This window comes from Leptospira sanjuanensis (assembly GCF_022267375.1).
GTDB classification, from domain to species: Bacteria; Spirochaetota; Leptospiria; order Leptospirales; family Leptospiraceae; genus Leptospira; species Leptospira sanjuanensis.
Map to the genome: position 1 here is coordinate 2,837,501 of NZ_JAIZBH010000001.1, position 230,686 is coordinate 3,068,186.

Here is a 230,686-nt window from a genome sequence, read left to right on the forward strand (position 1 = left end):
TCGCAACGTAAACGCAGATAACACCCGCGCCTTTTTGGTTAATGATCGTATCGAGTGCGATGGAAGTTTTTCCGGTTCCACGGTCACCGATGATGAGCTCTCTCTGTCCGCGTCCGACGGGGATCATCGCGTCGATCGCTTTGATTCCTGTTTGCATCGGTTCGCCTACGGGTTGTCTCATCGCGATTCCAGGAGCGGGAGATTCAACGGGTCTGGTAAGTTTTGCGTTGATCGGCCCTTTTCCGTCGAGAGGTTCACCTAACGGGTTCACTACGCGGCCCAGAAGCTCCGGTCCTACCGGAACTTCGAGAATGCGGTTCGTTCTTTTTACGGTGAATCCTTCTTGGATTGCGAGATAATCTCCGTAAACGACCACACCTACGGAGTTGTCTTCGAGGTTGAACGCCTGACCGAAGATTCCGTTTTGGAACTCGACCATCTCTCCGGACATCACGTTTTTGAGTCCGTAAACCCGAGCGATACCGTCACCGATCTCGAGGACCGTTCCGACTTCTTCTACGCTGAGGTCTTTCTTATAATTTAAAATTTCCTGTTTGAGAACGGACGTAATTTCGTCTGTTTTAATTTTCATAGATGGCTCCAACCGGTAATTTCTTTTCCAGCATGGCTTTCTTGATTTCCTTGAGCTGGGAAGCGATTGACTTTTCGATTTTTAAGTCATTGAATTGTACGACAAATCCGCCCAGAAGAGACTTATCTTCCGAGACTTCCAGAATGAATTGCGATTTGAATTTTTCCGAAAGTATGGATTCGAGTTTGGTGATTTGAGAAGGTTCTAAAGAAGGATAACTTCTTACTTGCGCGCGAACTCTTCCTTTCTTCTTATCCAGCTCTTCTGTAAACTGCTTTTGAATGTCCGGGAAACTGATAAATCTTCCCTTGTTTAAAAGCACTCCGAGAAAGTTCAAAGTCGTCTCTGAAACTTTTCCCCGGAGATTTTTTACAAGAATCGTTTCCTTCTCCTCGATCGATACGGTCGGAGAAAGAAAGAAATTCCTGATCTTTTCCTCTTGAAAAAGAAGCTGAACTAAATCCGCGAGTTCTTGTTCCACTTCTTCCGGAGCGGAACTCGCTCCCAAAAGGGCGGACGCGTATATTTTCGAGACACCGGAGTCGTTCATTGTTTTATGCGCTCAGTTTTTTGAGTTTGTCTAGTTCGTTTTCAACGAAAGCTTTGTAGTCTTCGCTTTTGAGTTGTTTTTCCAAAACTTTACCCGCAACGGAGATCGTCATATCGACGAGCTGGGATTGCAGTTGTTCCAGAGCTTTGCCTTTCGCGAGTTCGATCTCTTTCACTGCCTGTTCTTTCTGAGCTTTCACTTCTTGGTTTGTTTCTTCCAAGAGTTTGTTCTTCAGTTTCAGAGCATCGGACTTGGCTTCGGCGATCATCGCATTTGCTTCGTCTTTCGCAGAGTTCAACCTAGCTTCGTAATCCTTCAGAAGAGCTTCCGCTTCCGAACGGAGTTCTGAGGCCTTTTTGATATCGTTCTGAACGGTTTGGGCTCTTTCGTCGAGAGCATTCAGAATTACATCCCAGGCAAACTTTTTCAGAACTAAGACTACGACTAGAAAGGTAACCAGAGTCCAGACTACCAGACCCGGGTTCACATCTAGGAGGCTTAATCCCTTAGCAGCTAAGAGTACCAAGTTTTACTTTCCTTTTTCTTCGGTTGCTGCAGTTGCAGAAGCTTTAGTTTGGTTCGCAACGGTAGCTTTCAGACCTTCGTTCAGAGTTCCCGCAGCTTGGAAAGCGATCACGAGAGCGAACAGAGCGGCACCTTCGATAAGAGCTGCAGCGATAATCATTGCAGTTTGAATTTTTCCGCCAGCTTCCGGTTGTCTTGAAATACCTTCAGTAGCAGAACCACCGATTCTTCCGATTCCGAGAGCTGCTCCGAGAATTGCGACTCCAGCCGCGATACCCACACCGATATATCCTAATCCAAATTCCATATTGTCAATTGACTCCTTGTTGATTCAATATTCTCTAATCAATGCCTATGCATGCTTAATCCCACGAATAAGGAAGTAAGCAATACGAAAATATACGCCTGAAGGAAAGCCACGAAGATTTCCAAGACGTAGATGAGTCCCGAACCGATCACCGAAACGGGAACGATTCCCCAAGACTGAAACTGAAAGATAAAACCCATCAAAGCGAGAATGATAACGTGTCCCGCGGTCATGTTCGCCAAAAGACGCACGGTAAGTGCGAATGTTTTTGCCATCGGAGAAACGATGAACTCCAAAGGCCACATGATCAAATAGAGCGGAAGAGGAACTCCGTTTGGAACGGAATGCCAGATGAACTTCGGCCCTTGATAAATGAAACCGGCGGTATAAATTAAGAACATGGTAAGAAGCGCAAGCGTCATCGTTACGGAAATATCTCCGGTTACGGTGATACCGCTCCAGATCTTTGCAGCGAGAGGCGCTTCGTGATGTGAACCGTGTCCGCCGTGCGCCGCAATCAACTGGTCGGGAACGGGAGTGATCAAACCGATCTTAGTCGCCGCAATCGCTCCGTATTCTTTACCGACAACGAGCAACTCGCCGACGGAAGGAACCAGCCCCATCAGGTTACAAAATAAGATAAAGAAGAACAGAGTGAAGATGTAGTGATAGTAGCCGTGACCGTGTCCGTGCATACTTTCGTCTACGATGTCCTTGCGTAAGAAATTTACGAACACTTCGACCGTGTTTGCGAAACGGGACTGAATCTTCAGAGGATTCTTTGCGATGATTCTCGCCGCAGGAATAAAGATGATAAAAAGAAGAAGGGCTACGATCCACATCATCGTGACGCGTTTCGTAATGTGCATATCGAATCCGCCCACGTAGTGGAAACGTTTTCCGGTTTCGTGGTCGGTAAAGATCGCCGAAGCAGAAGGATCAAAACCGGTCTCACCCTCGAAAACCTGAATTCCTCCGAAATTGAGAGGAAACTCGGCGTTGTCCATCAAGTGATGAACGATGACTTCGTTTAGATCGAAGGCCGCTTCGTGAGAAGATTCCTCGGATGCAAAAATCGGGAATTGAAGTAATACGATTAAGAACGCAAAGAAGATAAACTTTTTTGTCATAAAAGAAGTCTTGTTAAGATTCATTTGTTCGAGTCAAAAACGGAACGGTGAAAAACGAACCGCTTGCACAGAATTGGCGACATTCCGGCCTTCTTTGTATGTATAAGCGATTCCGGAATTCAGCTCGCGAATACAACTATTAGAAAGTGGCTGAAATGGGCAATCAAAAAACCAATTATAAGATCAGAACTATCGTTCTGTGAAACTGTTACCCAAAGGCCGATTCCGTTGCAAAAGAACGATGCTGCCATTATGCCCATCTGCATTCCCACACCTTTTTCGGGAAATTTAACGATCGCGAGAATTTTTAAGAGATAAAAAGGAACAAGCAAACACAAGGCGAGAATGCTTCCGGAAAGAAATTTCCTTTCGGGATAAAAGATTTCGTAACCGGTAGCTAAGGCAAGAATCAAAACGGCAAGTCCTAAGAGATACTTCTTCCAGCTCATTTTTGTTCGTTTCCTCTTTGCAGTCGTCTACGGTTCCAAGAAGAATCAAGATCTTCCGGGGGCCATTCAATTTTGATTGTGGAAATGGGGATTTGTGGTAGTTCCTACGTTTTTCGGCGAGAAGAAGAGGCCAACGTAATTCGAGAAATTCGTGGTAGTTCCCACACTTTACCGTTGTTCAGTCGATTTGTATGAGTTCCCACACTTTACCGTTAGTCAGTCGTTTTGTATGAGTTCCCACACTTTGCCGTTAGTCAGTCGATTTGTATGAGTTCCCACACTTTACCGTTAGTCAGTCGTTTTGTATGAGTTCCCACACTTTACCGTTGTTCAGTCGTTTTGTATGAGTTCCCACACTTTACCGAAAAACGGTCGAACTTCCTCCTTCTCCCTTTAACGTTTTGGAGATGAAAGATTCGGTTTCGAAGCCGGCGGAATCAAGGAAGGATTCAAGGCGGGACCATCCCAAATCATTTTGATGAAATCGGGATCGGAACGAAACGCGTTAAAGTCGGAGTCGTTTTCAAAGTCCACGGTTTCTTTTCCTAGAAACAAAGCGATCTTCATGTATTGCAGCATTTCTTGTTTGTTTCCGTTCAATGCGTGCAGACAAGCGAGATTGAACGCGAGCCTTGCATCGCCGATCGGATTCGGAATCATCTTTTGAATGAGAGGAAGAAAACGATCGTCCTTGCTTTCTCCCGTATACGCAATCAGGTCCGCGACAAAGTATTCGCGTGCGGAATAAAGATTTCCGCTTTTGGTTCCTTTGATCGTAATATCCCCGATTCCTAAAAACGGAATCGTTTCGGCATAAATCGAAGCGATGAACGCCGCGGCCGCCCAATCCTTTTGTGCGATCTGCGAATTGAATCGACTCGCGGTTTCGGCGAGAATAAAGTTTCGAAGCGATTCCTTGGTTTCGATCGAATCCCCTTGAAAGCTTTCGAGATGAGTAACGTATTCTTTTTCGGCGAGTCTTCGCTCTTGGCCGGAAGACCGCTCCAATTTTTGGACGGAACTCCGCCAACGTTCCGTCGCGGTTTCAACCGGAAACAAGAGCGCACAGTTGACAAAGAATCCGATTCCGGTTCCCGCAAAGAATATTAGAAAAATACGTTTTAGATTCATAAAAACAAATCGACCGACAAGGTAACCACGAAAGAGCCGAAAAGTTTCTTCGTTTTTTGCAGAGTTCGATTTTTTTTGAAAGAGAAGTTTGAATTCCGACAGGCACAAATCGGAAGAGCGCAAACTCGCGTTTAATGAACGGTGGTTCAGCGAAACGGTCGGGCGATCCAAGAAATAACGATTCGATTTAGAAAGTCGTATCTACGAGAAATTCTTCCCATCAAAACGATCGTTTCGATTGAAAGAAAGAGGATTCTTGGAAAAAAGTCGGAACCTACGCTACTTCTTCAGTGTCGTTCTATAAATGATGTAGTAAATTCCGTAGGAGAATCCGAGAAGGCAAGCTCCGAGCAAACCGAACGGAGAAGAATGAAACTTCGTATCCAAATAATTTCCAAGATATACCGAACCGACGACAATCACCGCGAATTCCATTCCAAGACCCGCAAATTCCCAAGGAGAAATTTCTTTTTCCTTCGATTTAGATTCCTTTTGAAATCCGGAAGGATCGTTTTCCTTGCCGGAGGATTCTTCTTTTCCGGACGGTTCTAAATTTTTCTCAGACATAACGCCTAACGCAGAATCTTGCCGATTCGATTCCAGCGCACTTCCATTCTCCAGATTCTATAACGAAGCGTGCGTTCGATCCAGCCAAGTTTGCTTTCTTCGCGGATTAAACCGATCTCAGAAGGATGACAGTTTTTTACGAGTTCTTCGCCTTGATACCGTTCCGCGAACTCCGGGCCTTTTTCGGAAAGTTCCTTTCCGTTTTTATACTCGCAGACGTTGTCCTTCCAGTTGATGGAAAAATAAATGACGAGCGCTTTTCCGAGAATGTCCTCGCGTTTTACGAATCCCCATGCGCGGGAATCGTGAGAATCGTCCCGGTTATCTCCCACGACCATGTATTGATTTTCGGGAATTTCGCACCCGATCGAAAAATTACATTCGTAACCGTCGAGGCGTTTTCTGTCTTCTTCGTAGCCTTCGAGCACGTAGTGTTCAAATCCTGGCTTTTTTTCCTGAAACAAGGTTCTGGTCGGCGCGTAAAGATTGTCCAAATCACCGAGGACATCCCCCTCTTCCACTTCTACCGGTTCGTAGTTTTGAAACGTTTCCGATCCCTTCTCCTTGTATTCGATCACGGAGTAGTTCACGTTTCCCTTCTTTGTGGAAAGAAATTTAGAGGTGATTCGAATCGTATCGCCCGGCAATCCGATGACCCGCTTGACGTAGCGCTTTGCAAAGAATCCGTCCCGGCTGTCGCCCAAACTCAGAGCGCGCAACGGCGGTGCGAAGGTTACGATGTCTCCGCGTTTCGGATCGTCGATCCGAAAGAGCTCCGCTTCGGTGAACGGCATCCGAACCGAGTATCTCATCTTGTTTACAAAGAGAAAATCCCCGATTTTTAAGGTGGGGATCATCGATCCCGATGGGATATTATTCGCGTCTAAAACCGAGGATTTGAAGGCAAATACCAGGATCACGATCAGAATAAAGGAAAAAGTAGAGCTGATGGGAGATTCTTCCCCGGAGGAAGAATCCTTTGTTTTTACCTCGGGTTCCTGCATAAGGGAAAGCAAAAAGAATCTCACTTCAGTTGTCAATCCTGCGTTAAAAATTCTATCGGTTTTTCAAAATCGGTCGATACTTCTAGCGTGAAAGAGCAGATAGACCGTAAACTCATCGAACTCAGAAGAACCCTCGTTTCTCTTACCGATCAGTATCCGATTTGCGGACTGAAAGGCGGCACCGAAACGGAGGATATGGACGCGGATGAAATCCGAATTCTCCATTTAGCGGCTAAGGATCTGGTTCCGGTCACCGTTAAAATCGGCGGCCCCGAAGCGAGGACGGATATCCGTATGCTCGTCAAAGAGGAGATCGAAGGAATCTGCGCTCCTATGATCGAATCCTCATACGCACTCAAAAATTTTATTCAGACATTGAAAAGCATGCTTACTCCCGTGAACTACGGCAAGGTTTCCAAGTCGATCAATTTGGAAACGATCACGGGTTATAAAAATCTGATGGAGATCGCGGATTCACGTCCTTTCGAGGATTTGGATCAAGTCACCGCGGCTCGCTCCGATCTCTCCGCTTCCATGGGTTTGATTCCGGACGACGAAGAAGTGATGCGGGTCACGAAGAACATCGTATATCTTTCCAGAGAAAGAGGAAAACGTACTTCCGTCGGAGGAACGATCACGAAGTCCAATTTCAGAAAGGTCGCCGAAGTCATCGGTCCCGACCTTATCAATTCAAGACACGTAGTCGTAAATACATCGGAAGCTTTGAAAAAGAATCCGGAAGAAGTCGCGGAAGCGATGCTCTTCTTTGAGATCGAACTCTACGATCTATTCTCCGTTTTAAAACCCGAAAAGGCGTTCTCTTATAAAAACAGAATGGAAACCAATCGGGAAAGAATCGGAGCCAGAAAGGTTCTCTACTCGATCCGATAAGAATGGCGAAAGACACCCGGGATCTGATCCTAAAAACTTCCCTTAAACTTTTTTCTGAACAAGGTTATCACGGAACCACGATGAGACAGGTCGCTTCGAAGGCGGGAATGTCTCTCGGGCTCGCGTATCGCTATTTCGACTCGAAAGAAGCGATCCTGGAAGGGATCATCGAATCGCATGATAAAATTCTAAAGCGATACGTCACGGACGAGGTGGTTTCCAATCCGAGCACGGAGGATCTGATCCAGCTCGTTTCGGAAAGTATCATCACCCTTGTGAAGGAAAACGAGGAATATCTCCGTTTGTATTGGAATCTGATGCTTCAACCGAAGATCCACAGACTCAAACGAAGAAACATTCACCTCGTGAATATGATCTTTTTTGAAACTTCCAAAAAGACGATCCGCGCCGTTAAACCGAACTACACCGAATTCGAGATCAAAAACCTCGCTTCGACTACGATCGGTTACATGATCAATTATCTTACCAACAAGAAAGAATTCTCCCTCGACGACTTTCGGAACTATCTCGTTTACACGCTGAAGAATACATAGAACGCGATTCATAGAGAGCGTTCTGCTGAGTTAACGCGATTTATCGAGTGACCCATAGGGAACGAGATTTGAGTTCAGAGAGCGAGTTAGCCGAAAGGCAACGGAACTTTGTCGTCGGCTCTTTGCGAGGCATAGGCAAGCGTCCGGGAATTTGTCGTAGTTCCGACAAGTTTCGTCCAAGTAAATTCCGTTTTACAAAAGAGGAATTTTATGTTAGTGGAAAATTGTCCGAGGGTTTCCCGCAAAACCCGCCACCTCCACCCGATGAGGGCGGGGGCCGCGCTTGTGTTACGGCGGATTGTCGGAACTACGACAAATTCTCCCCCAAATAATTCTCCTTGCCAGAGTCGCTTTGCCGGATAGTCTCATCCGTCGGAGACTCTCTGTTTGAAACGAATCTTACTCACGGAATCCTTTCCCGAAGGCGGTCAGGAAAAAACGGTGGCCGGTCCTTGCGAAGTTCTTTTGGAAGCGGGCGACAAACCGGCGGCAATTCCCGAACTCGAATGGCTTTGCGGCAAAGGACTCGTTTGGATCGATTTGGATTCGACGGAAGGAGAAGATCTCGATTTTCTTGCGAGAGAATGCAACTTTCACCCGCTCGCGATCGAAGATTGCATCAACAAAAACCAAAGACCGAAACTGGAAGAATACGGTTCGTATATCTTTATCGTTCTACATCGTTTTCAATACGACGCGGACAAAAAAATTCTCCGAAGCAACGAGATCCATATCTTTTATAACGAGAAGTTCGTGGTCACCGTTCACCAAAAGGAGGAACCGTTGATCGAACAACTGCGATCGCGTTGTATGACACAGGGCAATCCTCTTTCCCGGGGAACCGATCAGATTCTGTATATGCTTTTCGATCAAACGGTGGATTCCAACTTTCCGATCCTCGATAAGATGAGCGAGGAAATCGTACGGATCGAAGCGCAGATCCTCGTAAACCAAGACAGCCAACAGACGATTGCGGGTATTCTCTTTTTAAAACGGAATCTTACGCGCATTCGAAGGGTTCTTTCCCCGCAACGCGAAATTGTGAACAGTTTAATCCGAAGAGACGGCAATTTTTTAAGTCCCAAGATTCAGATCTATTTCCGGGACGTTTACGATCATTTGAACAGGCTGTACGAAACGATCGATATGGATCGGGATCTTTTGGGAAACACGATGGACGCGTATTTTTCGGTGATCTCCCAAAGAACGAACGACGTCGTTAAGCGACTTACGTTGATCAGTTTGATCTTTATGCCTCTGACCTTTCTTACCGGATTTTTCGGAATGAACTTCACCGCCATTCCCTATGACAGCGTCCCGTTCTTATTCTTTACGGTCGCAGGCGCGGCTTTGATCCCTCCGGGAATGATATATTGGTTTCGAAAGAAACACTGGTTCCGGGATTAGTTCACGTTTTCCCGGAATTTTTCCTTTAATACGGAAACGTATTCCCTTCCGACGGGAAGAACCGTTTCGTCCTCGTCGTTCAGAAACACCTCGTATCCTCCGCCCGCGTTCGATTTCATCCCCGAAATATATTCCAAATTAAGAATATACTTTTTATGAATTCTCACGAAACGATCTCCCGGAAGTTCCTCTTCCAAATCCCCCAGAAGTTTCGGAGTTTCATGATCCTTGTCCGTGCTGTGCAACACGCATTTTTTTCCGTTTGCCGTCAGATACAAAAGTTTGGAAAGACTGAGACGGTGCAAAATACCCGATTCCCGGAAAAACAAAAAGGCTTCGGCCTTGTTTCCTTTTTTGCGGACGGATAGAAATTCCTCGACTCGGGTCATCGTCTCACGAAAACGTTCGCGGGAATACGGCTTTAACAGATAATCCAAAGCGCCCGCCTCGAAGGCGCGCAACGCGTGATCCCGATACGCCGTCGTAAACACGAGCGCCGGAGCGGGTTTGCCCTTCTCCTCCAAAACCTGAATCCCCGATTTTTCGGGTAGATTCACGTCGAGAAAGACAAGATCGAAATTCTTCCGTTCCAAAACCTCGAGCGCTTGACGGCCGTTACCGGCAACGGCATCGATCCTAAAGGAAGTCCATTCTTCCAGATATTTGCGGAGGAGCTCCCTGGCAGGAGCCTCGTCCTCCACAATCAAAACAGAATATAATAAATCTTTCATACGGAATATTCCAAAAGAACCGTGGTCCCTCCGGTCTCCCCTTCTTCCAATTTTAATATGGCGTCCCGGAAATTGTAATCCAGTCTCGCCTGAATGTTTCTCAAAGTGCTTCTTATCGCCTGCATTCCGAATCCTCCCCCGGGCCCGGAATACTGTCTTCTCGACGTGGAAATCGTTCCGTTGTCCTCGATCGAAATCCGTATCTTTCCGTTTTTAATCTCCGCGCTTACGCAGATCTTCCTCTGAACGTCTCCGGAATTTACGGAATGTTTGAAACTGTTCTCGACCAAAGGTTGAATCGACAAAGGAGGAATCGAAATTCCGGAAAAGTCCCCTTTGCTTTCCATTCTAAGCTCCATAAAATCGGCGAAGCGGATCTTTTGAAGTTCGAGATAATTTCTCGTAAATTCCCATTCTTCCCGAAACGAAACGAGTCTTTCGGAATGTCTTTCGGTTAAAAAGCGATACGAATCCGATAAAAGAAGAATCGCACGATCCGCCCTCGAGGGATCGATTTCCAAAAGAGCGTGAATCGTATTCAAAGTATTGAATAGATAATGCGGGTCCATCCTCGATTGAAGCGCGGCGTAGTGCAGTTCCTTGAGCGCGCTTTCGGATTCCTTCTTCTTTTCGATGAGAATCTGCATGGATTTTTCCAATACGGAGATAAAGAGCGCGAGGATCAGGGAACTCAAAAGGATATTGTACGAACCGCCGTGATGTTTCCCCGGCGTTTCATCGGTCAACGCGATCGCGTGAAGAATTCCTCCGGCGGCAACTCCCACGATCGCCGCAAAACAAGACGCTAATATTAAAATAACGCCGGATTTTATAAATCCGTGTTTTTGTCCGGAAGAATTCAAGGACTCCACGGTCATCTCCACGATCCCGCAAACGAAATGTGTGGTGATCTGGGTAGCGAGAAAGACTTTCCAAAAGGGAGACTCGGAATTGTGCGCGATCAAAAGGGCGTTCATGGTTCCGATGACGGTGTTTATGGAGAACCAGAAAAAAAGTTTAAACCAGCGTATGCGCTTACCGGAGTTCATTTTCAATTCACCTGCTTAGTATAAGCATTGGAACGCACAATTTATTTCCCGTCATTCCGGATTTCATCCTTTAATTCCTCAAAACCTGCGTTTCATTTCCCAAGAGCATACTCTTTTGGGAAAAGAATTGCCAGCGTTTGTTTTTTTTAAGAGGAAAAGAAGAAGAATGAAATCGCATAAAAAATTGACGGAAATAACTTTTTCCCGGCTACTAACGGTTCAGAGGAATCATGAAAATACAATCGATCCGTTTCATTCTAATATCATCGTTCTTATTGACTGCTGAGACCATGTTTGCAGAACCAGTTGTTACAACAAAAAAAGACGAACCGGACGCCTACTACGGGCTGGACGTTCGTGGTGTTATCTCGCCGTCCTACGGGGAAAAGCTGGGCAGCGACAACTCGGGGACCGCAAACAACGGGGCAAACCCGTATATGAACGCGAACGACAGAGTCGGATTCTCCACTCCTTGGACCTTATTGATGATCTCGAAGACGTTTCAGGAAACCGGAATACAAACCGAACTTTGGGGAGAATTGGTCCGAAACGCTCAACTAACAGCGGATACACGATTGGACGGAGGAACGAAGCCGAATCCTTATGTGATCGCTATCCGCAGAGCGAGTATTAAAAAAACGTGGGAAACGTCCGCGGGAAATTACACGCTCAACTTCGGAATGCAGGAACTGCCTCACACGTACACGCAGTGGAGCAACTATTGGAAGTGGAGATATATCGATCGCGGACCTCTCGAATCCCTCGGTTTTTCTCCGCAGCCGGCCGACATCGGGCTCAGCGCGACCGGAAAATGGTCGATCGTAAGCTCCCAGCTGATGCTGAGCAACGGAGAAGGATATCGCGAGGCCCAGAACACCAATTCGGCGGGAATGGATATATCCTCGCGCGTGTCCGTTGAACCAGAGTTAGGCGAGAAAGGAAAAGCCGGATTTCATCTTTTTTATAGAAGGGAAAACGCGTTCGGAGCGCGGAAAAACGAATGTTACGAAGGAAAAACCAGTTGCGTGCGAAACGATCTCGATCCGAACACGAGCTACTTCAAGAGCAACCGTTCCCTTCAATCGGACACGGCCGGTTCCGAATTCGATTTAATATGGAACGGCGCGGTTCAACTGAATTTCGGGATCGGCGCATTCTTTAAAAGACAATACGCGGGAGAACTCCGCGATCGTTTCCAGCCGTTTGCTCCTCCTGCCGTTTACGGAAAGGATCGATTCGGGAGAGGCGCTTACGCTTGGTTCTCCGTCGGAATCGGCAACTTTTCCATTTTAGGAAGAATCGAACGCGGAACGGGGAATAACGGAATCGTAGGAACGACCGATTCCCAGCAGAAGGAATGGATTCCGGGAACGGGAGTTCCCGTTTCCACGCAGACGCTACCGACCGCCTTGGCGGCCTCCGTCCCCGAAACGTCGAACAACGGTTATGCGAGTAAGAGTTCTTTCCGAAGGGTCAGCGTCTTTTTCGAGTGGATCGTAATGCCTCAGTTTAGAATGGCGCTCGGTTATGTGGAAAACAAGAATTTCGATTCCAGAGGAATCGCACAGAATTCTTACATCGACGTGAACGGGACCGAAAGAACCGAACGGGAATATTTGAATCAGTTTAACGGAGCCGGCGGACCGGGAATTCTTTCCTATTCCGCCTTAGATAGACAGATTATCTTAAAGACAACGATAGAGTTTTAAATTAGGAGATTGTTATGAACCGCAAATTCAAGATCGCATCGATACTTCTCTCGCTTACGATGACCGGAAGTTCGATCGTTCTTCTGAGTCAGGAATCGAAAACGGGAGACGCAAAGGTCGGCTTTTTATTAGGAAAAGCTCATGTTCAAAAGACCGGCAAAACCTCTTGGGAGCCTCTCAAATCGAACGATTTCGTGGACGAAGGAGATTTGATTTCCACCGGAAACGGGTCCAGGATCACCATCGTTTACAAGGGTTCCGAATTCAAGATTCAGCAGAACAGTAAGGTAAAACTCGCAAGTCTTCACGGTGAATCGAAGGACGGACGCGTCGAAGTGAATCAAGGTTTCGCCTGGTTCAAAATCGTGGGACTAAAAGGCAAAAAATTCGACGTGGCGACAGCGACATCGACCGCCGGCGTTCGCGGAACTTCCTTCTCCGTTTTATACGATCCGAAAACGAAGGATTCTTCCTTTTGCACCTGCGAAGGGAAAGTATTGGTCTCCGATTCGGAAGGAAAGGAAATTCTTCAGGAAAAGGGAAAAGGAACGTTTGTTTCTCCCAAAGATTCCGATATGAAGAAAGTTGAATATGAAGGAATCATAAAGAAGCTGAAAGCTCTGTCCGGTTTCGAAGCAAGATTAAAAAAGAACGTTTCCTTAAAGAACTGTCTTTCTTGTCACACTCCGGAAGGTTGGACTCCTCCCGACGACGTTCAGAAGGACGAGACCTACGGTAAACAATAAGTTTCTCTTTAACCAAAACCAACATCCGCTGTGCCCGGCTTCGGCCGGGTTTTTTTGTGCCCGAGAACCGCTTGACATCCGTTCGGCGGCGCCTTATACAATTCTCTTTCTTAGAAAAAAGGAGAAATTATGCACCCTGAACTACACATCAACTATCTGGCGGTCCTAGTTGCCGTCGTTGCGAACGTTATTATCGGCTGGCTCTGGTACGGACCGATCTTCGGTAAAGCCTGGATGAAGGAAATGGGCATTCCCTCTGATTTCGTTCCGAACTCGAAGGACATGTGGAAATCCATGGGGATTATGGTAATCGGTTCTTTTTTAACGGCATACGTTCTGTTTTATACCACGAACGTTTGGAGAGCGTCCTCTTGGAATGCGGGCGAAGACAGCCCCGCTTACGTCTACGGATTCTTTTCCGGATTTTACACTTGGCTCGGATTTTACGTTCCGATGTTGCTGAACGACGTGGCCTTCGAAGGCAGATCCTGGAAATTTTTCGGAATCGGCGCCGGATATAATTTTCTCGCCCTTCAAGCGGTGGCCATGATTCTTTCCTATTGGAGATAAATCCGAAACGTTCGGGCGCTTCTGCACGCTTGCAAAAAACGTAATATACGATACTACGCAAAAGGCGCGCAGACCAGGCTTGTTACGCGCTCCGGCTCTCGCCTTCGGTCGCCTCTTTCCGAGGCGACTGCTTACGCCCGCTCCACATCCTTAGCGCGAAGAAAATTAAAACATCGCTTCTATGATCGTTCGGCTACGGACAGGTAATCAAGACGCCCGGATCCGCAGCGGCAGGCCCCCCCGATGTTAAGCGAAGTCCTCCGAAAACGTACGGATACGGTTCCGTATCCACGATCGGCAGAGTATAAAGATAAGAATGTGTCGTTTTCGTAATGATTCCGCAAGCAGTTCCGTTGGTCGGATGCGTTAGCGCGGGCAAACTGATGCTCGCAGGAAGAGGAATCTCCTTCAACACGTTGTTGACCAAAGGAACGATCAAGGACGGAACCAGAGGATCCACCACGGAAAGAATTCCTTTCGGATCCAGACCGAACGGATTCGGCGCACCCGCTCCGGAAGAACCTTCCAGAATATCCAACGTGTAAGACAAGGTCGAACCGTTTGAAATTTTGATCTGCAACGCGTTGAGATTCGCATACGCGGGATTTCCCGTCGGATTGGAAAAGGTAACGAAATCGAAATCCGCAAGTCCTTTCAAACTCGCTCTGGCCGTGCTGATGAGATACGTGGAGTTATCCGCCCTCTTTCCTAAAATGGAAAGTTGAATATCGGTGAAGTTCACTTCCAATTTCGGTTTGGCGGTTCCCACAACCGGCTTTAACGTTCCGTTCGGAGCTTGAATCGGACTCACCTGAATGATGATATCGTCCGTTCCGCTGATCGCGGGAACAACCGCTCCCGTTACGGGATCGATTCCGATCAAAGACGATCTTCCCGGAGCGAGAATGTTAACGATCGGAGAAACCTTGATCAGCGATTCAGTCAATTGAAAGAGCGGATCGCTTCCCGCATACAGCTTGATCGTATCGATGAACGCTTTATCGATGCTCAGATCCAAAGCCCGGTTCTTCCAAAGATGATACGCGGCTTGTGTGATCGAGTCGACCGTCAAAGAAAGAAGAAGACCCGGATTGGCGTTGCTCTTGGAAAATTGATAGAGATTGCTCATGGCTCCGGTCGGCTTGCTGACTACGAAACCGCTCGTAACCTGATGCGAACGAGGAGAACCGATCGGACTTGCCGCGGAGATTCCGAGATCGATGGAACCCACGATTCCTTTGTTCAAACCGGTTACGCGCACTTGAGAATCCGCACCCAACTGAATCTTGATGTTCAACGCGAAGTTCGCCAAAGGCGCCGGAAGATAAGAAGGCAGAGCGATATTGACTCCCGGATTTTTCAAAGACCCGATGATGGAATTCAAAACGGACGGAGCCACGTCTTCGATAAAGTTGCGAAGCATCGAACGTGTGATAAGAGGAGTCAAAGCAGGAACCATTCCGTTCGCCGCTCCTTCCGTGGTTCCGGATAACCAACCCGCGATTCCGCTCGTCGTAGCTTCGAGAAGAACCGAATTCACTCTTCCGGTTCTATCCTTTACCGTAAGATTGTTCGACCAATCCGTCGTATTGAAGTTGGTCAAGTTCGTAATAGGAGTAAAAATGTTAAGCGAAGCGTCTCCGTTTGTATCTACGGTCAAACTCGCCTTTCCAGTCGTCGAACGATCCGCAGGCGGAGCGTCGTTGTAGTTCAAATATGCGGTCGTAGAGAATACGAAACGGTTTCCCGATCCGATTACTAAAAACAAGGAGCCCCGGCTTTTCGCGATCATAATCATGTCGACGGCGAGGGTTTTTCCCTTGAAGTCGAAACCCAATTCTCCCGTATTATTCGCGACCATCGAAACGCCGATGTTCTTGAGCCCGGGATAACCGGCGACGTTCGGATAAACGTTGATACCCGTGATATAAACGTCGATATCGAAGTCCGTGCAGTCCGTAAAGATCACGGTCGCGCAGCCTTCTTCCGTAAAACCTCCCGGGTTGTCCCCGGAGGGTCCGCAATAACCGTCTCCGAATCCCGTAGCGGAATCTCCATAGTACCGGATATATGCGGGCATGGTAAAACTTCCGATCCCATTGTAATCGATACAATAGCTCGATCTTCTCACGGTCGTTTTATCGGAATCGGCAAATTGATTGAAGGTCTTTCCGTTTACCTTAAAATTTCCCGCGGAGAATCGTTCGAGAACCTTCGACAAGAAAGGCATCGCCTGCGCCTGATCTAAAATCAACGATCCGCCGTTGACGATCGGATTGTTCGGCGTCGTATTAACGTTTCCGTAATTGAACGTAGCGAATCGTTTGAACACCTTTCCGGAAGCGACGGTGATTTCGTAATAATAAACGTTCCCTCCGATATAAGGAGGAATCGCCGAAGTCGAAAGATTGGTCGTAAACGTAGAACTCATGTTACACGGAGAATTGCAGATGTTGATTCCCGACGTGTTCGGATCTCCCATGTGTTTAAGCTGGATGGATTGAATCGAGTTCGCACCGACGACCGGATTGTTAAACGTGGAAGTCAGCGTCAACGTAGGAGTAGTCGCTTTGTTGAACGTGATATCGTTCGTTCCGCCGAGAGTGTTCGTCGTATTGATCTTGTTCGTCATCAAGTAGTCGGGTTCCGTGGTGAAACTCTGCGAATAGTTCGTAAGATCTCGGCCGTCGATCGTTTTGGACGCGCTCGTTAAACTGAGAGTGTATTGTTCGTTGGTTTTAAATTCCCGATACGGATCGAAAACCAAACGCGAACTGGAAGCCCAGTAAAAAACTCCTCCCTTTCCCGGACCGGGCAGAACTCCGGCGCTCGGAGATAGGGACAAATCCGCTTGAACGGTTGTCTTGTTCATAGGATGAGAAAAACGGATCTCGATACTTTTATAACGATCCACGTCTGACGTGGATGAAATATAAAGAATCGCCTCGGGCGCCGCGGTGCCGAAGTTGGCAGGAAGATCCGTGGGCGTGTCCGTCTCCGTGTAAGGAGCGACCACGTTAGCCGAAACCGAAGAGTCGGTCGCCACTCCGAAAAGGGATAAGACGCTGTTCAAAGGAGAATTCGCGTTTTTCTCTCCCGAACAAGCCGATACCAAACATACCGCGACCGAAAGAATTCCAGATAGAATTATGCGTTTCTTTCCGTTCATCTTGATTACCCCGTTCTTCTCTGTATTTATTCTCATCACTACTGCACCGAAAACATAAAGTTCATATCGTCCCACAACGTCGACGTAGGTTGATCGTTGTTCCAATTGTCATACATGTAAAAACCGACGGGTGAGAATTTTCTTCCCACCTGATAGATATCCGCCATCTGACGGATCAAGGTTCCCGTCGAAAATAAAAACGAACGGTTCGTATCTTCCTTGTTCTGAATGATATCCGACCTTAAGAAATTTTTCACGTCTGCGAACAGATCCCTCACCGCAAAGGAAGGATTCATAAACATCTTCGATTCAAGATAACTGAAAAAACCGCCGCTCTCAGCGAGATAATACCCCGTTCCATACAAGGGTCTTCCATACGGAGACATCGCTTCCAGAACGGGAGGGAGGCTTTGCGTGAGAATGTTGGTGATCGTATACGATCTCGTATTATCCGCGTTGTAAAAAAGGGAAGAAGCCAAATTCAACAATTGCGTAATGTCGGCGCTGCTCGGAGAAATATCCAAGAGAAGGTTCAGAAGAAAATCCAAACTCGCAACGATCGACCAGCCGGAACTTCTGGAAAGATAATCCTTAAACAAATTCACGACGTCGTCCACACCGTTCCACAAAGGATCGAATATGTTCGTTCCGTTGACGGTCGGATAGTTCGCAACTTTATCTCTCCATTCCGTGAACTTAATCTCGATGTTGAACTGGGTCGCTGTCGGAGTTTCCGCCGTAAGTTTGATTTCCCCCATCACGAGTTTCAAACCGTTAAAGACCTTCGTCTTAACGTTCACGTTAGCCGGAAGACCGAGTTGACCTAAGAATTTCGTAAGGCCGGTAAGAAGCTGCGTTTTACCGATTAAGTTCAAAGCCCCGTCTTGAAAGCGTCTCGTGTTTTCGGAAAGAACGCTGATCAAGGTTCTATATTCCTGAGCCCCCGAACTCGTGATCGGATAGTATTCCATCACCGAAGCGACCGGATTCCGAAAACCGTCCGCCATTCCCACGATACGAACCTGCGTAAAACTCGGAGGCGTCGGATTCGTAGGATTGGTCGCGGTCGTATCGGGACCGAAGAACACGAGAGGTCTGGAAAGAATTTCGGAAAGGTTGGTAAGAAGTGTATAAGGATTTTTGAATCCGGCGGTCTGTTGACCCGAGACCTGATCGTCCATCGCTTTTGCTAATGCGACAACGAGAGGAGTAAGGGTGTTTCTCTGACTCCAATTGCTGTTCACAAGATCCGGAATCACTTTCGTGGAGGTCGTAAAACCCAATCGTTCCAAAACGGGAACGTTCAGCGAAATCACGGGAGGAAGCATCCCGTAAATCAATTCCGGACTCGGAACGATCAGGGACCAAAGCGCAGGATAAACGAACGTAACTTGAAACGCCTGTTGACCGTCGGCGCCGAAACCCCAACCTTCCAAAAGCATCACCGAATCTCCCGGAATGCTGGAAAGATAGGTAAGATCGGAACCGGCGGCGCTGTATGTTTTAACGTAGTTCGCGTTGTCGATGGTCCAGCGGCCGTTGTCCGCCGCACAGGAAGTAGGATTGCAGTTCGGTTTGAGATTGAGCATCCCCACGAGACCGTTTCCGATCGCGGTGATAAACAAAGCCTCTTCGAAGGCGACCGTGGCCGCAAGTTTAGCGCGAACGGGAAGAACGGCGACAAAACGTTTTTCATACAAAAGCCACTGGAGATTTTTGTAGAACGCTTCTTCGTCGCTGTCCACCGCACGCTGGGAATCGGTCTTTTGAATTTCGGAGATCGTATAAAACGTATTCGGAACGTTCGCTCCGTTCTGATAATTACCGCGCAACCCGACGTATTTCGTGTTATTCGGAGCGGGCAGATTCAACTGAACCTCGTAGCTATGCGTCTGCCAAGTCGGCTGGAAGAGAGTTTCGCTCAGGTCGTTATTTCTTGTGATCGTTCCGTCCGGAGAAAGATAATTTCCCGCACCGTCTCGGCGTTTTTTGTTGTAATAAGGTCCGTATCCGCCGTAGGTCACGCGTTTGATCCAATTCAGAGCCCAGGGAAGCGTTTTGTTGTAAACGCGATCGAAGTTCGCCGCGGCCGGATCGGTAACGGGAGCGGTAATCCCTCTCGCATTGTCCTCCAAAAGGGAAAGAACGCGGCTGTTCAAATCGAAAGAATGAACCGCGCCGTCCCGAAAGACCTTATTGCTGGCCTTACTTAAATTTGTAATATTCTTAAAATTGAATGAATCCGGAGAACCCATCACCGACCTTAAGGAATGAATCGCGTCCCCTACGGTCAATTCTCCGCCCGTGGTTCCATTGATCCAATCGTTCCCTGTGGCTGTGGTATTCCAGCTAAAGCCGTAGTTATTAGCGATCGTTAGAACGACAAAGAGGGTTTCGAGAGCGGACATGGAACGGCTCGTTCCGTCGTAGGCGCGGTCCTTACCGTCCGCGTCGATTCGGATCAATTCCTTGAGAGAATTGTCCACGTTGGACGGTGCAACGGCAAAATCCAACAAAGCCAGATTTTCCGCCGTTTTTTGCAAAAGATTGACCGGTGTTGCGGTTAACGTTCCCGTATCCAAAAGACTGCGAACGATCTGAAACGATTCCATTAGAAACGATTTCAGTTCCGCAGGATGTAGAGGATCGCTGTAATCCGCGTTGTATTGCGCTCCTCCCGCCGTGAAATACTTATCCAAATTGAAAACCAATTCTTTCATCGCGGTGTTCGGAGTCTTGAAATCGCTGAAGCCCGCGCGTTTGAACATCATTTCGCCCAAGTCGTAGATGATGGAAATAAAACCGTCTTTGAGGGACCGATCCGCAACCAACACCGGATCAAAAAAACCGTTCAAAAGACTTTCCACTCCCGCCCTTGCGTTTGCGTTTGCGACCAAACCCTTGTAACCGACGTCTTCGATCTCCACTAAAAGATCGCGCGTGCTTGTGCTTTTTAAATCGGATGCAAATTGTTGAATAGACTGAGTGACTTGATCCTTCGTTTTGGAAAGATATTCCTGACGAATCGCGTTAGCCGAAATCGGAAGAAGATTCCGAACCACCGGTTTCGGATACGCGCGGATTTTTTCAAAAAGGGGCTGAACGGCGTCGTAAGCTCCGGGGTTCGTGGTTTCCATTTTTTCGATCAAAGAGGCGCCGTCGGAACTCAAGGTTTGTATGCTGGAACGGCTGACCAAAAGCGCCGACTGGGCGGCGCGGAGGGTTCCGAGATTGTCTTCCCGGCTTGCTTTGGCGAGGTTATCTCCCAAAGCCTTGTTGAAATCGACGGGATCTAAACTGACAAAAAAGCTTTTGAGAACGGGGAATCCGTTCAAAACAGTAAATAGGGAAATTCCATCGTATGAATTGACGTTATCAAAGAAAATATTGGTGTCGTATTTGGTGGATTGCGGCTTACATCCGAGAACTAAGAGGAGCGTAATCGGAAAAGCCATTAGAATTCTATAAAATAGAATTCTATTTTCTGAAAGAGCGAGGGCAAAGTTCGACTTTCGATTGCTGTTTGTTTTCAAATTCATCCCTAAGATCCTCTTCGTCGGTTTCCCTGGAGGCATTTCCCTGTAACGTTCGTTACGGAGATTTATATATATACTAAATTCTAATTATTTTGGGAATATATGCAATTGTTTTTTTATATCAATCGTTCAAATTTTATATCGATCGCTACAGTATATGATAAAAAGCTCATATTTAAAATAACGATTGTTATATTAAGGGCAAGGGCTTCTGGACACAAAAAGGGCCGGTCTCCCTAGGACGGAAGACCGGCCCTTCTCCGATTTAAAAATCGATGGAAAACCTAGGCACCGGCGCTTTGAGGCGCGTATTTCTTCTTGTAGATCGCATATCCGATTCCTCCCAAAAGGAGAACCAGCCAAATATACCAGAATTTAATCAGAAGAATGGTGATTGCCGTAATGACAAAGGCGATCACACCTAAAACGACCTTGATCAGACCGCTACCCAAATCTCCAAGAAACGGAATAAAGCTGAGTAAAGAAGTCAAAGGACCGGCCATCATCGTAAAGCTCCCGAACATCGCCAGAAAGCCGACAAATCTTCCGACCCATTTCATCGTGTTGTCATCGGACTTGATATCCGCCATCGTTTCCGCAAAACCTCCCACGCTCGCGTTCAAGAATTTATTTCCTTCCGAAGAAGTGAACTGACCGACTTTTGAACCCTTCACGTCTCCGATAAAGGTCATATCACCTTCCGGAATCGGAGTCACGGAAACCTTCACTCGTTCGCATCCTTCCTTTTCGGTTTCAGCACAAGCCTTGGAACTATGGAGATAACCGTCCGCATATACGAAACCGTTGGAAATGATTTCGTCCTCGTTCGCGTCTCTCGAAGAAACTTGTGAAGTGAAATCGACGTCGCTTAAATTCACCGAGTAATTCTTACCTTCCGCGGTGATCGTTCCGCCGTTCGCGGAATCCGATTGGTCTTTTACGGATTTTCTATGAAACGCTTTCGCACGACAACCGGAGAGCTTAAAGCTGGAAGGGTTTTCGGGTGAAGAAGTCCATTCCAAAACGCAGTTTCTCACTTCTTTCTTATTGCTCCCCGAACCTTCGGTCTTTACTTCTTCGTCCCAAGCATACACTTCGGAACTCACCGCATACGAAATATACGGACCCGATTTTACGAATTCTCCTCCGAGCGAGTTCGCCTTTAAGGTTCCCGTCACGTAAGAAGGCTGACCTTCTTTTGCCTGGCCCGCCGGAACCGCGTTCTTCAACGCGGCGCTCGCCTGTTCGCAGGTTTCCACGTTGTAAATAATGATAAACGACACCGGTAACAAGACGATTCCTGTAAGAATACTCTTAAACGAATTTCCCATTTGAGATAGGAAACCTACACTCTCCGTTGAGGACATTCCGTCCGGGCTTTCAAACGCCATTTTTTTTCTCCTTTCGTTGTTGGTGAGAATTTGCAGCCGCGCTTCTTTTTAATGCACGAATCCGATCTATGGGCGCGGCTGTAAGCTGTGAGAGTTTCCGGGGAATCCAAGGTTTGTAAATAATTTTTTATCCAAATCCGATTCGGAAATGGGAAGAATTTAGAACCGTCGTGCGAAAGAAAACGAGCCGAACTTTTTCGTCGTTCGTTACAAAAAACCTTTTTTCGGAAGAATTTAAAAAGAAGAAATGAGATTTGGATAAAACGAAGATGTCCGTGTCAGTTTCATTCCTTCCGTTCTTTCTTTTATATCTTCCGATTCAGATCTTGTTCGGGAGCAAGGGCTTGGGCGGATTTTCACTCGCAGGGATTTTGATTCTTTGCGTGTTTTTGCATTGGGCGGACCGGAAATACGGACATCCTTTTTTTCGTTCCTTAAAAATTTCACCGATCGTTTTCATCTCGTATTGGTCCGCATTCGTTTTCGCGGAAGGAATTTTTTACACGCAAAGGGCGGCCGAGTCGTTTCTGTTAGGCGACTTGGATTACGCGGCTCAGTTTAGAATGATTCTTCCGGGAATCGACAAAACGTTTTTTCAAACGCAATACTATGGAACCGAAGAGAATGCGAATTTTCTTTCGCATCACATGTCGCCCGGAATTCTTCTGTTAGCGCCTTTTGCGATGTCGTTCGGCTCCCCTCTCGGTTTAGGAATCGGAGTTTTTTTCTTTATCTCGATTTCGATTCCTCTTTTGTATTTCTATCTCCTGGCCTCTTCCGTCCCGAAAGAAATTGCTCTTTGTGCTTCTTTGCTTTGGGCCGGTTCTTCCGGCTTGTATCGGCTTGGACATTCCCTTCACTTTGAAGCCTTGGTTCCTTTCTCGATCCTATGCGTTTTAATCGGCGTTCAAAAAGAAAAACATTGGATGACCGTTCTCGGACTCGTTTTCTTTTTAGGAATTAAAGAAGACCTTTCTTTTTACTTGGCCGCACTTTCCGCAGGACTCCTACTTGCCGATCCGCGGAAAAGAAAAGAATGGATTTTCGTTTTGAGCGTCTGTCTTATTTATTCTTTTCTCATCCGCCCGTATTTAAGCGGACTTGCGGGAAGTTCCGCACAAAGAAACTGGAAAGAATATTGGGGACAAGCGGCTGCAAATCCGCTTTGGGCCGCGTTTTCGTATATTCAAAAACCGGAAAGTATTTACTCTTATTGGAAAGGAGTTCGGGATCTCAGCCTGGAATGGGGATTTTGGAATTGGACCGGAGGATGGTTGCTGGTTCCGTTTTTCTGTTTGTATTCCGCGTTTCGACTTTCGGTGCATCCGTGGGTTCGGGATCTCTACAGCTATTACGTATATCCTTTGATTCCGTTTTTGATTCTTTTTTTAAGAACCGGTTCCACTTGGATTCAAAATGCCGGAAACGATTTCAAACCTTCGCGAGAATCCGAATCTTCTTTTATCCGCCGTATCGGATTTTTAAAACGAATTCCGAAAGAACGGAAAATTTTCGTTCTTCTTCTTTTAACTTTCGCATTCAGCGTTTACAGAAACGCGAAAGAAAACGAATATCCGATTCCCTTGCAACCGCAAACGAGCAAAGCGAAAGAACTCGAAGAAGTTTTAAAATCGATTCCCGCGGGAAATTCCGTATCGGCAGGATTTCATCTTTCTCCGTTCGTTTCGCCGGACAATCCGGTATATCCGATCCGGGAAAACAGGGAATGGAAAGAATGGATCGTGCTCGATCATCGATACAATTCTGCGTATCTTTCCTCGGAACTGATTTTGCAAAGAATTCAGAGAGACGTTCGCAACGGAAAGATCGAACCCGTTTTAACCACGAAAAATTTCGGTTTGTATAGGCGAAGTGCAAGTCCGAAACGTTAAAAGCGATTCTTACTTACAATATTCCTTCAAACGTTTGCCGGAATCTTGGTATCCGAGATCCAAAGACTTTCGAAAGTCCTTACAAGCAAGCGGTGTCTTTTTTAAAAAAACATACGCAAGACCGCGGTTGTGATACGCGACTTCGTCGTTCGGATTGAACGACAAGGTCTTCGAATAACTCGCTACTGCTTCCGCATATTTCCCGAGCGCGTATTGCGCGTAACCGAGCTCGAAAAGCGCGTATGCGTTCTTCTTATCCAAGTTCACGGCTTTCCGCGCCGACTCCAAACCCGCCGTATAATCCTCGTCCTTGTTTTCGCAGCGCGCCTTATGTCCGTAGAGTTCCGAGTTTTTATTTTCACCGAGATCGATCGCCTTTTGAAAATCTTCGATCGCCTGCATACAATCGTCGATCATCTCGTTTCCGTATCCTTTGTAAAGATAGGCTGACGTTTTGTTCGGATCCAACTCGACCGCCTTATCGAAATCCTTAACCGCATCTTCGTATTGTTTCATGGTATAACGCGCAAGACCGCGGTTGTAATAACCGGAAGCGTCCCCCGGAACCAATTCCAGATATTTGGAATATTCTTCGACGGCCTTTTGATATTCTCCCCGTTCGTTGGCTTGATACGCACGATTAAAAACCTCGCTCGGATCTTCTCCGGAGGTTGTGCCGGTGGAGGAAGGCACGTTCGTATCGGAAGAATCGGCGGAACCGGAAGAAGCCATGCTCGTTTTGATTTCCTGAACGGCGGTGAGGATTCCGCTGAGAGCGTTTTCGATCCAAGAAGGTTGAGCGACGACGGCGGGATCGTTCGGATTCGGTTCTTTTGAACCGGGAAATACGATGCTAAGAAGAAGAATGATAATTCCGAGGATTAAAAACCAACCGAGTATTCTATTTGCCATCAGGTAATAGAAATCAAATTCCTCGAGAATTCAACTTTTTATTGAACAAAAAATTTCCGAAACCCGCTCGGATTTTCCGTTTTTTTTCGAAATAGAAAAGCCGGATTGATCGAAAACCTAAATTTATTTTTTGGGAAGAATCACATGAAAGATAGTTCTACCCGGTTCCGATTCGAGCTCGATTCTTCCTTCGTGTTTTTTTACGATCCTTCTGGAAATATCCAAACCTAAGCCGCTTCCTTCTCCCGGTCCTTTGGTCGTAAAAAACGGATCGAATATCTTTTCTCGCACGTCGGACGGAATCCCGGGTCCATTGTCTTGAATGGAAACCTTGACTTCGTCCTTTCGATCTCCGATGGAAATTTTGATCTTTCCTTTAAACCGCATCGCCTGCAACGCGTTGTAGATGAGATTGGTCCAAACCTGCACAAGATCGTCCGGATAGGCTTCGATCGTAGGTCGGGTCGGAAAGTCCAATTCCACATCCACACCGCTTTTGATTTTATTATGATAGATCGTTAGAACGGTTTCGATGTTCTCCGCAAGATCGGTGAGAACCTTTCCTCTGCTTTCCTCCGTATCGATATGCGCGTAGTTTTTAAGAGCATATACGATTTTGGAAGTACGGTCCACCGCCAATCGGATCGATAGGATATTTCGATACGTATGAATTTCTTCCAATGCGAATTTGATCAACGGATAACGCGCCGGATCGGAAAACAATGGGGAGAATTCTTCCAATGCAAGTGGAAGTCCGTTGTCCAAAAGGCGATCCGCAATATCGTGCGGATTCTCGAATCCCAACTCGATCAACTTCGATTTGATCGAAGCCATCGCGGCCTTTTTGTTTTCTCGGGATAACATCGCTTCCTTACTTTCGATCCCTCTGCGGATCAATTCCGAAAGATCGTGAATGAATTCCGAACTCGCCTTCCCGAACTCGGGACTCAACGTTTCCATTCGATCCGCGGAAGAATTCAAATACGCGCGGAGTTCGCCGCTGAGGGCCGCGATTGCGCCTAACGGGTTGTTGATCTCGTGTGCGATCCCCGCGACGAGTTGTCCGAGCGCGGCCATTTTTTCGGAAAGAATCAGTTGTTCCTGAGTTTTCTGAAGATTCTCCAAAGCCTTTGCCAATTCGGAAGTTCTCACCTTGACGGCCTTTTCCAATTCTTCCTTGGCTTCCTTTCTTTCCGCATTCAATAAAAGCTGAGTGACTTGTTCGGCGACCGTGACGACGAATTGTTTTTCATATCCTTTCCAACGTCTCTGTTCTCCGCGGTGTTCGAGACAAACTACCCCTTTGATTTTCCCCCGAAGAAAAAAAGGCGCGTCGAGAAGAGAACTGATCCCGTTCGGTTTGCTATACGTTTCCGCAAGTTCGGCAGTTCGCGGATCGTGAATCACATCGGACGCGTCCACGAAACGATCGCTTCGAATCGCCTCGAAATAAGTCGGATAATCGGACATGTCCAATTCGACCCGAGACATATAAGTCTGATCTTTCCGATCCCAACCCGCAAACATCGTCCATAGGTTCGGGTTTTCTTTCGGAAAGATCCAGATTCCGACCCGGTCGCAATCCGCCACTTCCGATACCATAAGAACGATTTTTTTCATTCCGGCTTCGAGATCTCCGGACGCGAATTCCGAATCGGTCGCTATCTCCATCAGCGCCTGCGCGTGTAAGGCGATTCTTCTTGTTTGTTCCTCGCGTTCCCTTGTGGCGATCTTTTGTTGAGTTATATCTCTTGTGATCGCGATGGCGATCGGTTCCTCACCGATCTTAATTCGTCTTGCGGAAAACAGAGTATCGACGACCTCTCCGCTTTTCTTTTTGAATTGAACTTCGTAATCTCGGATGATTCCTTCGTCTCTGAGAATCGAGACGACCTTATCCCTTTCCCGAGGATCGTTCCAGATGCCTATGTCGATCGGAATGTTATCGATCACTTCCTCTTTGGTATATTCGAGCATCTCGGAGAAGCGTTCGTTGACTTGAACGTAACTTCCATCGGAAAGATTGTTGATCGTAATCGTATCGGGATTCATCTCGAAGATCATTTCGAACAGATCCTTGCTTTCCTGCATCTTTGCGAAATATTCATTCCGTTCGAGCTCCATCGCTTTTTTATCCGTTACGTCGATGAGGAGCGCGAGCAGCATCGGTTTTCCGTCCAACTGGAAAACTCTGTTTCCCGATAATACGTGTTTCACGGTCCCGTCCGAGGTTTGAATCGTGGCCTCGAGGCTCGCGGTCCAACCTTTTTCCTCCAATTCCTTTTTGAGTTTTGCCCGATCGATCGGAGTTCTCCAGATTCCGAGTTCCATCGAAGACTTTCCGATGATCTGTTCTCTCGTATAACCGATCAGATCGCAATAAGACTGATTGATCTGTCGATAAATTCCGGTTTCCAATTCGGAAAGGGAGACCGCTGCGGGCGTGAGTTGAAAGAGTTTTTCAAAAAGGTCTTTGCTCAGACGAAGTTCTTCGTCCAATCTTCTTCGGTCTTCCTCCGACTTTTTCTTTTCGGAGATGTCGGTCGCAAGAGAGATAACCTGCTTTCGTCCGTTGATTTCTATGATTCTCGCCGAATAAAGAATCGGAACGATTTCCCCGTCCGAAGCTTGATAAACGGATTCGAGATTTTTCACTTCTCCCGTTTTGGAAAGAGCTTCGTAGACTTCGGCTCTGAAATTTCCGGACTTATCCCAGATATGAATTTCGGGAGTCGTCTTGCCGATCACTTCTTCCCGAGTGCGTTTTGCCATTTCGAGAAATCGTTCGTTTACGTCGACGATCGTCTTTTCCTCCCAATCGGTGACGACTAACGCGGAAGGAACGAGCTGAAACAATTTCTGAAAGAGGCTTTTGTTTTTTTCGAGTTCCTGTGCGAGATTTTCCAGATTGGAGGCCGATTCCCTGAGATCGGAAATATCGTGACCGATGGAAAGAATTTTTTTCTCCCCGAAGGATTCGATCATTCTCGCGGAAAATAAGATCGTCTTAATCGCGCCGCTGAAAGTTTTCAACTTAACTTCAAGGTTTTGTACGATTCCTTTCTCCCTCAAATTTTGAAAAATCAAAGCCCGATCGTCGAGGTTGTAGTAAAACCCGAGATCGAGAGGGGTTTTATTCAATACTTCCTCTTTTGTTTTGCCTAAGTATTCCAAAAACCTTTCGTTTACTTCTAAATACGTACCGTCCTCTTTCGACAACGTAATCGCGGACGGATTCATCCGAAAGATCTGACTGAGGATCTCTTCCTTTTCACGGACCTCGTCCAAAAGTTTTTGTTTTTCCCGTTCTTCCTTGATCCGATCCGTCATCGGAACGGTGATGCTTAAAAGAGCGGTCTTTCCTTTGTATTCGATCGGCTGCGCGGAAAAGAGCGCCCAAAATTCCTTTCCTTTCGTGGTTCGAAACGGAATCTCCACTCCGTCCACGAACCCGTCGCGTTTCATGATCGAGACGATCGTTTCTCGAACCTGCGGCGAAAACCAAACGCCGAGTTCCAAGGTGGTCTTTCCTACGAGTTGATCGTGGTCGTATTCGATCTGTTCGCCGAACTTGCGGTTTACTTCGAGAAGTTTTCCCGATCCGATTTCGGAGATCGCCATCGGAAACGGATTGAGAACGAAAATTCTCCGCAGAGCTTCCCAGCCTTCCTTAATTTCATCGTATAATTTTTCGCGGACTTCTTCGTTTCGTTTTTGTTCGGAGATGTCGCGGATGATTCCCCAAATCGCGACCGGTTTTTTGGAATCGTCCTGAAGCACGTACGTCTTGACGCAGATCGGAATCGGACTTCCGTTCTTACGAACGTATTCTTTTTCGAATTCCTGAGAATAACCGGAAGAAAGAAGATTCTCTTCGAAAATTTTTTGTTCCACCGAATTCCAATGGGAAGGAATTAAGGACCAAAAGCTCATTCTCTGCAGTTCTTCCAGAGAATAACCGGTAAGAATCTGAAAGGCCGGATTCGCTTCCAAAAAATTTCCTTCAAGATTTGCGATCGCGATTCCGTCCCGACTGGTTTCGAAAATCTGCCGAAAGAATTCGGAATTAAGCAAATTTGAATCTAAGGTTTTCATGGGTCGGGCGACGTTTCCGCTTCTATTTAAAAGACGTTTAAATATTAAAGAGAACTCGGAAAAGGAAAAACCATTTTACCTAAGATTTTCTATTTTTTCGCGCTTCGGTTTCGTTTACGGACCGGTAACGCAGCGAAGATACCAGTTCGAACTTTTTCCATTCCCGCCCATAAGCCCGCTCGTAAAGAAAATCGCAAATCCGTAGGTCAGATTGTTTCTCGCCGTGGACGAACTCCAATAGTATTGGGAAACGGTTCCCGGAAAATACGTCGAACTGATCGCAGGAGTAACACCGGAATAATCCACGATGCTCAGAAGTTCGTTGATGTTCGGCAATCTCCAACTTTTTCCCGCGAGAGAAAGAGAGGTGCAATAACTAAGCGCACCTTGCCAAGTGTTCGTTCCGCCCGAACCCGCACCGCCTTGCCAAATCAAACCGGTTCGATTGTCCGTAACGGTTCCATCACCGTTGTTCGTGTAAGAAGGCGTGGAGAGGGAAGTTCCCGAAACGCAGCGAACTCCATACGGACTGATTCCGTAATTCAACTGATCGTAAAAACCCGCGTTGATTTGAATATGCCAGCCCGTTGTGGAAGGGCTTCCCGAATACGGAGTATCGGAAATAAAATTCACGCTCGGGCTTCCCGGAAACGCGGAAGAATCCACGGCCGTATTGCTTTCGATATTCGCGAATCGTTCGAGTTCGAAGATCGAAGGCATCCTCCAAGTGGTGATTCCCGCATATCCCGCCCCCGAGTTTTGCGCGTTCAACGCCGCACAATAAGTCGGCGCGCTTGCGTACGTAGTCGCGGTCGCGGTTCCAGTCGAGCAAGAAGGTCCGCTCAATCCTTCGGCACAGGTTTTCCAAATAAGACCGCGCACCGCATCCAAGGTCGTATAATCGTTCGTATAAACCGAGTGAGCCGTGGGACCGATATAACTTCTGTTAGACGGAAGATCCAGGAAGTCACCGTCCTGACGCGGATAGGTTCCGTTACCGCAGGAGATATTGGTGGTTGTATCGTAACAGAGCGTTTGTCCCGTATCGGAAATCTTATCCGGAAAAATCGACGGTGGAATCGGAGGAAATACGCAGGAAGAATTTTGCCCGAGAGCGCAGCGAACGATCACGCTGTCCCACCAAGCCTTGGAATACGGGATTTCGGGATTGTATGGTTCCTTTCCGGGATCACAGGCGATCAAAAACAAAAGCACGGATAAAAGAAGAACCCGGTTCATACTTCTATTTTAGCCGACCCGCCAAAAAGACGGTCAACATTTTTTTGACAAACGAAAATTTTAAACCGACATCGGTCTTTTTATAATTTCGAACTGTCGAAAAACCGCGGCAATTCGGCAAGAAAAAACTTAAACGTGTCTTTCTTTTTGCCGAAATGGGCGCGTTGTACGTTCCCGAAAATTCGATGTGTACCGATCGGAAAGACTTCTACGGATCAGCTTACGACGGAGCCGTTGTTTTCCTGAATGACGTGGCCGTCTTCCAAGATCATTCGGATCAAACGCGTCATTTCCACGGAGTATTCCACGTTGAGGTGTTTGGTCACACCTTCGCAGAATCCGTTGATGATGAGAAGTTTCGCGTCGTCTTCGGACAATCCTCTCGACTGAAGATAAAACAGTTGATCTTCGTCGATCCGCGAAACGGTAGCTTCGTAGTTGAGCGTTCCGTTTTGACCGGAAACGTCGTTGTATGGATACGCGTGCGATTGGGAACGATTGTCCATCATCAAACCGTCGCACTTAACGTGAGAGTAAGAATTTTCGGATCCTGCGGTGAACTTAACAAGTCCTCGGTAGGAGTTGATTCCTCCGTCGAGAGAAACACCTTTTGCTAATATATTGCTTCGAGTATTTTTGCCGACATGAATGATTCTCGCGCCGGTATCCTGAATCTGCCCTCCGCCCGCAAACGCAAGAGATAGGATATCCCCCGTGGAATGGTCTCCTTGCAGAACGATTCCCGGATATTTGACGGTGTTCGCTCCGATGTTCACGTCCGTCCAAGTGATATGCCCTCTTTCGTGGCATAACCCGCGTTTGACGGTCCAGTTGTACATGTTCTTCTTCCAGTTCTGGATCGTCGTATAAAAGATCTTCGCGTTTTTGTGAGCGATGAGTTCTACAACCGCCGTATGGAAGTTCGTGCCCTTGTCTTGAACGGAGGAACAACCTTCGGAGTATTCGATCTCCGCTCCTTCATCAGCAATCAATAATGTTCTTTCATACTGACCGGAAGAAGCCGCGGTGACTTTGAAGTAAGCTTGAAGAGGCATCGGAGTTTTCACTCCCTTGGGAACGAACGCGAACGAACCTCCCGAAAAAACACAACTGTTCAACGCGGAAAATTTGTTGTCTCCCACGCTGACGACCGTTCCGAGATATTTGCGTACGATGTCCGGATATTCCCGGATTGCGGTGTCGATGTCGCAGAAAAGAATTCCGAGTTCGGTTAATTCTTTTTTTACGTTCGCGTAAACGGTTTCGGAATCGTTCATCGCTTCGATTCCGGCGAGATACTTGCGTTCGTGTTCCGGGATTCCGAGTCGTTCGAAGGATTTTAAGACTTCGGGATCGACCTCGTCCCAGGATTTTTTCTTTTGTTGATTGGAGCCGATGTAGTGCGTGTAAGAATCGATGTCCACGTTGAAGTTGGGAAAAAATCCCCAAGTCGGCATGGGCTTTTGTTCGTAGATTTCAAAGGCTTTGAGACGGAATTCCGTGAGCCAGCCCGGCTCGTTCTTAATATGAGAAATGGATTCGACGACTTTGCGTGTGAGGCCTTTCGGAAAATTATCGGGGCGGTAAAAGCGATCTTCGTTGGCGGATTGTTTTTCCAGAACTTGTTCCATTTTCCGTTTCCTCCCGATATTAGACTCCCGTTGAGCCTACTTCGTCTCTCAAGTGCCAGAATCCGCAGGCGAGCGCCTGCGGACAGAAAAAAATCCGTGAACTTAGTTCACTGCGGAGAAATAGTCTTTGGATTTTTGAGGATCCGCAACCATCGTTTTCTTTCCTTCATCCCAGTTCGCAGGGCATACTTCGCCGTGTTTTTCCACGAATTGGAACGCTTTGATCAGACGAATCGCTTCGTCGATATTACGTCCCACAGGAAGATCGTTGATGGTCGCCTGACGGATCACTCCCGCTGGATCGATGATGAAGGTTCCTCTCAACGCGACTCCACCATCGGTAAGAACGTTGTAGTCTCTGGAGATGGACTTCGTAAGATCCGCGATCAGAGGATACTTAATGTCTCCGATACCGCCTTCTTTTTTCGGAGTATTCTTCCATGCCAAGTGAGTGAATGCGGAATCCACGGAAACGCCGAGAACTTCCGCTCCGAGTTTTTTGAATTCAGCGAGCTTGTTATCGTATTCGATGATCTCAGTCGGGCAAACAAAGGTGAAGTCGAGCGGATAGAAGAATAGAACCACCCATTTTCCTTTGTAGTCGGAAAGTTTAACTTCCTTAATTTCTTTTCCAAGAACAGCTTCCGCTTTGAAATCCGGCGCAAGGGATGTAACCTGAGGCATTTTGTCTCTCCTTTTGAATTTTGATTTTGAAACTTAGACCCTTCCATACTATCGGCTTCCCCCCCGGAAGCAAATATTTTTTAGAATCATTCTAATTTTTTTTCAATTCTAAAAAATGGACGGAACTCCGGCCCCCGCGCTGAAGAAGCAGATTCCGTCGGATTCAAGTCGTATGAGTTCCCACATTTTTCCCGAAAATGCCGAATCTTCTTGGGAACAAAGAAAACCCAGGGTCCGTCCCGATTTGTGGGAACTACCACAAATTTAAGAAACCGGCAAGGCTTCCCATTCCGGTCGTAAAATGCTCATCTCAAATCCGGACCAAAACCCGTCCTTGAATCGAACGAAATCCCGGTTTAAACCTTCGATCCGAAATCCGACTCCGACATTCTGATAACAGGCGATTGCGGCCGGTTAAAATCATACACGTTCAAAGCTACCCGGTGCAATCCGAGATCCGTAAAACGAATCCGCAAAAGAAGTTTAACCAATTCCTTGCCCATCGCTTTTCCACGCGACTCGGACTTGCCGATCAAAAGCCGCGACAAACGAGCGGACTCCTGTTCCAAGTTGATCGAGGCAAGTTCGCAATAACCGATCCTTTCATCGGAACTTGTTTCAATCATGCGAAATGCCTTACGATCGACGGCCCGGAGATTCTCCAGAAGCTGTTCTTCGGTTAAAGGAAAACGAAACTTAGGACCGGAAAATTGCGGCAACGACTCCTTGAGTATCTACCCGGGAAATCAACAGGGGAATATCGTTGGTCTCGAACGGTTCTAATCGTATCATGACATACGGAAGAATTCTCGAAAAAGAATTTTAGAAAAGTCTAATTTTTATGGAAACAGCGCTTTTGATTCTTCTTTGCTGCACGACCTTGATCGGACCCAGAACCGGAGTCTACGACAAGGAACTCAACTATTGTTCTCCGAGACCGAACTGCGTCTCCAGTCAAAGTTCTTCGTATAACTTCATCCATCACATAGAACCCTTCCGCTACAAAGAAGAAAAGGAAGAAGCCTTTCAAAAACTCAAAGAAAAACTCGAACAGGCCGACCGCGTCAGCGTTTTGGAAGTCGACGGTTATTATATCAAAACCCGCTTTTATACCAGGGTTTTTCATTTCCCGGACACGGTGGAATTCTTATTTGATGAGAATGACAAGGTCGTTCAGATCCGCTCGGAATCCATCCTAGGTTTGTTTGATTTTCTTGCGAACCGAAGAAGGATGAACAACCTCCGCGAAGAACTCGGCTGGGAATGAAAAACACGAAGTCGTTTAACAAAAATTAAATCGTTACTTACAGCTTGTCCCGAAACTTATTTCTACTTGGATCGAAAGACAAACTCCAAGTTCCCATCCCTGACACTGCGATCCGTAGAGAGCAGTGTCGCTGAGTTTCTCACTGCGATCCGTAGAGAGCAGTGGCGCTGAGTTTCTCACTGCGATCCGTAGAGAGCAGTGGCGCTGAGTTTTCTTTGGAACAGGATCTGATAAAGCGCCGGAAGCGCTAAATTCTAAAAAGCTTTTGTCACGGATTCCCTTTTTACAAACTTCCGCCGATCTCTCCGTCTTACGGACTTGCGTCCACTTCTTCGATTTTCAGATCGTCGTTGTAAACCGTTCCGCTCGAAATGCTGGGCGGCGCGTATAAACCGAAATGCAATTGTGCGATCGTGTTTTTTCTGCAATACACTTTCGCTTCCGAAACGAGGGTTCCGTTCTGCCAAACTTTGACGTTCCCTTCTGGATTGGAAAAATCCAAATAGACTTTCAGCTCCACCCATTGCGACTTCGGAAACGATAACGAACTTGTTTGATACGAAGTTTGTTTCTGCCCCATCCAGGGAACGTGCATTAGATGAACAAACCCTTCGTTGTTTAAATTCACAAGAACGGGGCTGTTCCAATTATCGGAAGAATCATCCGCGATCGTCGCAAAGCTGAACCACTCGTTTTCCGGCTGCATCGTCCTCAAATTCATATCCAGCCAAACATTCATCGTGATCAAAACCGGAGTCACGAAACTTCCGCCGCTCGTCTTATGCAATTGTATCGTAGGATAACCGCGGTGATTGTTATTCACCAAAAGACTGCTCGCTGCATACGAAGAATACACCCAACCCTTGTGCGACTTTGCTCCGGTCTTAACTTGTTCGGCCGAAAGATCGTGCGAACAGGAATTGTGATAGTTCTGCGGAACGATGTAGAAGTTTGAAAAATCGGAAACGGATTCAAAGGAAGTGAAGAATGTTCTCTTTGCTTGTGTTCTCGTCGCATTGGCCGCGGAAGAACACTGCGCTTGGTTATAGGCTCCGAGTAGGAGCAAGGTTTGCATTTGACTTTCATCCGAATCGGGACGACAGCCGATCGCTACAAATGAAAAAACCAAAAGACTCGCAAAAAGTCTTTTGGTTTTGGATTTCTTTCGGAAAGTCTCTTGATCAATTTCTTTCCAAATAGGTTTCATGTTCTAACTCAACAATCCGACCGAATCGTTTTTTTCAGTTTCGGAATATTTTTCTTTCTATAGATACGATTTTAAAATCAGCTTTTTGATTCCGAAAACTTCTATCCCTTGAGAAAGCTCATCGTTTCCTGCAGATTTTTCGCGATCTGCAACAAACTCACCGCGCTTCCCGCAATCTCTTCCGAATTCGCCGCGCTGTTTTGAACCGTAATGGAAATATTCGAAACCGCGTTTGCGGTTTCCGCGATCGCCACCTTTTGTTCTTTCACGGAATTGCGGATTTCTTCGGATTTCGCGTCGACCTGATCGACTCCCGAACGGATCTTCTCCTTCTTCTCTTGTTGAAGTTCCATCGTCGCCACGATCTGATTGGAAGATTCCTTCAAATGTTCAAGACCGCTCAAGAGCTGAGCGTAAACGGTCACGGAATTTTCCACGATTCTTCTTCCGGTTTCAATCTCGGCGTTGCTCGTTTTGATGAGTTCTTCGATCGTCATCGCACTGGAATCGGTTTGTTCCGCGAGTCTCGTAATCTCGCTCGCAACCACCGCAAAACCTCTTCCGTGTTCCCCGGCTCTGGCCGCTTCGATCGCGGCGTTTAACGCGAGTAAGTTGACCTTTTCGGAAATCTCCTTAATGATCGCGGTGATGGACTGCATTTCCACGGAGCTGTTCTCGATCTTTTCCATACTTTCGGAGAGATCGCCCATCGTCTTCTTACCGGAATCGGTTTTAAGATACATTTCGGAAATCTTATCCAGAGAATTCTTAACCGCATCTCCCACCTTCGAGATCATTCCTTCCAGTTCGCGCATTTCGCCGTTAAACGAAGAAATCAAAGCATACTGGGATTCCGCGTTCCTCGTTACATATTCCATCCCGGAAGAGATTTCCTCCACGGATGCCGAAATCTCTTCCACGGAAGCGGACTCGGATTGCGCATTGGAGGAAAGATGGTCGGCCGATTGGGAAAGCTGTTCGGAAGCAGCCACGATGCTTTCCGAAAAGTTCAGGATCGTATCCAGCATCTCCTTCACCTTGATCTGAAAGAGACGGAAGGCCATGAGAAGAAGATAGAGTTCGTCCTTTTTCTTTTTGTCTTCGTCCACCTCGACCGGATGCGAAAAATCCGCGTTTATGATCGCACCGCTGACAGTGTTCAATCCTTTGACCAATTGGATCGAATAGATCACCGCGACCAAAAGGATGTACGTCAGAGTTATTCCCGAAAGAAGAATGAACACGAACCAACTGAAAGCGAATTCCTTCTCCGCTTTGATATAAATCGCGTCCGTAATTCTCAACTGAACCTGGATCAACTCTTCGATTTTCTCGGTTACCGGATCGATTCTCGGATAGAGACGCTTTTCCGCAAAAACTCCGAGTTCTTCCAAGTTTCTCGTGGTCATCAGCTCTCTCGCTTCGGCAACCGCGGCGTTTGATGCGTCAAACAAAGGAGTTAATTCCTTGATGATCACTTCCTCTTCCTTTACGAGATGCGTGGCGCTGTAAGCAGACCATTCTTTTTGAATTCCGGAAGTCGCTTTATCCAAATTGGCAACGCCTTCTTCGGGAGTAAACACTCCGCTTCTCACTTTGTGAACGCAATCCACGATAAAAATCGCGTAGAGATCGGAGATTTTCTTTAATTGTTTGAGAGGAATTACGCGATCTTCGTAGATCGTTTCTATGTCTTCGATTCTATCCTTCGTATTCGTAAGCGCTAAGCTCACCAACAAAGCGATCGGTATCAAAACCGATCCGAATAGAAGCATAAGCTTTTTTCGAATTCCTAACCTTTGGATGAATATATATATCTTTTTCATAGATTTTAAGGCGGCTAATGATAGCCTCTATCACATAGGTAGTCAAGTGTTTTCAAAAACGAGTCTGCGTTTACTTATATAAGTTTATAAAGTAAGCAGATGCGAAGATAATGTGAGTCAAAGCTCTTCTATTTTAGAGCAATTCTAAACGCAAAGAATAGCTTACACACATACAAAGGTCTATTCTAAAACGATTGAAGGAGCGTTCATTTATTTCTCGGAGGAAAAGAGATCGTATACTCGTTTCCATGGATACTTTGTAAAAGATACGAATTTGAAATGCGCCTCAAGGGAAAAAAGAGACGCAGGAAATTTATTTCTTCGGTTTAAAAAGAGACTTCGATTTGGAATGATTTTAAATTCGTATTAAAAGGAGACGTAATCAAATCGAATAGAAATACGGAAGTGTTCGACAAGAATGTCAAACCAAAGGCTTTTCGTTTCTCAAATCGCCTCGAAACGTCTTACCCATCACGTTCGGATAAAAGTCCTTCAGGCCTTGGATTACGAATTCGAACGGAAAGTCTTCGAAGACTCCTCTATGATTTACGTATTCCATAAACTTCTTCCCTTCTCCGTCGAACGAATGAAAGATCGTATCGTTTTTTCCGTCGAAGTCGAGAGGAGCGACTCCGAATCGTATGCAGAGTTCCTTGTCGAAAACGGGGGTGGCTTTGACCCAAACTCCGTCTATTAGAATTTCTGCATATCCGTGAAAAGCGAAAGTTGTCGTTCCAAGATGACGGATCAAACGTTCGCTCGCAAGATGATTGACCACATCCGAAAATCCGATCCTCGAAGGGAAACCGAGAGCCCTTGCACCGGACGCAAAAAGAATCGACTTCGGAATACAATAGTTCTGTTTACTGTCCGCGATCGTACTCGACTTATAGGATTCTTTCCGATCGTTCACTTGATACGGATTGTATCGAATCTGATCCCGAACCCCTAAATAAAATTCTGCAAGTTTTTCCAAGGGAGAATTTCCGGAGGAAGTGACGCGCTCTAAAAACTTCCGCACCGATTCGGAATCGTGATCGAGATAGTATGTGGATTTTAAAGTCGATTCCAGGGATTGCATGTTCGTACTCCGACTCGGATTTGCTTCTACTTACACTATTTTTTACGGGAACCTTCGCGTCCACTGCAATCGATCCTATAATCCGGAGAGTAAATTTGCGATTTTTCTTCCTGAAAATCGTGCGTATATTCTTGGAAATGCGAAATTATAAATTTTGATTTTTGCGACGCAAATCCGTTATAAGATTGGAAATCGCGAACGGTATTCTATCTGTTGTAAATCCGTTTTCAAAGGAGAATGTTATGAAAGAAAAACGCAATCGACGAACGATCGGAATTTTAATTCTTACGCTCGGAATTGCTTCGATTCTACCCGCCTGCCAAAACGAAAAAAGTTCGGATAAGGAGGATTCTCTTAAGAATCTGGCCTTTCTCATGGGATCTGCGGCTCCACTTAAAGAACTGAGCAATTCCGATTGCACCGATCCAGCTCCCGCATTCTCCACGTTAAACGCTGCGGGAACGTCGACTTGTTCCACTTGCCATAATTCGAGCAACGCGAACGCCGGTTTTGATATCACTTCGTACAGCGCGGTTCGAAATCGAGTGATCGTAAACGATCCTAGAAACAGCCTTCTGTTTCAAAAAATCAACACGGGCACGATGAGAATCTACAATAACGATTCGATCAACAAAGCCGTCTTCTGCTGGATTCTCAAAGGAGCCAATCCGTGATTTCGGCGCGTCTTCGTTCGGTTCGCACATTCGTTTTTTATTCTATTCTAATTTCCTGGTGCGGGTCCGCCTTCGCGGCGGATAAGAATTCCTGGATCGTTAAAGATGCGAACATTCGGTTCTTGAGCGAAGCTCCTCAGGAAACGATCCAAGGAACCGCTTCCAAAGCAGAAGGAACGGCCAATTTGGATACGAAGAAGTTCTGGTTCCGGGTGAATCTGAACGACTTAAACGTTCCCAATCGACTGATGAACAAACATATGCACGAGAATTATCTGGAAACGGAAAAGTTCCCGCTCGCTACGTTTCAAGGAAACATCGTCAAGTGGGACAAAACCTCCAAAACGGTGATCGTGGACGGAGAATTTTCGATCCACGGAATCTCCAAAAAGAACGTTAAAGTCCAGGGAACCTTCGAGGAAAAAGAAAAAGAACTTATGGTCAACGCAAACTTTGATCTGCTCCTGACAGACTTTAAAATCGAAATTCCTAAATTAGTAATTTTGAAACTGAATGAAAAAATAAGAATCGAAACATCCGTAACATGGCAAACCAAAGAATAAAACTTTTCCTTCTTCCTTTTCTGTTTTTAATCTCCTTCGGCCTTTCCGCGCAGGACCAAAGAAAGTCCGCCTTCCTCGGAAGCAGTTTGATTCACATGCCCAGCACCGAGGACGTGGGTAAAAACGGATTGGACTTCCGGTTCAATCACCGTTTCGGAAATGCGAAGTCCACTTCGTACGACTTTATCGGCTTGGACAACGGAGCCAATACGCAGCTTTCTCTCGACTACGGAGTGACCGACCGGATCACGATCGGAATCGCGAGGACTTCGTTTCAAAAAACGTACGAAGCGAGAGGGAAGGTTCGCCTTTTAACGCAAGACTCGAGCTTTCCGGTAACGGTCAGTTTTTTCGGAGTGTTCGGTCAGGAAACGGAGGAGCAGGAACGATTCTACGGTCCGTATCTCAAGGTTTCGACGGGGCTTACCACATTCGATTCCGAAGCGAATAAAAAACTGAATACGTACGAACTGACGTATACGGATCGCCAAAGCACATTGGCTTCGTTTTTGATTTCGAAACGATTCGGAGACGTCTTCTCTCTTCAACTTTCTCCGATGTTTGTTCATAGAAACTTCGTAAAAGACCATATCTCGAACGATCGAACCGGCTTGGACGTTTCGTTTCGGATTCATCTCTTCAAACGTTTGGATTTTACGTTCGGAACGATTCTCACTCCGAAGCGGGATTATATCGGAGACTCGTATGTTACCGAAGACCGCAAAACGAAAATCGGAGGGGTGGAATATTCCGCTTCGGAGATCAACGATCTTATCGCGAGAGGTAGAACGATCGACGCGGTCATCAACAACATTCTTCTTTCCAAACCGGTGGAATACATGTCGGTTCCTTTGAGTTTCGGCGTGGACTTTGAAACGGGAGGCCACGTGTTTCAATTGTTCGTTACGAACAGCCGATCCATCGCTCATACACAATTGCTCCGCGGCGCGGATTACGATTACAACAAGAAAGAATGGACCGTGGGTTTTAACATCCATCGGTATTTTTCCTTGGAGAGTTCGGAGAACGCTGCGGCGCAAAAAACGAATTAAAAGTGCGTAACGTTCTTCGGCCTACGGTTTTCTCGATCGAACAAAGAACGTTTCGATGAAGAATGGAGGATCGTGTTCCGAGAAGATCGGGAAGGCGCGGTGATTGCTGCGTTTTACTTTCAGAAACAAGGGAGACGATGATCGCTCCCCGATCGAAAATCCTTCCCGATTCACCGTTATCCGCCTTTTGCCATGAGATATTTTTCCATGAATTCGGTGATGTCCTTGATGTTTCGATTGATCATCTTTCTGAGTTCGGGAGGAATATTCTGCGATTTGATAACCCGATAGTAGTTCAGCGCGTTCTTGAGCATCTTCCTTCTCGCAAACTCCTGCGCTTTTACGAGCATCGGCTTATACTTGTAATAGGAGTATTCCATAATACTGTAATTCTTGGAAAGCTTGAAAGCGTGCGGAATCTTGTCGAAGTCGTAGGTCAAAGTCAAGAACGGAGCATCGTCCACTTCCGGAGGTTTTAATTCCAGAATCCCGTGGATCATTCTCGGTTCTTCTTCTTTGGAACCTCCGCCGGATTCTTCTCCGCCTCCTTCTTCCTCCTCCGTTTCCTCGTCGAACGGTTGCAAACCTCCTTCGAGAACCTCGATCTCGGGGGCTTCGTCCGCTTCCGGAGTCGTCGGAGTTGGAGCGAGATGCGGAATCTCCGGAGTCGCTTCGGCCGTCTTTTGATATTCAGGATCGGGCAGACCTATTTTAGGAAGTTCGAATGGTTTAAGGTCTTGTTCTTGCGCCGGAGAAGGAGCCGCTTCGAAGCGAACTTCCCCGGAAGGAGCTGGACTCGGAGCAGCCGGCGGAACTTCATCCGGAGGACGGACGGTTTTGTCCTGTGGATCGGGAAGTCGGATCGGTACGAGTTCGATCTTAGGAACGACGGGAGCCAAAAACGGAGGAAGGTCGTCCCGCATCGGCGGCATTTCCGACCAGTCGTATGCAGGCGTTTCAGGCGGAGGAGTTTCGGCTCGTTCTTGCCTTTTCTGTTCTTCCTTTTGTTTGAGATAGTCGTCTCGAAGTTTGAATAGATCCTCTTGTCGGCGGTCGTCTCCCTGCCTACGATCCTTTCGAGTCGGATCTTCACCGCGGCGATCACTACCGGACCGCCTGCTTTCTCCGGTTCGGCGATCGACTAAAGGAAGGTCTTTGAACTTCTCCCATTCTTCCGAGAAGAATGTGTCGTCGGGAAGATCCATCGCGTTCGGATCCAGATGTTCTTTGGAAGAAGGTGCGGACGGAACTCCGCCCCCGCCTCCGGAACTATAACTCAACGGCTCACTCTCTACGGATCGTTCGCCGCCTCCGCCGCTGGAAGCTGAAGGAGTTCCCACACCGGAACCGCCTCCTCCACCCGAGGAAAAGCCTTCGTCACCGTCAAATCGGCCTGGTCCATCTCCGGACCCACCGGCTCCCCCGGAACCTGCAGCGCCCGGAGCAGGGGATCCTGAAGGAGTTCCCACGCCAGGACCTGCTCCGCTCCCGCCGCCACCTCCCCCCATAGGAAAAGTCGGATAAACGGCTCCACCACCGGCTAAGGATTCCGGACTTGGAGGAGGAATGCTCCCTGGAGGCAAGGCCGGACCGGGACTGAAGACATGATAAGAAATCGGCCCTGGAGGCAAACTACCGGGCAAGGTCGGAGGACCGGGCACCGCACCGGGATCCAAAGGAGAAAGCGGAAGTGAAATCGGATTGGAAAATCCTTTCGAAATCGTATCGCCTAACGACTCGCTGATGTCCTTGATGGCGCGGACCAAATCTCCCAACGGAATCGGAGGTCCGCCATCGTCGGGACGATAGACTTCCTCTTCGTCGCTCTCGAGATGATTCTGGATTTGATCGATATTCTCCTGAATCTTCCCTTGAATCTCTTCATCGGGAACTCGAGTCTTGGTTCTTTTATAAATTTCTAATGCGCCGTTGTAGCTTTCCTTATCAACGAGAGCTTCCGCATTGATGAGAGGACGACGATGATTCGCAAATTTGGAATTGCTGCGAATGATATCGTCGACCTTGTTCTTAAGATCTAACTTAGGCTTTTTACGAAGACCGGGAAAATCTTCTTTGTGTTTTTGCGCGTCTTCCTTTCCGGGTCTTGGTCCTCCTCCGGACGAAGCCTGCGCACCCGCACCGCCCGTGGACGGAAGACCGGCTCCCGATTGTTGTCCCGCGCCTCCCGGAGCGCCCGGTTGAGAAACGGGAATTTCTTTTCCGCGATCCCCGCGAACGTTAGTCCCACCGCCGCCCGGTCCCGCACCGCCCGCTCCTCCGGAAGCCGATTTTCCCGAAGCGGAATCGCCGTCTTTCGAGGTGGGTTTGTCTCTAAAGAGAGTGTAGGCTCCGGCCCCGGCGGATAAAAGACCTAACATGAATAAGAGGAGTGTTGTCATAGGGCGAAGCTACTGTTCTTAAAATCGACCAAACCGGATACCGATCTTGAACTCATTCGGACTTCTTTTTGTAATTGACGTCATGGATGTATAGTATAATTCTGACTTATGAAAGCTTCGGTTCGGGCAAACTTAAGTTTTGGATCCAGTCCAGACAATCCGGACGGACTTCAATTGAAAATCACCTTTGACGAAGATACTCAATCCGCATACGGTGACTTCACTTGTCCGGAAAAGTTTCAAGGTCAACCAGACGTAATTCATCCAGGAATTATATCTACGATCTTAGACGAAATCATGGTCAAAATCAACGAAGCCATGAATTTCAAAACAACCACGGGTGAACTGACGATTCGTTTTCTTCAGCCTGCCTTCGTCAACCAACCGCTCCATTTGCGCGGATGGTTTGTGAAGAAGAACAAGAAAGTGATCGAAAACAGAGCCGAGATCGAAAACGAGATCGGAAAAATCGTAGCTCGTGGAAAAGGCAAGTACATCGAAGTAGACGACTGATCTTTCTTCCGCAATCAAACCGCCGATGTGGTGAAACTGGTAGACGCAGTGGATTCAAAATCCACCGGGGGCAACTCTGTGTCGGTTCGAGTCCGACCATCGGCAAGATTAATAACCACGACAAGATTGGGACTCGAAGCGAGCTTTGGTAAAGCATTTCGAGGTCTCGTAAAGAGCGAAGAAATGCTTCCGAGGAGCAGGATGTTCCGAGGCCAAAGCGAGACGCCGTAGAGCTGAATTCATCATGGATGATGAATTGCGTAACGGCGAGTCCGACCATCGGCAAGATTTAAAACTTCAAAACGAGCATCCTTTGGGCGGCTCCTGCCATTTCCCCAAAAACCGCAGACCTTTTCGAAACCCGGCAGGACCGAGCTCTTCCGCGACTTCGCTTTCGCTTCGGTCACTCCGTGACCGCGTTCTCTCACTCGCAATCGCTCGTTCGATTCCGCGCCGCTTCGATCTCTGCCGCATTTGTTGGAACTCCCGCAGCCTTGTCAAATCACATTCAAAAACCGGAATGCTTTTAGTAGCTTTTGTTCGTAAGAATTCTGGAAAAGACGGGATTTCGATCCTTACTCGCGATAAGCTGTAGAATACAACAGCTCAAAACCGCAAAGGCGAGAATAAACGAAACTCCCGCTTCTCCCTGAAAACCGAGTATGGAAATATGGGAACCGATGGCGCCGATCATGATTACCGTCGCGATCATCGCACCGAGCCAGCTCGTCTGAGGAATCAATAATAACAAAACGACACCAAGCTCGAAAAATCCGACCACATAACGCCCAAAAGGTTCGGCGTCCAATGCGGTAAACGTAGCGATGGAACGTTCCGCTCCGGAAAGTTTAAAGTAAAATGCCGGAGTCAAAATCGCAATCGCAATGATCCTTGTCGTCCAATCTAATATTTTTTTCATAGACCTACTCCACTTTTAGCGTTCCTATTCTAACAACTGGAGAATGTCATCGCAAGGACTTTTCCGAAAAAGCAACGATCATAAAACCGGAAACCACACCGATTTATTTTTTTCTAATGAAGTCTAATTCGTCGATCGATCCGTCCAACCCGATTCGAATCTTCCGTTTCGCTTTAACGCATCTTCGAAAAAATCTCTTTCGACTTGATCGATCGCTTTTAAGATCAGCTTCATCTCTAAATCGGAAAGACCTTGAAAGAGTTCTTCTCCCTTTTGAAGAATAGCGAGACCCAATCGGATTCCGGCGACGTCTTCGGAAGTATATGTCTTCGGTTTGCTTTCCATCTTTGCGACAATCGCCTTCATCATCGAAACGATTTTAGCGAGAAGTTCGCGATTCGACAAGGTTTCGAAAAGTTTTACGACGTCCTCTCTGAACTGATCCGCTTCCTTTTTGGGAACGCGCGCAATGATTCTTTCGAATACGATTTCGTTCTCAGGATCGTTTCCGGCTCTCAATTCTGCCTTAGTGAATTCGAACATAAGCGCTTCGAAATGTCTCGCAGTAAGATACGAATGAAGCGCAGCAAATCCGGTTTTAAACGCCGCCCCGATATGCCTTCCGAAACTGAGAGCCGCGGCTCCTAAGGAGCCGATCAAACCGAAAACCTTGGAAGGACTGTGAACGAAACCCGAAAGTGAATCAAAAGCGCCGTCCAAAAGAACGCGCCCTTCGTATTCCGGATAAAGGAGTTCCAAAAAATATTTCAAAAGAGTATCGACGACCGAACGGGGAATCGCGCGCAATTCCGGATAACGTTCCAAGTTGGCTGCGGAATATCTTCGGATCAAAGAAGAACGATACGCGCTGATGAGAATCGGAAAATCCGGATCCCGGAGAAAATTTTTCATCTTACGAAAGGATGAAATTCTCCATTGGGGAGTAAATCAGAAAAAAAGAACAACGATCTTGAACCGCAATCATCGCACTTAGACTTTGAAGTTCGCTAAGAATTGCAGAGCCGCCTCGGCGGGCATCGGCTTGCTATAAAAATAACCTTGTCCTTTATCGCAGCCTTCCCGTTTCATCAACTCCCCGACTTCGGCGGTTTCGATTCCTTCGGCAACGACCGTCATTCCGAGTTTGTGACCGAGATCGATCGCAGCCTGACAGATAAAGAGCGCTTCCTTATCATACGGAGCCACGCTCACGAAGGATCGATCGATCTTGAGTTCCGTAAACGGATAACGATGGATCTGTTTCAAGGAAGAATAACCGATTCCGAAGTCGTCGACGGAAAGGCCGATCCCGCGGATCCGAATCCGAGTAAGAATATCGAGAGTCGACGTGATGTTTTCCAATAGCTGCGTTTCCGTCACTTCCACGATGAGCTGATTGTTTTTTAAGCCGAACCCCTCGATCATCTTGGAAATCGTTTCGGGAAGAATGAGTTTGTTCATGCTTACCGGAGAAACGTTAACCGCAACCGCGATACCGGGGAATTGTTTGTTCCAAATCGAACACTGACCGAGCGCCTGTAAGATCAACTTCTCCGTCATTGCATCCATCAAACTCGGATACGATTCCAAAGTGGGAATGAACGAATCGGGAAAAACAAGCCCTCGCACCGGATGAGACCAACGCACCAAGGATTCGAAACCGGAAACGGTTCCCGTTTTAAAATTAATCTTAGGCTGATAAAAAAGACGAAACTGATCTTCTCGAATTCCTTGTTCGATCTCTTCTGCTGTGATCGCCGAAGCCGGTTCCGCCGCGGGTCGTTTGCCGACTGCGGAAGAATTGACAGAATCGTTCTTGTTATCGGAAATCAATCCCGTTAGAACTCTTTGATATTCTTGAATTCGAATGGGTTTTTCCAAAACGCCGGAAATTTTCAATCCGTATTGAATCGCGAGAGATTCCGCACTTTGTAACACGCGGCGATCCGCGCCGCTGATGAGAATCACCGAAACGGATAATTTTTTTCCGGATAACATCCGTAAAACGTCCACCCCGTCCACGCCGGGGATCATCAGATCTAAAATAATATATTGCGTATGATCGCCCAGCTTTTCAAAGAATACCCCGGCTTCGTGCGTAATCGTAACTTCAAAGCCGCATTGTTTGGCTAGATCTCCGAGGATGCCGGCGATCTCTTCCTCGTCGTCTAGAATCAGTAAATTGGGTGGAGGGGGCTGATTCATGAATGGCTAATTTACAATCGACCGAAATGATTCACAAGAGATTTTCGGGAAATCGGCCAAAGGATTTCAGAAGAATTTTCAGCTCCGTTTTCCGGAACGGATGCGGAAACGAAAAACGTTTTCAACATAGAATTCGACTTCTCAGCATTTCTGCAAATTTCCTTCCACTGCGGGAAGGATTCTCCCCAACATTCCGAGAATAAAACGGCCTTTCCTTTCACTTTTGAAAGTTCGGATTGAAAGGATGTCAATTCTTGAAATCGGCGAACCTGAAATCCTAAAGTCCGAAAGACATAAGACGTTCTCTTCGACGTTTCTCCCTCCCCCGTAAAATAAAAGATTTCGGCTCCTTCGCCGAAGGCGACTTTTCCCGGGAAATGCGCGTTCGGTTGCCGTTCTTCCAAGGGAAAGTAGGCGTAAAAGTCGAAACCAAAACCGGGATGTGATTCGAAGGCGATTTTGCCGCCGCTTCGTTTAACAAATCCGAAGACCATGGAAAGCCCGAGCCCGGAACTTTTTCCTTTCGGTTTCGTAGTGATAAACGGTTCGAAAATTTTATCCGCGAAGTTCGCGTCCGCTCCCCGTCCGTTATCCGCGATCCGGAGCAAAAAATAATTTCCGATTTCTAAACCGAATTCCTTCGATTCCTTGGAAGAAGTCACGGCGACCGTATCCGTTTCGATCAGAACGATTCCTCCCGATTCTTCCACGGCTTCCTTTGCGTTTTGAAGCAAATGCATGAGACAATTTGCAAATTCGCTTCGATCGATTTTGCACTTGGCTCCTTGCCCTCCCGGTTCGAAAACCACCCGAACGTTTTCCGGAAACGGTTCGACGGGTTTTTCCAAATATTCCGCGATCCATCGATCCGGTTCTACGGATTCGGGATTGAGGGATTGTTTTCGGGAGAAGTTTAGAAGTTTCTTATTTACTTCCGCGCCGCGCATCACCGCTCCTTGCGCGGAATTGATTCGACTGAGAACGTTCGGCTGCTCCCTGCATTGCATTTCCAAAAGGTCCAAATTCGCAATGATGATGTTTAGAATATTATTAAAATCGTGAGCGATCCCGCCCGCAAATCGGGCGATCGTTTCCATTCTTAGGAGAAGCGGGTCCGCAACTCCATTCTCTTTTTTGAATGTTTCTTGCTTTCTATTTTGCAAAAGCGCGAAAAAGACTTTGGCGAGAGTAAACGTCGAAAGAGTCTTTTTATCCAAATATCCTTGAAATCCCGCTTCTTCCGCTAACGATGCGATTTCCGAATCAGGCAAACCGGAAATCAAAACGGCGGGTGCAAATCCGGACGCAGAACGGATTTCTTTTAATAATTCAGGACCGGTCTTCTGCCCTAAAAAATGATCGATCACGTAGATTTCGTAAGCATCGGAATTTGATCGGATACTCGCAAGAGCCGCATCCGCATCCTGAAAACGAGTCACTTTGTATTTTGGATATGGAATATCGCCGAGATATTCCTTAAAAAGAATAAAATCTTCCTCGTCGTCTTCGACTAACAGCACTTCGACGACATCGAACGAATCGTCAGGAAACAACGGGAAGCTCCACGATTTCGAGCCAATATTGTCCGAGAGTCCGGATCGTTTCCATAAAGGCTCCGAACTCGACCGGTTTACGGATAAAGGAATTCGCTCCGAGATCGTAAGTCTGCAGCATATCTTCTTCTTCCCGGGAAGTCGTCAAAACGATAACCGGTATCTTTTTGAATTCGGGAATGGTCTTGATCGTTTTCAGAACCTCTCTTCCGTCCATCTTGGGCATATTCAGATCCAGAAGAATGATTCCGGGACGAGGGTATTTTACAATATCCGAATATTCTCCTTTGTTTTGAAGAAATTCGAACAGTTCCTCGCCGTCCTTTACGAAATGAAGCGGATTGATTAGGTTATTCTCCCGAAATCCGTCGCGCATCAAAAGACGATCGTCCGGATCGTCCTCCGCGACGAGTATATGAATGGAATTTTGATTTTTGATTTCAGGCCTCATCGTTTTTTAAACGCCGGAAAGCGTTCCCGGCAGATCCACATAAAACGTGGAGCCTTTGCCCAAGGCGCTTTCCGCGTAGATTCTTCCTCCGTGAAGTTCCACGATCTTCTTGCAAACCGCAAGACCGATTCCGTTTCCTTCAAAGTCTTCTCGACTGTGCAATCTTTGAAAGAGCGTAAATATCTTATCACCGTGCTTTTTGTCAAAGCCGATTCCGTTGTCGAAAAACGTAATTTGAATCCAATCCGGCTCGGTCGGATGCGGAGTGCACTGGATGATGACTTCCGGCGTTTCGCTTTTGTTGAACTTCAGACCGTTCTTGATCAGATTCTGAAACACCATTCCGATCTGAGAAGGATCGCACCAGGTAAAACCGAGTTTGGAATCCACAACCTTCGCGTTTCTTTCCTTACTATAAATTTCCAAATCACCGATCGCATCCTTGAGAATCTTCGTAAGATCCGCCAACTGAAACGGCTTAGCACGGCTCTTGATGCGGGAATACGATAAAAGACCTTCGATCAAGTTCGACAAACGATGTGCGGAAGACGACATTCTTTGAATGTAATCCACGGATTCCGAATCGAGATTGGAAACCTTACGAAGAAGCCGATCCCCGAACGCCATAATCTTTCGCAGCGGTTCTTGAAGATCGTGAGAGGCGATAAAGGCGAAGTCTTCCAGATCCGCATTGGAACGCTGGAGTTCCTTGGTCAGATTCTCGAGTTTTACCTGAGCCTTTTGCATTTCGGTGATGTCTTTTCCGGTCGTGTATATCAATCCGTTTTCGGCGGAAAAGGTGGTTTTCCAGATGATGCTTTTAATCGCCCCGCTTTTAGAGACGTATTTGAAAGTTTCCGTAACGTTCTGTTGGTTCGCGCGAAAACTTTCGCGCAGTTTTTTCATACGTTCCCGATCTTCCGCGACTGCGAGATCCAGTAGATCGATCGTTTCCAATTCCTTTTGAGTGTAGCCCAACACTTCTTCCCAAGCGGAATTTCGCTCGATGACTTTCCCGTCCAATCTCGTGATCTGAAACATATCCCCCGATAGTTTAAAGAATTGATCCTTCTCCTCTTCCGCTTCCTTGTTCCCGAAAAGAACCTCGATCTGATCCGAAACGAATTCAAACATTTGTATATAAGAACTTTCTAAATTGAGTTCCATCGAAGTGCAGAATTCCAGGACATAACTCTCGTGTCCCGTCCGGAGAGGAATGGCGATCCAGGATCGGATGCCCGATTGAATCGCCTGTCTCGTCCTTTTGAAATCCTTTTCCTTTTGAATGTCTTTGATAAAACGGATTTTCCCCGTCGAAAAAACCTTTCCGATCATTCCTTCCCCGGAGGAGAAACTCGTTTCGAACGAAGACATTCTATAACGCAGATAAATCGCCTCGGAGGAATACCAGGCGGAATTCTCCTCCAATAAAATCTCGTCGTTGTTGTATCTCCAAGCCTGCGCAAAATCCCAAGGGGTCGCCTTGCAGATTTCCTCAAAAAGAATTTCGAACGACTCCTTCACTCCGGAAGCCTTGGGGATTCGCAAAGAAATCGCCTTCAGGATTTCCTGTTCTGAATCCCTTCTTCTTTTTTCCGTAATGTCCTGAAAGAAAACGGAAACTCCTTCCTCGAATGGAAACACTCGAAACTCGACCACGTTGCCGCTTTCCTCGATCCGGTATTCGAACGTAAGCGGTTTTCGCGTCTGTACCGCCAGTTCGTATTTGTCCCGGAAAAACTGCGCGGAAGGCTGGAAATAAATATCCCAGATATTTCTGCCGATCAATTCTTCTTTCGATTTTCCTAATATACCGATCGCTTGTTTGTTTACGCTGATAAATTTCCAGTCCTTTGAAAGCGCGAAATAACGATCGGACATACTTTCGATGATCGATTCTTTTTCGGAACGATTCTGCTTGAGCGCGTTCGATGTTTCGATCGTTTCGGACACGTTCGTTAAAGTGGCAAGAACCGCAACCGAATCGCCGAACGGAATCCGATTCGCATTGATCTTCATGTATAAGATCTTTTTATCCTTTCTCCAATGTCTCCAAATGCCTCTGGATTGAATACCGGCTTCCTTTGCGAAATTTTTGATCACCGTTTCCATATCGACCCGATCCTCGGGCGGACGGATTTCCAAAAGATTCATCGAATAGAATTCTTTTCTGGAAAATCCGTACAGATGAATCGCCGCGTCGTTCACCGCGAGAAATCGAAGCGTCGACGGATCGAAGAGAAACGCGGGTTCGGGCAATCGGTAAAAGATGGAATCGTTCAACGAATTTTCCGGAACCAAATCGTAATCCCCTTCTTCCGAAAGAATCTCAAAGGTGTAAAGGCGATACGTTAGTCCGTCTTCGCGGAGAAGATCCTTCCAATCGAAACGCAGGATCCGGTTCTCCGCAAAAAGAGTATCAAAATATTCATAATCTTGAATATGTTTCAGCAGAATTTTTTCCGTAAAGTCGGCGTAGTTTCGAATCTTACCGTGAAGATGCAGCAAAAAAGACGAAAAAGAATCCGGCTCGCGGGCAAAACCGCGGAATCCCCAAAAACGCTTACATCCTTCGGAAAAAAGGATTTTTCCGGAAGGACGCTCCTCCAAGAGAGAGATCTTGTCTTGAAAGGAAGGAATTTCTAAAGCGAATTCCTCCAAGGATTGAATTTTGGAAGGTTGCATCGTGGTCGCCGAAGAAGGACAATTCTAACTTCAACGCAAAAAGGATTTCAATTAAAAAATGAGAATTTACGAATTTAGTTTTTTCTTAATTTCGTTTTTCCAGATGTGAACTTTCTTTCTTCCGGCCTCGTATCCGATTTCGTACAGTTTTTGAAACTGATCCCAGTCGAACGTCGAATAACCGCCCACCGGAAGTTCTATGTATAAGTCCGAGTTTTCGCGGGTTCTGTTCAACGTATTCTTACTCGAAAGCATCAACGAACGCATCATGATTTCCGCAAAACCCGTATACTTCGTTTTTAAACTTTGTCTTTTTAAATGATGAAACAATAAATTCAAAAAAGAGGGAGCTTCTCCCAAATACTGAGGGCCGAGCAAGTTATGATACATTAAATCCTTATCCGCTTGTCCCCCTCTCCCCAAATCCACGGAAATCAAAATTCCCGCCCCTCTTTCTTTTAAGATCGAACCGGGAAGATTATCAAGCAAACCTCCGTCCACATACAATTCTCCGCTTTCCGAAAAGGGAGGAAAGATTCCGGGGATCGACGTGCTGGATCGAACCGCCTTCCACAACAAACCTCTGTCGAAAACCTTTCGTTCCGCTTTCGTAAGATTGCAAGCGACCGCATAAAAAGGAATCAAAAGCGTTTCGATGTTTCTATCCTTAAAGAATTCGTGAATCGCATTCGAATATCGTTTTCCACGTACGAGAGAAACGAAGGGAAACGTAAAGTCTCCGAGTATGTTCCGATCCAACCAAAAGTTTCGGATTAACGGAAGAATATCGGACGAACTGAGTCCCATCGCGAACAAGCCTCCCATGATCGCGCCCGCGCTCGTTCCTGAAATCATATCGACCGGTATATCGTTCTCTTCAAAACACTTCAACAAACCGAGATGCGAAAAACCTTTGGCCCCTCCTCCCGATAATGCGACACCGATGCTTTTACCGGTCAATCTGCGGGAAAGTCTTCCGAAGTCCGCGTCCACGTCTCTTCGAATGATCGAATGCGAGATCGACGGAAAATCCGTTAGGATCGCTTCGATTTTTTTCCAATTCGTAAAGCCGGAATCGATCAAAAAAACGAGTTCTTTTTGAATTTCTCCGGGCAACATGGAATTCGCCGTTTCGTATTCCAATTCAAGAGGAGAGTTCGGATCGATCAGAATTAAGATACGATCCGACTGACGAAAACAAGTTTCCCGCCAACCCGGATTCCGCGAGTCCGTCCTAAATATAAGCTTATCATAATATTTTTCCAGACGATAAAACCAATCCACCAAGTCGCCGATACGATAGGTTTTCGATCCGTTGCGGCCTCGGGCGGGAACTTTGGCTCCGAACTCCTTTCGAAACGCATTCGAATCCACTAATATCGTTTTTCCGAACGTCTTCAGGCCGTTCTGAAGGGACGCATAAAACCGTTCGGGAATCACCGAGGCGTTCAGCGGAAAAATGGAAACGGTTCGAACCGAATTCGCACGGCGATAGCCTTGGTTTCTTTCGGTTCCGAGTCGATGCGCGATCGTTCCTGTGATTTGAAAAAGAGCTTCGGGAGAATGAGCGAAACTCTTCCGAAAATCCTCCCTTGAAATCCGAACGACTTGGCTGGTTCGGAGCGCGACGACCGTCGCGGAACGTTTGTCCCCGCTCAACAGCGACATCTCTCCGATAATATCACCTTTTCCTAATTCGCCTTCGGCGAGAATTTCTTTGCTTTTGGAACGGACCGTCCAAGACAATCGGCCGGAAACAAGAATGTACATCGAGTCGCCGACGTCTCCTTGTTTGAGAAGAATTTCTCCGCCCGGAATCACGAGCCATTCCATTCTCGATTCGAGTTTGGAAAGAGTGGACTTATCGAGATGAAACAAAAGTTCGACCGAGGAAAGGAAAGCCATCAGCTCTTTTTTGGAGGGTCTGAGCTTGGAAACGTGAAAGAGATGATTCTCTCGATTGAGATCCGCGATCCATTTTCTCCAAGAACGAATTTTGGAAACGATTTTGGTTAGATCACGGAGCGGTATATAAAGAATCTCTGATGTTCCGGAATGAAGGATTTTATCCGGTCGATGCAGAAAATAATCTCCCGGAAACAATTCTCGGAGAATCAGATCCTTTTCTTCTCCGTTTAAAAGCGTTTCTTCGAGTTTTCCCGAAAGAACAAGACAAAGCGAACCGGGTTCCGTTTTTGGAACGGAGGAATTCGGATTCCATTCCGCGAACTTGAGTCGGCTCGCGACGAACTCCTCTTCGGCGGCGCCGTTCCATCCGGGAAACGCGGAAGATGTTTTGGAACGGAACCCGCGCAGTTGTTTGAGAAGTTTTCGATCGGAACCTGGAGGATTCATATTCTAGTTAGTCGTTCATTTTTGGCTATTCCCAGCGTTCCGGCAATTACTATATCCGCGTTGTCGAGTCGAAATCGAATCTTTTTTCATTGATAAAAATCGTTCCCGTTCGAACGGCACTCGAAACCGATCCCAAAATCGACGTCGCTTTCCGATCGGCAATTTGGTCTTTTAAACTTTACCGGTTGACCTCGGAGAAAATCGACTTCATAAAGGAGAGGGAATCGAATTCGAGCGAAGGTATATTCTATAACTATAATACGCTTTACGATAAGCGATTTCGATTCGAGAGGAAGTGATTCTTGACGATTATAAACTCTGACAAGGAATATATTTCCAAAGGGCAAACCTCCGAGGAAGCCGAACAAAAACTAAAACGATTCGGCCCGAACGAACTCAGCACGCACAAACGTTCCTTTTTCAAGGACATTCTCTCGGTAATATCGGAGCCGATGCTGATTCTGCTGATCTTATGCGGAAGCGTTTACGGGCTTTTAGGTAGCTTGGACGAAGCGGCAATGCTATCCGTCGCCGTAATCGCCGTGATTTCGATTACGATCTATCAAAAGAACAAATCCGAAAAAGCGTTAGCCTCCTTAAAGGAGCTTTCACCTCTGCGTGCAAGGGTGATTCGAGACGGAAAAATCGACGTCATACCGTCCCGAGAAGTAGTCCCCGAAGATATCATCATACTTCAAGAAGGGGATCGAATCCCGGCGGATGGATCTCTGTTATTCTCGTTAAATCTAAACGTGGACGAATCCCTTCTCACGGGAGAATCGGACGGAATTCCGAAAGAAGCCGACGAGAGCGCTTCAAGGTCCTTGAGAAATCGAAAGAACAAAGTTTTTGCGGGAAGCACGGTTCTTTCCGGGGAGGGCGTCCTCCGGGTGACCGCAACGGGTGATAGCACGGAAATCGGAAAGATCGGAACGGAATTTCGGCAAATCACCCAATCGGAAAGCCCGCTTCAAGCTGAAACGAAACGATTTACGATCGTATTCACGTTATTTGCCGGAGTATTATGTATTTTTCTAATATTAGGATTCGGTTATAGAGATGGGCGTTGGTTGGAGGCGGTTCTTGCGGGATTAACCTTTTCCATGGCCGTTTTACCGGAGGAAATTCCCGTCGTATTGAGTGTATTCTTTTCCTTAGGCGCGTGGAGAATTTCGAAAATCGGAGTATTGACGAAAGAATTGAGCGCGATCGAGACATTAGGCGCCGCGACCGTGTTATGCGTCGACAAAACCGGAACGCTTACCGAAAACAAAATGAAAGTGCGAGGATTATACTGCGACGGCGAACATTTGGAATGCGATTCTAAACTTACTGAAATCCCGGAATCGTTTCATCATCTTTTGGAATTCGCGCTCCTCGCTTCCAAAAAAGATCCCTATGATCCGATGGAGAAGGCGATTCAAGAATTGGGAATCGAGTTTCTTTCGGGTACGGAACACATTCATTTCGACTGGGAGCTCAAAAAAGAATATCCGTTATCCTCGAAACTGATGGCTCTAAGTTACGCTTGGTTGTCCGATGAAAGCGTCGAAACTCTTTCCGTGGGAGCGAAGGGAGCGCCCGAAGCGATTTTCGATCTTTGTCATCTGTCCCAAGAACGAATCCGCGAATTGGAAGAAGTCGTCGAAAGATATTCTTCGAAAGGATTTAGGATGTTGGGAGTTGCGAAATCGAGCGTATCAAAAAGAAAACTTCCCGAAGATCAACACGATCTGAATTTCGAGTTTTTAGGTTTTGTACTTTTGGAAGACCCTATTCGAGAATCCGTTCCTAATTCAGTTTCCGAATGTAAACGCGCAGGGATTAAGATCGTTATGATTACGGGAGATCACGCGGGAACCGCCAAGTCGATTGCGGATCAAATCGGCTTTGATCGTTCCGATGAAGTTCTCAGCGGAGATGACCTGGAATCGTTAAACGACGCCGAATTGACTGCGCGTTTAAGCGACGTTCGGATTTTCTGTAGAATTCTCCCGCATCAGAAACTAAGACTCGTTCGTTGTTTTCAGAACAAAGGGGAGATCGTTGCGATGACGGGAGACGGCGTGAATGACACGCTCGCCTTGCAAGCGGCAAATATAGGAATCTCCATGGGAAAGAGAGGGACCGACGTTGCCCGGGAAGCTTCGGATCTCGTCCTCTTGGACGATAATTTTTCATCGATTGTAAAAGCCATCCTATTGGGAAGAAGGATTTACGAGAATATTCGTAAGAGCGTCTCTTACATTTTTTCGGTTCATATCCCGATCATCGGAATGTCCATCCTTCCCGTGTTTACGGGAGATCCGATTTATTTTTTTCCCGCTCATGTCTTATTATTGGAATTAATTATAGATCCTGCATGTACTCTCGTGTTCGAAGGGGTGGAAGCGGAAAGCCATATCTTCGATTCGCCTCCGCGCAAAAGAAAGGAAAACCTAATCAGCTTTCACGGCGTATCGCTCAGCATCTTCCGAGGAGGGTTGATTTTTGCCGTACTCGCTCTATTTACTTTTTGGGGGAAACACGAACATTGGACTTACGAAAAGATCCGTACGCTTGGCTTTATCGGTTTAGTCTCCTCGAATTTGGGAATGATTCTGATCCATCTTTCGGAAGAACTCCCTTTTTATAAAATTCCGTTTCGGAACAATTCCGTCGCCTATTGGATCATATCGCTCACGATTCTCCTATTTACGATCATCTTTCAGTTCGAATCACTTAGAAAACTATTCGGTTTCGAAGTGATTCCGTTCGGGGATGCGCTTTGCGCGATCGCGGTCGGATTAGCCGCAAGTTTCGTATGGGAATTTAAGAAGATGATTTCTCGAAATAAGCCGATCGGAACCAAAAATCGTTGATTTGCTCTTGACAAATACATATCGTTAATTTCAGATATATAAATATGAGGAAGAATCAGGGAATAGACCCTCGTATCCGGGAATTTCTCGCGGCTTTAGCAAGCGAAACGCGCCTCAATCTTCTTCTTTCTTTTGCGGATGGCAAAGAAAAGACAGTCGGAGAATTGGTCGAACTTTCCGGATTGGGACAATCCACGATTTCTACCCATTTAAATCAGTTAAAAAAAGGCGGGATCTTAATTCGCAGAAAATCCGGTAAAGAAGTCTATTATAAACCCGACCGCGAACGGATCTTGGAACATATTTCCAAATTAACTTCTTATCTTCGAGGTTGTTGCTGATTTTTTTTCTGTTTTATATATCGTTAAATCTAGATATTTAGGAGTATACAAATATGAAAATCTTGAAACAAGGCATTCGATACGTCGGATTCCCGATCCTTTTTCTTTCGTTTTCGGTAATTCTCATTCGAAATTCGGGAAATCTATGGATCGCTTACACAACTCTTTCCCTTTCTGTTTTGATCGGAATGATGCTCGAAAGATTCATCCCTTTTGAAAAGACTTGGAACGAATCGGATGCCGATTCGAAATCCGATTTATTCTTCTTCGTAATCCAACCGATCGTGGCACCTTTAGCGGGTACGGCAGTTGCGGGAATCGTTCATCTATCTATGTCAGCGTTCGGCGGATCGGCGGCACGTTTAGGGGACTCGTCCCTGTGGTTTCAAATTCTGATTGGAATGTTTTTTTCGGGTTTAATTCCGTATTGGATTCATCGATTCTCTCATGCAAGAGACGGTTTTCTCTGGAGAGTTCACTCGATCCACCATTCTCCGAAAAGGTTGTATTGGATGAATGCGTTTCGATCGCACCCCATCAATACGATCTTAAATATAGGAGGGGCTTTGCTTCCGGCTCTGTTATTGGGCTTACATCCCGACGCGGTTTTGATCGTGGGAATGCTGAATAATTTCGTGTCGATCTATAACCACATGAACATAGATTTCCGTTTAGGAATTTTAAATCGAATCTTCAACATGAATGAGCTTCACAGATGGCACCATTCTAAAGTTCCCGCCGAAGGAAATAACAACTATAGTTCGGGTGCGTTCGTCTTTTGGGATATTCTTTTCGGTTCGTATTATCTTCCTCAAAATGAAATGAACGCGAATTTAGTCGGGCTGTTCGAACCGAATAAATATCCATCACGATCGATCGTAAAACAAATCTTGTTTCCCATCTGCAAGTGTTCTTAGATTAAACATCCAGTTCCGTTCCGTCGAAAACCCGTTTATTTCGAACCGGGAATTTCGATGGAACAAGTTGGGTTATGCTTTTTGCAGACTAAACGTAGAACTAAGATTCTCTTCATTCTCTAAGTTGGCGGATAATTGAATCTTTATTGTTAAGTTCCAGCTCTTATCGAAAAATTGTTTCGTATTATTTTTCGAAGTCAAAAAATGCGAAACAAGAAACAGAACACGCTTTGCCTGAAGTGAAATACGCTGGACATAAGGCGAAAATCGGATTAGAATCACAAAAGTCTAAAATTACGAGTGCCTCTTAGGGAGAGATTCAATGAAAATTATTTTAACTTTGATCCTATCGGTTTGGTTTTATTCCAATTGTATTTTAGATCCTTTTTATTCGGCGAAAGACCGAAACGACCCTTCTAAAGTATCACGTCAGGAGGCCGAAGAAAAAATATTCGCGACCGCGGCGCTCAAAGCGGCTATTTGCGGCGAAGTGAGCCAAAAAGGTATATTAGCGCGAGTATTCATGACAGTCAGTGATAATATTTGTTATGGTTATAAGCCGCCATTTGATACGGATAACAGTAAAAATCTTCGAAGCTGTAAGAACGAGTATAGCTATGTTTCAAAGGATAACCTTGAATCGTGCGTTAGCGAAATCATATTAAGTCCATGCGAAACCACTTCGGATGTAAACTTTGCGTTCAGCATCGGGTATCAAGCCTGCACGAGCATGCTCAATACCAAAGGCAAGATCTATTGAAGAATAGGTTCGTCCATACCTGCGCAATCGGATAGAAAGCGTACGTCATACCTTATTGTAAAAAGAAGCTTTCATAATAATATTGTTGGCCTTAAATTATAAAATTCAGCCATTTATAAGAAAACTTACTGTATCATAAACCTCAACAAAAGATTTCTTGAACGGATGCGTATTCGAAATATTCAGAATTGCAGAAGTTTAAATGGGGAGCTATTGAAAGCGTGGAACAAGAGACAGTAGTATTAGAGATAAACAAAACACCCTTTAATCAGAAAATTCAATGCAATTGCCCTCGCATAATCTGTCATTCCCTAACGGATCCAAGTCGCGATGCCTTATCAAATAAAGAAATAGACGATTGCATAAAAGAATTGCAGAGCCATTTGGAAAGCTCGCTTATCGCTGCTTATTTGATTGAAGTTCAATTCAGTGATCATCAGTTACCCGAAAAACAAGATAAAGAACTCTATTACGAAGCACTCAGGTTCATTTTAGAATCGATACATTTTCTAACGAAAGCGGAAATGCAAATGTTTCAATTTTCCAAAAGTAGAATCCTACTCCTTCTACCTATGGATGTTGAAGAATCCGATTTAAGCCTTCTACCTTCTCAGCTACTTTCCATGATGAACCATCCAATTCGTTATAAGGAAAATGACTTTTTCTTTAAAATTTCGATTGGATCATGTTCGATACGGGAAAAGAACGAACCCTTTATCGAAATCCGGAATAAATTAGCGGACTCTTTAATGAATGCCAGCAAATATCCCCACAGTCACTATATCGTGAACGGACTCGAAAAAGAAATTCAGGTGATTTTCGCTTTGAAAATTGCAAACTTCAAGAAAGAATTTTCCTTAAATTACCAACCTATATTGGATGCAAGAACCAAAAAAATCGAATATTTAGAAACGTTAACAAGATGGAATCATCCGATCAAAGGAAATATTAGTCCTGATTTTTTTGTTCCATTGGCCGAGCAATCCCTCCTAATTCTAAAATTAGGCGAATGGGTAATCAGGAACGCAGTCAGAGAATTTTCGAATCTTTTCAAATTTGCAGTCATTCAAGAAAATTGTAAACTGACGGTCAATCTTTCTCCAATTCAATTGATTCACAAAGACATCAGCGAAGTATTCCTGGAGACCGTTGACCAATACGGAATCAAACCGGATCAGATCTTAATCGAAATTACGGAAACCTCAGTAAACATGAACGGCGGAGAATTTCGCAGATTTTGCGAACAAGCTGAAAATCTTCATTTTCACGGGTTTAAGATTGCAATCGATGATTTTGGGAAAGGACATTCAAATTTTTCGAGATTGGATCAAATTCAATCCGACATCATCAAAATCGATAAGAATCTTTTGAGCGGAGCCTTACGATGTCCCTCCAAAAAAAGACTGCTCGGTTCCATCGTCGAAATGATGCGCACCATGCGTAAGAGAGTCGTTATCGAAGGTGTCGAAAACGAAGAGTGTGAAAAAATAGCTTCCGAAGCAGGAGCAGACTTTCTTCAAGGTTATCATTATTATGCACCTCTAAATATAGAAGGTTTGTCGCAGATCTTTGGAATCAACTTTCAGATTTCTTTATGAAGATTCCCAAAAATCAGAAAGAAAATCTGTGTAGTGAAAATCGTTATTCTAAATCAATTTCGTTCGAAAGTGTTTTTAGAATCTGTAATTCGTTCGATGATCGCTTTGGCATTTGTGAGCGAGAACTTCGGGCGTCGCTGCCGTTTTCTGCAATTCAATTATTTTGATTACTTCAGCTTTCAGAAGAGTGGGTGCAAACTTTTGAACGTCCAAGCATGCGCGACTTTTGTATTTCCAAAGACTCACCGGTTTTGAATTTCGGAAAGACCGAAACTCATACTTTGAGCGCGCTTTACGAATCTTACAATCAATAAACCATCGGATGAATACCTCCAACGCATGAATTCCTTTATCTTTTCCTAGGAAATCAAACCGAGGATTCTGGTATGCACTTTTAGACGATTTAGAAGGATTGTCAGGCTGCGCCCTTACTCTTAGGAAACCAATTTCCCCTTTGCTCGATAATTTAAGGCATCCTAATCTATAAAGAGTGAATCCAAATTCTTAAAATTAAACTAAGCTGAAGTCATCAAGTTTATATTCCAAAGATAGCTGAACATAATAACAATGTATAAGTCTAATAAGCATAAACGTTCCGGCATTTTGCTTTTAACTCTAAGTTTACTTACAGTTTCCGATTGTATCAGAAAACCCGATGGAAATCTTTTTATAGATACTATGGTTTTCTCTAACTTCCTGACAAACGCTTTAACTCCAATCAAACTTAGAGTTCAAGTAAAAGGTCTTGCAAGCGGTGCGAATTTTACGATCTCAAATCAAGATTCGGAAAGCTTAACCATTAGCAAGAACGGGGACTTCGAATTTCCAAAAATGAAAACGAAATATTCCGAATTTTCAATTTCAATTCTCTCCCAACCCGTTACAACACCAAGCCAAACTTGCGTAATTACCAATCCTGCCGGAATTCTTAGTCCCAATAACAATACCGTCGAGATAAATTGTGGAACGAAATTTTTTCCGTTAAATCTTAACGTATTTGGAATTGCTACCGGCTCAACAGGAATTCTTTCGGTTCGAAATGGGCCGGTCGACACACTGAATATTTCCTCCGACGGGACATATGAATTTTCGGCGCAGGTTCCGGATTTGGGCTCATATTCCGCAACGATCTTATCGAGACCAAATATGCATGATTGCATCCTAGAACCGCTTCCAGCTTCAATCGGAACAATCAACGGTGCGCCGGTTACGTTAAATGTAAACTGCTTAAGTCAAATCCATTCTTTCCCTATCGACCAAACTGCAATAGGACCGACCGATAACCTGATTATCACTTTTTCGAAACCGCTTACACCCATGAGCTGTTCTTTCGTAGCCCCACCCGGAACTTGTTCGGCGGATTTAAGCGCTTCGGCCCTACCTATAGTCGCAGCGGACTATAGCGGTAATAGACTTACCGTTCGACCAAATGTTAACTGGAACGCAGGCCTCAGGCGGTGTATACAACTTGCCGGTTGTACGGAAGCCGGAACAAACCGCGTTTTCAACCTTCCGCGATCGAATAGTTACGCGGTTACGAATCAGATAAAATACGTAAGCGCAGGAGGCGCCGTCGCGGGCGCTTGTAATTCCGTTGCAACCGCTTGCGCTAATATACAATACGCCGTTTCGCAGTGCAACGTTCTATCCTCTTGTTTCGTCCTGGTTTCTCAGGGAACTTATTCGATAGCAACCGTTCCCGACAGGATTCTTTTGATCGATAGGTTACAACTCCTAGGCGGATTTAGTACCGATTTTCAATCTCGAAATACTACAACATTTCAAACGATAATTCGGGACGATATAGGAGTTGGCGGATGCGGTTCTAATGATGCGACATCCTGCACACCGATTTCAGGTAGCGCCATGACTCTCAATTCCGACGTGCTTGTCCAAGGATTTACGATCATCACCAATTCGAATAACAGAGTTTCGACCGGAATAAATCTAAACAATGTGGCTACGGGACCGAATTCGATCACGATCGATAATAATATCATTTTAGGTACGAATTCAACGGCGCCCTATGCACTCATGATTGTTAGGTCGGGCATCTACGCTTCAAATGTATCTCCTTCTTTTCGCGCTACCGGAAATTATGTTTTGGGGGGTAGCGGTAATTCTATGTCGGTCGGCATGCGAATATTAAATGGAACGCAAGGACTCATACAAAACAACCGGATTAGCGGGGGTTCGCATATAAATATCAACGACGCCTTAGATTCTTCCATAGGAATTCTAATTAACAATACAGTGAACAATACCACTCAGTCTTTGGTGATCGCGAATAATATCATCAACGCATTTCATTTGAACGGAACACCGGCCGTTTCCGCTACAACTTCAATCGGAATTCAAGCTCTGTCTATCAACTCGCCCAATTTTTACATTTTGCACAATACTATCTATGGAGGAAACGGAGTTACTCGCTCTTACGGCATTCAACAGCAATCCTCTGGCTTTCTAAATATAAATGTCGTCAACAATCAGGTCATTTCCAATTCGGCGGCGAGCAATCAGATTTGCCTAAATTATGCCACAAATAGTGTAAATACACTATCCGACATCCGCGGGAATAATCTTTTCGGCTGCAATATACCCGTTTCAACTTCGGCCGGCAACTTCCGCTTTTGCGGTCCGGAGCCGTCAAGTTTAAGAGATTCGATCTTTTGCATGACCCCGATAACTAATTTAACCGCTTTGAATTTTAATCATGATCCCATTTTCACGATTCCAACGGGCAATCTGGATGTTATGTTTTTGAATTCAAATTCAAGATGCAATTCGGTTTACGGCGGGGTCGATCCAGGTTATCCTCTTCCGCTTTCCCAAGTCTACTTACGCGACATTCGAGCGTTAACTAGATCTACAAATGCCCTGCCCGCTCCGGTTCCATCCGGATCATTCGGTTATTCCATTGGAGCTTACGAATACGACGGCACATGCGTACCTTAAAAGAAACACATTCCGATTTGAGAAAAAAGATTGAATTTTAAATTTTATTGCCTGAGCAACAATATTTTAAGCAATATAAATCGTATATTAAATAAAAAGAAGGGTGTTGCATGAAGGACCGATTAAAAGAAACAAAATCAAATTTTAGGATGGCAAATCGTTCGAGTCTTCAACACGAGGAAATTGCAACGATCTCGCGTAAACATCGAAAATATTTCCTCTTACGCTTTTGTTCGCCATCCGGGTTTTTATTTCTTATACATCTTTTATTATTCGGGATCGTTTTTAGCGAATGTCTTCCGAATGAAAAAGATAACGATCCCGCATTGATGATTTTGGGAGTTCCGCGAACTTCGGGAGAGTCGCTTAACGACGTCGGATCTCCGCAACTTTCGTTTAGTTATCCGACTTCATCGTATCGTCTTATAAAGAATGTTCCGGTCGTTCCGATTTGTCCTGACATCCAAGGTGATTTGTCGAATTTTTCGATAACTCCGCCCTTACCGGCAGGATTAGTTATAAATCCGGCGACCGGTACGATTACCGGAAGCCCAGCCTCTCCATTGCCGGTAACGTCGTATCAAGTAACCGCATCGAATTCATCCAAATCGTTTTCGGTTTCATTAAATCTTTCGGCCGACGCATTGAACGCCGAAATTGAATCTTATATCAAAGCTCCAAATGCAGAAGTTTCCGATCAATTCGGAAAATGGATCGCAATCGACGGGGACACGCTTGTTGTAGGAGCTCCTATCGAAGATAGTAATCAAACTTCAATTTCCAACTCGCTCGGACCAAATTTAACTCCTGCGGGAGACAACGATGCGGCAACTTTCTCCGGGGCCGCCTATGTTTTTCGCCGTACGGGAGCGACCTGGGCCTTTGAAGCCTATTTGAAGGCTCCCAATGCGGAAGTTAACGATCAATTCGGCGAAGTCGTTGCAATCGATAGGGACACAATCGTGGTCGGATCATTCTTTGAAACTAGTAATCAGACTTCCATTTCGAATTCTCTAGGACCAAATTTAACTCCCGCGGGAGACGACGACTCCATAGGCAACGCAGGAGCCGCCTATGTTTTTCGCCGCACAGGTAGCACTTGGGCTTTCGAAGCGTATTTGAAGCCCCCCAATATAGAAGTCAATGACCTATTCGCCAAGAGTATTGCGGTGGATGGAGATACAGTCGTAATCGGAGCAAATGCCGAAGATAGTAATCAGACTTCCATTTCGAATTCTCTGGGACCAAATTTAACTCCCGCGGGAGACGACGACTCAGCAGGCAATTCGGGAGCCGCCTATGTTTTTCGCCGTACGGGAGCGACTTGGGCTTTCGAAGCCTATTTAAAAGCCCCCAATGCGGAAGGGAATGATTTCTTTGGAAGCGCCGTAGCCATCGACGGAGATACAATCGCTGTTGCTTCCGCTAGTGAGGACAGCAATCAAACATCCATTTCGAATATTCTCGGTCCAAACTTGACTCCTGCCGGGGATAACGACTCAGCCAATGGCTCGGGAGCCGTTTATATTTTTCGGCGCACGGGAACTCTTTGGTCTTTCGAATCCTACTTGAAAGCTCCCAATGCGGAAGCCGGGGATAGTTTTGGATCTAGTATCGCAATCGATGGCGACACGCTCGTTGTAGGAGCTTGTAACGAAGATAGCAATCAGACTTCCATTTCGAATTCTCTGGGACCAAATTTAACTCCAGCAGGAGACAACGACTCGGCAAGCAATTCGGGAGCGGCCTATGTTTATCGCCGTACAGGAGCGACTTGGGCCTTTGAAGCCTATTTAAAAGCCCCCAATGCGGAAAGCGGCGATCAATTCGGATACAAAGTTGCAATCGATAACGGCTTTATAGCGATCTCCGCAATAATGGAACGGGGTGGAGGGGCGATCAGTCTTCACAATCCGCAACCCGCTTTTACTCCGGCAAACGACAACGATTCAGCAGTGAACGCGGGCGCAGTCTATGTTTTTCGCTGGGATGCGAACGTTTGGGTCTGGCAGTCCTACGTAAAAGGCAAGAACACGGAAGGAAACGACCGTTTCGGCGAATCCATCGGTATCTCAGGTGAACTTATAGCGGTCGGAGCATTGGGAGAGGATTCGGCCAATGCGATTATTTGCAACGGTGCAGCCAATATACCGACTGGCGCCACCGATAACGAAGGGGCCAGCGGAAGCGGCGCAGCCTATGTGTTTGCGCGTTAAAATGATGAATCATGATTTGAAAAAGGGAACACGTATGTTAATTATCTAAGAAATTACTATAAACTAAAGACCCTCTACTTCGGTTCGATCGAAGAGGATCACATTGCGACAGGATACTCGATAAATTCAGAAATATTTATCGATAGATCCAATCCGAGATCGGAAGCGGGTAGAGTTTTACGATCCATATTTTCGATTTACTCGAAATATTTCATAACAGGATTCAAAAGAATCCAGATTTACTTTTTTGTTTGAGAGGTTTCCATGCCCTGCGATATTTATTATGCAAGTGCGATTCAATATATTACGTTAGGTTCAATTTATTATTTCAAGAAACAAAAGCCGTTCCAAAAGAAACAAGCTTTGATAGTAATATTCATCGGATTAAACCTGATTATTTTTTCGAGTCAGTCGATGTTTTCCAACGAAATGCTTTCTGCCATATTAAACTTTCTTTATTCATTTTCTACGGTTTCGGGAACGATTTTGATTTACACTGTTTGCAAAGAATCGTTCGAATATTCCGAATCCAAAAGAAGAAAAAAGACGCGATCGGATTTCAATCAGGAACTTGCTTTAATCGGCTCTATTTCTTTAGCGTTAAGTGCGGCATTCGTATATTTATGGTATTACACCGAACCAAAAATATTTCCGAATCTTTTTTCGTCTTTAAACGGTTTTTCGATCGCCTTTCTAATCTTATACTGCTTATACATTCAAGTTTATTTAAAGAATCATTATGCCCGAAAAGCTTTAAATTTGATGTATTTTCTTATAACTTTAATAGCTTTCGAAAAACTCAAACCGATCATTCCGTATCCGTATTCTAACGCGATTACTCTTGTCGGAGGCATTATCTACATTGTTCTGCCGATTTTTCTTTTCAGCAATTTACTTATAATCACTCCTCCGAAAAAGGAATTCGAGTCATTACCGAAATCTTTCGATTTCAAAAAAGCGACCAGTATCGATCTCCTTGTTAACTTAGACAATGAAAAAATTATGTTTAAACTGTATGATCTATTCGTCCATGAGCGAATTTTCTTGGACGAAGATTTGAGACTTCCTACTTTGTCGGAAGAAATGGGTCTCAGCGTGCATCAACTATCGGCATTCATAAATCGTCATCTTCGGACTAATTTCAATACTTTCGTGAATTACTTCCGCCTAAAGGAAGCGATGTCTATGTTGATTGAAGAACCCTCAAGATCCATTTTGTCGATCTGCATGGCCGTTGGATTCAATGGAATGTCCACTTTCCAAAGATTTTTTCTCTATGCGACAAATACTTCGCCGAGCAAGTATCGTGAAGCCGTTATCAATGGAGAGAAAATAGAATTCAGCCCGCTTTTCCGGCCCATCGCATTTGAAATTCGCCAATTTGAAGAGCAATTCTTAATAGAATACGAACATCGTGCCATTTCCGACCTCACAACGTAACTTACAGCCTGTCCCAAAACCTAATTTTACTTTACCGGAAAGATCAGCTGCAAGAGCCTGTCCCGGTTTTGGGACAGGCTCTTATAATTTCAGGAAAGAAATCCTCTAAAATTGAATTTTCTTTTTAAGAAGCGGAGCAGGGTTTCCTTTTTTCATAATTTAGAAAGTTATAATGTTTCTTAAGACTTTTTTTCAAGACACGTTGCAAGGATAAATGACTCTCAGAAAACTGAGAGCTTTACGGCACTGCCAAGTAATATAAAAAAAGTCAAACGGATGCGATGTGCTGCATTGCGCGAGCATAGAAAATGTCTAAAGTCATTTAGACCTATTGAGAATAATGTTTATTGAATTCAATAGAATTCCTATTCGCTCACGATCTGAAAATAGTTTCCACTTTTATAATTTTCGTAACGCTTCCAGTTGATCTTCTTGCCGACCGGAACGTAGGGATATTCCTGTTGTTTGATTTTGACACCGTGAACCAAAGAATAAATTCCCGCCGCAAGCGAAATCGCGACGTCCTTCTTCCGTTTAGTCATCAGGGTCATATCCTTTTCCTTGTCTATATAACCGATTTCTAAATAAGCCGAAATCGCGTTGATAAACGTAGGAAGCGCATAAGTGGACAAATAAGGCTTGTTGATAGGACCCGGATCGGGAAAGTCTTCGTCCGTTTTTCGTTTTCGCAAACCGTATTGGACAAAACGCATCAGCTCCGCGGAAGCATAATGATTATCGCCGCCGAATCCTTCTCTTCCGTCCTCTCTTCTCCAGAGTTCGGGCTCTGCCTTTTCCCTTTCCCAGAATTTTCCTTCCGCGACAAAGCTCTTATGACTTTTCGAATACGGCCCTTTACCGCCGGCCTTCGCCAATTCTTCCCAACCGGGAATGTCCTTGTATTTCCAGCTAATCATGTTTTGGCGATACCCTTCGAACGCGGAAAGATCGGTTTTTTTACCGGACTTGTTCGGCCAATAACCGTGAAAGTAAATCCACGCGTCGGCCACCGCGTTTTCGAGTTTGGACCAACCTTCTTTAAAGACCATCCACTCCGCCCAAGGAGAATCGTTGAACTTATCCGGAGAATATCTTCCTTCCGAGATTCCTTTCAAAACATAGAAGGTTCTATACGAAGGAGAAAGAACCGCGGCCATTCCGCCGGGATGTTCCTTGTAACTCGGATTGAGATGAAGCGACACGACAAGATTCGGCTTTTCCCGATTGATAAACGAAATTCTCCCTTGTTTCATCTTTTTCGTTTTTTTATCTGGATAATCGAAAAGACGATACGGAGCATTCGGATCTTCGTTGACGGAATATTCCCGTTCCTCCGCGTTTCCCGTACGTGTCATCACCGAATCGATTTTAATCCAAGGAAGATCGTCGTTCGTAAACGACTTCATATACGACTTGAACGTCTCGAACCCTTCCGGAGTTTTCGTTAAGTCGAGAATCTCCTTGAGTTCTTTAGCAAGTTCTAATACGACTACGCGTTCCTTTCTTCCTTTGGAAGAGGCTCCGGCTTTATAGAGTTCCAGATATTTATCCGCGATCGGATCGTATTTATCGCCGTGATCCTCTTTGGGTTTGAGATCGACTCCCCCGTGTCCGGGATCGATCACCACTTTGAAGGTTTGAGCGGGAATCGGCGGGGAAGAAGCGGTTTCAGGCGCTTCCTTTTCGGGACCGGCCAGAAGGACCGCCCCCGAGAACAAGATGTAAAAAAGAAGAAAATTGTTAAACGAAGAGAAGTTTTGAAAATGCCTCACTATTTTTTCTGCGATTCCTTATCCGAGCTTTCGGAATACACCATATTCCGATTGTCGCTCAGGTCTATCTTATATTTTTCGCGGACGTTTTTGCTTTCTTCTTCCGGTTTGAGTTTGCTCAAAATGGAGATCCCGTATTCTTTTGCCAGCCGAAAGTGTATGAGAGAATCCTTATATCTCGAATCCCTTCTCATACGATCCGCTTGGATCATCTGGTAATACGCGATCTGAAGTTTGTGGTGATTTGCGGAAATTTCACGGCTGCGCGCCGTGACGGATTGGGCCGGTCCGTTTTGAGTCTGCTCGACGCTTACGATCGTATCCGCGCATTCTCCCAAAAGCTGATCCGTTCTTTTGTTGTATTGATCGGAGAACTTGTTGTAGAGTTTATCCATACTCTCCGTAGTCTCGCGCATTTTTCTTCCGGCCACGACGTATTGCCTTCTATAATAATAATGAAGAGCGTCGTTATATTGTTTCCAGATCGAATTCAAATCCTCGTTGGAACCCTGAACGCTGGAACCGAAATTTTTCGTAACTGTCGCGAGTGCGTGGATGTCGTTTTTTACTTTTTCTTTGAGAGAATCCAAGGTTCTTGCATAATGGAATTCTTCCAAATAATCGCCTTGATACTTGGGATCGTTAGCCGCGTTTGCAAGTTCGCTTCCTTTGCCTTCGTCTTTGGTCGTTCCGGATTGAGCCGAAACGGAAGCGGCGGTTAAGAATAAAATCACGATCGAAATTCGGAAACTTTTTAATGACATGCGAATCTCCTACGCGGAAGTATAGCACAGGGTTTTAAAACGCAACTCCTATTTTTGAAGCTTGCTTTGCGGGGCGAATTATCGGTTTTCCCGAAAACGAATCTGAAGCAGACCGTCTCCGACCGGGAACAGAGTATAAACGAAATCGGAATTTCTCACTTCGTCCCAAAACTCACGAACTGCCTTGTCCGAAGGAGCCTGTCTTTCGGAATCGAAAATTCTTCCGTGCCAGAGAACGTTATCGAACACCGCCGTTGTCGGTTTCAATCGGGAAAGAATCCGAAAGATCTCCGGATATAAAACCTTATCACAATCTATAAATACGAACTTGCCGGACCAATCCGCGTTCGGAACTTCGAGCGAATCCTTCATGTATTGCAAACAATGAGTTTTTAAAAGATGAATGTCGAGATCACCGAAGGGATGTTTTTCTAGATAAGACCGAACCCTCGCGATATAATCGATCTCCCGTTCCAGGGAAATGATTTTCGCGATCCGTTTCAAACCCGAAGCCATCCAAAAAAGCGAAATGCCGTAACCGGTTCCGAGCTCGAGAATTTCTTCGGGCTGCGCCGTCTCCACGAGAAAACGCAACACCGCACCGGACGCGGGAGTCAACACGGGAACACCGAGCTCAGCCGCGTCTTCTTCCATTTGAAAAAGAATGTCGACGGGACGCGGAACGAGTTCGGAATCGATCCGCTCCTCAAGTCCGTTTAAAAAAACGGAGGTTCCGTATTTCCCCGGGGGACTTCCTTTGCTCATGGCAGAAACGCGTGGAAGCGGTGTCTTTCCTCTTTCGGAATTCGTTTGTCCAAAACTTCGCGGATATAAGGAACGGTATAACGTTTCGAAAAATGTATCAAAACGATCTTTTCGTTTTTGAACGAGGAAAGGTTGCCGAGAATTTCGTCGAGATGGATATGACCCCATTCCCTCGCCTGCGCCGTGTTTCGTTCCTTATCGATATAAGTACATTCAATAAATAGAATACTCGAATTGGCGACGTCTTCGTGTTCGAGAACGAATTCGATCTTTGTGTCGCCGGAAAAACTGATGACGGGAGCTTCGCTGTGTTCGGAAACTTCCGTCTTTTCCTTCAAGACCCGGTTCAATTCCTCTTTGGATAAGGATTGGAATTCCTTTTTGAGCTTTTTTCTTCTTTGATAAATCGTATAACCCTGCGAAGGAACGCGATGAAAGGTTTTATGCGGAGAAAAAAAATGATGCGGATCGAGGTCTATCTTTTCCCCGTCGCTTACTCCTTTCATCTCGTACGAATAGGGAAAATCTTCGATCTGAGAATAAAGATCGAGAATCTTACGCATCGGTTCTTCGAGCGGAACCGGAACGAAAATCTTAGGAGGTTTTAACTTTTTCAACGACCTCTGCGAAATATAATACGGCAAACCCGCGGAATGATCCAGATGAGAATGCGTAAGAAGAAGGGTATCAAGATGAATTCGATTCGGATTCTGCGCGCCGATATCGAACATCAGACTCAGAGAAGGAAGATACAAAGAAGTTCGGATTCCTCCTTCGGAAATTCCCTCGAACTGATACTGTTTATGATAAAACTTACAATACACTAAGGAATCCTTTCTTCCGGCGCGATGTGTTTAACGGTTTCATTCAATCCTTTCGTAATATCCTTCGGCCCGGTAAGAACCGTTTTCACGGAAGAATTTACGAAATATTTTTTTCCTACTCTTTTTAGATCGTTCAAACTTACGGCTTGGATCTTGTCGCGATAGGTTTTCAGATAATCGTTCGGCATATCGTGTTCTTTAAATCGGAGAAAGTTATGAAGAATTCCCATCTTATCGGCGAATTGAAAGATGAATCGGTTTACGATGGATTGTTTGGCGGATTCCAGCTCGTCTCCCGTAATCTTGTCGATCGTCTCTTCGCTTAATATTTCGCGCATCAGATCGTAGACTTCCTTGGTCGTTGAGGTTTTGGTCTGCGTCGTAAAGTAAACGACTCCGTAATCCTTTTCAAAATACGTGGAACTATTGGAGGAATACGCAAGTCCTCGGTCCGAACGGATCCTCTGCATAAAGTACGAACTAAAACCGCCTCCACCGATGATATAGTTCGCGAGTTGGATCGCGTAAAAATCCGGGTCCTTGTGCGCGGGAAGAATCCCCGCCATCATCACGATGCTCTGTGTAGCTTCCTTATCCACTCCGAGAATCTGAAACGAAAGAGAATCCAGATTCTTTTTGAGAGATTGCGTATTCAACACGACCGGCTTTTCCGCAAGCACTGTTTCTCTCGGAGGCAGCAACGAAGCGACCAACGGTTCGGCTTCCTTTCTCTGAAGATCCCCTGTGAATAAAACAACCCTTCTGGATTTGGAAAGAACCTGTTCAAAGTAATCGCGCAAATCCCCGGATCGAATTTTGGAAAGAGAATCGAGTTGCGCGCTTTTTCCGAGAACGGTTCCTTTATAAACGAGTTCCGCGGTTTTACGGTAGGCGATATCGGGGATCTTATCGTTTCTCCGTTTGATCGCCTCTTCCAGATTGAGTTTGGCGACTGTGAAACCTTCTTCGCTTAACAAAGGATTGGAAAGGAATTCCTTCACGAAAGGAAGAATCTCCTTTTCGAATCGGGAAAGATAAGAAATCGTGAATACGATTTTTTCCGAGTTCGCGTCCGTGTCGATCTTGGCTCCGTAACCTTCCAGCGTTTCGAGAAACGCGCTTCCCGGAGCGGAAGGAATTCCTCCGTGTTTCCAAGCTTGAACGAACAGCTCGGGAACTTCGGACGGAAGATTCGGATTGTACAAAACGCCCGCGTAGATATGAATCTCAATGTTTCTCAGAGGGAATTCTTCCCCCGGTAAAAAATACACTTCGGTTCCTTTTCCGGAAGAAAAGGTCTGCACTTCGGGAAACTCGAAACTGAGAGGCGGAACCTTTACGTTTTTGACGAAGTCTCCCGGCGCCGAAGAGACGGGCAGAACGGTTGCGAGAAGCAATACAAAAGAATAACAAAATATTCTCATATACGAATTCTTTTTTGAAACCGTACAACGCGGATTCGAAACCGCCAAGCTCCGTTCGTTCGAACGAACTCGGTCCTTTGCCGCAAATTCGGACGGAAGGCCGAAAGCGAAACGTTCTTTTGAAGTTTTCCTGTTAAATATCATGTTCTGTTCTAAGTTCGGCATCATCGGTTCCCGGATAATTTTGTTTCCTTTACGGGCGGATTCAATTCCGCGATCGTTCTGTTTTCGGCTACGAAGTATTTTTTGGCGACACGCTGAATGTCTTCCGGAGTCACCGTATCCAATTCTTCGTATCCTTTGAGAAGTTCCTTCCAATCCCCGTATAAAAGTTGATAGAGGGAAAGAACATCGGCGAGTTTTCCGTTGTCGTCCAAGGCCCGGAGATAACCGCCTAGGATTTGATTTTTAATTTTAAAGAGTTCTTCCGCGGTCACAGGTTCGGTTTTTAAACGATCCAATTCCTCTTGAACGAGATTCTCCACTTTCTTTTGATCGGCGTTTTGATTGTTGGTGATGTAGATCGAAAACAGATTGGACAAACGATCGCCGGGATCTCCGTTCCAACAATATACTCCCTGCGCAATCTGTTCTTCGAGAACGAGTTTTTTAAACAACCGTCCCGATTCCCCTTCCGCAAGAAGCGTATCGATGATGCTGAACACCGCGTCGTCCGGATGAGGAAACGCGGGTTTGTTAAAGCCGATGATTTTGGAGGGTGTGCTCGGATGAACGACCGAAACGAATTTCGGTCCACCGAATCCCGCTTCGGCCGCTTTCTTGAGAGGTTGCGGTTTTCCTTTTTTCAAATCTCCGAAATAGCCGCGGAGAATCGTTTCCGTCTTTTCGAAATCCAAGGAGCCCACGACGGCGATCACCATTCTTTGCGGATCATAATAGTTTTTAAAGAACGTTTCGGTTTTTTCGAGATCGAGAAAACCTAGATTCTTTTCATAGCCGATCACTGGCATTCGATACGGATGACCCGCCGGAAACGCAGCGTCCATATATTTCTCGCGGAGAATTCCGAGACCTCTGTTTTCGACGCGCATTCTTCTTTCTTCGAGAACGACTTCCCGTTCCGTATAATATTCTCGTAATATAGGATTTTTCAAACGATCCGATTCGAGCTTGGCCCAGATTTCCAATCGGTTCGCGGGAAGAAGAATCTGATAGTTCGTAACGTCGTTCGAAGTGTATGCGTTAAAACCGACTCCGCCGTTTCTCGAATAGATATAATTGTCTTCATTAGAGATTACGAATTTACGATGAAGTTCCAGCAGCGCGGTGAATCTTTTTTTCAGGGTTTCGATTTGATTCTTAAATTCCGCCGAAGGTTCTTCGCCTCTGGATTTTAATTCCAATTCTTGAATGCGAAGAGAATCCAATCTTTTTCCCCAAACGGCGATCTGCTCCAGATACGGTTTTTCTTTTTCGTAGTTCGTGGTTCCGATGTTCTTGGTTCCTTTGAACAACATATGTTCCAAGAGATGGGCGGTTCCCGCGATCTCCGGAGTTTCGTCCGCGGAACCTACTAAAAATTTCGTATAAACCGCGATGGTGGGAGAATCCTCCCGTTTCATCATAAGGACCCTCAGTCCGTTTTCCATTTGAAAGGTTCTTGTCTTTTCTTCCAAAGACTTCTTGAGTCCGGAAAAAATCGAAGCGTCCGCAAACAAAGACGCGCTCGAAAGTAAGACGCAGATTCCGAAAATCACAAGGGGTTTAAGAATCGGTTTCGTGAAACGCATAGCTTACAGTCTTTCCCGTTCGGAACCTGGTGTCCAGAAAGTTCCCGGAAAAATCCTGCTTCCTTTTCGGCGTGGTTTCGGAAATGCTTGTCTCATGCGGCGGTTGCGTTTTGGAATCTTAGAAATTTCGATTGTATTCTTCCTTTTCTCCTGCGTGCCCGCCGATCCGGAATACAGACAAAAAGTTTTGGAGAATGTGCGGGACACTGGTTTTATTTCCAGGGAATTCTTTCAGATCTTAGTCAAGGTTCCCCTTCCCGCAAAGGACGCAGGAATTAAGGAATTGCGAACCCAGTGTAGAAAGATCGCGGAAACGAAACGGGACGAGATCGCGGTTTCCATTTTGATCAGAGAGATTCGGGAGAACGATCGAATTTACGGAGGAGCGATTCCCGCCGATCTTTCGAGCAGCTCCGCACCCGCGCTTCCCAGTCAGATTTCCAGCACGACGTCCGCCGCTTCCACGACTCCGGGAGGAATCGCGGTTTCGGGAAGTTCTTCCAGCACCGCCGGTTCCAATCAGTCCGCTACGAACGATCCGAATTCTTCCCAAACGCGAACGGCTTCGTCGATTCCCGATCCCCAAGCGGAGAAAAAAGATAAGGAGAAGGCAAAGCAGCTCGCGCAGGACGTGCTTGCGTATCGCGGGGCCTTTGCTTGGTTCTTAAATTCGATGTTTCTTTTTAGGGAAGATTATACGGACTCCGCGAATTGTACTTTCATTTACAGAAATATTCAGAAAGATTTGTATGCGAACGTTATCCGAAAGGGCATTCAACCTATCTCCAAAGAAGAAACTCCGGAGGCTCCATGAAGTCGATTCAACTTTTCTTATGTACCCTGTCCTTATTGTTCCTGAGCCAATGCACTTCTTCCGGAAAGAAAACCGAAGTTCCTCCGGGTCAACAGGAAACCACGACCGTTCGGGAAGAATCGAACGATAATCCCGCGGACGAGTTCATCAAAGCCCCCGAAGGTTTTTTGAATTCGGATACGTTTCAAGTCGTCATATCTTCTTTGGAAGGAAACGCGGACGTCGCGCAAGACTTGGCGCGCAAACGCGCCCTCAATCTGTTGATCGCGGAAAAGGGAGAAACCTTCCGTCCAGCCGACAAAACGATCTTGAAAGAACTCGTGGAATCAAAAGGAAAGATCGTAAAACATTCCGGTTCCATCCAAGGGAAAACTTACTTTTTGTTTCAAGTCAGTTCTCCCGGATTGAAATCTTCGCTCAAACGTTAGAGTTTGAACGTTAGACGAAATAGGGTCGATTTCAGAAACGGCGAGCGAAACGTCGCGCAAATCTCTTGAATTCAAAATACGATTTTCAATCCAAGAGATAATCTGAGAACGGTGATTCTTATTCGGAAGCGCGAACCCGCTACTGAATCGTTTCTACTTGTTGGATTTTGCCGGGAATGCAGATATTCTTGTCGAAGTTGCAGTAATAAATCTTACCGTGAATTTCCAAGGAGCCCTTGCCGGTGACCGTTAACTGAATCGGATCTACGGAAGCGAGATATTCCTTTTTCTTTTCGGAAGTTTTCCCTTTCACTTTCAGATCCGCTTTTTCCACCTTCAGGCCTTGACCCGCATTCAAGAGAATCTTATGAGGAGCGTCTTTTTGAATTCCGTAATTGGTGGGATGAACGATTTTTAAGAGATATGAATTTCCGAAACTTTTTTCCAATTTGAATTTTACGGGACTTTCGTCTTCCGCTGAAATTCCGAAGGTAACAAAACATACTAAAACACCGATGAGTAACTTCTTTTTCATACTAGTTTGACCAAGTTACGCGGCGATTTGTTTAAGAAAAGGATTCTTCTTTTCGAAGAATCGAACGGTTTCCGGGTCACCTACGATGATTTAATGTGGTTTTGTAAAAAGGGATTCTATCTCCACGAAAAATCCCTCTAAAACTGTCGAAGTGATTTTTCCTGAACTCGCGGACGCGATCAGCTTGAAACCGCCTTCACCGTTGGAATATACGTCTACGGAACGTTCCATCGGATCGACGATCCAGTATTCGCGGACTCCGTATTTTTCATAGAGTTTCTTTTTAGTCTTTAAGTCGTGATAGGCGTTTCCTTCGGAAAGAATTTCCGCGACCCAATCGGGTGCGCCTTCGATTCTCTTTTCTCCGATGATGGAATTTTTAGCATTGGAAATATAGACGAGATCGGGTTGAACCACGTTGTGTTCGTCGAGGAATACGTCGATGGGTGAAAAGAAAATTTCACCGAGTTTTTTACGTTCAACACACGGCAGAAGCAGAGTAAACAACTTACCGGAAACTCTCTGATGCTCGGGGATCCGAGCCGGAACCATAACTATCTCACCATCCAAAAGCTCCGCCAAGGTTCCTTCCGGAAGCAGGGCGAAGTCTTTACCCGTTTTTAAATCGGTCATAGGCATAATGGAACTTATCTATCGTTTCTGTGTGAAAGCAGATTTTGACAGAGAAAAGAAATCCTGTCAAGAAACTTGGTAACCGCCTAACGAACCACAAGCCCACCGTTTTTTGGCAGATCCTCGCAAGAAAGACTTCTCGGTATCGTTTCCCAAGACTTAAAAAGATCTCGTAAATAAGCGTAAGGATCGATACCTGAGATCTTTGCATTTTGAATTAACGAATAGAATCCCGCGCTCGCAGTTGCCCCTTGTGGACAACCGGAGAAGAGCCAGTTTTTTCTACCGATCACAAAAGGACGAATGTCGTTCTCAACGAGATTCGTATCTAATTGCAATTCCGGATGATCCAAAAAGAGAAGCAGTTTTTCCCACTGGCCAGAAAGATAAGAGAGCGCTTTTCCCATAGAAGATTTGGGAGCAACTTCGACGATCCGTTTGTTCATCCAAGAACGAATCTCATCAACGATAGGCTTAGATTCGGATTGCCTGAGTTTCAGATGTTCTTCAGAACTTAAACTTTCTACCTTAGCTTTTGACTCGATTGTATAAAGCTTACCGATTTTCTTTACGATCCATTCTGCTTGCACATTCTTAGAATCGATTTTTAGAATTTCGAAAAATCTCCTCCTCGCATGATTCCAACATCCCGCGTGAAGAATCTTAGATTTAACTTTCAACAAAGAATCGTAAGATTCAAAACCGTCCGTTTGGATGATTCCTTCAAATCCCTGGATCCATTCTTCTAAAAACTTAGCGCTCCGACTCGGCTCATAATGATAGAGAACAACGGGCTTTTCTCTGATGAACCCTCGGATCACCCACATATACGATTTGGATGTATTCAACTTTCCTTCTTCGTTTAACACTTGAAGAATCGTCTCATCGATCTGCAAATACTTCGATTTGAAAAGTTCCCTTCTCACATCCTCGATCATCGGAGAAAGTTTTTCAAAAACTTGAATTGCGGTATTGGAAAGGGTGCTCCTTGAAATATCCACTCCCGATCTCTGGAGAATCCCGGCTTGTCTGTAAAACGGAAGAGCATCCGCAAACTTTTGAGTAAGCGTGTGAGCTAAGAATCCGGAAGAAAGCATACTCTTCTCAGCGATCTGATGGGGAACCGGCGCGATTCTTACGACAGGTAGAGTTTCATCAGAAGTTCCTTCACAATGCTTACACGCATACTTAGGGCGAATATGAACTTCGACTTGTATTTTAGCCGGGATAATATCTAACTTCTCGGACTTGTCTTCTCCGATACGAGTAAGCTCGTGACCACAAGAACAGGTTTTATCAATTTCAGGAATATCATGTAGGATTTCGATTCTTGGAAAGTAGTCCGGGAAAGGTTTTCTTCCCGTCTTCTTTCTTGTATGGCTTTTAACAGGACTAAAAAGACTTTCTTCTTCGGGTTCAGGAGAATCTTCTTGCAAGGAGCTTTCTATTTCGTTAAAAAGAAATCCTTGATCTTTTTCGATCTGACTCCATTTCTCAGTCTTTCTCCCGAAAAGCTGGATCTTCAATCTCTCGATCTGATCCAAATGTTCGGATTCTTTCTGTTTTTGGAGTCGTAATTCTTCCTGATATTTATTATTCTCTAATATAATGATTCTTTTTAGTTCTTCTACATCATCAGGAAGAGAGTTTAGATCCAAAGACATTCGGATTCAGTCTTAATACTTTCTTTTCTTGAGTCAAACATTTTCAACTGACATTCTTGTATTTTAGTTTCTTGTGCTCTTTGAAAAAATCGATCCCATTCAATAGCCAATGAAACCTTTCAACGGGTATTTTATGCACTTCCTCCTCTGAGTTCGGCCACGGGAATTTACTCTCTTCCAGTCTCTTCTGCCAAAGGCAAAACCCGCTCTTATCCCAGTAGAGCATCTTCAGTTTATCTTTCTTGCGATTGCAGAAGAGAAAGACGCTCGCCGAATACGGATCTTTTTTCATCTTTCCTTCTACGATTACAGAGAGCGTATTGATCGATTTCCTTAAATCCGTCGCCCCAGGTCGAAGATACACTTTTCTGTTTCCGGGATTTAACTCCATCGTCCTAAACTAAACTGAACGTTTACTTGGAGCGATGCCTTCCCCGACGTATCTATCTTTAGGGTCAAAAATTCGGCTTCTACCAATGACTGAGAATTTGTCGAGGAAGGAGGAATTTCTACAAAGTCGTTCTTCTCTGAATGCTTAGAACGTCTCTCCCAATGATATCGAAACGTCGTGTATTTGAGGTGTCTTTCTTTACAATACTGAGGCTGGGAAAGTCCACTCTTTGAAAAGTCATCAAACTCTTTGGGCCAATCTATTTTCGTTTTTTTCATCAAAGACAGTTTACAACATTTATACGATTAGAAAAAGGTGCGGTTGTTTAGGCGCTTACGAAACTTGCTCGAAAAGAAAAAGTGAAACGCCGCTCGATAAGACAACCGGCGTTCTGGCGGGGTTATTTGTAGTTCGTAAACTGAACGTCGAAGGGAAGATCGGAAGTTTTCAGAAGATGAATCACTTCCTGAAGATCGTCCTTTTTTTTGCCGGTTACGCGCACGGATTCTCCCATGATCGTGACGTTGACTTTCAGCTTGGAATCCTTGATGAGTTTCGTCACTTCTTTGGTCTGTTCCTTTTCCATCCCTTTGCGGATCTTCACCTTCATCCGAACGGTGCCGCCGGTCGCTGGTTCGATCTTGGATTTGAAGTCGAAATTCTTTAAGCCGATCCCGCGTTTCGCCATTTTAGAGACGAGAACGTCGATCACACTTTCTAACTTCGCTTCGTTGTCCGAAGTCAAAACGAGTTGTTCGTCTTCGAGTTGAATGTCGGATTTGGAACCCTTGAAGTCGAAACGATTCTTGATTTCACCGAGAGCCTGAGTGACCGCGTTCGTCAACTCGGGTCTGCTGATTTCGGAAACCACGTCAAAGGAAGGATCACTCATACTCTTTCTCCGGTTAAGATTTGTTTTGCTTCGTTCACGGCGCCCGCGATCGCGGATTCGAGATTTTGTTTTTCCTTACCTCCGCCTTGCGCCATATCGGGTTTTCCGCCGCCCTTTCCGCCTAACACTTCGCAGGCGACCTTAACGAGATTTCCGCAATGAATCCCTTTGGAAACGAGTTCGGAAGAGCAGGTGATTACGATGCTTGCGTTCTCCGCATTTTTGCTGCCGAGAATCACGAGAAGATTTTTTTCGCGGACTTTGAGATTGTCGGAAAGACCTTTGAGAGAATTCGGGTCCTTGTCTTCGAAAATCGCGGATACGATTTTACCTGTTCCGGTCTCGACGGAAGAAGCGAACACTCTCTCGATCACCGACGCGTTGTTCTCGAAGTCGCGGGATTCCAAGCTCTTCTTCGTTTTCAAAAAGGAAGAAGTGCCTTCTTCGATCTTCGCGGCGATGCTTTCGGAAAGATCACGGAAGAATGTTACGGCGGTTGCGCCTTCTTTTTCGAGTTTTTCCCGAATCTCATCCGGCCCGGGCACGGGAGAAGTGATGAGAAGTTTGGCTCCTTCTTCGCCTAACTCCGATTTGATTTTTAAGTTTAAGTTCTGCACGGATTCGGTGAGCTCCGCAAAACGGTTCTGGAACGTTTCGATCACCGCGGGACCGCAGACCCCTTCGATACGACGGTTTCCGGCGCCGGGAGAAGATTCTTTTTTGATAAAGAAATAACCGATCTCGCCCGTATGAGAAACGTGCGTTCCGCCGCAGAATTCGACGGACGCATCTCCCATCTGGACGACTCGAACCTGATCTCCGTATTTTTCTCCGAAGGTCGCAACGGCTCCGGTTTTTTTCGCCTCGTCGATTCCGAGTTCCTTGGTAGAAACTTGGAAATCCTTACGGATCGATTCGTTGACCCGGGATTCGATCTTACGGATCTCTTCTCCCGTCAACGCCGAAGGATGAGAAAAATCGAAACGAAGATATTCCGGCGATACGATCGAACCTTTTTGCAGGACGTGATCCCCGAGTAAATTGCGGAGCGCCCCGTTCAAAAGATGCGTTCCGGAGTGGTGAAAACGCAAACGTTCTCTGCGGACCGCTTCCACTTCGGCTTCGAGTTCCTGCGCGATGGAAAATTCACCGCTGAGCATTTCTCCAAAATGAAGAATGACGTCGTTTTCCTTCTGTGTGTCCAAAACCTTGAATACACTTTTGCCCTGACGCAAGAAACCAGTATCGCCGACCTGACCTCCTCCTTCGGGATAAAAAGGAGTTCGGTTTAAAACGATCGCCCCCGCTTGTCCTGCTTTCAAAACGTTCGCAGGTTTATTATCACTAAATAAATGTGTAATATTCCCTTTTCCTGATAAAGAAGAATAACCGAGAAATTCCGTTTTTTCTACGGATTGGCCGGTCATCAAGGAAACCTTGTGGGCCTTCCAAGATTCTCTGGAAACCTGTCTGTCTTTTTCGAGTTCTTCTTGAAATCCTTGTTTGTCGAAGTCGAGTCCTTGTTCGGCGACGATTTCCTCGGTCATCTCGGCGGGAAAACCGTACGTTCCGTAAAGTAAGAATGCGTCCGCTCCGGAAAAGATCGTTCTTCCGTTTGCTTTCGTTCTTTCTACGAGGGTTTCGATCTTTTCGAGACCGAGTTCGAGGGTTTTTAAGAAAAGTTCCTCTTCCGCGAGAATCGTTTTTTGAATCGCCTTCGCGTTTTTACCGAGTTCAGGATAACGGGATTTATAAATCTCGACCACCTTATCCACGAGTTTGTAAAGGAAAGGTTCTCTGAAATTCAATTTTCTTCCGAAAAGGGTCGCGCGGCGGATCAAACGACGGATCACGTAACCTCTTCCCGTTCTATCCGGATAAATTCCGTCTCCGATCGAAAAAAGAACGGAACGGATATGATCGGTTACGACTCGAAACGGCGTTTTGTTTTCGTTCGTGTATTCGATTCCGGATAATTCTTCGTAAAAGGAAATGATCTTGCGGAGTTCGTCGGTGTCATAAACCGAGTCGACGCCTTGCAGCAATAAGGCGACCCGTTCGAGTCCGGAACCCGTGTCGATTCCGGTTTGTTTGAGAGGATGCAGATTCCCTTCGGTGTCCTGGTTGAACTGATTGAAAACTATATTCCAAAATTCTAAAAAACGATCGCAGTCGCAACCAGGTCTACAGGTTCCGCTCGTCGCACAATCCGGTCCGCCCTTTTCCACTCCGCGATCGAGATACAGCTCCGAACAAGGTCCGCAGGCTCCGCTGTCCCCGGCCGGTCCCCAGAAGTTGTCTTTTTTTCCGAGACGCGTTATGCGCTCTTTAGGAATTCCTTTGGACAACCAGATTTTTTCCGCCTCGTCGTCGTCCGTATAAACGGTGACCCAAATTTTTTCTTTGTCAAAGCCCAGGTGATTGACGGAACAATCGAGCGCATAGGAAATCGCTTCTTCCTTGAAATAATCCCCGAAACTGAAGTTCCCGAGCATTTCGAAAAAAGTGCAATGGCGTTCCGTTCTTCCTACGACCTCAAGGTCGGTGGTCCGCAGGCATTTTTGACAGGAAGTGGCTCTCGTATAAGGGAGTTCCACCGCGCCGGTAAAAAGCGGTTTGAACTGAACCATTCCGGCTGTCGTAAAAAGAAGTGTGGGATCTCCCGCAGGCAGAAGAGAAGAAGACGGAACTACGCTGTGAGCCTTATCTTTGAAGTAGTTTAAAAAGATTTCGCGGATTTCCGCTACGGATTGGAGTTTCATGATACCTCTAAAATCAAAAAATGCCTGAAGCTCTCGGACGAAAGAGATTCAGGCATTTCAAAAAACGAAATGAAATGAAAAAGAAACTTAACGTTTGGAGAACTGAGTTCCTCTTCTCGCTTTGTGTAGACCGTATTTCTTTCTTTCCACCATTCTTGGATCTCTGGTTAAGAATCCTTCTTTTTTCACGGCTGGACGGAACTCCGGCTTAATTCTGCAGATCGCTCTTGCAACTGCGTGACGGATTGCTCCGACTTGTCCGGTGATTCCCCCTCCGGTCACGTTCAGATTCAGATCATACTTGTCTTGAACGTTCAGAAGAGAAAGAGGACGAACCGCCTCTTCGATGATTGCTTTGCGGTTTTGAAGATAATCTTTGATATCTTTGTGGTTTACGGTGATTTTACCGGAACCTTCTTTGATTTTTGCACGGGCAACGGAGGTTTTTCTTCTTCCTACAGCCCAGATTTCTTTAGCGGGTGCCATTCAGGTCTCCTTAGATTTCCAGTTTCACAGGCTTTTGTGCCTGGAGGTTGTGTTCAGCACCCGAGAAAATTTTGCAATGGGTGAGCATCTTATCTCCGAGTTTGCTTTTGGGAAGCATTCCTTTTACGGCCTCGTAGATCACCTTTTCAGGTTGTTTTGCGATTAAGTCTTTGAAAACGGTTTCAGTCATCCCGCCCGGATAACGAGAGTGATGATAATATAGTTTCTGAGTTTCTTTGTTACCGGTCACTTTCACTTTGGAAGCGTTGATAACGATGATATTGTCTCCGCAATCTTGGTTCGGAGTAAAAGTTGCTTTGTGTTTTCCGCGAAGTCTTGCGGCGATCCCGGAAGCGAGTCTTCCCAGGGTTTTTCCTTCCGCGTCTACAACGAACCAGCCTTTAACGGCATTTTCTTTCGTAAGAGAAGGAGTTTTATGCGCTTTTGATAATACTGACATGAAAAATCGTCCTGTAGGTGCCAGAGTTTCGCTTTGACCCCCAAAGTCAAGAAAAAAGAGCCAAAGTACGCGGTTTGGGCGATTCGCTCGCGCGTTCTCTCCGTTTTCGAGGCGAGCGAACACGCTTTTCGCTCCAATCCCTCACCGAACCGATCCATCGTGAAAATGCCAATCAAGTTTTCGTTTTTCGGTTCGGGGATTTCCGCTGCAATCGCTATCGCGGGGGATTTTGTGAATCGAAGTCGGAGCTACAAAGAAGGAAGTGGACGGAACTCCATCCGAACGGGCGTCCAGTTTTCTTTGCGAAATTTCATTCAGGCTCGAATTCGCGAAATGTGGGAACTCCAATCGAAATCGACGGATCCGAATTTAAAAACGCGGGAACTCTTTCGTTCTTAGGACAATTTTTTTGAATTTGTATGAGTTCCTACATTTTTCGGAAGTACGAATCAGTTCCAATTTACAATCCGTTGAATTTGTAGGAACTCATACATCCGGTTTCACGATATAAGTCGTTGGCCGACCTCGGAATTCGTGTGAGTTCCTACTTAAAAAAGGAAAGGACAACTTTTTCGAAAGAATCCCCGCGCCAGGGATCGGAGCGGCGCGAAGCGGCTCCCCGACGGGTCGGGAGCCGAAGCGAAAGCGAAGCCGCGCAGAAGCCCGATCGTTCCGAGAATCGGAACGAGGCGCCCGCAGGAGTTCCCACAAAATTTCGATTACTTGCAATCCGCCTTCAGCATTGTGGAAATCGTAAGTTCCACTTCCGGCCAAAGTTTGGAAACGCCGTCCTTTCCCTTATGCAGATCCAGACAGACTTTGTTGAGAGCCTCGACCGCTCCGAGAGCCTTCCAAGTTGCAAGATCCAACTTCGCGTTCGCGCTGAGATGCGCCCCTTCGTGTAGGTCGAATGTTACATCCAACTTTTTGGAAACCCCGTTGAACTTAAGTTCGATCGCGCCCTTCCCCGATGTTTTGTCGGAATTCAATTCTACGGTTATGACCTTCCCTTCGATTTTCCCGTTTTGTTTCAGCGGATAGAAGAATGTGGATTTGATCTTCGCATCACGGTCGTTGTTCCCCGAGTTGACCGTGTTCGGATCGATGGTGAATTTGATTCCTTTCAAGACTTTTTCGACGGAAGTTCCGGACGGAGTTCCGTCCACTGAAATCTTGTCGAAAGAACCGCCGACGCCTGTCTTCTCCGTAAACTTGAACGCCTTCCAGCCGAACTTCGTACTCGCGTGATCATACGAATAATTACAGCTTTGGTTTTTGGTCGGAGCTTCTGAAAATCCGGCGACAAATGGGAGTAGGATCAAACAATAGAATAGAATGATTCGTTTCATAGTCTTTCAGACTGCCCCGAAATCGAAGAAAGTCAAGGTTTTTGAAGGAAATTTCCATTTTGAAAGAATCTGAAATCATCCGCGTTCTGTATCCGCCCGGCAGCGTTCAGACTGACGACTGTTATCTGGACGACGAAGGTCGGATCTTCACCACCGATACGATCTGCGAAGGAACTCATTTTAGAAACGAATGGAGCGGTCCGAAAGAAATCGCCCGAAAACTCGTCGAAGTGAACGTCTCCGATATCGCCGCAGGCGGTGGAGTTCCCACAAAAGCATTTTTGAATTTAGGACTCAGCGCAAAAGCTTCAAAAGAAGAATGGATTCTTCCGTTTTCATCGGCCTTGCGGGAAACACTTTCCTCTTACGGAATCGAGTTGTGCGGAGGGGATACGTATCGCTCTTCTTCTTTGAATCTGACTTTGACTTTGATCGGAGTTACGGCCACCCCTTGGAAACGTTCGGGCGGTAAGAAGGAAGACTTTTTGTATCTCACCGGTTCGGTCGGACTTTCTCAATTGGGATATAAGATTCTCAGCGAACATTTGGATGTGACGGAACCTCTTCGCACGCTCGCTTTAGAAAAACATCTGACACCGAAAGCTCGTTTGAACGTCGCTCGCGAACTTTCCCGACAATATCCCGTTTCTTGTTGTATGGATTTGACCGACGGTCTTCTGCAGGATCTCCCGAAACTCGCGTCATCGTCGGAACTCGGTCTGAAAATCGATTTGGACGCGGTTCCTCTTCCCGCAAACGCGAAGGCTTTTTTAAGTTTGAACGAGGCGCTCGGTTCCGGGGAAGAATTGGAACTTTTGTTTTTGAGTCCGCAGGAACTCCCCGCTACGTTATGCGGAATCGCCCTTACAAAGATCGGAAGAGCAACGGGAGAATGGAAAGGTGTACGATATTTTAATGCGAACGGGACGGAATCCGAGTTCAACTACAGGGGATTCGAGCATTTTTAGGGGAAATATCGCCGATTAGCCCGAGTTTCAAAAGTGCGATTCCCCATCCGAATAGAACATTCGACAATGAGAATATTCTATTCGGATGTTATACTTCCTATGGTAAAATTTACGAACGACTTTCCTGTTTGACCCAAGAGATCAGATTCCAGATCAAAGGCGCTCCGTGCAGATACAAACCGGGGAGCCAGATCGGAACGAATAAAAAGTCCGGCCGCTTATACACAAACAGTCCCGCGCCGGAAATGATCGCTTCGGCGCCGGTTCCTCCGATCGCAAGAAGAATCGAAAAGACAGTCAAAGGCTTCGCTTCCATCGAAAAGATCATTCGGAAAAGCCAAGCGCCTAAGTAGATTGCTGCAAGCGTATAGGCACTGCCCGCAAAGATTCCGCTGGCAAGATACGCCGCAACGAACCAGATAAGACTTAAAACGAAATCACGAACATCGAAGGCTTCCGCTTCTTTCCTAAAAAAAGAAGCCCCGAGATACATTAGTAAAGTTGCAAGTACGAATTGAGGAGCCACCCACCAAGCCTGACCGAATACTCCGAAATGAAAGTATCTCAGCACGTCGAACTGTACGTGGATTTGATCGCAAAGAGCAAGACCGATCCCGCCGAGGAAAACTAACGCGATTAGTTTTTTGGGATTCTCCCGCATGGAAGAGGCAACTGAATTCATACGATTCTCCTTAAAAAAGAATTCCTTTTAAAATGAAAATCCGAACCCGAAACACCGGACGTCCGCTTCTGTATTGAATTCGGGGGAATTCTTCCCACCCGAGCCGTTCGATCGGCGTTTTGCGGAACGATCCTAAAACGAAGTCATCTTAACAAAGACCGCAAATCCTTCCAAACAATTTTTCTTGCAGGATCAAATCCGAAGGATTGAATTGTTCCATTCGAGTAGTGAGGAAACATAAAAAGATGAAGATACTCAAGTGGGTCCTGGGGATTTTTGGAACGTTCGCCCTTTTTCTCGTCGTCACGTTTTATGCGGGAACGCCGAAATACGAATACAAAACGGTTCCGTTACATTCCGACTTCGACGCGTATTACAAAGAGAAACTTAAAATCAGTCAGGAGAAAAAGGCCAGACCGAATAACGAAGAAAAGCTGGTTCGTTATTCTCCCGGTAAAACGGAATACGCCATTCTTTATATCCACGGCTTCGGAGCTTCCCGCGCGGAAGGGGAAGAAGTCACGGACCAACTCGCAAAGGATTTAAAAGCGAATCTTTATTACGTTCGTCTTCCGGGACACGGAACCAATCTGGAAGATCACAGAGACACCACGTTTCAAGAGATTCTTCAGGATTCCGAGACGGCACTTTTGGAAACGGAAAAACTCGGAAACAAAACGATTCTAATCGGAACGAGCATGGGCGGTCTGATTTCGACGTATTTGGCCGCGAAATATCCGGAACGGGTTCACGCTTTGATCTTAGGATCTCCCTTTTACGATTTCACGAGCGCCCTCGGAGCGATCTATCAATTCTCCTGGGGAAAGGATTTCGCACATCTCGTAATGGGAAAGATCCGCAAATCCACGGAAGCTCAAAAGCGCGATCCTGCAAGCGCGTTCTGGTATAGGGATCAATATCTCGCGGCGGTTCAAAATCTTTCGGATCTGCGCGAATTCATTTTAGGAACCGATCCGTTCTCCAAGATTTCTTCTCCCGTTCTTTTGTTCTATTATTATAAGAACGATAAGGAACAGGACGCGTCGGCTTCCGTTCAATCGATGTTAAACGCATTCAAAAAATTGAATGCGAATGGGAAAGCGAGTCCGTTGAATAAGGCGGTAAGGATAGAACTCGGAGATCACGTGTTGTTTTCCAAATACATGAAGAGCGATAAGACGTTGATCCTCAAGGAGGAGGAAGAATTTTTGAAAAAGGTGTTCGAACCGAAGAAATAACGTTTCCGGTAGGCATTGCTCCGTATCGCTTCGAACCGATCCTCCGTAAACCTCCTTACAGAAAAGAGGTTTACGGCCTACCGATTACCTACTTCTTCTTTTTCTTTTTAGCCGCGGTCTTTTTCTTCGCGACCTTCTTCTTGGCTTTCGGCTTCGCCTTCACCTTTGTTTTAGGTTTCGCTTTTTTCGGTGAAACCTTTTTGGCTTTGGTCTTCTTTTTCGGAGCGGCCTTTTTCTTTTTAGCCGGAGCCTTCTTCTTAGCCGTTTTTACGGCGGCTTTTTTCGGAGCGGGGGAAGCTTCCTGATTCAACACGGCGAGATCGTAAGCGCTTTCGCCCAAAGAAGGCCAGTCTTCCTGGAATTCCACGGGAACCTGAAGCCAATCCTTCATCGCTCGGTCGTTTCCGGACGGATCGAAAAGTTTTGCGCCCGGATAACGGGAAATGATCTCGGCGATCTTATCCGCTCCGAGTTTCAAAACGAGTTCGCCTTGAAAAAAGGTAACAAAGGGTTTTCCATCTAGATTCAAAGAATTTAATCCGAACCATTTTCCGGAGGTTACGTCTTTGTGCTTGGTTTGAAAATTATCTGCAAAGGTTTCAAAAAGAAATAGTGACATGCGCCAAGGAGATTCCTTTTCAAAGAGTTTTCAAGAAATAAATCTTTTCCTCAATCGATCCAGAGGTTTACGATGCTTGCTCCGTGAATACGGGGAAAGGTCTTAGCGATCGAACGTTTCACCCAAATGGTCTCTCCGTCCGAACCCAAATCCCAAAGAGAACCTCTGAGGAACACGTTGATCCCGTGAGTCGCGCCCGACTTCGACATTCTTCCCCCAAGCGCGTATTTCAACCAAGCCTCCCCTTCCGTGATCCGATCGACGTCAAGAGCAGAAACGTCCTTCGGATTGGAAGCTCCGTTATAACCCTTCCAAACCGCAGCCATGGCGTTATCCGGCGCCACATACGAAGGAACCAATACGAAATCTACATTCTGCTTTTTGAATGTATCGTAGACTTCCGGAAACCAGGAATCCGCACAGACCAGAACCCCGATCCTTCCCGCCGGAACGGACGAAACCTTGAGGTCTACGATCGGAGCCGCTTCGACGAAGGTTTTTTCGTCCTCGATCGGATAAATCTTCAAGGGAGAATTCTCCACGACTTTACCGTCGCTCGAAAATACGAAGGATCCGTTCTTTAACGCCCCGTTCCCGACGCGTAAGGTTCCGTCTACGACCGAAGGTTCGGGAAGAAGAATCGACCCGGCAACGATGGTGATCTTGTATTTACGGGCCAATTCGGAAAACGTGCGAACGTAAATCGAGGACATTTCTTTTGATTTCATTCGAAACAAAGCGTCCCTTACGGAATCCTTTCCTTTGGCCTTGAGTAAATTCCAGATGAACGAATAGGCGTTGCTCAAAACAAGAGTCCGCATCGCTTCTTCGATTCTCGTAGCGGAAATCACGGATTCTTTTTCCTCCGCAACCACCAACCAAGTTCCCAAATATTCCGGGAAAACGGCGATCGTTTTCGAATTTAAGAATCCTCTTTTGTGGGCTGTCTCGAGATACGATTCGATCTTTTCCCGAAAATTCTCCTCTTTGGAATAATCGTTCGGAATCATCCAAGGCTGAACGCCCAAAAGATTTCCTTTTTTTACGTCCTTGCCGAAACTTTCGATCCGCTCCAAACGAAGATCGGGTTTTCTCATCGAATGGGAACGGCCCGTAAACGACCAAACGAAATGGCCGCAGAATAGGGAAACGATTGCGACCAAAGGAAGAACGTATTTTTTCATAAGATTCACCGGGGACTTTTTTGTCATCGGTCTCGATTTCGCTCAACTCTATTTTTATAAGAAATCGAAGGATAAAAAAGCCGTCCCTCCGCTCGAAATACATTCCAATTTATAAATATTCAAAATTTTTAAATTTTTACGGGAACTTTCGATTCGAACGGAAAGAAGCTTCGAGATGCGAAGGGAATGAAATTCTAAGACGGAAACGCCGGGGGATTCGAGTCCCTCGGCGAAATAGGACTCATTTCAATTTAAGCTGTGTTTTGTAACTATGAGAACCGGATACTTTTTCGCTCCCGACATATCCGGAAATGTTCACCGTTTCTTCGATCGTCATAACCGCCTTGTCCATATCGTTCGCATTTTCGATCGTGGTTTTCGAGCCGGTAGTCGTAAACGTGACTTCAAACTTAGGATACAGATAACCGTTCACTTTATAAGAACTGGAGCTGATCGTCATCGAACTGTTCCCGGTCGTTTTGAGCAAACTCTGAGTCGAGGAAGGATCGACGGTCACGGTCATCGTTCCGTTTTGTTCCAGCTCTCCTTCCAAAAGCATCTGCGAAGAATTACCGGCGGACTCCACGTTCGGCGCCATCAGAGAACAAGCGGTATAAGTGATTTTGATTCCCGTAAATTGAGCGTTCATCGAAGCGCCGTTCATGGCTTGCGTAAGATCTCCGGCGAGGGTCATGTTTCCGCCTCTGGGACAATCTTGCGACTGGGTGATCAAAGCGAAGGGAGAAACGCTTCCGTTCGAGTAATTTCCGCCGCCTCCGTTATTGCTGCGCGCCATCAACGAAGCATACAAACCGGAGATACCCGGGTTTTGATTCTGTAAAGCCAACAGCAAAAGAGCGTTATTCTGCGAATCGTCTTTCTTTTCCCCGCAATTGGAAATAAACAGCAAAAGAGTAAACGATAGAATCAGTTTTTTAAGTTTCATACTTGGATCCTCCTAAGGAACGATCTAAATATGGAAGTCACGGCCACATTCTGAGACAGAAATCCGAAAAAAAAATGAGGGAATTTTCGCACTTAATTTGGAAATAAAATTTTTCGAAGCGAATGGACGGCAGAAAATGTTAAGCGAAATCGAAAGGAACATTGTTTCAAAGAAGAAGTTCTTAACCCGCCGATTCGGTTCTCGCAAAAGGAATCGATCGACGGGTCGAAACGGCGGTTACTTCATCTTAAAAGTGGTTTTTAAGGTGTAAGTGGTATCGATCGACTTATCGCCGATCGTACCCGTAACGTGAGTCGTTTCGTCTACGGTCACAGTCGCTTTATCCAGATCGTTCGCGTTCTCGATCGTAAGTTTGGAATTGTTCGTGGAAAACGTAAGCTCGAACTTCGGATAAAGATAACCGTTCACCGTATAATTACTGGAAGAAAGATTGTAACTTCCGCTCTGAGTAACTTTAATCAAAGTCGACGTATTTGCCGGATCCATGGTCTGAGAGATCGTTCCAGACTGTAAAACGTCTCCGTTCAGAACCAGCAACGAAGAATCCTGACTGGATCCGTCGATACGAGGAGCGAGGAAAGAACAGGCCGTGTAGGTGTGTTTGATTGCGGTCAAAGTCGCGGTAAAGACGCCTCCCGCCATACCCATAGTTATATCTCCGTTGGCCGTATCGCTACCGCCTCTCGGACAAGGATACGTACCGCTGTATGCTTGAAAGGGAGAAACGTTTCCTTTGGAATACGCTCCCGCACCGCCTCCTCCTCCGCCGTTTTGTTTGGCTAAGATCGCATACACACCGGAAATTCCCTGGTCCTTAGGCATCAGCGCCAAAAGAAGCGCGGCTTGTTCGTTCGAATCGTCTCCGCCTTTGCCTCCGCATTGGATCACGAGCAAGACGGTCGTCAGCGTAAAGAATATTTTTTGAAACATTGGTTTGAGTCCTCCTGATGGATTCTAATCAAGCCAACGATTCAAAAAAAAAATTGTGCCACGCCGTATTTAAAAACGAATCGTGATTCCTCCCGATACTTCCTTATGTTGGAAGGAAACGCTGAAAGAAGGAACAACGTTTCTGAATTCTTGACGGTAACCCAAAAACGCATCGAGCAATAAAACGAAAACGAACGCTGAAACATACATTTGTCTATCTTGAAAATAACGGTCCCTCTCCATCACCGTTCCATCCGAAAGGACGACTTTCTGAGAATTTGAATAGGTAGAATTCGCAAAGGCCACGTTGATCAGGTTATTATCATTCAGCGCGATAGCGATCAACATCTGAGAAGAGGGAGGAAGATCCGCCTCTTGACCCGGAGTCGGCGCTTTGAGATATACATAACTTTTATAAGCGAGAAAGAGTTCCGCCGCCATCAAAAAGAAACCTACCCCTTTCCAAGAATACGAATCGGAACGAACCAAACGAGACCAACCGGGAATCAGACCTTCGGCAACGACGGCGGCCTTCGACTTTTGTTTGGGTTCGGACGGACTCGCCGATTCTTCGTTCGGATTCGGTGAAAGCGGATTTACGAGTTCTTCTTTTTCTTTCGGATTTTCGTTTTTCGTTTTTTGGAAAGAATTTTTTGACTTATCTTGATTCGAAACAACGGGCGAGTTTTTTTCCGGAATCGAATCCGAAAAATGAACCTTCTGCACTTCTTGCAGGGAGAATCGTTCGATTTTCCCGTCTTTATAACGAACTTCAAATCCCGAAGAGATGATTTTTACGTTCACATTCTCGATCTTTCTGCCGTTTTTAAGCAAAACCGACTTCGCATTCAGCGTAAAGATAGGAACAAAAAAGGGGATCAGGATCAGAAAAAAAATCAGGAATCGATTCAACATTTTATTTTTTTCCGATTTCGTTGGCGCTTTTCAAAAGGTCAACTCGTTAATAAAAATAGATGAGCCGAAGTTTCGAAGAGCAAACTTTTGATTTCGACGGATTGTATTCGAGAAATTACGAAAAAATTTATAGATTCATTATAAGCAAAGGAGCATCCGTTGAAGAAGCCGAAGAAGTTTGCCAAGAAACCTTTATCAAGGTACTGCGTTATTGGGGGAATTACGACCCCGAAAAAGGAAATGAAACCTCCTGGATACTGACGATCGCGAAGAATCATTTCTTGGACTCGGTTAAAAAGAAGAATACGGTTCAAAATAAGGAAATCGATAATTCGCAGTTGTATTTGGAAGCGATCGCAACTACGGAAAAAAAATCGGAAGAAGAAGACGAACAATTGGATCTTCTTCGAAAAGAGATCGAACAATTACCGGAATTGGAAAGGAAAATCATCCGATTTCGGTTTATGCAGAAATGCACGATTCAGGAAACGGCAAACTCATTGGGAATATCGGTGCGTACGGTAAATCGCAAGACTTACGCTTCGTTACAAGTATTAAGATTGAAACTGCAACGCGCAGATTTCGCTTTTGAAGGTGATTAGGAGAAATATCATGTCAACGAATCAAAATCAAAGCCGAAGAACCCAAATGCAGCGCGCGTTGGCAAACGAAATGACAAGAAAGGAGCTCTTGGAATTTTTAAACGATCCCCGATCCAAAAAAGAGTTCTTCGAGTTGATGAAATTAAAAAATAAAATCGGATCGCTCGAACCGAACTCAGGGAAAGAGGAAAACGTTTCCTCAATCAGGAATTTTCAATTCTCTGCATATTCTAAAAACGGCATATTAGCCGCCGCGTGCCTGTTTTTACTCGGAATTCTCGGGTTCTACTTTCTCTTTTTCTTCCGGGAGGAAACGCGCTTTGAAACCGTAAAATCCGTTACAACCGGCTCCTGCGAGATGAAAAACGAAAAACGTTCCCTTCTTCTCAAATCCGGAAAAGAATCCTTATGCGATTACAAGATCGAGGGAGAATTGGGTTTGGTCGTCCGTCTTCTTCCAGACTCGGAATTCAAAATTTTTTCGGGAGAATCCGGAATCGATTTGGAACTAAATTCAGGAATCGTAATATTTACGACGTATAAGAAAAACCCTTCCTTAAAAGTTACCGCTCAGGTTCATTCCCTGTATTCCGAGTTGTTAGGAACGACACTCGTATTAACCGCAAAACGCAACCAGGAAAAAGATAGAATCCTCGTTCTGGAAGGCGCGGTTCGAGCTCGCGGAATCGAGCAGAAACTCAAAATCACCGCGGATATCTATGCCGAGTATTCCGTCTTCGAAAAAGAAAAAGCCGGATCGTCTTCGGAGATTCGAATCGAAGTCGAAAAAATTCAATCGATCGAACTCGATCGATACAAAAAACTTTCGCGGGATTCCCGGAAAACGGTAAACGGAGACGAGACGAATCATAACCGCGAAACGATGGCCTTAGTTCAGAAAGAATTCTCCGGTAAAAATCCGTCGTCCGAACCCGTATACAAAATCGTCTTAAAGGATAAAAAGGCGTATTTAGGCACCTTGGAAGAAGAGGAAAAAATTTATGTTCTAACCGACTCGAAAGGAAACGTAACGAGAATCGACAAAACCGAGGTGTTGGAGTTGGAACTGTTTCATGAATGAGGCGTTCCGTGATACCATTTTATATTCTGATCTTCACTGGCTTATAAAGTAAGAAGCTTTTTACTCGAACATCGATTATCCTATCCGCATCTTTCAACGGGATCGTTCACGGAGATCGGATATGAATATGACGGAAAATCAACTCAAGAGTTTAATCGCTTCATTTGACATCATCAACTTGGATCGAATTAAATTCGCCGAATTGTTTTTCTTTTATCTGAAAGAAAATAACTCGAAATACGAGGATATATTCAGCAGACTTCAGCTCGAAGAAGTTCGATCCTTTATGAACTCGGCGAGAAATATCGTCCTTTCCAGTTCCCAACAAATACAATTCGAGAAGGCGATTCATTCTTTCGGAATGGAATGTATTAAAATCTGCAACCGAGCGGAAGAGCTTCCTCTTTTGGAAAAAGCTTGGATCTTTGCGCTTGAGGAATGGCTCGGGCCTTGGTATACGCACGAAGTCGAGGACAGTTGGGAAGAAGTTTTTAAGGCGATCTACGCAGCTTCGGCGGAAACTCTCCAGTGGAGCTGAGCGAAACGTTCATCGCGGCAAAATTTTAAAATATTATAATTTTCTACTGATAACGGGAATACTGATCGGAGGGTTGGTCGCTTTGCAAACGAACGTCGAAAGTCCGGTAGAGATCAGGGATACGAAGAAGATCTGATCCGCGCATTCGTCCACCGCATCTTTCTGATACATTTTCTTTTCGTCGATCCCGATACCGTCGGGAATCAAGACGGTGAGCGTCAATCCGGCCGCGGCGTTCGAACGAACCGGCTCCGGTTCGCTCAAAGCCATAAAGTAAACGATTCGACTTAAGAGAAGTCGATCGTTGATGATTTCTTTCGCTTCCGCTCCGGTGACAAGACTGGGATTCACGTTCAAATAGGCGCAGCTGAACGTTAGAAACAAAACGAACGATAAAAACCGATCGATCCGAATACGAACCATCATAACCACAACCCCGCGGATAAAATCGAGATTCGACCTTTTAGCTTCTCGTTTAAAAAGACAAAGTCAAACGATTTTCGGATCGGCCATTTGCCGGACTCGGATTAGTATTTCGGCCAGTCGATCTCGTCGTCTTTGAAGAGCGGGCTAAATCCGAAAAAGATCAGTTCGTTTTCTTCGAACTGAAAAATCGCGTTGAGTTTATCGGAGAACGCGGTCACTCCGTGGACATGATCCTCGTCGTGGTCATGATCCTCGTGATCGTGTTCCTCATCGTCCTCTTCGAAATCGTCGATCCCGTTTTTACTCAGGAGTTCGCGGATGGTTTCGATCGATTCTCCGATGATCGGTTTTCCGAATAAACGGATGGAAGGATTGGAAATCGTGATCGAATACAAACGATCGCCTTCGTCCTTATCGAATTCGTATTCCGATTCCTGAGAAAAATATTCGAACCCGGTCGAGAGAGAACCTTCGTAATCATAGTCGTAGATTTCGTCGGGCTCTCCCAACTTCGACGTTACGTCTTCCTTGGACATTCCAAAATAAAGACCGTTTAATCCTTTGCCGATTTCGATGTTCACGATTCCTCCCGCGAGTTTTAGACTCTTTTCGATTTTTCGAATATACGATTAAAAACACAGGCTCTTTGAGAGGCAGAAGGCTGACAACCTCTTAAAACAAAGAGTCTTCGGTAAGTTTGAGTTTTTTCCTCAAATCCCGGAATTCGTTCTTGTTTCGATTCCAATAATCGCTCTGGATGCTCGCGTCCAACACCGCATAGGTAGTCATTAAATGTCCGTTGAAATCCAAAAAGGTTTCCTCCCATGCGAGAATTTTAAACGGAAATGAAGAATCCGTTCGGATCTTCAGAGTCCTTTCCTCTTCCGGATACCAGATCGTATAGATAAAATCGTTTTCCTGATTCTGCTTCGTAACGACCGCTTTGAGTGGTTTTAATTCCTTATGATTGAGTCGTACGTGAAATAACCCGGGTATCAACGTGACTTCTCCGGTAGGTACGGACTCAGGATCCAAACGGATTCGGTTCCAGAGTTCGTCTTCGAGAATTTCGATTTTTAAAAAGAACTTCGTATCTCCTTCCGACTCGAAATAAGAATACGATTCGATTCTGAATTGATCCTTCTCTAAATTCAATTGTGCGAATGCGTTTCCGCACCATTCCTGAGAGGACATGGACTCCTTCAACGTATGCGGATATTTGTCCGCTTCCAACGGCGTAAAAACGGAAAGGGTCATCGAATACGCGTAAATCCCCGTCACGAAATTCTTTACGAAGTTGAGCTTTAATACTTTGGCGCGATCGTTTTCGGCGAGTTCGGGTTGATCGAGTTTGACTTGTTTCGTTTTGGAGAAGTCTTCCGTAACGAACACAAGAATCGCCTTGCCCGCATGATTTTCTCCGTAACGAACCTGGCTCAGATTGTAAGTCGAAATCTCGGCGGTTCCCGCTTCCCAATACGAACGGAAGCGCTCCCGCGGATCGGTAGGAGTCGCGATTGCAGACGGTGGAACGTATTCTTTACAATAGGGTAAAAATCCGATGAGAATCCAAAGTAGAATGAGCCGCTTCATGGATTTTTTGAGTTTATCCGAAAGAAGCGACTCTTCAAGAACTTTCGGACGCACTGGGGGATTTGTAGGAGTTCCTACGGTGATTGTGAGTGAGGATTTTAGTTTACAAAAGTTGAATTTTCTGTTAGAGGAAAATTTGTCGAGGGTTCCCGCAAGCCCGCCACCTCCACCCTAACTCGGGTGGGGGCTTTTTCGTATTACGACAGATTTGTAGGAACTACAACAAAATCGCCTCTCACAACTCGCGCCAACGATCGGAGCGATGCCGAAGGCAGCCGCTTGCGGCCGTAGCGAACGCGTAGTCGCGGAAGAGCGTGGTCCTTTTGACCGAAGGTCAAAAGGAGGCGCCCATATGGATCGCTCTCTTTCCCGACGTCGTCGGGAGCCAACGCTGTCGCTTCGCGGCGTTTGGCTATTTCGCTCGCTATGGATCGCTCAATAGCTCAGATATTGCAAAGCGCCGATCGCGAGAAGATTTCCCGGAACGAGTAAAAACCAACCGAGCGCGACCATAAAGAAACAAACCACAACGACTGCGGTCACTCCGACGCTAAACGGTGCGGCGTGATTGCGGGAAATTTCTCCCTCGTCGCTGCTCATAAAAGTCGCGATTCCGATCCGCAGATAGTAATAGAGCGCAAGCGCAGAGTTGGTCACGCCACCGATCAAAAGAATGCGGTTCATCAGATGTTCGGATTCGGCGAGTTTTTGAAAAAGAAACAACTTCGCCCAAAATCCTCCGAACGGAGGAACTCCCGCCAAGGACATAAAGAATATGTTGATTGCGATCGCAGTAAACGGTTTCGCTCCCGATAAGGATTGAACGGAAAAGAACGTCACTTGTCTGGTTCCCTCCTCCAAATACGCGAGAATCGCAAACGCTCCCAAACTCATGAACGAATATACGATGAGATAAAAAAGAACTTCTTCCTTGATTCCCGCGGAAATTCCCGCCACGACGTAACCCGCGTGTGCGATCGAAGAATATGCGAGCATTCGCTTTAAATTTTCCTGTTTTAATGCGAGCAGGTTTCCGTAGACCATCGACAACAACGCAAGAATTCCAGGCAACCAAGCCCAGGTGCTGTCTTCCAAAGGCAGCGGTAGCTTCGTATAGAGCACAAGAAGAAGTCCGATCGACGCGGCCTTTGCGGCGGTGGACATATAACCCGTTACCGGAGTCAACGCTCCTTCGTACGCGTCCGGGGTCCACGCGTGATACGGAAAAAGCGCGATCTTAAACGCGACTCCCGTGATGAACAACACGAGTCCGATCTTTGCGAAGTTTCCTTGATACCCTGCGATGAGGAGCGGTTTTAACGCCGCAGTCATATTGGTAGAACCGCTTCCTCCGAAAAGAAACGCGATTCCCATCAACATAAACCCGGAGGAAAAACTTCCGAGCAGAAAGTATTTCAACGTCGCTTCCAAGGAAAACAGATCGCTTCTCGCCATCCCGATCAGAATGTATAAGCAAATGCTCATGAGTTCGAGGGCGACAAAAACGAGAATAAAGTCCTGTCCGCTCGTCATCAACATCATCCCGCACGTTGCGAAAAGCAAGAGCGGATAAAACTCGGGAAATTCTATTTTATGATTCTTTAATATTCTCGGTACGACCGCCGCTGTTCCGATCGCCATCGAGATGTAGATCAGATTCAGCCAAAAGGACAAGACCGAGTTTTCGATCTGACCGCCGAAATAGACCCCGTTTCCCGGAAAACGAAACGCCGTATAAAAGACGCTCGCGAGCGCTATCAAAAGAATCAAACCGGACACGTATCGCACGAAGAGGAATTCTTTCGTTTTAAATATTACGGAAAGACAGATGAGCACTACCCCGCCCGTAGCGAGAATCAACGCGGGAAGAATGGAAAATAGATCGAGGACGTTCGGGATTAGATTCATTTTTGAGCCTCCTCGTCCCCTGACGGAGAAGTTTCCTTTCCTTTGCGGATTGATTTTGGCAGCGAATATTTACTTTGAAAACCGTTCAGACGCTCTTCGTAATCGCCCGGTTCTTCGCCGAGAGAACGGTAGGAAACGTATTTTCTCGCGTTATCCACCGTCTTTCCGTTTAGATCCGTTTCTTTAAACGAACTCGCCGTACGATCCTGAATCGCTTTTGCGGACGCCGAATTTAATGCGACTTTAACCGACGGTTCCAATACTTTCAAAAACGGTTTTGGATAAACTCCGATCCAGAAAATCATTACGACCGTAGGGATCAGAATGATCCATTCTTTCAAACTGAGATCGTGATGTTCGATCAGATTTTTGGAAGGCTCTCCGAAAATCATCCTTTTTGCGAACAACAAAAGATAACCCGCGGCGAACACGACTCCGGTGGCGGCTAACGCGCCGTATACGACGTTCGCTTTGATGCTTCCGAGTATGATTAAAAATTCTCCGATAAAGCTGTTGGTTCCGGGAACTCCGAGCGAGGAAAATACAGCGATCGCAAAAAACACGGAAAAAACCGGCAGGAGTTTGGACAAACCGCCCGCCTTTGCGATGTCGTTGTTGCCGATTCTTTCATGCAAGATTCCGAGCATAAAGAAGAGCATCCCCGCAGTGAATCCGTGGTTCAACATCTGAAGCATTCCTCCGGCCATCCCTTCTTCCGTAAAACTCAAAATACCGAGCATACAAAAACTCATGTGAGACAAGGATGAAAACGCGACGACTCGTTTGGAATTCTCCTGAGCCATCGCAATGACCGCGCCGTAGATGATTCCCGCGATACAAAGTCCTCCGAGAAGTTCCCTGTATTCCAACATTTCTTCGGGGAAGAGCGGAATCGCAAGTCGAACAAATCCGTATAAACCGATCTTCAATAAGATTCCGGAAAGATCCACCGAACCGACAGTAGGCGCCTGCGAGTGAACGTCCGGCATCCAAGTATGAAGCGGAAACAAAGGCACTTTGATCGCGAACGCAAGAACGAACGCAAAGAACATAAACAATCGGATGTTCTTCGGAATTTCGGGTAGAAGTCCCGTGGACAACTCTTCGATCACGATCGTTCCGGTTTTGAAATACAGGATTAGAATTCCCGCAAGCATCAACACCGATCCGGTGAACGAGAAGATCAGATATTTGATAGCTGCCTTTACGCGCTGATCCTCTCCCCAGATTCCGACCATTAGAACCATCGGAGAAACCATCGCTTCCCAGAAGATGTAAAACAAAACGAGGTTCCCGGACAAGAACACTCCGTGAACGCTCATCTCCACGATCATTAGATAAACATAAAATTCGCGGATACGATTCGTGATGCTCGACCAAGTGGCGAGCGTGGAAAGAAAGAAAAGCAAAGAAGACATTCCGCAAAGCAGAAGACTGAATCCGTCGAGTCCGATATGATAATCGACCCGGAGATTTCCGGAAACTACGATTCCCCAGATGCGATCCACGAATTGAAGAGCCGAGTTAGAAGGATCGTATTGGAAATACAATCCGACGATGATCAAAAACGGAACGAGAGTGAACGATCCCGCGACGGTCCGCAACCAATAGACGCTATTGGAAAAAAATAAGAACGGCACTCCGATCAGTGGCAGAAACAAAAAAATACTCAATATATACGGCGGGAAATCCAAGTTACAGCCCCCTCAATAGAAAAAAGGAAAGAATGACCACGGTTCCGAATACGATCAGGATCGCGTAGTCGACGATGATTCCGGTCTGAACCCTTCGCAACACAAGGGAGATCGCGACCGCGATTCTTCCCGTTCCGCGCAGCATCAGATCCAAGAAATTTCTTTCCACGTATCCCGCTAAAAACTTTCCGAGCAGCAGTATCGGTTCCACGATGAAGTTCTTATAAAACTCGTCCACGTAGTATTTCTGCGAAAGAATCCGTTTTAAGCCCGTGTGCGATTCTTCCGCTTCCGGAACGTTCTTTCCCGTCAAAAAGATCGTTCTCGCGATAAAGATTCCGGAAATCGCAACGGCTACCGATACGGCCACCAAGATCAATTCGATCGCGGCTCCCGTTTCGTGACCGTCTACGGAGTGTTTGACGATCATTTCGGAAATTTCGGTTCCTCGGACAAAGACGGGAGCGAAGTAACGCGTAAGAGCGTCCGCTCCTCCGAACAAAAAGTGAGGCACTTCCAAAAATCCGGCAACGACCGCGCCTATGGAAAGAATCACGAGAGGAATCGTCATCACGAGCGGAGATTCGTGCAAGTGGCCAGCCTTGTGGGAAGAGACTCGAGATTCTCCGTAAAAGGCAAGATACGTCATGCGGAACATGTAGAACGCGGTTAAGAGCGCGGTAACGATTCCGAGTCCGTAAAAGAGCGTTCCATACGCATAACTTTTTTCTAATATTAGATCTTTGGAAAAGAACCCGCTGAACGGAGGAATTCCGGAAATGGCAAGCGATCCGATCAAAAAGGTGAACCAGGTGATCTTCATCTGATTTTTCAGTCCGCCCATGTTCCGCAGATCCTGTTCGTGATGAAGCGCATAAATCACGGAACCCGATCCCAAAAAGAGAAGCGCTTTAAAGAACGCGTGCGTCATCAAGTGAAAGAGCCCCGCGACGTAAGCGCCGGCGCCCATCGCGACGAACATATATCCGAGCTGCGACACGGTGGAATACGCGAGCACCTTCTTGATATCGTTTTGAAAAAGTCCGATCGTCGCCGCAAAAAAGGCGGTGATCGATCCGATGATTACGATCCAATGTCCCACTTGCGGCGCGGATAAAAAGATAGGATTGAGCCTTGCGATCAAAAAGATTCCGGCTGTCACCATCGTCGCCGCGTGAATCAACGCGGAAACGGGAGTCGGTCCCGCCATCGCATCGGGAAGCCACACGTGCAAGGGCAACTGCGCCGATTTTCCGATCGCTCCGATAAAAAAGCAGATCGCCGCCAATGGAATCACATATCGAAAGGAAGGGATTTCCGGAATCGATTCAGCGATTTGCGTAAAGGAAACGCTGCCCGTATACCAAAACACGAGCGCGATTCCGAGAAGCATTCCCAAGTCGCCGATCCGATTCGTGATAAACGCCTTCATTCCCGCGTTGGCGGCGGATTCTTTGTGATAATCGAATCCGATCAAGAGATACGAACAAAGCCCCACTCCTTCCCATCCGAGAAAAAGAAGAATTAAGTTTTCTGCAAGTACCAGATTCAACATCGCAAAGATAAACAAATTCAAATAAGCGAAGTAACGCGCAAAACCGGGATCGTCCTTCATATATCCGATGCTGTAAAGATGGATGAGCGCCCCGATTCCGGTGATGATCAAAATCATATAGAGCGAAAGCTGATCGACTTGATACGCGAGAGATACGTTTAGGTTCCCGGTTTCGATCCAAGGCATTACGGTTACGATTTCGGGAATCGCGCGTTCCATTGGGTGAAATAGAACGAAAGACAACAAAGCCAGCGCGAAAGATAAAAATACGACGGCCGTAGAAATGATTCCGGTTAGTCCCTTTAACCACTTGCCGAAAAGACCGGAGATTAAAAATCCGATCAACGGAAGAGCGACTAACGCAGGGATAAGATTTGCAATTTCCATTCTTCCTATTCCTACCATTTCATCAGATTCATTTCGTCCACATAGCTCGTCTTTTTAAGCCTATGAATCGCGATCACGATCGCGAGTCCGATCGCGGCTTCCGCGGCCGCAATCGCCATTACGAAAAAGACGACCACTTCTCCGTCGACTTGGTGAAGCGCCTTTGAGAAAGTCACGAATACGAGGTTCACGGAGTTCAAGATCAACTCCACCGACATAAAGATCAAAACCGCGCTTCTTCGCACCATCACTCCCGCGACTCCGATCGTGAAGATGATCATCGCAAGAATCAGAAAGTAGTGCATCGGAATTCCGGAAATCCAAAGACTCATAGGGTTCCTCCTTCCGCGTTCTTCCCTAAATTCTTTTTTCCGAGAACGACCGCACCGAGCACGGCCGCGAGCAATAACAAGGAAATCAGCTCGAACGGAAGAAGGTATCGTAAAAACATGGCGCTTCCGACCACGGCGGTATTTCCGCTAACGTGGACCGGTTCGGGGTTTACGGTATTTCCGGACAAAGTATCGGGAACGGGCGCATTCTCGGCGGCAGTCCCATTCGAGTCGTTTTTTTTCTCGCCCGCTTGATTTCCTACGATCTCGTTCTTAGAAAGACGAAAGGAATAACCCGCAAATTGCCCTTCTTTGGTCCTGGCATATCCGATCGGCGACGTCGTATCCGAAGGGATTCCGTCTTGAACCGCAGTGACGAGCAAAACACCCAAGAACATTACCAATCCTAAATATAATAATTTCTTAATGGGTTTTTCGAAAATAAAGAGTTTCGTATCGTCCTCGCGCAACGACAAAAGCATCAACACGAACACGACCAAAACCATGATCGCTCCCGCGTAAACGAGAAGCTGCATCGTCGCGATAAAGATCGCGTTCATCACCGCGTAGATCGCGGCCAAAGAAAAAAAGCTGAGAACCAGGAGTACCGCGGCCGTGATCGCGTTGGGATGAAAGATCACCCCCAAAGAACTGAGTATCATCACCGCCGAAAACAGAAAGAATAGAAGCAGTTGAGGTTGATCCGTATATGGCATATTCTTAGTTTCTTAAAATTGTATATAGATGCTTGCGATCACGATGTTCAAAATCGCCCAAGGGATGAGTTTTTTCCATCCCAGGCTCATGAGTTGATCGTATCGAAAACGCGGAAGGGTCCATCTCACCCACATAAACAAGAATGCGAAAAAGAGAACCTTACCCAAAAACAAAACCAGTCCGAGTGCGGGCTGAAGAACGTTTCCTTCCAACAATCCGAAAGGCACCTGATACCCTCCGAAAAAAAGAAGAGTCACCACGCAGCTCATCGTGATCATGTTCATGTATTCCGCGATAAAAAATAATGCGAACTTAAACGCTCCGTATTCCGTGTGAAACCCGACGACGAGTTCGGACTCGGCTTCCGCCAAGTCGAAAGGGAGCCTGTTGGTTTCGGCGAACATCGCTACGACGAACAGGCAAAACGCGATGAACCCAGGAAGTTTGAAGATGTTCCAAAGTCCCGCCTGAGACGCGCTTATATCCGAAAGTTTCAAAGAACCCGTAAGAATTACGATCGAGACCACGCTCATTCCCAAAGGAAGTTCGTAGCTGATCATCTGTGCCGTGGAACGGATCGCACCTAACAACGAATATTTGTTGTTACTCGCCCAACCCGCGATGATGATTCCGTACACCGCAAGAGAAGAGATCGCGAATAAAAAGAGAATTCCAGTGTCAGGATTTGCGATCTGCAGATCCAAAAAGGTCAGACCGGTTTTTTCCGCCAGCCAAGGAGGAAGAGGAATCTGACCGCCCAAAGGAACCACGGACCAAGCCATGATCGCGCACGTCATCGAGATCGCGGGCGCAACGAGATACATCACTCGATTGACCTGCATCGGGAAAACTTCTTCTTTGGTTAAGAATTTAATTCCATCCGCAAGAGGTTGGAGAAGTCCCCAGATCCCCGCGCGGTTCGGACCCTTACGATCCTGAATAAAACCGGCCACTCTTCTTTCCGCGAGCGTGTAATACGCGCAGGCGGTAATGAGAATGAAAAAGAAAAGTCCGCTTTTCAAAAGCCAAAATAAAACTTCATTCCAATTCATGGAGTTCTTTGTCCCCCCGCGGTTTCTCCGATTCTATCTTCTTTTCTTCTTCTGGGATGATCGGGAACGGGTTCCGGCTTGTCCTTCAATCTGGCGTCGAACTCCGCGCGAAACTTCTGCAGAGCGGGACGAACCGCCCCCACGCATGCGTCGGAAAGAGGACAAATCGTAGTTCCCCCTTCCATGTTTCTGGATAGGGAAAGAATCAAGTCGATGTCCTGGGTGGTTCCTTCTCCTTCGCGGATCTTATAAAGAATGTCGCGAACCCAATGAGTTCCTTCGCGGCAGGGTGTGCATTGACCGCAGGATTCGTGAGCGTAGAATCTCGCGAACCGATACGTGGTTTCCACGATGTCCGTTCCTTCCGCGAGAACGATCACCGCGCCCGAACCGAGCATGGTTTTGTGTGCCGCCATCGATTCGAAATCCATATTCGCGGTTTTGCATTCTTCCGCCGTGAGAATCGGAACGGAAGATCCGCCGGGAATGATGGCCTTGAGAGGTTTATCGTCTACGATTCCTCCGCAAAGATCATTCACAAGTTCTAATAAAGGAGTTCCTAATTCGATTTCGTAAACGCCGGGACGTTTTACGTGACCCGAAACGCTGAAGAGTCTCGTACCCGGAGATTTTTCGGTTCCGATCTTGGAATACCAATCCGCTCCCTTGTCGAGAATATGAGGAACCGCCGAAAACGTTTCCACGTTATTCACCACGGTCGGAGAACGATAAAGTCCCGACACCGCGGGGAAAGGAGGTTTCAATCTTGGATGACCCCTCCTGCCTTCGAGAGAATTGATGAGTGCGGTTTCTTCTCCGCAGATATAAGCGCCCGCGCCTTCGTATAAAATCAGATCGAAGTCGAATCCGCTTCCGAGAATATTCTGCCCGAGATACCCTTTCGCATAGGCTTCGTCGATCGCCTTCTGCATGGTTCTCGCGCCTTTTTGAAATTCTCCGCGGATGTAAAAGAATCCCTTGTTGGAACCGATCGCTTTGGCTCCGATGATCATCCCTTCGATGATCTGGTGCGGAAGGTTCTCGATCAGTTTACGATCTTTGAATGTTCCTGGTTCGCCTTCGTCGGCGTTGCAGATGATGTATTTCGGCTTCGGAATGTCTTTCGGAATGAAGGACCATTTGAGTCCGGTCGGAAATCCCGCGCCCCCTCTTCCTCTGAGTCCGGACTTTTTCACCTCGGCGATGATGTCGTCCGGTTTCATCTGAAGGGCTTTTTTCAAGCCGTCGTATCCGTGAACCGATTCGTAGAACTCGAGTTCGGCGGACTTAGGGTTGTCGATGTATTTCGTGAGAAGTTTCATTTCTGCCATAAGGAGTTCCTTTGTCAGTTCAGGCCGCTTAGAATCTGATCCACTTTTTCGGGTGTCAGCTGTTCGTAAAAATCGTCGTTGATCTGGACCATCGGCGCGTAACCGCAGGCTCCGAGACATTCCACTTCTTCCAAAGTGAATTTTTTATCGGGAGTCGTTTGTCCGAGATGAATTCCGAGTTTCTCGCAGAGATGTTTTTCGATCGTATCGTTCCCTTGCAGATAACAGCTCGAGGTTCCGCAGATTTGGATGTGATATTTGCCGACCGGTTTCTTATTGTAAAGAGTATAAAACGTCGCGACTCCGTAGACCTGCGCGAGAGAAATCGGATCTCCGAGACGCTCCGCGATGTAATTCATTCCTTCCTGGTCCACAAAACCGTGTTCTCTCTGTAAAATATACAAACAAGGGAGAATCAGGGAACGTTTGTCCGGGAATACTTCCAGCATCTTCCGGAATCTTTTTTCGGATTCTTCACTGAACTTATAGCTCATCAGCAGTCCAACTCCCCCGCGATCACGTTCAAAGAACTCATCGTCGCGACTGAATCCGCGAGAAGTCCTCCGCGGACCAATTCCGCAAACGATTGATAATACCAGAAACAAGGGCGTCTAACGTGAACTCTCCAAGGAGACTTTTCCCCTTCGGACACGATGTAAAATCCGAGTTCTCCGTTGGCCGCTTCGGTGGACATGTAGTGTTCTCCCGGAGGAACCTTCACACCGTGCATGATGATCTTGAAGTGATAGATCAATTCTTCCATGTTGTTGTAGACTTTGTTCTTTTCGGGAAGATAGGCGTGCGGCAGATCCGCGTGCCAAGCTCCGCTCGGAATTCCGTCCACGAGCTGTTCGATGATCCGGATCGACTGACGCATCTCCTCCATTCTCACCAAACTTCTGTGAAGAACGGAACCGTCCTCTCCGATCGGAACGTCGAAGTCCACCTTATCATACAGCATATACGGTTCGTCTTTACGGACGTCCCAATCCACTCCGGCGGCGCGGAGATTCGGGCCGCTGAATCCGTAGGCGATCGCGTTTTCCGCGGAGATTCCGCCGATTCCTTCGGTGCGCCCGAGAAAGATTTTATTTTTGAGAAGAAGACTGTTGAATTCTTCGATCGCGGGTTTTAATCCCTTGCAGATCAGCTTTACTTCCTTTTCGAACTCGGGATAAATATCCTTTTCGAGTCCGCCGATTCTGCAGAACGTCGTTGTCAATCTCGCGCCGGTGAGTTTTTCGATGACTTGATAGATGTTCTCTCTGTGATGAAAGAGGTGCAGCATTCCCGAGAACGCTCCGAGGTCCACTCCCAAAATTCCCGTGCAGATGATATGATCCATGATTCTCGAAAGTTCGGAGATGATCATTCTCACATACGTTACTCGATCCGGAACTTCCACCTGCATCATCTTTTCCACGGCGAGAATCCATCCGATGTTGTTGAGCGGAGTGGAAACGTAGTTCATCCGGTCCGTGCAGACGAGGAACTGATTGTATGTATAACGTTCTCCTAATTTTTCGAAACAGCGGTGAACGTAACCGATGATGGATTCGGCTTCGACGATTCTTTCTCCGTCGAGCTGGATCACGTTCTGTAAAATTCCGTGCGTAGCGGGATGCGAAGGTCCGAGGTTTACGAGAAGATGTCCTTCGGGAAGATTGGCGAACTTCTTTCCGAAATGTTCGGCCGTTTTTTCATACATCATTCTACTTTCCTCCTTCCTTTGTGATGTCTTCGTTCACGTGGATATGAAGCAGGTCTTCGATAAGATAATCCTGTCCGAATCCTTCCAAGGGAAAATCCTTACGCAAAGGATGTCCTTGAAAGTTGTCCGGCATGAGAATCCGATCCAAACTCGGATGACCGATAAAGGAGATTCCGAAAAGATCGTAGACTTCCCGCTCGGGCCAGTTCGCGCCTTTGAACACGGAAGTGATGCTCGGAAGCGATTCTCCGTCTTCGAGCCGAACCTTAAATTGAATCCTGCTCGAAGCCTTACTTCCCGAACGGAGAAGATAACAAACTTCGAATCGGGGTTCTTTTTTTCCGAGCCAATCGATCGCGGTTAAGTCGTTTAGAAAATTATAATTCAGTGATGGATCGTTTTTCAACGCGGCGAGAACCGGAACGATTCCTTCCGCTTTCAAAAAGAAAACGGGAACGTTCGAGACGACCTCTTCCTGCGTATCCAAAAAATGGGAAAATTTTTCTTTGAGGAAACGTTCTACTTCTTCTTTCATCGTACAACCAGGGGTTTATTTCTTTCGTTCAATTCCTGGATTTTCTGCATCACTTCCTGACGTCTTGCTTCCAGCCCCTGGGTTTTCAGTTTTGCCTGTAATTTCAAGAGAGCGTCTAAGATCGCTTCGGGTCTAGGAGGACAGCCCGGAACATATACGTCCACGGGAAGAATCCGATCCACTCCCTGAAGCACTCCGTAGGTGTTGAACATTCCTCCGGAAGAAGCGCAGGCCCCGACGCTGATCACGAACTTAGGCTCCGCCATCTGATCGTAAATCTGACGAAGAACGGGAGCCATCTTGTAAGTGATCGTACCGAGAACCAAAATCATATCCGCCTGACGCGGAGAAAACGAAGGACGTTCCGCTCCGAAACGGGCGATATCGTAATCGGAACAAGCGGTGCTCATATATTCGATTCCGCAACACGCGGTCGCGAACGGATACGGCCAAAGCGAATAACTTCTTCCCCATTGAATCACGGACTCGATGCTACCGAGTTGAACCATATCTCCCAGGGCCTGGCCCGGGGCTTTACTTAAGTCACTCAATCCCATTCCAAGGCTCCTTTCTTCCAGATATAGTATAAACCTACGACCAACGTAAGGACAAACACAAACATTTCTATCACGAGAAAAAGTCCGATTCCCGCGTTCTTAAATCCGATCAGGTTGACCGCATACGGAAACAGAAACACCGCTTCGATGTCGAACAGGATGAACAATACGGCGACGAGATAGAACTTGATGTTGAAAAGCCCTCTCGCATCTCCATAGTATTGTACGCCGCATTCGAACGTGTCCTGAGGTTTGGATTTCTTTTTAGGACCGATGAGTATGGCAAGGGTAAGAATCAGAGCGGAGAATCCGACTCCGAGTAAGAATTGAATCAGTAGTGGGCCAAGGTGCTCGGGAGCGCTATCCATAGCTACTATTAGACTCCCGTTTGCATATAGCCTGTCAACGCAAATTCAAAAGGAAATGTCGCATGCTTCGCCCGTTTCCGAACGAAGAGAATTTCACACCGAAAAAGAAATCTCCGTCCACACAGGTCCGAGTGGAAAATAAAAATATCCTAAATTAGAATTTTGCATAGAACGCCCGAATCGGCCAAACAGTTTGGCAAAAAACGGATGGACAAATGGGTTGAGTGACGGCTGGTAGTAATGGAACGAAAGGGAAAACGATTTGTCCGCCGCTCGCACCGCATTTTACTTTTCCCGAACGGGAATCCCTTCCTACATCGGGAGAATTCTCACCCTACTCTTATTCCTTTTCACGTTCTCCGCTTGTGCGTCCTCCAAAAACTCGATCTTCGGAACCGTGTTCGTTCGAAGAGGATTCACTCCCGAGAAAAAAGCGAAACACGTCGTCTTCCCGGTTCAAATTCGATCGGGTTGGTTGTCGAAAGAGGCGAACGGCGAACAGAAAAAATTCTTAGAATCCAGAAGTTTTGAAAAACTGGAACTGGCGATCCTCGGATACGGAGGAAAGATCCAGGAAAAATACAACGCGGAAAAACAATTCCGAACCGCGTTCGAAGCGGACAATTCCCTCAACGAAGAAAAGGGAATCAAAATCGCAAAACAACTCAAAGGCGACGTCGTCGTATTTACGGACGTCACCGATTACGGAACCGCTTCCGGAAATTCCGTTATGGAAGTGACCGTCAAAGCGATGGACACGGACAGCGGAGAAATCCTCTGGAAAGCGATTTATTCGGGAAAGGCATTCGGACTTCAGGACAACATCGACTTGTCCATTTTAGAATCCGAAATTTTTGAACATCTTACTGAAAAATTAAAAAACAAAACGGAGTAAAAGGAGAAAAACATGGCTAAGGTAGTATTGTCCAGTTTTGCCGAATTAGAAGCCTATACCGGAAAGGAAATCGGGGTTTCCGATTATCACACGGTGACTCAGGAGCAGGTGAATAAGTTCGCCGACGCGACCCTGGATCATCAGTGGATTCACACGGACCCGGATAGAGCCGCTAAGGAATCTCCGTTCGGAGGAACGATCGCTCACGGATATCTTACCTTGTCCATGGCACCCTACCTCTTATCTCAAATATTAGAATTAAAGAATATTAAGATGGGGATCAATTACGGGATGGAAAAACTTCGGTTTTTAGAACCCGTAAAAGTAGGAAGCAAGTTGAGAATTAGAGCGGAGTTGATCGAGCTAAAAGACCTGAGAGGTACGGCGAGAATGACTCTGAAGATGACTTTTGAAACCGAAGGATCCACGAAAGCCGCCGCGGTAGGAGAGGTAATCTATCTATATCAATTTGCCTGATAAGAAAAAAATTTCTAAGATTAGGTAAAATATGAGTCCTAGACTGATCATCTATATGATCTCGAGAATTCGAGACGAATTTCACAGACACCTGAACCTGGAGTTGAAAGAAAAAGGTTTGGGTCCGTTAACGACCACTCACGCGGATATCCTGTTCGCACTCGTCAAAAAGAAAAAGGCGCAGATGCAGGAAATCGCCAAGATGATCAATCGAGACAAATCCACGTTAACCGCTCTTGTAGACAAGTTGGAAGCGTTGGGATTCGTCGAGAGAACGAGAGATCCCGAGGATCAGAGAATCGTTCATTTGGAACTGACTCCGAAAGCCTATTCGGTAAGACCGGTATTGCTCGGAATCTCCAGATCCTTAGTGAACAATCTCTATCGGGGATTTACGGAGGAAGAAAAACAGGAATTGGTTCGATTGCTGATGAAACTCTATCAGAACCAAAACCCGGAATCCGCCACGGTGGAACTTCTACAATAAACGGACATGTTTCTTATCGCCCAAATAACGTCCTGGACTTCCGGTTTGATCCTTCTGATTCTATCCGGATTTCACTTTTACTGGATGTTGGGAGGAGCGTTGGGAAAAAATCGTGTAGTTCCGGAAATACAGGGGAAACCGGCCTTCCGACCCGGAAGACTCGCCACCGCCGCGGTGGGAATCCTGTTGTTCCTGGCAGCCTTGTTACCGATCGGACTCAGAATGCAGTTTCCGCTCGGAATTTTACAAGAAGTATGTCGATACGGAACGGTCTTTTTGTCCTTCGTATTTTTGCTTCGAGCGATCGGAGATTTTAGATTGGTCGGCTTCTTTAAAAAAATCAAAGGCACGACGTTCGCGCAAAACGATACGGCTTATTATTCTCCCCTTTGTCTTTTTCTTTCCCTTTTATTATACGTTTCTTCCGTATTCTGACGTTAGCAATCACGAACGGGATCGTCCGCATTTTCTCCGGGAATCTTCCCTAAATCCACGCGGATTTTTCAGAAAGAATTTATTTTCCATTTGATAAAAACGAGGGTTTGGATTCCATTCTCCTCTCATGAAATCAAAACATACATTTTCGGATAAATTTCGGTATCACTTCGACAACTTCATGTCCCGAGGCGGCGGATCGGTTTTTGCCGCATTGATCACGTTATTCATAATCGCATTCGTGTTTCTTTCCATCCTACGGTTGTTAGGCGGACTTGTCGCGCCGGACGAATCGATACAAGGAAACGGAGAATTTTTCTGGAGAGTGTTTCTGCAGATCTCGGACGCAGGCGCCGTCGCGGAAGACGGAGAATCGAATTGGTTCAATAAAACGACCGGGATTCTCACGGTATTTCTCGGACTCGTGTTATTTTCGAGCTTAGTGGCTTTTATCACCAATCAGTTCGATCAGAAGATCCAGGATCTAAGAAAGGGAAAAAGCGACGTATTAGAAAAAGATCATACGATCATTCTGGGATTCGGCGTTCGGGTCGTGGAAATCATCAAGGAACTCATCGAAGCGAATTCCTCCGAGTCGAGAGCCGTGGTAGTCATTCTCGCGGAAGAAGACAAGGAAGTTATGGACGATTACTTGGCGGAGAATTTGGAAGAACGCAAAACGACGAAGATCATCACGCGTTCCGGAACTCCTTCCAGCCTCCATTCGCTGCGGAAAGTCAACGCGGGAGAAGCGAAGTCGGTGCTGGTTTTGAATTCCTCGGGAGAAGAGGACGGCAAGGACGGAAGAAACATCGGCGACGCGAAGGTATTAAAGTCTTTGATGGCGTTAGTCGCGCTCGGTCATGATAACGAACTTCCCCCCATCGTCGCGGAACTCTACAACGAGGAAAACCGTCTGATCGCGCAGGAACTTTCCTCTTCGATCCAGGTGATGGACGAAAGAAATATTCTCGCAAAATTGCTCGTGCAGACTTCGAGAACTTCCGGACTTGCGGTCGTCTATTCCAACTTAGTCGGATTCGAAGGGGACGAGATCTATTTTTACAAACCTTCCTCCGGTTGGAAAGGGCTCAACTACAAAGAGATCGCATTTCGGTTTAACGAATCCGTTCCTCTCGGTTTCAGAAGGGAAGACGGAGAAATCATACTCAATCCGCCCAGCGATTACACGCCCGACGACAAAGAGGACGCCGTGCTTTTAGCGGAAGACGATTCCAAAATCCGCTACTCGGAAACGGCGGTATCGAGTCCCAGAGACTTCCAACTTCCGAAAAAGAAACGATCCAATCCGGTCGACAAACAACTCATCGTAGGTTGGAATTCCAAAAGTCCTCTGATCGTGGAGGAATACGCGAAGTTCGTTTCTCCCGGATCGACCATAGACATTCTCGTCAAACAGATCGACGAAGAATTTAAGGGAACCGTAATACGTCTCAAGAAAAAATATCCGAAAATCACTCTTAGATCCTTTCAAGCCGATCTTTCCCAGGAATCCGTGATGAAACGGCTCGCGCCCGAATCTTACGATTCCGTAATATTCTTAGCCGAGGAAAAAGAAAACATCGAAGAAGTCGACGCGCAAACGATCTCGCTATTGCTTCGATTCAGACAATATTTCAAACGATACGCGTTTAAGACGGGAAACCAACCTTCCACGCAGCTGATCACCGAAATCATGAACTCGGAAAATACGGAGATCGTTCTCGAAACGGGCGTGAAGGACTTCCTGATTTCCAATCAGTTCGTGTCCAAGATGATGGCTCAGGTTTCGCAGGAACCCGACGTGATGCGGATCTACGAAAATCTGTTCAGCCCCGAAGGAAGCGAAATCTATCTGAAACCGGCTTCTCTTTACTTCGAACACCTCCCTCAAACTCTTAGTTTTGCGGATTGCGTAGGCGCAGCCTTAAAACGGGGAGAAACCTGTTTCGGGATTCGTATCGCTTCGGAGGAAAAAGACGAGAGTAAAGGATACGGCGTGCATTTGATCCCGTTGAAGGATACTGCCTTTTCGATCCATCCGGAAGATAGTTTGATCGTCCTCGCGGAAGATCAAACATAGAACGCGACCTGTCGAGCGCCGTAGAAGCGAGACGCTGAGTTCAGGGAGCGTTCTGCTGAGTTAACGTGACCTGTCGAGCGACCGTAGAAGCGAGACCCTGAGTTCAGAGAGTGTTCTGCTGAGTTGACGCGATTCGTAAAGAGCGTTTTAGCCAGCGAGCAGTGGAACGTTGCGAGCGGCTCTGAACGAAGTTCAGAAATAAACGCATTTCGGATTAAAAAATCCGTCCTTTCTGTCCGTTCAAAAAATTACGGAGCGTAAAAGATTCAGGAAGGACGGGACATGAACCAAGCGAAAATCATATTCATTCTTACCCTATTTGCGGCCGATTGCCAAAGTATAAACAACGAACAAATCGACGGAGAGGAAGCAATCAAACGAATCTCGAAGGAGATCTCCGTCGTATCCGTTTTCGAAACGATGGGCGGATACGGTACGAATCCGGCTCGCTGCAACACTATAGGAACAACGTCTACTCCGTATGGAATCGGGATCGATAGCGAACCGAACGAAACCTATTCGACCGCGCAAATCATACAAGCCCCGTATCCTCAATTTCCAAGAATGCAGGTGAACGGGATCATTTCGAGTCCGGCCGATAAGGACGTCTTTCGATTCACCAGCGCTCAGATCCTTTCCACGAAATTTACCATGCTTTCGGGCGCAGCTGCCTGCAAACTCAGTTACGGAGCGGATGAAAGTTCGAACAATAGTTTCATTCCCTTCGGTGTTAATTTTTCGCTGACACCGGGATTAGAGACTACCTTTACGATAGGACCGAACCCCTGGGAAGCCGTCCATATAGCGTGTGACGGAACTACCGCACAAAGTTATGTTCTGCAAGCGGATTACAACGCGTATGAAAACGGCGCCGGCGTAAGTTCGACCGCGTATTCCGCCGCAATCGTAAGCCTTACGACCTCGCACTTATTTTTTATCGAAGCGATGGGAATTTCAAAATCGAAAACCTATTCCGGACATTCCGTGGATCGTTGTATCGATGCAATTCGAACCGCCGGCGTAGTCTATGCGATCGCCTCTTACAATCAAAGCTTTTCCACTTGTGAAATCAACAGAGGAGTTTATGAAACCGGAAGAATCGCACTTTTAAAGGAAGATTGCACATTGGAGCCGGCAAAAATCACCGCTAACAAGATCTACGGAACCGGGCAGTAGCAATAAACCCTTCTTCGCATTAACGAAACTACCCCTTTGGCGGTAACTCTTTATATCCTTTATAAATAATAAATTTCCAAAGGTTTATGAGGGATCGAGCGGATTTATTTGTCTAAAAATCTCAGAATTCGTTTTCGAGTTTAAGATTTCGAGGAGATTTTCGACATGAAACAGTTTCTAATGATCGCAAGCGTTTGGGTTCTTTGGTTAAATTCGGTAAGGGGAAACATCTCCCTCGGAGAATTCAGCACAGAGGAAGAATGCAGAACCGCGATTCGTCAGGACCAAACCCATCTGTTGGTGTGGAAAACACATTGCAAGGAATCCGAATAACTTAGAACTGAAACCGAACCCGCCCGTACGTTACAGGAAAGGCCGAAGAAACCGCTACGATCGTTTCATTAAGGACGTTTTCGAGGAAAGATCGACTTCGGGAATGTACTGCCGGAAAAACGCAACGAATTCGGTCGTATGCGCAATCTTTCGGTTAAACAAGAAATAAAATATTTCCGATAATTTTGTATCGGTTTTTCCGCCGTACAATGTTACAATCCTTAATTCCTGGATCGGCGCGAAACCGCAGATTCCGGGAGGGTTTAAAAAATGAAAACGAGTCTGGCACTTTTAAGCATCTGGATCCTTTGGTTACATTCCGTAAGAGGAAACATCTCCCTCGGAGAATTCAACACTCAAGAAGAATGTCGAGCCGCGATACGACAAGACCCTACTCATTTATTAACTTGGAAAACCTTCTGCCAAGAAACGCGGTAAGATACGCGGCGCAGTTCGCTTAACAAATTAGAAATCAGTCCGCGGCTTTTGGCTGCCTCATTCTTTATGAATCATTCATCTCGACTTTGTCGAGAGCCAACGCAGAACTCAATCTTGCTCCCAACGGGTCGCAAGATAATGCTCCGCGGCTTTTGGCTGCCTCATTCTTTATGAATCATTCATCTCGACTTTGTCGAGAGCCAACGCAGAACTCAATCTTGCTCCCAACGGGTCGCAAGATAATGCTCCGCGGCTTTTGGCTGCCTCATTCTTTATGAATCATTCATCTCGACTTTGTCGAGAGCCAACGCTTCCGCTCCGCGGCTTTTGGCTGCCTCATTCTTTATGAATCATTCATCTCGACTTTGTCGAGAGCCAACGCTTCCGCTCCGCGGCTTTTGGCTGCCTCATTCTTTATGAATCATTCGGCATGTCCAGATAGTTCAAAAACGGCTGAAGAATCCGATACGAGTCGATCGTATTCTTAACGAAGTTTTTCGATAAAAGATCCGAGTCGGAAACCTTTCGTTCCACAATATAACTCGTGTATTGAATCCATTCCAGATCGGGATGATCCTTTGAAAAACCTTTCGGAGCTGTTTTGAGCTTCATATCCGAAAGACCGCCGAACTCCTTGACAAACTTCTTATCCTGAACGATCTTTTTAAGAATTTTAGAATCTTCTAAAATAGCCTCGCGCACTCCGCGAAGGATCTTGGTATCGGGCATATACAAACCTCCCGCGATAAAGGATTCGTTGCCCGGTTGAACGTGGACGTAAAAAAGAGGTCTTCCCAAATCCTTACCCCGCGCCCCGATGCTCGCGCCGAAATTGGTCTTATACGGTTCCTTATTTTTGGAAAAACGAACGTCCCTGTAGATACGAAAAATGCACTTCTTAGGATCCACTCCCGCGAGCGCAGGATTGACTTTTGCAAGTCCGATGATCAGCTCCGTGATCAGGGCTTCGAAATCGTTCTTTGCGGAAGTGAACAAGTCCTTATGACCGTCGAGCCAAACCTTGTTGTTATTCTTCGCTAATTTTTTAAGAAAATCTAAAGTGGATTGTTGCAGCATGAAAACCTCCGCATAAGAATTCTATGTCTTCCGCGGAGGATCAAGTCAAAATCGCAAGCGCTCTCGTATCGACGTTCGCTTCCGGAACTCTGAGCCGATAGAATCGAATACTTGTTAAAGAGCGCCGGAAAGAAATTTCCGATTCTATCGTAAATGCAGGAGTTCCCGCACTTCTTTTCGTATTTTTAATATTACGGGGAAATTCGAATTTGCGCGCAACGGACGGCAAACTCATCGAATGAAAGCGGATTAAATGGAAGCTTCTTTAAAGATCGTGTCGATTCGATGGAGAATCGCGGCTTCTTTTTCGGAGGAGGAACGCGCTTGTTCCAAACCCGCAACGAGGGTTTTTAATTCTTGTTGGATCTGCGCGGAAAGTTTTCTGAAATCGGGGACCCAAAGAGAATTCAGATCGCCGGGCTCGGCTTTCCACAAACCTCTCGCGTATTCCCTTCTCCGAGTTTCGAGATCCTTTTTGGAATTCGAGGAAATCAGATACGCATAAACGGCGTCCACCCACTCCTCTTGATGCGGAGCCGGATTGAATCCGTGAAAACAAGTCAAGTGAACCACGCTGCTGAAGTTCCGGACGATTCTAACTTCGGTTCTGTGAAAACTGGAAGCAAGAATCGGAGCCGCGGTTTTGGATTCCTGCGTATACCAATTCTTTCTTCGGGAAGGAAGAAATCTCTGATGAACTCCTCTCGTGATTCCCGATTGAAGATGATTCTGCAAAGCGAGAGAATCGTTCGGGTCCAATTCGAGTTTTACGTCCAAAAGCCAGACCTTCGCCCCTTTGCGGCTGAGCTCTTCCCAATCCCCGCTTAAGAATATTCGATTTCTTGCATATTGTGATTTTGGAATACAGGCTTTGAAATACTTTTCGTGGATTCCGGAATGTTCCACCATTTCCTTCGTAAAAAGAAAGAAGTCATTGTCTCCGGTAGCGATTCCTCTCGTGAACTTTCCGAACTCGATAAGAGGAACGTAGTTTTCCCCTTTTTCGTTTTCAAAATCGGGTTTTCGCTCGCTCACTTGAATCTTCTTTTCCATACGATGAAAGATAGGACTCCACTTCGCTTCGGGGTCCGGAAAGGGAATCCATTCCCTTTGGATCGACTCAACGGAACCGGCAACGATCTCCGTTTTTTCGGAAAAGAATCCCGGCTTGAGTCTGGTCCAGCAAAATCCCGATTTCTTAACTTTATCAGAATTTTCTAATAAAAGAATACACGAACTCGTCACCGCTTCGTCGAAAAGACTGTCCTGAGGAGATAAAAGGAACAAGGAATGCAGAAGAGCGGATTCCTGAAGAGCCGATTTGATGAAAACTCCGTAACCCGAATTGAAAAAGTCCTGGGGAACGAGAAAGGCTGCGCGCCCTCCTTCGTTTATCATATTCAAACATTTTAATAGAAAGAATACGTATAGATTGGCGGTTCCCGGAAGTCTCCGGTCCGATCTTCCTCCGAACTGTTGAATCAGTTCTTTGGAATAATTTTTATCGCTGATCTTGCGATACGGAGGATTGCAGAGGATGACGTCGTATTTCCGTTCTTCTTCTCGAAGGAGAAAATCACGATCGTAGAAATTCAGTATACTAGTTTTAGAGACTCTATTTTCGAGAGCGGATCGGCTGGACAGAAGACATTGCGAATCCAAGTCGTAACCGACCCACTCCGCATTCAAATCCGGTTTCTTATCGAGAATACTTTCGAAAAAAACTCCGTTCCCGATCGCGGGATCCAGTATACGCTTTTGTCCTTCCGGAGAAGCGATTCGTTCCGCTCCCAGAACCCAATCAACCAGGAAATCCGCGACCCTTTCGGGCGTAAAAAACTGTCCTAGATATTTACTTTTGTTTTTCCGTCTTACCTCTGGTGACATTTAAACCGTGCAATTCCAATCATTCGCCGTTCAAACGAAATCAATTTTTTATGCTTATTCGTTCCGCAAGTTAACATCAGTTAAAGACAAAACTTTCAGAACGGGAGAACCTAACAACCAGTAAATTATTTCATCGAGTTTCGCGCTGTTAGGCGACTCATCAGTATACTATCACTGACCGTTTTCTAAGCACAGAAACTTTTTTTAAGAGGACATCGTAAAAGCGTATACGCGTATACGGCGACAAAGTGAGAACGATGTTTCTTTTGCGCGTATACGCCTCTCATTTTTCCAGTTAGTCGTTTTAGCTTTCGATTTTGTTAAAAGAATACGCGTCTATGATAATCGTAAATAGGATCTCGTATAGGTTTCCATACTTACAACGATCCTAGCCTTTTTTGTTTTCGTCCTTTTCCGCCGATATAAGATCTTTTACGGACGTACGTTTTATCTACGTCCGATATGAGATAACGTATACTCCGGTTTCAAAAGACTTCGAATACGACAATAGAGGCGAGAATATGATCGTTTCCTACTATTCTAGGGTTTTATACGGAGTTTATGAAATTAGGAGGCGGAGTATACCGGAGCAATTTCCGATTAGCAACAAATCAGTTAATGCGACATGATAAAAAAATAACGCGTTGAAGTTCTAGGAAAATACTCGGGCCAAAAACGGAGAGTTTAAAGAGAGGATCCGAATCCGGTTTCAAGCGGAACGTTCGACCGGCTTGTGGAAAATCGAAGCGTTACTGAGGAGATCGTTCTCCGTTTTCTTTTCCTCCGCCCTTTTTCAATATGAGCGTTTCAAGAGCGTCGAGTTTTTGTTTACGCACTTCTTCCAAAGGACTTCTCCCGTGAACATCCGAATGGTTCGGATCGGCTCCGAGTTCTAAAAACTTTTCCGCCAACGAAATTCTTTTTTTGAGAATCGCTTGGAGCAAAGGAGTGATCCCTTCCGCGTTACGATGATTGATATTCGTTCCGGATTTGACGAGAAGTTCGGGAATCCGAGGATCAACTTCGGATTCTTCGGTAAGAAAATGAAGCGCATTGTCGACTCCTACTTGAATCGATTTTCCTTCCACAATCTTCTCATGAAGGCGGCTCGTATAATCCGGCTTAGCGTTGTGCTTTAAAAGATATTCCACGATCGAGAAATTTGCTTGGGATGTTCCGGCTCCGCATGCGAGGAAGAGAGGAAATTCTTCCGGATTTCCCTTGTCGAAATTGACCTCGGCATGATTTTCAACCAGAAACTGAACCAATACGAGATTTCCATGACGGATCGCAACGTTTAAGATGGAAACCGGAATCGTTTTCGTCGCGTCGACTTTGGAAAGATATTCCAACTTTGCGCCCGACTCGATCAATCGTTTCGGAACGGCCAGGTCGTCTATGTCCAAAACCTTGACGTCCAAAAGCCCGGAAAGACTTTCCAGAAGAACCGAACTTCCGTCCTCATCCTGCGCATTTACGTTTGCGCCCGAACGAATCAACACTTCGGCGACTTCCGGTCTGTGATCGGCGATCATAAGCGCGGTCTTTCCTCTGGAATCCGTCGCATCCACATTGGCTCCCGCTTGAATGAGAATCTGCGCTTTCTTCGGATCTCCTTCCTGAATGGCTCTTAGAAATTCGCTGTCCAAAGCCGAATCTCCGAAAAGGAAAAACGGGAAAATCATTAAGAAACAGGGTATTTTATGAATTCTGGAAATCATCGGGTATCAAAGGACCATCTTTATACTATTCAATCGGTTTTTATAGGAAGTGTATATCCACATTTTTAGAATCCCGATTTTCCAGGAATCCTAAAAACGTCTTTTTATCTTGACCCTTTCCCGTTCTCGGGGTTCCTACTTCTTTTCGGAGTTCTCCTATGCCACAATCCTTTAAAGAATATACGTATTATGACGCTATCGGTCTTGCCGAATTGGTTCGAAAAAAATCCGTTCATCCGAGCGAACTCGTCGAATCGGCGATCGAACGGATCGAATCCGTAAATCCCGGACTCAATGCGGTTATCACCAAGTTTTATGACGAAGCGAAGAAGAACGCGAAATCAAAACTTCCGGACGGTCCGTTCAAAGGTCTTCCGATTCTCGTCAAAGACATCGTTCATTCGATCGCGGGCGCGCCTCTTACATCCGGCTCCAAATCGTTTCGAAATTATATTTCTCCTGTAGATTCCGAATTCGTAAAACGACTGCGGGCAGCGGGAACGATCTTTCTCGGTCAGACAAACGTTCCCGAATTCGCACTCATGGGTATTACGGAACCGAAGTTTCACGGTCCTACTAGAAATCCTTGGAACTTGGAAAGAACTCCGGGAGGTTCTTCCGGAGGTTCCGCCGCCGCAGTTGCCGCAGGAATGGTTCCCGTTGCGACCGCTTCTGACGGAGGCGGTTCGATCCGAATCCCCGCCGCCTATTGCGGGTTATTCGGTTTAAAACCGACTCGGGGAAGAACTCCCGTCGGTCCGTATTTCGGAAGATTTTGGCAGGGAGCTTCGGTGGATCACGTTCTTTCGAGAACGGTCCGAGACAGCGCGGCATTTCTGGACGCGTTAGGCGGAATTGAGAACGCGGGCGCGTTCTCCTTTGATTCGCCTAAGACCGGTTATATGGCGGAGATCAAAAAACCTCCCGGCAAACTGCGGGTCGCATTCTCCACTCAATCTCCGATCGGAACTCCGGTTCATCCCGATTGTGTGGAATCGGTGGTTCATACGGCGAAAATTTTGCATTCTCTCGGTCATAAGGTCGAGGAAAAAGACGCACCCGTGGACGGTAAGGCGATCGGTCGCGCGTTTATCACGATGTATTTCGGTGAGATGGCGGCTCAGATGAAAAACCTAGAACCGATCCTCGGAAGAAAAGCGAGAATGGGAGACGTCGAGTCGGTCACTTGGATTTTGGCCTTACTCGGTAAAACGGTTTCTGCCGGAGAATTCGTCCTCAATTTGCAGGAATGGGACAAGGCGGCTCTCGCGATGGAAACGTTTCACGAAACCTACGACGTATATCTCACTCCTACGACCGCGATGCCTCCCGCAAAGATCGGTGAACTGGAACCCAAACTCGGAGAAAAGATCGCGATGCAAGTCGTGGGTCGTCTCGGCTTGGGAAGAATGTTACTCGCGTCCGGTCTTGTGGACGAGCTCGTGGAAACGAGTCTTTCCCGAACTCCCTTTACACAGCTCGCCAATCTTACGGGACAACCTTCGGTTTCACTTCCGATCGGTCAGACGAGCGATCAACTTCCGTTAGGTTTACAGTTTACCGCCGCGAGAAGAAGGGAAGATATCCTCTTTCGTCTCAGCGCTCAATTGGAAAAGGCCGTTCCTTGGTCGAAGCATAAATAGCGAAACGTATATTGGAGAGTTCTAATGAATCGAAAGTTTCGGAGACTTATCTTATTGACGATTCTTTTTCATTTTCAGTTGAATTGCAAAAATCGACCTGCGACATCGTTCGAAGAAAATGGGGTTTACGGCTTTAAAGATAAAAATGGGAAGGTAGTCATCGCGCCTCAATATTTGAATGCGACCGACTTCGATGAAAACGGTGTTGCATTCGTGGCCGGAGAAAAAGGATGGAGTTGTATCAATTCGGACAATAAGATTCTATTAAATTCTTTTATTTTTGACAACGGACCCGACTACCTTTCGGAAGGACTGGCGAGATTCGTAGAAAACAAAAAAATCGGATTCCACGACCCAGGTTGTAAAAAAACGATTCAAGCTGAATACGATTTCGCGTATCCTTTTGAAAACGGATTTTCGATTGTCTGCAACGGATGCAGATCCGTAAAAACGGACGAACATTCCATGATACAAGGCGGAAATTACGGAATCATAAACAAAAAAGGAGAAGTGGTCGTCCCTATAGAATACGACGCGGTATCCTTGGATGAGAACAAGGTAGCTCATACAATCAAGGGAACTCTTAAAAAAGAAATTCCCGTTCAATAATCGATAGATTCATCAATGATCCCCGTCTTACTCATCGGCCTCGGACGAATCGCGTCTCTCTTGGAGAAGGATACGTTGCGCAATCGTCCCTGCACGCACGCGGGAACGATCTTTTCTCCCTGGGGAAAAAATAAATTCTCCCTGATCGGAGCGATCGATCCGTCGGAAGAACGACGAAAAACTTTTTGCAAAGATTGGAATATTCCAAAAGAAGCATGTTTTTCCGACTTTAAGGATTGGTCGGCATCGTTCCATTCTTCTCAAAAACGGAACGATACGACGAAAAACCGAGAATCGAAATCGGAAATCCGATTCGATTCTTTCATTTCACAAGAAACGATTCAGGCCGTGACGAACGCACGTTTTTCGTCGAACGGCTACAAAAGACAGAAACGTGGGAACTCATACGAAAACGATCCACAGAAACGTAGGAACTCCCGCACACAAAACACCGATCTCTCCTCTTGCCTCGTCGTGATCGCAACTCCTTCCGAAACGCACTACGAACTCGCAAAGGCCGCGATCGACTTCGGATTCCGCAGGCTACTCGTCGAAAAACCGGTTTGCCATTCCTTGCCTCTCGCGCGCAAACTCGCAAAACTTTGCCGTGATACGAAAACCGATCTTCGGGTAAACCACGAGAGAAGATATCATCCCGTTTACAAACAAGTCCGCCGCTGGATCCAAGAGGAAACCTACGGACCCGTGCGCACCATCCGCGCATCCGTTCTTACGTCCGCACGCAATCCCGGCCGCGCGGTCCTGGACAAAACAGGCCCGCTCTTCCATGACGGAACTCATGCGGTCGATCTACTCGTTTGGTATTTGGGAATGCCCGACCGTGTAGTTTCCGTTTTGCGGTCGTATCCAAATTCTCCCGTGGAAGAACAAGCCCTCGCTCTTATGACCTATCCGAACGGAGAAACCGTTTTTCTGGAGGCTGGAGGAATGCGGAATTACTTCCAGTTCGAGTTGGACATTCAAACGGAATCGGCCCGCTTTCTCGTGGGGAACGACGAGGTCCGCTATTGGAAATCCAAACCTTCCCGGAAATACAAGGGATTTAAAAGTTTGACTCCGGTTTCAATTTCCGAAAAATCTTCCGCAGGCTCGAATCCGTTTCTCAATCTATACGATTCTCTGCACCGGCATTTGTCCGGAAAATCTTCCGACATCACGGGAGATATGGAAGAGAATCTGCAAATTCTCACCCTGCTGGACGCGATCCGGAAAGGAGCCGAAAAAAGAATCCTAGAGGTTTAGAAGTTCCATCTATGCTCGTGTCAACCGGAAACGCCGAACCTCAGGAAACCCAATCCTACAAACGGCATAGCAGCGCCTGGAGATTTTGGAACGCGAGTTCCTTCGTCTGGAAAAAGATCTGGGCTATATTCTGGTTTTTTAAATTAGGAAGGATTCTTTTCCCTTCCTTTCGAGACCCCGCCGTTCAGGAAAAATTTTTCCGCGCGTTGGGAGAAGATTCCCGAAACTTCTTTTTATCGATGGGCGGAGTGTATATCAAACTCGGTCAGTATCTCGGAAATCTTTCCCATATCTTTCCCGATTCGTTCACCGAGTCTCTGCAGGACTTACAGGATCGGGTTCCTCCGCATCCGTTCTCCGAAATCGAAGAACGGTTTCGTTCCGAGTTCGGAAAAGAAATCACGAAAGTGTTTCCGGACATTCAGAGTTCTCCCGAAGCGAGCGCGTCCACGGCTCAGGTCCATGTCGCTTCCATCGGCGGACAAAAAGTCGCCGTCAAGGTTTTGTATCCTGGAATCGAAACTCTCATCGCAAACGATCTGAAAAATATCCGCTCCTTCTTAAAAAGAATCAACCGCTATCTTTTCCGTTTCGAATACAAGAAGATCCACGACGAGATCACTCATCTCGTGACGAGAGAAACCGATCTGCAACTCGAAGCGGATTCGTATGATCGGATGAGACAACTCTTTGCCGAAGAACCCGATTACGTTTTTCCAAAAGTCATCCGTCAATTTTCGGGCAAGAGCGTTCTCGTCACCGAGTTCATCGAGGGAGTAAAAATCACGCGAGCGATCCCCGTGTTAAAAGGACAGGCCAAGTCGAGACCGGTGGAACTTCTCGTGCGCGCGTACGTTCTGATGATCTTTCAATATCGTTTTTATCACGCGGACCCTCATCCCGGAAATCTCATTTATACTCCCGATGAAAAACTCTGCTTTATCGACTTCGGCGCGGTGGGCGAAATCGGAACGGGAGGCGTGTTCGCATTAAAAAAGATTTTTCTTTCGGCGATCGCAAAGGATTACTACGGAGTCGTTTCGGGTCTCGAAGACATAGGCGCGTTATCCGCCTCGGCGGATCGCGACAAACTCGAGGAAGTCGTTCGCTATTCTCTGGAAAAATTAGGCCGTTTTGTGGCGGACACGGATTACTTCCGCAATCTTTCCCTGGATCAGATTCATACGCGGGAAGACCGTCTCTTTCTAAAAGAGATCAACTCCAGCCTCAAGGAAATTTTTAGAATGATCCAGATTCCGGAAAATTTCATTTTCCTAGAACGGGTCCTGGGTTTACTGGTAGGGATTACCGCGATCCTGGACCCCTATAGAACCGTTTTAGACTACGGAGAAAAACCGTTCCGGAACGTCGCCGCCGGAAAAGAAGGCGGACTGGAGTCTCTTTTGTTAAACGAAGATAAGAATCTATTGGGAAACACACTTTCCATTCCGGGAGAATTTTATAAAGTACTCCAGAACATCAACCGGGGCAGACAGGGAATCCAGCTCCGGGAAGTGGAACGCCACACTCGGAAGATGTATGTTCTCGGACATCAGATTTTGTATTCCGGATTCTTGATTGCGGGAATTCACTTCGGAAATTATTATCTCGAAAAAGGAATGGAAATCCAAAGTTGGAGTGCCTTCGGAACTTCCGGATTTTTCGGACTTATACTTTTATATTCATTTTGGAAAAACAAACTTAAAAAGAAAGGAACCTCTTCGTGAAGTATTTTGAAAAAAGATTTTTAGACGTCTACCGCCCTCTTTATCTAGGAGTCATCTTTATCGGAATCGTATTGGATCTTGTGACGAAGTTCGTCGTCATTCTTTACTTTCAGCCTCATCGTTATCTGGAAGTAATGGGCAGCTTCTTCCGGATGACTCTTACTTTCAACACAGGATTCGTATTCGGCGCGTTTCAGGACAACGCGATTCCTTCTCTCGTTGCGACCGGAGTCGCGATCGTGTTTCTCATCGGATACAGATGGAAGAATTTCGATCTCGGAAATCCCTGGGGATGGAACCTCGTGATGGCCGGAGCCTTCGGAAACTTCCTCGATAAATTCTTCGTAAAAATTCCGGGCACGGGATTCCGTTTCGGATTTCAACCCAACCTCGGAGAATACATCGGAGTCGTGGACTTTCTCGACTTCGACTGGCCCGACTTCCTTTTATTTTCCAGATGGCCCGCGTTCAACGTGGCCGATTCCTGCGTGACGATCGGATTGACGATTCTCATCTTCACGATGAAGCTGGAAGAGGAGAAATAATTTCTTGAAAGCGCTCGACCTGCCCATCTGGAGAAAATTGTTCAATCGCAAAGAGGCGAACAACAAGGAAATCATTCATTTTCTAAGGGAAACTTCCGTCTTCGGCAGAATGAAAAAAAGAACCCTGATCGAAATCGCAAGGATGGTGCACGTTCGGGAATATCAGGAAGGAGAGACGATCTTTCGTCAGGGAGAAGTCGGAGCTGGATTTTATCTCGTCTACGACGGCTCCGTCGTGATCCGTTCCGTGCGCGACGGAATCGAACTCGATCTCGCACATCTCGATCAGCACGCGTTCTTCGGCGAACTTTCCCTCTTTACGGAGGAACGAAGAACCGCGAGCGCGATCGCTCTCGAACAAACGACGTTGCTCGGATTTTTTCAACCCGATCTCAAAGAGATCATCGAAACCAAACCGAGGATCGGAATCGAAATTCTCATGAGCCTTTCCACGGTAATCGTGGAACGACTTCATAGAACCAACGGATTGTTGGAAAAGGCTTACTTCCGAGGAAAACAAAAGAATGCGTGATCCCGCAAGAAAAGAACTCTCCGAATATTTCATCCGGACGAGTTTCTTTCTCATCGTAGCCTTTACCGTAGTCGTGTCGCTTTGGGGACTGCAGCTTCTTGCGGTTCCGATGGTCATGGCTTTATTGATCTTTTATGCGTTCAACGGAACGATCAACAATTTGGAAAGTTTGGGCGTCCCGAGAATTCTTTCGATCGCGGTATTGATGTTAGTCATCAGCATTCCGATTTATCTCTTCATCAACTCGGTCGCACCTCCGATCGTTTCCACGTTGAATCCTCTTTTGAAAAACTGGAAACAGGATCTGGACGAAGCGAAGTTCAAATACTTAACCGTGACCGTCAATCTTCAATTCAACGAATTTCCGGCGGGATGGAACGAAACGATCCGTCCCGACGAACTCATCAAACGGATCGCGGAGCTGATGCACGAACAAGTCAAGGGTTTCGTGTCCTACGTTCCGACTTTGATCGGTTATATGATCATCACCCCCCTATTCGCGTTTTTATTTTTGTTAAACGGAAACGGGATGTATAAGAATTTGATCGCTCTGATTCCGAACCGTTATTTCGAGATGGCCTTGATGGTAACGTATAAAATCAACGAACAGTTGACCAACTATTTGAAAAGCCTCATGATTCAAGGAGCGATCATCTGCGGAGTTTCCGGACTCGGTTTCTATTTTATCGGTCTTCCGTATTTTTACATTTTCGGTTTATTTTTGGGAGTGGCGAACTCGGTTCCGTATCTCGGACCGATCATGGGAGCGATTCCTCCTTTGTTCTTCGCGCTCGTCATCGGAGGAACCGGAACGACGGAGCTGATGACTTCGATTCTGATCGTCGTATTGATCGCACAGATCATCGATAACTTCTTTATCCAGCCGATCGTGATTTCGGGTTCGGTTTCCTTACATCCGATCGTAGTGGTCGGCGCGGTCACGGTAGGCGGCGCCGCTTTGGGTCTTGTGGGAATGCTGATCGCGGTTCCGATGGCGGCGATTTTGAAAGTGACGATTCAGACCTTATACAGCGGAATGAAGGACCACAACCTTCTTTAAAGAAGGTTTGTGAATCGATTCCAAATGAAAAGAACTTAGAAAGAACCGCTTTCAGCCTATCCTGATTCTCTTTTAACAACTCAATTTTGTTACAGCATTTATCCGCTTCGAATTCGGACTGAGCGGACTCAGGAATTTGTGGAAGAGTTTCGCACCTTTTGCAAGAAGACGTCCTTGTCAGAATTCTGAAAGACATTCGTTGGAATGATCAACGCCGATAACGAAGTCACGTATAAAAACAAATAACCGTCACCTTCTTCACAACGATGAATCTTTTCGAGAGAATAACGAAACGATCCCGAATCGTTTTCCGTAAGGATCGCGTCGTCGGTGAGTTCCAGGTTTTGAACTCCGATCATCCCGTTGTTACGACCTTCTTTTAAAAGATTTTTTACGTTATTCTTCAATCGCCAATAGTAGATTTTGTCCGCAAAAAGAAACCAAAGGATTCCGATCGCAAACAAAGGAGAATTCCATAGGATCGAAATGAGATCCAAATGTTCCCGGTTAAGAAAGAAAAAAACAGCGATCGCCCAGATAGGAATCAGCCAGCGCAAAAGCAAAAGCCTTCTTTGTGTGAACTTCGAATTTCGAAAATGATAAACGTTGAAATTGATAATATCCTGCTCGTTTAACGGGAAAGAAAGTTTCATAAAGGGGTGCTCCGAGTTCGGACGAATTTTGTTCGTCTTTTTAAAAACATTTGTGTCTCGTTTAGTTTGCGCGATTTAGGAATCGAATTTGAAAAATCCATTTTCTAAATAACGATTAAGCCAAGGGTTTTACCACTTTCAAACGAGCGGCCTTTGCCAAAGCGATCTGCTTCATATCTAAAGAATAAAATTCTTTCACTTTTAAAGAAATCGCCTGAGCTACGTGCAAAATATCTAATGAACGAACTCCTAACTTGTGAGTGTGCTTTCTCGAAAGTTCCGCGGCGATTTTCAGAGACTCCGATCCCGAAACGATTTTGAGTTCTAAAACTCCTTCCGAAAGATCGCTCTCGAAATCTTTTCGTAAAAGCGCCACTTCTTTTGTGTTGATTTCTTTACGGAACAACTTGAGATTAATTGCGTTTTCCCATTCCAGAATATGTAAATTCGTAATAGGAATCGAAGTTCCTTTTTTTTCAAAAAATCTAGAAACCTGCTCGGAATTGATTTCGGGAAAGTAAAGTTTTACCAATACGCCCGTGTCGAGGTAGTCCACTAAGCACGGCCGTCCCGGTCCGATCGGATTAAATCGCTTAGAGACTTTCCCTTTGCAGAACTGATCCGAGTCTTAGCGCGTTTATAAAAATCGGGAACGAAACTTTTTTTAAACTCTTGCGAATGAAACGAAGTAATTTTTGCGACCACTTTCTTTCGGCGCAAAACGTAGACTTCTTCACCGTCCTCCACCCAATCCAATATTTTGGAAAAGTTATGCTGAATATCCCGGATATTGGCCTCTTTCATAACTCAATTTAGACGCACAAAATGTGCGTCGTCAAGAAAAATTGCAGGGAATCCGTCAAGTTAATATCTGCCGAGGAAATGTTATATGAATTTAATAGGATATTAGGGAATAAAATCTATCAGAACAAACCGTTCACGCCGTTGATCGTTACCGTTTTGATGACTTCCTTATCTTTTTCGGATTCGGCGACCTTCCAGTTTACACCCGATGAAGTGGACAAAAGACTTCTACCCACGCCGTTACGACCAAGCGCGGAACCGACTCCGCTCACTCTCGCGATAAAGATTCCGTGACGCGAAGATAGTTTCGCATAACGTTCCAGGTCTTGCGCGTGTGTGGAATCCGATTCCAAAACGGAATCGATATGAAACAGAAGATTTACGTTTTGCGATTTCAGTTCTTCGAAACGGGCCTCGTTGAAGATTTCCTTTCCGGCTACGATCCCGAAACGAAAACCTCCCATGATAAAGATCGTTTCCCCATCCCCCGCGACCGCCGCCGATTCTTCCGGAAAAAGCTCCCGTTTGTCGTACCAATCCACCACGACCACGTTTTGAACGATCGGGATGCTGATCTTCGGTTTTCCGCCTTCGTCCTTGCGGAACATAGAACCGCCGATAATTACACCTTTATAATATTCGGAAATCTGTAACAACTCGTCCGAATAACGTTTCGCGTATTCGGAAAGTTTTTCCGGAGCCGCCGAAGAATCGTAAAAGGGAAAATATTCCGGTAAAAGAAGAAAGTCCGACTTCTCCTTGGAGAGTTTGGATTTCTGATCGTTCGAAACGGGTTTATGAATCTGTTTTTGAAAAAGCGTAACCTTTGCGGATGCCAAAATCGACCTCTAATCGCCTAAAATAGAAGGATCGACGCCCAATGAATCCGCGTCTATGTTTTCCGTATTTCCTTCGGCCGCTCCCGCTCCGCCGCCCGGAATTCCGAGATCGGATTCTCCGCCTGCCGGTTGTTCCGCCTTAATTCCGAATTCTTTTTCCATCTCCTCGGGAGAAAGCTCCGTGACGCCTCCGAAAAGATCTCCGCTTTCCAGACGACCGGCAAACGCGATCGCAAAACAGTATGCTTCCATGATACATTGTTTGATCGGTTTCTTATTCAGCCTTCTTCTCGATTCCATCAAATCGAATGTCATGAGCTCGTCCATGTTGGTCACGATCTCTTTTTTCGATTTCATATCCGCGATCAGCTTTTCCAGAATTTCGGAAGTCTTTTCCACAAATTCCTTCACGGTCACGCGAACATTCCGGGACTGTTGGCTTCGTTTCGTTTCCAAAGAAGTCGTCTTTTTGGAAGCCTCGATGTAATTGGCTCCGGGATTTTTAAGATGGTTCTTTAGTTCTTTATAATATTGATCGTAGATTCGGAACTGCTCGATCGAAGCTCTCGTCGTTTCGTAGAGATCGATCATTTTTTCTCGGTAATCCACTTTGGAACCGTTCACGATCGTAGGTTTGATTTCGATCTTCTTCGTGGTCATTACGAAGGAATATTCCGAGTCGAACTCCTTGAAAAAAAGCCAAGTAAGAAAGGCCTTGTCCCCAGAGGGAATCATCTCGTATTCCCCTCTCGGATCGTGCTTTTTTCGAAGCTGATCGAGCGGAAGCATTCTCATCAGTTTCAAACCGTATTTGAGTTCCTTGCTGAGAGAATCCTCCGGATTGGTTTCTTCCTTTTTTTCTTCGACGGGAGCCTCCTCTTCGGGCGCCGCGCCTCCGGAGATTTCATCCAACTCCTCTCCCTGTTGTCTATGACCCGGTTTTTCCTCGGGAACGATTCCGAGAATCGCCTCCATCGTATTACTCAAAAGCGGGATGTTCTTATTCTCGTTGCGGAGAACCACAAGGTAGAGTTTTTCAAAGAGAGTTCCGAACAGATAATCGAATTCCTGAAGCGCTCTCTTCTTCTTCGTATTATAAATGCTGGAAGGTTTTCCTTCGAGTTTTTCCAGGGCCGCGTACCCGAGGGTGATCGCCTTGACGTAACTTCCCTGAAACGGATAAACATAGTATAATTTTCTAAAAATCGAATATAACGGATCTTTAACTCTCGAAATCGACACGGGAAGATCGGGCGCCGCGTTATGCGGTTCCAGCACCTGGTTCACTTCTCCGTTATCGTAGATCTTGTGCATCCTCCCTAAAAGTTCGATGTAGAGAGGGTTTTGCGCGTCGAGTTCCTTCGCGATTTTTCCGGCATACGCGGGATTTCCGAGAATATCGTTTCCTACGAAGTTGAGTTCGAGAAGTGATTTTTTTCCGGAGAGATTGAACTCCGATAGAAAACCGGGAAGCAATTCGGAAGAGGAGAATCCGGTGACTCTTCCCAGCCAGCATTTAATCCGAACGGATAGTCGGTTGATGAAATTGCCCATCTCGTCTTCGAGAGCCTTTCTATCCCTCGGACTCGGACCTTTGGGTGCGACCGAACCGCCGCCCTTTCCTCCGGAAGCGACGCCCCCGCGCGAAGACGCCCCGCTTCCGCCTCGGGATGTAGAATCTCGTCCACCGGCTTGGCTTCTCTGACCTTGACGAATGTTGGGTTGATTTCTGGACGCGGCTTCTTCTTTCTTTTTATCCTTTTCGTTGACGACTTTCCCGCCAGCCGATTGGAATTTATCAAACATTTCTTTCCTGGCCTTATCATCCAGGTTGTTCACTCCGATGGAGCGTTTCGTCTTATCGAACTCAGCCATAATGCAACCCTTGCAATCCCGCGTCTCTGTTCAAATTTGCAGTTCTGAGAAATAAATCAAGAAAGATACTGATTCATTTTACTTCTTGACAGACCTTTCTTCCAGGTGTTTTTTCGATCTGATGATAATCCGCAGCGAGATACGGGAGAACCACATCGTTCTTAGCGTTCTTGAAGATATTCTTATGGATAATTCGCGGGATTTCTACTACGAATTCGAAGAATCCGTAAAAACCGGAAATCCGGAAATCATCAGTTTTTTTCTAGGAAAGGTCAAATTCATTGACTCTTCCGGAATCGGCATCATCATCAAAGTTAGAAATCAAATCCGCGAAAAAAACGGAACCGTCAATATTTTCGGCCTCAATAAATCCCTAAACTCGGTGTTTCGACTATCGGGACTGGATAAAATTGTGAACCTTTATACCAATGATGAGTTTCTAAACAAGTATCCGGTTTTTCAAGAGTTCGTAGATCAAAATTCCAAATGAAACTAACATTCAAATTTTTCAGTTTATTCCTCGTCTTTCTTTTCGTTCAGTGTTCCTGGGTCCAGGAGCGAAGCTTCTTCTTCTGGACCAGAAATCAAAACCTGCTCTACAATTCGGAAGAAGTCGCGTATTTTAAGATTAGTCCGTCCAAAGTGGATCAATTCGACGAATTTGTAGCTCCCGGCGCGTTCTCGCATCCTACGCAGCTCACTCCCGAACAGTGGAAAGACTTGCTCGGAAATCTCAAATACGTCAAAAAATCCTCGCTCGGTTTTTTTACCGATCACGTTTTTTCGGATGGAGAGTTGGAAATCATTGCGAGAGATCTTCCCTACGTTCTCAAGTCCCTTCCCGAAAATAAGATTCTCGTTTTGATTACCAAATATGACGACATCCAATCCGTTATCTCCAACGAAGAACTGACTTCCGCGCTGATTTGGGGGGAGAAGGACAAGATCAATCTGGTTTTCGGCAAGATCAAACGCGAGATCGTAGATAAGGCCGTCGGGCTGGATTTTGCTCTTTGGACGGACATCAAACAGATTCACCTAACACACGTATCCGACGGAACGGAGATCGGCGACAACGGAACCGTGCAGTTCCAATTGGTACGCAATATTCCGAACCGCAAGTGGGTCGTCTTCGATACCGCGCATTTGGATCAGTACAAGTTCAAACCGAGAAAACGAAACGAGATCCGCAGACTCACGGACGAAAACGACCGTCCCGGCGGCTAATTTTTGTTAAGCGACTTCGTTTAAATGAATCGTTCGAACGAATTGTGTGACGATTGAACGAAACGAAGGAGTTCCCACACGAAAATCGGGTCCGGGCACGAAGGCCGGATAAATTCCCCGGAGAGGGGGTAGCGAAAAACGCGAATGCGTTTGCAGCGAGGGGGAGCCTTCCCCCACCTTTTCAAATTTTATCGTGAAATCGGTCTTCCGACGAACCGACAAACTCAGCCTACAACAGTCTTACAACGACCGCAGAGATCCCCTTCTTTCGAAATGTCTTCCGTATGTCTCCAGCAACGAGGACATTCGCCTTGCGAAGGTTTTAAAACCTTCACGGAGAATTTTTCGTTCTCGTGTGCGGAAAGAATTTCCATTCCCGGATTCTTCTCATGAACTTGCGAAACGACAAAAAGAAGCTCCAAGGTTTCCTTCGGGAGAAGTTTTCCGATGTCGGTTCCGTTTTTGGAAACGATTTCCAAACCGGCCTCGAGTGATTTTCCGAGCTTGCCTTCCTGTCTCGCGATCTCCAGAGCTTTTTGAACGGCTTCTCTCGCGGAAAGCGCGGACTCGAACTTATCTTCGAGGGTTTGATTGTTCCAAGACTTCAAGTCGGGAAAGGTTTGCAGGAATACGGATTCCTTTTTCCCGTTGGAAGCCCACACCTCTTCGGCGGTAAAACTTAAGATCGGCGCCGTCAAAACGCATAAGGTTTCCAGAATATGCTGCAACGCGGTCGCGGAGGATCTTCTCGTTTTGGAATTCCTCGCGTCGCAATACATACGATCCCGGATCATATCGAAATAATCCTGGGACAAAGTCACGGTGCAAAAGAGAATCAGCTTTTGATAAATCTGATGGAACTGATACGTATCGTAACTTGCGATCGCCTCTTCCACAAACTGAGCGAGTTTGGAAAGATAGAATCGATCGATTTCTTCCAGTTCCTCGTACGGAAGATTTTGATCGGACGTATGTCCGTCCAAATTTCCGAGAAGATAACGGAACGTGTTCCGAATCTTGCGGTATTGTTCGGATACGATCTTTAAGGATTCCTTTCCTACCTTGATATCGTCTCGGAAATCCAAAGAGCTGACCCACAAACGGAGAATATCCGCTCCGTAAACTTGGATGATATCCGTCGTCGGATCGATTCCGTTTCCGAGAGATTTGGACATGGGATGTCCCTTCTCGTCCAAAACGTAACCGTGCGTTAATACGGCTTTGTAAGGAGGAATTCCTCGAAGAGCCATCGAAGGCCAAAGAGAGGACTGAAACCATCCCCTGTGCTGATCCGAACCTTCGAAATATAAGTCCGCGGGTGGTTGGCCGTCGCGCTCGCCTAACACGGCAAAGCTGGAAACACCGGAGTCGAACCAGACATCCAGAATATCGTTTCCTTTTTTAAACGAATCGCTTCCGCACTTTCCGCATTTGGTTCCGGGGGGAAGAAGATCCTTTGCCTGTTCGGAATACCAGATTTCGATTCCTTTCTCGCGGACCATTTTCGTGAAAAATTGAATCGACGCGTCGTCGATATGAGTTTGTCCGCAAGACTCGCAAGTGAACGCTGGAATCGGAACTCCCCAGTTTCGTTGGCGGGATAAACACCAATCCGGTCTTGCTTCCACCATCGAACGGATTCTAGTGATTCCCCAAGAAGGAATCCACTGCACCCCGTCGATCGCGGTCAAAGTTTTTTCGCGCAGTTCGTTGAAATCCATCTTAAAGAACCACTGCGGAGTCGCGCGGAAGATCAGAGGTTTTTTACTTCTCCAGCTATGCGGATACGAATGTTCGAACTCGCTGTAATGCAAAAGCAGACCCTTATCTCTGAGGAGCTGGACGATTTCGGGATTTGCGTCGAAGACTTTCTTTCCTTGCATCAAAGGAAATTCGTCCGTATATTTTCCGTAGTCGTCCACGGGCGAATACGGTTCCAACCCCGCCGCTAAGCCGACCTTATAGTCGTCTTGTCCATGCCCCGGAGCGGTGTGAACACAACCCGTTCCGGCTTCCAGCGTCACGTGTTCCCCGAAAAGAGGAATCGATACGCGATCGATGAACGGATGTTGGAATTTAAGAGCGGCGAGTTCGTCCGATGTGATCGCCTTTATTTTGTTAAGCGACACACCGGTCGCGTTGGTTACGCTTTCAGCGAGACCGTCAGCGAGAATGAGTTCGTCGCCCGACTCCGTTTTAAAAATGGAATATTCAATTTTCTTGTTAAAGCAGATCGCAAGGTTGGCCGGAAGCGTCCACGGAGTCGTCGTCCAGATCAGACAAAAACGGTTCGCCGCTCCGATAACGGGAAACTTCACGTAGATCGAAGGGGAAACGTGAGGATAATACTCGATTTCCGCTTCGGCGTGTGCGGTAGCGAGATCGATCGACCAATATACGGGTTTTTTGCCGCGGTAAACGTAACCCTTTTGAAAAAGTTCCCCGAACACTTCCACGATTCGCGCCTCGAAATCGGGAGACATCGTTTTGTAGATTTTTCCCTCTTCCCAAAAACAAAGAAAACGGCTTAAATCCTCTCCCTGTTTTCCCACGAATTCTTCCGCATAATCTCTACAAAGTTTTCTGAGTTCCTCGGGTCCGGTTTCGCGAGCTTTTTTGCCGAGATTTTTTAAGACCTGAACCTCGATCGGAAGTCCGTGACAATCCCATCCCGGAATCATGTCCGCGTAAAAACCCGCGAGAGCCTTCGATTTAACGATCGTGTCTTTAACGATTTTGTTAAGCGAATGCCCCAGGTGGAAATTCCCGTTCGCATACGGCGGACCGTCGTGCAAAACGAACTCCTTTTTTCCTTTTCTTTGTTCCTTCATTTTCCGGAAAATCTGACCTTCTTTCCAGGACTTGATCTGCGCCGGTTCGCGTTTGGCGAGATCGGCCTTCATCGGAAAATCGGTCTTCGGGAGAAGAACTGTGGAGGAATAAGGGTTTTCTTTTTGGGTTTCGCTCATAGTCGTATCAATAATCGATTTTAGTGTTCGGAAGGATCGCCTGGAGTTTTTCGGCGTCCTCCCCTTTCAATGATGTTTTCTTAATATTCAATCTTTTTAAACGGGTTAAACTTTTGAGTTTTTGATAATTGGAAGGCAGGGCCGTAATTTTGGAATTCAGGTTGAGATCCAATTCCTCCAAGACGGAAAGCGAAGCGAGAATTTCAACGTCGGTTTCCGTCAGGGTGAGTTTATTTTGATCCACATAAAGCGTTTTGATCAAAGGAAGGAACAAAAGCTCCGAAGGAAGAATCGTCAGATCATTACTCCCCGCGAGCAGCACTTTCAAATTCTTTAATTTAGAAAAAGAGGAAGGGAAACCGCTCAGATCATTTCCAAAAACGTTCAGTTGTTCGAGCTTTGTGCAATCGCCGATGAAATCGGGAAGAGTCGTTAAGCTGTTCAGCCGAAGATCAAGGCGCGTCAGATTCGGATACGCACAGACTCCTTCGGGGATGGCGGACAACTTCTGCATTCCCAAATCCAAGATCTGCACAGATTCCGGTTTTGCTTTTGCCTCTTCTAAAATTTCCGCCGCGTTCTTCTTGCAAGCGGTAGCAAGGAGCGATACAAGTATGAAAGACCAGATCGCGATGAGTTTATTTCTAAAGGGAGAATTCATTTTTTCGTTTCCTTTATAAAGCAAAGACGTGTTCCAATCCCGTTTCATAAGGCTCGCTCAACGCGGACAAACTCAGCTTCACGCCCGCGTCTTTGATTTCCAAGGTTCCGTTTGAGGTCGTTTTTCCCACGGGATAAAACTTGAGTCCCTTCGCTTCGGTTTGTTTCCGGATTTCTTCTTTTGCCGAGGGTTCGAACCCGATCAATACGGCAGTGGAAGATTCGCCGAATAAGGTCAAGTCCAGACGATTCTGTTTGAAGGCCGTTAGGTCCGCTTCGACGCCAAACCCGGAAAAAAGTACGGTTTTGGAAAGCGCGATCGAGATTCCCCCGAGAGAAAGATCTTTTGCGGATTTCAGCATTCCTTTTTCGTTCAGAGAAAGAATCAGTTTACAAAGTTCTAATTCTTCTCGGATGTCGAGTTCGGGAATGTTTCCGTTCACCTGACCGTGAATCTTTTTCAGGTATTCGCTTCCGCCCAGAGAAGGACGGAAATTTCCGAGGACGGCGAGCGAAATTCCCGCAGCTTTAGGAAAGTTGGATAGAAGTTTCTTTTTATCCTGAAGAATTCCCACCATGCCGATCGTAGGAGTCGGGAAGATCGGACCTTCGGGAGATTCGTTGTAAAACGACACGTTCCCTCCGGTTACAGGAAGTTCGAGAAAACGGCATGCGTCGCCCATCCCGCGAATACATTCCGAAAACATATAATAGTTTTCCGGAATATAAGGATTTGCGAAATTCAAATTGTTCGTCACTCCGTACGGAGTCGCACCGGTCACGTAGACGTTACGCGCCGCTTCACAGACCGCGAACTCGGCTCCCTTATACGGATCGAGATAGGTATATCTGGAATTACAGTCGGTCGCCGTAGCAAGCGCCTTGTTCGTATCGGGAATGGAAGAAAGTCCTCCGTCCAATCCGGGTCCGATCAATTTCACTAAACCGACCTCGCTGTCGTATTGTTCCGTGATCGGCTTCCGGGAACATACGTTCCAAGAGGAAAGAATCTTAAGAAGAGTTTCGTTTGTGTTGTTCGGAGTTACGTCCGCGATTCCGTCCGGCTTCCAAGTTTTTACCGCATCGAGATAGGCGGGACGTTTGGTTTCCCGTTCGTAACGAGGGGCTCCTCCGCCTAACACGAGTGATTCGGCGGGGATCTTCGCTTTGAGCTTACCGCCCATATGAATTTCGATCATCCCGTCTCCGGTGACTTCTCCGATTTTTACCGCGTTTAGATTCCATTTTTCGAATATAGCCACGAGTTCGGATTCTTTTCCTCGTTTCGGCACGACGAGCATCCTTTCTTGCGATTCGGAAAGCATCGCTTCATACGCGTTCATTCCCGTTTCACGGAACGGAACGAGATCGAGGTTGATCTTCATTCCGGTCTTTCCCTTTGCGCTCATCTCAGAAGTCGCGCAGGAAATTCCCGCAGCGCCCATGTCCTGAATTCCGACTAACAATCCTTTTTGAATCGCTTCGAGACTTGCTTCCATCAGAAGCTTTTCCATGAACGGGTCGCCTACCTGAACCGCCGAACGTTTGGATTCGGATTCTTTAGAAAGATCTTTCGAAGCGAAGGAAGCTCCGTGAATTCCGTCTCTTCCCGTCGTAGCTCCGACGATATAAACCGCGTTGCCGATTTGTCCGCCGGTTGTCGCGCTCGCCATCTGATCGTGACGAACAATTCCGACGGTCATTGCGTTCACGAGAGGGTTTTTAGAAAAACACTCGTCGATAAAAAGTTCTCCGCCGGAAACCGCAATCCCGAGCGAGTTGCCGTAATCGCCGATTCCTTTTACCGCGCGGGAAAGAAGATATTTGTTTCGCGGTTCGTCCGGATTTCCGAAACGAAGCGAGTTAAGAGATACGATCGGACGAGCGCCCATCGTAAAAATGTCTCTCATAATTCCACCGACACCGGTCGCCGCGCCTTGATACGGTTCGACGGCGGTGGGGTGATTGTGACTTTCGATTTTGAATACGACAGCCAGTCCGTCGCCGATGTCCATCGCACCCGCGTTTTCTTCTCCCGCTTTTGCGAGCAGTTTGTCGGAGGACGTGGGTAATGTTTTTAACTTGAGAATCGAGTTTTTATAAGAACAATGTTCCGACCACATCGCGGAGAAAATTCCGAGTTCGGTCGAGTTCGGGATTCTACCACCCAGGATTTCCTGGATCTTTTGAAATTCTTCTGCTGTTAGCCCGTGTTCCAGGGCGTCTTGTAAGGAGACGGCGTCTTTTTCCATCGATTGTCAGTATTTTTTCCAAGTCGCCCTCTGAAAATCAAATATTCCCGGAAATTTTGTATGGGAGTTCTACGGTGTTCGCGCCGTTGATATTGGGGTTGGTAAGAGTTCCCGCAATTTTCCGAAAAGACATTCGATCCGCAGGAGTTCCCACAACCACCCAAAACACCGTTTTCCCAAAAAGGAAAACGGCGAGAAAATTCAGATTACTGAACGGTCAAAGTGTACGCAAAATTTGTGGATTGAGGGGTCACACCAACGGTAACAGTTTTCCCCTGTTCGATCGTTTCCGTAATCGTATCGTTGCCAACGGCTTCAGCGGTTTTATAATTCTTTCCGATATTGATTCCCGGACAGGTTCCAATCCACGCCGCTAAATCGGAGTCCGCCGTTTGCGCGTTCAACTGAATCGAATACGACTTGGTGGACGGAGCGGTGAACTGAAAATACTGAGTGCAAATGTTGTTCGTCGAGTTGCAGGAACCATTCTTAACCTTAGCCTGATTTATGTTGATCGATTCCGCATTGAAGGAAGGGCATACAAAACCGGAAGTCATCTTCTGAATGCTGCTGATCGTGTTTGCCTGAGAGACTTGAAGCGTAAACCGGTTGTTGTTTCCGGTCACGTCCGAGTAGGAAAAATAAACCACGTCTCCTGCACTCAGCTTTCTGGTAAAATTCCGATCGTCATTTCCTCCCGACGAAGGGGAAAAGTAAGAAGTATCATTCATCGCAGGGCATCGATTCACCGAAATCGCGATGTCCACTTGACTCGTCAGATCGACCAGATCCACGGCAAAACGATAACTTCCATCACTCGGAGCGACGAATCGATAGTGACGGGTCGGATCTCCCGAGTTCATCGTAAGAACATCGGTCGAAACTCCCAAACTCAAGGTTCCATCTGTTTGTGTGGAACAAGAATTTACGGAACCTACCGTATAAGCGTGGTTAGCCGTATAGTTCCCCATTCCGCTTTTTAAGAATCCGACCCAAACGGTATCTTTTTGTCCCGCTTCGAAAGTGATCTCATCCGAACCCTGGTCCCCGTTGCCTCCATTTACCGAAGCGATAGTCGCCCCTTCCGTAAGAGGACAACGGTTTTTCCAAAGAAAGATGTCGCCATTAACCGCGGTAAGATTCCCGATCACGTTAGACGTAACCGTATAAGTTCCGCTCGCATCCATTAGAAATTCCTGAAAACCCCATTGATACCAGGAGTTGTGTCTGATCTTTCCGGCCGCCGTAAGTCCCAACGTACTCGTCGTCGAACCAGAAGAACCCGGGTTTGCCGTATAGCTCCCTTCGGAAAGATCGATCGAGGAAAAACCGCAAGCCGCTTTCGAAAAGCCGTTACTCGAATTTATGATTGCCGTCGCAACTAAAAGGTTCATCAGAGGATTTTGTTGTTCCTCATCTTTTTTACAATTTACGGTAATGCTGATTAGCAAAATTGCCAACAGAATACGAATCATGTTGTCTCCTTGTTTGTTCGATTCATGCCGATCGAACAAACGCATAGAAGCAGACAGCGTGGAAAGAGAATTTTCTCAGCAATACGCCCCCACGTTATAACATGAATTCAATAATTAATTGATAACAGCAGGAGCATATTTCATGTAAAAACGTAGGTATTTCGTTTAACGAACACAAAACTATTTTTTGAAAAAATAAAATCACCAAGCGGCTTTGCGGCTTAGAATCGAACAAATCGATAAGAAAAAAAGAAAGTCAAATCTATAAAAATGGACAGGAAAACAAAAATGAGGAATTTAATTTCAAGTAGATTCGCTTAACAAGGAAAGAAATTTTTTCTTAAAAGGTGAAACGTCTTTCCTCGCTAAGCGTTAAGTTATCAGAGAAGCGAGACTCTACGTTCAGATCGAATAATAGTTTCTTCTATAATACAACAAAGGGCGACGATCGTCGTCCGATCCGGCCGAAATCACCCTGCCGATTACGATCGAATGATCCCCTCCGTCGACGAATTGATCCACTTCGCATTCGATATGAGAAAGCGTTCCCGGTAAAATCGGTAAGGATAATTCTCCCGTTTTGCAATCGAGTTCTTCAATCAGAGTGTGTTTATCCGTCTTTCCCGAAGCGAACTGATTGGAAAGGGAATCTTGACCTTGTGCAAGAATGTTCACGACGAATTTTCCCGAACTGCGGATCGGATCGTGGCTTGAAATATTCTTCTGAAGACAAAAAAGAATCAAAGGAGGACTTAAGGAAAGGGAACTAAAACTGCTAACGGTCAAACCGCCGTGTTTGCCGAGATGAGAATACGTTATGACCGTTACGCCCGACGGGAAATGAGAAAGCGCATTCTTAAAAACTTCGTCCGTGATTTTCATGAAGCCGATCTTAAAATCCGAAGCCCCGATGTCAACCGATCGAAACGACTCGGATCGATCGAATAACCTTCAAGCCTACCTTAAGTCTTTCGACTCCAATGAGCCGAACGACACAAAGCAATTGACTTTTTCGATTGAACAAGGATACTCAAAGGGAACGTTATGAATCGAATTCTACGCAGATCTTCCGCAATTCTATGTATGCCTTTGTTCCTTTCCTGTCTTTGGTTGATACGACCTTCGGGAAATTTTGAAGAATACGATCCTCCGGAAAAACCGGACTATTCTCTTCTTTCTTCGTGGGCTGCGCTTCCGCAAACGGACGACGACGCGGATCGCGTTCCGTCCGAATCGGACCTCAAGAACGAACAGAGCACGGCTCTTGTCGACGTCTTCTTCGTCCACCCCACTACGTTCTACGGAAGAGAATGGAACGCGAAATTAGGGAATGAAAGAGTCAATCGAAGAACGGACGAGGGAACGATTCAAAAACAGGCGAGCGTATTCAATTGCTGCGCAAAGATCTACGCACCCCGATACAGACAGGCCACCTTGTATTCCTTTCTCGATCCGGACAACGGAAAACGTTCTTTAGAATTAGCATATCAAGATATTCTCACATCCTTCGATTATTATCTGAAACAATGGAACGGAGGAAGACCCTTCATCATCGCGTCTCACAGCCAAGGTACGCACCACGCGATCCGGCTTTTAAAGGATAGAATCGACGGCAACGCCCTTTCGCAAAAATTCGTGGCCGCCTATTTGGTCGGAGGCGCAGTTCCGATCAATTCGTATCGAACCATACCGACTTGCAAAACCTCCTCGCAGACCGGTTGTTTTGTCAGTTGGAGAACCTTCGGCGAAAAAGCGGAAATTCCGAAACTTCCGCACGATCCGAAAGTGGAAACCGTCTGCATCAATCCGATCAGTTGGAAAGAAGACGAAGTTCTCGTCGAAGCGGCCCAACATCCGGGAGGAGTCAACGCGGAATTTAAAACGATCGAACGTCAACTTTGTAGCGCTCGGTGTTTAAAAGGAATTTTACGAATTTCTAAACCGAATGCGCCCGGTTTTTCAAGATGGATCGGTGAAAACTATCATATCTTCGACTACGGAATTTTTTATCAGAGCATTCGAGACAACGTTTCAAAACGAATCCAAACGTTTCTGGAGGAAAAGAAGAATTGAACTCGATCGAAACTCTCTGGACATTTCCGATCTTTCCCGAAAGTTAGATCGCAAAAGGAGAATCCGATGACTTCCCGAGAACTGGAAGCGAGAACCCAGGAATTTAAAAAGATCGTTCCCATGGAAATTACCGTTACGAGATGGGAACATTCGTTGCGTGTCGCGGAAATAGCGAAAGAACTCGCACTCATCCATTCCAAGGATGAAGCCGAACTTGCGTATCTGGCGGGAATCGTTCACGACATTACGAAACAGAAAACCCCGGAGTTTCATCTAACGTTGTTTAAGGAGGTGGGACAGGAAGAATTGGAAAAACTTCCTTCCGCAGCTTGGCACGCCTATTCCGCTTCCATCTATCTCAAATCGCAATACGATCTCAAACACGAAGGAGTTTTATCCGCCGTACGCAATCATACTTTGGGAGCGGAAACTCCCGGCCCTCTCGATCTAATCTTGTACGCCGCCGACTTTTTAGGCTCGGATTATGCGGAAAAAAATCCCCTCTATCCCGATTGGAGAGAACAAGCCCGGAAAAATTTATATTTGGGCGTCTTGTGTAAGGCGAAGAATACTATGGAGGATTTGATCGCCTCTCAAAAAACGATTCATCCGAGAACCGTATTCACCTATAACCTCGCCGTTTCCAAATGTTCGTAGTGGAATTTTTGAGCGCATTTTTCGAAAACGATCGGTAGTTCGGGATTTTTCCGCAGGGTTCTCGTACGATCGTTCTTCGATTGTAATAATTTCAACGTAAACTCGCGAAAGAATATTCGAATCATTGAAACCTTCGCTTGTAATTATGAAATTCGACTTCAAATTTTATACCCTACCGCTCTTTAACAATCCGTTTTACGCAAGCGCTTCCGAACGATAATCGGTTACGATTCGTCTAATTCACGTTTGTCGATCGATCCGCGACGTAACCGACCGCAGACGGAATGATCACCATCGTCAAATAACCGAGACCGATTTTAATGAAATAATCGCCCACACTCATCTTCGACATAGGAATCAGAATCAGGAAATCAAGACCCCAGTTGATCGCAAGCCATATCAAACCGGTCGTCAAAAGAATCGAAAATTTCTTTCCCGTAATTTTCAAAGCAAGAGCGGCGATCAAAATACAACCCGTGAGATTTCCCACGAGGATCATCACCGACTTAAACAAAAAAATATCGGTCAGTAGCTGTCCGTCGGGCGTATGGAACGGAATCGCGACCATAAACGGGATCAGCCAAACTAAAAAACCGTATGCAAAAATTCGAATTAAATATTGTTTCACCGTGGATCTCCTATATATGCGTAAGAATTACGGCACCGTATCGTCCGTAATAAAAGTCTTCAATCTCGAATTTGAAAAAGAAAACCGATCGAATTAAAAATTCACCGGTTTTTTCAATTCCAAATCGCCGTTTTCCCCGTCCTGAGGATCGATTTCCTGATCCGCTTTGTAAGCGCTGAGCAAAGAAGAAGGGAACAGCAGTCTGGAAATCATACTGAGCGTTCCGATGCTCACCTGCATTTCGTTCGAGTCGAGTTCGCTTAACAATTTAGTTTTCATATATCTTCTCCGAATTTCTCCTTAAAATATCTGCCCCAGTGCGGTCTTGTGCCGTCCTTGTCCTCGAAATCGTATTCATCCGAAAGTCGCCAAGAGCTCGTAGCCGTTCCCGTTTTGGAAAACACGTTCTCGTCCGCGGCCAAACATGCGACCGCTCGGCCGATGTAAGCGGGAGTTTCCGAAGCGATAAAATGCGGCTCTTTTAGAACGGCGTCCCTCCAATTCGATTCTCCGACCCCGAAATAATCGAGCATCGCCTCCGATCTCAAAAAACCGGGAGTGATCGCGACGACGGCGATTCCGTGCGGTTTTAATTCCTCCGAAAGGGAACGAGCAAGATTGATTACGGAAGACTTAACCAAAGTATAATATACGTTCCCTCGATACCGATAATCCGTTCCGTCCGTGATCTCGACCACGAGACCGGAAGCGTTTCGAATCATCAGAGGAGCCGCGAAATAATTGGTGATCAGATGGGAATCTATACAAGTCCGTTGCACCTTTAGACCGTTCTCCAGAGAATGTTCCCAAAATTTTTTCTCCCATTGAATGTAAGGATCGCCGCCCCAAACGTCGTTGATAAGAATGTCGAGCTTCCCTTGTTCCCGATCGATTTTTTCGATCAGTGATTTTACTTCCTCGGGTTTCGTATGATCCGTGCGCACCCAGATCGCCTTTCCTCCCGAGCCGTTGATTTGCTCCGCGGTTTCTTCGATCGTTTCCTTTCGATTCATCTCGGAACGATTTCCTCGAACGCTTCGACCCGTGACGTAAACGGTCGCACCCGCTTCTCCCAATGCGATCGCGATTCCGCGACCCGCGCCTCTTGTGGCTCCGGCGACAAGCGCGACCTTGCCTTCCAAACTTTTCGGTTTCATGAGCCTATCTTAACACGGGCAATTTGACAAACTCTGTCATATATTCCGAAGGATCTTTTTTCCATCCGAAAAAAATCGGTTTCGGTTACGATCCGAAGAATTATATATGTCATTTGTTGTCATGTATCCGGAATAAGATTGAAATATGCGCGCCGACCGATTGCTCTCCATTCTTCTCCAACTCCAAGCCAAAGGGAGAATTTCATCCCGTGACTTAGCGAAAAAATTGGAAGTTTCGGAAAGAACGATACACAGGGACATGGAAGCGTTGAGCGCCTCGGGCGTTCCCGTTTTTGCGGAACGCGGTTCCAAAGGCGGTTGGGAATTGTCCGAAGGATATAGAACCAATCTGACCGGAATGAAAAAGGAAGAAATCTTTTCGATGATTTTGACGAGCTCCACACGCATCGCTTCGGATCTCGGGAAGAAAAAAGATTTTGACTCCGCCTTCATGAAATTCATGGCTTCGCTTCCCCCCGCGTATCAAAAGGAAGCGGAGATGGTTCGACAAAGAATTCACATCGACGGTGCGGGCTGGGGCTGCGCCGAAGAAGAGTTTCCGTTTTTGCCTTTGATTCAAGAAGCGGTCTGGCAGGAAAAGAAAGTGATTCTCCGGTATCGATCGGACGAGGAATCCAAAAAGAGAATCATTCTTCCTTTGGGACTTGTGGCAAAAGGAAAAACCTGGTATCTCGCCGCAAAATACGGAAAAGAATTCAGGACGTTCCGCATTTCCAGAATTTTGGAAGCGAAACTCGGGGATTCCTTCGAACGACCGAAAAAATTCGATCTCGAAAAATACTGGCAGGAAAGCACACGCAACTTCTTTTCCAAACTTCCCACCTACCCGATCCGGCTCAAAGTACGAACGGATCGATTCGAATTTTTCAGAATGATTTCGTACGGTAGAATATTAGAATATTCAACTATAAACAAGGATTGGATCGAAGTGAAGGCCGATCTCGAAACCAAGGAACTCGCGCTCCATCATATCCTCGGCCTGGGAGATTCCGCGATTCTGATCGAACCGAAAGAACTCAAAAAGGAAATTCTTTCCCAAGCCGAAAAATTGTCGATGGCTTATTCGACCTGATACACGCCCACCAAATTTTCCTTACCTTTCACGGAGACTTTTCCCAATTCCTTAAAGGCGTATTTAACACGATTTCTAATCTTACGGAAACTATCGTCCGAAAGAAGAATGTCGACTCCGTATTTTTTCGTAAGGCCTTCGATCCGGGAGGCGAGATTGACCGCGTCCGAAATCACCGTTCCGTCCATTCGTTCCGCTTCTCCGATCGTACCCAACATCAAAACTCCCGTATGTATTCCGATTCCGATTCGAATGGGTTCGTAATTTCTTTCCAATCGGCTCTGATTGTGACGATCCAATTCCTGTTTCATTTCGAGCGCGGCTTCGAGAGCGTTGTCCGGCGAATCCGGAAAAAGCGCCATGATCCCGTCTCCGAGATATTTATCCACAAAACCGCCGTGTTTGCGAATGATGGGCCCCATTCTTCCCATATACGAATTCAAGAAATCGAAGTTATCCTTCGGAGTCATTTTTTCGGAAAGTTCCGTAAAGGAACGGATGTCCGAAAAAAGAATCGTCATCTCCCTTTGCGTTTGATCACCTAATTCAATTTCCGTAATATTCTTTTTTCCTAAAAAATTCAGAAATTCCAAAGGAACAAAACGGCTATAGGACCGGTTCGTCGCCTTCAAGTCGGCAGAAAGATTCTCGATCGATACGAAGGCCGCGGAAAACTTCAGAGAAAGCATGTAGGATTGCGCAAAGATAAACGTGAACAATCCGAGAGGAAGATAATATCCCGTGCTGACCATCGTTTGACTCTGAAGAATGTCGTTGACGGCGGCCGCAATCAATGCGAGCGCTCCCAAACTCGCTATGATCGCTCCGTCCCTCTTTCGATAGATGAATCTTCCGAGCCAAAAGAAAAAAAGCAGCGTATAAACCAGAAGAACGAGTTGATAAGGAATGAGAGTGAGCGCGAAAATCTTGGTCGGAAAGAAAAGAATTACGAGCGAAAATACGCCGACTACGGCCGCGCTGATCTTCCAAACGATCGGACTCATGTCTTCCGGAAAAATCGTATCCATATATTTCTGAAAGATCGGCCAAGCCAGATAAAAGGAAAGATATTCCACCTTGCTTCCCAACTCCCAGGGAATCTCCGGAAACTTTTGAAGAATGAATCGTTCACCTGTCATCAGCAAACGGATCACGATTACGAAACAAAAAAGTCCGAAGTATAAACTCGATTTGTCTTTTCTTCTCAAAGAAAATAAACCGAAATGATAAAGGGCCATGATCGCAATGCTTCCGAACAGGAACATTTCGGTGGTCCATCGGTCCTCTCTGTAACCGGAAATATCTTTTTTACTTCCGAGTCGGATCGTTTCCCAAATTCCGCCCTTAAAGTGATGAAAGTTCGACACTTCCACTTGAATCAGAATTTCCTTTCCGCCCGGCTTAAACTCCGCATAACGTGGAAGATACTGAGGTCTGGACGTGTTTTCGTCCGTTCCGACGACCCCGCTTCGAATCAGCTTTACGCCGTCCACCCAAAGCGCCCCCGCAGTGCCGACATCCTGAAATCGGATCGAAAGAGGATTTTGATCTTCGCTTAACAAAACTTTCAAAGTGAAAGTGCCGTATCCGTAGACCGATAAGGAATTCGTATCCGGAATCTCCGAATACGAGTTCCAGTTATCCGGAACGGATACGAAGTACGATTTCGAATCGGTCGACTTCGATTCCGGTTTGGAAAGACTTAGTTCCTTCCAGACAAAGGACCATTCGCCGTCCAATTTAACGATTCCGTCCGTATCGAAATTCCATTCTCGCAAATCCAAAACGCCTTTCTCCGCGTGAGGTGCAAGTTTTGTGGAAATCGGATTGGAACAACGAACGAAGAAAATCGAAAAAAAAAGAATTCCCAACGCGAATAAGAACGGAAATTTCTGCTTCATATCTTGCCTTATATCCGCCGATCGAAGACGGCAGCGACGGAAAAGAACGTATCCTCGTTCGACGTAAAAAAATTTCAAGATATATCCTACGGTTTTCGATCCGATTTCGCTTTAAATTTCCGTAATTTATTCGGAACAAAGGGAAAGGCTTGTATTTTTACGAAAATACTGTATTCCAAAATCGAGGTATTCAGCATGAAAAAAGCGTTCGCTCTATTAGCGGTCATTCATTTATTCTCCGTTTCTCTCGCGGCAAAAACTACATCCAAAAACATCGTCTACCAGGAAGGAGAAACGACCTTGGAAGGATACATCGCGTATCCCGATCTCGACGCGAAAAAGAAAGTTCCCGGCGTGTTGGTAGTTCACGATTGGATGGGAATCGGCGAGAATTCGAAGATGCGCGCGGATAAACTCGCAGGACTTGGATACGTGGCTCTCGCGGTGGACATCTACGGAAAGGGCGTGAAACCGAAGGGAATGGAAGAAGCGGCTAAATTAGCGAATTCTTATAAACAAGATCGTAAACTCATGCGCGCGAGAATTCTCGCGGCTTTTGAAACTCTGAAAGCTCAGCCGGAAGTCGACGTTCAAAACATCGCGGCCATCGGCTACTGTTTCGGAGGAACGGTCGCTTTGGAACTCGCGAGAAGCGGGGCGCCGGTTTCGGGAACGGTCAGTTTTCACGGAGGACTTGCGACGCCGAATCCGGACGACGCGAAAAATATTAAAGGAAAAATACTGGCTCTACACGGAGCGGACGATCCGTTCGTCAAAAAAGAGGAAGTGGAAGCGTTTCAGGAAGAGATGCGAAACGCAAAGATCGACTGGCAATTCGTTTCCTACGGAGGAGCGGTCCATTCGTTCACGATCAAGGACGCGGGCAACGACAATTCAAAAGGAGCGGCTTACAACGCAAAGGCGGACAAACGTTCTTGGAACGAGTTATTGACCTTCTTTGCGGAAACCTTCCGAAAATCCAGAGACTAACGCCGAACCACCGCTTCCCCGAGGACGAGCCCCAACGGCCGTCCTCTTACAAGGAGTTCATTGCTTTTTCCGAATATACTCGTTTCCTAATACGATCCCCGAACAACCCGGAATCTTGAATTGATCGAATTCGTTGTGGTCAAACGGGGTCGTGGAAAAGAAATACTTTCTGCAATCGGTCGGATTGGAAAAGAATCTCGGCTTTTTACCGAAATTTAAAACGATCAGCTTTCGTTCGGCGCCGAATTCCCGGAGATACACGAGCATGTCTTTGGGAACGTTCTCCTCGATCAAGGTCAGTCTTCCTTCCCGCAGCGCGTCGCTTTTATTTCTTAAATGAAGAATTCCTTTGTACGTATTCAAAAGGGAATCCCTGTCCTCCGATTCGACTAAAACATTCCGTTCCTTGTAATTTCCGTGAACGCGAATCCAAGGTTTTGCCTTTTTCGTCGTAAAGCCGGCGTTTGGCGAATCGTCCCACTGCATGGGGGAGCGGGCGCGGTCCCGAATGATGATATCCGCCAAACCTAAAAATTCGGAAAGAGTATCTCCCAACCAGCGATAGATTCTCGCAAGTGGATCCTGCGCCTCCGTAAGTTTGATCGTTTCGTTCGTCATTCCGATCTCTTCCCCGTAATAAGTAACGGGAACACCTCTGGCGGTAAACTGAAACAAAGCGACAAGCTTTCCTTTTTCGAGGTTGTTGTTGATCTTGCGCATGTAGCGTCTTTGATCGTGATTCCCGAAAACGTAGGTCGGAATGTACGGATACGGATAAACCTCTTCCATTTTTTTGATGATACCTTTGAAAAAAGTCGTCTTAAATTTCAATAGAAGCGTTTCGAACATAAAGATGAGGTTGAGACCGTCCCTCTTTTCACCTAAGTATCGTTTGATGATATGATCGTCGCCCGCGACCTCTCCGACCGAAAAACGATCCCCGTTGAATTCTTCCAAAACGGAACGGAGCTCTTTCGCAAATTCGAAGTTATTCGGATGATTTACCGTATAAACGCGGCTTTGAAAATAACCGTCGTGATCGTTTTCCGAAACGATGTATTTAAACCGAAACGGATTGTCCCGAAAATGTCTGTCTTTATAGATCGCGTGAAAGATATCGAGACGAAAGCCGTCCACGCCCTTCTTCAGCCAAAAACGTAGAACGTCGAACATCGCCTTTTTGACTTGAGGATTGTAGTAATTCAGGTCGGGTTGAAAATCCAAAAAGCTCGCGAGATACCATTGATCCGTTTTCTTATCGTAGTTCCAAGCCTTGGGAGTGACGAACGAGCTCCAGTTGTTCGGCGGTTTATTCTTCCCTTTTCCGTCCCTCCAGATATACCAATCCCGTTTCGGATTGTCGCGGCTTGAACGGGATTCCTTAAACCAATCGTGTTCATCGGAAGTATGATTCATCACCATATCGAACACGATCTTCATTCCCCGCTTGTGAACTTCCTTTATTAGCTTTTCCGCATCCTGAACGGTTCCGTATTCGGGAGCCATCGAGTAATAGTCGCTAACGTCGTACCCGTGATCCATCTGCGGACTTTTATACATCGGAGAAACCCAGATCGTTTCAAAACCCAGATCGCGAAGATAATCCAACTTGGAGATAATTCCCGGAATGTCTCCGATTCCATCTCCGTTGGTGTCCGCGAAAGAGCGGGGGTAAATCTGATAGATCGTGGTCTTTTGCCACCACTTATCGAGTTGATCGGATGATTTCTTTTTGAAAGTTTTTTTCTTAGCGGTCATAGATCTTCGGGCTTTAATGGAATCAAAAATATTAGAATGAAGGTTGTCAAACGGTATTACGGACGATCGTCGAACGTAAACGCGCGAACGTCAGAACGTTCAATCGTAATATTTCTCGGAAATCCCGATAATTAGACCTTCTGTCTCTTAACAAGAGAGACGCTATAGGGAGAATTTCGAACGGAACCAGAAACGCTTTTTTCGGAAGAATGAAAAATTTTTAGATTGACGAAAACTTCATTTATTTCGACATCGAAATAAATGAAGCAAGAATTCGCAATCCATCTTCTTTCGAGAACCAGAGACAGAATCCAAAAATTCCTAACGAAAGAATTCGAAAAGGAAGGAATCAAGGATCTCGTTCCCGCACACGGAGGGGTTCTTTACGCTCTTGGAGCCGCGGGAGAAATGACGATGAGCGAACTCGCATCGACGTTGGACCGGACCAACTCCACGGTCACGGCCTTATTGGACAAGATGGAGGAATTGAAATACGTGAAACGAATTCAATCCGCCGACGACGAACGGGTTTTTACGGCCGTGTTGACGGCCAAGGGAAGATCGACTCGGGAAGCCGTGTTACGCGCTTCGCAAACGACGACTCAAAAACTCTACAAAGGTCTTCTCCCTGAAGAAAAGGAAACCTTTATCCGTCTTTTGGAAAGAATTCATTCGAATTTTGAAAAGTGAAATTGTTTCGATTTTTGCAAATTATTTCGACATCGAAATAAATGGAGGAATGTATGTTTCGGAATAGAACGATCGTAATCACCGGTTCCGCGCGCGGAATCGGAAAAGTCACGGCAAAGAATTTTTTAAACAAAGAAGCGACCGTAATCGTCTCCGACTTGGACCCGATCCAAGTGGAAAAAACCGTTCACGAACTTTTGCAGATCGGCAAAGGAAAGGTTTTCGGAAAACTCTGCGACGTGCGCGACAAAGCCCAAGTCAAGGAACTCGCCGAATTTGCGTTTCAAACGACGGGAAGATTGGACGTTTGGATCAACAACGCCGGCATCATAAAGGACGATCTTCTTTTGCGGATGAGCGAGGAAAAATGGAACGAAGTCTTCGACGTAAATCTCAGAGGCGCTTTTTTCGGAACACAAGCCGCGGCAAAGTATATGATAAAACAGGAATATGGAAGAATCATAAACATCGGTTCGGTGTCCGGGTTTTACGGTAACGGAGGACAAGCGAATTATTCGTCCGCGAAAGCGGGCCTCATGACTCTGACGAAATCCTCTGCGAGGGAACTCGCCTCCCGGAACGTCACGGTCAACTGCGTCGCTTCCGGTTTTATCGACAACGACTTTGCCGCAAACGTTCCGAAAGAAGCGCGGGAAAAGATTCTCGATACGATTCCCCTAAAGATCGACCGGAATCCGGAAGAAGCCGTTTCCTCCGCGATTCACTTTTTTGCATCGGAGGAAGCAGATTGGATTACGGGAGCGACACTTCGTGTGGACGGGGGAATGATGATCGGCTTCTAAACGAAAGACCGATCTAAAATCAAAAGGAACGATAGAAGCCGCTTTTCCAATTCGAAGAGCGGCCGCGGCCGAAAATCAAACTGCGATCGCCTCCCCGCAAAGGAAGAATCAAAAGAACGAAATTCCAAACTACATCTTCCGAGGTCAAAGAACGGAAATTCCGATCTCGGAGAATCTCTTTCGATCGCAAACGAACCGGGCGATGTCGATCTGTTTGTGATGATCGAATAAGAACGTGGTCATCTTTCCGATCCATCTTCCTTTGTATTCCTCTTCCACGAAACGGATCCAAGCAAGAATATCGATCAACTCGTGCGCCATAAATTCGTAATTCTTTCCTTCGTGGACGAACTTTTCCCGCGGGTTGAAGATCTTTTCTTCGTTTAACAAAATTACGTTTTCAAGCGTGAACGGATAATCCTTTAAACCGTCAGCTAGTCCGATCTGATAGAACTTCTCCGCTTCGGTTCCCGGTCGAAACGCGGTGGTTCTTGCGGATGCGATATACGCGAAAATTTCGGGAGTCATTTCCGTTTGAATTCTCGAGTCGCCGACCGTATTTCCCGGATAACTTACCTGATGATCTAGAAACAAGGTTCCGCTTCCGTCGTCGGGTTCTAAAATACAATATCCTTTGTCCCAAAGGGTGACGAACGGTTTGGTTACGGTGATCTTCGGAACGTCTCCGATCCTTTGCAAATTCTCCAGAACCCCGTCCCAATAAACCTGGTTGCAATGATCGAACGTGGGAAAACTGGATTCTTCCAATTCGAAATCCAAGTACAATCCGAACGCGGATTGAAATGCGATCGGATGTTCGATGATTTTCACGTCGCCGAGTTGTATATTATGATTTCCTTTTATACAAAAAGACGGATTCAGCTCGTAACTTTTTCCGGAATGAGTAAAGCGGGAATAAGAGCCTTCGGAAGGTTTTACGGTAATTCGGGTCGGCTTGTTTTCCAGCGTCGAAATTCCGTTTATAACGAAGGGCTTTTGAATCGTGTAAGAAGCGTTTCGATCGACGGACAATCTCGAGTCTTGAAAATGTTCGGGAAACCGAAACGGATTTGCAAATCGGCTTTTTTTGAGTTCTGAAATTTTTCGGAGATCTGTGAGAACCTGCATTCTAAACGACAAAGGAAGTCGTTTTTTGATAAGAATGCAATCTTTAATCGGGAAGGAATGTTTCCGGGTGAAGAGTCCCACCCGGAAAAATGGAATTATACTCCGTAGAAAAGGAAGGACGCGATGATAGTCCAAACCCCTACTGCAATTCCAAAAATTCCCAACTTACCTTGGATCGGAGCCAATTTCGCTAAGAGTTCGGCACCTTTTTTCTTTGCTTCTTCGTTTTTAGAAAGAACGTAAGTGGAGATCGTTCCGAAACCGAGGATGAATCCGAGAACCGCTTGAACGATGTTTCCCGCGAGTGCAGTCACCCAGTAAATCGGCCAAGTTGGAAGCCATCCAAGACCGAGAAGTCCTTGGAATACGATTCCGTAGATTCCCCAGAAGCAGAAAACCAGACCGATCCAACCTTGGTAAGGTGAAATCTTTGCAAGCAATTCTTTTGCGTCCGGTTTTTTTGCCAAAAGCAGGGAAGGCACAGCAAGGATGCTGAGCACGATGAGTGTAATTCCTGATACCATTTGTATCTCCTGTTGAATTGAATTAGATTCAAAATCTTTTTACTGTTTCATTTTGCGTAAAAAGATCGTATGCATCTATCAGATCGATTAACTCTTACCTAAGTGATTTTTTGCTCGTTTTTTAGGTTTTGTTCCTCGTTTTAGGACTTTCTTTCTTTTTTTATAAGAAAATCATCGAACGATCATTCAGCGCAACCGACCTTTCGCCAAAAAAGAATCAGCAATTTCTCAATCATTTTCGGAAACAAAAATCAGTTTTTTGAAAATGACGCATAAATTTATCTAATGATCTTATAATATGATAAAGAATATATAATTCAAAATATAGCTTATTGCCCAATGAATATACTTCCAGCGAACGCTTTCATTCTTGGCATACAAAACGATTTGGTTTTATCAGGGTTGATTCCAAGTTACAAAACGGGAGTTCGCATAACGTTGTGAGTTCCGACTTCGAATTTTGCTGAAGTTCGGAAGTTCGGCGCTGCGGATCGGGAAAGCATTTTTCAATTCATAAATCCTTTTTCCGAAAGAGGTCGTTCCGACTCAGGAGAATTTTAAGCATGGCTCCGGCTTAGAGATTTCTGTGCGTAACCGGATCGTAAATCTTTGCTTCGGGAGAATTCTCCCGCGAACCAAGGAGGTCTTCCGAAGAACGGAATGATTCTTGTTGGTTGTGGGAACTCTTACATCCCCCCGTTGACCGGAAATTCTCCCTTCAGATGTTGATCCGACTGAAAAACCTCGAATCCCAGAAAGAGGAAGGAGTTCCTACAAATCTAAAAAACATCGATTGCGGCCGCGTCCCTCAGATTTGATCGTATGAGTTCCCACATTCTCCGGAAAGAACGGTGGACGACCACAATTCTCCGTTTTGGGCGTATGAGTTCCCACAAAATTCGGTCAAACGGGCAAACCTCGCTTCCCGTACAAGCGTTTTTCGATTTTCCCCTTGACCGTCGGGGGACGTCGACCAGATTGGTTGAAAACGACTTAAAACAGGCCGGACGGATATGTACGCTATTATTTCAGTTGGAAACAGACAATACAAGGTAACCCAGGATCAGGAATTTCTGACCGAAAAAACCGGCAAAAACGCGGGTGAATCCTTTGACGCAAAAGTTCTTCTTTTCGCGGAATCCAGCAATAAGGTTCATATCGGACAACCTGAGCTGAAAACGGCTCGTGTTTCCTTAAAAGTTCTCGAAGACGTAAAAGGTGACAAAATTCACGCTTACGTTTACAAAAGAAGAAAGAATTATCAAAAAGCTTGGGGCCACAGACAACAGCTCCAAAAAGTTAAGGTCGTTTCTCTCTCCGCAGTTTGATCGCCATTCGGATCACTCGCAAAGGAGAATTTTATTTTTCCTTGGAAAGCGAGGGACATTCTCCCGCTTCTCTTGGAAAAAAAGGCGAGAATCTTCTCTGCTCTGCCGTCTCGGTTCTGGTTCAGACCTTATATCTGCACCTCCTCCAATCCGGCAAAGTGAAACCGGCAGAAATCCGCGACGGATATCTTCGGTTCGAGGTTCTCGAGCAAGACGCATTGATACAAACTAGTTTTGATTTGGTTCTTACCGGGCTAAAAAACCTCAAGAATCAATATCCGACAGAAATTGAACTGATAGGAGTACCTGAAAATGGCACATAAGAAAGGTGGTGGATCTTCTAAAAACGGCCGGGATTCAAATTCCCAGAGACTCGGCGTAAAACGTTTCGGCGGCGAATCCGTTCTCGCAGGAAACATCCTCGTTCGCCAAAGAGGAACAAAGTTCCGCCCCGGCAACAACGTTGGTCTCGGAAAGGATCACACTCTCTTTGCTCTCGTTCACGGGAAAGTAAAGTTCGAGATGGTATCCAAATTGAAAATGCAGGTTTCCGTTTACCCGGAATAAACCCCTATATTTCAACAAAAACCGGATGAACCGCAGTCTCCTGCCCGCTTCTGGGTCCGGACTCTGCGGTTTTTTGTTTTATTAGGTAATTTAAGAATTTAGAATATTCGATTAAAAGCATGGAATCCTTTGTAGACGAAGTCGCCATCGAAGTGTTCGCCGGTCACGGCGGAGCAGGTTCCGTTCATTTCCGCAGGGAAAAATACGTCGAGTTCGGCGGTCCCGACGGCGGAGACGGAGGAATCGGCGGAAACGTGATCATTCGTCCGAATCTTTCCATGTACACACTGGACAAATATCTTTCCAAAAGAAAGTTCAAGGCGGAAGCCGGTTTTCCCGGAGTAGGCGACAATTGTTCCGGCAAAAAGGGAGAAGACTTGATCCTCTTCGTTCCTCTCGGAACGCAGATTTACGACGAAGAAACGGGCGATCTTCTTTTCGATTTTGTTTCCGACACGCAGGAATTCGTCGTCGTTCGAGGCGGCCGAGGCGGAAAAGGAAACACGCACTTTAAATCTTCCACCAATCAAACTCCCCGCTTCGCGCAACCCGGAGAAGAGGGAGAATATAAATTTCTACGTCTTTCGTTGAAACTTTTGGCCGACGTCGGGATCGTCGGTCTTCCAAACGCAGGCAAATCCACACTGATCTCAAAGATCACGGACGCCCATCCTAAGATCGCGGGTTACGCGTTCACGACACTTTCTCCGAACCTCGGTGTTGTTAAGCGAAGAGGAGATATCTTCCGTTTTACGATCGCGGACATTCCGGGCATCATCGAAGGCGCGAGCATGGGAATCGGTCTAGGACTTTCGTTTCTTCGTCATATCGAACGAGTGAAAGGAATCTTATATCTGTTCGACGCATCCTCTTTGGATATCGAAGAGGATTTAAAGATGCTCAGAAACGAACTTTCCACATACAATCCGGAACTTCTCAAACGCCCTTACTTGATCGTATTGAACAAAATCGACGTGTGGGACGATCCCGAATTCACCAAGGACGTAATCCAAAAGGTTTCCCATCTCGGCAAGGTGATCGCGATCTCCGCGGAAAAGGAAATAAACTTGGAAGAACTTTTAATCGCCATGGACGAAACCTTTTTTAAAGACGAAATCGAAAAGGTTTTAAATCCAAATTCCAAACTTGCCAACTTTACGGAGGATGGAAACGATACGAACACGGAGAATTCTTCTGCGAACACTGCGGAGTTCGACGATTCTTCCGAAGATTCCCCTTCTTCCAGTCAAAAGGAGTTCCAAGAATGAATTCATCCATCTTAGAACGCTCCGTCCTTTCGGAAAAAATCCGTTCCGCCGAGATGATCGTAATCAAGGTCGGTTCCGCGAGATTGTCCGGTCCTTCCTCGGAAGTGAACGACTTTCTCTTTCAATTGGTAAGCGACATCCGTCATCTCCGAGATCTCGGTAAAAAAGTGATCCTCGTTTCCTCCGGAGCGATCGCAAGGGGAAGACTTTTGTTAAGCGAACTCCCCTCTTCCATTTCCTCTGGAGATTCCCTTTCCGAAAAACAGGCGTTAGCCGCCATGGGCCAAAACCGCCTCGTCAATCTATACGACAGTTTTTTTTCCAAGGTGAATCTGAGCATCGCGCAGATTCTTTTCGGAGTTTTGGATCTCGAATCTAAAGAAGGTTATAAAAATCTAAAGAACACCTTCACTCAGCTTTTGGAATGGGGAATTCTTCCCATCGTGAACGAAAACGATTCCGTTGCGACCGAAGAGGTGAAATTCGGAGACAACGATATGCTCTCCGCTTTGGTAAGTCTGATCGTAGGCGCGGATCTTCTCGTCATTCTTACCGGCGTGGACGGATTTTTGAAAGAAGAGAAGGTCGTATCCTTTTTGGGAAAAATCACCAAAGACGATTTGAATCTCGCCGGCGGTCCGAGCGGTCCCGGAACCGGCGGCATGTTTACCAAGCTCAAATCGGCGGGTTTATTATCCGAAGCCGGAATTCCGACCGCGATCTTAAACGGAAAGAAGATGCACGTGATCCGGGAGTTTTTGAACGAAAACGAAATCGGAACGTTAGTCGCTCCTTCCGGAAACCGGGTATTTTCGGAAGAGGACGTAAAGGAAATCATTCGTAAGAATAGAAACGCGAACGGAAACGGGGGAAATCATACATGAAAGAAATCGAATACGTTGAAGACCTTTGTTTACGCGCGAAAAAAGCTTCCAGAAGTTTAAAGGCGCTTCCTTCTTCCAAAAAGAATAAGATTCTCGCGGATCTCGCTGATCTGTTGGAAAAAAGAAAATCCGAAATTCTCGCAGCAAACGAACGGGATCTCAAAGACGGTAAGGAAAAAAATCTTTCCGCGGCCTTGATGGACCGTCTTTTGTTAAACGACAAGAGAATCGCAGCGATGGCTTCCGCGGTTCGAGAAATCGTAAGCCTCCCCGATCCTGTGGGAGAAGTTACGCGCGGTTTGACTCTTCCCAACGGCCTAGAACTCGTTACGAGACGGGTTCCGCTCGGGGTCGTAATGGTGATCTACGAATCGCGTCCGAACGTCACAATCGACGTGGGTGCGCTTTCCTTTAAATCGGGCAACGCGTGCATTCTTAGAGGAGGAAGCGAAGCGTTTCACTCGAACGCGATCCTCGTAAAACTATTTCATGAAATTCTAAATAAAGAAGGAATCGACACAGGAGCGGTGACTTTCGTGGACAAAACGGATCGATCGTTTATGCTTCCCTTCTTTCAACAAACCGCGTCGATCGATATCGTAGTTCCGAGAGGCGGAGAAGGTTTGATCCGCTTCGTCAGCGAAAATTCCAAAATTCCCGTCGTCAAACACGACAAAGGCGTTTGTAATCTTTACATCGATCAGGACGCGGACCCCGGGAAAGTGATTCCGATCGTAATCAACTCGAAGGTGCAAAGACCCGGAGTTTGTAACGCTACGGAGAATCTGATTCTTCATAACGGATATCCCTTCCGCAAAGAACTCTTAGAAGCTCTTGCAAAAGAAGGTGTGGAACTTCTTCTCGATCCACCCGCTCTATCTTTGTTTCCGAAAGGAAAACCCGTAAGCGAAGCGGACTACATGGAAGAATTCTTAGATCTGAGACTTTCCGTAAAAACGGTTTCTTCTTTGGAAGAAGCGCTGGCCTTTATCGAAAAAACTTCCTCGGGTCATACCGAAGCGATCGTTACGGAAGACCTAACCGCCGCAAAAACGTTTACGAGTTCGTTGGATTCCGCCGCGCTTTTCGTGAATTGTTCCACTCGGTTTCACGATGGAGGAGAATTCGGCCTCGGAGCGGAGGTCGGAATTTCCACCGGAAAACTTCATGTTCGAGGACCGATGGGGTTGGTGCATCTCACCACCACGACCACATACGTCAACGGAAGCGGACAAATCCGAGGTTAATCCTTGTCCGGTGAATCCAAAATTCTCACCGGAATCTTCGGAGGAAGTTTCGATCCTCCCCACATAGGACATTCAGGAATCCTAAAGTCTTTTTTTAGGGTAGTTCCCGAATGTAGGGAGGTCTTTCTGATTCCTAATCGGCAAAATCCCCTTAAAAACGAGAAGACGGCTTCCCCCGAAAGAACATTAGAAATGTTGCATATTTTCGCCTCCGAATTCGGCGAAACGATCCGCATCCTGGACTTAGAACTCAAACGAACCGGTCCGAGCTTTACGATTCAAACGATCTTGGAACTGAAGTCTTCTTATCCGGATCGGGAGTTCGTGCTTTTGATCGGAGAGGATAATTATTCGAACTTTGATCAGTGGAAGGATTGGAAGGAAATTTTGCGCCTCGTTCGCGAGGTTTACGTATTTCGTCGTTTTTCGGAAACGATTCCGATCAACGACCGTCTTTTAGAACAAGGTAGTTTTCGTTTTTTGAACAACCCTTTGATTCCGGTAAGTTCCACGGATTTGAGAATTTCTTTTGCTAAGTCCGGTTCCGCTTCGGCCGCATTGAATCGCGAACGGATTTCCGAAAAGATTTTAGCTTATATCGAGAAAAACGGCTTATATCGTACGTAGCGTTGGTATAAAAACATCTGCATTATACCGAACGATAAAGATGGGTCCGACGGCGCTTCTACGACATACAAAGATTTTCTCCCCATTTATACGCAGGTCGTATAAACGCGACTCCACCCTACCTCAATTTTAGAATTTCCAAAAGATTCTCTCCCTACAATTTGGATTCATGAAGGCAGCCTTCTCCTACGACCCCGAAACGATCCGCAAAGCCTTGGGATTACGATCCGGGACTTGGTTTCAAAAAGAATCACAGATTGTTACGATTACGACTTCCTCTGCGGAAGCGGAACCCGGTTCCCTCTTTGTCCCGCTTCGGGGAAATCGGGACGGCCACGAATTTATACGCGACGCGGTCGCAAACGGGGCGTCCTATTTTTTAGTGGAGGAAGATCATCCGATCCGAAACGGGTTTACGGAAGAAGAGGCAGCCAAGTCCATTCCCGTAAAGGACACGTTGATCGCTCTCGGAAGATTGGCGGAATTTCACAGACTGAGATACAATCCGATCGTAATTGCCGTAACCGGCTCAAGCGGGAAAACGACCACGAAAGAATTATTAGGGAATTGTCTCAAACCGATCGGCGAACAAGCATTAGTCGTCACGGAAAAAAATTATAACAACGAAATCGGTCTTCCGTTCACCCTATTCCGGATCACGGATCGAACTCGAATCGTAGTCTGCGAACTCGGTATGAACCACAAAGGGGAAATTTCCAGATTAACCCGGATCGCAAAGCCGGATCACGCCGTTATCACTACGATCGGAACCGCGCATATAGAATTCTTAGGCAGCCAAAAAGGAATCGCAAAGGCCAAAGCGGAAGTTGCGGAAGGTCTTACAAAGGGCGGCAAACTCTTTTACCCAAGCTCGGGAGAATATTCTAAAGTTCTAAAGCGAAAGCTCCGCAAACACGGCGGGAAACTCGTCCTTGCGGAACCGGGGAAGACGTTTTCCGTCCTCCAAAAACGGCCGTCCGGATTCTTATTAAATTACAAAGACAAAGAGATAGAATGGAATCTACCCGGAGAAAAACTTTTGGGGAACGTGGCGGTCGCGGTTTCCTGTTTGGAAGCGATCGGAACCCCGATCGAATGGATTCAAGACGGAATCTCCTCGTTTCGTTCCGCAAATAAGCGACTCGATTTTCAAAGCGGCAAATACAACGTAATCAACGATACGTATAACGCGAACTACGAATCCATGCTTTCTTCCTTGGAAGTAGCGGATCAACTCGCAGACAAAAAGGAATTCTTCGTCGTATTAGGCGATATGAAAGAACTCGGAAAACATTCCTCCGAATTCCATAAAAAACTCGGCAAATTCTGCGCGGGCTTTCCGAATCTCAAAGGCCTATTTACGTTTGGAAACGATGCTCGTCTGATACGGGACGAATTTGTTAAACGAACTTCGTCGCCGCGGTTTGCGGAACATTTCCCGGAAACGGAAGAAGGTTTGAAGGAACTCGTTCGAACCTTTACGGACTCGGTCCCGGAGGGTTCCGTGGTTTTAGCGAAAGCGTCCCGAGGAATTCGACTCGAACGCTTCGTAGAAGCTCTTCCGGTTTAGTTCTTGCAAACCTCTTTACGCACAGAAACAGTTTCAGAAGGAGAATCCAACTTGAACGCAAAAGTCGCAATCATCATGGGCAGTCATTCCGATTGGGAAACGATGAAGGAAGCCGAGTTGATCCTGAAGGATTTCGGCGTGAGGGCCGATAAAGAAATCGTTTCGGCTCACAGATCCCCCGAACTTATGTTGGAATTTTCCAAGAACGCGAAACAAGCCGGTTACTCTGTAATCATCGCCGGAGCCGGCGGAGCCGCTCACCTTCCCGGTATGGTTGCGTCGATGACCACCCTTCCCGTATTGGGAGTTCCGGTTCAAAGCAAAGCGCTCAACGGACTAGACAGCCTTCTTTCCATCGTTCAAATGCCGGGAGGAGTTCCGGTGGGAACTCTCGCGATCGGAACGGCGGGTGCTAAGAATGCGGGCCTCCTCGCTCTGAGAATTCTTTCCTTACAAAGCGCCGAACTTTCGGAAAAACTCGAACAATATCGTATCAAAATTCGAGAAGAGGCCCTTTCTAAAAACAAGGATCTTCTGTGAGCGGAGAAAACGTTCTTCTCCCCGGCGCCAAACTCGGGGTCATGGGCGCGGGACAACTCGCGAGAATGTTCTGCTTGGAAGTGATTCCGTTCGGATACGAAGTTTCCGTTTATTCTCCCGAAAAGAATTCTCCCGCTGCGGGTGCGGGTGCCAACGAATTCGTAGCAGCATACGAAGACGTGACCGCGCTGACCGATTTCCTAAACAAGATCGACGCTCTTACATTCGAATTCGAGAATATTCCGGAAATTGCACTTTCCACTGTCGAAAACTTTTCCAAACAGACGGGACTTAAAGTTCATCCTTCTCCGAACTGCGTCCGAATCGCGCAAAACCGATGGAAAGAAAAAACTTCCTTCCAAAAGGCCGGAATTCCTACCGTAAACTTTTTTCCGGTGTTTACGGAAGAGGATAAACGTTCGGTTCCGCCCAAAGTCAAATTCCCCTGCATCTTAAAAACGAACACGATGGGTTACGATGGAAAGGGCCAGGTGAAATGCAAAACTCGGGAAGAATTGATTTCCGCGCTCGCCGATCTCAAAGAATTCAATCATATCGTGGAGGAATTTTTTCCGTTTACGGACGAAGCTTCCGTAATCTTAGCGAGATTCGAAGACGGTACGATTTCCCATTTTCGACCGTCTCGAAACGTTCATAAAAATCACATTCTCGATCTTACCTTTCATCCCGGAGAATTTCCGAAAAGCGTGGAGGACAATCTTGTCGCTTATGCAAAAAAACTCGCGGAAACGATCGATTATGTCGGAGTCTTCGGAATCGAGTTCTTTATCAAGGGAGAGGAAATTCTTTGCAACGAATTCGCTCCCCGACCGCATAATTCCGGACATTTCAGCCAGGACAGCGGAACACTTTCCCAATTTGCTCTTCAGATGAGAACACTTTGTAATCTTCCCGCGCCGACGCACATCCCCGTCAAAGCGGTCACTATGAAAAACATTCTCGGCGAAGATTACAAACCCGGCTCCGTTCTCTGGAATCGAGCATTAGAAAATCCTCATTATCACCTCCACCTTTACGGAAAAACGGAAGTCCGCGACGGAAGAAAGATGGGCCACTGGAATTATTCGGGACCGAATCCGGAATCCGCTTTTGCAGACTGGGATTGAAATATACGATTCTCTGAATGAATTTTGAAGGCAGGCATCGGCCCGCTTTTTCGATTTCAGATTTGTCCCCGATCACTCGACCAACATAACCTAACGCGGCTTCTTCGCATACGATAAACAATTTTTAACTGCACGTCCGATTTCTTCTTGGCTAAACTATTGAATTTCTTCTCGGATGGTCCTTAGAGCGGAAGAAAGACATGAACCCCGAAATCAAAGAGGAATATCACTCGAACGCGTCGATTGTTAAACGCATTCCGATTTTCTTATGAAGAATATTTTAGAAAACCGTTCGGCCGTTAAACGAACTTACGTCCCCGCTGTCGTGCGACGGCAGGGATTCGCTTAACAAAATTTATACGGCCGGTTTTCCGATCGAGAAATATTGAAACCCTTGTTTTTTCATCGATTCCGGAGAATACTGATTTCTTCCGTCGAAGATCACGCTTTGTTTCATCAAGCTCTTCATTTTCCCGAAATCGGGTTCTCTGAATTCTCTCCATTCGGTTAAAAGAAGAAGAGCGTCCGCGTCTTTGAGAGCGGAATAAGCGTCGTCCGCATATTGCACCTTCCCTTCGAAATAATGACCCGAAGTCTCTTTAGAAACCGGATCATAAACCTGTAACTTTACGTTTTTATCATGTAGTTTGAGCAAAAGAGGAATCGAAGGAGCCTCTCTCATATCGTCCGTTCCCGGTTTAAAGGAAAGCCCCCAAACCGCGAAGGTTTTTCCGGCAAGACCGGATTCTCCGTAAAACTTTACGATTTTCTCATAGAGTCTGAGTTTTTGCGCTTCGTTGACTTCTTCCACTTTGCGGATGATCTGCAAGGGCGCGCCTTCGTCTTCCGACGTTTTGATGAGGGCGCGGACGTCCTTCGGAAAACAGGAACCTCCGTATCCGATTCCAGCGTACAAGAACTGTCTTCCGATTCTGGAGTCGGTTCCCATTCCTTTGCGCACGTCTTCGTAATTTCCTCCGACGGCTTCGCAAAGATTCGCGATCTCGTTGGCAAATGAGATTTTCGTCGCGAGGAACGCGTTGCACGCGTATTTGGTAAGTTCCGCGGAAACCACTCCCATACGGAGAATCGGATTTCCGTTGAGAACGAAAGGCGCGTACAATTGTGCGATGAGGTCGCCGGCTTTTTGCGTTTCCGCTCCGATCACGACTCTTTCCGGACGCATAAAGTCGTCGATCGCCGCGCCTTCTTTCAAAAATTCCGGGTTGGAAACGACGTCGAATTCTTGTTTGGTTTCGTTGGCGATAATCGCTTTGACTTGAGCCGCAGTTCCGACCGGAACGGTGGACTTATCCACAATGACCTTGTAGCCGTTGATGGATTTACCGATTTCCTTTGCGACCGCAAAGACGGCGGAAAGATCCGACGATCCGTCCGGGAGTGTGGGAGTTCCCACAGCGATAAAAATGATTTCCGAATTTTCCACGCCTTCCTTGAGAGAAGTCGTAAAATCCAACCGTTTTTCCTTCCAATTGGTCAAAACCAATTCGGAAAGACCCGGCTCATAGATGGGAATGATTCCTTTTTTAAGATTTGCGATTTTCGTTTCGTCTTTATCGACGCAAATCACGTGATTTCCATATTCCGCAAAACAAGCCCCAGCGACAAGACCGACATAACCGCTTCCAATCACACAAACTTTCATATTGAGAACCAGGATTCCGGGCTTTCCGGGGTGAGAAAGAAAAATAAATCAGGAAGAAGCGTCTTTTTCCAGGCGGCACTCGACCGGCAACCAAGCCGCGCCCTCGAATTTCGGGAGATCGAGCCGTTCCAACTCAAAAGAAAGAATCCCGTCCTTCCAAAGGTAATTGCTTCCCACGTGATTGTCCCCTTCGTGCAACGCGATCCCGAGCGAATACTTTCCTGCGGAAAAATTCAGAGGAAGTCGGAACTGCGCCCGGACCGATTCTCCCGCGCGGATGTTTTTCAACGAATTCCCGAGATGAAACGTGTTCGTCCCGAAAGCACGGATTCCCCGAGCGTCGTCGATGTGAAAACCGACCGTCAAATCGGGGATTTCCTTTTTGAATTTTACGCCGACAGTTATTTCCACTTCCGCTCCGACCGGAAGAATTTTCGGATTGATCCGGCCCTTGTGTTGAATTCCGACCGAAAGAGTTTCCACGGGAGAATCCTTCTGCAAAGGAAGAACGTTTTCCTGTTCGCTCCCCGCATCCGCGATGATCTGCATGTATTCGCGAAATCCATCGACGGGATCTCCGTCAAAAACCAGTTTTCCTTTTTCCAAAATGAGAACCCGGGAACAGACGGACTTTAAAAGTTCGAGATCGTGACTGACGATGAGCGTCAGAGTTCCTTCTTCCTGAAACGAACGAAAACGCTGCAGACATTTCTGCTGAAAGCTCGCGTCTCCCACCGCAAGAGCCTCGTCCACGATGAGAATGTCGGGCCTCGCGAACGTCGCGAGCGCAAAACCGAGACGCATCACCATCCCGGAAGAATATTGTTTGATTGGAATATTCTTAAATTCTTTTAAACCGGAGAACTCGAAAATCTCCTCCATCGAAGATTCGATTTCTTTCGGACTGAGTCCCCAAACGAGACCGTTGTAATACAGATTTTCCCGTCCGTCAAGTTCGGGGTTGAATCCTACTCCGAGTTCGAGGATGGATCGAAGAGTTCCCGTTTTTAGAATTTTTCCCGACGCGTACGAGGAAACTCCCGTGAGGACTTTTAGCAACGTGGACTTTCCCGCGCCGTTTCTTCCGATTAAACCGACGATTTCTCCGGAACCGATTTCAAAGCTTACGTTTTTCAGAGCGTCGTAACGCACGTCGTTCCCGAAAAAACCGAGCGTTAGTACGTTTAAAATCCGCTTGGAAGGGCCGCTAAAACCGGCGTAAACCTTATTCAGATTTTCTACTTTTAAGCTCAAAGATGATCCAAAATGACGGAATGAAATTTAGAACGGCTGAGAATTCCTACCAAAGGGAAAAGAATCAGGGACGGAAGAAATTCTTTCCAATGGAAAACGGGAACGAAGTCGTTTAATAAAACGTAACGGAAAACTTCCAAAGGAAAGTTCAACGGATTCCAAACGTTGACTTCCTGCAAAAAGCCGGAGGAAACGTATAGGATCGGCAGCGACCAAAAGAAGAATTGGGAGATCAGTCGAATCAGAGGAGTGATGTCCCGGAGAATCACGTTGGCTCTCGCGAGATAACCCTGCACGAAAGAAAGCAGATATCCCGTGACGACCACGATCAAAATACCGAACGGGAAAAAATAAACATTCAATTTATCTAATGCAATCAGAACGGCCAGAATCGGAACCGCCGTCACGGCGAAATGAACGAGCATCTGCGCGTAAGGAATCCAAAGAAAAATCTCGGGACCCAAAGGAGACCGTTTAATGAGTTGTCTGTTTTCGGTAAGAATGGAAGTCCCGCGGATCATGTATTCCTGAAGAGGAATCCAAAACAAAAGACCGCTGAACGCGTATCCGATGAAGTCGGAAGCGGATTCGGGATTTCCTTTTAAATGAAGAAATAAAAAGACGATCGTATAGATCAGGATCAAACTCAGGTTTTGAATCAGCATCCACGAGATTCCCAAGGAACTTCCCGCAAATTGTAAGGCGTAATCTCTCCGCACTAAGATCCAAAGAATCGGCAAATTTTTCAACACTGCGTTACGCCTGAAGAACCTTACCTTCCTTACAGGAATAGATCCCGTCAATTCCAAAAATCCATTGGTCCAAGAGGTCGATTCCGAGAGAATCCAACAACTTGCCGAAATTCTTATAAATCCAAATATCTTCTCGGCTCGGTTTGCAGCCGGATTCGGGATGATTGTGCGCGATGATCACGGCGGAAGCCGCGTCGTTCAAAATGATCTTCAATAAGTCTCGGCTTTGTACTCCGACTTCTTCCAGACTTCCGGTCGCAACGACTTCGGCGCGTAACACGGAACCTTCGGGTGAAAGAGTGATGAGAACGAAACATTCCCTGTTTTTAGGGATTAAACTTGTGGATAAAAAGTTCAGAAGCTGCTTGCTGGAATAACGTTTCCCTTTGAGCGCTTCCCATTTGAGGCGTCTTGCAAATTCGATGGCGGCGATTAAGGCGGTCGCCTTTGCGTTGCCGATCCCGGGAATCCTACGAAGATCCGAAACTTGTTTTTGAAGAAGTCCGCCCAGTCCCTTACTTTGATGCAAGATATTGCGGCTCAATTCCTCGATCGGCTGAGCCCGATTCCCTCTTCCCAGAAGTACCGCCAAAAGTTCCCAATCTTCCAGGGATTCGGCTTCATACGCAATCCGCGTTCTGGGATCGGGAAAAGGACCCAACCTTTCAGAGAGTTTTCCGCTAGATTTCAAATCCGCTTCAGGTTGTTTTTGCTGAGCTCAGAAAGTGAATCTGCAAACCAGGTTCCTTTTTGAACTACTTCCCCTTCAAACGCTTCTTCCAGATAATCCGCGAAGGATTTAAGATTCGACTCACCCGCGCGAGTCCGTTCCTTCCAGTTAGGACCGGCACCGGCGAGACCACCGCGTTTTCTCTGGTAATTTGCTGATTCTTGCAGAGATCGAATGATCATAGTCTTCTCTCCATTCTTAATAAATTAGACGACATAAACAGATAAAACCACAGGATAATCCACTAAACGGATATGTATATACTAATCAAAATAGTAGTAAATGTCAACTCAAAACACTCTTTTTTTTCGAAAATCCTCGATTTTCGATCCAGAAGTCTTTTTGAGTCCCAAAACCCCGTGTTTTCCTCGGTTTCTGAATCCTATCTTAACGTTTCCCCCGGACAAAAACGTTTCGTTTGAATTTTTTTTCGAAAGCAATTTCGATTTTTTTTCAAAGCGAACGCTTGAGCTTCGTTGACGCGAACCGCTTCGAACGTGCGGAAAAAAGAATTCTCCCGTTCCAAAGTTTCCAAACCGACAACGATTTTGTTTTGGGTTTGCCTCCTTTGCGTTTTCACAAGCGGTTTGTGTGCGGAAGACGACGAACACAAACGGTTTCGTTCGGATATCGATCCGGCCTTCTTTCTTTCTCCGAAGAATTCTTCCCTTGCTTTGGGAATTTTGACCGAAGCAAAAAAGAAATTTCCTCCCTCGTTCGGAGCTTCCGGAGAATTCTTTGTCGCAAAACGAAACGAACATCTTTGGAAGACTTCGTTCGTTTATGTGAATCATAGAACCGCAACGGAAATCTCTCCGCTCGTTCATCAAACCTACGCGGGCTTCGGTTATTCTTTCGTTTCGAGGGAGAATTCTTTTTCTTCTTCTTTGTTTGCCGGTTGGGAACGCGGACAAAAGGACCTTTGTGTGATCGGATTTCGATTGGAGATTCCGACTCGACAGTCGATCCATCTTTTCGGAAAGACCGGAGAAGAATTTCGAAACGTTTCTCTTTTACTGCATTCTCCATTGAACCGGGAACTTCGGTTGTTTGCGGGAATTTCAAGAACTTGGACGGAGGCTCATACCGAAGATCGTTTTACGCTCGGAATCGGATTTGCCTGGGGGAATGCCGCCGTTTCGTTTTTTGGAAATCAAAGCGCGATCGATCAAGACGTTTCGTTTTCCGCGCGTGCGGACGTCGGAGATCTTTTCGAAAAAGAATCCGATTCCCGAGCGACTCGGATTTCCTCCGCGAATCGCGTCGATCGCGAACCGGCGGTCGAGTATGATCGCTCTTACGGAAAAAACAAGGAAATTTCCGAGACGCCCGATTTTGTCCGAAGATCGTCGATTCATCGTTATACGAATGTCTCTTTAACACTGCAGGAACTTTTGTCGGCGGGATTTGCGCTGGCGGCCGCGCTGCGAATCTCCAAAGAAAGCGCGCGTTCTCGAAACGAATTCGCGGAGTTCTTCCGTTCCCTTTCGGAAAAAGAACAAACGAAGATTTACGTCCTTTTAAACAAGAAGATTCGCGGAGAAAAACCGTGAAGTTCGAATGCGCAAATCGAGACAAACGTTCACGGAGAAAAGTCCGAAAGGAAAATCCGTGAGCTCGAAAGAGAATTCGTTTTTTAGAATATTCCGATTTTTTACGATTCTTTCGTATTCGAAATTTTACGCGTTACGGTTTTCATTCCTATCCGCATTTTACTTTCTAACCTCAGTCGCATTTCTTTGCGTGCGGTTTCCGCTCGCCGCGGTTGAATCGCGGATAGGAGCGACCCTGGAAACCTACGAATCGAGATATACACATACGGCAAAAGAGAATTGGTTTTTGAAAACTTCGAATTGCCCGATGGCAGCTCCGCAGCCTGCCCCGGTCGACTCAGTCAATTTCGCGACCTTCGAAGATGGAGTTTCGAAGACAACAGCTCGGAAAAATTCTGTCGAACATCCCCGATCCGTTTCCGGAATTAAGAACTTGATTCAGAAAGAGCCGGCTCGGTTTTGTTGGACCGGCTTTTTCGAAACTCGAAACGGAACCCCGCTTTTCTCCGCCAAAGTAGATCACAAATACGTTCGTGCGAGTTTCGGACATCGGTTTCGACCTCTGGAGAATTTTTATTTCCTGAGGGACAACGATTTTTACACCGCGCTTCCGGAGATCGATCAAGCCGTGCATCGTTCTGGATTTTTCGGGCTGATCTGGAAGGACTGGTCGTTCGGAGCGTATTATTCCGAACAAGAAGCGAAACGCGGAGCCGGGTATTATCTTCTTTCTCCAAAGAAGTTATTCGAAGCCGCGTATTCTCCCGAGATTTCTAAACATTACGTTTCTCTCAATTTCCAATCGAAGAATTGGAATCTTCCCGGTCCGAAGATCGTTTCCAGAATTCAAACCGTCGGTGAGAAAAAGGAAATCGGCGGGACGTTTTATACTTCGATGTTTTCGGAACGTTTGGATTCCGAATTTCGTCTGACCGGGTATCGCGGAAAAAGCGAGGATCTTTTCGCGCTCGACCCGGATCGGAACGAACTGAAAGGTAAGGCGGAACTCGCACGTTTTGCGATCGTTTCGCACTCCGCGTTCTCGATGGAATGGATTCGAGCGTGGAACCGTTCTTTTCCGGCTGCAAACTACGCGACTTCCGAAACTCCGTTCGAGGCGATTTCAAAATCGAATCCCTTTTTCGTAAACGAAACGACACGATCCTCTGTATTCGAAAATTCTAATATTCCTTCCGCCTCGTCTTCAAAACGTTGGGAAATCATCGGAGGCAAGGCTCCGATGATTTACGATCCTTTCTACGGAGGAATTCTTCTTTCCTTGAGAAGTTATACGAACGAAACGATCGGCCGCGGACTTTATTACGGTTTATACCGAAATCGTTTTACGATCGAAGCGGGACAAGAATGGAGAATCAACGGAGACACGATCACGGAAGGGAAATGGTCCTTTCGAATCGCGGAAACTTGGAACTTAGAAGGCGCGTTTCTGTTTCAAAAAGAAGGAAACCGAACCGATTCGGTATTCGAGGCGAGAACCGCACGGGACGAAACGAGTCTGATCTTTACGGATCGTTCTTCTTCGTTTCGTCTGCGGCTTTTATCGCCGACCATCGCTTTTACGGTGAGCCATTCCCGAAAGAAGGAAAGTAAAGGCGACGGAATTTGGATCAACTTGCAGGTGCAGTTTCCGTTTTAGTCCAACTTCACTCGGAATTCTTGGATCAAGTGAATGAGAAAGGTCATGATTCCGGAAAAGATGTAAAAGAAAATCAATCCGTAGATCAGCCAAGGCCAGCGGTTGAGTCCTACAAGAGCGAGCAGAATCGTGATTCCCGCCACGAGTAAAAACAATCTCGTAGGATTGAGCTTGGATCGAATGGCGGCCTGCGGTTTCGAATAACGTATGTTGGAAACCATCAAGATCGCGATCAAAACGAATCCGGTGATCGTAATCCAATGAGGAGCGGAGTTCGCATTCAAAAAGATCGGAAAAAATCCGACGGTTACGCCCGCCACAGGAGAAGGAAGCCCCGTAAAGGATTTCGGATCGTGTGCGACGTTGAAACGCGCGAGTCGATACGCGGCGCAGATCGGGAAGATCGCGGCAACGAGCATTCCGATCGGAAAAAGATCTTCCTTACCGAAGACGTCGATCTTGTATTCGCAAAGAACCATCTGATACATTAGATAACCCGGAGCGATTCCGAAAGCGGTCAAATCCGCAAGACTGTCCAGATCGGCTCCCAATTCGGATGTCGCGTTGAGCGCTCTTGCGGCCATGCCGTCGAGTCCGTCGCAGAGAGCCGCAAGCAATATAAAGAATCCTGCAAGTGTGTATGCCTGTAACTCGCTTCCGCCCCGGGAACCGGCTTCGGACGCAACGAGCATAGCGCTGAATCCCATCGTGAGATTTCCGAGCGTAAGAGTGTTAGGAACCCAACTGAGTTTGAGTTTCATGTAAAAATCTCCTGTCTGGACGGACTGACCGTAAAATCGATATCTCTCTGATAGCCTTTCTGAAAAAGATAGTATCCCAAAGACGCTACCATGGCACCGTTATCGGTACAATAAATTTTTCTCTTGGGAGTATAAAGTTCCACTGAATTCTTTTCAGCCCAAGACTGCAATCGTTTCTGAAGCGTGCCGTTTGCCAACACTCCCCCCGCGGCAAAGACCCGACGAATTCCCGTTTTCGCGACGGCCCGTTTGAGATTCCGTTCCACAAGATCGAACGCGGAATTCTGAAAGTTCCAACAGATCCTTTCCTGAGAAAGATCCTTTTGTTTTTCCAGTTGAACCATCACCGCCGTCTTGAGTCCGCTGAAAGAGAATGAAACCTCGTTGTGAGGAAGATTCCGAAGCAGCGGAGGAAGAATCGGTTTTTCGTCCGGAGCGGGAACATAGGCGTTCGCTTTCGCTTCTATATACGGCCCGCCCGGATAAGGCAGATCCAAAAGTCCCGCAACCTTATCAAAGGCTTCTCCCAAAGCGTCGTCCATCGTATCGCCGAGAAGTTCCATTCTACCAAATTCTTTCAATGTGTAAATGGCGGAATTCCCACCGGAGAGCAATAATCCTAGAACGGGGAATTCCGTGGGAACTCCCTCCAAGTGTAAAACGGCAAAGTGCGATTGAAGATGACAAACCGGTAAAATCGGAGTCCCGTAAACCATGTGAATGCAACGGGCCATCTGCGCACCGACCATCAAAGAACCGGTCAAACCGGGAGAAGAAGTCACAGCGACGTAGGAAAGGTCCTCGAACCCGATCTTTGCCTCTTCCATCGCTTCTTCGAGCAGAAGGTTGATCTTTTCCAGATGAGCGCGCGAAGCGATTTCCGGAACGATTCCGCCGTAGGGTTTGTGCAGATCGATCTGACTGAAAATTCTAAGACTGAGGTTCTCTTTCCCGTCGCGGACGATTCCGATGGAGGTCTCGTCGCAACTGGTTTCGATTCCCATTCCGATCATGCGTTTGTAGGTTTCTTTTCTCCGTCTTTCGGAGCACTGAGAATTTCGATCGCTTTACGAAGCTGCGGGTCCAGTTCCACGTCGGGGATTCCGTTGTGACTGTCTTGTTGGCTTCTGCTTTTGTATAAGAATTTGGCGACGTCGGTGGAAAGTTTGATTCCTTTTTCCGAGAGATACTTTTCAAAGAGGACAAAGTTCGCTTCGGAATAATTCGGATTCTTTGCAAGAAAGGCTTCGAGCATTTTCTTTTCGGCCATTTTGCGGATGTAAAATCGATCGTCTTCCGTAGGCTCCACCGATTTTACGACAACGTCGGGTTGGATTCCTTTTCCGTGAATCGACTTTCCGCTCGGAGTATAATATTTCTGAATCGTAAGCGCGATTCCCGTGTTATGCGAAAGAGGATAGATGTTTTGAACGGAACCTTTTCCGAAAGAAACCGTCCCGAGAATTTTTCCTCTTCCATGATCCTGCATCGCTCCCGCAAAAATTTCGGAAGCGCTGGCGGAACCTTCGTTGATCAAAACGACCAACGGCAAATTGGTGATTTTATCGTTTGCGGTCGTGGAACGGAACACGCGAACGAGTTCCCCGCCTCTTCCCCGCACGGAAACGATATCGAGATCCGGTTTTAAGAAAAGATCGGAAAGAGTGATCGCAAGATCCAAAAGTCCGCCCGGATTCATTCGGAGATCGACGATCAATCCTTCCGCGCCCTTATCTTTGAGAGAATTCAGTTCCTTTTTGAATTCGGAAAGCGTGCTGTCCTTTCCCATGAACTGATTGAGTTTGATATAACCGAGTTTTTCCTTTTCCAGATACGAAGAACGCACATAACGGATCTTGATCATTTCTCGGACTAACGTGAGAAGAATCGGTTCCTTCTGATTCTTTCGTTCGAGTTTGATCGACACCGAAGTTCCGACTTTTCCTCTCATGAGTTTGATGGAATCGGAAAGAGATAGATCGTGCGTGTTCTTTCCGTCGATTTCGACGATTCGATCCTGTGGAAGAATTCCCGCTTTCATCGCGGGTGTGTCTTCGATCGGCGATATGACAACGATGGCTCCGTCTGCGAAAGAGACTTCCATCCCGAGTCCTCCGAAACTTCCACGGGTTTCTTCTTGGAGTTGGGAGAAATCATCCTTATCCATAAATCGGGAATGCGGATCGCCGAGCGAAGAAATCAATCCGCGGATTGCTCCGACGTAGAGTTTTTCTTCGTCCACGGATTCCACGTAATCGCTATGAATGACGGACAATACTTCGTGGAAGATTTGGAGATAGGATTCTCCCGCTTTGGATATTCCTTTTACGGTTCCTGTCGGGAGAATTAGTGCGAAGCTGAGAAAGGAAACGATTCCAATCCAGACCATTCTTTCTTTACTTTTCATATTGTTTGATCAATGCCTCGTGCAGCGCGGGACTTTTTTCTTTCAGTCGATCCAATACACGATCGGGGTCCAGTCGATAGACGGAACAGGCTTCGAGAAAAAATGTGAGATCGTTGGGTGCGGCTTTCCCGGAAGAAGCCTTGAGGTTCGCGTTGATTCTCGCGATGCTGACCCGTTCCAGAACCCTTTTCAGATCGCCGTCGGTGATATCTTTTTTAGGAGGACTGCACTGGAGAACGAAAAGGAGGAGAATACAGAGGAAGAAATTTCGTTGAAACACTCTGTCCGAAGTTTCAGTCGAGTTTCTCCCTCTGTCAATCAGTAAATTCGATACAATCCGATCAGCTTACCCATCACCGTTGCTTTCTTGGTTTTGATCGGTTTGTATTTCGGATTTCTCGCTTCGAGTCGAATCTGATCCTGCTCTTTATAATATACTTTCAACGTGGCCTCGTCCTCAATGAGCGCGACTACGATTTCACCGTTGCGTGCAATATCCCGTTTTTCGATGATCGCGATATCGCCGTCGTTGATTCCCGCTTCCACCATCGAATCTCCCTGAACCCGAAGCGCATACATGGGAACGTTACCTTTTGCCATCTCGTCGGGAACGGGAATATAGGATTCGATGTTTTCTTCCGCGAAGATCGGAAGACCGGCCGCAACTCGACCGATTACGGGAATACTCGTCGCTTGTACGGGAAGAGATTCCATCGGGCTTTGACGGATGAGTTCTATCGCACGGGATTGGTTCTTGGCGGTCTTGAGATATCCCTTTTTTTCGATTGCCTTGAGGTGATCGTAAGCGCCTTTTGCGGTGATTCCGAACTCGTCTCCGATTTCCCGGATCGTTGGAGGAAAACCGCGTTCCTTAATGATTGCAGTAATGAATGTGAGGACAGCCTGTTGCTTGTCTGTCAGGTCTTTCATACTAAACAACTTAGTAGTGAATAAATGCTAAGTCAACACAAAAATAGTAAAACTTGTCGGGGGATTGTGATCGGCGGGTTTAGTTCCTCCGGGGAACCCATCCGCATCCCAATTGATTTCAGCATTTAGTTTCTCATAGTGATTTATGAGTTCAGTAATCGAGTCGCGAAAATATCTAACTTTCGCATGAATGATCGTCGCTTTTTATATCGACGAGGCTCGTAGTTGAGTTCGGGTTCTAAGTCAGTCAAAAGTTTCAAGGACCATTTCGATTCGGAGTAGTACAAGCGCATTCACTAAATCAAGAAAACTGCTGCCATAGATTCGGCTTTTCCTTTTCTTTCCAATCGATCTTTCCCAAAATCTCGTCGACCGTAAAGGATATCTCTTTAATCTTTCCAACCGATTTTAACTTTAATAAAGCATAATACATTTTTTCTAAATGTTTCCGAATATATTCGATATGCGGTTCGTTCGTATTGGAGACGCCCATATATTCCCTACCGAATTCCGAAAAAAATCTGGGCTTATTGTCTTGAAGAGGCTGGATATTTTCATTCCAACAAAGGAGGACTCTTTTTCCTCCCGTGGAAATTTTAGTTTCAATAAAAGTAAATTCCTCAGGAAGATAATTCTGCAAAAAATCAAGTGCATTGCAATATTTGATCTTTTTTACAGAAGACATAATAAATAGCTAATATTATGCGGCGACTGTATTGCGTTTTACTTCAATTAAATCAATTTTAAGTTTAATCTCTTCGGTCAAATCGTATATCTGAGGTTGCTTCTTTGTCCCTCTGATCGTCTCGACCTGATCCTTATCATAATGATATGCACAAATGACTTCTAAAGCCTCCAAAGACAATTTATCTTTGATCTTTTCATAGGCATTCAAATAAACCTGATCAAGCTGATTTTCGAATATATCCTTAATTCGATTTTCCTTAAATAAAGCCTGCATATTAACGGAAATCGCCGAGGCTAAATTATCTTTAGCAATTTCTAGGGAATCCCCGTATGCAAAAATTCCGAACTTAGGGCAATACGAATATACATACGTATCATCTTCAATCGTAAAGATAACGGGAACTTCAATGTGCGTTGTTAGCGCTGAAATGATTGCTTTTCCAATAGCAACACATTTGTTTATTATTTCATCTGACTGGAGCATAAAAAAGACAAACCCGTCCTAATATTCACCTATGTTATTTAATCGTCAATAATTATCAACCCTTTAGAAATTCTTAAGAATGATCATAAAATTTTAACATTACCCAACTTCCTAAATATCGAAAACTTCAACTACAACTTCAAGTATTCGCTTTTTAAAATGAACGAACCTTTGGAAACGATCTGCGCTCCTTCTTTCAAACCCGCTTTGATGACAACCTCGTCTCCGACCGTATCACCCGTGATGACTTCGGTCGCCTCAAAACTTCCGTCTTCGTTTTGGAGAAAGACGATCGATTTTCCTTCGATCTCATGTACCGCTTCGAGAGGAACCGTGCGTCTCGGTTCGCCCGTATTCACGACCATTCCTTTCACCTTTGCGGTCACGGATTGTCCCGGTTTCAGTTTTCCGTTCCGGTTGGAAACCATGATTCGAAGTTTGGCGGTTCGTTTGATATTATCCAGAACCGTTCCCACGTATGCAACCTCGCCCTTAATCCCGGGAGATTTTTCATCTCCGAGAGGATAAATCATCGCGTCGGCTCCTTCGGCGATCGTGCCCAAATCCTTTTCATACACTTCGAGAAGAACCATCAGATTGGTGAGATTGGCGATCGTAAACAGATCCTCGTTTCTTGTGACCTGTTGTCCCTGCACGGCCTTTCTTTCGGTGACTTCTCCGTTGATCGGACTGCGGAGAACGAGGTTGGAGGAAACGTAAACCCCTCTTTCGATTCCGGCGATTTCGCCCGGCGTCAAACCGTAGTTTTCCAGTTTGATCCGAGTCGTTTCCACTTCGGTCTTTGCGGTTTTATACTGCATGTTCGCGAACTCGTAGTCCTTCGCGGAGGTCACTTTCATGTCGAAGAGTTCCTTGGCCCGGTCCGCTTGAAGTTTCAACGCTTCGAGACTCGCTCTTGCTTTCACATAAGAAGCTTCCACTTCTCCGAGAACGACCGAAGAAAGAATCGCAAGAGGAGAACCTTGACTAACCCGATCCCCTTCGCGTACGAGAACCTTTTTGATTCTCGCTTCCACGGTGGAACCGGCTCTCGCCATACTTTCCGGATCGTAGGAAATTCTTCCCGGAAGAGCGACCTCGTCAAAGGCGGAAACTTCTTTAAGAGCGACTAACGTGAGAGGATGTCGTTTTAAAATCTCCTCGGAAACGGTGAATCTGTTTTTACTGACCGCTACGGGCTTTTTCTCTTCCGCTTTTTTGGAGAAGAATTTTTTGTAACCGAAGTATCCCGCGCTTACGATCGCAAGAAGGATAAGAGTCGTTCTATAACGGTTTAAGAAATTGATCATACAAATCTCCGGGATGGGGCTTTTTAATCCCTCTCTGTTTTTTTACCGACCGCCGCCTTGTAAATTTCGACCGCATTGTAGTAGAGATACAATACTTCGTAATAATCTCTGAGGACCGTAAGATAATTCTTTTCGGCCTGGAGAAAGGTCACCTGATCGGACGCACCACGGACATACGCTATCCTGGATTTTTGTTCCAACTGTTTGTTTTTCTGTAATAGATTGATTCGTTCGTATTTGGCGAGAAGGTCTTCTCGCGCGAGAAGTTCCTTCTTGGAAGCTTCGATTTCCTCGTTGACCTCGCGCTTTTTGGCTTCGAGCGCGAGTTCGAACTTTTTATGTTCTTCTTTAGCCGAAAGAACCTTTCCCTGACCTCGGTCGTTCAACGGAAGAGGAATCGTAGCGAATACGCCAGCGTAGTGTTCGTTGCCCTTGATTCTCCATTCGCCTCCGACCTGGAGATAACCGAGGGCTTCCCTTCTTTGGAGATCGATGTTGAGCTTCTTCTCTTTAACGCGTTCTTCCAGAGCGGCGATGTCGGGACGGTTGACCGAAGCGATCGTGGAATCCTTAAGCCGAAGACCTAAGTCCTCTAAGGATTTGAATTTCATCTCCGATTTGAAAGCGAATATTCCTTCCGATTCCTTGATTCCGGTAAGAATTCTCAGCTCTTTTTCGACGAACTGCCTGCGCACGAGCGCGTCGCGGTAAAACTTCTCGACCTGAATTCTTTCCAACTCGAGACGTTCGAATTCGAGCGGAGAAATGTCGCCCTTTTCCACGCGAAACTTCGTGAGTTCCAGAAGGTCGCTGTAATTTTCGTAAAATTCTTTATTATAATCTACTAAATTAGTTAGGAAGATATAAGTCCAATAGTTCTGTCTCAGTCTGAGCCTAAAAAGCCTGTCGAAGTTGTCGAATTCTCCGAGAACCGCTTCGAAGGATTTTTTAGCGACCTTGGATCGGAGAGAAATGATTCCGTACACGTCCACATCTTGATAGAGGGCAGGCGCAATCTCCGTGCTTCCTCCTTGCGATCCGTTTGCACCGAGAATCTGCGGCCCGGAGTTTCCACCGCCGCCCGGAACCCCAATGAATTGTTGTTGGTATTGTACGATCGGGTTTCTATACAAAGAAGCTGTAATCACCCTTCCCCGTTCGATTCCCATGTTTTGTTTTTCCGCGAGATACAACGGATTGTTCGAGACCGCGTATTCCGTCAGACGTTCCACGTCCCAGTCGATGATCTTTCCGGAAAAAACGGATTGGCCGTAGGTCGTCGAACTTTGCGGCTGAACTTGTGATTGCGTTTGCGACTCGATCTGCGTTTGATTTTGCGCGTCCTTTGTCCCTTGCGATTTTTTTTCTTCGGGAGAATTGGAACTCGCGTTCGATTTCTTTTTGTCTTCTTCCTCGGCGAGGTTAGGCTCGAGCGGGATTACCTCCGCAGTCGTAGTAATCGGAAAAATCAAAACGACGGCGAGTCCGAGCAATCCGAAGAGAAACCATTTCTTAGGAAATTTCGGCGCTCCTGCGGGCTTAGGGCTGATTAAAACATTCTGTGAAGATACCATTTCCCCTGCACTTTCTTAAAGTATGGATTGAGAAGTTCCTTCTCCAGTTCTACGTTATTTTTGAATCGAAGCTTTAATTCGCATTCGGTCATACTTTCGTAATAGAACTCGACTTCGATTCCGCCGGAAAGTAAAAACAAATCCCGAACCGTTCGAACGTTCTCCGAATTCTTCTGTTTTTTCAAAAGCTCCCGGTCAAAAAAATACGTCTCGAAATAATTCCCTTTTTTTAGAAGTTCCTTTCTAATTTCTTCACGAGTCCAAATTCCTTTCAGATCAAGAAGCAATCCGTCCTTGGGAGAAACCTGATCTCCGAGTTTGGAAAAATCTTTCCGGACCGTATCTTCCACGAGGGTTTTCATCAACTGAAGAATCTCCGGCGTGTCCAACGTATGATCGCCCGTATGACCCGCGAGAAACACTTTTCCGGCCCGAATTTCCGGTGCTTTTAAGTCGGTTCTGGAAAGAAAAATCTCTCTTTCGGATGCGGTTGTCTCGGTCGTCTTGCAGGAGAATAAGACGATTGCGATGAATGAGATGATCATTAGTGCGCGGCTCGATGCGTTCCACGAATTGGAGATTCTTGGAGAGAGGTCTAACGGTCTTTGCACCGAGTTTTGTTGAACTGCAAAATATGTCTTCTTCGCGAACATGAGAAATCGGGACTCGGGTCCAGTCTCTGAGAATCGATCGTAAAGTCGAATCAAGTTTTGTTTTTTATTCGAACCTATTTTGAACGGTTACAATCGGGTTCTTCGGTCCGGGTCTTGCGTTTTTCTACGCTATACGAATTTTTTTGGGTCGATATGCGCTTTGTTTACGCATTTCGGAACCGAACGGATATGGGATATTTATTGCTGGATGCGGATCGGGAGATTCGCTCAACCCTTCAAAAAGATCGAATGGAAACCGTGACGTTGTTGATTCCGGAAGAAACGTGGCTTCGTTTTTCCGAAGATGAAGCTCGAAGACTTCCGAAGAAAATTCCGCAGATGTTACGGACGTATGCGAAATATCTCGCTGCTCAAAAACGTTTGGGGAAGAATGCAGGACGAACCTTGTATCAACCGAGTCCGGGAAAATCCAAAATGAAACGAGTGAATGTTCGTTTGAGTCCCGGAAGCTGGACCTTGTTCGGAACGTTAGCGCAAGCTCACGGAGTATCGCGTTGTTTTCTTTTCAATTATTTGTTGTGGTTGGATTTTGCCGGGGTTGGCGGATCCGTCTTTGATACTTTGAATGCGGGAGTTCCCACATTTCACACGAACTACAGTTACATCCTGCACCTCGATTTAGCCTACAACCAAGTAATCCGAAAGCTCAACTGCGAGCCCGACTCCCTATTCTACACATTAGATTACAGAGATTGGTATCCCGACTAAAAACGAAACATCATCCGAAACGTTTTTCAAAAAATCTCAGCGAACAAGAGGGAAGACATGTCCCGACAACAAAACCATAAATCGGAAACGAACCCGTCGACTCCCGACCCCAAAACCGACAAAACAAAAAGCCCTAAACGCATCCCGCGTTAGGCACCCTTTGCTTCCAAACGAAGAGCCTTCTTCAAAAGCTCTTCCAAGTCCTTACCGTAAATCACGTTCAATAACGAAGAATTATCCGTAAGAAAACGTTTTGCACCTTCGGTGAACTCCGCATCACCGATGATAAAGGCTTTATCCACGCCCAACTCTTTGATCTGCCCGATCGTATCCCGCAGAAAAATATCGGAGATCTTCGCGTCCTTCCATTTGCGAAACTTAAACAAAGAACGAGTTTCCTTATCCGTCTTATTTAAACCGGTAAGATTCAGACCGTCCCCTTCTTTATTCGGAACCTCGCGGCTCACCGTATAATTCAGAGCCATCACGATCCGTACGCAAAGATTCTTGAACTCGACGCCTTTCAATTGTCTATAATGATCCAGCACACCGACGCCGATCTTAGAAACGTCGGCAAGAAGTTTGTTGCCTTGGTCGTCCAAGATCCCTTTGATATGAAAGGACTTGGAAGACTTGAGTCCCGAAAGTTCGTAAAAACGTTCGACCGGAAAGAGTTCTCCGAAAATTCTTCCGATCTCTTCGTCCAAGGAGAATCCGCTCTGCGCCTTAGCGGGGTCCGTTCGTTTCGTCTCCAACTGGAATTTATAGTTCGCAAGTTCCAAAATTCTTCTGTCGTCGATTCGTTCGGACTCGGCTTCGATGAGATATTCGCTGGCTTCTTCCAGCTTACCGAGTTTCACGGCCAACAGGGAAAAGTAAACGTCCGAGTCGATCATCTCCTGTTTCCAACCGCTGTTCCGCGCCATCTCCATACAAAGCCTCGCGTGTTTCAAACCTTCTCCCAAATTTCTCTGGAGAATAAAACAGCACATCAAAAACTGAAAGATCGTATAACGCACATAATCGTCTTCGATAAGATCCGCGACCGAGTTGGCGACCTTAACCGCTTCTTCGTATTTCCCGTCCCTCGCTAAACTCAACGCATATAAAAATCCGCCCACGGGAGAAGCCGGGTCCAACTCATACGCCTTCGCGAAGAATTCAACCGGATTTCCTTTCCGCAACACCGCGGCAATCACACCCTTTCCGATAAAGATAGAAGCGTTCTTAATCTTATCGTTGGAAATCTTTCCTAAGAATCGATCGGCAATCGCAAATTCCTTTTGCCCCAAGGCCATAAATCCGATTCGAATATTCGCTTCCACGTTTTCCGGATCGATCGTTACGGTATCCAAATAGTGAAAGAGAGCTTCTTCGAATAAATCCTGTTGGTAATAAATATCCGCAATCCGGTTGGAAACCGCGACCTCGTTGATCCCCTTTTCGTAGGTTCCGATCTTTTTGATTTTCTCGAGATGCCGAGCCTCGTTGGTCGTATCCCCTTCCATCGCGTAGATTTTCGCGATCACATAGTGGGCTCGGACATTCGAGGGAGAACTGTCCAAAATGTCCCGAATGATAACTCGCGCATCCACGTAATTCCCCATGGCGGCGAGGGCTAGGGCCTTTTCGTAAGCGTCTTTCTTGGTCTGGATCAGAAAGGATCCAAACGCAACGATCAGAATGATTCCAATTGCTACAAGAATGACGAAGATCATTTTTTTTGTTTTTCTTTCAGGTTCCGGTTAGTAAATGGATAAAATCCTGAGAATGGATCCGGGATTTACCCGAACTTGGGATAAAATCCTACTTTTTACAGAAACGAAAACCAGATGGGAAAACTTACCTACTTCAGATTTGCGTATTCTATTGTAAAACGCGATATTACAATCAGTATTCTTCATATAGGATTTTCCGTTTTATTTTGTTTTTTTCTGATCTTCGGGATCTTTCTGCTTCGGATGGATAAGGTTCCCTCTAACCCTTCTAGTATCGAACTCTTCCGGAATTATCCACAGTTGGTTTTATTGCTGAGCGCGGCCGCTTTGACATTTATGGCGATTACCCGAACCCTTTTACGCACTTCCGACGCGGGGATTATGATGGCGGTCGGGGGAAATCGGATCGGAACCGTACGGCTTTTGGTGGTGGAACTCTGGATTCTTCACGGACTCGGATTTCTCCTAAGCGTAATCGCTACGGTGTTTTTTCCACCCTGGGTTTCCGAAGGTTCGAGCCTCCTCGATTACCTGAAAGCGTTTCTGATTCTGATTGCCTTGATCTCGGGCATCGGAGCGGCGATCGCCTTGATTCTCACCTTTTTAGATCCATACCGGTCGATTCGGAGGGGCAAATGATTCTTCGCATCAACGATCTTTCGCGAGAATACGGAAAATCGAAGGCCGTCAACGGAGTTTCCTTCGACATGAACCAATCCGACTATGTCGCCATCGTAGGCCCGTCCGGTTCCGGAAAAACCACTCTGCTTTCCATGATCACCGGAATGTTGTCCAGTTCCAGCGGAGAAGTCTACTTTGACACGACCAAGGTCAGCGAAATGGGAAAGGGCTCGCTCGCCAATTTCCGCGCGAGAAACATAGGACTCATCTTTCAGTTTTCGGAATTGCTTCCTCACCTAGACGTAGAAGAGAACATTCTTCTTCCTGCGCTTCTCGTGGGAAAGTTCAGCCAAAAGGAATATTTGGAAAAATGCGAATATCTGATCTCCAGTCTTCATCTCGAATCGATCCGCAAAAGTTATCCGAGTAAACTTTCGGGCGGACAAATCCAAATGACCGCGATCGCACGGTCGCTTATCAACGAACCGGAACTTCTTCTTGCGGACGAACCTTCGGGAGATTTGGACCCGGAGAACAGCGAACTCGTGCGCAATCTTCTCTACGATTTCAATTCCAGAGGACTTACGATTCTATTAGTGACTCATGATATGAATCTCGCATTCGACGCAAAAACGATCTACGAAATGAGAGAGGGAGCGTTTACCCGGGTGGTAAAATGAAATCCTATCTCGGAATCGACATCGGAGCCGGAAGCATCAAAGCAAGTCTCGTCGATACGCAAGGAACGGTTTTAAAAAGCACGTCGCGCGCAACCGGTGCGGAAACGGACGAAAAACAATTCCTCGATTCTCTCTGCAATATCGTTTCCGAAATGAAAGACGATTCCCTTACGGCGGTAGGCATCGGAAGTCCGGGACCCATCGATTCCGATAGCGGAATTCTCATCGAATCAGCCAATCTTCCCCTTCTCAAAAACGTGGCTCTCGTAGATCATCTCAGGAAGAACTTTCAAATTCCGGTATATTATAATAATGACGCAAACCTTGCCGCCCTCGGCGAATATCGTTTCGGATTGGGTAAGAATTCCACGAATCTCGTCATTCTTACCTTAGGAACGGGACTCGGCGGAGGTTGGGTGTATCAGGGAAAATTGTTCGGCGGCTACAAAGGAAGCGGAATGGAAGCGGGTCACGTCACTTATTTCCCGAACGGCTCCTTGTGCGGCTGCGGACAAAGAGGCTGCACCGAAGCGTATTTCAGCGCGAGCGGATTCTTACATCGATACAAGGAGCAAACCGGACAGACGCTCGGTTCCGCGGAGGAATTCTTCAACAAAAGCCGCAAGGGAGAAGCGACCGCTGTGGCATTGTTAAACGAAGGAATCGACGCCCTCGCCCAACTGTGCAGAACACTGATTCATACGATCAATCCCGAAAAGATCGTATTCACCGGAGGGCTCGTAAAATCCTGGGATCTTTTCGGGAATCCTCTTCGACAAAGAATCCAGGAAATCATCTTTCCGATCTTTCGAACATACACACAAATCCTGCCCGGAGGAAACGTATCCGGAGCCTTAGGCGCCGCCGCGCTTTGTATGGAGAATCACGAATGAACGACCCCGATTGTATCTTCTGCAAAATCGTCCGTAAGGAAATTCCCGCAAAAATCGCGTTTGAAGACGAGGAAATATTAGCATTTCATGATATAACTCCGCAGGCGCCCGTACATATCGTTTTTATCCCGAAAAAACACGTAACGTCTCTCGCACACGTCGAAAACGAAGACGCATCCTTGCTCGGAAACATTCTTCTTAGAATGCGCGACACCGCAAAGGAACTGGGAATCGCAGAAAACGGTTACAGAATCGTAAACAACACGGGGAAAAACGGAGGACAGACGGTCTTTCACATTCATTTTCATCTTTTGGCGGAACGACGGATGATCTGGCCTCCGGGTTGAGAGTTTAAACAAGGAACAACACATTGAAACGAATTTTATTGGGAGTGATCGTCAGCGTCGTCGCTCTCGGATTTTTATTTTCCAAACTGGATCTAGGCGAGTTCGCAAGAATTCAGGAACGCTGGGAACCGTTTTATCTGATTCCCTTTTGTATCTCTTCGATTTGGGGTTTGATCCTTTTTTCCTGGCGATGGCATCTTCTGATGGGAAAACAAATCCGTTTCCGTTACGCTCTTCTTTCCTCGTTTATCGGAGTCGGCGCGAACATGTTTCTGCCGGCGCGGGGCGGAGATATCTTCCGTTTATATTTTTGCAAAAAAGAATCCGATCTTCAATATCCGACGCTCGTCACCGCTCTCTTCATCGAAAAGGTTCTGGATTTTTCGTTTATCTTCTCCGCGGGAATCTGCGCGCTCATGTTTCTGGGAATCAAAGACGAAGGCAGCGATACGTTCTTTATCATTTCTTCCCTCGTCATCGTGGGAATTTTTGTCGGACTTATCGCGGTTCGTTTTTTAAACGAGACGATCATCGACATTCTGGCTTGGATCGCGGGCCTTGCGGGTAAGAAAGATTGGTTTCTCCATAAACTCGCGCATTACATCCGAGACCTCGGAAACTTTTTAGTTTTAAAACGTTTTATCGTTCCCGCAATTTTAACGGCGCTTACCTGGTTGATCGGATACGCGCTCAGTTACGGAATTCTTCTTAAACTTGTGGGAATTCCAATGAGCTATCCGGGAATCGTATTCATCATGTTCGCCGGTGCGGTCGGTGTGATGGTTCCGTCCGCGCCTTCCGGCGCGGGAGTATTCCACGCTTCGGTCACCTCCTCCTTCGTTTTGATGGGAAGAAAAGCTTCGGAAGGTTTGTTCTACGCGACAACCGTCCACCTTGCGCAATTCGTTCTACAGAGCGTGTTCGCCGTGATTCTTTATTTGTATTGGATCGTGGACAGAAGGAAACGCGGACTCGGAAAAGCGGAATTTTCCCTTAAGGAATCCGAAGTCATCGAAGAAGAAAGCGAGGAATAAAAAACCCGAAATCCAATGGGAAAGTATCCCGTTTTTCGTATAATATATTCTGGGAAGAATATTGGCGAAAAACATGAACGAAACAAAACTTTCCTTTCCCTGGTCCGCGGTGCGCTTTTTTAAAATAGAAACGCGGATCATTCTTCCTTTCGTTCTAGGTTGTATTCTGTTGATCGTCCTGTTAGGCGTTCTTCTTTTTTATTATCAAAAAAAGAATACGGAAACCGTTTCGATCCGAAACGTGAAATCGATCGCGGATCAAATGCTCGCGCTTCGCGTATATTATTCGGACAACATCGTCAGCAAAGCTTTGCGCGAACATACCGAAGTCACCTATAAATACAAAACCGTCGCAAAAAGTATTCCTCTTCCCGCGACCTTCGTCAAAGAATTCGGCGCACATCTCACCGATCGGTTCGAAGGAATCCGAGTCGAGTTATTCAGCGATTACCCGTTTCCGAATCGGTCAAAACCGAACGGCTTGGACGAATTTCAAAGGGAAGCTTTATACCGTTTAAAACGAAATCCCGGAAATCCGATCTACGTTTTTAGGGAAATCGACGGACAACCTTACATTCGTTATGCGCTCGCGGACCGTATGCAGGCTTCCTGCGTTCAATGTCACAATACTCATCCGGAATCTCCTAAAAAAGATTGGAAAGTCGGAGACGTTCGAGGTGTTCTAGAAGTCAGCATCCCGGTCAGTCAGACCGAAAGCGGCGCGGATATGATTCTCTTTTCCACGATCGCGATCCTGATCGGACTCGGAACGATCTTCGTCGTCAATCAAACGAGAAGCAAACAAAACGAAGCGATCATTCTCGAACTCAACTCCAATCTTGAAAAGAAAGTCGAAACGAGAACGGCGGAACTCGCCAAGTCCAACGAAGACCTCACGCAGGCCGTGGACGAACTCGAAAAATTAATGCGAAATCTGAAGGACACACAAAACCAGCTTTTGCTTTCGGAAAAACTCGCGGCGCTCGGTCAATTAGCCGCCGGAATTACGCACGAACTCAACACGCCTCTCGGCGCGATCTCTTCGTCGTCCCGATCCATACTCGAAGTGGTTCAAAACGAACTGAAAAATATACCGAGCCTTCTTTCCAATTTGGACGAGGAAGACACAAAGAAGTTCAGCGCCATTCTGGAAGAGGCTTTGAAACACGTTTCCGAATCCGCGATTCTTTCCAATCGGGGAATTCGTCAGGAATTAACCCGTCGTTTGGAAGCCGCCGGAATTTCCAATTCGTATAGGATCGCAAATCTCGCGGCGGATCTGGGTCTTCACGATATGGGCGACGATCTGATTTCTCTCATCCAAACTTCGAAAGCGCTCGAGATCTTAACGGCGGTCTCTTCGTTTATCACGATCGTACGAGTGAGCAACGTCATCTCGATTGCGACGAGCAAAGCTTCCCGAGTCGTAAACGCCCTGAAGAATTACCTGCGTCCTTCCAAGGAGGAAAAGGAAGGCGGGCCGGAAAGCGTGGACCTTCACACCGAGATCGAAAATATTCTAGTACTATATCATAATAAAATAAGATACGGAGTCGAAATCGTTAAGGACTACCGGACTTCCAAAAAATGTCTGGGGGACGCGGACAAACTGAACCAGGTTTGGATCAACCTTTTGAACAACGGTCTTCAAGCCATGAACTACAAAGGAAAGATTGAAATCTCGATCCGCGAAGAGGATTCCTGGATCGTGGTCTCCTGGACCGATTCCGGCGCGGGAATCCCTCAAGAGATTCAAGGTAAGATATTCGATCCTTTCTTTACGACCAAAAAACAGGGAGAAGGAATGGGGCTGGGGCTTGACATCTGCAAAAAAATAATCGATAATCTCGGTGGAAGGATCGAATTCGAAAGTTCGCCGGGCCGCACAAAATTCAGCGTATGGCTCAAGAGCGCCTAACGTATTCCAAGGACGGTACTTTCAGTTGACTTTAGAAAAAGAACCCAACGTGATTCTCTGCGTGGACGACGAACCGATCATTCTTCTTTCCTTAGTGCAGGAACTGAAAAACAAACTCGGACACGAATTCATCTTTGAAACGGCACAAGACTCGGACGAAGGTCTGGAAGTGATAGACGATCTGATTTCGAGAGGAACGAAGGTGGTTTTGATTCTTTCCGATTGGCTGATGCCGGGAGTCAACGGAGACGACTTTCTGATTCAGGTTCATCGAAAGTATCCGCATATCCGTTCGATTTTAGTGACCGGTCATCTCGAAGAAGGCGTTTCGGAACGGGTAAAGGAAGAAGCGGGAACTTTCACGATCATTTCCAAACCGTGGAACTCGGACGAGCTGGTCAAAGCGGTTCAATTCTGCTGTAAACAAAACTAAAATCCGATCCGATCGAAAAACCGATTCAATAAACGAACTGCGAAGTCCGGACGAATTTCTTCGCCGAACTTCGATTCAACGAAATTACTTCTTAGCTAAAAACTGACAAGATTCCGATTTTTGGATCGGATTGTTCGGAGACATCATCTCCGCACAGCTCGTCTTTTCGATCACCGCCAAACAATCCTTAGCTGCTTGGATCTTTTCGGGAGTCGCGTTCTTCCACTCGTCTTCCTCTTTCGCTCCGGTCTTCGCTCTTTGAGCCGCCGCGCTTTCTTCCATCGAAGTCAGACAGGCTTCTTTACTTTGAAGCATGGGAGGAATAAACTTCTTCTGAGACTCGGGCATCTTGCTGAATTGTTCCTGAGCGCATTCCACGGTTTTCGCGCAGGTGATTTCCTTGGATTTAGTAGCAAGCGCCTGCATTTCGGCCGCAAGATTCCCGCCGGACCCTTTTCCGCAATTCGCTGCGAAAATCAACGCCGCGATCGAAACGAACAAACTCTTTTTTATACGGTTCATAACCCTATCCTTTTTAAAAGCAAGAGAATGAACCGCCCGTTCTTTTTGAAAATAAATTTTTTCTAAATCGCGTTCGCAAACTCCCTTTGGTCTTCGGTTTTAAAAAGTTTATGCACGGTTGCTTTTTGCCCCACTCCCTTAAGAGACGCTTCGTGTCTTTCGGCTTCGTATCCTCTTTGAATCAATTCTTCGCGGATTCCGGGGCTGGAAAGAATCGGCTCCGTCACCCAGATTTCTCCGGCGGACGCGAGCGCCTGCACGCGAGCCGCGATGTTCACGCTTTGTCCGAAGTAATCCAGTCGTTCGTCGTTGACGACCGCAAGCGCCGGTCCTTCGTTTAAACCGACTTTTAAACCGATCTCATGTCCGTGTTCCTTGAATTCTTCGTTCATGCGATCGATGCGCGACATCATTTCCAGCGACGCGAACAATCCTTCGATCGGACTGGAGAAGGTCGCCATGATCGCGTCTCCCATCGTTTTTACGATCGCCCCGTTGTGTTTTTTCACGGTTTCGGAAAGAAGACGGAAATGTTCCTGCACCAATCGATACGCGAGAATGTCCCCGGCCTTGTCGTACATCTCGGTCGATCCTCTCAGATCCGTAAAAAGGATCGTAAGACTTTTTACGTTCAGATTCAGTTTGTTGCTGAGCTGTTGAACGCGGAACAATTCGCGGAAGGTCTGGTTGTTCAAAAGCATCTTCGCCGTCAAAAACGGTTCGATCACCGTGGGATGTTTATCAATGATTTCTAATATTCTTTTGGAGTTCGGTCGAATGACCAAGAATCCGGCCTTCGCGATCGTACGATTGGAAATCTTAACTTCGTATTCCCCGGGAGAAAGATGAAGTTCGATCGGAGTGAATCCGGTCGGCAGCAGACTCAGATCCACGATTCGATCTGGAGTCGTTTCCTTCTCGTCGAAATACAAAAATACCGCCGAATTATTCTCCACCGAACTGAATTGATACGCGGGAACGTTCGTCGCGTCGAGTAGAATCGTGCGGGTCGCTCCGGGTTCGATCACTACAAGTTCGCGCGTGTTTGAAGAAATAAAATCCAGAAGTTCCTTCGACTTATGAAAGTTGCTCGAAATATGATATTTGAGATAAGTCTGTGCGTCCGTCAACGGATTGAGATTCTGTTTTCTCAGGGAAGAATTCACCGAAAAACTGACTTCCACCTGATCGTCCAGAGTGGTCGGCACGTCGAGATTGCAAATATAACAGTGAAAACTTTTTTCCTCGATCTGATCCAAAGAAGTATGGGAAGAAGCCACTCCTCCGCAGGCAGGACAAATCATGTTGTATGCGAAATCCAGAAGGCCGATCTTTCCCGCGTGAAGAAAAAGATCCAACGCTTCTCCGGTTTCAAATCCATTGTCCTTTGCGAAACGGATCGGATTGATCCGGTGCAGCTGCCATTCGTCTTGTGTCCTTAAATTCTCCATAAATCGGGAAATCGATTTTTTTGATAAGACCCCGAACCCTTCCAAGGCTTTTTTCTTTTGTTCGAAAAGAGTTTCGTTCCACATGACATTCTCCTCCGGAATTCCGCGATCCTGCCGAACGACCCATAGGGAGCGAGGCATTGAGTTTATCCTCACGACCCATAGGGAGCGAGGCATTGAGTTTATCCTCACGACCCATAGGGAGTGAGGCATTGAGTTTATCCTCACGACCGAACTCAGCAAGCGCCTTCTTGCAAGGCGGCGCTTAGGAAGCGAGGCATTGAGTTTATCCGACGACTCTAACTTTTCCTCTTCCGATTATTTGGCAAGCATTTTGTAACTTTTTTTATTACATATTTTGCGACCCATAGAGAGCGAAATAGCCTGAGATAGCGGAGCGTATTATCGAAGGCTCTCAACGAAGTTGAGAAAACCAAGATCCTGCCTCGCGACCCATAGGGAGCGAGGCATTGAGTTTATCCGAACGACCGAACTCAGCAAGCGCCTTCTTACGAGGCGGCGCTTAGGGAGTGAGGCGCTGAGTTCCGACTTTATATGTCCCCGGTCGGGGATTTCCGGATTTCCCGAAAAACACGAATCAGGCGGATCATCGTAAGAGTTCCCACACTTTCGCGAATTCCGGATCGATCGACGACCGATTTTACGCTTTGTAAGAGTTCCCACGTTCTCGAGAAATATCGAACTTTAGGATATTCTTGCATTCTTCTCTGAAATTGTGGGAACTCCTTCGGAAAGATTTACGAGAGAACGTCGATTTTTGCGGGAACTCCCCTCCCTCGGCCTTTCATCGAGCCAAGAGGCAAAAAAGGAATATACGGTTTTTTTGATTTGATTTTTACCGTCCAATGTCGTACTTGAAAGTTCTTTCCTAAATCGGAACCTTCCTTTTAGTGAAACGATGAAATTCGAATGTGAATTTCTTAAAACGCGGTAAAAGTTTGTCGGAACAACTAAGAATACTTTCTTGACGAAATTCGGATTCCGTTCCCCAGGAATTCGCATCCCGAAAAAGCGTTATGCGCGTTTAAAGATCCGAGAGAAATACAAAGAGAATATGGACAAAACGAAAGTTAATAAAAATTCGAGGGTTGTGATTACGGGGATCGGAGTCGTTCTCCCCAATACCTATTCCGTGGATACGTTTTGGAAAAATCTTTCCGAAGGGAATTCCCAAATCGATTGGATTACGAGATTTCCCACCGATGATATGCCCGTCAAAGTCGCCGCGGAGATGAACAACTTCGATTGGAAAAAATTTCTCCCCGATCTAAACGAGAAACACGCAAAAAATTATAACCGCGAAACCTTCGCGATCATGGCTGCGATGGAGGAAGCGAGAAGAGACGCAAAACTCGAAAAGGATTCGGTCGATCCATCCAAAGTCGGCTTTATCGATTCTTCTTCAAGAGCGTCTCTTGCTTGGTGGGAACACGCCTGGAAACTCTATCACGAAGAACAGAATTCCGGCGTTTTCGATCGTTATTCCGTTTTGACTTCTATGGCTTCCAATCCGACCAACCTCACCGCGATCTACGCAAACATTCAAGGATTCGTAACAACGATCACCGCGGCTTGCGTAGGAGGTCATCACGCAATCAGTCTTTGTTATCAAGCGATCCGTAAAGGAAGAGCCGAAGTGATGTATGCGGGCGGTCACGAATTCCCTCTCATCAAACCGTTGATGATGATGTATTCCGATCCGGCGAGTTCGGTCATGTCTGCGGAAAAAGACAATCCGAAGGCGGCGATCAAACCGTATGATCGCAACCGGGACGGTTTTATCTTGGGAGAAGGCGCCGCCGTTCTTTGTATGGAAAGAATGGATCACGCTCTCGCGAGAGGAGCGAAAATCTACGCGGAAGTCTTGGGAACCTTCAGTTACAACGAGGCCGATCACGCGATGAGAATGGACTTAACCGGTAAAAAAGCGGCGACCGGTTTGAATCGTCTTTTGAAAATCAGCGGACTTCGTCTCGGAGACATCGACTACTTCTGCGGACACGGAACCGCGACGATTAACAACGATATGGCGGAAAGCCGCGCTCTTAAGGTTTTATACAACGGACTCGCTCGAAACAAATGGGCGCCTCTCGGTTCGATCAAACCGATTTTCGGTCATACGTTCGGAGCGGCGGGAATCATCAACGTCGCGGCGACCGCGCTTATGCTCGAAAAACAAACCCTCTGTCCTACGATCAATCTCAAGGACGTTGACCCCGAATGCGACCACGATCATATCACCGAAGGAGCGAGAAAAGTGCGGATGCGGAACGCGATCTCGATGGCATTCGCGATCGGAAGTCAGTCTTCTTTCGTCAGCCTCACCGCTCCCGATCTTCTTTAAAGGAATCCGAATGAAAAACGGCGGACTACACAGACAATACGATCATTCCAAAAAGTTAAAGTCCGTCCTCTACTATCAAGGCGCGGTGACGCACGAAATCCTCGGAAGCCTTACGGAAATTCTCAAGGATAGAATCGCGAATGAAAAACGAAAGAACAAGATTCTCAATGTGTTCGTGGAAATGGCGCAGAACGTCAGTCACTATTCTCTGGAAAAGGAAGGGGATTACGGAGTGGGACTGATTCTCGTAAAAGAAAAAAGTCATATTCTCAAACTCTCCACCGCCAATTTTCTCAGCGCGGAAACCGCTTCCGTTCTGAGGACCAAACTGGAACATTTTTTATCCCTGACCGGAGAAGAAGTAAAGGAACTGTATCAGGAAAAGATCAAAGGAGAAAGACCGGAGGACAGCAAAGGTGCGGGTTTGGGATTTTTGGAAATATTAAAAAAATCTGATTTTCCGTTTCGTTCCGCGTTCGAGCCGACGGAAACCGGAGATTTCTTTTTTACTCTTACCGTTTTCTTTCGCCTGGGGTAAGCTTCCAAGGTTCCGCGTGCGACAACGCCATTTCTTTGACTTCGATCACGATGACCGAAGTATTGTCCTTGGTCATTCTTAGGTTGGCTTCTTCCGAAAGATGAGAACAAGCCTCTTTTGCGTTCGTCGCGTTCCGCAGAATTTCTTCGAGATCGTCGATCTTGATCACATCGGTCAGCCCGTCCGTACAAAGAAGAATCCTATCTCCTTCGTTCAGAGATCCGGTGATGTCGAACAGATCCATCTGAAGGTCGGTAGTACCGCCTCCGATACAACTCGTGATATAACTTCGGGGAATAGAATGTCCTTTGACCGTATCCGAAAAGGAATGATCCACCGTGATCTTGTGAACCCCTTGCGCGGAAAGATGATAGGCGCGGCTGTCTCCCATATTGAAGACGAGCACCTTTCTTCTTCCGAACAAAGCGCCGACTAACGTGGTTCCCATGCCCAGCCTTCCTGTGGCCCTTGCGTGATCGTTGATCTCGTGGTTGATTTTGCGGAATAAGTTCTGCCAACCGGCGCGGGGCAGTTCTTCCAAAGGCTGAATCGCCCGTTCCATCCACGCGAGTTTTTCCAACGTCATGCGGCTTGCGATTTCACCGGAGATATGTCCGCCCATTCCGTCTGCGAGCGCGAGAATCAACGGAGAGGCCGCGGAATCACGAATCCCTGCGGAGGAAAAAGAACCCGATACGGACCCGGCTACGATTTCACCGGATACGTACATAGAATCCTCGTTATGCGAACGAAAATTCCCCTTTTCCGTTATTCCAAAGTAGTTAATAATCATGGAGAAACACTGGAAATTGAAACAATCTCCACAATCTATTAGTAATATGTGTCAACGGCGAACTTCAAGAACAAATCTTCGCCAAATTCTTTTTTTAGAAAATAGACTGTTTCTAATGTTTTGATTCCAAAATTTTCTGCAACAGGTTTTCAAAAAAACCCTATTTCGCGGAGTAACCGCCGTCGACCGGAATCGCCGTCCCCGTAATAAAAGTGGAATCCTCTCCGCAGAGCCAGAGTACGGTTTTTGCGATCTCTTCCGGCGTTGCGATTCGGTGCATGGGATGCAACTTGACCAGCTGCTTTTCCGCTTCGATCGGATCTTTGGCGAGATGAAAGAGTTCGTCCAGGATTTCGGTTTTAACCGCACCCGGACAAATCGCGTTAATGCGAACATTCTTCTTTGCGTATTCCAAAGCGGCGCTTTTTGTTAATCCGACAACGCCGTGTTTGGCGGCCGAATAAGGATTGATTCCGACGACCCCGTTGATTCCCGAGATGGAGGAAACGTTCACGACGGCCCCTCCCCCTGCCTTGACGATTTCCGGGATTTGATACTTCATCGACAGCCAAGCGCCCTTGAGGTTCACGTTCACCACGTTATCCCAAACGTCTTCCGGATATTCGTGTAAGAGATGATTGACTCCCATGATTCCCGCGTTGTTGACTCCGAAATCCAATCTCCCGAATTTCTCCACGGCGGTATCGACGACCTTCTTCACTTGTTCCCCGGAAGTCACGTCGCAAACGACGAAATGAACGTCCCCGCCTTGAGAACGGACTTCCGATTCGAGTTTTTTTCCCTCGTCGAGTCTGCGTCCGCAAAACACGACTTTGACGCCTTTCGAGACGAACTCCCGTACGACTGCTTTTCCGATTCCGGTGCTGCCTCCGGTAACCATCGCGACTTTGTCTCTCATGGAATTCTCCGAAATGATATTCAAATTTTAGAATTTACTTAGATCAGCTTTCTCGTCTTTCCGTTGCGAACCCGGGAAAGATATTTTTTCAGATGTATGTTGATCGTTTCCAGATCGCCTAGTTCCTTTTCGATCGAAGAAACCTTCAGATCCTGTACGAGAACGAGCAGATAACGGAGTTCTTCCAGATGGACTTTCGCCTTGAGAATGTTTTTGATCTTTTCGGAAAGGATTCTACTTCCCCAAGCTCCTGCTATGCGCACGGGAAGAAGAGCGGAAACAGATCGGATGTGTTCGAGAAGAGGTCCGTGTTCTTTGAGTTTGACCGCGTCCATCCTGTTTCCGAGCGAGTATACTTTCAAAATGAGATCGTGAGCGAGACGCAACACTTCCAATTTGTCAAAGCTGCGGATCTGCGCGGTTGCGGAAGATTTTGCGCTTTCCTTCTCCGCCGCATCGGTTCCCACGGGAGGAGAAGTATACGAAGGAATTTTTCCTTCCGTAAAAATTTTACGGAATCCTTCGGGAACGGACACGACTTTACGGATGGAATAATCGAAAAACAAAACACGAATCTTAACGAGAGAAACCTTTTCTCTTCGATCGTCCTTGGAAAGACGGAACGTCAGATCGAAGGATTTTTCGCCGAGATTGTCCAACACGACGTCTATCTTGACGCGGTCGTTGTAAAGCAATTCTCCCTGATAGAGAATTCCCGCATTGGCAAAGATGATGCTCTTTCCGTAAATATCCGTTACCGAAAATCCGAGATACTGAAAGAACTGGAGATGCGCCTCCATCACGATGTCCAGAATCGAAGCGAAGGACACGTGTATATCCAGAGCCAGATCCGTTTTGCGGATCGCCAGCTCCGTCGAGAAATAATACTTCTCCGGAAATTCGATCTGTATGTCGGTCATAGATATTTCGAAATCCGCCGCGAAAACTCCCGTTGCGACATAAGGGAAATTCGAAGACGACGGAAATAAATTTCCTTCTCATTATAATTTCGGATTTCGAAAGGCCCGTCTTGAAGTGAAATTCCCGTTTGTGTTTTCGAAAGCCTCGCTCCGGAATTTTTTTTCTTCGAGACGAACGGAAGAATTCTCCCGTTGTCGACGAGTTTCTTTTTTGAGAAGACGCCGTTTTTAAATTGTTCGGTAAAAAGTTCTTGCTAGAGCACATTCTTGAAAGAAGATCTTTCACCATTGCCGTGCGTCACGATCTACGCGCTGTTTGTCGAAAAACGGATCGTATAAAAATATTCAGAAGTTCGAAAAAAGGGAACATTTCCGGTTGTGATTTTTCCCTTTTTCTCGTATGCGGATCGGAAGGTGAAAACGATCCGAACGGATGACAAAGAACTCATAACGTACGCTGATCGGAAACCTTGGAATCATTGGAAGCAAATACGAAGATCTTTAACGACCCGGACGGGATGATCCGGGAAATCGTGCGTCCGGGCATGCACTTGCATCTTTCCGCAACCATGTCCAGACCCAACGCTCTCATCTATTCGCTCGCACGTTGTTTTCAAAACACGAATCCGGAGTTCATCATCAGTATGGCGGGAATTCATTCCAGCGCACACGCCCTTACGATCGCGAAAATCGTTAAGCGAATGATCACCGGTTTTGCGGGGGACAACTATCCGAAACCCTCGCCTAATTCATTATATTCTAATTTACTCGAAGGATCTCCGTTCGAACTGGAGCTTTGGTCCCTGCTCAGCATCGTTCAAAGATTGATGGCGGGCGCGATGCGTCTTCCCGGTTTTATCACGAACTCGCTTTTGGGAAGCGATCTCATTCTAGACAAACTCGGAAAAACGGCGTTCTTGTTTCCCGATCCGCAAAACCGTTCGGCGGGTCCGAACGGTTCTACCGCGGAAAACTACAGAGGAAAACGCGGAGTCGATCTCGCTTATATTCTTCCCTTAAACCCGGACTTCACTTTGATCCACGCGGTCGTCGGCGACGAAGAAGGAAATCTCGTTCTTTGTCCTCCGAGCGGAGAAGGATACTGGGGAGCTCTTGCCGCAACCAAAGGAGTCGTCGCGACGGTGGAAAAGATCGTTCCGAAAGGAACGATTCCCCCCGAACTCGTTACGATTCCGGGCAATCGAGTCACGGCGATTTCCGTCGCGGAATTCGGCGCACATCCTCAATCTTTGCGCGTTTATAATCTTCCGGGAGTTTCCGCATTCGAAGGTCTTTCCACGTATCTCGACGACTACGAGTTTCAGATCGAGGCCAACGAAGCGGCCAACGTTCCTTCCCGCGCCGAAAAATGGTACTCGGATTTCGTAAACATCGAAGGCGGTCATAAGGAATATCTGGATCGTCTCGGAAGCACACGACTCAGAAAGTTAAAACAGATTCCCGAAGAAAACAAAGCGGTCAAACTCGAAGATCCGAAAACGGTCAACGACTCGGAGCAGATGATCATTCTTGCGGCGAGAGCGATTCAGGAATACGTCAAACTCAAAGGTTACAAAACGATTCTCGCGGGAATCGGTGCGGCTCATATTTCCGCATGGACAGCGGCCCGCTTTCTCGAACAGGAAGGAATTTCCGTAAAGGTCATCACGGAACTCGGCTTCTATTCGATGAAACCTCATACGGGAGACGTTTTTCTTTTCAGTCAATTGCATACGAAAGAATGTACGATGCTTTCCGACATCACGAGCATCTTAGGCACGGTCGTTCCCGATCATTGTCTCGGAGTGTTAGGAGCGGCGGAAGTGGATTGGTTCGGCAACATTAACTCCACGAAAACCGCAAAGGGAAAATTTCTTGTGGGTTCGGGCGGCGCGAACGACATCGCTGCCGTTGCGGATTGTATCGTAGTAGCGAAAGCGAACCGCGGAAGATTCGTAAAACACGTAAACTACATCACTTCGGTCGGAGATCGAGTAATGGAAGCGGTTTGTCAGTTCGGAAGATTCCAAAGAAAACCGAACTCGGATCACGTGTTTGAATTCTCCCATTGGATCGCTCCTCCTTCGGACGAGGAGATGGAACCGGAAGAAGCGGTGCTACGTTTTACTTCCTGGCTTCCGCCGGACGAGGACGTCCCTCTCAAAAACGAACCTCCCGTAACCGCGGAAGAACTTACTGTTTTGAGGGAATTGGATCCGGAAAAGATTTACATAGAACAATTTATGGTATATACAAGACTTCCATAATAAAATGAAATTTGAATTTACTAGAGGACCCTTATGAGCGGAAAAAATCTAACGTCGAACGGAGTAAGAATCACCGGATTCGGTCATTACTTTCCCGAACAGATCGTGACTAACGAAGAGATCCGCTCGCGGTTGAAATTTCCGGAAATGCATCCGGCAGAAAAAGCCGTCATCGGAAACATCGGAGTCAACGAAAGAAGAAGGGCGAACGAAAAAGAAACGGCCATGTATATGGCGGCGCAAGTCGCCGAAATGGCGCTGAAGGACGCGGGTAAAAAACCGGAGGAGGTGGATCTTTACATTCTCGCGAACTGGACCGATCGTTATTATCTACCCGATCTCGCGCCTCAGGCGTCCAAACTTTCCGGAACAAAAAACGCACTCGCTTTCGACGTAAGCACCGCCTGCACGGGATTCGTTCACGGAGTTCAAACCGCTTCCGCGTATTTGGGTTCGGGCAAATTTAAGAACGCGCTCGTGATCGGAAGCGAACGGTTTTCCGTAAGAACGCGCATGGGCGGTTATGGAGAATTCACGGCGGGAGACGCGGCGGCGGGAGTTTTTCTCGAACATACGGGTGATCCAAATTTCGGAATCATCGATTCCTTTCTGCAGGACGACGGGGATTTGGCCGGGATCATCGTAACCGGACCGCCGCCGCAGAGTTACGTGAAAAGTTATCCGGAACTAGTGACCAACGCGGCGGATCTTACTCTCAAATCGATGGATCTTCTGTTGGAAAAAAACGGACTGACCGTAGACGACATCGATTGGGTCGTTCCTCATCCGGGAACGGACGTGGTCGTTCAGGACGTTCTCAAGCGGACCAAGTTTCCGAGGGAAAAAATCCTGATGAACTTCGAACGAGTGGGAAACACTTCCGCCGCTTCGATCCCCATCGTATTATCAGAATATTATTATAAAGGAAAGTTTAAAAAAGGAGATTTATTCCTCACACCCGCCGTCGGAGGCGGATTTTATTGGGGAGGACTCTTGTTCCGTCTTTGAACGGGATCGGGGCAATCGAACTATATGAAAATAAACGGTTACGAATTAAAAGAAAGAATGAACGCGGATTCGTCCACGGAGGTTTACAAAGCCGTCCGAACGAAGGACGGGGCCGACGTGGTGATCAAATATATTCCGATCCTCGACGAACTGCATCCGGCGGTCGTCAACTTGCGGAACGAATACGAAATTCTCAATTATCTCGCTTCCGAAAAAATGATCCACGCCTTCGGAATGGAGAAGATTCCGGAAGGATTCACCTTGATTTTGGAGTTCGTTCCCGGTGCGACGCTCAAACATTTTTCCCAAAAAAAACCGGTAAACCTGAAGGACTTTTTTAAGATCGCGATCGACCTCGCCGAAAAGCTTGGAGAAATCCATAATAAAAAGGTAATACACAAGGACTTAAAGCCGGATAACATCATCTTCAATCCGGCAAACGAACTCTTACGGATCGTGGACTTCGGAATTTCCACTCGACTTTCCAAGGAAGAAACCTCCTGGTCCAATCCGAACCGATTGGAAGGAAGCATTCATTACGTTTCTCCCGAACAAACCGGAAGAATGAACCGTTCCGTGGATTACAGAAGCGATTTCTATTCTTTGGGAGTAACGTTCTACGAACTTCTTACGGGCAAACTTCCGTTCGAAAGCGAAGATCTTTTGGAGCTCGTTCACTTTCATCTCGCAAAGTCGCCGATCGAACCGCGCAAACTCCGCAACGAAATTCCGGAAGCGCTTTCTCATGTCGTATTAAAACTTCTTTCCAAAACCGCGGAAGACAGATATCAAACCTCGGAAGGGCTCAAAGCCGATCTCGAAACGATCCGGGACAAATGGCTGGAATCCGGAGACGCGCCCGCCTTCCCTCTAGGCTCCAAGGATTATTCCAACGAATTCAAAATTCCTCAAAAACTCTACGGAAGAGAGGAATACATCGCGGCGTTGTTAAGCGAATTCAAACGCGTAACCGATACGGGGAGAACGAGCGTCGTTCTGATCGCGGGTTATTCCGGCGTCGGAAAATCCTCTCTCGTAAAGGAGATCAATAAACCCCTCACGGAATCGAAGGGATATTTCATTTCCGGAAAATTCGATCAATACAACCGGAACGTTCCGTTCAGCGCGATCATTCAAGTGTTCTCCAACCTCATAGAACAGATTCTCACCGAATCTCCCGAACGCATCGAGGAATGGAAAAATCTAATTCACGACACGTTAGGCGTCAACGGAAAGGTGATGACCGACGTGTTGCCGGAACTCGAGTTCATCATCGGCGAACAGGCGCCCGTAACCGAACTCGGTCCGCAGGAAAACGCGAACAGATTCTATTTGGTATTTCAAAATTTCATCAAAATCTTCGCGAACGCGGAACATCCTCTCGCGATCTTTTTGGACGATTTGCAGTGGGCGGACACCCCTTCCCTCGAACTCGTGAAGAACTTAATCGAGGACGTATCCGTAAATTATCTTTTCCTAATGTTAGCCTATAGGGATAACGAAGTCGATTCGACCCATCCGTTTTCGACTCTCGTAACGGGTTTGGAAAAGGAAGGATTTCGCTTGGACAAAATTCTTCTAAAGCCCTTGAGTCTGGAGAACGTAAACGAACTTCTTTCCGACAGTTTACGCAGACCCAAGGACGAGACGCAGAGTTTCGCGGAAATCGTTTATTCGAAAACGAGAGGAAATCCGTTCTTTATCAACGAGCTTTTAAAACAACTCTCCAAAGAGGAAATCATCTCGTATCAAAAAGGAAGCTCCACGATTTCCGGAAAGTGGATCTGGAATCTCGAAAAGATCAAAAAGACGGATATTTCGGATAACGTAGTCGAACTTCTCGTGCGAAGAATCAAAAAACTCGCTCCGCGCACGCAGGAAACTCTGAAACTCGCGTCCTGTATCGGAAGCAACTTCGATCTCGGAATCCAATCCAAAATTCTCGGAGCGACATTGAAGGAAACCATGGCCGCGCTGATGGAAACCATGGAAGAGGAATTGATCGTTCCGATCGGAGACAACTATCGATTGGTCGATTCGATGGAGGAAATCAAAGACAACCGGGAAAAGAATTTCCAAACCGCCAAATCGATTCAATTCCGTTTTCAACACGACCGGGTGCAGCAGGCGAGCTACGAACTTCTGGACGAGAACCAGAAACAATCCGTTCGACTTCAGATCGGAAGAATTCTTCTCGAGAACCTGAACGAAAAATCCCTGGAAGATTCCATCTTCGACGTGGTCAACCACTTGAACACCGGTTCGGCTCTCATTCAGGATAATTTAGAAAAACGTAAATTATTACAATTGAATCTTCAAGCCGCGCAAAAGGCTAAACTCTCCGCCGCATACAAACCGGCAAAGGCGTATTCCGAAAAATCGAGAGAACTTCTATTCTCCCTTCCCGAAGCGGGCAAAGGAGACAAGGAACTCTGGAACAAGGAATACGAACTCTGTTACGCGGTTCACAAGGAGCTCGCTGAAGTCTTGTATCTCAACGGAAATTTCGAGGAATCTCAGGAGATCATTCAGATTCTTCTGAAACAATCCAAAACTCCCGTGGAACAGGCGGAAGCGTATAACCTTCTCATGATCGAATACTCCGCGCAGGGAAAATACGATCTCGCGATGCCGACCGTCATCAAAGCTCTCAAACCTCTCGGAATCGAAATCCCCACTTCCAACTTCGATAAGGTGGTCGACAAGGAAATCGAAGAAGCGAAGAAGAATCTCAAGAACAGAAGCGTAACGGCGCTGTTAGACGAGCCTCTGATGACGGACCCGAATCATATCTGGGCGGTCAATCTTTTGATCAGCGCAATTCCGATGGCATACAACAAGGAACCCGCCCTCTTCCCCGTCATCTGTTTGAAGATGGCGAACCTGCTGATGAAGTACGGGAATCTTTCCGATTCGTACGGATATTCCTGTTACGGAATGGTTCTTGTGGGAAAACTCGCCGACTACAAAGGGGCTTACGACTTCTGCGAACTCGCGGTGAAACTCAGCGAAAAACACATGAACTCCGGCGGTTATACGAAAGCCGCGAACATTCTCGCGAATTACTCTTCTTCGTTCGTAAAACATCTGAAATTTTCGGAAGAGGTAAACATCAAGTGCGTTCAGTCCGCGTTGGATTCGGGGGAATTTCTGCACGGAAGTTACGCCGCGATGAACGATGCGTCTAACGTGATGTTTCAAGGGAAGAATCTCGAGATTCTCAAACCGAAGATCAATCAACTTCTCAAGTTCGTACGCAAGGTGAAGAACAACCTCGCCATCGACACGATCCTCGGAACGACCTTGATCCTTTCCAACCTCAGAGGAGAAACCGGAAGTCATCTGGACTTTTCCTCCGCCGAATATCAGGAGAAGGAATACATCGATCTCTGCAACGATCACCAGAGCCCGGCTCCGATCGTTACGTTCAAGGTGATGAAGGTCCGTTCCCTTTTGATGTACGGAGAATATCAACTCGCCCTTCAGGAAGCCGAAGAAGCGAACGGAATGATTCTCTATCTCGGAGGTCAATACGGCCCGCTCGAACACAACTTTTTATATTCGCTCGCGCTCGCGGCGAATTACAAAAAGGTTTCTCCCGATCGCAAAAAGGAATACCTAAAAAAGATCCGCGAGAATCAGAAACAACTTCTAACGTTAGCCGAAAGCTGCCCGGAAAACTTCTATCACAAATATCTTCTCGTGGACGCGGAGCTTGCAAGACTCGAATACAAAAACTGGAAGGCGGCAAGGACGTATGAAGCGGCGATCCGCGAGGCCAGAAAAAACGAATTCCAAAACGACGAGGCACTCGCCTGCGAGATCGCCGCGATGTTCTGGCTTTCCAAGGGAAGCGTCAAGATCGCGGGAGAATTCGTCAACGAAGCGTATCACCGTTACGGACTTTGGGGAGCGAACCTCAAACAAAGCATGCTCAAGTCCAAGTTTCCTGAATTCATCCGCGAACGGGGAACCGGAACGTTACGCACACATCGAACGATTTCCAGCACGACCGCGGCCGCTACGGAAGTTTACTCGGGCCAAACTCTCGATCTTCAGTCGGTCTTAAAAAGTTCGACGGCGATTTCCGGAGAGATCAAACTGGAAAATCTTCTCGATAAACTGATGAAGATCGTAATCGAGAACGCGGGCGCTCAACGCGGAGTTCTTATTCTGAAAAAAGAAGGAAGACTCTACGTGGAAGCCGAAGGTTCGATTTCCAAGGACGACGTCGAAGTATTGACCGGCATTCCTCTCGGCAACAGCAAAAATCTTCCGATCTCCCTCATCTATTACGTGGAGCGGACCAAGGAGAATCTGGTTTTGCGCAACGCGAACCAGGACGAGAAGTTTAACAAAGACGAATATATCAAAAATTCCAAAACGAAATCGGTTCTCTGCGCGCCGGTGATCAAACAAGGGGAGATTTCCGGGATTTTATATCTTGAAAACAATCTTTCGGAAGGGGCGTTCACTTCGGACCGGCTTCAGATCATGAACATTCTTTCCTCGCAAGCGGCGATCTCCATCGATAACGCGTTACTCTACGCGAACATGGAGGAAAAAGTAAGGGAGAGGACGAGGGAATTGGCGCAGGCCAACGCGGACCTGGGACTGAAGAACCAGCACATCACGGATAGTATTCAATATTCTTTGAATATTCAACAAGCGATTCTTCCTTCCGAAGATCTACTTGCAAAGAATCTAAATGAGCAATTCGTATTATTCAGACCCAAGGACATCGTATCGGGCGACTTCTACTGGTTCAGTAAAAAAGAAGGATCAATTTTTCTTGCGGCGGTCGATTGTACTGGACACGGAGTCCCCGGTGCATTAATGTCAATGATAGGAAACACTTTACTCAACCAGATCGTAAATGAGGCGGGGATCAAAGACCCGGGCAAGGTTTTGGAACATTTAAACCGAAATGTTCGCCAAGCCTTAAAGCAGGATACCATGGATGCCAACTCGGTGGACGGCATGGACGTCTGCTTCTGCAGAATCGACGGTGATAAAGTTCTGTTCGCCGGCGCCAAAAGACCGCTCTACTTCTCAAAGGGTGATATGATCGAAGAGATCAAAGGCGACAGACATTCGATCGGCGGACGACAAAAAGAAGATTCCAGAACGTACACCACGCACGAAGTAAAACTGGAAAAGGGAAAACCGACCATGTTTTATCTCGCGACGGACGGTTATATGGATCAGCCGAATCCTCAAAGACAGAGGATCGCGAGCAAAGGATTGATCTCTTATCTGCAAAGCGTCTCGTCTCTGCCCGCGCCGGAACAGAAAGAGCGCTTAGCCGCCTTTTTAGACGGCCATCAAGCGGGGGAAGCTCAGAGAGATGACATAACTTTGATCGGTTTTAGAACCTGATCCGGGAAACGAAACTATAGGAGCATGTTAAAAAGAAATGATGGAAAACAAGTCCGTAGACCTGTTTAAGCAGTATAAAGAGGCCTGCGATTATCAATTAATTGTTTCCTTTAAAGGGCGTCTCTCGCAAGAAGTCCTGACGGAATTCGGTTCGATGATCCGGACGTCCCTGAGTGCGGAGTCGAAAATTAAAAAAATCTTCGCAGTTTTCATCGAACTCGCACAGAATATGCTACACTATTCTGCGGAAAGAAAAGCTCTCGAAGACGGCAGAGAGGGCGGCGTCGGCATCATCATGGTCGACGAAAAATCGATTGGCTATAATGTTTCGTCCGGGAACCTTGTACTAAACGACAAAATAGAATCCCTGAAAGCCAAATGCGAAAAAATAAATTCTATGTCGAGGGACGAGTTAAAAACTTATTACCAACAGCAGTTGCGCTCGGATAGACCTGACGACAGCAAAGGCGCGGGAGTCGGTTTGATCGATATCGCTAGAAAGTCTGACGGACCGCTTACATATAATATCTCGCCGGTGGACGATAAACATTCGTTCTTTACACTTTCTGCATACTTTACAAAGGAAAATTGAGAATGGAATCATTACACATTCAACAAACAAAAACTTCTCCGGAGGTTATTTTAGACACAGAGAAGGGAGTGGTTGAAATCATCGGAGAATCCTATCCCGAAAACGCGATCGCCTTTTACAAACCCGTATTCGATTGGCTGAACGCGGCGATGGGATCGAAGGCATCGATTCAAGTGAAATTTCAGTTGGATTATTTCAATACGAGTTCGTCTAAAGTGATCATGGATATTCTGGATTCTCTTCAGAAGTATCACGATCAGAGCGGCAAGGTCAAGATACTTTGGTTGTACAAAGAGGACGACGACGATATGCAGGAAACCGGAGAGGAATTCTCCTCGGATCTTTCCCTGCCGTTCGAATTAAAATCCTATAAATAAAACGGCTCGGTAATCGAAACCACGCATGGAACCAGCATCTTCAGCTCAGAAGGACTTTAATTCCTTTTTCGAAAACGAATTTCAGTTGTTAAACGAAGTCAATGGAACCCTCGACAGGAAAGAATCCCTAGGCAAAGAGGAAGTTTTCGAAGAGCTGAAGAAACTCGGAGAAGCCTACGAATCCCTTTTAAAACAATCCTCGAAGCTGATGAAGATCGGGGATTCCACGCAGAACCGTCTGATCAAAACGCAGACGGAATTGCAGGACTCCAATCAAAGACTCGTATCTTCTTATCAGAACCTCAAGCAGTTGAGCGAAATCGGTCAGATGATTACCGCGAGTTTAGAACCGAAGATCATTCTGACTTCCGTTTACGAGAACACGAAGTCCATGGTATCGATGGACATCCTCGCATTCGGTATCATTGAAGAAGGCAAAAACGAAATCAAATATAAGTTCAGCTTGATCGAAGGCCGTTATACTCCGGCCCCTTCGGTGGATTCCCTCGCGGAGGAGAATCCTTCCTCGTTCTGTTATCACAACAATCAGGAACTCATCACCAACGATCTCGAAAAAGATTTTCCGCAATACGTTTCCACGATCCAAAAACACTTCGGAGAAAAGACGAGTTCGGTAGTCTATCTTCCGTTGAAGGTGGAGGAACGTTTCATCGGAATGCTTACAATCCAAAGCTACGAGAAAAACGCGTTCAACGAAAATCAGCTCAGCATCTTGAGAACTCTAGCGAACTACGTAGCGATCGGGGTGGATAACGCGGACGCATATAAGACGCTTTCCAAGAGAAACCGGGAACTCAAGGATTCATTGGAAAAAATCAATATGTTAAACGAAGGTTTGGAAAAGGAAAGGCAGAAGTCGGAAAGCCTTCTTCTGAACATTCTCCCGAAGACGATCGCCGAACGATTGAAAGGCGGAGAAGGCGTGATCGCGGATTACATTCCGACTTCCACGGTCTTATTCGCGGACATCGTCGGTTTTTCCAAACTTTCCACCCAGATCCCCACTCCCAACCAGCTCGTTGAAATCCTGAATCAGATCTTCACCTGTTTCGACGAGATCGCGAGTAAATACAAACTCGAAAAGATCAAAACCATCGGGGATTGTTATATGATGGCGGGCGGAATTCCGAACGCAACGCCGGACCACGCGGAAAAAATCGCGTTAGCCGGAATCGATATGATCCGAGGATTGAAGGATCTTCAGAAGTCGTGGAAATACGAGTTTAATATCAGAATCGGGATTCACACCGGCGACGTAGTCGCCGGTGTGATCGGTAAAAATAAATTCGTATACGACTTGTGGGGCGATTCGGTAAATACCGCTTCCAGAATGGAATCGCACGGAGAACCGGGAAAGATCAATTGTTCCGAAGCGACCTACAACGCACTCAAAGAATTATTCACATTCGAAGATCGCGGAATCATCGAAGTCAAAGGGAAGGGTCCGATGAGAACCTTTTTTCTTTTAGGCAAAAAGTAACCGCTTTCCGTTTTTCTAATATTTGAAAATTCGAACGTCCTCTGAGGCCGCACGCGGTTTTTCTATCGGAATACGTCTCAAGCTCGAGACAATCTTCAGCTGAATTTTTGTGGAGAACCGCGTGAGCGATCGAAGCGGGGTCAACAAATTGGCTTTCTAAAAATCGAATATTCAAAAAAAGAAAAATTCAATTTGTTGACCGGAGCTGAGAGCGCGGCCGCGTTTTGTTCGCTTCCGTCTCTTTAATTGAAACGAAAGCCGCGGCACGCCCGTAAATTTTAGGCGAGAGCTTGGATTACGTCGGCGGGAGCCTGAACGAGTTCGACGAGAACTCCTTCGGAACAATACGGAAATTCTTCGTTTCCTTTAGGATGAATGAAACATACGTCGTATCCCGCTGCGCCTTTGCGGATTCCGCCCGGAGTGAAACGAACTCCTTTGGCGGTGAGCCATTCGACCGCTTTATGAATGTCGTCAACCCAAAGGCCGATGTGATTGAGTTTCGGTTCGTGAACCTTGGGGCTTTTGTTGACGTCGATCGGCTGCATGATGTCGACTTCTACCGCAAATGCGCCCTTACCCATTCTGAGAATATCTTCGTCGACGTTTTCTTTTTCACTCTTGAACGTTCCCGTTTTTTCGAGTCCGAGTATGTCGACCCAAAATGTTTCGAGTTTCTTTTTGTCTTCGCCGCCGACCGCGATTTGCTGAATTCCTAATATTTTAAAAGGTCTCATAAGCTTTCCGTTCCGTAAAATGCGATCCCATTTTTCTTCCGAACATCGCTTGTGAATATGGGATCTTCATCCAGAGAATTCTTTGCAATTTCTTTGGCAACTTCAATCTGAGCTTAGTACTTTAGGGAGAATGTCGAGAAGGTTTTGTATTAGGACGGCGCGGTCCGGAACCAATCGCGATAATCTAAAACGTAAAAACTGTCCTCCGGTTCGCATTGTAAGAGCCTTGAAACGCGATTATTGAGCAGGTCGAGGTCCAGGATATAACTGTATTTTCTGTGAAATGTTGGACCTCCTTCATTCATAGTTTGCACAATAGAATTCCCGATTTCGTTTTCTTCCAACCACAGAAGATAATTAAACAGAAAACAGCGCGAAACCCCATGAGCCTGCGCCAGAGTCCCGAACAAAGTCCAGCTACCGGTGCTCAGTCGAACATTGATCCGTTTCATCTTTTCCTTCCCCGGACTCGGTTGATACAAAGTCCGACCAGCCTTTTTTCCAAGTCTCTTTGTCGCCGTCAGAAATTTACCGTATCTTCTCAACAGCTCCGGAATTCGTTTGGGAAGATTCCTACGGTCGCGTTCAGGATAACGCAACAAAACGGCTTCAGGAATCAGCAAGGTCACAACGTTCGTATTACTTTCCTGAAGCCGAGAATCGATTCGATGATCGGAGTATAGCAACAGTACGCCCATGCCTCCAACGGTTCCGCAGAAAGAATTCCAGGGCAAACAACCGCTTGAAAAAACCAAAAACGATAAAAAAATACGAAACGACTAAAAAAACAGACGTACTCAACCTTCTGCGCTCAAATAACGCCCGTCCCTTTCCGCCAACCTAGCCCGGCAGTCGTAGGTTCAAAAAAATCTCCTTCGCATCGAATACGGTCAAAGCTAAGTCGTCATTTCTTCAAAAGATATGTTCCGATCATCGGAAAATGATCGGACACAGTCCAAAGAATCTCGCCTTGATCCACTCGATAACTTGTCTGTTTCAAATTGGATGAGTAGAAAATATAATCGATCGTTCGATCCGGTTTTCCGATCGCAGGATCGTTCGAATAATGCGTATAATACTTCGACTTTTCCGGTCCATTCAAAATATTGAATGGAACAGAAGAATTCCATTTATCAAACAGAGGTTTGATTTCCTGTTCATCCGAATAAAAGAACGCGCCGTTCGGGTGCATGGACTTACGATCGAATCCCGGAGGAAGCAAATTGAAGTCCCCGCCTAACACCCAATAATGACCCGCAAGATCCAGCTCCTTCAAAAGCCCCGCGATCGTTTCGACTTGCCTGTGCATCGTATCCGTTCCTTGCGAGAACGCATCAAGATGGGTGTTCAAAACTGTGAACTTATCCCCGCCTTCCACCGGAAAATCATTTTGAAGAATCGCCCTTTTTAAACCGAACTGAGTCGAAACCGGATCCGCCGGCATCAAAGGAAGAGAATGACGAATCCCGTCGGAAATTTTATATTTACTGATCGTCGCGAGTTTCATTCCGACGCTTCCCAAAATCTTAGGATGAGGAACGAATAACGACTTCCAATAAAAAGCCTCGCTTGAACAGGCGTAAGCAGGACCGATTTGCGAAAGAATTCTTTCCAATTGATCCTCTTGGAACGTATTCTTTGCGCCGTCATGTAACTCCTGAAACAGAATCACATCCGGATTTTCGGCACGAACGGTTTCGGTGATTTTTTTGAGCGTCGATTCGATTTCTTCACGGGATGGGCCGGTGTCGGGTCCGTCCCCGTTCGGAACGTCGTACCAAAACACTCGTTTCTTTCCCGCAAGATATTGAACATTCCAAACGAGAATCTTGATCTTAGAATCCGCCTTTAATAGCGGAGCGTTTTCGTTGCATACAACGTCCGCGGGTTGAGCCTGATCGGGGTGAAACGTGATCGAGTAGATCAGAATCAGAAGAGAACCGAATAGGATTCCCAATATCGCTAATATTCTTCGCAACCAACCCATTTTAATCTCCTAAGGAACGTCTAAACGGAAAAAATCGCCGTTTCGGAGAGAATCACGTTACGGGAAGAAAAGTGAGTGTAAAGGATTTTCTTTTTGAATAGGCAGAATAAAAATGACCTTAGAGCCCTGAGATGAAAAATATAATTACGATTCTATTCTCCCTTTTACTGATACAAACCTCCGTCTATTCGGAAGAACTGGAGCTGAAAATACGGATCAAAAACGGAACCACCGGTCAAGAAGGAAGCATCGAATCCCTTCGTATTATCGCACTCCAACAAGGAATGATTCCGATCAAGGAAATCGGACCCTCCCGCGGCTCTTTCGTCGTTTCTAAACTCACCGTTCCCGATCAGACTCCGATTCTTCTTCAGGCGAAATACGGCGGAGTCAATTACAACAAGATGGTTCCCCCCGTCCCCGTTATGCGCTCTGGAGTTCAGGAAATCATCGTCTACGAAAAGACAAGAGATAAATCCCTCGTAAGAACGAGATCCGCGATGCAGATCTCGAGAGGCCGCGATTTTCTCAGAGTATTTAAGATTTTCCTAATATCCAACAACACGATTCCTCCTAAAAGTTATCAGGACGAGCAGAATCCGTTCGAAATTTTCGTCCCATCCGAAGCGACCGAGATCGCGGGGCAGCTCACTCAGGGAGAATCCAGAATGGCGATTCCTCTTTCTCTCCAAGACGGACCGAACGGTAAACTTTTGGACAGAGCTATTCTTCCCGGAAGTTCCGAATTACAAATTTCTTATACGATTCCGGCGAATAATCTTTCCACAGTGACTTTTAAGGATAGAATGCTTGCCGAGAAGGAAGAAGGTTACAGAGCCGTTTTTTCCAAACCGCAAGATATGGAAGTTTCCTTTATCGGCGCGGCTAAACAGGAAAGGATTCAAGAAGACGTTCCTTCCGATATGAAGGCGTTTAAGATCGGTTATCCCTCTCCTCGTTACGAAGTTTCGATTTCCGTATCGGGTGGAAATCCGGTCGCAGACGTGGAGACGGAACGGGTCAACCGTAAGATCGAAAACGGAACCTGGTTTCCGACCACCGAACGTTCGTTACTCGGATTGGTTGCCATCTTGGGATTTCTATTCACACTTTCCTTTATTTTTATCTATAGAAAAGAGTAATCGGCGAATTTCCCGCGCGCGCTTCGCGCGCGCGTCTTTCAATCCATTCTAAAATACGAATTCCCTAAAACCCGAAAAATCCCGAGTCCTCAAACGGCGGTTTTCTTCTTATTGGAAGCGGAATCCTTCTGTTTCTTCTTCATTTTCAGGGAAGAATTCTTCTCCTCGCCGGGAGATTTTTCCCGAAGGATCGTATCCAAAAACGCCTGAATATCGCCGAGAACCTCGTCTCTGTGTTCCGGAAATTCATTCATGATTTCATGATACAAACCCGGGTAAATCTTCATTCGTTTGTTTCGATAAATTAGATTTTTATAAAGTTCCATGGAACCGTTCACGTCGATTAGGCCGTCCTCTTGTCCGTGAAGAATCAAAACCGGGCAACGGATCACGTTCGCCTTTTTGATCAGTTTGGGCCCGAGTTCCAAAAGTTCGGTCCCCATTTTTAAAGAAACCTTCCCGTGAACCAAAGGATCCTGCTTATACGCTTCGATCACGTCCGGATCATGCGAAAGAAAATGAAGATCCAATTCCGCGTCCACAAGCGTAGCGGGAGAAATCCTGCTTAAAAAACCGCCCACGAACTTCTTCAGTTTCTTTTGAAAGTCCATCCTTACTTTAAGCGCCGGAGAACCTAAAATCAATCCCAGAATGTTATCCTGATTGATTCCTTCCTGCGCGTAACGAAGCACGACCGCTCCACCGAGAGAATGACCCAAAAGAAAAAACCGGTCCCTTTGTTCCCTCTTTAAAACCTCGTTCGCAAAATCGGAAAGATCCCTTACGTATAAATCGAAGGAGTCCGCGTGACCTCGCTTTCCTTCCGAATTCCCGTGACCTCTCATATCGAAGGAATAGAAGTTGATGTCGCTTTTCGCAAAATAACGAAGCAGGTTCGCATAACGCCCGCTATGTTCTCCGAAACCGTGATGAAAGATCATCACTCGGTTTGCGTTCGGTTTTGTCCAAGATTGACAATATAACTTTGATTTATCGGAACTGGAGAGAATGTAGAATTCTTTGTGATGAAAGGTCATTGCGAAATCCGATTTGTTTGGAAGAAAAGAATCATTAAAATCATAGGGGTCAACTAAATATTCTAAAACAGATTAAAAACGGAATATTTTCATCGTTAAACGCTTTTGAAATAAAACGGATCGTTTTCTATGTCTCGTTACGAACGCTCGAACGGGGGATCGAATTCTAAAATCGGATTTAAAGTTTCCTTGAGTTTTCGTCCGCGTTCCCCATTGTTTGAATTCGTTTCTAAAAAGAATTATACATCGGATCGGAGAGAATATGGAAAAAAGACCTTCGGAAAAAAGCCTTCTTCGCTTTTTCGGATTGGGAGAATTGGCGAACCACGGATGGAACGCGATTTTGGCGTTCTGGATGATTATGGGAATGGCTTTCTTCCTATTCGCGGATCAAAATCTCATCGCACCGAACCTGAAAAACATCGGTGCCTCTTTCGGACTCAACAGCCAGGAAGAAGTGGATTGGTATATCGGCGGCGTAATTCCGATTTTATTCTTCATCTTAGGCGGGGCCGTATCGGTGAGCATGGGCTACCTTTCGCAAAAGTATTCCCGCAAAATGCTTATCCTATTCTCCGTATTTTTGGGAGAAGTCCCCTGTTTTCTTTCCGGATTCGCGACGAGTTACCCCGAGTTCGTGATTTATAGAACCTTAACCGGATTCGGGCTCGGAGGAATTTTTCCGCTCCTGTTTACAGTTCTCGGCGATTACTTTTCAGATAAATCCAGATCCACCGCCGCCGCTTACGTTTCGCTTTCGATGGGAATCGGACTCGGCGTAGGTCAGCTTTTCGGAGGAATTTTAGGGAACGCAGACCCGATCAACGGATGGAGAACCAGCTTTATTTATCTTTCCATTCCTTCCTTTTTCTTTGCGCTCATCTATTGGATCTTTTGCAAGGAACCGATTCGAGGCGGCGGAGAATCGGAATGGGCAGGAATCGCCGAAAAATTTCCCGAGGAAAGTTTTCATCTTCGTTGGAGCGACGTACGGCTTCTCTTTCAAAACAAAACGAACATAGGGATCTTTTTACAGGGAATTCCGGGCTGTGTTCCGTGGGGAGTGTTCTTCGTGTTCTTAGTCGACTACTACGAAACTTCCTATCATCTCGACAAGGCAACGGCGACGATGCTTCTCACTTATGCCGCGATCGGCGTTTTTGCGGGAACTTTTTTCGGAGGAATCATCGGACAAAAAATCTACAACCGCAACAAACGGCTTCTTCCGATTTTTTGCATGTCGAGTATTCTCATCGGGATTCTTCCGTGCATTTATCTTTTAAAAGCGGACAATATCGCCGGCTCTGGATTGTTCATCATCGTCAACATCCTTACCGGATTCATCATCTCCGTAACGGGACCGAACGTCAGAGCTACATTGATTAACGTGAATATTCCAAAAAATAGAAGTAGTATGTTCGCTCTCTACAACCTAACGGACGACCTCGGAAAAGGACTCGGCCCCGCGATGAGCGCCGTGATTTTGGGTTTGACTCCGGGAGACAGATCGCTCGGACTTTCGATCTCGGTTTTATTTTGGGTTCCTTGCGCGCTTTCCTGGCTGATCGTTCTGAAAAATTTCGAGAAAGACGAGAAAGACGTCCATGAATACCTGGTAGCGGAAGCCGAAAAAATCAGAGGGGCCGCGTAATTGAATATAAAGGAATTCGATTTATATCTATTCGATATCGAAGGAACCACGACTCCCATCGAGTTCGTACATAAGGTTCTGTTTCCGTACTCGGTCGGGAAGTTCGACGAGTTCTTCCGGTCGAATTCTTTGGAGAAAGAATGGGTCGAAAAACTTCTTGAAGAAGGAAAAAACGATCCGACTTACAAGGGGAAGATCGACGATTCTCCCCAAAGTTTAAGCGATTACTGCAAACATCTCGTGAGCGTGGATCGTAAAAGCGGTCCTCTCAAAGAGATTCAAGGGAGAATTTGGAAACAAGGCTACGAAAGCGGCGAATTGAAAAGTTCCATGTTCGAAGACGTGTCCGATTTTTTAAACCGAATTCAAACCGCGGGCAAACGCGCCGCCGTATATTCTTCCGGAAGCGTTCAAGCGCAGAAGTTAATTTTCGAATATTCAAATTCCGGCAACTTGACCGGATATTTTTCCGGTTATTTCGATACGGCCGTCGGAGGCAAACGGGAATCTTCGAGTTATACGAAGATCGCCGAACAACTGAAGATCGCACCCGAAAAAATCCTATTCTTTACCGATATCAAAGAGGAGGCGGACGCCGCCGTGGAAGCCAGGTTCAAGGCGGCGGTTCTGGAACGTCCTGGCAACAACGCGCAAGCGGCACATTCTCACCCGAGAATTCCCTCGTTTCAAAATCTGAATCCTTAATGTCTCGGCGATCTGGTTGGACTGAGTCGCCGGAAAAACGAAAGCCCTTTCAACCGAATTCTCACCGCGAAATCGGATGGGAAATGCGGCCGGAACGGATCTTTTTTTCGGGCCGGATTGCAAGATCGGCCGATCTTTGGAAGGTGAGATCCTTTCGAATTTTCCTTCTTCTATTGCCGATTCTACTGAACCTTCTTCCTTTGGGAACAACGGAGGCGCGGGAACTCGTCTACGCGTTCCGTGATCCCGGCAAACCGGAAAAAGAAAAAATGATTCTCATAGGCGAGACCGTTCTTTACGATAAGGTAAAGCCGATCGAAGAGGAAGGAAAAAACAAGTATCTCGATATCGGCGTCGATACGAGAGCCGACCTTGTCACGATCAAGATCAACTACGATCCAGGTCTCAGGGTCGGGCAAATCTTATATCTTATCGAAAAGGATTTCGATCATAAGAATTACAAAAACGGAAACATCGTAGCGCAGATCGAAATCAAATCCATCTTTCAGACGTCGTTCATCGGAAAAAGGGCCAGAGGAATCGGAAACTTAGGACTTGTTAAGGACAGAAACCTCATGGTGGCCGCCCCTCTCGTTTCGGAAAAAATAGAACCTGCGATCGTAGAACGTAAGAAAGGCGACTATTATCTTTCCAGAAACGAAATCGCGGAATCGATCCGCTCTTACAAACATACCATCAGCCTGGATCCTTCTTCTCCGATGGGCCATTTCCGCTTGGGACTTTTATATAAACGAACGGGTGAGGCTTACGTTTCCGCCGGCGCCGAATTTTCAATGGCTTGGAAAAACCGAAAACGTTTCGGAAACTCGCAGGAAGAATTGGAATTCTATGTCGAATACATCGATTACCTGAATCGTAAATACGAAACCGAAGGTTTTAAAAATCCTACGGTCCTTTCCAAGTCCATGGAAGTGATTCAAGAAGCGTTTAAGTTGACCAAATCGGACAGCGAACTTCTCATCAACTCCGCTCTTACGTATTATTATCTTTACCTGGAAGAATCGAAAGCCGCTCGGACTCCGACCAAAGCCGATTCATCTCCGATTTACGCTTCCAAAAACAGAAAAAGATCGGATACCTATTATACGATTGCGGAAAAACTCACCAAAGACGCGGACAGACTCGATCCTTCCGATTATAGAATTCATTTGCTGGCTTGCAAACTTTATCTGGATAAAATCGGGGAATTGACTTCGCCCTCGGGACAGACCGGTTTGGGCGAATCGGAAGAAGTCGGAATTCTGAAAGGTAAGTTCGCGGAATCGTTTGAAAAATACAAAACATTCAAACCGGCTTCCGTTCCCGGCGATCCTTACGTTTTAAAACCGATCCAGTAAAGGCTCAAAGGAACCGCACAAAAAACAGCAAACCGCTTTGTAGCGCCGATTCGTTTATTCCGAAAGAATCTTACGCGTTCTGGTAAAGATATACTTCTGAAGAACGAGCATGTCGTCCGGATTGGAATCGAAAAAGTTCACTCCGAGATGATATTTACCTTCTTCCACGGTGATATATCGAACCACTTCTCCCCGAAGAATCAAAGTTCGTTCTGAAACGGGAATGAAGATTTTTATAATATTATGTTTTTTTAAATACTGAAAAATTCTCCGCTCGTCGATCTCGAATAAAAGTCCGTTAATACTGATATCCACGACCCTCGTTCCGGCTTTCGCATTCCTATAATTATCCTCTCGGATAAAAATCTTTGTCATCGAGTAACTGAAAATTTCCGAGAGTTCGATCAGATATCCGACTTGGGAAGGAGTGATCGAATAACGGTCCATCGCGGAAGTATAAACCCGGATATAACCGATCACGTCGTTGAACAGCCGAATCGGAAGAACGAGATAGGAAATCACGAATTCGCGGATTTCCTTCTTTTGAAGTTCCCTGAAAAATTTATCGGCGTAGTCCTGACCGCTTTCCAACACCATCCGTATGTATTCTTCCCTGTAATTCCCTACCGGAGAAGTCGCGTTTTCTTTGATATAATTTATGATCAGAGAAGTGTCCGGTATAAAAACCGGACGGTCGTTCCTTTTGATAAAGGAATCCAAAAACGTTTCCTCCCGATCCTGCGAAAAGAACACGATTTCGTATTCCCTGGATACGGTGGAAATATATTCGGATATCATAATATTGATTAGTCTCAGATCCGGATTGTCCTTTTTGATTTCCCGCATCAGATTGTTGAATCTCTGTTCCACTTGAATATTCCGGCCGATCTCCCTACCTCCTCCGGTCAAAGAGCGGAAAAGTATCACATAGTTCATGAAAAGGTCGTCCACCGCGACGCGGACGTTCTTTCGAAAGGATGCGGCCTGTAATTCCGACGGAATTCGGATTTGTATGATGGAATCGTCCAAAAATTCGAGAATTACGACCTCGAATTGATAGAGAATATTCATGATTTCAAAACTGATTTTTGCGCGGAGGGTCAAGCCTTGTGTCGCTCCGGGGATCCTCAGCTTTACGCTGGTTTCTTCGATGTCCTCTACGATGGCAAAAAACCTTTGCCCGTCGTAGTCGAACGGAAACTCCACATCGTCCGCCTTGAGATAGTAGAATAGATGTTTTACGAGATTGATGTCGGTTCCGATGATCGTTTCGCCAAACATCGTTTCGAGGATGGTGATAAGTTCCTGTAAACTGTCCGATCTTCCGACTGCCATTGTTTCGTTTTTGCGTAAGGGAGAAGTGTATAGTAAATATCGGTTCGGGGGAAGTCGGAATTCAGTCGCGTTAACTTATGAGACATAAGATCGAGAAAAAAGAGAATGAATCGTGATTCGACATTCTTTCTGTGAATTGGAGAAGCGCACGGAGATCCAACTTTTTAAACGGAAGTTTGTCGCGATCCTTGTAACGAACAATATCGAGAAACGGAAATCTCCAAAAAAAATCCCGCTGAAGGTTTGGAATTAACCCGAAAAAGAATGTATGGATACAAGAAAGTCGGAACTCAACCCGGAATTGTTCGATATGATGAAACAGGGAAAGCTATCAGCCGGAAAAATCCTGGATTTGATCTCTCTAAAGGAACTCGTTGATAGATTTGCCGTTACTCCGTTCTTAGAAGAGGAGAAACTTGCAGAGATCAAAGTGAAAACCGGAGTAGAACCGGACATTTTGACTTGGGGCGACTACTTTCAAACCGAAATCGCTTCCCGTTATTTCGAAAAAAACGAAGCCGATTTTAAAAAAATCATGGAAACGATTCGTTTCGACTTAATATCAGCCCACCTAATCTTCTCCGGAAAACCGGAATATTTTCAAGATTCAGTAAGAGGACAAGCGTTGATCTCGAAATCAATTGATTCTTCCTTTTGGACCTTAGAAGATGAAGAAGCCGTTCATTTAGAAACACTGCTCGAGTATTATACGCAGATGGGAATCGGAGAAAAACCGTTGACCGTATCCGATCGAATCTGGTATGAAAGTTTTGATTTGGAGAAAAAAGCAGTTTAATGGGATTCATAGATCAAGACACAATCGACCTGGGTTCAGGAAACAAAATCCTGACTTTAAGCCTCAACAACCCGGAAACTAGAAATTCTATGACTCGCGAAATGGGACTGGAATTCAAAAAGATCATCGATGGATTGATTGAAACCTCCGAAAAACACAAGCCGAGAGTTGTCATTCTGACCGGAAAAAATAATATTTTTTCCGCGGGCGGAAATTTCGAACTGCTTAAGTCCTTCTCAACAAAAGATTACGAGACGAACAAGAAAACTATGTTCGAATTTTATAATCTATTTTTATCGGTAAGAAGATTGGATATCCCGGTTATCTGCGCGGCCAACGGTCACGCAATCGGGGCCGGATTTTCTCTGGCTTTTGCGTGCGACATTCGCGTATTTGCCAACGAATCAAAATATCAATTCAACTTTGTAAAACTCGGAATTCATCCTGGAATGGGTTCTAGTTATATCGTTAAAGAATTGTTCGGAACTCATATCGCAAACAGGCTTTTATTTTTGGCCGAAACGTTAAACGGAGAAGAGGCGTTCCGACTTGGACTTTGCAACGATTCCGTTCCTCAAAAAGAAGTCCTGGGAAGAGCAACAGAAATCGCGATCGCTTTATCCGAAAGTGCTCCTTTGGCGCTCGCTGAATTGAAAAAGAATACTTACGACAAAGATAAACTGGAAGCCGCTCTAAAAAAAGAAGCTGAATCTCAAGCAAGGAACTTTATATCCGCGGACTTTAAAGAAACCATCAAGGCGATCGAACAGAAACGGAAACCAGTTTTTAAAGGTTTATAACTAGTCCTTTTTTGTCTCTTTATCGTAATCCTTCAAGGCCTGGAAAGTTGATTCGTAATCATTCCAGGCATTCCAGACCACAAACCCATGGCCACCGCTATCGTACGACGCTTTTACTTGTGCCTTAATATAATCGGGAAGTGTGAGTCCCGACTTTCCAACGGACATGTTAAATCCTTGGATATATGGGATAACGCGTGTCGTCTTTAACGATCGTTTTAATGTAAGAAGAGTTCCGTCATAAACGGTTTGATAAGGATCTTTGATGCGAGCAGGCATCCCATAAAAATGGGAAGGGTACAACATAGGATAAATGACATCGACTACTTGTGCAAAGACTTCCACTTTCTGACCGATCATATCGTTCTGATTGAATGGGATCCGACCAAAAATATCTGCTCCTATATAAGGAAGATTTTCGCATTTGAGTGTTTCATTTCTTATGTCTTTTATAATGCCTGAGATATTCTTATAACGCGTCTCGTATGTTAATTTTAATTGAAGATTGTCGGCATATCGAATGTAATCTAATTGAATTTCCGGAAATCCGGATTCGCAGGCGGATCGAATTGATTTAAGAATAGAAGTAATCCTTTGATTAGAGGGTTTTTCGGTCGGGAGTCCTCCGTCAAAATTAACAACTCTTGCAACCGGATAGAAGCCCTCTTCGACCAATCCTTCTAAAACCCGTTTGGAAGGTGCCGACGGTTGCACATCAATCACAAGCAAATTCACGCCATGTTCTTTACCTTTTCTTCTTAAGTCCCGAAATTCCTTTTCCTTCTTTAAAGTCCTTTGGGATATATAAATTCCCCGAGAGAATTCAGGAACTTTAGCGCTCAAAATTGCTCTTGGCTCAGGGTTTCTAACCGAATTCTCGACATTTTGCTGGGGGATTCCGACTTCCACCTTCGCTCTTAAATCCGGTTCTGGCTTTCGGATTTTTGATTTTGATAATATCTCGGAAGTTGGGAGTCTTTCCGAATTCGTAGCGTTCGAATCTTCAACTTTTTTCTTTTCAATTCGCGTAGATCCGACTTCTAAATCAATAGTTTCGCGGAAAGTCACTTCCGGTATTTGTTTTTTATTATTCCTTTTTGGAAAAGGCAGATCGAAGTCAGAAAATAAAGATGGAGTCCAGAAGAAAAATAGAAATATAAAAGGAATAATCGTTTTCACAGGTTTTAAATGTTCGGAAAGTTCAAAGATATTTTTCAGTTCTTTACTAAATGTCGGAGTTCAATCCGGCGAACTAAAAGAAACTGTTTGGAATTCGGATTGATAATCAAATTCTTTTTGAAATGTTATATCGAAAAATGACTTAAATGTCATTTGCAAAGGGTTAGGAGGCGTGATGTCTACGGGTTTTATCTTTTCAGAAGATTTTCTGCAGCATAATTCAGGACCTCGAATTTCACATTTCGAGAATTCAGACCGACTTCTTGCATGCTTGAATCGATTGCATCAAACCAGCTATTTTTCTTCTCTATTCAGACCGGAAATGAAAGGCTTTCCTCAAGACCTTCTAAAGGAAGTTCATTCAAGTTATCACTTGCAAAAAATTGAAGGTTCCAAAGAACGGAGAGGATACTTTGATTCCGATACTCCATTCACGGAAAAATCGTGGCTTGCTGCATATTCGGCAGCAAATTCGGGCCTGGCCCTGGCCGATGCAATCATCTCCGGTCAAATTCGAAATGGTTTCTCTCTTTTAAGACCTCCCGGACACCATGCAGAACATAATCGTATTATGGGATTTTGCATGTTAAACAATGTTGCTATCGCAGCTCGTTACCTACAGAAGAACGGTTTTAAAAAAATATTCATTCTCGACTGGGACGTTCATCATGGAAATGGAACTCAGGAAATCTTTTATAGAGATCCAACAGTTTACTACCTATCTATACATCAGTTCCCATTCTATCCGATGACGGGTTCATTGTCCGAGATGGGCGAGGGTCCTGGTGTTGGTGTAACGAAAAATATTCCAATGCAAGCGAATTCAGACAATCAAACTTACATTCGAAAATTCAAAGAAATAGTAATTCCGACAATAGAAAGTTACGAACCAGATATCCTCTTAATATCAGCCGGATTTGACGCTCATAAAGATGACCCCCTTGGAGGTATGAATATTACGACAACTGGCTTTGAGGAATTAACTCGAATCACACTTGAAAGCGCCAACAAAATCTGCCAAGGAAAAGTTTTATCTTTCTTAGAAGGGGGTTACGACTTAACCGCATTGTCAGAATCCGTTGAAGCACACTTAGCCGTTATGAATTCTTTTTCTTAATTTTTTTTGCTTGAGTAACTCTTCCAGAATTCTCCGGAACCGTAAATGGCATGGAGATTACGATGCAAGAGCAAACGATCAGAAGTTTCACCGAATATAAAGGTCAATCACACCGTAACATGGGCCCCTCGGATTTATTGATTCCGCTGCATTTAGAAAGTCACGTATTAAAACAAATAAAGAAACACAAGAATCTAAGAAATTATTTTCATTTTTTAATTGTTAAATTTCAGAAGGAAAATCTTTTTTCAAAGTTTTCAGATACTGCTTTTAGAAAAACTCTCTATCAATCAAAACATCTACAATTGATTCGATATTCCTTCCGTCCTGATCATCAAGATTGGTATGAGGCCAAGTTCGCCGGTTTTTACTTCGGAATATCGGTGTGTAAATTTTTTTCTCGATTAGTCGATTTGGATATAGAAGACGATTCTCAAAGTAAAAATTTAAGGGAGGAACTCATAAAATTAACAAAAATTGAAATCGGTCCTTTGCACTTTTATTTCACGATTATTTCCAATCGAAAATTCATTTTGAAGAAACTTGTGCGAGGAAAAAATTTCGAGTTGAACAGTGCATAATTTTCAGATTTTTTATCGGGATAATCCGATATTTATAAGGAAATGGAAACCTCTTTGGAAGAGTTAAATCATATAGAAAAGAGATTTAGAAAATATATTCTTATCTTAGATTTTCTTCTTCGCGAAACGAGGACCGAGCTCTCGCAGAATCGTGCAAAGCGGGAAACATGGTATAAACGTAACGAAAATTGGAAGTTGCATCATGTTCATCCTGAAAATAATAGCTTTCAGAACCTGATTCAGAATATCGAATCACCTTCTCTTCTGAGAACTTCGCTCCCCTTTCGGCCGATTCCGAGCAACGAGAACAAATCGATTTTAAAAAACAATTTCGCGATTCAGGAATTCCGACCCCTTCCTTTTAACGATTAGAATTTCCGAGTTTCAAACTCGTCGCTTCGGTTTCTGTAATTAATTCCTTTGATTAAAAAATTCTTGAAATTATGTCTCTTTTTGGCCCTCATAGAGAGATCGGGGTTCAATTCCGGACTAATTATGTATTTCTATCGATTCTTAATTTTATTGCCCCTCCTTTTCATTACTTTCACGTTGAATTCCGACGGACTTCCAAATTTTTCTATCCAAGAAAAAGAAGCTCGAACCCAGTTTTCGAGAGGTTTTTCGTATTTTAATAATTCTCGATATTCTTCCGCTCGGGAGAACTTTTTAAAGGCACTCTCTATTAAATCGGATTTTACTTTAGCAAGACTCTTACTTTCCAATTCTTACTACTTGTCCGGTGATTGGCCAGAGAGCATGTCGGAATTAGAACAAATCGAGGGTACGACCGGCCTAAATCAAATTCAAAAAGCAAGACTCGATGCTCTCAGAATCAACCTCGCTGGTGGCAGCCAAGATTCTGCCCCTCGTTACTACTCTGCAATTATAGGCGACGACCTTCGGCGTTTTCGGTTTCGAAATCCATCCGACGTAGCAATTGACGATGATGGATTTCTCTACGTTCTCTCTTTTGATACAGCGAATATAGTAAAATTTGATCCCAATGGCAATCCCGTTGATAACTTCAAAGGATCCTTAGGTCGGAATTTATCGGGTCCTCTATTCTTCTCTTTGAGAGGAACCTCGATTTTCGTAGCTGATTTTAAGTCTGACAAGATCTATGAATTCAATACACGGGGTGAATATAGAAATCGCTTCGGAATATCCGGAAAAGGGAACGGTGAATTTCACGGTCCGACGGGAATATTTTTAACAAAAAGCGGATTTCTGTATGTTTCTGACTCCGGAAACAATCGCGTTCAAAAACTAAAAACGGACGGCACATTTATTCAGGAAATTGGAGTCGGAATTCTGCGAAATCCATCCGGACTCAAAGTAAATTCCAAAGGAGAAATCTACGTAGCCGATCGCGGAAATTCAAGAATCGCAGTATTCGATGCGGAAGGAAACTTTCTTCGAGAAATTACAAACCCGAATACATTATCGTCACCTCGAAATCTCACGATTCGAAAGAACGAACTTTATATCTCGGATGAAAAGTCGGGACTCATCATCTACAACACTCTCGAAAATACTTGGAAAGCCCTCGATTCATTCCGAGATTCGAAGAATATTGTTCGAAAGTTAAACCAACCATTCTCTTCTGCATTCGATTACACCGGGACTCATTATATTGCCGATTTCAACCGCCATCGAGTCGAAATTTTCAGCCCCTCCAACCAGATGTCTTCCAACCTGGACATCGTAGTTGAAAAGGTTTTAAACAGAGAATATCCGGATATTTCCGTATTTATGCGAGTCCGTGATCGATCCGGCCGGGACATCAAAGCAATACCGAGGAACTCTTTCCGTGTTTACGAGTACGGCAACTTGGCCCCCTTGATCGGGCTCGCCGATATGCAGCAATTCAACAATCGAATTTCAGTCTCCCTCGTTTATGAGAACACTCCCGAAGTAAAAGCGGCCTATCCTGTATTCGAAAAATCGCTCAAACCTCTTCTGACCTCCTTGAGACAATACGACGGCGTTGAAGTTCTCCGTTCAGGGTCGGAACTCATCAAAGCTTCCGATTTCAACTACTCAATGCATGAAATCTTTCGAATCTTAAGAACCTCTCCGAGCGAAAGCTCCTCGAAAACCGGCAAGGCGATTTACAGAGGGATATCCGACCTACTTGACCGGCTCGGTCCTCGGATCGTTTTGATTTTGGTTTCCGGAAATTCGCACGCAGACTCGTTTACGCAGATTTCTCCGGAAAAGATCATCCGTTACTCCAAAGCCCACTCCATCCCGGTTTATTTTCTATCCTTGTCGGATAACGGACCGGCCGTAGAAACCTACAAAACGATCGCTGCATCGACCGGCGGCAAATACATCTTAGTTCCGGGAGAAGGATTAGAAAAAAATCTCTATGATTCTTTTCTAACACATAAAGACCGCAGATATATTGTATCCTTCAAAAGCAGAATGGATGCTGACAAAAAAGATTTCTATATTCCGCTGACAGTCGAAGCGAATTTCAGAAACACTTCAGGAAAAGCGGAAGCGGGATTCTTCACAAAATGAAATTCGACCTTATTCAAAAACGCTCCTTAATCTTCTTAGCGATCCTACTTTGCTTAAGACCGATTTCATCGCAGGAAACGATTCGAAAGATACAAGAGGGAGAATCCTTTCTCAAAGACAGAAATTACGCCGCAGCATATCAATCTTTTTCCGAAGCGTCGAGAGCGAACTCGATGTCCGTTCGGTCGCTCCTCGGATTGGCGGAAGCGGCAAAACATCTGCATAAGTATAACGAATCCTTCGAAGCGTATAACAAAGCGCTCGCTCTCGAACCGGAAAATAAGACCGCAATCAAAGGAGCCGCCCTCGCTTACGTTCGCAAGAAAGAATATCAGAATTCTCTAAAGCTTCTGAAGCCGTCTCTCGAAACGGATCCGTTCGATCCGGTCTTAGCCCCCGTCCAAATCCAAATCCTCCTGGAAATGGGAAGTTACGAATCCGCTCTGAAAAAGCTGGAAGCCTCGCGCACAAAATTTCAAAGCTCGAAAGAAGTTCAAATCTTGGAAGCGAAAGTAAACGGTAAAACGGGAAACTTTTCCAAATCCTATCATCTTTGGAACTCGGTCCTCGCGTCTTCCTCCGATGATCCGGAGTTATTTTTTAATATGGCTTCTTTGTTGATCGATTGGTCCGAAAAAAGTTCGCACCAGGAAAGAAAACAAAAGCTCGAGATGGCCTCCGAAAAACTCGAAAGAGCGATTTCTCTGTATCCGGATTTCGAGGAAGCGATCGATTCGCTCGTAAGAATCCGAATTTGGCAAGGCGACCATTCATCTGCGGTTACGCTCGCCCGAAAGCTCGTTTCTTTATATCCTCAAAATCCTTCTTATCTGTATCTCAAAGCGTTTGCGGAAGAGAAAGAAGCGAACAAAGATTCTAACCTAAAAGACGCGCTCAAAAACGACCTCGTTGAAATATTAAAATTAGATGATTTAGATTCCGTCTCGAGACAAAAAGCGGAGTCGGCGGCGCTGAATCATTTTCCCGAGAATCATTCTTTCCGAAGAAAACTCGGTGATTACAGAATGCAGCGGTTTCGATCCGCGAAAAATTCTCTTCTATACGATATGGCGTCCCATCATCTTGCGACTGCGAGAGAATTGATTCCGGCGCAACCCGAAGTTCAGTTTCAAACCTTGTCCGAATACAAACGAACATCATTCTTCCCTCGATATTTGAACCTTCTTTTATTTTTAAGAAAGAAATATCCGGAAAACGAAAAGTATCAGTACGAAATCGAGAATCTTTTAGGTTCGATGAAACAATCGATCGCATATAAAGAAGGTTTGGTGGAAATCACCGGAGACAATCTTTCGGAAAATTACGGAAGAACTCCGCCCGTTCTTTTGATGTTCGATCTTTCGGACAAATCCTATTTAGGAGATTATCCCGATCTCGCGCTTTTAGTTTCCTCTTCCGTGCGGAAAATTCTTTCGTTAAATCCTACGATCGCCCTTTCCGGGGTTTTGGAAACGGCACGAAACAATCCAAGTTCTTTCGACATCAATTCGGAGGCATATACGGGGATCGTGCCTTATAACGAAACAACCTTTTTGAAAGTGAAGGATTCGGCCAAGAACGGGATCAAACCGAGATTCCTAATTTACGGTTCCCTAAAATACGAAAATCATTCTTTAAACATCGATTGGACGATCAAGGACTCGAAACACGAAAAAGTTCTTTCAACGTTCCGCGTTTTTGCGAAAGGAAGAGATTTTCTTCCCGAAGCGGCCGCAAGATCGGCTTCTAAAATTCTCGCGGCGATTCCGCCTTCCGGTTCCGTCTTAAAGGTGAAAGACGAAGACATCATTCTCAATGTGGGAACTCTCGACGGCTTAAAAAAAGGAAGTAAGGTCCAGATCTACAACACCGCCGGGAAATCGGGAGAGGCTACGATCGTAGAAACGGATTACTTTCTTTCGAGAGCCGTTCCGGACAGCGGGAACAACGGACTCAAAACTATCTCCGAAGGCGATCGAGTCCTCTGGAAACGTTAGACGAAACAGAATCTTCCGAAGACGATCGAATTTATCGTTAACTTTAAACCTCAATCGCGAAGTCGCGGAAACTCGCTGAAATAATCCAAAATCTCTTCGGCAATTCCCTGCTCCAATCTGAGAATTTCCTCGGCGTCGTATCGTTCTTTCAAATCGAAAGTCCAGACTCTTCCTTGGATTTTCGTTTTAGAAAGATTGAATCTTTCCGGTTCGATCGGAAACCAAGTCGGATAATCGGACTGTTTTTGATAGATTCGAGCGGAATCGCTTTTGAACGTGTTTCGATTGACGTGGATCGTAAATCGGTTGAAAAGAATTCCGTATTCCAGATCCAAATCCACATCCGGATGAATCCGAAATTCCCGGGCTTCCGCGTCCCATTCCATCCGAGATCCTTCCAGACAAACCTCGTCGTCCGCTTCGATTTCGACGGGAATCGGATAAGAATATGCGGTTTTTATGTTTTTCTTACGATCGTATCCGACCTGAACGTTGGAATGTTTTCCCTTCCTTTCGATTCTTACCTGGAACGCGGATTCCGGGCGATGCGCCAAATGCGCTCGGATCGCCGCGACCGCTTCTTTCGAAAACTGCAAGGGAAGAATTTTGCCGGGAATCTTTTTAAAAATACTAAGAATCGATCTCATCGTTGCTTATTTTACCGGTAAACATGTGTAGGAACTCATACAAGAAAGCCGGGAACAACACTTTTATAAAAGTCGGAACTACGGAATACGACAAAATCTGTAGGAACTACTGCAAAAATAGAAATCAAAACCGGTCTTCGCTTCCAAAATAAACGCTATTTCTTTTTGTCCCGACAAGAATTCAAAAAAATTCTTGCTTTAAACGCTCTTTATCAAAGCAAAAAAAGGTTTTCTCATCGCATTAGACTACGATTTAATGCAAGACATCCGAAACGAGATTCATGCAAACAAAAGCGTTCGCATTATGCGAATAAATTCCGATGCAAATTTCGTATTTGGGCAAAATCGTCTCGATTCAAAATTCGTCTTCGTTTAATCCCTGCGAATTCTCGTGCCGTAGTCCATCAGAACTTTCTGATACGATGTGATGAACTGGGGAGAACTGATCATGTAATCCGCGGTCGATCGATTGCAAGCCATGGGTATATTATAAAGTACTGCAATTCTTAAGAGTGCTTTTACATCCGGGTCGTGCGGCTGCGCGGTCAAAGGGTCCCAAAAGAAGATCACGATATCCAAATCCCCTTCCGCGATTTTCGCCCCGATTTGCTGATCCCCTCCTAACGGTCCCGAAAGAAATCGATATACGGGCAATTCGGCCTCTTCGTTTATCAATTTTCCGGTCGTCCCCGTTCCGAATAGATGATGTCTGGATAATATCTCACGATGGGTTTTGACCCATGCGACCAAATCCTCTTTGCGATTGTCGTGTGCGACGAGTGCGATTCTTTTTGTCGCGGGAACCGAAACTTCTTTCATTCTTCGTTACTCTTTCTCGTTGATTTCAATCTAATTTTTTGATGACAGGCATCTGCGACCAATCCTAAATTGACCTAAGATATTTTTTTTCAAAGTCGGACCGGCGTTTCTTCGTGTTCGTCTTTGTTTCGAGCATAATCCGAATGAACCCTTCCTCGTTTTACTTTCGATTCGCGTGCTTTACGATTTCATTTTTTATTCTCCATTCTCCCTTGACTCCGCAAAGCGGACAAACGTCGAACGAAAAGAAGATCGAGATTCTCATCCCCGACGGCACGAGCGGCGATTCAAATTGGGGAAAGGACGTTCTCCCCTTCGAGGACATCGATCTTTTGGGAGACGCAAGCGAGGAGAATTCCAAAAGTCTTTTTGAAAAAGCAAAAGAAGGTTTCTTAAGTTCCGTGGATCGTTTTCGCAAATCGAGCGATCTCGCCGACGCAAAACGAAAAGAATTCGATCAACGGACGTTCGAAGCGGATCGTTACGATTGGCAGAAACAAAATCGACGCGAGAATTTCGAACGCGCTCTTGCAAGGGACTTAAACAAGTCAAGGTCGGACGCGATTCATCTTCTCGTCGCTGCGATATATTCTTTGGAAAAAATTCAGAACGAGAAGGTGAGAGATGGCGATCAGTTCCGCGAATTGCAAGCCGGGATTTATCGTGAATACATCAAGCATCAACTCGCTCTCAAAAATTTTATGCAAGCGATGGATCTTTTGGAAAGATACATCCAAATCGGGAACAAGTATTACGAAGATGCGGAGGCTCAGGGTTTTCTCGCGAACTGTTACGAACGGGCCTATCGTCTTTCCAAAAAGAATCGGGACGATCAAGCTCGGGAGAAATACGATATTCTCCGGAAGAAACACGGTTTGTTGTATGCGGAGTATAAGTTCGGGAAGAACTCTCCGGATTATAAGGAATTCTCCAGAGAACTTTTTAAAGATTAAACGAAATCGAATTTTCAAACACGGTCAATGCCGGTTTCAAAATTCGAATCGTTTACGCGGAGCGCGGCGGTTGATTAGATTCCGAGACGTTTTTTCAGACTGCGGTTTTCTTCGATCAGATCCTTGATCTCTTTTTCCGTATAAGCGAACAGGCGATCCTGCGCCTCGAGAATCTTATCGAGTTGAATCTCTTCGATATGGGAATAGTTCAGAGCTTGTTCGGTCGCCTTTTTGAAATCCAACGCATCCTTCAATTCCTGCGTTTTCATCGAATCGAGAATTTCGGAAACCTTCAGTCGTTCGTGCAACGCGAGCAATTCCTTGTTCTTGAGTTCGTTGACTCTTTCGAGAGCCTTGTTGATTTCTTCGTTGTTCTTTTTGACCTTGGATTCGAATTCCAAAATGGCTTGTAAGGCTTCGTTCGCTTTGGTTGCGTCCTTGTATTCCTTTTGGGCCAGTTCGAACACTCCCTCGAAAAATCCGATATTGGTCAGACAACTATTTCCGATTTCGTTCGCGGCGAGTTTATAAAATTCGGATTGGATCGTTCTATCCAGAATGAGTCTTAGATTTCTAGGATGAACAGGATGTTCGAGGACTTCGATTTTACCGCTTTCGGGAACGATTCCGTTGATCTTTTCGGCGTCGTCCGAATAAACCATGATTAAACTGACATAGGGATGAAGTTCGAATTTACGGATGAATTCGCGGATTTGATTCCATTCCTGCAAACTCACGGAAAGAAAGAAAATATGAATATCGGCCTTCATAAGGTCGATCGCCCCGAGTCCGTCGAGTGACACCTTGCTCAGCTCGATGTTTACACGAGGGTGCTTCCAGATTTGAATCGGGAATTCCTTTCCTGAAGTGAGATGCCAAATGATCGCGTTTTTTTGACTCATCGTATTTATTGTAACACTAACCAGCGGATTTTCCCGGGTCAGGAACCTCTTTTCGTGATCTTTTTTATTTTTCCCCATATATTTAAACTTTCTAATCTCTCTGTCAATTTTTCTTTTTGATCGGAGATCTTATCCAGAACCTTTTGAACGGGTTTCGGTAAATCCATATCGGTTCTTTTGATCATGATATTGATACTCAAAAGGGCGATTAGTATGTTCGCACTCCAAGGACCGATCCAATCCGGAACCTTATCATTGTAGGAAATCGTACTTCCCAGGGTAAAAAATGTAAAGTAGATCATTAGGAAAACGACTGCAAGCGTAAAACTCATTCCTTTTCCGGAACGCTTTACCACAAGTCCCAGAGGGAATGAAATGAAGAAGAAAATCAGACAGGAAATCGGCATCGCGATTCTTCTGTGAATTTCCACATTAAAATCCGTTAAAACTTTCTTCCCTTGTTGCATCAAAGCCATCAGCTGCGTTAAAACCGAATACGATTGAGTCATCTGATCGGGTGTAAGAGTTCCGTTGGCAGCACCCATGGCGAGATCGATCTTCATCTGCTCCACCATTTGCTTTAGTCCAACTAAACCTTTTATCTCGACTCCCATCTCTTTGAGAGTTTCCAAACCGGGAATCTTTTCAAGACCTTCGCTTTCCATGTTGTTGCGAATCTGAAAGAGCACGGGCATGGAGAAGGTTTCGGGTTTCACGTTCAACTCGAGAGTTTTCTTTTCCTTTCCTTTGGGAATGTTGTAATCCATTTCTCCGTTACGAAAGTCGGTTACGGAAAAACTTTTACGATCGTCGCTCCATTCCAAGATCCAACCGTCTTTGAGACGGATGGATTTTTCATAATCCCCGTCCGGACCTTGTTTTTCTACGAGGTTTCCCTTGCCCGCGTTGATGATTTGGATGATTCTCGAGCCGCCCATAGGAATCATCTTTCCGCCGATATGAAAGTATTCGTTTCCTTCGAGAAAGATTTCCCATTCCCGGATCTGAACTCCTCGAAGTTCGCCCGTGTCGGAATTCATTCCTTCCGTGTACATCGTGCGGGCGCGTTTTTCAAACAGGTCTTGGGTTTTATCTCCGCTGAATTGACCGGGCGTAATCGCGAGAAGAGGATTGTACGCGAGCACCCATTTGTTGAACTCGTTCATCTTTCTCGTATTTTCGGGAGAAAGATAGAAGTTCAGATATCCGACCGTCAGGGCCATCACGAAACCGAATGCAAGAAAGTTAATATAGATTCGAGGAAAACTTACGCCCGCCGATCGGATCGCGGTGATTTCCGAATCCCCGGAAAGTCTTCCCGCGGCCATGATCCCGCTCATCAAACAAGCCATGGGGATCGTCATCGGAAGCGTATTGGCGAGAAGATAACCGAAGTAATCCAGAAGACGAAGAGGATCGACCCCCTTCCCCACAAAAAGACCGATCATCTTTTGAAGCGCGAGAACCATATAAACCATGGTGAAAAACGCGAGCGCGACCAAAAACGGAGAAAGAATCTCCTTCAAGATATACCGATCCAGGATCGGAATGATCATATAAAATTTACGCTTATCGGTGTGAACCTTGAAGTCCGGCGGAAGATCTTCGACGCTACTCAGACGAACGGTCCTTAAATCCTTACCCGAATTCGAAACTCTCGAAGAAGTCGTCGAAGCTCCGCCGGAACCGGAACCCGCGCGATCGGATGCGGCCGTCGATTCGGAACCCGAACGCGCACCGCCCTTTTTAGAGGGAGAATTCTCCCGCGCATCGAATGGATCGCTTTCGAACTTTGCGTTTTTTTTCGTAGAAGAAGAATCCGGGTTCTTTCGAGAAGAGGAAGTCTTTTGGTTCAACGAAGATTTTTTTGACTTCGACTCGGCGTTTTGAGAATCAGACGGGCCCGAAGACGCGCGTGCGGACTTCTTAGCGGACGCCTTTTTCCGATTGTCGCCACTCTTCAAGCAAGGATCCTTCCTTTCAGAGTCGCGCTGGTCGCGCTCTCGATTTGAACGGAAACCGTAGTACCGATCAGATCGGCCGCGTTCTTTCCTTCCGGAAGGGGAAACACGGTCATTCTTCCGCAGGGAGTTCTTCCGCAGAGTTGTTTTTCCGACTTGCGGGAAGTGTTCTCAATCAAAATGGAATATACTCTTCCGATACGAGCGCGGTTTTGTTCGTGAGAAAGCGAAGTTTGTAAGTCTACGAGTTTGGTTAGCCGAGCGGACTTCGTTTCTTCGGGAACGTTGTCCGGAAGTTTTCTCTGCGCCATCGTTCCTTCGCGCTCGGAATACTTGAACATGAACGCCATGTCGAACTGAACTTCGCGAACGACCGCGAGAGTGTCTTCGAATTCTTCGTCGGTTTCGTTCGGAAATCCTACGATGATATCGGTCGTAATTCCCACATCGGGAACGATGCTGCGGATTTCTTTGACGACATCCAAAAATTCTTCCTTGGAATAAGAACGTTTCATCTCTTCCAAAACTCTCGTGTTTCCCGCTTGCAGAGGAAGATGAATGTTCGGACAAAAACGGGGATTCTCCGCCATCAACCGAAGGAGATGCACCGGAAAATCCTTCGGGTGCGGAGAAGTAAAACGGATTCTTTCGATGGTCGTTTCATCGAGAAGCATTTTGATCAGACCGGCAAAGTCGGTTCCTTGTTCTTTGTAGGAATTTACGTTTTGCCCGAGAAGCGTTACCTGACGGATTCCCTTTTCCGCAAGATCCTGCACTTCGCGCACGATACTTTTCGGATCGCGGCTGCGTTCTCTTCCCCGCGTATAAGGTACGACACAAAAAGTGCAGAAATTATTGCAACCTCTCATGATCGTCACGAAGGCTTGGATTCCGTTGACGACCCTCGGTTCGATTTCGTCGTAGGTTTCGATCTTGGAAAGACGGGTGAGAGCGATGGAATTTTCACCGCCTCGAATTCTTTGAATGAGTTCGGGAAGACTTCTGTAATTGTCCGGTCCTACGACCAAGTCTAGAGGAAGTTCCTGATGGAACAAATCGTCTCCGAGATTCTGAGCCATACAACCGAGGACGCCGATCACGAGATTCGGATTCCTTTTTTTCAGATAACCGAGAGATTGAAGACGGTTGTAGATCTTTGCGTGGGCGTTTTCGCGGATCGCGCAGGTATTTAAGAAGATGATGTCGGAATCCTCGGGGTCAACGGAGGAGGAATATTCAGCGTCTTTCATCAAACTGGATACAATACCGGAATCATATTCATTCATCTGGCAGCCGTAGGTCTCGATATAGACTTTTCCTGCCTTTTTTTCCAGTTCCAGAACGCTCATAGGACTGAATTTCTGCTTGCAGGACGGGCTGTAAAGGGGTTTTCCATAGATAGGAAGAGCCCTATGGCAGTGAATACCA

At 46.1% G+C, this 230,686-nt stretch carries 206 protein-coding genes, 1 tRNA gene and 5 pseudogenes (2 of these 212 cut by a window edge); 92 read left to right on the plus strand and 120 right to left on the minus strand.

The genetic code is table 11. From position 1 onward, the window contains the following. The 9 genes from atpA to lepB all read right to left on the minus strand — a co-directional run. Window positions 1-592, minus strand: partial view of a F0F1 ATP synthase subunit alpha gene (gene atpA / locus LFX17_RS12710; protein ID WP_238730581.1) — the 5' end (the start) only. The gene continues 920 nt to the left of window position 1, outside the view; 592 of the gene's 1,512 nt are visible here — the first part of the coding sequence; it begins with the start codon at window positions 590-592; the stop codon falls past the left edge of the window. Continuing rightward, window positions 582-1,142: an ATP synthase F1 subunit delta gene (gene atpH / locus LFX17_RS12715; RefSeq protein ID WP_238730582.1), complete on the minus strand. Its 561-nt coding sequence runs from the start codon at window positions 1,140-1,142 to the stop codon at window positions 582-584. The genes atpA and atpH overlap by 11 nt, the downstream gene beginning before the upstream one ends. A gap of 4 nt (window positions 1,143-1,146) precedes the next feature. Continuing rightward, the gene (locus tag LFX17_RS12720; protein ID WP_238746978.1) at window positions 1,147-1,668 is read right to left on the minus strand and encodes a F0F1 ATP synthase subunit B; all 522 of its coding nucleotides are present in this window, start codon (window positions 1,666-1,668) and stop codon (window positions 1,147-1,149) included. 3 nt (window positions 1,669-1,671) lie between these two features. Beyond that, window positions 1,672-1,974, minus strand: coding sequence for an ATP synthase F0 subunit C (locus tag LFX17_RS12725; RefSeq protein ID WP_020774010.1), 303 nt, complete (start codon window positions 1,972-1,974; stop codon window positions 1,672-1,674). 38 nt (window positions 1,975-2,012) lie between these two features. Next, window positions 2,013-3,128: a F0F1 ATP synthase subunit A gene (gene atpB / locus LFX17_RS12730; protein WP_238746979.1), complete on the minus strand. Its 1,116-nt coding sequence runs from the start codon at window positions 3,126-3,128 to the stop codon at window positions 2,013-2,015. Between the two features lie 95 nt (window positions 3,129-3,223). Beyond that, window positions 3,224-3,553 (minus strand): hypothetical protein, encoded by a 330-nt coding sequence (locus LFX17_RS12735; RefSeq protein WP_238730585.1) that lies wholly within the window; start codon window positions 3,551-3,553, stop codon window positions 3,224-3,226. A 393-nt stretch (window positions 3,554-3,946) separates the two neighbouring features. Further along, window positions 3,947-4,684 (minus strand): TPR end-of-group domain-containing protein, encoded by a 738-nt coding sequence (locus LFX17_RS12740; RefSeq protein WP_238746980.1) that lies wholly within the window; start codon window positions 4,682-4,684, stop codon window positions 3,947-3,949. A 279-nt stretch (window positions 4,685-4,963) separates the two neighbouring features. Beyond that, window positions 4,964-5,251 carry an AtpZ/AtpI family protein gene (locus LFX17_RS12745; RefSeq protein ID WP_238730587.1) on the minus strand — a complete coding sequence of 96 codons (288 nt, stop codon included), beginning with the start codon at window positions 5,249-5,251 and terminating at the stop codon, window positions 4,964-4,966. A gap of 5 nt (window positions 5,252-5,256) precedes the next feature. Then, on the minus strand, window positions 5,257-6,255 hold the full coding sequence (lepB, locus tag LFX17_RS12750; protein WP_238731596.1) for a signal peptidase I: 999 nt from the start codon (window positions 6,253-6,255) through the stop codon (window positions 5,257-5,259). 87 nt (window positions 6,256-6,342) lie between these two features. Here lepB and LFX17_RS12755 point away from each other — a divergent pair, with 87 nt between their 5' ends. The 3 genes from LFX17_RS12755 to corA all read left to right on the plus strand — a co-directional run bounded on the left by LFX17_RS12755 (window position 6,343) and on the right by corA (window position 9,107). Continuing rightward, the gene (locus LFX17_RS12755) at window positions 6,343-7,146 is read left to right on the plus strand and encodes an aldolase/citrate lyase family protein (RefSeq protein WP_238730588.1); all 804 of its coding nucleotides are present in this window, start codon (window positions 6,343-6,345) and stop codon (window positions 7,144-7,146) included. Window positions 7,147-7,148: 2 nt separating this feature from the next. Then, window positions 7,149-7,700: a TetR/AcrR family transcriptional regulator gene (locus LFX17_RS12760; RefSeq protein ID WP_118956420.1), complete on the plus strand. Its 552-nt coding sequence runs from the start codon at window positions 7,149-7,151 to the stop codon at window positions 7,698-7,700. A gap of 387 nt (window positions 7,701-8,087) precedes the next feature. Then, window positions 8,088-9,107 carry a magnesium/cobalt transporter CorA gene (gene corA / locus LFX17_RS12765; protein WP_238746982.1) on the plus strand — a complete coding sequence of 340 codons (1,020 nt, stop codon included), beginning with the start codon at window positions 8,088-8,090 and terminating at the stop codon, window positions 9,105-9,107. On the opposite strand, the gene LFX17_RS12770 is transcribed toward corA, so the two are convergent. Then, on the minus strand, window positions 9,104-9,838 hold the full coding sequence (locus LFX17_RS12770; RefSeq protein ID WP_238730590.1) for a LytR/AlgR family response regulator transcription factor: 735 nt from the start codon (window positions 9,836-9,838) through the stop codon (window positions 9,104-9,106). The two genes, corA and LFX17_RS12770, sit on opposite strands and share 4 nt — an antisense overlap. Beyond that, entirely contained in the window at window positions 9,835-10,887 is a 1,053-nt protein-coding gene (locus LFX17_RS12775; protein ID WP_238730591.1) for a sensor histidine kinase, read from the minus strand. Before LFX17_RS12775 ends, LFX17_RS12770 begins: the two co-directional genes overlap by 4 nt. Before the next feature lie 230 nt (window positions 10,888-11,117). Here LFX17_RS12775 and LFX17_RS12780 point away from each other — a divergent pair, with 230 nt between their 5' ends. From LFX17_RS12780 to LFX17_RS12790, 3 genes are all read left to right on the plus strand, one after another. Then, window positions 11,118-12,596 (plus strand): hypothetical protein, encoded by a 1,479-nt coding sequence (locus tag LFX17_RS12780; RefSeq protein ID WP_238730592.1) that lies wholly within the window; start codon window positions 11,118-11,120, stop codon window positions 12,594-12,596. A gap of 14 nt (window positions 12,597-12,610) precedes the next feature. Further along, a complete protein-coding gene (locus tag LFX17_RS12785) occupies window positions 12,611-13,342 on the plus strand; it encodes a FecR family protein (RefSeq protein ID WP_238730593.1) in 732 nt (243 codons plus the stop codon). Between the two features lie 129 nt (window positions 13,343-13,471). Further along, a complete protein-coding gene (locus tag LFX17_RS12790; RefSeq protein WP_238730594.1) occupies window positions 13,472-13,912 on the plus strand; it encodes a DUF1761 domain-containing protein in 441 nt (146 codons plus the stop codon). Between the two features lie 193 nt (window positions 13,913-14,105). Here the strand turns inward: LFX17_RS12790 and LFX17_RS12795 are convergent, their stop codons facing one another. The 3 genes from LFX17_RS12795 to LFX17_RS12805 all read right to left on the minus strand — a co-directional run bounded on the left by LFX17_RS12795 (window position 14,106) and on the right by LFX17_RS12805 (window position 22,008). Beyond that, entirely contained in the window at window positions 14,106-17,117 is a 3,012-nt protein-coding gene (locus tag LFX17_RS12795; RefSeq protein ID WP_238746984.1) for an Ig-like domain-containing protein, read from the minus strand. 2 nt (window positions 17,118-17,119) lie between these two features. Continuing rightward, entirely contained in the window at window positions 17,120-20,620 is a 3,501-nt protein-coding gene (locus LFX17_RS12800) for a hypothetical protein (protein WP_238746987.1), read from the minus strand. A 281-nt stretch (window positions 20,621-20,901) separates the two neighbouring features. Then, a complete protein-coding gene (locus tag LFX17_RS12805; RefSeq protein ID WP_238730597.1) occupies window positions 20,902-22,008 on the minus strand; it encodes a TMEM43 family protein in 1,107 nt (368 codons plus the stop codon). A 269-nt stretch (window positions 22,009-22,277) separates the two neighbouring features. On the opposite strand from LFX17_RS12805, the gene LFX17_RS12810 reads away from it, so the two are divergent. After that, window positions 22,278-23,900, plus strand: a complete 1,623-nt coding sequence (locus tag LFX17_RS12810) for a DUF2079 domain-containing protein (RefSeq protein WP_238746989.1) — start codon at window positions 22,278-22,280, stop codon at window positions 23,898-23,900. A 9-nt stretch (window positions 23,901-23,909) separates the two neighbouring features. Here LFX17_RS12810 and LFX17_RS12815 read toward each other — a convergent pair whose 3' ends face one another. From LFX17_RS12815 to LFX17_RS12840, 6 genes are all read right to left on the minus strand, one after another. Continuing rightward, complete coding sequence (locus LFX17_RS12815; protein WP_238746991.1) at window positions 23,910-24,812, minus strand: tetratricopeptide repeat protein; 903 nt, start codon at window positions 24,810-24,812, stop codon at window positions 23,910-23,912. Window positions 24,813-24,935: 123 nt separating this feature from the next. After that, window positions 24,936-28,907, minus strand: coding sequence for a PAS domain S-box protein (locus tag LFX17_RS12820; protein WP_238730600.1), 3,972 nt, complete (start codon window positions 28,905-28,907; stop codon window positions 24,936-24,938). Window positions 28,908-29,021: 114 nt separating this feature from the next. Continuing rightward, a complete protein-coding gene (locus LFX17_RS12825; RefSeq protein ID WP_238746993.1) occupies window positions 29,022-30,146 on the minus strand; it encodes an Lcl C-terminal domain-containing protein in 1,125 nt (374 codons plus the stop codon). Window positions 30,147-30,361: 215 nt separating this feature from the next. Beyond that, a complete protein-coding gene (sufB, locus tag LFX17_RS12830) occupies window positions 30,362-31,777 on the minus strand; it encodes a Fe-S cluster assembly protein SufB (protein ID WP_238730602.1) in 1,416 nt (471 codons plus the stop codon). 102 nt (window positions 31,778-31,879) lie between these two features. Beyond that, window positions 31,880-32,461 carry a peroxiredoxin gene (locus tag LFX17_RS12835; protein WP_118956404.1) on the minus strand — a complete coding sequence of 194 codons (582 nt, stop codon included), beginning with the start codon at window positions 32,459-32,461 and terminating at the stop codon, window positions 31,880-31,882. A gap of 356 nt (window positions 32,462-32,817) precedes the next feature. Next, entirely contained in the window at window positions 32,818-33,180 is a 363-nt protein-coding gene (locus LFX17_RS12840) for a GNAT family N-acetyltransferase (protein ID WP_238746994.1), read from the minus strand. A 122-nt stretch (window positions 33,181-33,302) separates the two neighbouring features. On the opposite strand from LFX17_RS12840, the gene LFX17_RS12845 reads away from it, so the two are divergent. After that, window positions 33,303-33,728 (plus strand): DUF1499 domain-containing protein, encoded by a 426-nt coding sequence (locus LFX17_RS12845; protein ID WP_238746995.1) that lies wholly within the window; start codon window positions 33,303-33,305, stop codon window positions 33,726-33,728. A gap of 310 nt (window positions 33,729-34,038) precedes the next feature. Here the strand turns inward: LFX17_RS12845 and LFX17_RS12850 are convergent, their stop codons facing one another. The 3 genes from LFX17_RS12850 to LFX17_RS12860 form a co-directional block, all read right to left on the minus strand. Continuing rightward, entirely contained in the window at window positions 34,039-34,803 is a 765-nt protein-coding gene (locus LFX17_RS12850) for a heparin lyase I family protein (RefSeq protein WP_238746996.1), read from the minus strand. A gap of 233 nt (window positions 34,804-35,036) precedes the next feature. Next, window positions 35,037-36,761 (minus strand): methyl-accepting chemotaxis protein, encoded by a 1,725-nt coding sequence (locus LFX17_RS12855; protein ID WP_255717819.1) that lies wholly within the window; start codon window positions 36,759-36,761, stop codon window positions 35,037-35,039. Between the two features lie 421 nt (window positions 36,762-37,182). Next, window positions 37,183-37,842, minus strand: a complete 660-nt coding sequence (locus LFX17_RS12860; protein WP_238730606.1) for a transglutaminase-like domain-containing protein — start codon at window positions 37,840-37,842, stop codon at window positions 37,183-37,185. Between the two features lie 242 nt (window positions 37,843-38,084). On the opposite strand from LFX17_RS12860, the gene LFX17_RS12865 reads away from it, so the two are divergent. From LFX17_RS12865 to LFX17_RS12875, 3 genes are read left to right on the plus strand one after another with little or no spacing between them, the layout of a single operon-like run. Further along, window positions 38,085-38,516 (plus strand): LIC11213 family lipoprotein, encoded by a 432-nt coding sequence (locus LFX17_RS12865; RefSeq protein ID WP_238746997.1) that lies wholly within the window; start codon window positions 38,085-38,087, stop codon window positions 38,514-38,516. Between the two features lie 44 nt (window positions 38,517-38,560). Further along, the gene (locus tag LFX17_RS12870) at window positions 38,561-39,079 is read left to right on the plus strand and encodes a YceI family protein (RefSeq protein WP_238747779.1); all 519 of its coding nucleotides are present in this window, start codon (window positions 38,561-38,563) and stop codon (window positions 39,077-39,079) included. After that, complete coding sequence (locus LFX17_RS12875; RefSeq protein ID WP_238746998.1) at window positions 39,061-40,131, plus strand: DUF5777 family beta-barrel protein; 1,071 nt, start codon at window positions 39,061-39,063, stop codon at window positions 40,129-40,131. The genes LFX17_RS12870 and LFX17_RS12875 overlap by 19 nt, the downstream gene beginning before the upstream one ends. A 176-nt stretch (window positions 40,132-40,307) precedes the next feature. On the opposite strand, the gene LFX17_RS12880 is transcribed toward LFX17_RS12875, so the two are convergent. After that, a complete protein-coding gene (locus LFX17_RS12880; protein WP_238747781.1) occupies window positions 40,308-42,509 on the minus strand; it encodes a hypothetical protein in 2,202 nt (733 codons plus the stop codon). 129 nt (window positions 42,510-42,638) lie between these two features. Here LFX17_RS12880 and LFX17_RS12885 point away from each other — a divergent pair, with 129 nt between their 5' ends. Together LFX17_RS12885 and LFX17_RS12890 are read left to right on the plus strand one after the other, a co-directional pair. Next, the gene (locus LFX17_RS12885) at window positions 42,639-43,043 is read left to right on the plus strand and encodes a PaaI family thioesterase (protein ID WP_000648186.1); all 405 of its coding nucleotides are present in this window, start codon (window positions 42,639-42,641) and stop codon (window positions 43,041-43,043) included. A gap of 21 nt (window positions 43,044-43,064) precedes the next feature. Beyond that, window positions 43,065-43,148 (plus strand) — tRNA-Leu (locus tag LFX17_RS12890). Between the two features lie 421 nt (window positions 43,149-43,569). On the opposite strand, the gene LFX17_RS12895 is transcribed toward LFX17_RS12890, so the two are convergent. The 7 genes from LFX17_RS12895 to LFX17_RS12925 all read right to left on the minus strand — a co-directional run bounded on the left by LFX17_RS12895 (window position 43,570) and on the right by LFX17_RS12925 (window position 53,211). Then, the gene (locus LFX17_RS12895; protein WP_238730610.1) at window positions 43,570-43,962 is read right to left on the minus strand and encodes a DoxX-like family protein; all 393 of its coding nucleotides are present in this window, start codon (window positions 43,960-43,962) and stop codon (window positions 43,570-43,572) included. Between the two features lie 123 nt (window positions 43,963-44,085). After that, window positions 44,086-44,874, minus strand: a complete 789-nt coding sequence (locus LFX17_RS12900; RefSeq protein ID WP_238730611.1) for a hypothetical protein — start codon at window positions 44,872-44,874, stop codon at window positions 44,086-44,088. Between the two features lie 78 nt (window positions 44,875-44,952). After that, window positions 44,953-46,167 carry an EAL domain-containing response regulator gene (locus LFX17_RS12905; RefSeq protein ID WP_238746999.1) on the minus strand — a complete coding sequence of 405 codons (1,215 nt, stop codon included), beginning with the start codon at window positions 46,165-46,167 and terminating at the stop codon, window positions 44,953-44,955. Window positions 46,168-46,178: 11 nt separating this feature from the next. Further along, window positions 46,179-47,720, minus strand: a complete 1,542-nt coding sequence (locus LFX17_RS12910; protein ID WP_238747001.1) for a hybrid sensor histidine kinase/response regulator — start codon at window positions 47,718-47,720, stop codon at window positions 46,179-46,181. Beyond that, complete coding sequence (locus LFX17_RS12915; protein ID WP_238730614.1) at window positions 47,710-48,171, minus strand: response regulator; 462 nt, start codon at window positions 48,169-48,171, stop codon at window positions 47,710-47,712. The genes LFX17_RS12910 and LFX17_RS12915 overlap by 11 nt, the downstream gene beginning before the upstream one ends. Window positions 48,172-48,177: 6 nt before the next feature. Beyond that, on the minus strand, window positions 48,178-50,856 hold the full coding sequence (locus tag LFX17_RS12920) for a PAS domain S-box protein (protein WP_238747003.1): 2,679 nt from the start codon (window positions 50,854-50,856) through the stop codon (window positions 48,178-48,180). A gap of 66 nt (window positions 50,857-50,922) precedes the next feature. Then, a complete protein-coding gene (locus LFX17_RS12925; protein WP_238730616.1) occupies window positions 50,923-53,211 on the minus strand; it encodes a patatin-like phospholipase family protein in 2,289 nt (762 codons plus the stop codon). Window positions 53,212-53,513: 302 nt separating this feature from the next. Between LFX17_RS12925 and LFX17_RS12930 the strand changes: the two genes are divergently transcribed. The 9 genes and pseudogenes from LFX17_RS12930 to LFX17_RS12965 all read left to right on the plus strand — a co-directional run bounded on the left by LFX17_RS12930 (window position 53,514) and on the right by LFX17_RS12965 (window position 66,299). Next, window positions 53,514-56,072, plus strand: coding sequence for a cation-translocating P-type ATPase (locus LFX17_RS12930; RefSeq protein WP_238747005.1), 2,559 nt, complete (start codon window positions 53,514-53,516; stop codon window positions 56,070-56,072). A gap of 44 nt (window positions 56,073-56,116) precedes the next feature. Beyond that, complete coding sequence (locus LFX17_RS12935; RefSeq protein ID WP_238730618.1) at window positions 56,117-56,413, plus strand: ArsR/SmtB family transcription factor; 297 nt, start codon at window positions 56,117-56,119, stop codon at window positions 56,411-56,413. 53 nt (window positions 56,414-56,466) lie between these two features. Next, entirely contained in the window at window positions 56,467-57,330 is an 864-nt protein-coding gene (locus LFX17_RS12940; protein ID WP_238747008.1) for a sterol desaturase family protein, read from the plus strand. A gap of 322 nt (window positions 57,331-57,652) precedes the next feature. After that, window positions 57,653-58,090, plus strand: coding sequence for a hypothetical protein (locus LFX17_RS12945; protein ID WP_238747009.1), 438 nt, complete (start codon window positions 57,653-57,655; stop codon window positions 58,088-58,090). A gap of 188 nt (window positions 58,091-58,278) precedes the next feature. Further along, a complete protein-coding gene (locus LFX17_RS12950) occupies window positions 58,279-59,688 on the plus strand; it encodes an EAL domain-containing protein (RefSeq protein ID WP_238747010.1) in 1,410 nt (469 codons plus the stop codon). Window positions 59,689-60,255: 567 nt separating this feature from the next. Then, entirely contained in the window at window positions 60,256-62,643 is a 2,388-nt protein-coding gene (locus LFX17_RS12955) for a right-handed parallel beta-helix repeat-containing protein (RefSeq protein WP_238747011.1), read from the plus strand. Between the two features lie 329 nt (window positions 62,644-62,972). Then, window positions 62,973-63,257 (plus strand): annotated as a pseudogene (locus LFX17_RS21025) (putative Ig domain-containing protein); the annotation flags it as partial. A 30-nt stretch (window positions 63,258-63,287) separates the two neighbouring features. Next, window positions 63,288-64,859 carry an FG-GAP repeat protein gene (locus LFX17_RS12960; RefSeq protein ID WP_406600705.1) on the plus strand — a complete coding sequence of 524 codons (1,572 nt, stop codon included), beginning with the start codon at window positions 63,288-63,290 and terminating at the stop codon, window positions 64,857-64,859. 762 nt (window positions 64,860-65,621) lie between these two features. Further along, on the plus strand, window positions 65,622-66,299 hold the full coding sequence (locus tag LFX17_RS12965; protein WP_238731600.1) for an AraC family transcriptional regulator: 678 nt from the start codon (window positions 65,622-65,624) through the stop codon (window positions 66,297-66,299). A 365-nt stretch (window positions 66,300-66,664) separates the two neighbouring features. Here the strand turns inward: LFX17_RS12965 and LFX17_RS12970 are convergent, their stop codons facing one another. From LFX17_RS12970 to LFX17_RS12995, 6 genes and pseudogenes are all read right to left on the minus strand, one after another. After that, window positions 66,665-68,071 (minus strand): N-acetylmuramoyl-L-alanine amidase, encoded by a 1,407-nt coding sequence (locus tag LFX17_RS12970; RefSeq protein ID WP_238730623.1) that lies wholly within the window; start codon window positions 68,069-68,071, stop codon window positions 66,665-66,667. Beyond that, on the minus strand, window positions 68,071-68,835 hold the full coding sequence (locus LFX17_RS12975) for a hypothetical protein (RefSeq protein ID WP_238730624.1): 765 nt from the start codon (window positions 68,833-68,835) through the stop codon (window positions 68,071-68,073). The genes LFX17_RS12970 and LFX17_RS12975 overlap by 1 nt, the downstream gene beginning before the upstream one ends. Window positions 68,836-68,913: 78 nt before the next feature. Next, window positions 68,914-69,600, minus strand: coding sequence for an O-methyltransferase (locus LFX17_RS12980; protein WP_238747013.1), 687 nt, complete (start codon window positions 69,598-69,600; stop codon window positions 68,914-68,916). Continuing rightward, entirely contained in the window at window positions 69,597-70,424 is an 828-nt protein-coding gene (locus LFX17_RS12985) for an MBL fold metallo-hydrolase (RefSeq protein WP_238730626.1), read from the minus strand. Before LFX17_RS12985 ends, LFX17_RS12980 begins: the two co-directional genes overlap by 4 nt. Continuing rightward, window positions 70,424-71,860 (minus strand): annotated as a pseudogene (locus LFX17_RS12990) (M16 family metallopeptidase); the annotation flags it as partial. The pseudogene LFX17_RS12990 and the gene LFX17_RS12985, both read right to left, overlap by 1 nt. Window positions 71,861-72,012: 152 nt before the next feature. After that, window positions 72,013-73,599, minus strand: a complete 1,587-nt coding sequence (locus tag LFX17_RS12995) for a M16 family metallopeptidase (RefSeq protein ID WP_238747014.1) — start codon at window positions 73,597-73,599, stop codon at window positions 72,013-72,015. A 29-nt stretch (window positions 73,600-73,628) separates the two neighbouring features. On the opposite strand from LFX17_RS12995, the pseudogene LFX17_RS13000 reads away from it, so the two are divergent. Continuing rightward, window positions 73,629-74,413 (plus strand): annotated as a pseudogene (locus LFX17_RS13000) (hypothetical protein). Continuing rightward, on the plus strand, window positions 74,410-74,841 hold the full coding sequence (locus tag LFX17_RS13005) for a lipoprotein (protein ID WP_238747016.1): 432 nt from the start codon (window positions 74,410-74,412) through the stop codon (window positions 74,839-74,841). The pseudogene LFX17_RS13000 and the gene LFX17_RS13005 overlap by 4 nt, the downstream one beginning before the upstream one ends. Before the next feature lie 139 nt (window positions 74,842-74,980). Here LFX17_RS13005 and mpl17 read toward each other — a convergent pair whose 3' ends face one another. The 10 genes from mpl17 to LFX17_RS13055 form a co-directional block, all read right to left on the minus strand. Beyond that, window positions 74,981-75,376, minus strand: coding sequence for a cell surface protein MPL17 (mpl17, locus tag LFX17_RS13010; RefSeq protein ID WP_238730630.1), 396 nt, complete (start codon window positions 75,374-75,376; stop codon window positions 74,981-74,983). 90 nt (window positions 75,377-75,466) lie between these two features. Continuing rightward, window positions 75,467-76,015, minus strand: coding sequence for a Uma2 family endonuclease (locus LFX17_RS13015; RefSeq protein WP_238747017.1), 549 nt, complete (start codon window positions 76,013-76,015; stop codon window positions 75,467-75,469). A gap of 80 nt (window positions 76,016-76,095) precedes the next feature. Next, the gene (gene tnpC, locus LFX17_RS13020) at window positions 76,096-77,673 is read right to left on the minus strand and encodes an IS66 family transposase (protein ID WP_118966396.1); all 1,578 of its coding nucleotides are present in this window, start codon (window positions 77,671-77,673) and stop codon (window positions 76,096-76,098) included. A 43-nt stretch (window positions 77,674-77,716) separates the two neighbouring features. Further along, window positions 77,717-78,064, minus strand: a complete 348-nt coding sequence (gene tnpB, locus LFX17_RS13025) for an IS66 family insertion sequence element accessory protein TnpB (protein ID WP_118966397.1) — start codon at window positions 78,062-78,064, stop codon at window positions 77,717-77,719. After that, window positions 78,055-78,342, minus strand: coding sequence for an IS66 family insertion sequence element accessory protein TnpA (tnpA, locus tag LFX17_RS13030; protein WP_118966454.1), 288 nt, complete (start codon window positions 78,340-78,342; stop codon window positions 78,055-78,057). Before tnpA ends, tnpB begins: the two co-directional genes overlap by 10 nt. A gap of 122 nt (window positions 78,343-78,464) precedes the next feature. Further along, window positions 78,465-78,956 carry a YajQ family cyclic di-GMP-binding protein gene (locus LFX17_RS13035; protein WP_020986223.1) on the minus strand — a complete coding sequence of 164 codons (492 nt, stop codon included), beginning with the start codon at window positions 78,954-78,956 and terminating at the stop codon, window positions 78,465-78,467. Next, entirely contained in the window at window positions 78,953-81,718 is a 2,766-nt protein-coding gene (alaS, locus tag LFX17_RS13040) for an alanine--tRNA ligase (protein ID WP_238747018.1), read from the minus strand. Before alaS ends, LFX17_RS13035 begins: the two co-directional genes overlap by 4 nt. A gap of 87 nt (window positions 81,719-81,805) precedes the next feature. Further along, window positions 81,806-82,204, minus strand: a complete 399-nt coding sequence (gene rpsI / locus LFX17_RS13045) for a 30S ribosomal protein S9 (RefSeq protein ID WP_100747449.1) — start codon at window positions 82,202-82,204, stop codon at window positions 81,806-81,808. Window positions 82,205-82,214: 10 nt separating this feature from the next. Continuing rightward, the gene (gene rplM, locus LFX17_RS13050) at window positions 82,215-82,664 is read right to left on the minus strand and encodes a 50S ribosomal protein L13 (RefSeq protein ID WP_238730633.1); all 450 of its coding nucleotides are present in this window, start codon (window positions 82,662-82,664) and stop codon (window positions 82,215-82,217) included. A 719-nt stretch (window positions 82,665-83,383) separates the two neighbouring features. Next, window positions 83,384-84,013 carry a YceI family protein gene (locus LFX17_RS13055; protein ID WP_238747019.1) on the minus strand — a complete coding sequence of 210 codons (630 nt, stop codon included), beginning with the start codon at window positions 84,011-84,013 and terminating at the stop codon, window positions 83,384-83,386. A gap of 41 nt (window positions 84,014-84,054) precedes the next feature. Between LFX17_RS13055 and thiL the strand changes: the two genes are divergently transcribed. Beyond that, window positions 84,055-84,981 (plus strand): thiamine-phosphate kinase, encoded by a 927-nt coding sequence (gene thiL, locus LFX17_RS13060; RefSeq protein ID WP_238747021.1) that lies wholly within the window; start codon window positions 84,055-84,057, stop codon window positions 84,979-84,981. 109 nt (window positions 84,982-85,090) lie between these two features. Here the strand turns inward: thiL and LFX17_RS13065 are convergent, their stop codons facing one another. Continuing rightward, a complete protein-coding gene (locus tag LFX17_RS13065) occupies window positions 85,091-85,663 on the minus strand; it encodes a hypothetical protein (protein ID WP_238747023.1) in 573 nt (190 codons plus the stop codon). Window positions 85,664-85,908: 245 nt separating this feature from the next. Between LFX17_RS13065 and LFX17_RS13070 the strand changes: the two genes are divergently transcribed. After that, window positions 85,909-86,901 carry an alpha/beta hydrolase gene (locus LFX17_RS13070; RefSeq protein ID WP_238747025.1) on the plus strand — a complete coding sequence of 331 codons (993 nt, stop codon included), beginning with the start codon at window positions 85,909-85,911 and terminating at the stop codon, window positions 86,899-86,901. Window positions 86,902-86,989: 88 nt separating this feature from the next. On the opposite strand, the gene LFX17_RS13075 is transcribed toward LFX17_RS13070, so the two are convergent. The 5 genes from LFX17_RS13075 to LFX17_RS13095 all read right to left on the minus strand — a co-directional run bounded on the left by LFX17_RS13075 (window position 86,990) and on the right by LFX17_RS13095 (window position 91,516). Continuing rightward, window positions 86,990-87,520, minus strand: a complete 531-nt coding sequence (locus tag LFX17_RS13075; protein ID WP_238747027.1) for a DUF773 domain-containing protein — start codon at window positions 87,518-87,520, stop codon at window positions 86,990-86,992. 50 nt (window positions 87,521-87,570) lie between these two features. After that, window positions 87,571-88,713 (minus strand): nitrilase-related carbon-nitrogen hydrolase, encoded by a 1,143-nt coding sequence (locus LFX17_RS13080; protein ID WP_406600706.1) that lies wholly within the window; start codon window positions 88,711-88,713, stop codon window positions 87,571-87,573. A 232-nt stretch (window positions 88,714-88,945) separates the two neighbouring features. Beyond that, a complete protein-coding gene (gene srp / locus LFX17_RS13085; protein WP_238747029.1) occupies window positions 88,946-89,650 on the minus strand; it encodes a sigma factor SigX-regulated lipoprotein in 705 nt (234 codons plus the stop codon). A gap of 237 nt (window positions 89,651-89,887) precedes the next feature. Continuing rightward, window positions 89,888-90,601 (minus strand): sigma factor SigX-regulated lipoprotein, encoded by a 714-nt coding sequence (srp, locus tag LFX17_RS13090; protein ID WP_238747031.1) that lies wholly within the window; start codon window positions 90,599-90,601, stop codon window positions 89,888-89,890. A 69-nt stretch (window positions 90,602-90,670) separates the two neighbouring features. Beyond that, window positions 90,671-91,516 (minus strand): LA_0442/LA_0875 N-terminal domain-containing protein, encoded by an 846-nt coding sequence (locus LFX17_RS13095; RefSeq protein WP_238730641.1) that lies wholly within the window; start codon window positions 91,514-91,516, stop codon window positions 90,671-90,673. Between the two features lie 59 nt (window positions 91,517-91,575). On the opposite strand from LFX17_RS13095, the gene LFX17_RS13100 reads away from it, so the two are divergent. The 3 genes from LFX17_RS13100 to LFX17_RS13110 all read left to right on the plus strand — a co-directional run bounded on the left by LFX17_RS13100 (window position 91,576) and on the right by LFX17_RS13110 (window position 93,737). Further along, window positions 91,576-92,118 carry an RNA polymerase sigma factor gene (locus LFX17_RS13100; RefSeq protein ID WP_238747033.1) on the plus strand — a complete coding sequence of 181 codons (543 nt, stop codon included), beginning with the start codon at window positions 91,576-91,578 and terminating at the stop codon, window positions 92,116-92,118. A 10-nt stretch (window positions 92,119-92,128) separates the two neighbouring features. Beyond that, on the plus strand, window positions 92,129-93,199 hold the full coding sequence (gene rsx / locus LFX17_RS13105; RefSeq protein WP_238747035.1) for an LIMLP_03685 family anti-sigma factor: 1,071 nt from the start codon (window positions 92,129-92,131) through the stop codon (window positions 93,197-93,199). Window positions 93,200-93,320: 121 nt separating this feature from the next. After that, a complete protein-coding gene (locus LFX17_RS13110) occupies window positions 93,321-93,737 on the plus strand; it encodes a globin family protein (RefSeq protein WP_238730644.1) in 417 nt (138 codons plus the stop codon). 33 nt (window positions 93,738-93,770) lie between these two features. Here LFX17_RS13110 and LFX17_RS13115 read toward each other — a convergent pair whose 3' ends face one another. The 15 genes from LFX17_RS13115 to LFX17_RS13185 form a co-directional block, all read right to left on the minus strand. Further along, window positions 93,771-94,163, minus strand: coding sequence for a TIGR04452 family lipoprotein (locus tag LFX17_RS13115; RefSeq protein ID WP_238747038.1), 393 nt, complete (start codon window positions 94,161-94,163; stop codon window positions 93,771-93,773). 101 nt (window positions 94,164-94,264) lie between these two features. Continuing rightward, the gene (locus tag LFX17_RS13120; protein WP_238747040.1) at window positions 94,265-94,744 is read right to left on the minus strand and encodes a hypothetical protein; all 480 of its coding nucleotides are present in this window, start codon (window positions 94,742-94,744) and stop codon (window positions 94,265-94,267) included. 91 nt (window positions 94,745-94,835) lie between these two features. Then, window positions 94,836-95,756 (minus strand): septum formation inhibitor Maf, encoded by a 921-nt coding sequence (locus tag LFX17_RS13125; RefSeq protein WP_238747042.1) that lies wholly within the window; start codon window positions 95,754-95,756, stop codon window positions 94,836-94,838. A gap of 435 nt (window positions 95,757-96,191) precedes the next feature. Beyond that, window positions 96,192-97,664 (minus strand): NADH-quinone oxidoreductase subunit N, encoded by a 1,473-nt coding sequence (locus tag LFX17_RS13130; protein ID WP_238730648.1) that lies wholly within the window; start codon window positions 97,662-97,664, stop codon window positions 96,192-96,194. Beyond that, the gene (locus LFX17_RS13135; protein WP_238747043.1) at window positions 97,661-99,358 is read right to left on the minus strand and encodes an NADH-quinone oxidoreductase subunit M; all 1,698 of its coding nucleotides are present in this window, start codon (window positions 99,356-99,358) and stop codon (window positions 97,661-97,663) included. The genes LFX17_RS13130 and LFX17_RS13135 overlap by 4 nt, the downstream gene beginning before the upstream one ends. A gap of 1 nt (window position 99,359) precedes the next feature. Then, entirely contained in the window at window positions 99,360-101,300 is a 1,941-nt protein-coding gene (gene nuoL, locus LFX17_RS13140) for an NADH-quinone oxidoreductase subunit L (protein ID WP_238747044.1), read from the minus strand. 11 nt (window positions 101,301-101,311) lie between these two features. Beyond that, the gene (gene nuoK / locus LFX17_RS13145; RefSeq protein ID WP_118956341.1) at window positions 101,312-101,632 is read right to left on the minus strand and encodes an NADH-quinone oxidoreductase subunit NuoK; all 321 of its coding nucleotides are present in this window, start codon (window positions 101,630-101,632) and stop codon (window positions 101,312-101,314) included. Further along, the gene (locus LFX17_RS13150; protein ID WP_238747045.1) at window positions 101,629-102,348 is read right to left on the minus strand and encodes an NADH-quinone oxidoreductase subunit J; all 720 of its coding nucleotides are present in this window, start codon (window positions 102,346-102,348) and stop codon (window positions 101,629-101,631) included. The genes nuoK and LFX17_RS13150 overlap by 4 nt, the downstream gene beginning before the upstream one ends. Before the next feature lie 12 nt (window positions 102,349-102,360). Continuing rightward, on the minus strand, window positions 102,361-103,401 hold the full coding sequence (gene nuoH, locus LFX17_RS13155) for an NADH-quinone oxidoreductase subunit NuoH (RefSeq protein ID WP_238747046.1): 1,041 nt from the start codon (window positions 103,399-103,401) through the stop codon (window positions 102,361-102,363). Beyond that, window positions 103,398-104,732, minus strand: a complete 1,335-nt coding sequence (gene nuoF, locus LFX17_RS13160) for an NADH-quinone oxidoreductase subunit NuoF (protein ID WP_238747048.1) — start codon at window positions 104,730-104,732, stop codon at window positions 103,398-103,400. Before nuoF ends, nuoH begins: the two co-directional genes overlap by 4 nt. 14 nt (window positions 104,733-104,746) lie before the next feature. After that, window positions 104,747-105,226: an NADH-quinone oxidoreductase subunit NuoE gene (gene nuoE, locus LFX17_RS13165; RefSeq protein ID WP_118956337.1), complete on the minus strand. Its 480-nt coding sequence runs from the start codon at window positions 105,224-105,226 to the stop codon at window positions 104,747-104,749. Then, on the minus strand, window positions 105,226-106,443 hold the full coding sequence (locus LFX17_RS13170) for an NADH-quinone oxidoreductase subunit D (protein WP_118956336.1): 1,218 nt from the start codon (window positions 106,441-106,443) through the stop codon (window positions 105,226-105,228). Before LFX17_RS13170 ends, nuoE begins: the two co-directional genes overlap by 1 nt. 1 nt (window position 106,444) lies before the next feature. After that, window positions 106,445-106,978, minus strand: a complete 534-nt coding sequence (locus LFX17_RS13175; protein WP_118964117.1) for an NADH-quinone oxidoreductase subunit C — start codon at window positions 106,976-106,978, stop codon at window positions 106,445-106,447. Continuing rightward, entirely contained in the window at window positions 106,975-107,535 is a 561-nt protein-coding gene (locus LFX17_RS13180) for an NADH-quinone oxidoreductase subunit B (RefSeq protein WP_118956334.1), read from the minus strand. Before LFX17_RS13180 ends, LFX17_RS13175 begins: the two co-directional genes overlap by 4 nt. Further along, on the minus strand, window positions 107,526-107,903 hold the full coding sequence (locus LFX17_RS13185; protein ID WP_118956333.1) for an NADH-quinone oxidoreductase subunit A: 378 nt from the start codon (window positions 107,901-107,903) through the stop codon (window positions 107,526-107,528). The genes LFX17_RS13180 and LFX17_RS13185 overlap by 10 nt, the downstream gene beginning before the upstream one ends. Window positions 107,904-108,219: 316 nt before the next feature. On the opposite strand from LFX17_RS13185, the gene LFX17_RS13190 reads away from it, so the two are divergent. The 7 genes from LFX17_RS13190 to LFX17_RS13220 all read left to right on the plus strand — a co-directional run bounded on the left by LFX17_RS13190 (window position 108,220) and on the right by LFX17_RS13220 (window position 113,789). After that, window positions 108,220-108,798 (plus strand): hypothetical protein, encoded by a 579-nt coding sequence (locus LFX17_RS13190; protein WP_406600707.1) that lies wholly within the window; start codon window positions 108,220-108,222, stop codon window positions 108,796-108,798. Between the two features lie 12 nt (window positions 108,799-108,810). Then, window positions 108,811-109,275 (plus strand): MaoC family dehydratase, encoded by a 465-nt coding sequence (locus tag LFX17_RS13195; RefSeq protein WP_118956331.1) that lies wholly within the window; start codon window positions 108,811-108,813, stop codon window positions 109,273-109,275. A 31-nt stretch (window positions 109,276-109,306) separates the two neighbouring features. Continuing rightward, complete coding sequence (locus tag LFX17_RS13200; RefSeq protein WP_135569804.1) at window positions 109,307-109,762, plus strand: MarR family winged helix-turn-helix transcriptional regulator; 456 nt, start codon at window positions 109,307-109,309, stop codon at window positions 109,760-109,762. A 6-nt stretch (window positions 109,763-109,768) separates the two neighbouring features. Further along, a complete protein-coding gene (locus LFX17_RS13205) occupies window positions 109,769-110,197 on the plus strand; it encodes a DUF3995 domain-containing protein (protein WP_238730658.1) in 429 nt (142 codons plus the stop codon). Between the two features lie 127 nt (window positions 110,198-110,324). Beyond that, window positions 110,325-112,280: a CASTOR/POLLUX-related putative ion channel gene (locus LFX17_RS13210; RefSeq protein ID WP_238730659.1), complete on the plus strand. Its 1,956-nt coding sequence runs from the start codon at window positions 110,325-110,327 to the stop codon at window positions 112,278-112,280. A gap of 282 nt (window positions 112,281-112,562) precedes the next feature. Continuing rightward, window positions 112,563-113,456, plus strand: coding sequence for a hypothetical protein (locus LFX17_RS13215; RefSeq protein WP_238747050.1), 894 nt, complete (start codon window positions 112,563-112,565; stop codon window positions 113,454-113,456). Between the two features lie 165 nt (window positions 113,457-113,621). Further along, on the plus strand, window positions 113,622-113,789 hold the full coding sequence (locus LFX17_RS13220; protein WP_238730662.1) for a hypothetical protein: 168 nt from the start codon (window positions 113,622-113,624) through the stop codon (window positions 113,787-113,789). Window positions 113,790-114,641: 852 nt separating this feature from the next. Here LFX17_RS13220 and LFX17_RS13225 read toward each other — a convergent pair. From LFX17_RS13225 to LFX17_RS13235, 3 genes are all read right to left on the minus strand, one after another. Then, window positions 114,642-115,304 (minus strand): DUF2461 domain-containing protein, encoded by a 663-nt coding sequence (locus LFX17_RS13225; protein WP_238747052.1) that lies wholly within the window; start codon window positions 115,302-115,304, stop codon window positions 114,642-114,644. Window positions 115,305-115,553: 249 nt separating this feature from the next. Beyond that, window positions 115,554-117,191 (minus strand): HsdM family class I SAM-dependent methyltransferase, encoded by a 1,638-nt coding sequence (locus tag LFX17_RS13230; RefSeq protein ID WP_238730664.1) that lies wholly within the window; start codon window positions 117,189-117,191, stop codon window positions 115,554-115,556. A gap of 749 nt (window positions 117,192-117,940) precedes the next feature. After that, complete coding sequence (locus LFX17_RS13235; RefSeq protein WP_238730665.1) at window positions 117,941-118,912, minus strand: ankyrin repeat domain-containing protein; 972 nt, start codon at window positions 118,910-118,912, stop codon at window positions 117,941-117,943. Window positions 118,913-119,070: 158 nt separating this feature from the next. Between LFX17_RS13235 and LFX17_RS13240 the strand changes: the two genes are divergently transcribed. From LFX17_RS13240 to LFX17_RS13270, 8 genes and pseudogenes are all read left to right on the plus strand, one after another. Further along, the gene (locus tag LFX17_RS13240; RefSeq protein ID WP_238747054.1) at window positions 119,071-120,555 is read left to right on the plus strand and encodes an amidase; all 1,485 of its coding nucleotides are present in this window, start codon (window positions 119,071-119,073) and stop codon (window positions 120,553-120,555) included. A 24-nt stretch (window positions 120,556-120,579) separates the two neighbouring features. Beyond that, window positions 120,580-121,164 carry a WG repeat-containing protein gene (locus LFX17_RS13245; RefSeq protein ID WP_238730667.1) on the plus strand — a complete coding sequence of 195 codons (585 nt, stop codon included), beginning with the start codon at window positions 120,580-120,582 and terminating at the stop codon, window positions 121,162-121,164. Between the two features lie 15 nt (window positions 121,165-121,179). Then, window positions 121,180-121,422 (plus strand): annotated as a pseudogene (locus LFX17_RS21030) (gfo/Idh/MocA family oxidoreductase); the annotation flags it as partial. A gap of 192 nt (window positions 121,423-121,614) precedes the next feature. Continuing rightward, window positions 121,615-122,427: pseudogene (locus LFX17_RS13250) on the plus strand (Gfo/Idh/MocA family protein); the annotation flags it as partial. Window positions 122,428-122,438: 11 nt separating this feature from the next. Continuing rightward, the gene (locus LFX17_RS13255; RefSeq protein ID WP_238730669.1) at window positions 122,439-124,154 is read left to right on the plus strand and encodes an ABC1 kinase family protein; all 1,716 of its coding nucleotides are present in this window, start codon (window positions 122,439-122,441) and stop codon (window positions 124,152-124,154) included. Further along, a complete protein-coding gene (locus tag LFX17_RS13260) occupies window positions 124,151-124,699 on the plus strand; it encodes a lipoprotein signal peptidase (protein ID WP_238747056.1) in 549 nt (182 codons plus the stop codon). Before LFX17_RS13255 ends, LFX17_RS13260 begins: the two co-directional genes overlap by 4 nt. A 4-nt stretch (window positions 124,700-124,703) precedes the next feature. After that, window positions 124,704-125,231 carry a cyclic nucleotide-binding domain-containing protein gene (locus LFX17_RS13265; RefSeq protein ID WP_118956319.1) on the plus strand — a complete coding sequence of 176 codons (528 nt, stop codon included), beginning with the start codon at window positions 124,704-124,706 and terminating at the stop codon, window positions 125,229-125,231. Further along, window positions 125,224-126,291: an AI-2E family transporter gene (locus tag LFX17_RS13270; RefSeq protein ID WP_238730671.1), complete on the plus strand. Its 1,068-nt coding sequence runs from the start codon at window positions 125,224-125,226 to the stop codon at window positions 126,289-126,291. Before LFX17_RS13265 ends, LFX17_RS13270 begins: the two co-directional genes overlap by 8 nt. Window positions 126,292-126,419: 128 nt before the next feature. Here the strand turns inward: LFX17_RS13270 and LFX17_RS13275 are convergent, their stop codons facing one another. The 5 genes from LFX17_RS13275 to LFX17_RS13295 form a co-directional block, all read right to left on the minus strand. Beyond that, window positions 126,420-126,944, minus strand: coding sequence for a YcxB family protein (locus tag LFX17_RS13275; RefSeq protein ID WP_238730672.1), 525 nt, complete (start codon window positions 126,942-126,944; stop codon window positions 126,420-126,422). A 115-nt stretch (window positions 126,945-127,059) separates the two neighbouring features. After that, window positions 127,060-127,500, minus strand: coding sequence for a type II toxin-antitoxin system VapC family toxin (locus tag LFX17_RS13280; protein ID WP_238747057.1), 441 nt, complete (start codon window positions 127,498-127,500; stop codon window positions 127,060-127,062). Further along, window positions 127,500-127,748 carry a type II toxin-antitoxin system Phd/YefM family antitoxin gene (locus LFX17_RS13285; protein ID WP_238730674.1) on the minus strand — a complete coding sequence of 83 codons (249 nt, stop codon included), beginning with the start codon at window positions 127,746-127,748 and terminating at the stop codon, window positions 127,500-127,502. The genes LFX17_RS13280 and LFX17_RS13285 overlap by 1 nt, the downstream gene beginning before the upstream one ends. Window positions 127,749-127,867: 119 nt before the next feature. Then, window positions 127,868-128,587 carry a carbon-nitrogen hydrolase family protein gene (locus LFX17_RS13290; protein WP_238747058.1) on the minus strand — a complete coding sequence of 240 codons (720 nt, stop codon included), beginning with the start codon at window positions 128,585-128,587 and terminating at the stop codon, window positions 127,868-127,870. 9 nt (window positions 128,588-128,596) lie between these two features. Then, entirely contained in the window at window positions 128,597-130,462 is a 1,866-nt protein-coding gene (locus LFX17_RS13295) for a hypothetical protein (protein ID WP_238730676.1), read from the minus strand. Window positions 130,463-130,583: 121 nt separating this feature from the next. On the opposite strand from LFX17_RS13295, the gene LFX17_RS13300 reads away from it, so the two are divergent. Both LFX17_RS13300 and LFX17_RS13305 read left to right on the plus strand, forming a co-directional pair. Then, window positions 130,584-130,952, plus strand: coding sequence for an STAS domain-containing protein (locus tag LFX17_RS13300; RefSeq protein ID WP_118956313.1), 369 nt, complete (start codon window positions 130,584-130,586; stop codon window positions 130,950-130,952). Beyond that, window positions 130,949-131,689 carry an LA_1326/LA_4305 family lipoprotein gene (locus LFX17_RS13305; protein ID WP_238730677.1) on the plus strand — a complete coding sequence of 247 codons (741 nt, stop codon included), beginning with the start codon at window positions 130,949-130,951 and terminating at the stop codon, window positions 131,687-131,689. The genes LFX17_RS13300 and LFX17_RS13305 overlap by 4 nt, the downstream gene beginning before the upstream one ends. A 224-nt stretch (window positions 131,690-131,913) precedes the next feature. Here LFX17_RS13305 and ileS read toward each other — a convergent pair whose 3' ends face one another. The 5 genes from ileS to LFX17_RS13330 form a co-directional block, all read right to left on the minus strand. Further along, on the minus strand, window positions 131,914-134,658 hold the full coding sequence (gene ileS / locus LFX17_RS13310) for an isoleucine--tRNA ligase (RefSeq protein WP_238747059.1): 2,745 nt from the start codon (window positions 134,656-134,658) through the stop codon (window positions 131,914-131,916). 7 nt (window positions 134,659-134,665) lie between these two features. After that, complete coding sequence (locus tag LFX17_RS13315) at window positions 134,666-135,319, minus strand: leucine-rich repeat domain-containing protein (protein ID WP_238747060.1); 654 nt, start codon at window positions 135,317-135,319, stop codon at window positions 134,666-134,668. A 13-nt stretch (window positions 135,320-135,332) separates the two neighbouring features. Beyond that, window positions 135,333-137,570, minus strand: coding sequence for a phosphoribosylformylglycinamidine synthase subunit PurL (gene purL / locus LFX17_RS13320; RefSeq protein ID WP_238730680.1), 2,238 nt, complete (start codon window positions 137,568-137,570; stop codon window positions 135,333-135,335). Window positions 137,571-137,776: 206 nt separating this feature from the next. Continuing rightward, the gene (locus tag LFX17_RS13325) at window positions 137,777-139,045 is read right to left on the minus strand and encodes a hypothetical protein (RefSeq protein ID WP_238747062.1); all 1,269 of its coding nucleotides are present in this window, start codon (window positions 139,043-139,045) and stop codon (window positions 137,777-137,779) included. Window positions 139,046-139,447: 402 nt separating this feature from the next. Next, complete coding sequence (locus LFX17_RS13330; protein ID WP_238730682.1) at window positions 139,448-139,927, minus strand: flavin reductase family protein; 480 nt, start codon at window positions 139,925-139,927, stop codon at window positions 139,448-139,450. 162 nt (window positions 139,928-140,089) lie between these two features. Here LFX17_RS13330 and LFX17_RS13335 point away from each other — a divergent pair, with 162 nt between their 5' ends. After that, window positions 140,090-141,118: a DUF3089 domain-containing protein gene (locus LFX17_RS13335; RefSeq protein WP_238747064.1), complete on the plus strand. Its 1,029-nt coding sequence runs from the start codon at window positions 140,090-140,092 to the stop codon at window positions 141,116-141,118. A gap of 66 nt (window positions 141,119-141,184) precedes the next feature. After that, window positions 141,185-141,775, plus strand: a complete 591-nt coding sequence (gene yqeK, locus LFX17_RS13340) for a bis(5'-nucleosyl)-tetraphosphatase (symmetrical) YqeK (protein ID WP_238747066.1) — start codon at window positions 141,185-141,187, stop codon at window positions 141,773-141,775. Window positions 141,776-142,010: 235 nt separating this feature from the next. On the opposite strand, the gene LFX17_RS13345 is transcribed toward yqeK, so the two are convergent. The 3 genes from LFX17_RS13345 to LFX17_RS13355 form a co-directional block, all read right to left on the minus strand. Beyond that, window positions 142,011-142,403: a hypothetical protein gene (locus LFX17_RS13345; RefSeq protein ID WP_238747067.1), complete on the minus strand. Its 393-nt coding sequence runs from the start codon at window positions 142,401-142,403 to the stop codon at window positions 142,011-142,013. Between the two features lie 93 nt (window positions 142,404-142,496). After that, on the minus strand, window positions 142,497-142,682 hold the full coding sequence (locus LFX17_RS13350; RefSeq protein WP_238747068.1) for a hypothetical protein: 186 nt from the start codon (window positions 142,680-142,682) through the stop codon (window positions 142,497-142,499). After that, the gene (locus LFX17_RS13355; RefSeq protein WP_238730687.1) at window positions 142,679-143,560 is read right to left on the minus strand and encodes an SDR family oxidoreductase; all 882 of its coding nucleotides are present in this window, start codon (window positions 143,558-143,560) and stop codon (window positions 142,679-142,681) included. Before LFX17_RS13355 ends, LFX17_RS13350 begins: the two co-directional genes overlap by 4 nt. A 145-nt stretch (window positions 143,561-143,705) precedes the next feature. Here LFX17_RS13355 and LFX17_RS13360 point away from each other — a divergent pair, with 145 nt between their 5' ends. After that, the gene (locus LFX17_RS13360) at window positions 143,706-144,653 is read left to right on the plus strand and encodes a helix-turn-helix transcriptional regulator (RefSeq protein WP_238730688.1); all 948 of its coding nucleotides are present in this window, start codon (window positions 143,706-143,708) and stop codon (window positions 144,651-144,653) included. Here the strand turns inward: LFX17_RS13360 and LFX17_RS13365 are convergent. After that, window positions 144,641-146,554 (minus strand): 7TM diverse intracellular signaling domain-containing protein, encoded by a 1,914-nt coding sequence (locus LFX17_RS13365; protein WP_238747069.1) that lies wholly within the window; start codon window positions 146,552-146,554, stop codon window positions 144,641-144,643. The genes LFX17_RS13360 and LFX17_RS13365 overlap by 13 nt on opposite strands. Before the next feature lie 195 nt (window positions 146,555-146,749). On the opposite strand from LFX17_RS13365, the gene LFX17_RS13370 reads away from it, so the two are divergent. Beyond that, window positions 146,750-147,544 carry a dienelactone hydrolase family protein gene (locus LFX17_RS13370; protein ID WP_238730690.1) on the plus strand — a complete coding sequence of 265 codons (795 nt, stop codon included), beginning with the start codon at window positions 146,750-146,752 and terminating at the stop codon, window positions 147,542-147,544. A 57-nt stretch (window positions 147,545-147,601) separates the two neighbouring features. Here LFX17_RS13370 and LFX17_RS13375 read toward each other — a convergent pair whose 3' ends face one another. Then, window positions 147,602-149,302, minus strand: coding sequence for an alpha-glucosidase (locus tag LFX17_RS13375; RefSeq protein WP_238747070.1), 1,701 nt, complete (start codon window positions 149,300-149,302; stop codon window positions 147,602-147,604). A 261-nt stretch (window positions 149,303-149,563) separates the two neighbouring features. Here LFX17_RS13375 and LFX17_RS13380 point away from each other — a divergent pair, with 261 nt between their 5' ends. Next, window positions 149,564-149,992, plus strand: coding sequence for a MarR family winged helix-turn-helix transcriptional regulator (locus LFX17_RS13380; RefSeq protein WP_238730692.1), 429 nt, complete (start codon window positions 149,564-149,566; stop codon window positions 149,990-149,992). Window positions 149,993-150,045: 53 nt separating this feature from the next. Continuing rightward, complete coding sequence (fabG, locus tag LFX17_RS13385) at window positions 150,046-150,795, plus strand: 3-oxoacyl-ACP reductase FabG (RefSeq protein WP_238730693.1); 750 nt, start codon at window positions 150,046-150,048, stop codon at window positions 150,793-150,795. A gap of 144 nt (window positions 150,796-150,939) precedes the next feature. Here the strand turns inward: fabG and LFX17_RS13390 are convergent, their stop codons facing one another. Together LFX17_RS13390 and LFX17_RS13395 are read right to left on the minus strand one after the other, a co-directional pair. After that, complete coding sequence (locus tag LFX17_RS13390) at window positions 150,940-151,923, minus strand: UDP-3-O-acyl-N-acetylglucosamine deacetylase (RefSeq protein WP_238747071.1); 984 nt, start codon at window positions 151,921-151,923, stop codon at window positions 150,940-150,942. Between the two features lie 95 nt (window positions 151,924-152,018). Further along, on the minus strand, window positions 152,019-152,447 hold the full coding sequence (locus LFX17_RS13395; RefSeq protein ID WP_118956294.1) for a hypothetical protein: 429 nt from the start codon (window positions 152,445-152,447) through the stop codon (window positions 152,019-152,021). Window positions 152,448-153,460: 1,013 nt separating this feature from the next. Between LFX17_RS13395 and rplU the strand changes: the two genes are divergently transcribed. The 10 genes from rplU (at window position 153,461) to LFX17_RS13445 (ending at window position 161,605) form a co-directional block, all read left to right on the plus strand. Continuing rightward, window positions 153,461-153,775, plus strand: coding sequence for a 50S ribosomal protein L21 (rplU, locus tag LFX17_RS13400; RefSeq protein ID WP_118956292.1), 315 nt, complete (start codon window positions 153,461-153,463; stop codon window positions 153,773-153,775). Further along, the gene (locus LFX17_RS13405) at window positions 153,772-154,098 is read left to right on the plus strand and encodes a ribosomal-processing cysteine protease Prp (RefSeq protein WP_238747072.1); all 327 of its coding nucleotides are present in this window, start codon (window positions 153,772-153,774) and stop codon (window positions 154,096-154,098) included. Before rplU ends, LFX17_RS13405 begins: the two co-directional genes overlap by 4 nt. Next, window positions 154,088-154,342 (plus strand): 50S ribosomal protein L27, encoded by a 255-nt coding sequence (rpmA, locus tag LFX17_RS13410; protein ID WP_002629808.1) that lies wholly within the window; start codon window positions 154,088-154,090, stop codon window positions 154,340-154,342. The genes LFX17_RS13405 and rpmA overlap by 11 nt, the downstream gene beginning before the upstream one ends. Window positions 154,343-154,461: 119 nt before the next feature. Beyond that, window positions 154,462-155,610 (plus strand): GTPase ObgE, encoded by a 1,149-nt coding sequence (gene obgE, locus LFX17_RS13415; RefSeq protein WP_238747074.1) that lies wholly within the window; start codon window positions 154,462-154,464, stop codon window positions 155,608-155,610. Continuing rightward, window positions 155,607-156,494: a glutamate 5-kinase gene (proB, locus tag LFX17_RS13420; RefSeq protein WP_238730697.1), complete on the plus strand. Its 888-nt coding sequence runs from the start codon at window positions 155,607-155,609 to the stop codon at window positions 156,492-156,494. Before obgE ends, proB begins: the two co-directional genes overlap by 4 nt. Continuing rightward, the gene (locus LFX17_RS13425) at window positions 156,491-157,741 is read left to right on the plus strand and encodes a glutamate-5-semialdehyde dehydrogenase (protein ID WP_238730698.1); all 1,251 of its coding nucleotides are present in this window, start codon (window positions 156,491-156,493) and stop codon (window positions 157,739-157,741) included. Before proB ends, LFX17_RS13425 begins: the two co-directional genes overlap by 4 nt. Window positions 157,742-157,744: 3 nt before the next feature. Further along, the gene (nadD, locus tag LFX17_RS13430; protein WP_238747075.1) at window positions 157,745-158,368 is read left to right on the plus strand and encodes a nicotinate (nicotinamide) nucleotide adenylyltransferase; all 624 of its coding nucleotides are present in this window, start codon (window positions 157,745-157,747) and stop codon (window positions 158,366-158,368) included. Between the two features lie 169 nt (window positions 158,369-158,537). Then, the gene (locus LFX17_RS13435; RefSeq protein WP_238747076.1) at window positions 158,538-159,938 is read left to right on the plus strand and encodes a UDP-N-acetylmuramoyl-tripeptide--D-alanyl-D-alanine ligase; all 1,401 of its coding nucleotides are present in this window, start codon (window positions 158,538-158,540) and stop codon (window positions 159,936-159,938) included. A 51-nt stretch (window positions 159,939-159,989) separates the two neighbouring features. Beyond that, complete coding sequence (purE, locus tag LFX17_RS13440) at window positions 159,990-160,478, plus strand: 5-(carboxyamino)imidazole ribonucleotide mutase (protein WP_238730701.1); 489 nt, start codon at window positions 159,990-159,992, stop codon at window positions 160,476-160,478. Beyond that, window positions 160,475-161,605, plus strand: a complete 1,131-nt coding sequence (locus LFX17_RS13445; RefSeq protein WP_238747077.1) for a 5-(carboxyamino)imidazole ribonucleotide synthase — start codon at window positions 160,475-160,477, stop codon at window positions 161,603-161,605. Before purE ends, LFX17_RS13445 begins: the two co-directional genes overlap by 4 nt. A gap of 355 nt (window positions 161,606-161,960) precedes the next feature. Here LFX17_RS13445 and LFX17_RS13450 read toward each other — a convergent pair whose 3' ends face one another. Genes LFX17_RS13450 through LFX17_RS13470 form a run of 5 tightly spaced genes read right to left on the minus strand, consistent with a single transcriptional unit; the run spans window position 161,961 to window position 166,189 of the window. Then, window positions 161,961-163,271: a UDP-glucose dehydrogenase family protein gene (locus tag LFX17_RS13450; protein WP_238747078.1), complete on the minus strand. Its 1,311-nt coding sequence runs from the start codon at window positions 163,269-163,271 to the stop codon at window positions 161,961-161,963. Window positions 163,272-163,319: 48 nt separating this feature from the next. Beyond that, the gene (locus tag LFX17_RS13455; protein WP_238747079.1) at window positions 163,320-164,525 is read right to left on the minus strand and encodes an ABC transporter ATP-binding protein; all 1,206 of its coding nucleotides are present in this window, start codon (window positions 164,523-164,525) and stop codon (window positions 163,320-163,322) included. Next, window positions 164,522-165,277, minus strand: a complete 756-nt coding sequence (locus tag LFX17_RS13460) for an ABC transporter permease (protein ID WP_238747081.1) — start codon at window positions 165,275-165,277, stop codon at window positions 164,522-164,524. Before LFX17_RS13460 ends, LFX17_RS13455 begins: the two co-directional genes overlap by 4 nt. A gap of 4 nt (window positions 165,278-165,281) precedes the next feature. Continuing rightward, the gene (locus LFX17_RS13465; RefSeq protein WP_238730706.1) at window positions 165,282-165,968 is read right to left on the minus strand and encodes a JAB domain-containing protein; all 687 of its coding nucleotides are present in this window, start codon (window positions 165,966-165,968) and stop codon (window positions 165,282-165,284) included. Then, a complete protein-coding gene (locus LFX17_RS13470; protein ID WP_010573985.1) occupies window positions 165,965-166,189 on the minus strand; it encodes an LIC12298 family protein in 225 nt (74 codons plus the stop codon). Before LFX17_RS13470 ends, LFX17_RS13465 begins: the two co-directional genes overlap by 4 nt. 315 nt (window positions 166,190-166,504) lie before the next feature. Between LFX17_RS13470 and LFX17_RS13475 the strand changes: the two genes are divergently transcribed. Both LFX17_RS13475 and LFX17_RS13480 read left to right on the plus strand, forming a co-directional pair. Then, the gene (locus LFX17_RS13475) at window positions 166,505-167,560 is read left to right on the plus strand and encodes a hypothetical protein (RefSeq protein WP_238747083.1); all 1,056 of its coding nucleotides are present in this window, start codon (window positions 166,505-166,507) and stop codon (window positions 167,558-167,560) included. Window positions 167,561-167,567: 7 nt separating this feature from the next. After that, window positions 167,568-169,217, plus strand: coding sequence for a hypothetical protein (locus LFX17_RS13480; RefSeq protein WP_406600679.1), 1,650 nt, complete (start codon window positions 167,568-167,570; stop codon window positions 169,215-169,217). Here LFX17_RS13480 and pssA read toward each other — a convergent pair. The 10 genes from pssA to LFX17_RS13530 all read right to left on the minus strand — a co-directional run bounded on the left by pssA (window position 169,214) and on the right by LFX17_RS13530 (window position 177,915). Further along, window positions 169,214-169,978: a CDP-diacylglycerol--serine O-phosphatidyltransferase gene (gene pssA, locus LFX17_RS13485; RefSeq protein WP_238730709.1), complete on the minus strand. Its 765-nt coding sequence runs from the start codon at window positions 169,976-169,978 to the stop codon at window positions 169,214-169,216. The genes LFX17_RS13480 and pssA overlap by 4 nt on opposite strands. Continuing rightward, a complete protein-coding gene (tsaD, locus tag LFX17_RS13490; protein WP_238747087.1) occupies window positions 169,975-170,991 on the minus strand; it encodes a tRNA (adenosine(37)-N6)-threonylcarbamoyltransferase complex transferase subunit TsaD in 1,017 nt (338 codons plus the stop codon). Before tsaD ends, pssA begins: the two co-directional genes overlap by 4 nt. Then, complete coding sequence (locus tag LFX17_RS13495; protein ID WP_238730711.1) at window positions 170,988-172,385, minus strand: S41 family peptidase; 1,398 nt, start codon at window positions 172,383-172,385, stop codon at window positions 170,988-170,990. Before LFX17_RS13495 ends, tsaD begins: the two co-directional genes overlap by 4 nt. After that, window positions 172,375-172,665, minus strand: coding sequence for an LA_1448 family UV-C exposure upregulated protein (locus LFX17_RS13500; RefSeq protein ID WP_238730712.1), 291 nt, complete (start codon window positions 172,663-172,665; stop codon window positions 172,375-172,377). Before LFX17_RS13500 ends, LFX17_RS13495 begins: the two co-directional genes overlap by 11 nt. A 38-nt stretch (window positions 172,666-172,703) precedes the next feature. Next, window positions 172,704-173,315, minus strand: a complete 612-nt coding sequence (lexA, locus tag LFX17_RS13505; RefSeq protein ID WP_118956277.1) for a transcriptional repressor LexA — start codon at window positions 173,313-173,315, stop codon at window positions 172,704-172,706. Window positions 173,316-173,616: 301 nt separating this feature from the next. Then, a complete protein-coding gene (locus LFX17_RS13510) occupies window positions 173,617-173,808 on the minus strand; it encodes a hypothetical protein (RefSeq protein WP_238730713.1) in 192 nt (63 codons plus the stop codon). A gap of 207 nt (window positions 173,809-174,015) precedes the next feature. Continuing rightward, a complete protein-coding gene (locus tag LFX17_RS13515) occupies window positions 174,016-174,486 on the minus strand; it encodes a type II toxin-antitoxin system HicB family antitoxin (RefSeq protein WP_238747088.1) in 471 nt (156 codons plus the stop codon). A 131-nt stretch (window positions 174,487-174,617) separates the two neighbouring features. Continuing rightward, the gene (locus LFX17_RS13520; protein WP_238730715.1) at window positions 174,618-175,796 is read right to left on the minus strand and encodes an efflux RND transporter periplasmic adaptor subunit; all 1,179 of its coding nucleotides are present in this window, start codon (window positions 175,794-175,796) and stop codon (window positions 174,618-174,620) included. A gap of 23 nt (window positions 175,797-175,819) precedes the next feature. After that, complete coding sequence (locus LFX17_RS13525; protein ID WP_238730716.1) at window positions 175,820-177,370, minus strand: TolC family protein; 1,551 nt, start codon at window positions 177,368-177,370, stop codon at window positions 175,820-175,822. Further along, a complete protein-coding gene (locus LFX17_RS13530; RefSeq protein ID WP_238730717.1) occupies window positions 177,346-177,915 on the minus strand; it encodes a hypothetical protein in 570 nt (189 codons plus the stop codon). Before LFX17_RS13530 ends, LFX17_RS13525 begins: the two co-directional genes overlap by 25 nt. Window positions 177,916-178,212: 297 nt before the next feature. On the opposite strand from LFX17_RS13530, the gene LFX17_RS13535 reads away from it, so the two are divergent. Beyond that, window positions 178,213-178,752 (plus strand): DUF1564 domain-containing protein, encoded by a 540-nt coding sequence (locus tag LFX17_RS13535; protein ID WP_238730718.1) that lies wholly within the window; start codon window positions 178,213-178,215, stop codon window positions 178,750-178,752. A gap of 149 nt (window positions 178,753-178,901) precedes the next feature. Here LFX17_RS13535 and LFX17_RS13540 read toward each other — a convergent pair whose 3' ends face one another. Next, window positions 178,902-180,470, minus strand: a complete 1,569-nt coding sequence (locus tag LFX17_RS13540) for a tetratricopeptide repeat protein (RefSeq protein WP_238730719.1) — start codon at window positions 180,468-180,470, stop codon at window positions 178,902-178,904. Window positions 180,471-180,584: 114 nt separating this feature from the next. Between LFX17_RS13540 and LFX17_RS13545 the strand changes: the two genes are divergently transcribed. The 7 genes from LFX17_RS13545 to LFX17_RS13575 all read left to right on the plus strand — a co-directional run bounded on the left by LFX17_RS13545 (window position 180,585) and on the right by LFX17_RS13575 (window position 186,396). After that, on the plus strand, window positions 180,585-181,109 hold the full coding sequence (locus tag LFX17_RS13545; RefSeq protein WP_238747089.1) for an ABC transporter permease: 525 nt from the start codon (window positions 180,585-180,587) through the stop codon (window positions 181,107-181,109). Next, a complete protein-coding gene (locus LFX17_RS13550) occupies window positions 181,106-181,771 on the plus strand; it encodes an ABC transporter ATP-binding protein (protein WP_238730721.1) in 666 nt (221 codons plus the stop codon). The genes LFX17_RS13545 and LFX17_RS13550 overlap by 4 nt, the downstream gene beginning before the upstream one ends. Continuing rightward, window positions 181,768-182,664, plus strand: coding sequence for an ROK family protein (locus tag LFX17_RS13555; protein WP_238747090.1), 897 nt, complete (start codon window positions 181,768-181,770; stop codon window positions 182,662-182,664). The genes LFX17_RS13550 and LFX17_RS13555 overlap by 4 nt, the downstream gene beginning before the upstream one ends. Next, window positions 182,661-183,011 carry a histidine triad nucleotide-binding protein gene (locus LFX17_RS13560; protein ID WP_238730723.1) on the plus strand — a complete coding sequence of 117 codons (351 nt, stop codon included), beginning with the start codon at window positions 182,661-182,663 and terminating at the stop codon, window positions 183,009-183,011. Before LFX17_RS13555 ends, LFX17_RS13560 begins: the two co-directional genes overlap by 4 nt. Before the next feature lie 23 nt (window positions 183,012-183,034). Then, the gene (locus LFX17_RS13565; protein ID WP_238747092.1) at window positions 183,035-184,045 is read left to right on the plus strand and encodes a lysylphosphatidylglycerol synthase transmembrane domain-containing protein; all 1,011 of its coding nucleotides are present in this window, start codon (window positions 183,035-183,037) and stop codon (window positions 184,043-184,045) included. A 73-nt stretch (window positions 184,046-184,118) separates the two neighbouring features. Continuing rightward, complete coding sequence (locus LFX17_RS13570) at window positions 184,119-185,963, plus strand: ATP-binding protein (RefSeq protein WP_238747094.1); 1,845 nt, start codon at window positions 184,119-184,121, stop codon at window positions 185,961-185,963. Between the two features lie 25 nt (window positions 185,964-185,988). Next, window positions 185,989-186,396, plus strand: coding sequence for a response regulator (locus tag LFX17_RS13575; protein ID WP_238747096.1), 408 nt, complete (start codon window positions 185,989-185,991; stop codon window positions 186,394-186,396). A gap of 84 nt (window positions 186,397-186,480) precedes the next feature. Here LFX17_RS13575 and LFX17_RS13580 read toward each other — a convergent pair whose 3' ends face one another. Together LFX17_RS13580 and LFX17_RS13585 are read right to left on the minus strand one after the other, a co-directional pair. Continuing rightward, entirely contained in the window at window positions 186,481-186,918 is a 438-nt protein-coding gene (locus tag LFX17_RS13580; RefSeq protein ID WP_238730727.1) for an LA_2478/LA_2722/LA_4182 family protein, read from the minus strand. Window positions 186,919-186,980: 62 nt separating this feature from the next. After that, window positions 186,981-188,453 carry an adenylate/guanylate cyclase domain-containing protein gene (locus LFX17_RS13585; RefSeq protein ID WP_238747787.1) on the minus strand — a complete coding sequence of 491 codons (1,473 nt, stop codon included), beginning with the start codon at window positions 188,451-188,453 and terminating at the stop codon, window positions 186,981-186,983. 991 nt (window positions 188,454-189,444) lie between these two features. Between LFX17_RS13585 and LFX17_RS13590 the strand changes: the two genes are divergently transcribed. Both LFX17_RS13590 and LFX17_RS13595 read left to right on the plus strand, forming a co-directional pair. Further along, entirely contained in the window at window positions 189,445-190,734 is a 1,290-nt protein-coding gene (locus LFX17_RS13590; RefSeq protein ID WP_238730728.1) for a beta-ketoacyl-[acyl-carrier-protein] synthase family protein, read from the plus strand. A 10-nt stretch (window positions 190,735-190,744) separates the two neighbouring features. Next, window positions 190,745-191,272 (plus strand): SiaB family protein kinase, encoded by a 528-nt coding sequence (locus LFX17_RS13595; RefSeq protein WP_238730729.1) that lies wholly within the window; start codon window positions 190,745-190,747, stop codon window positions 191,270-191,272. Here the strand turns inward: LFX17_RS13595 and LFX17_RS13600 are convergent. The 3 genes from LFX17_RS13600 to LFX17_RS13610 form a co-directional block, all read right to left on the minus strand. Then, a complete protein-coding gene (locus tag LFX17_RS13600) occupies window positions 191,247-192,065 on the minus strand; it encodes a PP2C family protein-serine/threonine phosphatase (RefSeq protein ID WP_238747097.1) in 819 nt (272 codons plus the stop codon). The genes LFX17_RS13595 and LFX17_RS13600 overlap by 26 nt on opposite strands. Window positions 192,066-192,225: 160 nt before the next feature. Continuing rightward, complete coding sequence (locus LFX17_RS13605) at window positions 192,226-192,984, minus strand: SDR family NAD(P)-dependent oxidoreductase (protein WP_238747098.1); 759 nt, start codon at window positions 192,982-192,984, stop codon at window positions 192,226-192,228. A 38-nt stretch (window positions 192,985-193,022) separates the two neighbouring features. Further along, on the minus strand, window positions 193,023-193,904 hold the full coding sequence (locus LFX17_RS13610; protein ID WP_238747099.1) for an acyl-CoA thioesterase: 882 nt from the start codon (window positions 193,902-193,904) through the stop codon (window positions 193,023-193,025). A gap of 479 nt (window positions 193,905-194,383) precedes the next feature. On the opposite strand from LFX17_RS13610, the gene LFX17_RS13615 reads away from it, so the two are divergent. Genes LFX17_RS13615 through LFX17_RS13640 form a run of 6 tightly spaced genes read left to right on the plus strand, consistent with a single transcriptional unit; the run spans window position 194,384 to window position 205,028 of the window. After that, window positions 194,384-196,171: a CoA-transferase gene (locus tag LFX17_RS13615; RefSeq protein WP_238747789.1), complete on the plus strand. Its 1,788-nt coding sequence runs from the start codon at window positions 194,384-194,386 to the stop codon at window positions 196,169-196,171. 33 nt (window positions 196,172-196,204) lie between these two features. Next, the gene (locus tag LFX17_RS13620; protein ID WP_238730733.1) at window positions 196,205-197,179 is read left to right on the plus strand and encodes a ketoacyl-ACP synthase III; all 975 of its coding nucleotides are present in this window, start codon (window positions 196,205-196,207) and stop codon (window positions 197,177-197,179) included. 24 nt (window positions 197,180-197,203) lie between these two features. Next, the gene (locus LFX17_RS13625; RefSeq protein ID WP_238747100.1) at window positions 197,204-202,558 is read left to right on the plus strand and encodes an AAA family ATPase; all 5,355 of its coding nucleotides are present in this window, start codon (window positions 197,204-197,206) and stop codon (window positions 202,556-202,558) included. Window positions 202,559-202,595: 37 nt separating this feature from the next. Beyond that, a complete protein-coding gene (locus LFX17_RS13630; protein ID WP_238730735.1) occupies window positions 202,596-203,150 on the plus strand; it encodes a SiaB family protein kinase in 555 nt (184 codons plus the stop codon). A gap of 2 nt (window positions 203,151-203,152) precedes the next feature. Then, window positions 203,153-203,527: a DUF1987 domain-containing protein gene (locus tag LFX17_RS13635; protein WP_118956256.1), complete on the plus strand. Its 375-nt coding sequence runs from the start codon at window positions 203,153-203,155 to the stop codon at window positions 203,525-203,527. Between the two features lie 25 nt (window positions 203,528-203,552). Further along, window positions 203,553-205,028, plus strand: coding sequence for an adenylate/guanylate cyclase domain-containing protein (locus tag LFX17_RS13640; protein ID WP_238747101.1), 1,476 nt, complete (start codon window positions 203,553-203,555; stop codon window positions 205,026-205,028). Between the two features lie 278 nt (window positions 205,029-205,306). Here the strand turns inward: LFX17_RS13640 and LFX17_RS13645 are convergent, their stop codons facing one another. From LFX17_RS13645 to LFX17_RS13655, 3 genes are all read right to left on the minus strand, one after another. Continuing rightward, window positions 205,307-205,765, minus strand: coding sequence for a VOC family protein (locus tag LFX17_RS13645; protein WP_238730737.1), 459 nt, complete (start codon window positions 205,763-205,765; stop codon window positions 205,307-205,309). A gap of 149 nt (window positions 205,766-205,914) precedes the next feature. Continuing rightward, window positions 205,915-206,463 (minus strand): DUF1564 domain-containing protein, encoded by a 549-nt coding sequence (locus LFX17_RS13650; protein ID WP_238730738.1) that lies wholly within the window; start codon window positions 206,461-206,463, stop codon window positions 205,915-205,917. A gap of 206 nt (window positions 206,464-206,669) precedes the next feature. Then, on the minus strand, window positions 206,670-207,752 hold the full coding sequence (locus tag LFX17_RS13655) for an endonuclease/exonuclease/phosphatase family protein (protein ID WP_238730739.1): 1,083 nt from the start codon (window positions 207,750-207,752) through the stop codon (window positions 206,670-206,672). Window positions 207,753-207,883: 131 nt separating this feature from the next. On the opposite strand from LFX17_RS13655, the gene LFX17_RS13660 reads away from it, so the two are divergent. After that, complete coding sequence (locus tag LFX17_RS13660; RefSeq protein WP_238730740.1) at window positions 207,884-208,894, plus strand: hypothetical protein; 1,011 nt, start codon at window positions 207,884-207,886, stop codon at window positions 208,892-208,894. An 89-nt stretch (window positions 208,895-208,983) separates the two neighbouring features. On the opposite strand, the gene LFX17_RS13665 is transcribed toward LFX17_RS13660, so the two are convergent. Next, window positions 208,984-209,931 carry an alpha/beta hydrolase gene (locus LFX17_RS13665; RefSeq protein ID WP_238747103.1) on the minus strand — a complete coding sequence of 316 codons (948 nt, stop codon included), beginning with the start codon at window positions 209,929-209,931 and terminating at the stop codon, window positions 208,984-208,986. Between the two features lie 262 nt (window positions 209,932-210,193). Between LFX17_RS13665 and LFX17_RS13670 the strand changes: the two genes are divergently transcribed. From LFX17_RS13670 to LFX17_RS13680, 3 genes are all read left to right on the plus strand, one after another. Then, window positions 210,194-211,582 (plus strand): MFS transporter, encoded by a 1,389-nt coding sequence (locus tag LFX17_RS13670; RefSeq protein ID WP_238730742.1) that lies wholly within the window; start codon window positions 210,194-210,196, stop codon window positions 211,580-211,582. After that, window positions 211,583-212,287 carry an acireductone synthase gene (gene mtnC, locus LFX17_RS13675; protein WP_238747104.1) on the plus strand — a complete coding sequence of 235 codons (705 nt, stop codon included), beginning with the start codon at window positions 211,583-211,585 and terminating at the stop codon, window positions 212,285-212,287. A gap of 83 nt (window positions 212,288-212,370) precedes the next feature. Then, on the plus strand, window positions 212,371-213,645 hold the full coding sequence (locus LFX17_RS13680) for a tetratricopeptide repeat protein (RefSeq protein WP_240009262.1): 1,275 nt from the start codon (window positions 212,371-212,373) through the stop codon (window positions 213,643-213,645). A 54-nt stretch (window positions 213,646-213,699) separates the two neighbouring features. Here the strand turns inward: LFX17_RS13680 and LFX17_RS13685 are convergent, their stop codons facing one another. Next, window positions 213,700-214,980, minus strand: a complete 1,281-nt coding sequence (locus LFX17_RS13685) for a DUF1577 domain-containing protein (RefSeq protein WP_238747105.1) — start codon at window positions 214,978-214,980, stop codon at window positions 213,700-213,702. 268 nt (window positions 214,981-215,248) lie between these two features. On the opposite strand from LFX17_RS13685, the gene LFX17_RS13690 reads away from it, so the two are divergent. Then, a complete protein-coding gene (locus LFX17_RS13690) occupies window positions 215,249-215,776 on the plus strand; it encodes a hypothetical protein (RefSeq protein ID WP_238730745.1) in 528 nt (175 codons plus the stop codon). Further along, window positions 215,776-216,576: an enoyl-CoA hydratase/isomerase family protein gene (locus LFX17_RS13695; RefSeq protein ID WP_238730746.1), complete on the plus strand. Its 801-nt coding sequence runs from the start codon at window positions 215,776-215,778 to the stop codon at window positions 216,574-216,576. The genes LFX17_RS13690 and LFX17_RS13695 overlap by 1 nt, the downstream gene beginning before the upstream one ends. Here the strand turns inward: LFX17_RS13695 and LFX17_RS13700 are convergent, their stop codons facing one another. Beyond that, window positions 216,577-217,755, minus strand: a complete 1,179-nt coding sequence (locus tag LFX17_RS13700; RefSeq protein WP_238730747.1) for a putative glycoside hydrolase — start codon at window positions 217,753-217,755, stop codon at window positions 216,577-216,579. A 175-nt stretch (window positions 217,756-217,930) separates the two neighbouring features. On the opposite strand from LFX17_RS13700, the gene LFX17_RS13705 reads away from it, so the two are divergent. From LFX17_RS13705 to LFX17_RS13720, 4 genes are all read left to right on the plus strand, one after another. Further along, complete coding sequence (locus tag LFX17_RS13705; protein WP_238747106.1) at window positions 217,931-218,872, plus strand: histone deacetylase family protein; 942 nt, start codon at window positions 217,931-217,933, stop codon at window positions 218,870-218,872. A 62-nt stretch (window positions 218,873-218,934) separates the two neighbouring features. Next, the gene (locus tag LFX17_RS13710) at window positions 218,935-219,453 is read left to right on the plus strand and encodes a DUF1564 family protein (RefSeq protein WP_238730749.1); all 519 of its coding nucleotides are present in this window, start codon (window positions 218,935-218,937) and stop codon (window positions 219,451-219,453) included. Window positions 219,454-219,948: 495 nt separating this feature from the next. Beyond that, window positions 219,949-221,979, plus strand: coding sequence for an NHL repeat-containing protein (locus LFX17_RS13715; protein ID WP_238747107.1), 2,031 nt, complete (start codon window positions 219,949-219,951; stop codon window positions 221,977-221,979). Further along, window positions 221,976-223,976, plus strand: coding sequence for a tetratricopeptide repeat protein (locus tag LFX17_RS13720; protein ID WP_238747108.1), 2,001 nt, complete (start codon window positions 221,976-221,978; stop codon window positions 223,974-223,976). The genes LFX17_RS13715 and LFX17_RS13720 overlap by 4 nt, the downstream gene beginning before the upstream one ends. Window positions 223,977-224,026: 50 nt before the next feature. Here LFX17_RS13720 and LFX17_RS13725 read toward each other — a convergent pair whose 3' ends face one another. Next, complete coding sequence (locus tag LFX17_RS13725; RefSeq protein ID WP_238747110.1) at window positions 224,027-224,623, minus strand: hypothetical protein; 597 nt, start codon at window positions 224,621-224,623, stop codon at window positions 224,027-224,029. Window positions 224,624-224,995: 372 nt separating this feature from the next. After that, window positions 224,996-225,442, minus strand: a complete 447-nt coding sequence (locus LFX17_RS13730) for a methylglyoxal synthase (RefSeq protein WP_238730753.1) — start codon at window positions 225,440-225,442, stop codon at window positions 224,996-224,998. Window positions 225,443-225,585: 143 nt separating this feature from the next. Here LFX17_RS13730 and LFX17_RS13735 point away from each other — a divergent pair, with 143 nt between their 5' ends. Next, window positions 225,586-226,395: an FcpA-related putative periplasmic flagellar protein gene (locus LFX17_RS13735; RefSeq protein ID WP_238730754.1), complete on the plus strand. Its 810-nt coding sequence runs from the start codon at window positions 225,586-225,588 to the stop codon at window positions 226,393-226,395. Between the two features lie 74 nt (window positions 226,396-226,469). Here the strand turns inward: LFX17_RS13735 and LFX17_RS13740 are convergent, their stop codons facing one another. Genes LFX17_RS13740 through miaB form a run of 3 tightly spaced genes read right to left on the minus strand, consistent with a single transcriptional unit; the run spans window position 226,470 to window position 230,607 of the window. Continuing rightward, a complete protein-coding gene (locus tag LFX17_RS13740; RefSeq protein ID WP_238730755.1) occupies window positions 226,470-227,297 on the minus strand; it encodes a hypothetical protein in 828 nt (275 codons plus the stop codon). A gap of 38 nt (window positions 227,298-227,335) precedes the next feature. After that, window positions 227,336-229,261: an LptF/LptG family permease gene (locus tag LFX17_RS13745; protein ID WP_238747112.1), complete on the minus strand. Its 1,926-nt coding sequence runs from the start codon at window positions 229,259-229,261 to the stop codon at window positions 227,336-227,338. Next, entirely contained in the window at window positions 229,258-230,607 is a 1,350-nt protein-coding gene (miaB, locus tag LFX17_RS13750; protein WP_238747114.1) for a tRNA (N6-isopentenyl adenosine(37)-C2)-methylthiotransferase MiaB, read from the minus strand. The genes LFX17_RS13745 and miaB overlap by 4 nt, the downstream gene beginning before the upstream one ends. Before the next feature lie 63 nt (window positions 230,608-230,670). Here miaB and LFX17_RS13755 point away from each other — a divergent pair, with 63 nt between their 5' ends. Next, window positions 230,671-230,686, plus strand: partial view of a J domain-containing protein gene (locus tag LFX17_RS13755; protein ID WP_238730758.1) — the 5' portion only. Its footprint extends 584 nt past the window's final position; the window shows 16 of its 600 coding nt (coding positions 1-16); the start codon lies at window positions 230,671-230,673; its stop codon lies off the right edge, out of view.

Bases quoted from the DNA above. Each gene is read 5' to 3' on its own strand.
- LFX17_RS13720 (WP_238747108.1), top strand. From the start codon at position 221,976: ATGAAATTCGACCTTATTCAAAAACGCTCCTTAATCTTCTTAGCGATC.
- LFX17_RS13195 (WP_118956331.1), top strand. From the start codon at position 108,811: ATGGCTAAGGTAGTATTGTCCAGTTTTGCCGAATTAGAAGCCTATACC.
- LFX17_RS13235 (WP_238730665.1), bottom strand. From the start codon at position 118,912: ATGATTTCCAGAATTCATAAAATACCCTGTTTCTTAATGATTTTCCCG.
- LFX17_RS13600 (WP_238747097.1), bottom strand. From the start codon at position 192,065: ATGATTATTAACTACTTTGGAATAACGGAAAAGGGGAATTTTCGTTCG.
- LFX17_RS13365 (WP_238747069.1), bottom strand. From the start codon at position 146,554: ATGAAGCAGAAATTTCCGTTCTTATTCGCGTTGGGAATTCTTTTTTTT.
- LFX17_RS13390 (WP_238747071.1), bottom strand. From the start codon at position 151,923: ATGCAGGTTCTCACAGATCTCCGAAAAATTTCAGAACTCAAAAAAAGC.
- LFX17_RS13535 (WP_238730718.1), top strand. From the start codon at position 178,213: ATGGGATATTTATTGCTGGATGCGGATCGGGAGATTCGCTCAACCCTT.
- lepB (WP_238731596.1), bottom strand. From the start codon at position 6,255: ATGCAGGAACCCGAGGTAAAAACAAAGGATTCTTCCTCCGGGGAAGAA.
- LFX17_RS13350 (WP_238747068.1), bottom strand. From the start codon at position 142,682: ATGAAAACTAAATTGTTAAGCGAACTCGACTCGAACGAAATGCAGGTG.
- LFX17_RS13645 (WP_238730737.1), bottom strand. From the start codon at position 205,765: ATGAGACCTTTTAAAATATTAGGAATTCAGCAAATCGCGGTCGGCGGC.
- LFX17_RS12805 (WP_238730597.1), bottom strand. From the start codon at position 22,008: ATGGCGTTTGAAAGCCCGGACGGAATGTCCTCAACGGAGAGTGTAGGT.
- LFX17_RS13590 (WP_238730728.1), top strand. From the start codon at position 189,445: ATGGACAAAACGAAAGTTAATAAAAATTCGAGGGTTGTGATTACGGGG.
- LFX17_RS12735 (WP_238730585.1), bottom strand. From the start codon at position 3,553: ATGAGCTGGAAGAAGTATCTCTTAGGACTTGCCGTTTTGATTCTTGCC.
- LFX17_RS13330 (WP_238730682.1), bottom strand. From the start codon at position 139,927: ATGAAAATCACGGACGAAGTTTTTAAGAATGCGCTTTCTCATTTCCCG.
- LFX17_RS13665 (WP_238747103.1), bottom strand. From the start codon at position 209,931: ATGACCTTTCATCACAAAGAATTCTACATTCTCTCCAGTTCCGATAAA.
- LFX17_RS13200 (WP_135569804.1), top strand. From the start codon at position 109,307: ATGAGTCCTAGACTGATCATCTATATGATCTCGAGAATTCGAGACGAA.
- LFX17_RS13710 (WP_238730749.1), top strand. From the start codon at position 218,935: ATGCAAGAGCAAACGATCAGAAGTTTCACCGAATATAAAGGTCAATCA.
- LFX17_RS13355 (WP_238730687.1), bottom strand. From the start codon at position 143,560: ATGAAACCGAAAAGTTTGGAAGGCAAGGTCGCGCTTGTCGCCGGAGCC.
- LFX17_RS12860 (WP_238730606.1), bottom strand. From the start codon at position 37,842: ATGCAATCCCTGGAATCGACTTTAAAATCCACATACTATCTCGATCAC.
- rpsI (WP_100747449.1), bottom strand. From the start codon at position 82,204: ATGGCACCCGCTAAAGAAATCTGGGCTGTAGGAAGAAGAAAAACCTCC.
- miaB (WP_238747114.1), bottom strand. From the start codon at position 230,607: ATGAGCGTTCTGGAACTGGAAAAAAAGGCAGGAAAAGTCTATATCGAG.
- LFX17_RS12915 (WP_238730614.1), bottom strand. From the start codon at position 48,171: ATGAGGCCTGAAATCAAAAATCAAAATTCCATTCATATACTCGTCGCG.
- srp (WP_238747031.1), bottom strand. From the start codon at position 90,601: ATGTTTCAAAAAATATTCTTTACGCTGACGACCGTCTTGCTCGTGATC.
- nuoH (WP_238747046.1), bottom strand. From the start codon at position 103,401: ATGAATTGGAATGAAGTTTTATTTTGGCTTTTGAAAAGCGGACTTTTC.
- LFX17_RS12790 (WP_238730594.1), top strand. From the start codon at position 13,472: ATGCACCCTGAACTACACATCAACTATCTGGCGGTCCTAGTTGCCGTC.
- LFX17_RS13125 (WP_238747042.1), bottom strand. From the start codon at position 95,756: ATGAAGCGGCTCATTCTACTTTGGATTCTCATCGGATTTTTACCCTAT.
- fabG (WP_238730693.1), top strand. From the start codon at position 150,046: ATGTTTCGGAATAGAACGATCGTAATCACCGGTTCCGCGCGCGGAATC.
- LFX17_RS13210 (WP_238730659.1), top strand. From the start codon at position 110,325: ATGAAATCAAAACATACATTTTCGGATAAATTTCGGTATCACTTCGAC.
- LFX17_RS13480 (WP_406600679.1), top strand. From the start codon at position 167,568: ATGCGCAAATCGAGACAAACGTTCACGGAGAAAAGTCCGAAAGGAAAA.
- sufB (WP_238730602.1), bottom strand. From the start codon at position 31,777: ATGGAACAAGTTCTGGAAAAACAATCCGCCAACGAAGATCGCTTTTAC.
- atpH (WP_238730582.1), bottom strand. From the start codon at position 1,142: ATGAACGACTCCGGTGTCTCGAAAATATACGCGTCCGCCCTTTTGGGA.
- proB (WP_238730697.1), top strand. From the start codon at position 155,607: ATGAATTCATCCATCTTAGAACGCTCCGTCCTTTCGGAAAAAATCCGT.
- LFX17_RS13515 (WP_238747088.1), bottom strand. From the start codon at position 174,486: ATGCTCCAGTCAGATGAAATAATAAACAAATGTGTTGCTATTGGAAAA.
- LFX17_RS12865 (WP_238746997.1), top strand. From the start codon at position 38,085: ATGAAAGAAAAACGCAATCGACGAACGATCGGAATTTTAATTCTTACG.
- LFX17_RS13670 (WP_238730742.1), top strand. From the start codon at position 210,194: ATGGAAAAAAGACCTTCGGAAAAAAGCCTTCTTCGCTTTTTCGGATTG.
- LFX17_RS12965 (WP_238731600.1), top strand. From the start codon at position 65,622: ATGTATTTTCTTATAACTTTAATAGCTTTCGAAAAACTCAAACCGATC.
- LFX17_RS12740 (WP_238746980.1), bottom strand. From the start codon at position 4,684: ATGAATCTAAAACGTATTTTTCTAATATTCTTTGCGGGAACCGGAATC.
- LFX17_RS13525 (WP_238730716.1), bottom strand. From the start codon at position 177,370: ATGGTATCTTCACAGAATGTTTTAATCAGCCCTAAGCCCGCAGGAGCG.
- LFX17_RS13540 (WP_238730719.1), bottom strand. From the start codon at position 180,470: ATGATCTTCGTCATTCTTGTAGCAATTGGAATCATTCTGATCGTTGCG.
- LFX17_RS12770 (WP_238730590.1), bottom strand. From the start codon at position 9,838: ATGAAAGATTTATTATATTCTGTTTTGATTGTGGAGGACGAGGCTCCT.
- LFX17_RS13650 (WP_238730738.1), bottom strand. From the start codon at position 206,463: ATGGGCGTACTGTTGCTATACTCCGATCATCGAATCGATTCTCGGCTT.
- LFX17_RS13595 (WP_238730729.1), top strand. From the start codon at position 190,745: ATGAAAAACGGCGGACTACACAGACAATACGATCATTCCAAAAAGTTA.
- LFX17_RS13395 (WP_118956294.1), bottom strand. From the start codon at position 152,447: ATGGTATCAGGAATTACACTCATCGTGCTCAGCATCCTTGCTGTGCCT.
- pssA (WP_238730709.1), bottom strand. From the start codon at position 169,978: ATGAAACTCAAACTCAGTTGGGTTCCTAACACTCTTACGCTCGGAAAT.
- LFX17_RS13315 (WP_238747060.1), bottom strand. From the start codon at position 135,319: ATGAATTCTCCCTTTAGAAATAAACTCATCGCGATCTGGTCTTTCATA.
- LFX17_RS12825 (WP_238746993.1), bottom strand. From the start codon at position 30,146: ATGAACCGGGTTCTTCTTTTATCCGTGCTTTTGTTTTTGATCGCCTGT.
- LFX17_RS13285 (WP_238730674.1), bottom strand. From the start codon at position 127,748: ATGAAAGAGGCCAATATCCGGGATATTCAGCATAACTTTTCCAAAATA.
- LFX17_RS12760 (WP_118956420.1), top strand. From the start codon at position 7,149: ATGGCGAAAGACACCCGGGATCTGATCCTAAAAACTTCCCTTAAACTT.
- LFX17_RS13530 (WP_238730717.1), bottom strand. From the start codon at position 177,915: ATGATCATCTCATTCATCGCAATCGTCTTATTCTCCTGCAAGACGACC.
- LFX17_RS13300 (WP_118956313.1), top strand. From the start codon at position 130,584: ATGATAATCCGCAGCGAGATACGGGAGAACCACATCGTTCTTAGCGTT.
- LFX17_RS13660 (WP_238730740.1), top strand. From the start codon at position 207,884: ATGAAAAATATAATTACGATTCTATTCTCCCTTTTACTGATACAAACC.
- LFX17_RS12725 (WP_020774010.1), bottom strand. From the start codon at position 1,974: ATGGAATTTGGATTAGGATATATCGGTGTGGGTATCGCGGCTGGAGTC.
- LFX17_RS12905 (WP_238746999.1), bottom strand. From the start codon at position 46,167: ATGAATCAGCCCCCTCCACCCAATTTACTGATTCTAGACGACGAGGAA.
- LFX17_RS13055 (WP_238747019.1), bottom strand. From the start codon at position 84,013: ATGAAACGAATCATTCTATTCTATTGTTTGATCCTACTCCCATTTGTC.
- LFX17_RS12795 (WP_238746984.1), bottom strand. From the start codon at position 17,117: ATGAGAATAAATACAGAGAAGAACGGGGTAATCAAGATGAACGGAAAG.
- LFX17_RS12785 (WP_238730593.1), top strand. From the start codon at position 12,611: ATGAACCGCAAATTCAAGATCGCATCGATACTTCTCTCGCTTACGATG.
- LFX17_RS13425 (WP_238730698.1), top strand. From the start codon at position 156,491: ATGAAAGAAATCGAATACGTTGAAGACCTTTGTTTACGCGCGAAAAAA.
- tnpB (WP_118966397.1), bottom strand. From the start codon at position 78,064: ATGGAGTTAAATCCCGGAAACAGAAAAGTGTATCTTCGACCTGGGGCG.
- LFX17_RS12855 (WP_255717819.1), bottom strand. From the start codon at position 36,761: ATGAAAAAGATATATATATTCATCCAAAGGTTAGGAATTCGAAAAAAG.
- LFX17_RS13205 (WP_238730658.1), top strand. From the start codon at position 109,769: ATGTTTCTTATCGCCCAAATAACGTCCTGGACTTCCGGTTTGATCCTT.
- LFX17_RS13335 (WP_238747064.1), top strand. From the start codon at position 140,090: ATGAATCGAATTCTACGCAGATCTTCCGCAATTCTATGTATGCCTTTG.
- LFX17_RS13230 (WP_238730664.1), bottom strand. From the start codon at position 117,191: ATGTCACCAGAGGTAAGACGGAAAAACAAAAGTAAATATCTAGGACAG.
- LFX17_RS13100 (WP_238747033.1), top strand. From the start codon at position 91,576: ATGAGCCGAAGTTTCGAAGAGCAAACTTTTGATTTCGACGGATTGTAT.
- LFX17_RS13450 (WP_238747078.1), bottom strand. From the start codon at position 163,271: ATGAAAGTTTGTGTGATTGGAAGCGGTTATGTCGGTCTTGTCGCTGGG.
- LFX17_RS12800 (WP_238746987.1), bottom strand. From the start codon at position 20,620: ATGAATTTGAAAACAAACAGCAATCGAAAGTCGAACTTTGCCCTCGCT.
- LFX17_RS13630 (WP_238730735.1), top strand. From the start codon at position 202,596: ATGATGGAAAACAAGTCCGTAGACCTGTTTAAGCAGTATAAAGAGGCC.
- LFX17_RS13625 (WP_238747100.1), top strand. From the start codon at position 197,204: ATGAAAATAAACGGTTACGAATTAAAAGAAAGAATGAACGCGGATTCG.
- LFX17_RS13635 (WP_118956256.1), top strand. From the start codon at position 203,153: ATGGAATCATTACACATTCAACAAACAAAAACTTCTCCGGAGGTTATT.
- LFX17_RS12925 (WP_238730616.1), bottom strand. From the start codon at position 53,211: ATGAATCCTCCAGGTTCCGATCGAAAACTTCTCAAACAACTGCGCGGG.
- LFX17_RS12955 (WP_238747011.1), top strand. From the start codon at position 60,256: ATGTATAAGTCTAATAAGCATAAACGTTCCGGCATTTTGCTTTTAACT.
- nuoE (WP_118956337.1), bottom strand. From the start codon at position 105,226: ATGAGCTATAAGTTCAGTGAAGAATCCGAAAAAAGATTCCGGAAGATG.
- LFX17_RS12945 (WP_238747009.1), top strand. From the start codon at position 57,653: ATGAAAATTATTTTAACTTTGATCCTATCGGTTTGGTTTTATTCCAAT.
- LFX17_RS13605 (WP_238747098.1), bottom strand. From the start codon at position 192,984: ATGAGAGACAAAGTCGCGATGGTTACCGGAGGCAGCACCGGAATCGGA.
- LFX17_RS13035 (WP_020986223.1), bottom strand. From the start codon at position 78,956: ATGAGTGATCCTTCCTTTGACGTGGTTTCCGAAATCAGCAGACCCGAG.
- LFX17_RS12980 (WP_238747013.1), bottom strand. From the start codon at position 69,600: ATGAGCAAAGGAAGTCCCCCGGGGAAATACGGAACCTCCGTTTTTTTA.
- obgE (WP_238747074.1), top strand. From the start codon at position 154,462: ATGGAATCCTTTGTAGACGAAGTCGCCATCGAAGTGTTCGCCGGTCAC.
- LFX17_RS13375 (WP_238747070.1), bottom strand. From the start codon at position 149,302: ATGACCGCTAAGAAAAAAACTTTCAAAAAGAAATCATCCGATCAACTC.
- LFX17_RS12995 (WP_238747014.1), bottom strand. From the start codon at position 73,599: ATGCGTTTCACGAAACCGATTCTTAAACCCCTTGTGATTTTCGGAATC.
- LFX17_RS13175 (WP_118964117.1), bottom strand. From the start codon at position 106,978: ATGAAAGAAGAAGTAGAACGTTTCCTCAAAGAAAAATTTTCCCATTTT.
- LFX17_RS13380 (WP_238730692.1), top strand. From the start codon at position 149,564: ATGAAGCAAGAATTCGCAATCCATCTTCTTTCGAGAACCAGAGACAGA.
- LFX17_RS12885 (WP_000648186.1), top strand. From the start codon at position 42,639: ATGAAAGCTTCGGTTCGGGCAAACTTAAGTTTTGGATCCAGTCCAGAC.
- LFX17_RS13215 (WP_238747050.1), top strand. From the start codon at position 112,563: ATGAACCAAGCGAAAATCATATTCATTCTTACCCTATTTGCGGCCGAT.
- LFX17_RS13370 (WP_238730690.1), top strand. From the start codon at position 146,750: ATGAAAAAAGCGTTCGCTCTATTAGCGGTCATTCATTTATTCTCCGTT.
- LFX17_RS13550 (WP_238730721.1), top strand. From the start codon at position 181,106: ATGATTCTTCGCATCAACGATCTTTCGCGAGAATACGGAAAATCGAAG.
- LFX17_RS13685 (WP_238747105.1), bottom strand. From the start codon at position 214,980: ATGGCAGTCGGAAGATCGGACAGTTTACAGGAACTTATCACCATCCTC.
- LFX17_RS13620 (WP_238730733.1), top strand. From the start codon at position 196,205: ATGAGCGGAAAAAATCTAACGTCGAACGGAGTAAGAATCACCGGATTC.
- LFX17_RS13130 (WP_238730648.1), bottom strand. From the start codon at position 97,664: ATGAATCTAATCCCGAACGTCCTCGATCTATTTTCCATTCTTCCCGCG.
- atpB (WP_238746979.1), bottom strand. From the start codon at position 3,128: ATGAATCTTAACAAGACTTCTTTTATGACAAAAAAGTTTATCTTCTTT.
- LFX17_RS13240 (WP_238747054.1), top strand. From the start codon at position 119,071: ATGCCACAATCCTTTAAAGAATATACGTATTATGACGCTATCGGTCTT.
- LFX17_RS12975 (WP_238730624.1), bottom strand. From the start codon at position 68,835: ATGTCATTAAAAAGTTTCCGAATTTCGATCGTGATTTTATTCTTAACC.
- LFX17_RS12845 (WP_238746995.1), top strand. From the start codon at position 33,303: ATGGAAACAGCGCTTTTGATTCTTCTTTGCTGCACGACCTTGATCGGA.
- LFX17_RS13735 (WP_238730754.1), top strand. From the start codon at position 225,586: ATGAACCCTTCCTCGTTTTACTTTCGATTCGCGTGCTTTACGATTTCA.
- LFX17_RS12900 (WP_238730611.1), bottom strand. From the start codon at position 44,874: ATGAAAAATTTTCTCCGGGATCCGGATTTTCCGATTCTCATCAGCGCG.
- LFX17_RS13435 (WP_238747076.1), top strand. From the start codon at position 158,538: ATGAAGGCAGCCTTCTCCTACGACCCCGAAACGATCCGCAAAGCCTTG.
- LFX17_RS13360 (WP_238730688.1), top strand. From the start codon at position 143,706: ATGCGCGCCGACCGATTGCTCTCCATTCTTCTCCAACTCCAAGCCAAA.
- LFX17_RS13730 (WP_238730753.1), bottom strand. From the start codon at position 225,442: ATGAAAGAAGTTTCGGTTCCCGCGACAAAAAGAATCGCACTCGTCGCA.
- LFX17_RS13520 (WP_238730715.1), bottom strand. From the start codon at position 175,796: ATGATCAATTTCTTAAACCGTTATAGAACGACTCTTATCCTTCTTGCG.
- rplU (WP_118956292.1), top strand. From the start codon at position 153,461: ATGTACGCTATTATTTCAGTTGGAAACAGACAATACAAGGTAACCCAG.
- LFX17_RS13305 (WP_238730677.1), top strand. From the start codon at position 130,949: ATGAAACTAACATTCAAATTTTTCAGTTTATTCCTCGTCTTTCTTTTC.
- lexA (WP_118956277.1), bottom strand. From the start codon at position 173,315: ATGAAAGACCTGACAGACAAGCAACAGGCTGTCCTCACATTCATTACT.
- LFX17_RS13570 (WP_238747094.1), top strand. From the start codon at position 184,119: ATGAACGAAACAAAACTTTCCTTTCCCTGGTCCGCGGTGCGCTTTTTT.
- LFX17_RS13725 (WP_238747110.1), bottom strand. From the start codon at position 224,623: ATGAGATCGATTCTTAGTATTTTTAAAAAGATTCCCGGCAAAATTCTT.
- mpl17 (WP_238730630.1), bottom strand. From the start codon at position 75,376: ATGAAAAAGAAGTTACTCATCGGTGTTTTAGTATGTTTTGTTACCTTC.
- nuoK (WP_118956341.1), bottom strand. From the start codon at position 101,632: ATGAGTCTTTGGATTTCCGGAATTCCGATGCACTACTTTCTGATTCTT.
- LFX17_RS13170 (WP_118956336.1), bottom strand. From the start codon at position 106,443: ATGATGTATGAAAAAACGGCCGAACATTTCGGAAAGAAGTTCGCCAAT.
- LFX17_RS13680 (WP_240009262.1), top strand. From the start codon at position 212,371: ATGCGGCCGGAACGGATCTTTTTTTCGGGCCGGATTGCAAGATCGGCC.
- LFX17_RS13655 (WP_238730739.1), bottom strand. From the start codon at position 207,752: ATGGGTTGGTTGCGAAGAATATTAGCGATATTGGGAATCCTATTCGGT.
- LFX17_RS13270 (WP_238730671.1), top strand. From the start codon at position 125,224: ATGCGTGATCCCGCAAGAAAAGAACTCTCCGAATATTTCATCCGGACG.
- rsx (WP_238747035.1), top strand. From the start codon at position 92,129: ATGTCAACGAATCAAAATCAAAGCCGAAGAACCCAAATGCAGCGCGCG.
- LFX17_RS13095 (WP_238730641.1), bottom strand. From the start codon at position 91,516: ATGTTGAATCGATTCCTGATTTTTTTTCTGATCCTGATCCCCTTTTTT.
- nuoL (WP_238747044.1), bottom strand. From the start codon at position 101,300: ATGGAAATTGCAAATCTTATCCCTGCGTTAGTCGCTCTTCCGTTGATC.
- LFX17_RS13225 (WP_238747052.1), bottom strand. From the start codon at position 115,304: ATGCTGCAACAATCCACTTTAGATTTTCTTAAAAAATTAGCGAAGAAT.
- ileS (WP_238747059.1), bottom strand. From the start codon at position 134,658: ATGAGCGAAACCCAAAAAGAAAACCCTTATTCCTCCACAGTTCTTCTC.
- LFX17_RS13075 (WP_238747027.1), bottom strand. From the start codon at position 87,520: ATGTCACTATTTCTTTTTGAAACCTTTGCAGATAATTTTCAAACCAAG.
- LFX17_RS13220 (WP_238730662.1), top strand. From the start codon at position 113,622: ATGAAACAGTTTCTAATGATCGCAAGCGTTTGGGTTCTTTGGTTAAAT.
- LFX17_RS13640 (WP_238747101.1), top strand. From the start codon at position 203,553: ATGGAACCAGCATCTTCAGCTCAGAAGGACTTTAATTCCTTTTTCGAA.
- LFX17_RS12920 (WP_238747003.1), bottom strand. From the start codon at position 50,856: ATGCAACCTTCCAAAATTCAATCCTTGGAGGAATTCGCTTTAGAAATT.
- LFX17_RS13560 (WP_238730723.1), top strand. From the start codon at position 182,661: ATGAACGACCCCGATTGTATCTTCTGCAAAATCGTCCGTAAGGAAATT.
- LFX17_RS13495 (WP_238730711.1), bottom strand. From the start codon at position 172,385: ATGAAAAGTAAAGAAAGAATGGTCTGGATTGGAATCGTTTCCTTTCTC.
- LFX17_RS13555 (WP_238747090.1), top strand. From the start codon at position 181,768: ATGAAATCCTATCTCGGAATCGACATCGGAGCCGGAAGCATCAAAGCA.
- LFX17_RS13015 (WP_238747017.1), bottom strand. From the start codon at position 76,015: ATGCCTATGACCGATTTAAAAACGGGTAAAGACTTCGCCCTGCTTCCG.
- LFX17_RS12775 (WP_238730591.1), bottom strand. From the start codon at position 10,887: ATGAACTCCGGTAAGCGCATACGCTGGTTTAAACTTTTTTTCTGGTTC.
- LFX17_RS12745 (WP_238730587.1), bottom strand. From the start codon at position 5,251: ATGTCTGAGAAAAATTTAGAACCGTCCGGAAAAGAAGAATCCTCCGGC.
- LFX17_RS13545 (WP_238747089.1), top strand. From the start codon at position 180,585: ATGGGAAAACTTACCTACTTCAGATTTGCGTATTCTATTGTAAAACGC.
- LFX17_RS13715 (WP_238747107.1), top strand. From the start codon at position 219,949: ATGTATTTCTATCGATTCTTAATTTTATTGCCCCTCCTTTTCATTACT.
- LFX17_RS13180 (WP_118956334.1), bottom strand. From the start codon at position 107,535: ATGGGATTGAGTGACTTAAGTAAAGCCCCGGGCCAGGCCCTGGGAGAT.
- LFX17_RS13740 (WP_238730755.1), bottom strand. From the start codon at position 227,297: ATGAGTCAAAAAAACGCGATCATTTGGCATCTCACTTCAGGAAAGGAA.
- nuoF (WP_238747048.1), bottom strand. From the start codon at position 104,732: ATGGCAGAAATGAAACTTCTCACGAAATACATCGACAACCCTAAGTCC.
- yqeK (WP_238747066.1), top strand. From the start codon at position 141,185: ATGACTTCCCGAGAACTGGAAGCGAGAACCCAGGAATTTAAAAAGATC.
- LFX17_RS13470 (WP_010573985.1), bottom strand. From the start codon at position 166,189: ATGATCATTCGATCTCTGCAAGAATCAGCAAATTACCAGAGAAAACGC.
- LFX17_RS13690 (WP_238730745.1), top strand. From the start codon at position 215,249: ATGGATACAAGAAAGTCGGAACTCAACCCGGAATTGTTCGATATGATG.
- tsaD (WP_238747087.1), bottom strand. From the start codon at position 170,991: ATGATCGGAATGGGAATCGAAACCAGTTGCGACGAGACCTCCATCGGA.
- LFX17_RS12940 (WP_238747008.1), top strand. From the start codon at position 56,467: ATGAAAATCTTGAAACAAGGCATTCGATACGTCGGATTCCCGATCCTT.
- LFX17_RS12935 (WP_238730618.1), top strand. From the start codon at position 56,117: ATGAGGAAGAATCAGGGAATAGACCCTCGTATCCGGGAATTTCTCGCG.
- rpmA (WP_002629808.1), top strand. From the start codon at position 154,088: ATGGCACATAAGAAAGGTGGTGGATCTTCTAAAAACGGCCGGGATTCA.
- LFX17_RS13245 (WP_238730667.1), top strand. From the start codon at position 120,580: ATGAATCGAAAGTTTCGGAGACTTATCTTATTGACGATTCTTTTTCAT.
- LFX17_RS13610 (WP_238747099.1), bottom strand. From the start codon at position 193,904: ATGACCGACATACAGATCGAATTTCCGGAGAAGTATTATTTCTCGACG.
- LFX17_RS13115 (WP_238747038.1), bottom strand. From the start codon at position 94,163: ATGATGGTTCGTATTCGGATCGATCGGTTTTTATCGTTCGTTTTGTTT.
- LFX17_RS12820 (WP_238730600.1), bottom strand. From the start codon at position 28,907: ATGAAAACCTTAGATTCAAATTTGCTTAATTCCGAATTCTTTCGGCAG.
- purL (WP_238730680.1), bottom strand. From the start codon at position 137,570: ATGGAAAAAGACGCCGTCTCCTTACAAGACGCCCTGGAACACGGGCTA.
- LFX17_RS12850 (WP_238746996.1), bottom strand. From the start codon at position 34,803: ATGCAAACCTTGCTCCTACTCGGAGCCTATAACCAAGCGCAGTGTTCT.
- LFX17_RS12875 (WP_238746998.1), top strand. From the start codon at position 39,061: ATGGCAAACCAAAGAATAAAACTTTTCCTTCTTCCTTTTCTGTTTTTA.
- LFX17_RS13150 (WP_238747045.1), bottom strand. From the start codon at position 102,348: ATGCCATATACGGATCAACCTCAACTGCTTCTATTCTTTCTGTTTTCG.
- LFX17_RS13070 (WP_238747025.1), top strand. From the start codon at position 85,909: ATGAAGATACTCAAGTGGGTCCTGGGGATTTTTGGAACGTTCGCCCTT.
- LFX17_RS12810 (WP_238746989.1), top strand. From the start codon at position 22,278: ATGTCCGTGTCAGTTTCATTCCTTCCGTTCTTTCTTTTATATCTTCCG.
- LFX17_RS13185 (WP_118956333.1), bottom strand. From the start codon at position 107,903: ATGGATAGCGCTCCCGAGCACCTTGGCCCACTACTGATTCAATTCTTA.
- LFX17_RS13295 (WP_238730676.1), bottom strand. From the start codon at position 130,462: ATGGCTGAGTTCGATAAGACGAAACGCTCCATCGGAGTGAACAACCTG.
- rplM (WP_238730633.1), bottom strand. From the start codon at position 82,664: ATGTCAGTATTATCAAAAGCGCATAAAACTCCTTCTCTTACGAAAGAA.
- tnpA (WP_118966454.1), bottom strand. From the start codon at position 78,342: ATGAAAAAAACGAAAATAGATTGGCCCAAAGAGTTTGATGACTTTTCA.
- LFX17_RS12835 (WP_118956404.1), bottom strand. From the start codon at position 32,461: ATGCCTCAGGTTACATCCCTTGCGCCGGATTTCAAAGCGGAAGCTGTT.
- LFX17_RS12895 (WP_238730610.1), bottom strand. From the start codon at position 43,962: ATGAAAAAAATATTAGATTGGACGACAAGGATCATTGCGATTGCGATT.
- LFX17_RS12780 (WP_238730592.1), top strand. From the start codon at position 11,118: ATGAAAATACAATCGATCCGTTTCATTCTAATATCATCGTTCTTATTG.
- alaS (WP_238747018.1), bottom strand. From the start codon at position 81,718: ATGAAACTCCAATCCGTAGCGGAAATCCGCGAAATCTTTTTAAACTAC.
- LFX17_RS12880 (WP_238747781.1), bottom strand. From the start codon at position 42,509: ATGTTAGGTCTTTTATCCGCCGGGGCCGGAGCCTACACTCTCTTTAGA.
- LFX17_RS13705 (WP_238747106.1), top strand. From the start codon at position 217,931: ATGTCTACGGGTTTTATCTTTTCAGAAGATTTTCTGCAGCATAATTCA.
- LFX17_RS13585 (WP_238747787.1), bottom strand. From the start codon at position 188,453: ATGTGGAACGAAACTCTTTTCGAACAAAAGAAAAAAGCCTTGGAAGGG.
- LFX17_RS13255 (WP_238730669.1), top strand. From the start codon at position 122,439: ATGCTCGTGTCAACCGGAAACGCCGAACCTCAGGAAACCCAATCCTAC.
- LFX17_RS13325 (WP_238747062.1), bottom strand. From the start codon at position 139,045: ATGATTCGTATTCTGTTGGCAATTTTGCTAATCAGCATTACCGTAAAT.
- LFX17_RS13695 (WP_238730746.1), top strand. From the start codon at position 215,776: ATGGGATTCATAGATCAAGACACAATCGACCTGGGTTCAGGAAACAAA.
- LFX17_RS13110 (WP_238730644.1), top strand. From the start codon at position 93,321: ATGAATATGACGGAAAATCAACTCAAGAGTTTAATCGCTTCATTTGAC.
- LFX17_RS13275 (WP_238730672.1), bottom strand. From the start codon at position 126,944: ATGAAACTTTCTTTCCCGTTAAACGAGCAGGATATTATCAATTTCAAC.
- LFX17_RS13005 (WP_238747016.1), top strand. From the start codon at position 74,410: ATGAAGTCGATTCAACTTTTCTTATGTACCCTGTCCTTATTGTTCCTG.
- LFX17_RS13065 (WP_238747023.1), bottom strand. From the start codon at position 85,663: ATGAATTCAGTTGCCTCTTCCATGCGGGAGAATCCCAAAAAACTAATC.
- LFX17_RS13580 (WP_238730727.1), bottom strand. From the start codon at position 186,918: ATGAACCGTATAAAAAAGAGTTTGTTCGTTTCGATCGCGGCGTTGATT.
- tnpC (WP_118966396.1), bottom strand. From the start codon at position 77,673: ATGTCTTTGGATCTAAACTCTCTTCCTGATGATGTAGAAGAACTAAAA.
- LFX17_RS13510 (WP_238730713.1), bottom strand. From the start codon at position 173,808: ATGGGCGTCTCCAATACGAACGAACCGCATATCGAATATATTCGGAAA.
- srp (WP_238747029.1), bottom strand. From the start codon at position 89,650: ATGAAACTTAAAAAACTGATTCTATCGTTTACTCTTTTGCTGTTTATT.
- LFX17_RS12815 (WP_238746991.1), bottom strand. From the start codon at position 24,812: ATGGCAAATAGAATACTCGGTTGGTTTTTAATCCTCGGAATTATCATT.